Source organism: Pseudomonas sp. Lz4W (assembly GCF_000346225.2).
GTDB lineage: Bacteria > Pseudomonadota > Gammaproteobacteria > Pseudomonadales > Pseudomonadaceae > Aquipseudomonas > Aquipseudomonas paraversuta.
On the sequence record NZ_CP017432.1, the window covers coordinates 2,221,887 to 2,452,572 of the forward strand.

The 230,686-nt window shown below is 60.1% G+C and carries 189 protein-coding genes, 5 pseudogenes and 1 riboswitch (2 of these 195 only partly in view); of the genes and pseudogenes, 106 read left to right on the forward strand and 88 right to left on the reverse strand.

Going from position 1 to position 230,686, the window contains the following annotated elements:
• Positions 1 to 15, reverse strand: the beginning of a protein-coding gene (locus B195_RS10375; protein WP_003444724.1) for an amidohydrolase. It extends 735 nt beyond the left edge of the window; only the first 15 of its 750 coding nucleotides appear in the window; it begins with the start codon at positions 13 to 15; its stop codon lies beyond the left edge, outside the window.
• A gap of 50 nt (positions 16 to 65) precedes the next feature.
• A complete protein-coding gene (locus B195_RS10380) occupies positions 66 to 428 on the reverse strand; it encodes a hypothetical protein (protein WP_003444723.1) in 363 nt (120 codons plus the stop codon).
• 514 nt (positions 429 to 942) lie between these two features.
• Between B195_RS10380 and B195_RS10385 the strand changes: the two genes are divergently transcribed.
• The gene (locus B195_RS10385) at positions 943 to 5,799 is read left to right on the forward strand and encodes an NAD-glutamate dehydrogenase (protein ID WP_003444722.1); all 4,857 of its coding nucleotides are present in this window, start codon (positions 943 to 945) and stop codon (positions 5,797 to 5,799) included.
• Positions 5,800 to 5,871: 72 nt separating this feature from the next.
• On the opposite strand, the gene B195_RS10390 is transcribed toward B195_RS10385, so the two are convergent.
• A complete protein-coding gene (locus B195_RS10390) occupies positions 5,872 to 6,135 on the reverse strand; it encodes a DUF4404 family protein (RefSeq protein WP_003444719.1) in 264 nt (87 codons plus the stop codon).
• 313 nt (positions 6,136 to 6,448) lie between these two features.
• Between B195_RS10390 and B195_RS10395 the strand changes: the two genes are divergently transcribed.
• The 3 genes from B195_RS10395 to rssC all read left to right on the forward strand — a co-directional run bounded on the left by B195_RS10395 (position 6,449) and on the right by rssC (position 9,146).
• Complete coding sequence (locus B195_RS10395) at positions 6,449 to 7,138, forward strand: VacJ family lipoprotein (RefSeq protein ID WP_003444717.1); 690 nt, start codon at positions 6,449 to 6,451, stop codon at positions 7,136 to 7,138.
• Between the two features lie 344 nt (positions 7,139 to 7,482).
• Positions 7,483 to 8,667 carry a two-component system response regulator RssB gene (gene rssB / locus B195_RS10400; protein ID WP_003444715.1) on the forward strand — a complete coding sequence of 395 codons (1,185 nt, stop codon included), beginning with the start codon at positions 7,483 to 7,485 and terminating at the stop codon, positions 8,665 to 8,667.
• Complete coding sequence (gene rssC, locus B195_RS10405; RefSeq protein WP_003444714.1) at positions 8,664 to 9,146, forward strand: anti-sigma factor antagonist RssC; 483 nt, start codon at positions 8,664 to 8,666, stop codon at positions 9,144 to 9,146. Before rssB ends, rssC begins: the two co-directional genes overlap by 4 nt.
• A gap of 67 nt (positions 9,147 to 9,213) precedes the next feature.
• On the opposite strand, the gene dusA is transcribed toward rssC, so the two are convergent.
• A complete protein-coding gene (gene dusA, locus B195_RS10410) occupies positions 9,214 to 10,224 on the reverse strand; it encodes a tRNA dihydrouridine(20/20a) synthase DusA (RefSeq protein WP_003444712.1) in 1,011 nt (336 codons plus the stop codon).
• 81 nt (positions 10,225 to 10,305) lie between these two features.
• Here dusA and B195_RS10415 point away from each other — a divergent pair.
• Together B195_RS10415 and B195_RS10420 are read left to right on the forward strand one after the other, a co-directional pair.
• A pseudogene (locus B195_RS10415) lies at positions 10,306 to 10,521 on the forward strand (integrase); the annotation flags it as partial.
• Positions 10,522 to 10,581: 60 nt separating this feature from the next.
• Positions 10,582 to 11,004 (forward strand): annotated as a pseudogene (locus B195_RS10420) (phage baseplate assembly protein V).
• A 17-nt stretch (positions 11,005 to 11,021) separates the two neighbouring features.
• Here the strand turns inward: B195_RS10420 and B195_RS10425 are convergent.
• Both B195_RS10425 and B195_RS10430 read right to left on the reverse strand, forming a co-directional pair.
• Positions 11,022 to 11,276 carry a hypothetical protein gene (locus tag B195_RS10425; protein WP_003444708.1) on the reverse strand — a complete coding sequence of 85 codons (255 nt, stop codon included), beginning with the start codon at positions 11,274 to 11,276 and terminating at the stop codon, positions 11,022 to 11,024.
• Between the two features lie 553 nt (positions 11,277 to 11,829).
• Positions 11,830 to 12,336 carry a GNAT family N-acetyltransferase gene (locus B195_RS10430; RefSeq protein ID WP_238143960.1) on the reverse strand — a complete coding sequence of 169 codons (507 nt, stop codon included), beginning with the start codon at positions 12,334 to 12,336 and terminating at the stop codon, positions 11,830 to 11,832.
• Between the two features lie 214 nt (positions 12,337 to 12,550).
• On the opposite strand from B195_RS10430, the pseudogene B195_RS10435 reads away from it, so the two are divergent.
• Both B195_RS10435 and B195_RS10440 read left to right on the forward strand, forming a co-directional pair.
• A pseudogene (locus tag B195_RS10435) lies at positions 12,551 to 12,712 on the forward strand (site-specific integrase); the annotation flags it as partial.
• 200 nt (positions 12,713 to 12,912) lie between these two features.
• Positions 12,913 to 13,329: an Ivy family c-type lysozyme inhibitor gene (locus B195_RS10440; protein ID WP_003444702.1), complete on the forward strand. Its 417-nt coding sequence runs from the start codon at positions 12,913 to 12,915 to the stop codon at positions 13,327 to 13,329.
• A 479-nt stretch (positions 13,330 to 13,808) separates the two neighbouring features.
• On the opposite strand, the gene B195_RS10445 is transcribed toward B195_RS10440, so the two are convergent.
• The 3 genes and pseudogenes from B195_RS10445 to mhpT form a co-directional block, all read right to left on the reverse strand.
• Positions 13,809 to 14,270, reverse strand: coding sequence for a hypothetical protein (locus tag B195_RS10445; RefSeq protein WP_003444700.1), 462 nt, complete (start codon positions 14,268 to 14,270; stop codon positions 13,809 to 13,811).
• A 110-nt stretch (positions 14,271 to 14,380) separates the two neighbouring features.
• Positions 14,381 to 14,657: pseudogene (locus B195_RS10450) on the reverse strand (integrase core domain-containing protein); the annotation flags it as partial.
• An 83-nt stretch (positions 14,658 to 14,740) separates the two neighbouring features.
• Entirely contained in the window at positions 14,741 to 15,958 is a 1,218-nt protein-coding gene (gene mhpT / locus B195_RS10455; protein WP_003444699.1) for a 3-(3-hydroxy-phenyl)propionate transporter MhpT, read from the reverse strand.
• Positions 15,959 to 16,287: 329 nt separating this feature from the next.
• Here mhpT and B195_RS10460 point away from each other — a divergent pair, with 329 nt between their 5' ends.
• On the forward strand, positions 16,288 to 17,610 hold the full coding sequence (locus B195_RS10460; RefSeq protein WP_191985170.1) for an OprD family porin: 1,323 nt from the start codon (positions 16,288 to 16,290) through the stop codon (positions 17,608 to 17,610).
• A 59-nt stretch (positions 17,611 to 17,669) separates the two neighbouring features.
• On the opposite strand, the gene B195_RS10465 is transcribed toward B195_RS10460, so the two are convergent.
• Positions 17,670 to 18,155: a MarR family winged helix-turn-helix transcriptional regulator gene (locus tag B195_RS10465; RefSeq protein WP_003444695.1), complete on the reverse strand. Its 486-nt coding sequence runs from the start codon at positions 18,153 to 18,155 to the stop codon at positions 17,670 to 17,672.
• A 214-nt stretch (positions 18,156 to 18,369) separates the two neighbouring features.
• Between B195_RS10465 and B195_RS10470 the strand changes: the two genes are divergently transcribed.
• The 5 genes from B195_RS10470 to B195_RS10490 all read left to right on the forward strand — a co-directional run bounded on the left by B195_RS10470 (position 18,370) and on the right by B195_RS10490 (position 25,855).
• Positions 18,370 to 19,200, forward strand: coding sequence for a p-hydroxycinnamoyl CoA hydratase/lyase (locus B195_RS10470; protein WP_003444693.1), 831 nt, complete (start codon positions 18,370 to 18,372; stop codon positions 19,198 to 19,200).
• Positions 19,201 to 19,309: 109 nt separating this feature from the next.
• Positions 19,310 to 20,758 carry an aldehyde dehydrogenase gene (locus B195_RS10475; protein WP_003444691.1) on the forward strand — a complete coding sequence of 483 codons (1,449 nt, stop codon included), beginning with the start codon at positions 19,310 to 19,312 and terminating at the stop codon, positions 20,756 to 20,758.
• Between the two features lie 159 nt (positions 20,759 to 20,917).
• On the forward strand, positions 20,918 to 22,801 hold the full coding sequence (locus B195_RS10480; RefSeq protein ID WP_003444689.1) for a feruloyl-CoA synthase: 1,884 nt from the start codon (positions 20,918 to 20,920) through the stop codon (positions 22,799 to 22,801).
• Complete coding sequence (locus B195_RS10485; protein WP_003444688.1) at positions 22,798 to 24,039, forward strand: thiolase family protein; 1,242 nt, start codon at positions 22,798 to 22,800, stop codon at positions 24,037 to 24,039. The genes B195_RS10480 and B195_RS10485 overlap by 4 nt, the downstream gene beginning before the upstream one ends.
• A 61-nt stretch (positions 24,040 to 24,100) precedes the next feature.
• Positions 24,101 to 25,855, forward strand: a complete 1,755-nt coding sequence (locus tag B195_RS10490) for an acyl-CoA dehydrogenase (RefSeq protein ID WP_003444685.1) — start codon at positions 24,101 to 24,103, stop codon at positions 25,853 to 25,855.
• Between the two features lie 79 nt (positions 25,856 to 25,934).
• On the opposite strand, the gene B195_RS10495 is transcribed toward B195_RS10490, so the two are convergent.
• Together B195_RS10495 and B195_RS10500 are read right to left on the reverse strand one after the other, a co-directional pair.
• Positions 25,935 to 27,536 carry an ABC transporter substrate-binding protein gene (locus B195_RS10495; protein WP_003444683.1) on the reverse strand — a complete coding sequence of 534 codons (1,602 nt, stop codon included), beginning with the start codon at positions 27,534 to 27,536 and terminating at the stop codon, positions 25,935 to 25,937.
• A gap of 263 nt (positions 27,537 to 27,799) precedes the next feature.
• Positions 27,800 to 28,366 (reverse strand): helix-turn-helix domain-containing protein, encoded by a 567-nt coding sequence (locus tag B195_RS10500; RefSeq protein WP_003444682.1) that lies wholly within the window; start codon positions 28,364 to 28,366, stop codon positions 27,800 to 27,802.
• Between the two features lie 159 nt (positions 28,367 to 28,525).
• Here B195_RS10500 and B195_RS10505 point away from each other — a divergent pair, with 159 nt between their 5' ends.
• A complete protein-coding gene (locus B195_RS10505; RefSeq protein WP_003444679.1) occupies positions 28,526 to 29,743 on the forward strand; it encodes a Xaa-Pro peptidase family protein in 1,218 nt (405 codons plus the stop codon).
• A 110-nt stretch (positions 29,744 to 29,853) separates the two neighbouring features.
• Positions 29,854 to 30,339, forward strand: a complete 486-nt coding sequence (locus B195_RS10510; RefSeq protein WP_003444678.1) for a GNAT family N-acetyltransferase — start codon at positions 29,854 to 29,856, stop codon at positions 30,337 to 30,339.
• Between the two features lie 180 nt (positions 30,340 to 30,519).
• Here the strand turns inward: B195_RS10510 and B195_RS10515 are convergent, their stop codons facing one another.
• Positions 30,520 to 31,530, reverse strand: coding sequence for an NAD(P)-dependent alcohol dehydrogenase (locus tag B195_RS10515; RefSeq protein ID WP_003444674.1), 1,011 nt, complete (start codon positions 31,528 to 31,530; stop codon positions 30,520 to 30,522).
• A 166-nt stretch (positions 31,531 to 31,696) separates the two neighbouring features.
• Here B195_RS10515 and B195_RS10520 point away from each other — a divergent pair, with 166 nt between their 5' ends.
• Positions 31,697 to 32,626 carry a LysR family transcriptional regulator gene (locus B195_RS10520; RefSeq protein WP_191985171.1) on the forward strand — a complete coding sequence of 310 codons (930 nt, stop codon included), beginning with the start codon at positions 31,697 to 31,699 and terminating at the stop codon, positions 32,624 to 32,626.
• 63 nt (positions 32,627 to 32,689) lie between these two features.
• On the opposite strand, the gene B195_RS10525 is transcribed toward B195_RS10520, so the two are convergent.
• The gene (locus tag B195_RS10525) at positions 32,690 to 33,013 is read right to left on the reverse strand and encodes a gamma-glutamylcyclotransferase (protein WP_029613027.1); all 324 of its coding nucleotides are present in this window, start codon (positions 33,011 to 33,013) and stop codon (positions 32,690 to 32,692) included.
• 40 nt (positions 33,014 to 33,053) lie between these two features.
• Here B195_RS10525 and B195_RS10530 point away from each other — a divergent pair, with 40 nt between their 5' ends.
• The 3 genes from B195_RS10530 (at position 33,054) to B195_RS10540 (ending at position 36,271) form a co-directional block, all read left to right on the forward strand.
• Positions 33,054 to 33,728: an AAA family ATPase gene (locus B195_RS10530; protein ID WP_003444664.1), complete on the forward strand. Its 675-nt coding sequence runs from the start codon at positions 33,054 to 33,056 to the stop codon at positions 33,726 to 33,728.
• Between the two features lie 172 nt (positions 33,729 to 33,900).
• The gene (locus B195_RS10535; RefSeq protein ID WP_003444661.1) at positions 33,901 to 34,998 is read left to right on the forward strand and encodes a carboxynorspermidine decarboxylase; all 1,098 of its coding nucleotides are present in this window, start codon (positions 33,901 to 33,903) and stop codon (positions 34,996 to 34,998) included.
• A 28-nt stretch (positions 34,999 to 35,026) separates the two neighbouring features.
• The gene (locus B195_RS10540; protein ID WP_003444659.1) at positions 35,027 to 36,271 is read left to right on the forward strand and encodes a saccharopine dehydrogenase family protein; all 1,245 of its coding nucleotides are present in this window, start codon (positions 35,027 to 35,029) and stop codon (positions 36,269 to 36,271) included.
• Positions 36,272 to 36,615: 344 nt separating this feature from the next.
• Here B195_RS10540 and B195_RS10545 read toward each other — a convergent pair whose 3' ends face one another.
• A complete protein-coding gene (locus B195_RS10545) occupies positions 36,616 to 36,777 on the reverse strand; it encodes a DUF2986 domain-containing protein (protein ID WP_003444657.1) in 162 nt (53 codons plus the stop codon).
• Between the two features lie 188 nt (positions 36,778 to 36,965).
• Between B195_RS10545 and B195_RS10550 the strand changes: the two genes are divergently transcribed.
• Positions 36,966 to 37,226 (forward strand): hypothetical protein, encoded by a 261-nt coding sequence (locus B195_RS10550; RefSeq protein WP_003444655.1) that lies wholly within the window; start codon positions 36,966 to 36,968, stop codon positions 37,224 to 37,226.
• A gap of 60 nt (positions 37,227 to 37,286) precedes the next feature.
• Here B195_RS10550 and B195_RS10555 read toward each other — a convergent pair whose 3' ends face one another.
• On the reverse strand, positions 37,287 to 37,484 hold the full coding sequence (locus tag B195_RS10555; protein ID WP_003444652.1) for a hypothetical protein: 198 nt from the start codon (positions 37,482 to 37,484) through the stop codon (positions 37,287 to 37,289).
• Between the two features lie 102 nt (positions 37,485 to 37,586).
• Positions 37,587 to 37,820, reverse strand: coding sequence for a hypothetical protein (locus B195_RS10560; RefSeq protein ID WP_003444649.1), 234 nt, complete (start codon positions 37,818 to 37,820; stop codon positions 37,587 to 37,589).
• An 82-nt stretch (positions 37,821 to 37,902) separates the two neighbouring features.
• Between B195_RS10560 and B195_RS10565 the strand changes: the two genes are divergently transcribed.
• The gene (locus tag B195_RS10565; protein ID WP_003444646.1) at positions 37,903 to 38,466 is read left to right on the forward strand and encodes a DsrE family protein; all 564 of its coding nucleotides are present in this window, start codon (positions 37,903 to 37,905) and stop codon (positions 38,464 to 38,466) included.
• A gap of 119 nt (positions 38,467 to 38,585) precedes the next feature.
• Here the strand turns inward: B195_RS10565 and B195_RS10570 are convergent, their stop codons facing one another.
• From B195_RS10570 to B195_RS10585, 4 genes are all read right to left on the reverse strand, one after another.
• The gene (locus B195_RS10570) at positions 38,586 to 39,476 is read right to left on the reverse strand and encodes an ABC transporter permease subunit (RefSeq protein WP_100917159.1); all 891 of its coding nucleotides are present in this window, start codon (positions 39,474 to 39,476) and stop codon (positions 38,586 to 38,588) included.
• Positions 39,473 to 40,393: an ABC transporter permease subunit gene (locus B195_RS10575; RefSeq protein WP_037002021.1), complete on the reverse strand. Its 921-nt coding sequence runs from the start codon at positions 40,391 to 40,393 to the stop codon at positions 39,473 to 39,475. Before B195_RS10575 ends, B195_RS10570 begins: the two co-directional genes overlap by 4 nt.
• Positions 40,390 to 41,532, reverse strand: coding sequence for an ABC transporter ATP-binding protein (locus B195_RS10580; protein WP_003447793.1), 1,143 nt, complete (start codon positions 41,530 to 41,532; stop codon positions 40,390 to 40,392). Before B195_RS10580 ends, B195_RS10575 begins: the two co-directional genes overlap by 4 nt.
• Before the next feature lie 199 nt (positions 41,533 to 41,731).
• Positions 41,732 to 42,493, reverse strand: coding sequence for a gamma-glutamyl-gamma-aminobutyrate hydrolase family protein (locus B195_RS10585; RefSeq protein WP_003447792.1), 762 nt, complete (start codon positions 42,491 to 42,493; stop codon positions 41,732 to 41,734).
• Between the two features lie 277 nt (positions 42,494 to 42,770).
• Here B195_RS10585 and B195_RS10590 point away from each other — a divergent pair, with 277 nt between their 5' ends.
• The 5 genes from B195_RS10590 (at position 42,771) to B195_RS10610 (ending at position 49,050) form a co-directional block, all read left to right on the forward strand.
• Positions 42,771 to 44,147 (forward strand): glutamine synthetase family protein, encoded by a 1,377-nt coding sequence (locus B195_RS10590; protein WP_003447791.1) that lies wholly within the window; start codon positions 42,771 to 42,773, stop codon positions 44,145 to 44,147.
• 134 nt (positions 44,148 to 44,281) lie between these two features.
• The gene (locus tag B195_RS10595) at positions 44,282 to 45,565 is read left to right on the forward strand and encodes an FAD-binding oxidoreductase (RefSeq protein WP_003447790.1); all 1,284 of its coding nucleotides are present in this window, start codon (positions 44,282 to 44,284) and stop codon (positions 45,563 to 45,565) included.
• 202 nt (positions 45,566 to 45,767) lie between these two features.
• A complete protein-coding gene (locus B195_RS10600; protein WP_003447789.1) occupies positions 45,768 to 46,316 on the forward strand; it encodes a cupin domain-containing protein in 549 nt (182 codons plus the stop codon).
• Positions 46,317 to 46,796: 480 nt separating this feature from the next.
• The gene (locus B195_RS10605; protein WP_003447785.1) at positions 46,797 to 48,137 is read left to right on the forward strand and encodes an MFS transporter; all 1,341 of its coding nucleotides are present in this window, start codon (positions 46,797 to 46,799) and stop codon (positions 48,135 to 48,137) included.
• On the forward strand, positions 48,121 to 49,050 hold the full coding sequence (locus tag B195_RS10610; protein WP_003447784.1) for a 2-hydroxyacid dehydrogenase: 930 nt from the start codon (positions 48,121 to 48,123) through the stop codon (positions 49,048 to 49,050). The genes B195_RS10605 and B195_RS10610 overlap by 17 nt, the downstream gene beginning before the upstream one ends.
• On the opposite strand, the gene B195_RS10615 is transcribed toward B195_RS10610, so the two are convergent.
• Entirely contained in the window at positions 49,026 to 50,393 is a 1,368-nt protein-coding gene (locus B195_RS10615; RefSeq protein ID WP_003447783.1) for an MFS transporter, read from the reverse strand. The genes B195_RS10610 and B195_RS10615 overlap by 25 nt on opposite strands.
• A 106-nt stretch (positions 50,394 to 50,499) precedes the next feature.
• Entirely contained in the window at positions 50,500 to 51,213 is a 714-nt protein-coding gene (locus tag B195_RS10620; protein ID WP_003447781.1) for a murein L,D-transpeptidase catalytic domain family protein, read from the reverse strand.
• Positions 51,214 to 51,357: 144 nt separating this feature from the next.
• Here B195_RS10620 and B195_RS10625 point away from each other — a divergent pair, with 144 nt between their 5' ends.
• Positions 51,358 to 52,917 carry a murein L,D-transpeptidase gene (locus B195_RS10625; protein ID WP_003447779.1) on the forward strand — a complete coding sequence of 520 codons (1,560 nt, stop codon included), beginning with the start codon at positions 51,358 to 51,360 and terminating at the stop codon, positions 52,915 to 52,917.
• A gap of 38 nt (positions 52,918 to 52,955) precedes the next feature.
• Entirely contained in the window at positions 52,956 to 54,032 is a 1,077-nt protein-coding gene (locus B195_RS10630; RefSeq protein WP_003447777.1) for a nitronate monooxygenase family protein, read from the forward strand.
• On the opposite strand, the gene B195_RS10635 is transcribed toward B195_RS10630, so the two are convergent.
• From B195_RS10635 to B195_RS10660, 6 genes are all read right to left on the reverse strand, one after another.
• A complete protein-coding gene (locus tag B195_RS10635; RefSeq protein WP_003447769.1) occupies positions 54,005 to 55,318 on the reverse strand; it encodes an MFS transporter in 1,314 nt (437 codons plus the stop codon). The genes B195_RS10630 and B195_RS10635 overlap by 28 nt on opposite strands.
• A gap of 76 nt (positions 55,319 to 55,394) precedes the next feature.
• Positions 55,395 to 56,417: a 4-hydroxy-2-oxovalerate aldolase gene (gene dmpG / locus B195_RS10640; RefSeq protein ID WP_003447759.1), complete on the reverse strand. Its 1,023-nt coding sequence runs from the start codon at positions 56,415 to 56,417 to the stop codon at positions 55,395 to 55,397.
• Between the two features lie 10 nt (positions 56,418 to 56,427).
• A complete protein-coding gene (locus B195_RS10645; protein WP_003447757.1) occupies positions 56,428 to 57,357 on the reverse strand; it encodes an acetaldehyde dehydrogenase (acetylating) in 930 nt (309 codons plus the stop codon).
• Positions 57,358 to 57,378: 21 nt separating this feature from the next.
• Complete coding sequence (locus B195_RS10650) at positions 57,379 to 58,170, reverse strand: fumarylacetoacetate hydrolase family protein (protein WP_003447755.1); 792 nt, start codon at positions 58,168 to 58,170, stop codon at positions 57,379 to 57,381.
• Positions 58,171 to 58,310: 140 nt separating this feature from the next.
• Complete coding sequence (locus B195_RS10655; protein WP_003447753.1) at positions 58,311 to 59,084, reverse strand: glucose 1-dehydrogenase; 774 nt, start codon at positions 59,082 to 59,084, stop codon at positions 58,311 to 58,313.
• 13 nt (positions 59,085 to 59,097) lie between these two features.
• Positions 59,098 to 60,078: a flavin reductase family protein gene (locus B195_RS10660; protein WP_003447751.1), complete on the reverse strand. Its 981-nt coding sequence runs from the start codon at positions 60,076 to 60,078 to the stop codon at positions 59,098 to 59,100.
• Between the two features lie 172 nt (positions 60,079 to 60,250).
• Here B195_RS10660 and B195_RS10665 point away from each other — a divergent pair, with 172 nt between their 5' ends.
• The 13 genes from B195_RS10665 (at position 60,251) to B195_RS10725 (ending at position 77,138) form a co-directional block, all read left to right on the forward strand.
• Entirely contained in the window at positions 60,251 to 61,687 is a 1,437-nt protein-coding gene (locus B195_RS10665; RefSeq protein WP_003447750.1) for a coniferyl aldehyde dehydrogenase, read from the forward strand.
• Between the two features lie 156 nt (positions 61,688 to 61,843).
• Positions 61,844 to 63,418 (forward strand): amidase, encoded by a 1,575-nt coding sequence (locus tag B195_RS10670; protein ID WP_003447748.1) that lies wholly within the window; start codon positions 61,844 to 61,846, stop codon positions 63,416 to 63,418.
• Between the two features lie 244 nt (positions 63,419 to 63,662).
• A complete protein-coding gene (locus B195_RS10675; RefSeq protein ID WP_003447746.1) occupies positions 63,663 to 64,850 on the forward strand; it encodes an acyl-CoA dehydrogenase family protein in 1,188 nt (395 codons plus the stop codon).
• Between the two features lie 42 nt (positions 64,851 to 64,892).
• Positions 64,893 to 66,641, forward strand: coding sequence for an FAD-binding protein (locus tag B195_RS10680; protein WP_003447744.1), 1,749 nt, complete (start codon positions 64,893 to 64,895; stop codon positions 66,639 to 66,641).
• A complete protein-coding gene (locus B195_RS10685; protein WP_003447742.1) occupies positions 66,638 to 68,383 on the forward strand; it encodes an FAD-binding protein in 1,746 nt (581 codons plus the stop codon). The genes B195_RS10680 and B195_RS10685 overlap by 4 nt, the downstream gene beginning before the upstream one ends.
• A complete protein-coding gene (locus B195_RS10690; RefSeq protein ID WP_003447740.1) occupies positions 68,367 to 69,128 on the forward strand; it encodes an SDR family oxidoreductase in 762 nt (253 codons plus the stop codon). The genes B195_RS10685 and B195_RS10690 overlap by 17 nt, the downstream gene beginning before the upstream one ends.
• Before the next feature lies 1 nt (position 69,129).
• A complete protein-coding gene (locus B195_RS10695; RefSeq protein ID WP_003447738.1) occupies positions 69,130 to 70,161 on the forward strand; it encodes a ferredoxin--NADP reductase in 1,032 nt (343 codons plus the stop codon).
• 19 nt (positions 70,162 to 70,180) lie between these two features.
• Positions 70,181 to 71,761: a FadD3 family acyl-CoA ligase gene (locus tag B195_RS10700; protein ID WP_003447736.1), complete on the forward strand. Its 1,581-nt coding sequence runs from the start codon at positions 70,181 to 70,183 to the stop codon at positions 71,759 to 71,761.
• Positions 71,762 to 71,989: 228 nt separating this feature from the next.
• On the forward strand, positions 71,990 to 72,508 hold the full coding sequence (locus B195_RS10705) for a hypothetical protein (protein WP_100917160.1): 519 nt from the start codon (positions 71,990 to 71,992) through the stop codon (positions 72,506 to 72,508).
• Between the two features lie 68 nt (positions 72,509 to 72,576).
• Positions 72,577 to 74,466 carry a hypothetical protein gene (locus B195_RS10710; protein WP_100917161.1) on the forward strand — a complete coding sequence of 630 codons (1,890 nt, stop codon included), beginning with the start codon at positions 72,577 to 72,579 and terminating at the stop codon, positions 74,464 to 74,466.
• Positions 74,467 to 74,500: 34 nt separating this feature from the next.
• The gene (locus B195_RS10715; RefSeq protein ID WP_158525123.1) at positions 74,501 to 74,734 is read left to right on the forward strand and encodes a hypothetical protein; all 234 of its coding nucleotides are present in this window, start codon (positions 74,501 to 74,503) and stop codon (positions 74,732 to 74,734) included.
• A 60-nt stretch (positions 74,735 to 74,794) separates the two neighbouring features.
• Complete coding sequence (locus B195_RS23060; protein ID WP_158525124.1) at positions 74,795 to 75,544, forward strand: hypothetical protein; 750 nt, start codon at positions 74,795 to 74,797, stop codon at positions 75,542 to 75,544.
• Positions 75,545 to 75,677: 133 nt separating this feature from the next.
• Complete coding sequence (locus tag B195_RS10725) at positions 75,678 to 77,138, forward strand: RHS repeat-associated core domain-containing protein (RefSeq protein WP_255401994.1); 1,461 nt, start codon at positions 75,678 to 75,680, stop codon at positions 77,136 to 77,138.
• Positions 77,139 to 77,275: 137 nt separating this feature from the next.
• On the opposite strand, the gene B195_RS10730 is transcribed toward B195_RS10725, so the two are convergent.
• A complete protein-coding gene (locus tag B195_RS10730) occupies positions 77,276 to 78,061 on the reverse strand; it encodes an enoyl-CoA hydratase (protein ID WP_003445069.1) in 786 nt (261 codons plus the stop codon).
• Between the two features lie 144 nt (positions 78,062 to 78,205).
• Here B195_RS10730 and B195_RS10735 point away from each other — a divergent pair, with 144 nt between their 5' ends.
• The 10 genes from B195_RS10735 (at position 78,206) to B195_RS10780 (ending at position 89,569) form a co-directional block, all read left to right on the forward strand.
• A complete protein-coding gene (locus B195_RS10735) occupies positions 78,206 to 78,991 on the forward strand; it encodes an SDR family oxidoreductase (protein ID WP_003445071.1) in 786 nt (261 codons plus the stop codon).
• A gap of 54 nt (positions 78,992 to 79,045) precedes the next feature.
• The gene (locus B195_RS10740) at positions 79,046 to 80,035 is read left to right on the forward strand and encodes a bifunctional MaoC family dehydratase N-terminal/OB-fold nucleic acid binding domain-containing protein (RefSeq protein WP_003445073.1); all 990 of its coding nucleotides are present in this window, start codon (positions 79,046 to 79,048) and stop codon (positions 80,033 to 80,035) included.
• A 9-nt stretch (positions 80,036 to 80,044) separates the two neighbouring features.
• The gene (locus B195_RS10745; RefSeq protein WP_003445075.1) at positions 80,045 to 81,178 is read left to right on the forward strand and encodes an acyl-CoA dehydrogenase family protein; all 1,134 of its coding nucleotides are present in this window, start codon (positions 80,045 to 80,047) and stop codon (positions 81,176 to 81,178) included.
• The gene (locus B195_RS10750) at positions 81,150 to 81,569 is read left to right on the forward strand and encodes a MaoC family dehydratase (RefSeq protein ID WP_003445078.1); all 420 of its coding nucleotides are present in this window, start codon (positions 81,150 to 81,152) and stop codon (positions 81,567 to 81,569) included. Before B195_RS10745 ends, B195_RS10750 begins: the two co-directional genes overlap by 29 nt.
• A gap of 18 nt (positions 81,570 to 81,587) precedes the next feature.
• Positions 81,588 to 82,766: a lipid-transfer protein gene (locus B195_RS10755; protein WP_003445091.1), complete on the forward strand. Its 1,179-nt coding sequence runs from the start codon at positions 81,588 to 81,590 to the stop codon at positions 82,764 to 82,766.
• Between the two features lie 9 nt (positions 82,767 to 82,775).
• Positions 82,776 to 83,945, forward strand: coding sequence for an acyl-CoA dehydrogenase family protein (locus tag B195_RS10760; RefSeq protein ID WP_003445092.1), 1,170 nt, complete (start codon positions 82,776 to 82,778; stop codon positions 83,943 to 83,945).
• Between the two features lie 95 nt (positions 83,946 to 84,040).
• The gene (locus tag B195_RS10765) at positions 84,041 to 85,231 is read left to right on the forward strand and encodes an acyl-CoA dehydrogenase family protein (protein WP_003445093.1); all 1,191 of its coding nucleotides are present in this window, start codon (positions 84,041 to 84,043) and stop codon (positions 85,229 to 85,231) included.
• A 10-nt stretch (positions 85,232 to 85,241) separates the two neighbouring features.
• Entirely contained in the window at positions 85,242 to 86,381 is a 1,140-nt protein-coding gene (locus B195_RS10770) for an acyl-CoA dehydrogenase family protein (RefSeq protein ID WP_003445094.1), read from the forward strand.
• A 28-nt stretch (positions 86,382 to 86,409) separates the two neighbouring features.
• Entirely contained in the window at positions 86,410 to 88,098 is a 1,689-nt protein-coding gene (locus tag B195_RS10775; protein ID WP_003445095.1) for a class I adenylate-forming enzyme family protein, read from the forward strand.
• An 88-nt stretch (positions 88,099 to 88,186) separates the two neighbouring features.
• On the forward strand, positions 88,187 to 89,569 hold the full coding sequence (locus B195_RS10780) for a DUF1329 domain-containing protein (RefSeq protein WP_369826385.1): 1,383 nt from the start codon (positions 88,187 to 88,189) through the stop codon (positions 89,567 to 89,569).
• A 747-nt stretch (positions 89,570 to 90,316) separates the two neighbouring features.
• Here the strand turns inward: B195_RS10780 and B195_RS10785 are convergent.
• From B195_RS10785 to B195_RS10800, 4 genes are all read right to left on the reverse strand, one after another.
• Positions 90,317 to 90,670 (reverse strand): VOC family protein, encoded by a 354-nt coding sequence (locus B195_RS10785; RefSeq protein ID WP_003445097.1) that lies wholly within the window; start codon positions 90,668 to 90,670, stop codon positions 90,317 to 90,319.
• Between the two features lie 87 nt (positions 90,671 to 90,757).
• A complete protein-coding gene (locus B195_RS10790; protein ID WP_003445098.1) occupies positions 90,758 to 92,887 on the reverse strand; it encodes an FAD-dependent oxidoreductase in 2,130 nt (709 codons plus the stop codon).
• A gap of 71 nt (positions 92,888 to 92,958) precedes the next feature.
• Positions 92,959 to 93,786 (reverse strand): alpha/beta fold hydrolase, encoded by an 828-nt coding sequence (locus B195_RS10795; protein ID WP_003445107.1) that lies wholly within the window; start codon positions 93,784 to 93,786, stop codon positions 92,959 to 92,961.
• 18 nt (positions 93,787 to 93,804) lie between these two features.
• Positions 93,805 to 95,133 carry an MFS transporter gene (locus B195_RS10800; RefSeq protein WP_003445109.1) on the reverse strand — a complete coding sequence of 443 codons (1,329 nt, stop codon included), beginning with the start codon at positions 95,131 to 95,133 and terminating at the stop codon, positions 93,805 to 93,807.
• A gap of 275 nt (positions 95,134 to 95,408) precedes the next feature.
• Between B195_RS10800 and B195_RS10805 the strand changes: the two genes are divergently transcribed.
• From B195_RS10805 to B195_RS10870, 14 genes are all read left to right on the forward strand, one after another.
• Positions 95,409 to 96,143 (forward strand): SDR family NAD(P)-dependent oxidoreductase, encoded by a 735-nt coding sequence (locus B195_RS10805; protein WP_003445112.1) that lies wholly within the window; start codon positions 95,409 to 95,411, stop codon positions 96,141 to 96,143.
• A 30-nt stretch (positions 96,144 to 96,173) separates the two neighbouring features.
• Positions 96,174 to 96,947, forward strand: a complete 774-nt coding sequence (locus B195_RS10810) for an SDR family NAD(P)-dependent oxidoreductase (protein ID WP_003445115.1) — start codon at positions 96,174 to 96,176, stop codon at positions 96,945 to 96,947.
• A gap of 9 nt (positions 96,948 to 96,956) precedes the next feature.
• A complete protein-coding gene (locus tag B195_RS10815; protein ID WP_003445116.1) occupies positions 96,957 to 97,586 on the forward strand; it encodes a nuclear transport factor 2 family protein in 630 nt (209 codons plus the stop codon).
• Positions 97,587 to 97,596: 10 nt separating this feature from the next.
• Positions 97,597 to 98,670: an alkene reductase gene (locus B195_RS10820; protein ID WP_003445118.1), complete on the forward strand. Its 1,074-nt coding sequence runs from the start codon at positions 97,597 to 97,599 to the stop codon at positions 98,668 to 98,670.
• A complete protein-coding gene (locus B195_RS10825; RefSeq protein ID WP_003445121.1) occupies positions 98,667 to 100,529 on the forward strand; it encodes a long-chain-acyl-CoA synthetase in 1,863 nt (620 codons plus the stop codon). Before B195_RS10820 ends, B195_RS10825 begins: the two co-directional genes overlap by 4 nt.
• Positions 100,522 to 101,607 (forward strand): MBL fold metallo-hydrolase, encoded by a 1,086-nt coding sequence (locus tag B195_RS10830; protein ID WP_003445123.1) that lies wholly within the window; start codon positions 100,522 to 100,524, stop codon positions 101,605 to 101,607. Before B195_RS10825 ends, B195_RS10830 begins: the two co-directional genes overlap by 8 nt.
• Before the next feature lie 80 nt (positions 101,608 to 101,687).
• On the forward strand, positions 101,688 to 103,349 hold the full coding sequence (locus tag B195_RS10835; RefSeq protein ID WP_003445125.1) for a DUF1302 domain-containing protein: 1,662 nt from the start codon (positions 101,688 to 101,690) through the stop codon (positions 103,347 to 103,349).
• A 137-nt stretch (positions 103,350 to 103,486) separates the two neighbouring features.
• Positions 103,487 to 104,698 (forward strand): thiolase family protein, encoded by a 1,212-nt coding sequence (locus B195_RS10840; RefSeq protein ID WP_003445127.1) that lies wholly within the window; start codon positions 103,487 to 103,489, stop codon positions 104,696 to 104,698.
• Between the two features lie 5 nt (positions 104,699 to 104,703).
• Positions 104,704 to 105,642, forward strand: coding sequence for an OB-fold domain-containing protein (locus B195_RS10845; RefSeq protein WP_003445128.1), 939 nt, complete (start codon positions 104,704 to 104,706; stop codon positions 105,640 to 105,642).
• 239 nt (positions 105,643 to 105,881) lie between these two features.
• Positions 105,882 to 106,772 (forward strand): VOC family protein, encoded by an 891-nt coding sequence (locus tag B195_RS10850; RefSeq protein ID WP_003445129.1) that lies wholly within the window; start codon positions 105,882 to 105,884, stop codon positions 106,770 to 106,772.
• Between the two features lie 22 nt (positions 106,773 to 106,794).
• Positions 106,795 to 107,670: a CoA transferase subunit A gene (locus tag B195_RS10855; protein WP_003445131.1), complete on the forward strand. Its 876-nt coding sequence runs from the start codon at positions 106,795 to 106,797 to the stop codon at positions 107,668 to 107,670.
• A gap of 11 nt (positions 107,671 to 107,681) precedes the next feature.
• Entirely contained in the window at positions 107,682 to 108,479 is a 798-nt protein-coding gene (locus B195_RS10860) for a CoA-transferase subunit beta (RefSeq protein ID WP_003445132.1), read from the forward strand.
• A gap of 15 nt (positions 108,480 to 108,494) precedes the next feature.
• On the forward strand, positions 108,495 to 109,400 hold the full coding sequence (locus tag B195_RS10865) for an enoyl-CoA hydratase (protein WP_003445133.1): 906 nt from the start codon (positions 108,495 to 108,497) through the stop codon (positions 109,398 to 109,400).
• Positions 109,397 to 110,464 (forward strand): nitronate monooxygenase family protein, encoded by a 1,068-nt coding sequence (locus tag B195_RS10870; RefSeq protein ID WP_003445134.1) that lies wholly within the window; start codon positions 109,397 to 109,399, stop codon positions 110,462 to 110,464. Before B195_RS10865 ends, B195_RS10870 begins: the two co-directional genes overlap by 4 nt.
• A gap of 75 nt (positions 110,465 to 110,539) precedes the next feature.
• On the opposite strand, the gene B195_RS10875 is transcribed toward B195_RS10870, so the two are convergent.
• The 5 genes from B195_RS10875 to B195_RS10895 form a co-directional block, all read right to left on the reverse strand.
• Positions 110,540 to 111,646, reverse strand: a complete 1,107-nt coding sequence (locus B195_RS10875) for a Gfo/Idh/MocA family protein (RefSeq protein ID WP_003445135.1) — start codon at positions 111,644 to 111,646, stop codon at positions 110,540 to 110,542.
• Positions 111,647 to 111,845: 199 nt separating this feature from the next.
• Positions 111,846 to 112,613, reverse strand: a complete 768-nt coding sequence (locus tag B195_RS10880; protein WP_003445136.1) for an SDR family oxidoreductase — start codon at positions 112,611 to 112,613, stop codon at positions 111,846 to 111,848.
• 24 nt (positions 112,614 to 112,637) lie between these two features.
• Complete coding sequence (locus B195_RS10885) at positions 112,638 to 113,705, reverse strand: phosphotransferase family protein (RefSeq protein WP_003445137.1); 1,068 nt, start codon at positions 113,703 to 113,705, stop codon at positions 112,638 to 112,640.
• Between the two features lie 198 nt (positions 113,706 to 113,903).
• A complete protein-coding gene (locus tag B195_RS10890) occupies positions 113,904 to 114,218 on the reverse strand; it encodes an SCP2 sterol-binding domain-containing protein (RefSeq protein ID WP_003445138.1) in 315 nt (104 codons plus the stop codon).
• A 55-nt stretch (positions 114,219 to 114,273) separates the two neighbouring features.
• Positions 114,274 to 114,984: a histidine phosphatase family protein gene (locus tag B195_RS10895; protein WP_003445140.1), complete on the reverse strand. Its 711-nt coding sequence runs from the start codon at positions 114,982 to 114,984 to the stop codon at positions 114,274 to 114,276.
• A 207-nt stretch (positions 114,985 to 115,191) separates the two neighbouring features.
• Here B195_RS10895 and sohB point away from each other — a divergent pair, with 207 nt between their 5' ends.
• Positions 115,192 to 116,214, forward strand: coding sequence for a protease SohB (gene sohB / locus B195_RS10900; RefSeq protein ID WP_003445142.1), 1,023 nt, complete (start codon positions 115,192 to 115,194; stop codon positions 116,212 to 116,214).
• Between the two features lie 92 nt (positions 116,215 to 116,306).
• On the opposite strand, the gene B195_RS10905 is transcribed toward sohB, so the two are convergent.
• From B195_RS10905 to metH, 4 genes are all read right to left on the reverse strand, one after another.
• Positions 116,307 to 116,801 (reverse strand): DUF934 domain-containing protein, encoded by a 495-nt coding sequence (locus B195_RS10905; RefSeq protein ID WP_003445144.1) that lies wholly within the window; start codon positions 116,799 to 116,801, stop codon positions 116,307 to 116,309.
• Complete coding sequence (locus B195_RS10910; RefSeq protein ID WP_003445145.1) at positions 116,785 to 118,443, reverse strand: nitrite/sulfite reductase; 1,659 nt, start codon at positions 118,441 to 118,443, stop codon at positions 116,785 to 116,787. Before B195_RS10910 ends, B195_RS10905 begins: the two co-directional genes overlap by 17 nt.
• A 355-nt stretch (positions 118,444 to 118,798) precedes the next feature.
• Complete coding sequence (locus B195_RS10915; RefSeq protein WP_003445148.1) at positions 118,799 to 119,017, reverse strand: DUF2970 domain-containing protein; 219 nt, start codon at positions 119,015 to 119,017, stop codon at positions 118,799 to 118,801.
• Positions 119,018 to 119,126: 109 nt separating this feature from the next.
• On the reverse strand, positions 119,127 to 122,837 hold the full coding sequence (metH, locus tag B195_RS10920; RefSeq protein WP_003445150.1) for a methionine synthase: 3,711 nt from the start codon (positions 122,835 to 122,837) through the stop codon (positions 119,127 to 119,129).
• A 153-nt stretch (positions 122,838 to 122,990) separates the two neighbouring features.
• On the opposite strand from metH, the gene B195_RS10925 reads away from it, so the two are divergent.
• A complete protein-coding gene (locus tag B195_RS10925; RefSeq protein ID WP_003445152.1) occupies positions 122,991 to 125,288 on the forward strand; it encodes a fatty acid cis/trans isomerase in 2,298 nt (765 codons plus the stop codon).
• A gap of 111 nt (positions 125,289 to 125,399) precedes the next feature.
• Positions 125,400 to 125,984: a Fe-S biogenesis protein NfuA gene (gene nfuA, locus B195_RS10930; protein ID WP_003445154.1), complete on the forward strand. Its 585-nt coding sequence runs from the start codon at positions 125,400 to 125,402 to the stop codon at positions 125,982 to 125,984.
• Positions 125,985 to 126,079: 95 nt separating this feature from the next.
• Here the strand turns inward: nfuA and cobM are convergent, their stop codons facing one another.
• The 5 genes from cobM to B195_RS10955 form a co-directional block, all read right to left on the reverse strand.
• Complete coding sequence (cobM, locus tag B195_RS10935; protein WP_003445156.1) at positions 126,080 to 126,826, reverse strand: precorrin-4 C(11)-methyltransferase; 747 nt, start codon at positions 126,824 to 126,826, stop codon at positions 126,080 to 126,082.
• A gap of 76 nt (positions 126,827 to 126,902) precedes the next feature.
• Positions 126,903 to 127,316, reverse strand: coding sequence for a cobalamin biosynthesis protein (locus B195_RS10940; RefSeq protein WP_003445158.1), 414 nt, complete (start codon positions 127,314 to 127,316; stop codon positions 126,903 to 126,905).
• Positions 127,313 to 128,014 carry a CbtA family protein gene (locus tag B195_RS10945; protein ID WP_003445160.1) on the reverse strand — a complete coding sequence of 234 codons (702 nt, stop codon included), beginning with the start codon at positions 128,012 to 128,014 and terminating at the stop codon, positions 127,313 to 127,315. The genes B195_RS10940 and B195_RS10945 overlap by 4 nt, the downstream gene beginning before the upstream one ends.
• Before the next feature lie 11 nt (positions 128,015 to 128,025).
• Positions 128,026 to 128,214 (reverse strand): CbtB domain-containing protein, encoded by a 189-nt coding sequence (locus B195_RS10950; RefSeq protein ID WP_003445163.1) that lies wholly within the window; start codon positions 128,212 to 128,214, stop codon positions 128,026 to 128,028.
• Between the two features lie 95 nt (positions 128,215 to 128,309).
• Positions 128,310 to 128,525, reverse strand: a riboswitch (cobalamin riboswitch).
• Between the two features lie 60 nt (positions 128,526 to 128,585).
• Positions 128,586 to 128,948, reverse strand: coding sequence for a response regulator (locus B195_RS10955; RefSeq protein WP_003445165.1), 363 nt, complete (start codon positions 128,946 to 128,948; stop codon positions 128,586 to 128,588).
• Between the two features lie 257 nt (positions 128,949 to 129,205).
• Between B195_RS10955 and B195_RS10960 the strand changes: the two genes are divergently transcribed.
• The 5 genes from B195_RS10960 (at position 129,206) to B195_RS10980 (ending at position 135,764) form a co-directional block, all read left to right on the forward strand.
• On the forward strand, positions 129,206 to 132,703 hold the full coding sequence (locus B195_RS10960) for a response regulator (protein ID WP_003445167.1): 3,498 nt from the start codon (positions 129,206 to 129,208) through the stop codon (positions 132,701 to 132,703).
• Positions 132,704 to 133,528, forward strand: a complete 825-nt coding sequence (locus B195_RS10965; protein WP_003445169.1) for a protein-glutamate O-methyltransferase CheR — start codon at positions 132,704 to 132,706, stop codon at positions 133,526 to 133,528.
• On the forward strand, positions 133,525 to 134,130 hold the full coding sequence (locus B195_RS10970; RefSeq protein ID WP_029612660.1) for a chemotaxis protein CheB: 606 nt from the start codon (positions 133,525 to 133,527) through the stop codon (positions 134,128 to 134,130). Before B195_RS10965 ends, B195_RS10970 begins: the two co-directional genes overlap by 4 nt.
• The gene (locus B195_RS10975) at positions 134,127 to 135,308 is read left to right on the forward strand and encodes a hybrid sensor histidine kinase/response regulator (RefSeq protein ID WP_037001748.1); all 1,182 of its coding nucleotides are present in this window, start codon (positions 134,127 to 134,129) and stop codon (positions 135,306 to 135,308) included. Before B195_RS10970 ends, B195_RS10975 begins: the two co-directional genes overlap by 4 nt.
• Before the next feature lie 78 nt (positions 135,309 to 135,386).
• On the forward strand, positions 135,387 to 135,764 hold the full coding sequence (locus tag B195_RS10980; RefSeq protein WP_003445176.1) for a response regulator: 378 nt from the start codon (positions 135,387 to 135,389) through the stop codon (positions 135,762 to 135,764).
• 81 nt (positions 135,765 to 135,845) lie between these two features.
• Here the strand turns inward: B195_RS10980 and B195_RS10985 are convergent, their stop codons facing one another.
• The 5 genes from B195_RS10985 to B195_RS11005 all read right to left on the reverse strand — a co-directional run bounded on the left by B195_RS10985 (position 135,846) and on the right by B195_RS11005 (position 145,434).
• A complete protein-coding gene (locus tag B195_RS10985; RefSeq protein ID WP_003445178.1) occupies positions 135,846 to 136,901 on the reverse strand; it encodes a tetratricopeptide repeat protein in 1,056 nt (351 codons plus the stop codon).
• Between the two features lie 239 nt (positions 136,902 to 137,140).
• Positions 137,141 to 138,550 carry an efflux transporter outer membrane subunit gene (locus B195_RS10990; protein ID WP_003445179.1) on the reverse strand — a complete coding sequence of 470 codons (1,410 nt, stop codon included), beginning with the start codon at positions 138,548 to 138,550 and terminating at the stop codon, positions 137,141 to 137,143.
• Positions 138,547 to 141,726, reverse strand: coding sequence for an efflux RND transporter permease subunit (locus tag B195_RS10995; protein WP_003445180.1), 3,180 nt, complete (start codon positions 141,724 to 141,726; stop codon positions 138,547 to 138,549). The genes B195_RS10990 and B195_RS10995 overlap by 4 nt, the downstream gene beginning before the upstream one ends.
• A gap of 15 nt (positions 141,727 to 141,741) precedes the next feature.
• Positions 141,742 to 142,986 carry a multidrug efflux RND transporter periplasmic adaptor subunit MexE gene (mexE, locus tag B195_RS11000; protein ID WP_003445181.1) on the reverse strand — a complete coding sequence of 415 codons (1,245 nt, stop codon included), beginning with the start codon at positions 142,984 to 142,986 and terminating at the stop codon, positions 141,742 to 141,744.
• 255 nt (positions 142,987 to 143,241) lie between these two features.
• Complete coding sequence (locus tag B195_RS11005; protein WP_003445183.1) at positions 143,242 to 145,434, reverse strand: TonB-dependent siderophore receptor; 2,193 nt, start codon at positions 145,432 to 145,434, stop codon at positions 143,242 to 143,244.
• Between the two features lie 127 nt (positions 145,435 to 145,561).
• On the opposite strand from B195_RS11005, the gene B195_RS11010 reads away from it, so the two are divergent.
• The 3 genes from B195_RS11010 to B195_RS11020 all read left to right on the forward strand — a co-directional run bounded on the left by B195_RS11010 (position 145,562) and on the right by B195_RS11020 (position 150,361).
• On the forward strand, positions 145,562 to 146,581 hold the full coding sequence (locus B195_RS11010) for an alpha/beta fold hydrolase (protein WP_003445185.1): 1,020 nt from the start codon (positions 145,562 to 145,564) through the stop codon (positions 146,579 to 146,581).
• Between the two features lie 568 nt (positions 146,582 to 147,149).
• Complete coding sequence (gene mtlD, locus B195_RS11015) at positions 147,150 to 149,291, forward strand: bifunctional mannitol-1-phosphate dehydrogenase/phosphatase (RefSeq protein ID WP_003445187.1); 2,142 nt, start codon at positions 147,150 to 147,152, stop codon at positions 149,289 to 149,291.
• A 62-nt stretch (positions 149,292 to 149,353) separates the two neighbouring features.
• Positions 149,354 to 150,361, forward strand: a complete 1,008-nt coding sequence (locus tag B195_RS11020; protein WP_003445189.1) for an Ldh family oxidoreductase — start codon at positions 149,354 to 149,356, stop codon at positions 150,359 to 150,361.
• Positions 150,362 to 150,831: 470 nt separating this feature from the next.
• Here B195_RS11020 and abaF read toward each other — a convergent pair whose 3' ends face one another.
• From abaF to B195_RS11095, 15 genes are all read right to left on the reverse strand, one after another.
• Positions 150,832 to 152,226, reverse strand: coding sequence for a fosfomycin efflux MFS transporter AbaF (abaF, locus tag B195_RS11025; protein WP_003445191.1), 1,395 nt, complete (start codon positions 152,224 to 152,226; stop codon positions 150,832 to 150,834).
• A gap of 68 nt (positions 152,227 to 152,294) precedes the next feature.
• Complete coding sequence (locus B195_RS11030; protein ID WP_003445196.1) at positions 152,295 to 153,212, reverse strand: dihydrodipicolinate synthase family protein; 918 nt, start codon at positions 153,210 to 153,212, stop codon at positions 152,295 to 152,297.
• A 135-nt stretch (positions 153,213 to 153,347) separates the two neighbouring features.
• On the reverse strand, positions 153,348 to 154,376 hold the full coding sequence (locus B195_RS11035) for a proline racemase family protein (protein ID WP_003445199.1): 1,029 nt from the start codon (positions 154,374 to 154,376) through the stop codon (positions 153,348 to 153,350).
• A 9-nt stretch (positions 154,377 to 154,385) separates the two neighbouring features.
• Positions 154,386 to 155,108 carry an amino acid ABC transporter ATP-binding protein gene (locus tag B195_RS11040; RefSeq protein WP_003445202.1) on the reverse strand — a complete coding sequence of 241 codons (723 nt, stop codon included), beginning with the start codon at positions 155,106 to 155,108 and terminating at the stop codon, positions 154,386 to 154,388.
• Complete coding sequence (locus B195_RS11045; protein WP_003445205.1) at positions 155,101 to 155,751, reverse strand: amino acid ABC transporter permease; 651 nt, start codon at positions 155,749 to 155,751, stop codon at positions 155,101 to 155,103. The genes B195_RS11040 and B195_RS11045 overlap by 8 nt, the downstream gene beginning before the upstream one ends.
• Before the next feature lie 10 nt (positions 155,752 to 155,761).
• Positions 155,762 to 156,427 (reverse strand): amino acid ABC transporter permease, encoded by a 666-nt coding sequence (locus tag B195_RS11050; RefSeq protein WP_003445208.1) that lies wholly within the window; start codon positions 156,425 to 156,427, stop codon positions 155,762 to 155,764.
• Positions 156,420 to 158,192, reverse strand: a complete 1,773-nt coding sequence (locus B195_RS11055) for an aconitase X (protein WP_003445211.1) — start codon at positions 158,190 to 158,192, stop codon at positions 156,420 to 156,422. The genes B195_RS11050 and B195_RS11055 overlap by 8 nt, the downstream gene beginning before the upstream one ends.
• Before the next feature lie 11 nt (positions 158,193 to 158,203).
• A complete protein-coding gene (locus B195_RS11060; RefSeq protein WP_003445213.1) occupies positions 158,204 to 159,022 on the reverse strand; it encodes a transporter substrate-binding domain-containing protein in 819 nt (272 codons plus the stop codon).
• A 417-nt stretch (positions 159,023 to 159,439) separates the two neighbouring features.
• Complete coding sequence (locus B195_RS11065; protein WP_148666173.1) at positions 159,440 to 160,324, reverse strand: F-box protein; 885 nt, start codon at positions 160,322 to 160,324, stop codon at positions 159,440 to 159,442.
• Positions 160,249 to 162,645, reverse strand: a complete 2,397-nt coding sequence (locus B195_RS11070; RefSeq protein WP_100917166.1) for an RHS repeat-associated core domain-containing protein — start codon at positions 162,643 to 162,645, stop codon at positions 160,249 to 160,251. Before B195_RS11070 ends, B195_RS11065 begins: the two co-directional genes overlap by 76 nt.
• Before the next feature lie 151 nt (positions 162,646 to 162,796).
• A complete protein-coding gene (locus B195_RS11075) occupies positions 162,797 to 164,698 on the reverse strand; it encodes a hypothetical protein (protein WP_100917167.1) in 1,902 nt (633 codons plus the stop codon).
• A gap of 83 nt (positions 164,699 to 164,781) precedes the next feature.
• Positions 164,782 to 165,765, reverse strand: coding sequence for a hypothetical protein (locus tag B195_RS11080; RefSeq protein WP_003445225.1), 984 nt, complete (start codon positions 165,763 to 165,765; stop codon positions 164,782 to 164,784).
• A gap of 697 nt (positions 165,766 to 166,462) precedes the next feature.
• Complete coding sequence (locus B195_RS11085) at positions 166,463 to 167,134, reverse strand: GntR family transcriptional regulator (protein ID WP_235972458.1); 672 nt, start codon at positions 167,132 to 167,134, stop codon at positions 166,463 to 166,465.
• A 159-nt stretch (positions 167,135 to 167,293) separates the two neighbouring features.
• A complete protein-coding gene (locus B195_RS11090) occupies positions 167,294 to 167,713 on the reverse strand; it encodes a hypothetical protein (protein ID WP_003445230.1) in 420 nt (139 codons plus the stop codon).
• A 191-nt stretch (positions 167,714 to 167,904) separates the two neighbouring features.
• On the reverse strand, positions 167,905 to 169,170 hold the full coding sequence (locus B195_RS11095) for an MFS transporter (RefSeq protein WP_003445232.1): 1,266 nt from the start codon (positions 169,168 to 169,170) through the stop codon (positions 167,905 to 167,907).
• A gap of 116 nt (positions 169,171 to 169,286) precedes the next feature.
• On the opposite strand from B195_RS11095, the gene B195_RS11100 reads away from it, so the two are divergent.
• Positions 169,287 to 169,733, forward strand: a complete 447-nt coding sequence (locus B195_RS11100; protein ID WP_003445233.1) for a helix-turn-helix domain-containing protein — start codon at positions 169,287 to 169,289, stop codon at positions 169,731 to 169,733.
• 33 nt (positions 169,734 to 169,766) lie between these two features.
• Here the strand turns inward: B195_RS11100 and B195_RS11105 are convergent, their stop codons facing one another.
• Together B195_RS11105 and B195_RS11110 are read right to left on the reverse strand one after the other, a co-directional pair.
• Positions 169,767 to 170,267 carry a GNAT family N-acetyltransferase gene (locus tag B195_RS11105; protein ID WP_003445235.1) on the reverse strand — a complete coding sequence of 167 codons (501 nt, stop codon included), beginning with the start codon at positions 170,265 to 170,267 and terminating at the stop codon, positions 169,767 to 169,769.
• 94 nt (positions 170,268 to 170,361) lie between these two features.
• Positions 170,362 to 171,003, reverse strand: coding sequence for a TetR/AcrR family transcriptional regulator (locus B195_RS11110; protein ID WP_003445237.1), 642 nt, complete (start codon positions 171,001 to 171,003; stop codon positions 170,362 to 170,364).
• Between the two features lie 190 nt (positions 171,004 to 171,193).
• Here B195_RS11110 and B195_RS11115 point away from each other — a divergent pair, with 190 nt between their 5' ends.
• The 7 genes from B195_RS11115 (at position 171,194) to B195_RS11145 (ending at position 180,714) form a co-directional block, all read left to right on the forward strand.
• Positions 171,194 to 172,981 (forward strand): ABC transporter ATP-binding protein, encoded by a 1,788-nt coding sequence (locus B195_RS11115; protein WP_003445239.1) that lies wholly within the window; start codon positions 171,194 to 171,196, stop codon positions 172,979 to 172,981.
• Positions 172,975 to 174,741 carry an ABC transporter ATP-binding protein gene (locus tag B195_RS11120; RefSeq protein WP_003445241.1) on the forward strand — a complete coding sequence of 589 codons (1,767 nt, stop codon included), beginning with the start codon at positions 172,975 to 172,977 and terminating at the stop codon, positions 174,739 to 174,741. Before B195_RS11115 ends, B195_RS11120 begins: the two co-directional genes overlap by 7 nt.
• Positions 174,741 to 175,682: an ABC transporter permease gene (locus B195_RS11125; protein WP_003445243.1), complete on the forward strand. Its 942-nt coding sequence runs from the start codon at positions 174,741 to 174,743 to the stop codon at positions 175,680 to 175,682. The genes B195_RS11120 and B195_RS11125 overlap by 1 nt, the downstream gene beginning before the upstream one ends.
• A complete protein-coding gene (locus B195_RS11130; protein ID WP_003445246.1) occupies positions 175,682 to 176,629 on the forward strand; it encodes an iron chelate uptake ABC transporter family permease subunit in 948 nt (315 codons plus the stop codon). Before B195_RS11125 ends, B195_RS11130 begins: the two co-directional genes overlap by 1 nt.
• Positions 176,626 to 177,387 (forward strand): ABC transporter ATP-binding protein, encoded by a 762-nt coding sequence (locus tag B195_RS11135; RefSeq protein ID WP_003445248.1) that lies wholly within the window; start codon positions 176,626 to 176,628, stop codon positions 177,385 to 177,387. The genes B195_RS11130 and B195_RS11135 overlap by 4 nt, the downstream gene beginning before the upstream one ends.
• Positions 177,388 to 177,398: 11 nt before the next feature.
• A complete protein-coding gene (locus B195_RS11140) occupies positions 177,399 to 178,382 on the forward strand; it encodes a siderophore ABC transporter substrate-binding protein (protein ID WP_003445250.1) in 984 nt (327 codons plus the stop codon).
• Between the two features lie 115 nt (positions 178,383 to 178,497).
• Positions 178,498 to 180,714, forward strand: a complete 2,217-nt coding sequence (locus B195_RS11145; protein WP_003445251.1) for a TonB-dependent siderophore receptor — start codon at positions 178,498 to 178,500, stop codon at positions 180,712 to 180,714.
• Positions 180,715 to 180,822: 108 nt separating this feature from the next.
• Here the strand turns inward: B195_RS11145 and B195_RS11150 are convergent, their stop codons facing one another.
• Positions 180,823 to 181,701 (reverse strand): LysR family transcriptional regulator, encoded by an 879-nt coding sequence (locus B195_RS11150; protein ID WP_003445252.1) that lies wholly within the window; start codon positions 181,699 to 181,701, stop codon positions 180,823 to 180,825.
• A 131-nt stretch (positions 181,702 to 181,832) separates the two neighbouring features.
• On the opposite strand from B195_RS11150, the gene B195_RS11155 reads away from it, so the two are divergent.
• The 10 genes from B195_RS11155 to B195_RS11200 all read left to right on the forward strand — a co-directional run bounded on the left by B195_RS11155 (position 181,833) and on the right by B195_RS11200 (position 194,369).
• Complete coding sequence (locus tag B195_RS11155) at positions 181,833 to 182,699, forward strand: hypothetical protein (RefSeq protein WP_003445253.1); 867 nt, start codon at positions 181,833 to 181,835, stop codon at positions 182,697 to 182,699.
• A gap of 126 nt (positions 182,700 to 182,825) precedes the next feature.
• Entirely contained in the window at positions 182,826 to 184,394 is a 1,569-nt protein-coding gene (locus B195_RS11160; RefSeq protein ID WP_003445254.1) for an ABC transporter substrate-binding protein, read from the forward strand.
• Positions 184,395 to 184,405: 11 nt separating this feature from the next.
• Entirely contained in the window at positions 184,406 to 185,347 is a 942-nt protein-coding gene (locus B195_RS11165) for an ABC transporter permease (RefSeq protein WP_003445255.1), read from the forward strand.
• Positions 185,344 to 186,213 carry an ABC transporter permease gene (locus B195_RS11170; RefSeq protein WP_003445257.1) on the forward strand — a complete coding sequence of 290 codons (870 nt, stop codon included), beginning with the start codon at positions 185,344 to 185,346 and terminating at the stop codon, positions 186,211 to 186,213. Before B195_RS11165 ends, B195_RS11170 begins: the two co-directional genes overlap by 4 nt.
• Positions 186,214 to 186,215: 2 nt before the next feature.
• Positions 186,216 to 187,847 carry an ABC transporter ATP-binding protein gene (locus tag B195_RS11175; protein WP_003445259.1) on the forward strand — a complete coding sequence of 544 codons (1,632 nt, stop codon included), beginning with the start codon at positions 186,216 to 186,218 and terminating at the stop codon, positions 187,845 to 187,847.
• Positions 187,848 to 187,977: 130 nt separating this feature from the next.
• Positions 187,978 to 189,258: an OprD family porin gene (locus B195_RS11180; protein ID WP_003445261.1), complete on the forward strand. Its 1,281-nt coding sequence runs from the start codon at positions 187,978 to 187,980 to the stop codon at positions 189,256 to 189,258.
• A gap of 66 nt (positions 189,259 to 189,324) precedes the next feature.
• Positions 189,325 to 190,842, forward strand: a complete 1,518-nt coding sequence (locus tag B195_RS11185; protein ID WP_003445264.1) for a serine hydrolase — start codon at positions 189,325 to 189,327, stop codon at positions 190,840 to 190,842.
• Positions 190,839 to 192,164, forward strand: coding sequence for an aminotransferase class III-fold pyridoxal phosphate-dependent enzyme (locus tag B195_RS11190; protein WP_003445267.1), 1,326 nt, complete (start codon positions 190,839 to 190,841; stop codon positions 192,162 to 192,164). Before B195_RS11185 ends, B195_RS11190 begins: the two co-directional genes overlap by 4 nt.
• A 14-nt stretch (positions 192,165 to 192,178) precedes the next feature.
• Positions 192,179 to 193,597 (forward strand): aldehyde dehydrogenase family protein, encoded by a 1,419-nt coding sequence (locus B195_RS11195; protein WP_003445269.1) that lies wholly within the window; start codon positions 192,179 to 192,181, stop codon positions 193,595 to 193,597.
• Between the two features lie 148 nt (positions 193,598 to 193,745).
• The gene (locus B195_RS11200; protein ID WP_003445270.1) at positions 193,746 to 194,369 is read left to right on the forward strand and encodes a TetR/AcrR family transcriptional regulator; all 624 of its coding nucleotides are present in this window, start codon (positions 193,746 to 193,748) and stop codon (positions 194,367 to 194,369) included.
• On the opposite strand, the gene B195_RS11205 is transcribed toward B195_RS11200, so the two are convergent.
• From B195_RS11205 to B195_RS11235, 7 genes are all read right to left on the reverse strand, one after another.
• Complete coding sequence (locus B195_RS11205) at positions 194,366 to 195,739, reverse strand: MmgE/PrpD family protein (protein WP_003445272.1); 1,374 nt, start codon at positions 195,737 to 195,739, stop codon at positions 194,366 to 194,368. The genes B195_RS11200 and B195_RS11205 overlap by 4 nt on opposite strands.
• A 16-nt stretch (positions 195,740 to 195,755) precedes the next feature.
• Positions 195,756 to 196,820: a hypothetical protein gene (locus B195_RS11210; protein WP_003445274.1), complete on the reverse strand. Its 1,065-nt coding sequence runs from the start codon at positions 196,818 to 196,820 to the stop codon at positions 195,756 to 195,758.
• Positions 196,814 to 197,620, reverse strand: coding sequence for an ABC transporter ATP-binding protein (locus B195_RS11215; protein WP_003445276.1), 807 nt, complete (start codon positions 197,618 to 197,620; stop codon positions 196,814 to 196,816). Before B195_RS11215 ends, B195_RS11210 begins: the two co-directional genes overlap by 7 nt.
• A complete protein-coding gene (locus B195_RS11220; protein WP_003445279.1) occupies positions 197,617 to 198,681 on the reverse strand; it encodes an iron ABC transporter permease in 1,065 nt (354 codons plus the stop codon). Before B195_RS11220 ends, B195_RS11215 begins: the two co-directional genes overlap by 4 nt.
• On the reverse strand, positions 198,678 to 199,775 hold the full coding sequence (locus B195_RS11225; RefSeq protein ID WP_003445281.1) for an ABC transporter substrate-binding protein: 1,098 nt from the start codon (positions 199,773 to 199,775) through the stop codon (positions 198,678 to 198,680). Before B195_RS11225 ends, B195_RS11220 begins: the two co-directional genes overlap by 4 nt.
• Before the next feature lie 64 nt (positions 199,776 to 199,839).
• Positions 199,840 to 202,065 carry a TonB-dependent siderophore receptor gene (locus tag B195_RS11230; protein ID WP_003445283.1) on the reverse strand — a complete coding sequence of 742 codons (2,226 nt, stop codon included), beginning with the start codon at positions 202,063 to 202,065 and terminating at the stop codon, positions 199,840 to 199,842.
• Between the two features lie 120 nt (positions 202,066 to 202,185).
• Positions 202,186 to 203,679 carry an MFS transporter gene (locus B195_RS11235; protein WP_003445284.1) on the reverse strand — a complete coding sequence of 498 codons (1,494 nt, stop codon included), beginning with the start codon at positions 203,677 to 203,679 and terminating at the stop codon, positions 202,186 to 202,188.
• 611 nt (positions 203,680 to 204,290) lie between these two features.
• Here B195_RS11235 and B195_RS11240 point away from each other — a divergent pair.
• From B195_RS11240 to B195_RS11250, 3 genes are all read left to right on the forward strand, one after another.
• Positions 204,291 to 206,300, forward strand: coding sequence for a TonB-dependent receptor (locus B195_RS11240; RefSeq protein WP_003445286.1), 2,010 nt, complete (start codon positions 204,291 to 204,293; stop codon positions 206,298 to 206,300).
• Between the two features lie 17 nt (positions 206,301 to 206,317).
• Complete coding sequence (locus tag B195_RS11245) at positions 206,318 to 207,355, forward strand: methyltransferase (RefSeq protein ID WP_003445288.1); 1,038 nt, start codon at positions 206,318 to 206,320, stop codon at positions 207,353 to 207,355.
• A 118-nt stretch (positions 207,356 to 207,473) separates the two neighbouring features.
• On the forward strand, positions 207,474 to 208,688 hold the full coding sequence (locus B195_RS11250) for an MFS transporter (protein WP_003445290.1): 1,215 nt from the start codon (positions 207,474 to 207,476) through the stop codon (positions 208,686 to 208,688).
• Between the two features lie 105 nt (positions 208,689 to 208,793).
• On the opposite strand, the gene B195_RS11255 is transcribed toward B195_RS11250, so the two are convergent.
• On the reverse strand, positions 208,794 to 210,071 hold the full coding sequence (locus tag B195_RS11255) for an MFS transporter (RefSeq protein WP_003445295.1): 1,278 nt from the start codon (positions 210,069 to 210,071) through the stop codon (positions 208,794 to 208,796).
• A 305-nt stretch (positions 210,072 to 210,376) separates the two neighbouring features.
• On the opposite strand from B195_RS11255, the gene B195_RS11260 reads away from it, so the two are divergent.
• Complete coding sequence (locus tag B195_RS11260; protein WP_037001761.1) at positions 210,377 to 211,324, forward strand: AraC family transcriptional regulator; 948 nt, start codon at positions 210,377 to 210,379, stop codon at positions 211,322 to 211,324.
• A gap of 139 nt (positions 211,325 to 211,463) precedes the next feature.
• Here B195_RS11260 and B195_RS11265 read toward each other — a convergent pair whose 3' ends face one another.
• Positions 211,464 to 212,762: a TonB-dependent receptor gene (locus tag B195_RS11265; RefSeq protein WP_003445301.1), complete on the reverse strand. Its 1,299-nt coding sequence runs from the start codon at positions 212,760 to 212,762 to the stop codon at positions 211,464 to 211,466.
• A gap of 32 nt (positions 212,763 to 212,794) precedes the next feature.
• On the opposite strand from B195_RS11265, the gene B195_RS11270 reads away from it, so the two are divergent.
• Positions 212,795 to 212,983: a hypothetical protein gene (locus tag B195_RS11270; RefSeq protein ID WP_003445304.1), complete on the forward strand. Its 189-nt coding sequence runs from the start codon at positions 212,795 to 212,797 to the stop codon at positions 212,981 to 212,983.
• A 170-nt stretch (positions 212,984 to 213,153) separates the two neighbouring features.
• On the opposite strand, the gene B195_RS11275 is transcribed toward B195_RS11270, so the two are convergent.
• From B195_RS11275 to B195_RS11285, 3 genes are all read right to left on the reverse strand, one after another.
• Positions 213,154 to 214,347, reverse strand: a complete 1,194-nt coding sequence (locus B195_RS11275; protein ID WP_003445307.1) for an MFS transporter — start codon at positions 214,345 to 214,347, stop codon at positions 213,154 to 213,156.
• 455 nt (positions 214,348 to 214,802) lie between these two features.
• Positions 214,803 to 215,741 carry a LysR family transcriptional regulator gene (locus tag B195_RS11280; RefSeq protein WP_003445310.1) on the reverse strand — a complete coding sequence of 313 codons (939 nt, stop codon included), beginning with the start codon at positions 215,739 to 215,741 and terminating at the stop codon, positions 214,803 to 214,805.
• A gap of 439 nt (positions 215,742 to 216,180) precedes the next feature.
• Positions 216,181 to 217,095 carry a LysR family transcriptional regulator gene (locus tag B195_RS11285; protein ID WP_003445313.1) on the reverse strand — a complete coding sequence of 305 codons (915 nt, stop codon included), beginning with the start codon at positions 217,093 to 217,095 and terminating at the stop codon, positions 216,181 to 216,183.
• A 242-nt stretch (positions 217,096 to 217,337) separates the two neighbouring features.
• On the opposite strand from B195_RS11285, the gene B195_RS11290 reads away from it, so the two are divergent.
• The 5 genes from B195_RS11290 (at position 217,338) to B195_RS11310 (ending at position 224,449) form a co-directional block, all read left to right on the forward strand.
• Positions 217,338 to 218,360 (forward strand): zinc-dependent alcohol dehydrogenase family protein, encoded by a 1,023-nt coding sequence (locus tag B195_RS11290; RefSeq protein WP_003445316.1) that lies wholly within the window; start codon positions 217,338 to 217,340, stop codon positions 218,358 to 218,360.
• Between the two features lie 469 nt (positions 218,361 to 218,829).
• A complete protein-coding gene (locus B195_RS11295; RefSeq protein ID WP_003445318.1) occupies positions 218,830 to 220,479 on the forward strand; it encodes a VRR-NUC domain-containing protein in 1,650 nt (549 codons plus the stop codon).
• Positions 220,476 to 222,728 carry an ATP-dependent DNA helicase gene (locus tag B195_RS11300; RefSeq protein WP_037001755.1) on the forward strand — a complete coding sequence of 751 codons (2,253 nt, stop codon included), beginning with the start codon at positions 220,476 to 220,478 and terminating at the stop codon, positions 222,726 to 222,728. The genes B195_RS11295 and B195_RS11300 overlap by 4 nt, the downstream gene beginning before the upstream one ends.
• Before the next feature lie 73 nt (positions 222,729 to 222,801).
• Positions 222,802 to 223,191: a RidA family protein gene (locus B195_RS11305; protein WP_003445324.1), complete on the forward strand. Its 390-nt coding sequence runs from the start codon at positions 222,802 to 222,804 to the stop codon at positions 223,189 to 223,191.
• Positions 223,192 to 223,237: 46 nt separating this feature from the next.
• Positions 223,238 to 224,449: an amino acid deaminase gene (locus B195_RS11310; RefSeq protein ID WP_003445325.1), complete on the forward strand. Its 1,212-nt coding sequence runs from the start codon at positions 223,238 to 223,240 to the stop codon at positions 224,447 to 224,449.
• A 101-nt stretch (positions 224,450 to 224,550) separates the two neighbouring features.
• Here B195_RS11310 and B195_RS11315 read toward each other — a convergent pair whose 3' ends face one another.
• Positions 224,551 to 224,826 carry a peptidylprolyl isomerase gene (locus tag B195_RS11315; RefSeq protein WP_003445327.1) on the reverse strand — a complete coding sequence of 92 codons (276 nt, stop codon included), beginning with the start codon at positions 224,824 to 224,826 and terminating at the stop codon, positions 224,551 to 224,553.
• Between the two features lie 69 nt (positions 224,827 to 224,895).
• Positions 224,896 to 226,194, reverse strand: a pseudogene (locus tag B195_RS11320) (ATP-binding protein); the annotation flags it as partial.
• 242 nt (positions 226,195 to 226,436) lie between these two features.
• On the opposite strand from B195_RS11320, the gene B195_RS11325 reads away from it, so the two are divergent.
• Positions 226,437 to 227,738 carry an OprD family porin gene (locus tag B195_RS11325; RefSeq protein WP_003445331.1) on the forward strand — a complete coding sequence of 434 codons (1,302 nt, stop codon included), beginning with the start codon at positions 226,437 to 226,439 and terminating at the stop codon, positions 227,736 to 227,738.
• 249 nt (positions 227,739 to 227,987) lie between these two features.
• On the opposite strand, the gene B195_RS11330 is transcribed toward B195_RS11325, so the two are convergent.
• The 3 genes from B195_RS11330 to B195_RS11340 all read right to left on the reverse strand — a co-directional run.
• Positions 227,988 to 228,923 carry a carbohydrate kinase gene (locus B195_RS11330; protein ID WP_003445359.1) on the reverse strand — a complete coding sequence of 312 codons (936 nt, stop codon included), beginning with the start codon at positions 228,921 to 228,923 and terminating at the stop codon, positions 227,988 to 227,990.
• A 5-nt stretch (positions 228,924 to 228,928) separates the two neighbouring features.
• A complete protein-coding gene (xylB, locus tag B195_RS11335) occupies positions 228,929 to 230,410 on the reverse strand; it encodes a xylulokinase (protein WP_003445361.1) in 1,482 nt (493 codons plus the stop codon).
• Between the two features lie 195 nt (positions 230,411 to 230,605).
• Positions 230,606 to 230,686, reverse strand: partial view of a mannitol dehydrogenase family protein gene (locus B195_RS11340; protein ID WP_003445362.1) — the final stretch only. It continues 1,395 nt past the right edge of the window; the window shows 81 of its 1,476 coding nt (coding positions 1,396–1,476); the start codon falls outside the window, past its right edge; it ends in the stop codon at positions 230,606 to 230,608.

Sequence of the window (230,686 nt, forward strand, 5' to 3'; positions counted from 1 at the left end):
GAAGATCGGGCGCATGGCGGCATTACCTGCGTTTCAGGGGTAAGCAGTTGTTGTGGTCAGGTGGTTCAGCCCAGTTCGCTGACGTAGGTGCCGGTGCCTTTGAGGATGTTGTGCAGGGTTTGTTCGATTTCGGCCAGCTCGCTTGGGTCTGCGCTGTGAAGGATCTCGATATGATCGTCGCCATTGAGGGCGTCAGCGTCAGACGGACTGATTTCAATCAGCAGGCGGGTAGGGCTCAGGGTGGCTTTTACCCCTTCCAGAACCGAAGGTCCGTCAACGTCGCCGAAGGTGATTTCCAGTTCGTCTTCGTCCGGATACCGGGTCATCAGGAACATTTCGCCCTGTTCGCTGTGGCAACACAGCATGGCCATGTTGTCTTCTTCGTCGTCGCACGGGTTGGCCATGAGGAGCGGGGTGGTGATTTGCATGGGGGGAATCCTGGCGCTGCGGGCGCATGTATCGGCTGAATAAAAGTTGATTTTGCCAGCCTGCACAGATTTATGCTGGCCTGATTGAAAATGTGTCGAAGAGTCCGGATTGCGTTGTACGAGTCATTTTTGTGACTGGCAAAGGATTTAAAGGTGCTTTTCGGAATGTTTTTCCCATTGGAATGCTAGGGTTGTTCATTATCAGGCCGCAAGGTTGCGTCCCAATGACCGAATATGTCGCCGCATCGCAAGCAGCCCGGGCGGCTCAATCGTTAAGCTTCGCGGGTGATAGCTATCTTTAAAAACACAGCCTGTTCAACCGGCAGTCGTTTTTGCAGATACCCATCCTGGAACGTGAATGTGACCCCTGGGTCGCGGCCAGCTTCACCACCCTGTCATGCTGTGCTTTCAAGGTAAACTGCCAAGATATGCCCTTGCACAGTATTGGCAGCTCCCCACGCGGGAACAGCACGCGACGCTTCTCTCAATAACAAGCCCAAGCGGAGTACCACAGATGGCGTTCTTCACCGCAGCCAGCAAAGCCGACTTCCAGCATCAACTGCAAGCAGCTCTGGCCCAGCACATCAGTGAACAGGCATTGCCACAAGTAGCCCTGTTTGCCGAGCAATTCTTCGGCATCATTTCCCTGGACGAACTCACGCAACGTCGAATGTCCGACCTGGCCGGCTGTACGCTGTCGGCCTGGCGTCTGCTGGAACGCTTCGATCCGGCGCAGCCGCAAGTGCGGGTCTATAACCCTGATTACGAGCGCCATGGCTGGCAGTCGACCCACACCGCCGTAGAAGTACTGCATCACGATTTGCCGTTTCTGGTGGATTCGGTACGTACCGAGCTGAACCGCCGCGGTTACAGCATCCACACCCTGCAGACCACGGTGTTGAGCGTTCGCCGCGGCAGCAAAGGCGAGTTGCTGGAAATTCTGCCCAAGGGCACCAGTGGCGAAGGCGTCTCGCAAGAGTCGCTGATGTACCTGGAAATCGATCGCTGCTCCAATGCCGCTGAATTGAATGTGCTGAGCAAGGAACTGGAACAGGTTCTGGGTGAAGTGCGCGTCGCCGTGGCTGATTTCGAGCCAATGAAAGACAAGGTCCAGGAGTTGCTGGCAGGTATCGACAGCTGCCAGTACGTCGTCGATGCCGACGAGAAAGCCGAAATCAAGAGCTTCCTGGAGTGGCTGGTGGGCAACCACTTCACTTTCCTGGGCTATGAAGAGTTTGTGGTACGTGACGAGGCGGATGGCGGTCATATCGAATATGACCCGCAGTCGTTCCTCGGTCTGACCAAGCTGCTGCGGGCCGGCCTGACTGCCGAAGACCTGCGCATCGAAGATTACGCCGTCAGCTACCTGCGCGAGCCGACCCTGCTGTCGTTTGCCAAGGCTGCGCACCCAAGTCGCGTACATCGCCCGGCTTACCCTGACTATGTCTCGATTCGTCAAATCGATGCCGACGGCAAGGTGATCAAGGAATGCCGCTTCATGGGCCTGTATACCTCGTCGGTATACGGCGAGAGCGTGCGGGTGATTCCTTATATCCGGCGCAAGGTTGCCGAGATCGAACGCCGTTCCGGCTTCCAGCCCAAGGCTCACCTGGGCAAGGAACTGGCTCAGGTGGTGGAAGTCCTGCCCCGTGACGATCTGTTCCAGACCCCGGTCGACGAGCTGTTCACCACGGTGATGTCGATTGTACAAATCCAGGAGCGCAACAAGATTCGCGTGTTCCTGCGCAAAGACCCGTATGGCCGTTTCTGCTACTGCCTGGCCTATGTGCCACGGGACGTGTACTCCACCGAAGTGCGGCAGAAAATCCAGCAAGTGCTGATGGAGCGCCTGCAAGCTTCGGACTGCGAGTTCTGGACCTTCTTCTCCGAGTCGGTACTGGCCCGCGTGCAACTGATCCTGCGGGTCGATCCAAAAAACCGGATCGATATCGACCCGCTGATGCTGGAAAAAGAAGTGGTCCAGGCTTGCCGCAGCTGGCAGGACGATTACGCAAGCCTGGTGGTTGAAAGCTTCGGCGAAGCCAATGGCACCAAGGTGCTGTCGGACTTCCCGAAAGGCTTCCCGGCCGGCTACCGCGAGCGCTTTGCCGCGCACTCGGCCGTGGTCGACATGCAGCACCTGATGAGCCTGAGCGAGAAAAACCCGCTGGTGATGAGCTTCTACCAGCCGTTGGGTCAAAGCGCCGGCCAGGAACTGCATTGCAAGCTGTATCACGCAGATACGCCACTGGCGTTGTCTGATGTGTTGCCGATCCTGGAGAACCTGGGCTTGCGCGTACTGGGCGAGTTCCCGTACCGCCTGCGGCATGCCAATGGCCGTGAGTTCTGGATCCATGATTTTGCCTTCACCGCGGGCGAAGGCCTGAATCTGGATATCCAGCAACTCAACGACACTCTGCAGGATGCATTCGTGCATATCGTCAAGGGTGACGCCGAGAACGATGCCTTCAACCGCCTGGTACTGACCGCAGGTTTGCCGTGGCGTGATGTGGCATTGCTGCGTGCTTACGCCCGCTACCTGAAGCAGATTCGCCTGGGCTTCGACCTTGGCTATATCGCCAGCACCCTGAACAACCATACCGACATCGCCCGCGAGTTGACCCGGTTGTTCAAAACCCGCTTCTATCTGGCGCGCAAGCTGACCGCAGAAGATCTGGATGACAAGCAGCTGCGTCTGGAACAAGCGATCCTGACTGCGCTGGATGACGTTCAGGTACTCAACGAAGACCGCATCCTGCGTCGCTATCTGGACCTGATCAAAGCAACCCTGCGGACCAACTTCTACCAGCCGGATGCCAATGGCCAGAACCGTTCGTACTTCAGCTTCAAGTTCAATCCGCACCTGATTCCCGAGCTGCCAAAGCCGGTGCCGAAGTTTGAAATTTTCGTCTACTCGCCACGGGTTGAAGGGGTTCACCTGCGTTTCGGCAACGTTGCTCGCGGTGGCTTGCGCTGGTCCGACCGTGAAGAAGACTTCCGTACCGAAGTACTGGGCCTGGTAAAGGCTCAACAGGTGAAGAACTCGGTCATTGTGCCGGTGGGCGCCAAGGGCGGTTTCGTGCCACGTCGCCTGCCACTGGGCGGCGGTCGCGACGAAATCCAGGCCGAGGCGATTGCCTGCTACCGGATCTTCATTTCCGGTCTGCTGGACATCACTGACAACCTCAAGGACGGCGCGTTGGTACCGCCATTGAACGTGGTTCGTCACGATGACGATGACCCGTACCTGGTGGTAGCAGCCGACAAAGGGACCGCGACCTTCTCCGACATTGCCAACGGCATTGCCATTGATTACGGCTTCTGGCTGGGTGATGCGTTTGCTTCGGGCGGTTCGGCCGGTTATGACCATAAAAAAATGGGCATTACCGCCAAAGGCGCCTGGGTGGGCGTGCAGCGCCACTTTAAAGAGCGTGGCATCAACGTTCAGCAAGACAGCATCAGCGTGGTTGGCGTCGGTGACATGGCCGGCGACGTGTTCGGCAACGGCCTGTTGATGTCCGACAAGCTGCAACTGGTCGCGGCATTCAACCACCTGCACATTTTCATCGATCCGAACCCGGAGCCGGCCAATAGCTTCGTCGAGCGTCAGCGCCTGTTCGACCTGCCGCGTTCGGCCTGGTCGGATTACGACACCAGCATCATGTCGGCAGGCGGCGGGATCTTCTCGCGCAGTGCGAAAAGCATCGCCATCTCCCCTGAGATGAAAGAGCGTTTCGCAATTACCGCCGACAAGCTGACCCCGACCGAACTGCTGAATGCCTTGCTCAAGGCGCCGGTAGATCTGTTGTGGAACGGCGGTATCGGTACCTATGTCAAAGCCAGCAGCGAAAGCCACGCCGATGTAGGCGACAAGGCCAACGACGCGTTGCGGGTAAACGGCAACGAGTTGCGCTGCAAGGTTGTGGGCGAGGGCGGCAACCTGGGCATGACCCAGTTGGGCCGTGTCGAATTCAACCTCAATGGCGGCGGTTCCAATACCGACTTCATCGACAACGCCGGTGGTGTGGACTGCTCTGACCACGAAGTGAATATCAAGATCCTGCTCAACGAAGTGGTGCAGGCTGGCGATATGACCGAGAAGCAGCGTAATCAGCTGCTGGGCAGCATGACTGATGAAGTCGGCGGCCTGGTGTTGGGCAACAACTACAAGCAGACCCAGGCCATTTCTTTGGCGGCGCGCCGTGCATATGAGCGCATTGCTGAATACAAGCGTCTGATGAGCGATCTGGAAGCCCGTGGCAAGCTGGACCGTGCCATTGAGTTCCTGCCGTCCGAAGAGCAACTCAACGAGCGCGTAGCGGCGGGCCATGGCCTGACCCGTGCCGAGCTGTCGGTGTTGATCTCGTACAGCAAGATCGACCTCAAGGAAGCCTTGCTCAACTCCCAGGTCCCGGATGACGACTACCTGACCCGTGACATGGAAACCGCGTTCCCGCCGATGCTGGTCAGCAAGTTTGCCGCTGCCATGCGTCGTCACCGCCTCAAGCGTGAAATCGTCAGCACCCAGATCGCCAACGATCTGGTCAACCACATGGGCATTACCTTTGTCGAGCGGCTGAAAGAGTCGACCGGCATGAGTGCTGCCAATGTGGCGGGTGCTTATGTGATCGTGCGCGACATCTTCCATCTCCCGCACTGGTTCCGTCAGATCGAAGCCCTGGATTACCAGGTTCCGGCCGAAATCCAGCTGGCGCTGATGGACGAGTTGATGCGTCTGGGTCGTCGTGCCACCCGCTGGTTCCTGCGCAGTCGTCGCAACGAACTGGATGCGGCACGTGACGTGGCGCATTTCGGCCCGCATCTGGCGGCGCTGGGGCTCAAGCTCGACGAACTGCTGGAAGGTGCAACCCGCGAGGGCTGGCAGACCCGCTACCAGGCTTACGTCGCAGCCGGTGTACCGGAGTTGCTGGCGCGGATGGTGGCTGGTACTACGCACCTGTACACCTTGCTGCCGATCATCGAGGCTTCGGATGTGACCGGCCAGAATGCTGCGGATGTGGCCAAGGCGTACTTCGCCGTCGGCAGTGCGCTGGATCTGACCTGGTACCTGCAGCAAATCAGCAACCTGCCGGTAGAGAACAACTGGCAGGCGCTGGCCCGTGAAGCGTTCCGTGATGATATCGACTGGCAGCAGCGTGCAATTACCGTCTCGGTACTGCAAATGGCTGATGCCCCGACTGAAATCGAAGCGCGTCTGGCATTGTGGCTTGAGCAGAACAACTCGATGGTTGAGCGCTGGCGCTCGATGCTGGTGGATCTGCGTGCCGCCACCGGCAATGACTACGCAATGTATGCGGTAGCCAACCGTGAGCTGCTCGACCTGGCGTTGAGTGGTCAATCAGGGCTCTGACAGCCTGAGAAATAAAAAAAGCCCCGACTCGATTGAGTCGGGGCTTTTTTGTGTCCGGGGTGTAACGGGAAATCAGATCCCGATATTACCCAGGGTTTGTACGATATTGCGCAAGGTGCCAGCAAGGGTAGGGTGCTCGACCTCAAAGCGTTCTACCGCCAGATTAACGTTGTCGACCAGGCTGGTGTCCTGAGTTGCGTTTTCGACTTTGATCTGGGCATCGATCTGTTCGGCGAGTTTGTTGAGGTCGTCCCGCTCGTCAAGGGAAAGTGGCGGGTTTTTATCAAGTTGCTCGCGCAGGGAGTCGAGTTGTTTTTGCAGATCGCCGGCAGGCATAGCATTCATCCTTTATTGATAGGCTCTGTATAGACCTTCGCCGTGAACAAAAGGTCTGTAAGCGGGCCTCTAGATTAATCCACTCGGGCCAAGCATGCATGATCTCTATCAAAATCCCTATAGCGGCTTTTGCCGGCAGAGAGGGGCGAGATGCGGAAACTTATAACAAATGTAATTATTTTCGGAACGACTGCTGCATGGGTCAGTCTGTTGCAGGTGTTTCTTTGGGCGCCGAAAATCCAATTACCGTTATACTCTGCGCCTGACCCAGGGCGTAGCGCCCAAGTATTATGTATTTTTTAGGAGCTTTGCTATGCGCTGGACCGATCGTCTTGCTCAAATATGTGTCTGTGCCGGTGTTGCGATGGTCCCATTCACCGCCAACGCCGCCACCGAAGATGACCCGTGGGAAGGAGTTAACCGGGTCATTTTCAAATTCAACGAAAAGCTCGATACCTATGCCTTGAAGCCCCTTGCCCAGGGCTACCAGTTCATCACTCCGCAATTTCTGGAGGATGGCATCCATAACATGTATCGAAATATTGGCGACGTGCGCAACCTGGCCAACGATGTATTGCAAGCCAAGCCCCAGGCTGCGGGTGTAGACACGGCCCGTCTGTTGATGAATACCACCCTCGGTGTGGCCGGTTTCTTCGATGTCGGCACCAAAATGGGCCTGCAGCGCAACGCTGAAGACTTCGGGCAAACCCTGGGGTACTGGGGTGTACCTAGTGGTCCTTACGTGATGTTGCCGGTACTGGGTCCGAGCACCGTGCGTGATGCAGTCGCCATTTATCCGGACACCTTCGCCGAACCGTACCGTTACATGAATGATATCCCGGCCCGTAACATGGCAATCGGCATGGATGTTATTGATACCCGCGCCAGCTTGCTGTCTGCTGAAAAGCTCATTACGGGTGACAGGTACGTCTTTATCCGCAATGCGTATCTGCAGAACCGCGAGTTCAAGATCAAAGACGGGCAGGTTGAAGACGACTTTTGATTCTTGCGCTGTTGCTGCAAAAAAAACGGCCCTGAGGGCCGTTTTTTGCATTGTCGGGGTGGGGTGAAGGTTACTTTTGGCGGGGCTCGAACCTTGGTTTTAGTTGCCGTTCACGAGGTTCTTATAACCCGCAGGAATTTAACTTGACGAAGACCTGCGGCCACCATCGGCCTGAGCTTGAAACCCCCCGCGGATGGGAGTACCGTCTGCGCCTTACACGGGCACCTTTGTAGGATCGAGCAACACCATCGATTTGAATCAGGGATGTTCATAAGCCAATTCAGTCGTTGAGCCCGACCCGTTCGAGCTCCTACGCCAACCCAATTCTGGCGCCATTTGCCCACATGCAAAAAACCAGTGCCACGCTGCTGATCATTGATGACGACGAAGTAGTACGCGCCAGTTTGGCAGCCTACTTGGAAGACAGCGGCTTCAGCGTCCTCCAGGCCAGCAATGGCATGCAGGGTCTTCAGGTGTTCGAGCAAGAGCAGCCAGACTTAGTGATCTGTGACTTGCGCATGCCCCAAATGAGTGGCCTGGAGCTGATACGGCAGGTAGCGCAGCGCTCGTCGCAAACCCCGGTGATCGTGATTTCCGGTGCGGGCGTGATGAGCGATGTGGTCGAGGCGCTGCGCTTGGGTGCTGCCGACTACCTGATCAAGCCGCTTGAAGATCTGGCCGTTCTGGAGCACTCAGTACATCGGGCGCTGGATCGCGCGCGGCTGCTGGTGGAAAACCAGCGCTACCGCGACAAGCTGGAGTCGGCCAACCGCGAGCTCGAAGCCAGTCTGCATCTTTTGCAGGAAGACCAGAATGCCGGGCGCCAGGTGCAGATGAACATGCTGCCCATCAGCCCCTGGTCCATTGATGATTTCAACTTTGCTCATCAAATTATTCCTTCCCTGTATTTGTCCGGCGATTTCGTGGATTACTTCAGGGTCGATGAGCGACGGGTAGCCTTCTATCTGGCTGACGTTTCCGGTCACGGTGCGTCATCCGCGTTTGTAACCGTGCTGCTCAAGTTCATGACCACGCGCTTGCTGTTCGAGTCCAAACGCAACGGGACTCTGCCCGAGTTCAAGCCTTCAGAAGTGCTTGGGCACATCAACCGCGGCCTGATCAACTGCAAGCTGGGCAAACACGTGACCATGGTCGGCGGAGTCATTGATGAAGAAACCGGCGTGCTGACTTACAGCATTGGCGGCCACCTGCCATTGCCGGTGCTTTACACGCCTGACAGCGTGGGCTACCTGGAAGGGCGAGGGCTGCCGGTTGGCCTGTTTAACGAAGCGACCTATGAAGATCATGTTCTGAAGTTGCCGGAAGCTTTCAGTCTTACACTGATGTCGGACGGAATTTTGGACCTTTTGACCGAGCAGACGCTCAAAGAGAAAGAGGCAGCTTTGCCACAACTGGTAAAAGCAGCTGGCGGCAGCCTGGATGGCCTGCGCCAAGAGTTTGGATTAGCTACGCTCGGGGAGATGCCGGATGATATCGCCTTGTTGGTGTTAAGCAGGAATCTTAAATGAGTACCGGTAGAATTCAGTTCGCCGAACAGGACGGTACATTTGTCCTGAAATTTGTGGGTGAAGTGCGCCTGACACTGTGTTCGGCACTGGATGCGACAATCGAGAGGATTTTCACGGCGCTGAATTTCAACGCCATCGTCATTGACCTCACCGAAACCCGCAGCATCGACAGCACCACCCTGGGTTTGCTGGCGAAACTGTCGATTTTGTCACGCCAGAAAATCGGTCTGTTGCCGACAGTTGTCACCACCCACGAAGACATCACGCGACTTCTGCAGTCAATGGGCTTCGATCAGGTGTTCAACATCATCGGCAAGCCAATTCCGTGCCCTGAGTGCCTGACAGACCTGCCATCCCAGGACCAGTCTGAAGAAGTGGTCCGGATCAAAGTGCTTGAAGCCCACAAAATTCTGATGGGGCTCAACGACTCCAACCGTGAAGCGTTCCATGATCTGGTGAATGCACTCGAGCGTCACTGACCCTTGAGTGGCAACCGATAAAAAAGGGCCGTCCTGTACAGGACGGCCCTTTTTAATTGCCTGCGATTCAGCGGCCTTCCAGCAGCTCTGCGGCTTGATCCAGCAAGGCCAGTGGGTCCTTGGCCTTGTGGATGTCCACTGACAGTAACTGACGGAAGCGCCGCGCACCGGGAAAGCCCTGGCCCAGCCCCAGGATATGCCGGGTGATATGGTGCATTGCCCCGCCCGCAGCAATGTGCGCCGCGATATAAGGGCGCAACAGCGCCAGGGCCTGGGCCCGTGAAATCACCGGTTCGGTACTGCCAAAAAGCTGCTGATCGACTTCAGCCAGAATATACGGGTTGTGATAAGCCTCACGCCCTAGCATCACCCCGTCAAACACCTGCAAATGCTCCTGGCATTGTTCAAGCGTCTTGATCCCGCCGTTGAGAATAATCTCCAGCTCAGGGAAATCAGCTTTCAGCTGCGCGGCAACGTCATAACGCAAAGGTGGAATATCGCGATTTTCTTTCGGCGACAGCCCTTCAAGAATCGCAATACGCGCATGCACGGTAAAACTGGTACAACCCGCATCCTTAACGGTGCCAACAAAGTCACACAGCTGCTCGTAACTATCGCGTCCGTTAATACCAATGCGGTGCTTGACCGTGACCGGAATGGAAACGCTGTCACGCATGGCCTTCACACAATCGGCAACCAGCGCCGGATGAGCCATCAGGCATGCGCCAATCATATTGTTCTGCACCCGATCACTCGGGCAGCCGACATTCAGATTCACCTCGTCATACCCGGCGGCCTGGGCCATGCGCGCGCAGCCTGCCAGATCGGCGGGAACACTGCCACCCAACTGCAGGGCCAGCGGATGCTCAGCCTCGTCGTGACGTAAAAAGCGCTCGGCATCACCGTTAAGCAGCGCGCCAGTGGTCACCATCTCGGTGTAGAGCAGGGTGTTTTTCGATAGCAGGCGCAGGAAGAAACGGCAATGACGATCGGTCCAGTCCATCATAGGGGCCACGCTAAAGCGTCTGGACACCGCAGAGCCTGTATTTACGTGGGGTGTAGCTGAATTCTGTACCATTTTGCTCTACGTGTTTTAGGCGTGTTTTAGGGGGTGAGTGGTACAAAGTACCAACCCGATTTCGAATTGTACCAGTTGACCATGGCCACTATCAGAGCAGGCAAACTCACCGACGGCAGCATTAGTAACACGGCACCGATACGCCTGATTCGTGAAGGGGCGCAAGTCTACCAAGAGAGCCAGACCTTCGCCCGAAAACAGGCCGCCCAGGCATGGGTTGGCAAGCGTGAAGCCGCGCCGGATCAACCCGGCGCGATCGAGCGGGCAAACCGTGTAGGCGCCATGGTTAAGGAAATGGCACTGGCCCGACGAAAAACCCGGCTTGCTGGTGTTCAGCGTGGGCGGTGAGGTTGGCCCATGAGCCACGTCCTTTCCGAGCACGACCGCATGATCGCGGGCATGGTCAAGGAGTGCTATGTAGTCGCCCTGGACCTGACTGCCCGGCCGCCGGTGTGCCGGGCTTGTTTGGCGATGCCGGGCCCGCCCCGGATAACCGGGATCACGTCGAGCGCTGGCTGTTCGACGATGGAGGGTCGTTGACTTACTACTGGCTGGCTCACAGTTACAGTATTGTGCTGCCGACTGGCCTGGTGGATATCAAGGTCGTCGGCGACCGTTACGGATAGCGCTGTGGCGGTGACGTCCGGGGCGATCGCGCTCGATGATGTGACCATTTACGGCGAAGTGATGATCAACCGCGGGCTGCGCGTCACGGGGGATATCAACGGTGGCGGAGCAATTATCGACACCAGTGGCAACACGGCTAACCACAAGCATTGAGGGAGTTCGAGTCAGCTTTATGAATCAACTGTGTTCGCATGATAGTCCTTGGCAAATCTAACAGCAGTGGTAATAGCTGCCCGGGCTTGGGGACTGTTCTTCCAGCAAGTCGATCCAACTGCTGCTGATGCCTGAGCCAGGATGTCGTCGACACTCGCCTTGCTGAGTAAATTAAGCGAGTCAATGCCCATCTGCTCTAGGCGAGCGATAACGGTCGGTCCTACGCCTTTTAGGGCCAGCAAAGCATTATGTTCCGTCTGTGGAAATGGCATCCGTAAACTCCTGTTATCGGGTAATGAGGACTACGGAGTGTGCCCGACAGGAAAGGGCAGCTCAATAGATGGGCAGCATTACTACAGCGATAGCTTTCAACTCAACTAACCCGCCAGGCGCGGGTATTTTTTTTGCCTGGAAAAAACAATGGCTAGCCAATCAACCCCGCCCGACTAAAAATGTAAAGTCTGAGCTGGCGTCATTTTTCGAGTGCTGTTTTTTTCACTGTTATCGTAGTTATTAAAGAAGTCGATGTTGATTGTGAGAGGTTGGAAGTTATTTTTGGTTGTCGTCTTGCTCGATTAGCCTGCAGAGAATCGTATATTAATTATCCTTTTTCGATACAAGTTTCCCGGTGAATGAAGTCGTAGCTAGGCATGCCTGGTGCTTATGCTTTAGGTGATGTGGGGTAGTGATACTGCATCTGTAAGGCTGCATCCCCGTGCAGTGAATCGCCTCGTACCATCCATCACTGACAAGGCTGAGGATTTCGCGTGATTGGCAGCAACCTACCCGAAGTGGCAGCTGGTCCACCCGAGGCATTAATGAGCCTCATTTTAGGTTTTTCTGCATCAGTGCATTCTGAAGTGTTATGCCCCGACGGATCGGAAATCCTCGGCGCACGACATGAAAACCGTACAATTCAAAGAACCTTTCAGCCGTCTTGCTGACATCTGAAGTCAGTTCGTCAATGCCAAGCAACCTGGCTTCTTCATGGATACGGTTCATGAGTAAAGTGCCTATTCCTTGCCGAGGATGAGTACCCGACACAAAAAAATGGTCGATGTAACCGTTCGGTTGAATATCGGCATAGCCCACAATTTTCCCGTCTACTTCAGCCACGAATGGGCGGAGATTTCGAAGATGCTCCGCCCATAGCGTCTGATCAAGATCAGCAGGAGCCCAGGCCTCGACTTGATCGCGAGTGTAATCGCGTGACGCGACTTCATGAATGGCAGAGTAAAAGACGTCGAACAACGCAATCTCATCCCCGATTCTGAACCGTCGAATCTCCATGGTTTTCTCACAAAGCGTCCGCAAAAAAGAAGAGTCTGTCATACCTGATAAAAATCAGGAATGAACCACCTCGAGTTCCATAAGTACAACTGGGTGCCTATTTTTGGTCGTTCGCTGCCGCTTATGTAAACGGTCTTTCTTTCGCGAATGGTCGTTCAAGGATGGGATGGTGGTACAAAATTTATACAGGGATTAGATTGGAGCCAGATAATGTTTACAGGTGCTCTGAGTTTTAAAACCTTCGCGCAGCAAAATCATGGGCACTGTCACCGTTCGCAAGCGCAGGGATGGATCGAAGGGTTACACCGCGCAGATCCGCATCATGCAAAAGGGTGTGACAGTTTATCAGGAAAGCCAGACGTTCTACCGCAAGGCGACCGCGCAGGCCTGGATCAAAGGTGTCAAAACTGAAATGTCAGTTTGGCTGGACGAGGTAAACATTTTGCTGCCGGGTTATGAACACGCAGCACGGATTATTCCTCGGCCGTGATCAACCTCTCTGATCTAGAATGTTTGCTGCGGCGGATTATCGAAACTTCTCAGGCGAGGCTGAGTCCGACGTATTGAGTTCCGCATCGCGTGATGCGCTCACCAAGTTGCTTACAGGGAGTTATTGAAATGAAAAAAACACGCCTCTCAATCCTGACTGGATCTTGCATGATGTTGATCGCGGCTGGAGCTTCAGCGGAGCAGTATCTGCCCGAGTTAGCCAGCAAGAGTCCGTACAAAAAAGCCTATGCCGAGATGCTTAGCTTTCCGAGCTGGGTCAGCAAAGCTCAGGGCGTCGCGTCGCCGGTTGAGAAGGTTTCGGCTGAAGGAAAAAGCTTCACCGTGGGGCATATGTGCAAGCCACACGACTGTGCAGACAATCAGCTCAGTGTTGTTTTTAGTGCCGATGGAACAAAGTCCTGGGGGCTTCTCGCTACGCGTTCAGAGGATGGGAAGGCCTTCAACAAACAGCTGCTGGGCAACCCTGACAGCGTGATCGAGGGACTTCTGAACAAATCCTTCTCTGATAACAATCCAGAAGACTAACCCGTGGAGCAAGATTTGGCGGTGTTCTAATACTGGCATGAGCTTCTAGGCGGCTTAATTGGCGACTTCTTTACTGACTTGGCCATGACCTATCCTTTCTTTACTTCTGCTGGCGGGCAATGTTTGTCGTTTGCATTGCTGGACGCGGGCTATGCGGTGCATGTAGTGCTGCTTTAGCTCGCTTTGGGTAGTGGATGCTGTGGACGGCGATGATCCGTTCAAAGGCCTTGGCGCCGATTGCGAGCTTGCCGCAGCACTGCCGCCGGCTGCCGCATTATCCACGCCCATATTGGTACGACCCCGGTGCTTGAGCTTGCAGGTAATGGATCGGGCAATTGTTTAGCGAGACTTTGAATCCCATGGGGTAACTAACCCGTCTTCGACAGTGATACGCAAAACGTAGCGGTTTATACCGTTGCGCTGGTATTAACCAATGTCCCCATTATTGGTTTTGAGCGACTTATGGTTTTTGGTCACTTCTATCCGCGCTTCAGAGAAATCATCGCATCCACGAAACGCTCAGCTTTCTTCTGCGTATCTACAAGTGAGCTGTTCATGACGTTCCCGCCAGTACTCCGGGTTTGCACAACCCATCGACCGCGTTTCGAGTAGAGGGCCACGCTGCCGATTGAGTTGTAGTAAATACGAGTCTGAACGGCTTTTGATGATGTTCTTGAATTGCCTGCGGCTATCGCTCCGCCACCCAGAGGGACTGCGCTGGCAAAGCCGCTGGTGGTCGAGAGTATGCCGCTGCCATAACCAATGTACTCATCAGTAAACACGACCTGCTCCGGTCTGGTCTTGAGAGGTTGCTCCATAAGTACCTGCTCAATTACCGAACGCGCCTGTTCCGGGCTGATCCTGGACGGAGTGTACTCAACGATTTTTGACACGCACCCTGTAAGAAGAAGTACTAGTGCAGCTATTGCGAAGGTTCTCATCACAGGCTCCGTTATTGTTGGCGGGGCATTCTGCCATGACAGCGTTGCTGATGCTAAAGACCCGCCAAATATTTAAGGGAGCGACATGGGGATTTTGACAGGTGCAGTGGTCAACTAACTCCGGGCACGACTTTAGTTTTTCTCGGCCTCCGCGGGCGTTAGCCCGCCATTGAATTGATGAGGCCGTATCCAGTTGTAGCGATGCATCAAGTAATGGCTGATGCCCCGTTGAGCCTGCTGAACCGACATATGACCTACTGGAGGTATCCACTCGGTTTTCAAGCTACGAAATACTCGCTCCATCGGCGAGTTGTCTTAGCAATTGCCCCTGCGACTCATGCTCTGGCTGATGCGGCACCGCCAAAGGTGCTGGCAAAAGTGGCGACTTGCTCAAGAGCGCGGTAGCCTTTTTTAGTATCGATTTTTAGCGTTTGAAAGCAGGCCCCCGGAAGGGCTGCTTTCGATCAGCTTCAGCAGGCTGCCTTCACCTGTGCTTTGTCGCTCGATCGGGAGCGGGCGATCACGGTGAGGATCGACAGGGCAGCGATCACCAGCCCGGGTGAGGTTGCCAGTAGCACGCCACTGGTGCCGGCTCCGGCGGCAAGGATCTGCCCGGCGGCCAGGGGGCCCGCCACTGAGCCCAGGCGACCGATTGCCACTGCCGCGCCGACGCCGGTGGCGCGCACTGCGGTCGGGTAGGACTGTGGCGCCAGGGCGTACAGCACCAGTTGAGCAGCCATGACAAACAGCCCGGCGGCAAACCCGGCAATCGACATGGGTACGATACCGATCGACAAGCCGACCCCGGCCAGCGCCACCAGTAACCCGGCATACACGAACAGCACCACTTTGAATTTGTTGCAACGATCCAGCAGCAGGCCACCGAGCAGCGAACCGAGGGCGCCGCCAATGTTGAACAGCATCTGCACCATGCCCGCCTGAGATTTGCTGAAGCCTTGTTCCAGCAGTAATGACGGCAGCCAGTTGAGCAGCATGTACATCACAGTCAGGGTGAAGAAGTAGCTCAGCCACAAGGCCAGGGTGTTGCGTGCGCGGCCTTCACCGAACAGTGCCTGGGTAGTGGATGGTCGCAGGTTGTCCGTTGCTGAGTGTTGTTTGCGGAAGGCAGTGGATTCGGGCAGCAGCAGGGCCATCAGCGGCACGACCAACAAGGGCGCCAGGCCGCCGATGATAAAGGTGGTTTGCCAGTGCTCACTGGAGAACATTGCCACCGCCGCCGCAAGTGCCCCGCCCAAAGGCACGCCGCAGTACATGAAGCTGATGGCGGTGCCGCGATTGCGTTCACTCACGGCCTCGGCGCACAGGGCGATCAGGTTAGGCAGGGCGGCGCCCAGGCCCAGGCCGGTCATGAAGCGCACCAGCAACAGGCTGGAGTAGCTCTCCACATAGGCTGTGCACAGGGAAAACAGGCCAAACAGCAGCACGGCAGTGATGAGGATTTTCTTGCGCCCGATGCGATCGGCGATCCAGCCGCCAAAAAATGCCCCGGGCAACAGGCCGAGGATCCCGGCGCTGAACACCCACCCCAGCATTTTCGGGTCCAGGGCAAAACTCTGACGCAGCCCGGCGGCAGCAGTGCCGGCGGCTTGCAGATCGAAACCCTCGATCAGCGCAACGATGAAGCACAAAGCGATTGTCAGCGTCGAATGACGTGATGGAGTGTCCATGGGTGAACCTCATTGTTGTTTTTATTGTGGAGTCGAGCCGTCCCGTCGTGGTGGGCACGCTGAAGAGGGCGGCTGCGATTAAGATAACAAATATAACTAAAAAATGAAGCTGGCCCTTGGTAACGCAAAAAATCAAAAATAAACCTTATAAAACAACAACTAAGCGTCTAGTTTCATATGTGCCAGAGAAATAGATAATAATATTAATGTTCGATTATCGGTCACTGGTGATTGACGATTGCCTTCGACTGTTTCCATTCTCTGTCCGCGAATCCGGTTGTACTGCGCGCACCGGTAGCAAAAACAACAATAAAAAATGGACATCGAACATGCCAAAAATCCCTACGAACGCCGTTGCGGCGGCGTCAGCCGCTTGTGTGTCCAGCATCTACCCAAGGTTATTGCTGATGCTGCTAGGCTTGAGCGTTGTGCCCACCCAGCTTCGGGCCGAGGGCTTTATTGACGACGCCCATGGCATCTTGACCCTGCGCAATTACTACCTGGACCGTGAATACCAGGATGGCGGGGCCAAGACCGCTGCCAAGGAGTGGGCTCAGGGTTTCATCATGAATATGGAGTCGGGGTTTACCGAGGGCCCGCTGGGTTTTGGACTGGACGTCCGGGGGCTATTGGGCGTCAAGCTCGATTCCGCGCCGGATCGCAGCGGCACCGAACTGTTGCCGGTGTCGGCCGGCGACAAGCGTGCGGCGGATGATTACTCGCGCCTGGCACCGACGGCCAAATTGCGATTTGCCAAAACCACACTGAAATCCGGGGATGTGTCGATTTTCCTGCCGTTCGCCTTTGCCAGCCCCTCGCGACTGCTACCCCAAACCTTTCGCGGCAGCACCATCAGTTCCAGAGACATCGACGGCCTGACCCTGAACACTGGCTACATCGATCGCATCAACAAGCGCGATTCCACGGACTATCAGGCCATGACCATCGCCTCGCCGAACGGGCGTTTCAACGGCGCCGCCACCACTTCACACATGGCCTACCTGGGAGGCGATTACCAGGTCAACCAGGATCTCAGTCTGCGTGCTTACCATGCCGAGGTGGCCGACCTGTACCAACAGGACACCCTGGCGCTGCTGCATAACCTGCCGCTGGGTGACGGTGTGCTCACCAGCGACCTGCGCAGTTTTTTCAGCCGCGAAGCTGGCAGTGCCAAGGCCGGCGCAGTGGACAACCGCAACCTCTCGGCACTATTCAGCTACCGTTTCGGCGGGCATCGCCTGGGCGTGGGTTACATGCATTCCAGTGGAGACACGGCAACCCCTTATATCAGCGGCACAGAGTTGATGGGCATGAGCGAACTGACCATGAGTTCAGACTTTCTCAGTGCCAAGGAGCGCACCTGGCAAGCCATCTATGACTATGACTTCGTGGCCTCCGGGGTGCCCGGTCTGAAGGGGCGGTTGCGTTATGTGCGCGGCGACAATATCGAGCTGGCAGCCTTCAACGCTGAAGACCGCAAAGAGCGCGAGTTCCAGATGGAGCTGGGCTATGTGGTGCAGAGCGGCCCGCTGAAAGACGTCGGGCTGTTGGCGCGCAAGTCGATCTATCGCAATGACTTCCCGGGCGGCGCGGCATTTCGCGATGAAAACCAGACCCGGTTTCTGGTGGTCTATACCTTGCAGATCTGGTAACCCCGAGTCCCTCAGCATTTTCCGCCGGCCGCCCATTTGCGGCGTGCCGGCGTCTGTGTTCAGTCCTGATAGACCTTCTTCAACAAGCGCAGCAGCTCTTCGCGTTCCTCGCCATCGAGCGCCGCGGTGGCGTCAAGGTCGCTTTGCACGGCGATCTGCTTGAGTTCCTTGAGCAGGGTCTCGCCGGTCTTGCTGAGGAAGATCCCGTAAGAGCGTTTGTCCGGTTTGCAGCGCACCCGTACCGCCAGCGCGCGACTTTCCAGTTTGTTGAGCAGGGGCACCACCTGGGGCGGCTCGATGGCCAGTGCCCGAGCCAGGTCGGCCTGCATCAATCCGGGGTTCTGGTCGATGATCGCCAGGGCCGAGAATTGCGCGGGTCGCAGGTCATGGGCCGAAAGGCGACCAATCAGGTTCTGGAATAATTTCAGCTGGGCGCGGCGCATGGCGTAGCCGATCAGGTCGTCCAGTGCCGAGTCCAGTGCGGTTTGCATCTGGGGCGGCGGCAGGGACTCGCTTGGGGCTGCGGGGGGTGAAGGCTTGGCCATTGCGGGTGAGTCCTGAAAAAGTGGAGGTTAACAAGGCTATCTATTTTGCCGGGGTTGGCCAGTGATAGCTATGGTCAATGTTGTTTTAAGGTGCTACGGCAGGTTCTTTCAGCGGGATAGAAAAATGGTTAATTTTATTAATGGTTAATTGACATAACTAAATTGCTGCTTTAATTTCTAGCTATCTTCAAGCCAAGAACAAGAGTGCATCATCATGAGCAACTACGAAGGTCGCTGGACAACGGTCAAAGTCGAGATTGAGGAGGGCATTGCCTGGGTCATCCTCAATCGCCCTGAAAAACGCAACGCGATGAGCCCGACCCTGAACCGGGAAATGATCGATGTGCTGGAAACCCTGGAACAGGACCCGGCCGCTGGCGTGCTGGTGCTGACCGGCGCCGGCGAGGCCTGGACTGCGGGCATGGACCTCAAGGAGTACTTCCGCGAAGTGGACGCCGGCCCGGAGATACTTCAGGAAAAAATCCGTCGCGAAGCGTCGCAATGGCAATGGAAACTGCTGCGCATGTACGCCAAGCCGACCATTGCCATGGTCAACGGCTGGTGCTTTGGTGGTGGCTTCAGTCCGTTGGTGGCCTGCGACCTGGCGATCTGCGCCGACGAAGCGACCTTCGGCCTTTCGGAAATCAACTGGGGCATCCCGCCGGGCAACCTGGTGAGCAAAGCCATGGCCGACACCGTGGGCCATCGTCAATCGCTGTACTACATCATGACCGGCAAGACCTTTGGTGGGCAGAAAGCCGCCGAGATGGGGCTGGTCAACGAAAGCGTGCCCCTGGCGCAACTGCGTGAAGTCACGGTAGAGCTGGCGCGTAACCTGCTGGAGAAAAACCCGGTGGTTCTGCGTGCGGCCAAGCATGGCTTCAAACGCTGTCGCGAACTGACGTGGGAACAGAACGAAGATTACCTCTACGCCAAGCTCGATCAGTCACGTCTGCTCGACACCGAAGGCGGCCGTGAGCAGGGCATGAAACAATTCCTCGACGACAAGAGCATCAAGCCTGGGCTGCAAACCTACAAACGCTGAGACACGGCGGCGAGTTACCGGGCGCATCCCGCTGCTGGCGGTAGCGCCCGGGTGCTGGGTCTAGATCGCTCAAATGCATTCCCGATAAAGACAATAAAGAGGAATCACCATGCTGGACGTGCCCCTGTTGATTGGCGGCCAGTCGTGCCCCGCCCGCGACGGTCGAACCTTCGAACGCCGTAACCCGGTGACTGGCGAGTTGGTGTCGCGGGTTGCTGCCGCCACCCTGGAAGATGCCGACGCCGCAGTGGCCGCGGCCCAGAAGGCGTTCCCCGAGTGGGCTGCACTGGCACCCAATGAGCGTCGCTCCCGTTTGCTCAAGGCGGCCGAGCAATTGCAGGCGTGCAGCGCCGAGTTCATCGCGGCTGCCGGCGAGACCGGGGCCATGGCCAACTGGTACGGTTTCAACGTGAAGCTGGCGGCCAATATGCTGCGTGAGGCGGCGTCGATGACCACCCAGATCACCGGCGAAGTCATCCCCTCGGATGTGCCTGGCAGTTTCGCCATGGCCCTGCGCCAGCCTTGCGGCGTGGTGCTGGGCATCGCTCCCTGGAACGCCCCGGTCATTCTTGGTACCCGCGCCATCGCCATGCCATTGGCCTGTGGCAACACCGTGGTGCTCAAGGCCTCAGAACTGAGCCCGGCAGCACACCGCTTGATCGGTCAGGTATTGCAAGACGCAGGCTTGGGCGATGGGGTGGTCAATGTCATCAGCAACGCTCCGGCGGATGCGGCGGCGATTGTCGAGCGGTTGATCGCCAACCCGGCTGTGCGACGGGTCAACTTCACCGGCTCGACCCATGTCGGGCGCATTGTCGGTGAACTCGCGGCGCGCCACCTCAAACCCGCTTTGCTGGAACTGGGCGGCAAGGCGCCGTTTTTGGTGCTCGATGACGCTGACCTGGATGCGGCGGTGGAGGCAGCTGCCTTTGGCGCCTACTTCAATCAGGGGCAGATCTGCATGTCCACCGAGCGTCTGATCGTCGACGCCAAAGTCGCTGATGCGTTCGTCGCCAAGCTGGCGGCCAAGGTTGCAACCCTGCGGGCCGGTGATCCAGCGGCCACGGATTCAGTACTCGGCTCACTGGTGGATGCCGGTGCCGGGACGCGCATCAAGGCGTTGATCGATGATGCCGTGGCCAAGGGCGCGCGGCTGGTGGTCGGCGGGCAACTGGACGGCAGCATTTTGCAGCCGACCCTGCTCGACGGCGTCAATGAGAGCATGCGTCTGTACCGCGAGGAATCCTTCGGCCCAGTGGCCGTGTTGCTGCGCGGTGACGGCGATGAAGCGCTGCTGCGCCTGGCCAACGACTCCGAGTTCGGTTTGTCGGCGGCGATATTCAGTCGCGACACCGGGCGTGCCCTGGCGCTGGCGCAACGGGTCGAGTCGGGCATCTGTCATATCAATGGCCCGACCGTGCACGACGAGGCGCATATGCCCTTCGGCGGGGTCAAGTCGAGCGGTTACGGCAGTTTTGGCGGCAAAGCGTCGATCGAGCATTTTACCCAACTGCGTTGGGTTACCTTGCAGAATGGACCGCGGCACTACCCGATCTGAACAGGCGTCGCCACGTCGGGCGTCGACTTCCCTGGAAGCGCAGCGCCCGCGTGCAAGGCAGAAATAACAATAACAAGGTTGCGGCCAACGGCTGCCACGCTATCCGCGAGTCATCTGTGTGTGGCTTGGTTTCAGCGTGCCTTGATGGAGAGCAAGCACGTGAGTTCCGAATTCAGATCGCAATCCAATGACCAAGCCGGTGCACCGCGCTATCGCCATGTGTCCATTGGCTGTTCGGCGGTCGAGGTCACAGAACAGCAGGGCGTATTGCACATGCGCTCCCTGGAACCGTTGGCCGAGTTGCCCAAGCGGCTGCTCGATCGGCTGGTGCACTGGGCCCAAGAGCGTCCCGAGCAGACCTTTATCGCCGCCCGTCAGGCCAGCGGTGATTGGCGCCGGATCAGTTACGCCCAGATGCTCGACAGTGTCCGGGCCATCGCTCAAAGCCTGTTGAGCTACGGCCTGTCGGCAGACAAGCCTCTGGTACTGCTCTCGGGCAATGACCTCGAACATTTGCAGGTCGCCTTCGGCGCCATGTACGCGGGCATCCCTTACTGCCCGGTGTCGCCGGCCTATTCGCTGCTGTCCCAGGACTTTGCCAAGCTGCGCCACGTTTGCGACCTGCTGCAACCGGGCCTGGTGTTCGTCAGTGATGCCACCGCCTACCAGCGCGCCATCGATGCCGTGATACCAACCGATACGCCAATGATTTCGGTGCGTGGCCAGGTTGCGGGGCGCCGCCAGGCGAGCTTCGCCAGCCTGCTTGAGCAGCCGGGTGGTGCCGAGGCCGAAGCCGCGTTTGCCAGCACGGGCCCGGACAGCGTTGCCAAGTTTCTTTTCACCTCCGGTTCCACTCGTTTACCCAAAGCGGTGATCACGACCCAACGCATGCTCTGCGCCAACCAGCAGATGCTGTTGCAGACCTTCCCGGTGTTCGGCGAAGAGCCGCCCGTGCTGGTGGACTGGTTGCCGTGGAACCACACCTTTGGTGGCAGCCACAACATTGGCATCGTGCTCTACAACGGCGGCAGTTTTTACCTGGACGACGGCAAACCCACGGCGCAGGGTTTCGCGCAAACGCTGCGTAACCTCAAGGAATTGTCGCCCACCGCTTACCTGACGGTGCCCAAGGGCTGGGAAGAACTGGTCACGGCGCTGGAACAGGATGCGCAACTGCGGGAATGTTTTTTCAAACGCATCAGTCTGTTTTTCTTCGCCGCCGCTGGGTTGTCGCAAAGCGTCTGGGACCGTCTGGACCGGGTTGCCGAACAGCACTGTGGCGAACGTATCCGGATGATGGCCGGGCTGGGCATGACCGAGGCCGCGCCATCCTGCACCTTTACCACCGGGCCGTTGTCCATGGCCGGTTACATAGGCCTGCCGGCGCCGGGTTGCGAGGTGCGTCTGGTGCCTGCGGACGGCAAACTGGAAGGGCGCTTCCGTGGCCCGCACATCATGCCCGGTTACTGGCGCTCACCGCAGCAGACCGCCGAGGTGTTCGATGATCAGGGCTATTACTGTTCCGGTGATGCACTCAAACTCGCCGACCCCCGCGATCCGCAATTGGGGCTGATGTTTGACGGGCGCATCGCCGAAGATTTCAAACTGTCCTCCGGGGTCTTTGTCAGCGTCGGGCCTCTGCGCAGTCGCGCCGTGCTCGAAGGTTCGCCCTATGTCCAGGACTTGGTAGTGACCGCGCCGGATCGTGAATGCCTGGGGGCGCTGGTATTCCCGAGAATGTATGAATGCCGACAGCTGTCGGGGCTTTCGGCCAGTGCCAGCGACACCGAGGTGCTGGCCAGCGCGCCAGTGCGCGAATGGTTCGCCGACTGGTTGCAGCGACTCAATCGCGAAGCCAGCGGCAATGCCAGTCGCCTTGAATGGATCGCATTGCTCGACGAACCGGCGTCCATCGACCGCGGTGAAATTACGGACAAAGGTTCGATCAATCAGCGAGCGGTGTTGCAGTGGCGTGCCGATCAGGTCGAGGCCCTGTATCGCGGGATCGATCCGGCGATTCTACGCGCGGGGGCCAGGCTGTGAGCGCTGGCGGTCAGTACTCGGTTTTCACCGACGCTGCCATCATCGATGCGCTGCGTACACCCTGGGTCGATTTCAATGGTGCGCTGGCCGAAGTGTCGCCGATCGACCTGGGAATCAAGGTCGGGCGCGAAGTGTTGGCCCGCGCAGGGGTCGATCCGCAAGGGGTGGACAGCGTACTGGCGGGCTCCATGGCCCAGGCCAGTTTCGATGCTTACCTGCTGCCACGGCATATCGGCCTCTACAGCGGCGTGCCTCAATCGGTACCGGCATTGGGGGTGCAGCGCATCTGCGCCACCGGTTTCGAACTTCTGCACCAGGCTGCCAGGCAGTTGGATGACGGCGTGCAACTGGCGCTGTGCGTAGCGGCCGAATCCATGTCGCGCAATCCGATTGCGGCGTACACCCATCGTGGCGGTTTTCGCCTCGGTGCCAGCGTGCAGTTCAAGGATTTTCTCTGGGAAGCACTGTTTGATCCTGCCCCCGGGCTGGACATGATCGCCACGGCCGACAATCTGGCGCGGCGTTATGGCCTGAGCCGTGAAACTGTGGATGCTTACGCCTGCGACAGCCATCGGCGGGCGCTGGCGGCGCAGCAAACGGGCTGGCTGGCGCCGGAGATCGTGGCCGTAGGTCATCAGACTTTCGACCTGGACGGTTACCAGCCGCGCGGCATCACCCTGCCACGTGGGGTCGATACTGTGAGTGAAGACAGCCATCCACGGCCTGCTGAGCTGGCGGCCTTGGCCCGACTGCGTGCGGTGCACCAAGGCGGGGTGCAGACCGCCGGCAACAGCTGTGCGGTGGTCGATGGCGCGGCGGCGGCGCTGGTCGCCCGCACTTCGGCCTGCCGGGATACGCCATTGGCCCTGCTGCGGGCCAGCGCTGTGGTCGGGGTGGCGCCTGAGTTCATGGGTATAGGTCCGGCACCGGCGATCCGTCTGCTGTTGCAACGCAGCGGTCTGGAGCTGAATCAAATTGGCCGTTACGAAATCAACGAAGCCCAGGCTGCCCAAGTGCTGGCCGTAGCACAGGAATTGGAACTGGACCACTCGCGTCTCAACGTTCAGGGCGGTTCGCTGGCTCTGGGTCACCCGCTGGCTGCCAGTGGTTTGCGCCTGGTGCTGACCTTGGCCCGTCAGCTGCGCGAGCACAACCTGCGCTACGGGATTGCAGCGGCCTGTGTCGGCGGCGGGCAGGGCATGGCCTTGTTGATCGAGAACCCGGGCTGGTGCGCCTGAGGTTTTAGCCACCCGCCCGCAGCGGCGGGTGTGACTTGTTTTCTACCGGATGAGGTTTGCCATGTGGAGCTATCAGGCGCCCTTGCGCGATATGCAATTTGTTCTTGAACACTGGCTGCAGGCGCCCGAGGCCTGGCGTCGCAGCCCGGTGTTCGAGGCGCTGGATTTACCGCTGGCCGTACAGGTACTCAAAGAAGCCGGGCGCTTCAGCAGTGGCGTATTGGCGCCGTTGAACAGCCGTGGCGATCGCCAGGGTTGCCACTTGAGCGAAGGCCGGGTCACCACCCCGGACGGATTTTGCGACGCGTATCGGGCCTATGTTGAGGGTGGTTGGCCGGCCTTGGCTTGCGCCGAAGCGCTGGGCGGGCAGGGTTTGCCGCAAGTGCTCGACGCGGCGCTGCAAGAGATGCTTTACGCCAGTAACCACGCTTGGGCCATGTACACCGGCATCGCCCACGGCGCCTATCTGTGTTTGAAAACCCACGGTGCCCCGTGGTTGCAGGAGCGCTATCTTCGCGCAATCATCAGCGGCGAAAGCTTGCCCACCATGTGCCTGACCGAGCCCCAGGCGGGGAGTGATGTCGGCCTGCTACGCTGTCGCGCAGAGCCTCGGGGCGACGGGAGTTACCGGCTTGATGGCAACAAGTTGTTGATCTCGGGCGGCGAGCACGACCTCACCAGCAACATCCTGCATCTGGTGCTGGCTCGCGTACCGGGAGCACCAGCCGGCAGCCACGGAATTTCGTTGTTCCTGGTGCCGAAGTTGCTGGATGGCGGCCAGGCCAACGGCGTGTTCTGCGATGGCATCGAGCACAAGATGGGGATCAAGGGCAGCGCTACTTGTTCACTGGTGTTCGATGCCGCCCAGGGTTGGTTGATTGGTGAGGTCAATCGCGGGCTGAAGGCGATGTTCGTGATGATGAATTCGGCACGTCTGCATGTTGGCCTGCAAGGCCTGGGGCACTGCGAAGCGGCTTGGCAGAACGCCCGCAGCTATGGCGCCGAACGCCAGCAGATGCGCGCACCGTCAAGGCCGGCCGGGGTGGTGGCGCAGGCTGTCGACCCGATCAATTACCATCCGGCAATACGTCGCATCCTGCTTGAATTGCGCGCCACCAGCGAAGGCCTGCGCGCTATCGGTTATTGGGTCGCGTATCTGTTGGACCAGGCGGAACATGAGCCTGAGCCAAGGGCGCGGCAACAAGCCGGACAACTGGCGCAGTTGCTGACGCCGATCATCAAGGCGTTTTTCACCGAGCAGGGGTTTCGCCAGGCCAGCAACGCCTTGCAGGTGTTTGGCGGGTACGGCTACATCGCCGAATTTGCCATCGAACAAACCCTGCGCGACAGTCGCATCGCCATGATCTATGAAGGCAGTAACGAGATACAGGCCAACGACCTGCTCCTGCGTAAGGTGCTGGGGGATCAGGGTCAGGCTTTTGAACTGTTGTTGGCGCAGTTGCGCGAAGAGTCCAGGCTTGGCGCCGATATACCAGAGTGCGCAGGCTTTGCTGAACAGCTGGCGAGCCTGTGCAGCACCCTTGAAGTGCTGGTAAGCGAGGTGCGTGAGCTGTCACTCGAGGATGCAGAGTACCCGTATCGAGCTGCCGGAGACTTCCTCCAGCTTTGCGGCCTGATCCTGCTTGCGCTGGCCTGGGGCCGGGCGGCACGGGTCTCGCGACAACTTGCCGAAGATGACCCGCTCCGCGCCGCCAAGCTGGAAACCGCCGGGTTCTTTTTCAGCTACCTGTTGCCCCAGGCCGAGCAGCGTGTGGCCGCAGTGCGTGGGGCGCGGGCAGCGTTGGCGTTTATCTGAGGTTCAGTCAAAGTCGCGGATGACAAAGTCCTCGCCGGTGCGAGGACGGTGAAGGGGCCGCCTGGTCGGCCCCGGTCATTCACTGTTGGTTGGACACGCCGTAGAAGCTGCTGAGTCCGAAGGGGCTGATCAGGAAGTCCTTCACACTGGTGCGCATCGGCTGGTAGACCGTGGAGTGGGCGATCGGGGTGATAGGCACCTGTGATTTCAGGAGATGCTGTGCTTCTTTGTACAGCGCGGTGCGCTTTTCCACATCGGAGGTGGCCTCGGCGGCCTTCACCAGTTTTTCGTAGTCCTCATTGCACCACTTGGAGAAGTTGTTGCCGTTGACCGAGTTGCAGCTGTACAGGGTGCCCAGCCAGTTGTCCGGGTCACCGTTGTCGCCAGTAAAGCCGATCAGCATGACGTCGTGCTCGCCGGCGTGGGCGCGCTTGATGTACTCGCCCCATTCGTAGCTGACGATGTTGGCCTTGATGCCAATTCTGGCCCAGTCGGCCTGCAGCATTTCGGCCATCAGCTTGGCGTTGGGGTTGTAGGGGCGTTGCACCGGCATGGCCCAGAGGGTGATTTCTGTGCCTTCTTTCACACCTGCCGCCTGCAGCAGCTCCCTGGCCTTCTGCGGGTTGTGGGCGACGTCCTTGATGGTCTCGTCGTAGGACCACTGGGTCGGCGGCAGCCCGTTGACGGCCAGTTGGCCGGCACCCTGGTAAACAGCGTCGATGATGGCTTGCTTGTTTACCGCCATGTCCAGCGCCTGGCGTACTTCGAGTTTGTCGAACGGCTTGCGGGTGAAGTTGTAGGCAATGTAGCCAAGGTTGAAGCCTGGTTGACTGGGCATCTGCAGGTTCTGGTCTTGCTGCAGCGGCTTGATATCGGCCGGGCGCGGGTAGGCAGTGATCTGGCATTCGTTCTTTTTCAGTTTTTGCATGCGCACCGAGGGGTCGGTGGTGATGGCGAAGATCAGATTGTCGATCTTCACGTCTTCAGGCTTCCAGTAATTCTGGTTGCCCTTGTAGCGAATCTGCGCGTCTTTCTGGTACTTGCTGAACACGAACGGGCCAGTGCCGATCGGCTTTTGGTTGATGTCCTTGGCCTTGCCTTGCTTGAGCAACTGGTCGGCGTATTCGGCCGACTGGATCGAGGCGAAACTCATGGCCATGTTCTGAATGAAGGCTGCGTTCACAGTACTGAGGGTGAACTTGACGGTATGGTCGTCGACTTTTTCGACCCCGGTGATGTTTTCGTTCATCCCCATGTCCGTGAAGTAGGGGAATTCGGTGGGGTAGGCCTTGCGGAAAGGCATGTCCTTGTCGAGCATGCGGTTGAAGGTGAACAGCACGTCGTCGGCGTTGAAGTCGCGGGTCGGCTTGAAGTAGTCGGTGGTGTGGAACTTGACCCCGTCCCGCAGGTGGAAGGTGTAGGTCAGGCCATCGGGAGAAACGTCCCAGCGGGTTGCCAGGCCGGGGACGACCTTGGTGCCGCCACGCTCGAACTGCGCCAGCCGGTTGAAGACGGTTTCGGCTGAGGCGTCGAAGTCGGTCCCCGTGGTGTATTGGCCCGGGTCGAAGCCGGCCGGGCTGCCTTCGGAGCAGAACACGAGGTTGCTGGCGGCATGGGTCAAGCCGCAGCCGAGGATCAGGCCGGCGGCGATCATGGTCTTGAGCGTGGTCTTTTTGCGCATGCGAACCTCATTGTTGTTATTTTGAGGGCGGCAGATCAGGTAGCCCGTTTCTGGGGGATGCACCTGATCCTGCGGCTTTACGGGCTGTGGGCTGCCCGTCATTTTTGAACAGGCAGCCGAAGGCAGGTGTCCTGGCTCGGGCGGTAGCGCTGAAGGGGGGGGAGGGATACTCGCGCCGCCAGCGGCCGAGAAAAAATTTAAGTTAATCTAAAATTAATTTCAACTTAAATTAAGTAGTACTTACTTTTTGTAAGTGTGCCCGATCAGGCTGCGGGGTGATCGTCGAGTAACCCGCCCATGGTGGTGACGACCAGCACTTCGGCAACATCGTCGCCCGCATTGGCAATGGAATGCGGCCTGGTGGAGTCGAAATGTATCGACCCGCCCGGGCCAAGCGGGTATTTGTGGCCATCTATGGCGTAGACGATTTGCCCGCAGAGCACATAGGTAAACTCTGCGCCTTCGTGGCAAATGAGCTCGGACTGGTAGCCCACTGCCATAGTCATCTTCATCGCGTTGATCAGGTTGCCGGGGAAGTTGCTGGACAGGCGCTCGTAGACCAGCGGCTGGCTACCGATGCTATAGCGTACGCGCTGGCCCTGGTGGGAGTCGGGCTGGGGCTGGGCGGGCTGGTCGAACAGGGTGTTGAGCGCAACGCCCAGGGATTTTGCGATTCGCGCCAGCGAGGAGATGGACACGCCAGTGAGGTTACGTTCCGCCTGGGACAAGAAGCTGGCTGTCAGGCCTGACTCAGTGGCCACTTGTTTCAGGGTCTTGTTGGCGGCGCGGCGGTAGCGGCGCAGCCGTTCACCGATCTGTTCTACGGTCATTGGCGTGGCTCGTATTTTGAAAGGCGCCAGTATAACGGGCGGGGCACTGGAAAAACGTTTTTCGCCTTACTGGAATTAAGCACCACTAAAAATATGGATTGACGGTTTTTTAAGTCAGGCTTAAATTTCGCCCACTGCAGCATAATTCGGGAGAACGAGATGACAGTGGGTGTAGGTGGCAAAACTCCGGAACAGGCGCTGGCCGGCCTGGCGCAGATGACCGAGGGCATGAAGCCTGTCGGCCTCGACGAATACCAGTCGCGCATTGCCAAGGCCCAGGGCCTGATGCGAGAGCAGGGTATCGCCGCCCTCTACCTGAACGCTGGCAGTAACCTGTACTACTTCACCGGGGTGAAGTGGAGCCCGAGCGAACGCATGGTCGGTGCCGTGCTGCCCGCCAACGGAGCGCTGGCCTATATCGCTCCGGCATTCGAGGAGGGCACCATTCGCGACTTCCGCGAGGTGGACGGGTTTATTCATGGCTGGCAGGAGCACGAGAGTCCCTACCGCCTGCTGCTCGATATGCTCGCTGCAATGGGGGTCGCCGCCGATGCAGTGGTGGGCCTGTGCCCGTCCCTGGCATTTTTCATGTTCGATGGCATCCGCCGCCTCGGATCGGACTTAAAGTTCGTCGACGCTTCTTGCGTGACGAACCTGTGTCGCTATCACAAGTCCGCTACCGAGCTGGCGCTGATGCAGCGTGCCAAAGACATGACCCTGGAAGTGCAAAAGGCTGCCGCCAGCATCCTGCGCGCAGGTATCAGTACCACCGAGGTTGCCGAGTTCATCCGTGAGGCGCACCGCAAGGTGGGCGCACCGGGTTCGACCTTCTGCATCGTGCTGTTCGGCGAGGCCAGTGCTTTCCCCCACGGCGTAAAGCTCGCGCAGGTGCTCAAGGACGGCGACATGGTGCTGATAGACACGGGTTGCCTGCTCCACGGCTATCAGTCGGATATCACTCGCAGTTACGTGTTCGGCACCCCGAGCGACCGCCAGCGCGCCCTGTGGAACCTGGAAAAAACCGCCCAGCTGGCCGCCTTCGACGCTGCACGCCTGGGTGAACCCTGCCAGGTGGTGGATGCCGCCGCGCGTCTCGCCCTGGAAGCCGCCGGTCTCGGCCCGGACTACCAGTTACCCGGCTTGCCGCACCGCACCGGACATGGCATCGGCCTGGACATTCACGAAGGGCCTTACCTGGTGCGTGGTGACCTGACGCCGCTGGCCGAGGGCATGTGCTTCTCCAATGAGCCAATGATTTGCATCCCGGGCGAGTTCGGCATTCGCCTGGAAGATCATTTCTACATGACAGCCACTGGCCCGCGCTGGTTTACCCGGCCGAGCCATTCTGTAGACGACCCGTTCGGGCTTCAGGCCTGAGGGCAGGCCTTGCACCGGGGGGGGGCTTTGGTTGGAAATGGGCGCTGTCATGAAGCGTGTCTGGCAAACCAGCCAGGCCCCCTGAATCCCGACAACAAGGAGTAGCGGGCATGCAAAAGCAATTTACCCTTCGGGCTGCACAACCTGGAGATGGCCACGCTATTTTCCATGTCACCTGGCAGTCGATAGCCGAGCTGTCGAACGGACTCTATACCCCGGAGCAACTCAATGGCTGGATGGGCGAAAGAACCCCGGAATTTTATGAGCAACTGATAAAACAAGGGCGGATGGTCGTGGCCCTGCAACTGGGAAGGATCGTTGGCTTTGTCGATTCAGAGCCAGGAGAGGTGACGCGGCTATTCCTGCTTCGCGAGGCATCCAGCCAGGGGCTTGGTGCGCATTTGCTCAAGACAGGTATTGATAATGCACGTGGGCCTGGCATCCGCTTTATAAAGGTGGAGTCGACCTTGAATGCGCAAGGCTTCTACAAAAAGCATGGCTTTGTGACACAAAAGCACGGTGTTTTCAGTCACGGTGTGGGTGGGCAACCCATAGAAATCATTCACATGGAGCTTGAATTGCAGGGCAATCAGTAGCAATTAAAAGATCTGGCGACCTCCCCAGAACGCAAGCATGTCTGGCCAGCGGAAGGTAGCGAGGAGGCCGGGCATGCGACATGCCCGGCTACAAACCTGAGCGCAGCCCGGTCGCTTTTTTCCGGTTCGGGGCTGCAAGGAAGTGCGCCGGTTTCTCTCCGGCAATATCAATTCACCCCCTCAAGCAATCTTGATCACTACCTTGCCGAAAGCGCCCCTCGCCAAGTGTTCGTACGCCTGGCGTGCCTCTTCAAAGGGGTAGACCTTATCGATGACTGGCCGGATTTGGTTTTCATTGAGGAAGGCGTTCATACGGTCGAAGGACGAGCGCGGCGCGACTGCGATGCCGCGTATGGTGGTCTGCCGGAAAATCAACGGCATCAGGCCAAGCTCGGTGGTCTGCCCTGTCAGGAAGCCGATTTGTGCGATCTTGCCTGCGGCCTTGGTCGCTGCGATGGACTGATTCAAACCATTGCCACCGGCAACGTCCAGAAGCAGATCGACCCCCTTGCCGTCGGTGAGCTTGAGCACTTGCTCATGCCATTGCGGGTGGGTCCTGTAGTTCACCCCGCTGACTGCACCCAGTTGCATGGCAGCCTGCAGATTGGCGTCATTGCTCGACGTGACAATCACTTTGGCACCCAGCGCAGCAGCCAGTTGAACGGCGAAGATCGACACGCCGCCAGTACCCTGCACGAGTACGGTTTCTCCGGGTTTGATCTGGCCGTAGTCCACCAGTGAATACCAGGCAGTAAGCGCGGCGATAGGCAGTGTCGAGGCTTCTTCGTCCGACATGTTGTCGGGTGCGCGCACAGCGCTATCCTCGTGAATGATCATGTACTCGGCCAGCCCCCCAGGCAGGGGCGAGCCAAAGCAGTAATCGGGTTCGTCCGAAGCAGGGGCGCCATCAATCCAGCGTGAATACAAATGCGAGTTTACCCGGTCGCCAAGTTTGAATCGGCTGACACCTTCACCAACAGCGACTACGGTTCCTGCTGCATCGCTCACGGGAATCAGCGGTTTTGGCACTTTATGTGGTTCGTAAATGCCGTCGACGATGGCTTTGTCGCGGAAGTTGAGGGAAACGGCGCCAACCTTGACCAGCAACTCTCCGGCCTTGGGTTCCGGCGTGGGGGTGTCACCAAGGACTAAATTGTCGAGACCAAAATCATTCAGAAGCCAGGCTTTCATTTTGTTTCTCCTTAAAGGGCACCAGTCAGATCTGGTGGAGTGCGGCCATTGTTACCCCTGAGTCAGTGGCAATAAATGCTTCAGCCAGGACAAGACTGTTGTCTCTAACGGCAACAATGGCCTAGGGTTGATACCTTAAGCAGCAACAAAATCTAAGCGAGGGTGTATGGAACTGCTGCAATCAATGCAAGTTTTTGTGCGTGTTGCCGAGCTTGGAAGCTTCACCAAAGCCGCTGATACCACACAATTGGGACGCCCTCAGGTCACCCGGGCCATACAGGAACTGGAAGCATCTCTTGGCGTGAGACTTTTTCAGCGCACAACCCGACAAGTGCGACTGACGACAGAGGGGGAGCAGTTTTACGAGCGGGTCATGGATATTCTCGGGCGCCTCGCTCAGGCAACGTCGATGTTCGATGTTGCCGGGGCATCCCTTCGAGGAAAACTGCGGGTTGATATTCCATCGGCGCTTTCCCAGCCTGCATTCATCACAAGTCTGAGAGAGTTCAGCAACCGTCATCCGCAAATCGAAATGGCATTGGGGGTTACCGACCGTACCGTGGATTTGGTCGCCGAAGGGGTGGATTGCGCGCTCAGGATCGGAGAGTTACCGGACTCCAGTCTGGTGGCCCGGCGTATCGGCATGGCAACCATGGTGACGTGCGCGGCGCCTGGATATATCCAGGAGTTCGGCGCGCCGCATACTCTGCAGGAGCTGGATTCTCACCGTTGCATCAGTTTTCTGTCCGGTCAGAACCAGCGACCGCTCCCCTGGCAGTTCTCCAATGGCGGCATCGACAGGGGCTACGTCAGCCACCGTGGCATCGTCGTCAATGAGTCCAGCACCTATGTGCAATGTGGCGTGGCCGGTTTTGGCATTCTTCAGGCGCCGGGGATCGCGCTGGAGCGGTATCTGGCTGATGGTTCTTTGGTGGAAGTACTCGAGAACTATCGGCCAAGACCGCGCCCGGTGTCCGTGTTGTACCCCAGCAGAACGTACCTTGCCCCGCAGGTGCATGCATTTGTCGACTGGGTGAGCCAGAGGTTTGCGCTGCTTTATCCTTTATGGCTCGAGCAAAAGACCAGCGGGGCTTAGGCGCGCAAAGGGCAGCTATTGGCCAGCAAAACAGTCATGCAGCAGCGCCCTGGCTTTCAATGGTTAACGCAGGGCATAGACATAAGCACTCACTTGAGCACCATTATCCAGAGTCACGCTGGTCAGGACACGTTGATACTCGGCCCCTTCAAAATCGTCCAGTGCCGGCCAGTGGCGGGCGAAATTTTCAGAGCAGAAGAGATGGCCATGAATATCATCGCCATCCTCGGCAATAACCAGACCAGGGAATCCCAGGTCTGCTCCCCAGCCTGCCTGTACCAAGCGTCCCTTGAGCGAGGCGGACTCCCATACGCCGCCAATGTTTGACATCACGTGCTCATTTGGTCTTCCTGGCCCCAAGGTCCCATAGACGAATAGACGCTCCATATGTGTTCCCCGCTCAATCAAAAGGGCGGAATCCTGACTTATGGGCAGGGGACAAATCAATCAGAAACTCAGCGGCTCGAGAATATCTGCGCCAATCTGTCAAATCGTCTGGACACTGGTGATGTATAGGCGCTGGCAAACTTGTTTCAGACAGGCTGAAAGTGAAATGACAAAAGATACGCCACGTTACATTTTGATTACAGGCGCGGCTGGTAGCGGCACCTCGACCCTGGCAGATGCTTTGGCCAAGGAACTGAATACGACCCACTTGGAAGCGGATGATTTTTTGTGGCTGCCCGGTAATCCGCCCTATCAGCAGTTGGCAGACAAGACGCAACGAGCAGAGCGCTTGTTACAACAAATGCACTGCCATGGCCGTGCAGTCGTTGCGGGATCAGTCATGGGTTGGGGTCAACCCCTTGAGAGCGAATTTGATCTTGTGGTGTTCCTTTATGTTCCAGTTGAACTCAGATTAGAGAGGCTGAAACGTCGCGAGGTAAAGCGCTTCGGTGAGGCGAAGCCGGAGTTTCTGGCCTGGGCAGCTCAGTATGATCAAGGAAGTGTTCCGGGGCGTAGCCTGGCCAGGCATCGGCAATGGCTGTCCGGGCTTGCCTGTACTGTGTTGAAGCTTGAGGGGGACATATCGGTTACAGATCGGCTACGACATATACGGGATGCAATCAACGGATTGAACCCTGCACCGTCAATCATATGAATCCAGCGCTACGACCCTCTGAGCAACCAGGATTGCCCGGGGTTTGCCAACAGGGTTGCAGTACCGCTCGGGCGGGCGACATTTGGAACTGGGCTTTTGCTCTTTCGATATCCGGTTAGTGAAGGCACAATGCGCATCCTTTTTTGGCTGGCCTTGCTGGAGTCGCCTCGAAATGATCAAAACGCCGTACTACCTGATCGATAAACAGAAACTGCTCAAGAACATGCAGAAGATCGCCTATGTGCGCGAGCAGTCCGGGGCCAAGGCCCTGCTGGCACTCAAGTGCTTTGCCACCTGGTCGGTGTTCGACTTGATGCAGCAATACATGGACGGCACCACATCGTCGTCGCTGTACGAGTTGAAGCTCGGTCGCCAGAAGTTCGAAGGCGAAGCCCACGCCTATAGCGTGGCCTGGGCCGATGATGAAATTGAAGAGATGCTCGCCAACTGCGACAAGATCATCTTCAACTCCATTGGTCAGCTGCAGCGTTTTGCCGAGCGCTCCGAAGGCAAGATCCGCGGCCTGCGGGTCAACCCGCAAGTCAGCAGCTCCGACTACCTGCTGGCCGATCCGGCGCGCCCGTTCAGCCGCCTGGGTGAGTGGGACCCGGTGAAGATCGAAGGCGTCATCGATCAGATTTCCGGTTTCATGTTCCACAACAACTGCGAGAACGGTGACTTTGAGCTGTTCGACCAGATGCTGTGCACCATCGAAGAACGCTTCGGCGAGCTGCTGCACAAGGTTACGTGGGTCAGCCTCGGTGGCGGTATTCACTTTACCGGTGAAGGCTATGCCCTGGACGCGTTCTGCGCCCGCCTCAAAGCGTTCTCGCACAAGTATGGCGTGCAGGTTTACCTGGAGCCGGGCGAAGCCGCTATCACCAACAGCGCCTCGCTGGAAGTCACAGTGCTCGACACCCTTTACAACGGCAAGCACCTGGCTGTGGTAGACAGCTCCATCGAAGCCCACCTGCTGGACCTGCTGATCTATCGCCTCAACGCCAAGCTGGCGCCAAGCGACGGCGAACACACCTACATGGTGTGCGGAAAATCCTGCCTGGCCGGGGACATTTTTGGCGAATACCAATTTGATCGTCCGTTGACCATCGGCGATCGGCTGTCGTTCATCGACACCGCGGGCTACACCATGGTCAAGAAAAACTGGTTCAACGGCCTGAAAATGCCGTCCATCGTAGTGAAACAACTCGACGGTACAGTCGAAGTGGTTCGTGAATTTGGTTACGAAGACTACCTGTCCAGCCTTTCGTAAGCTGGCGGATAAAGGAGAGATAAAGCAATTGAAAAAGAACGTTCTTATCATTGGTGCAGGAGGTGTCGCCAAGGTGGTGGCCCACAAATGCGCGCAGCACAACGACGAACTCGGTCGGATTGCTATCGCGTCGCGCAACATCTCCAAATGCCAGGCCATCATCGATAGCGTCAAGGCCAAGGGCAGCCTCAAACTGCCTGCCGAAATCAAGGCTTTCACGCTAAACGCCCTGGACGTGGAAGCGACCAAGGCTCTTATTCTCGAAACCGAATCGCAGATCGTGATCAACGTCGGTTCCGCGTTTCTCAACATGTCGGTGCTGCGTGCCTGCATCGATACCGGCGTGGCTTACCTGGACACCGCCATCCATGAAGAGCCGGGCAAAGTCTGCGAGACGCCGCCCTGGTATGGCAACTACGAGTGGAACCATCTCGAGGAATGCAAAGAGAAAAACATCACCGCCATCCTCGGTGTAGGTTTCGATCCGGGCGTGGTCAACGCCTATGCAGCACTGGCCAAGCAACAGTATTTCGACCGCATTGATTCAATCGATATTCTTGATGTCAATGCCGGTTCACATGGCAAGTATTTCGCTACCAATTTCGACCCTGAAATCAACTTCCGTGAATTTACCGGACAGGTGTGGAGCTGGCAGAACAGCCAGTGGACAAGCAACACCATGTTCGAAGTCAAGCGCACCGACGACCTGCCGGTTGTCGGAGAGCAGAACCTGTACCTGACCGGCCATGACGAAGTTCATTCCCTGTCGAAGAATCTTGACGTGCCCAACGTAAGGTTCTGGATGAGCTTTGGCGAACACTACATCAACGTGTTCACCGTGCTGAAAAACCTCGGCCTGCTCTCCGAGCAGCCGGTCAAGACCGCCGAGGGCCTGGAAGTGGTGCCGTTGAAGCTGGTCAAGGCCGTACTGCCTGACCCGAGCTCGCTGGCTCCCGGATACACCGGCAAGACCTGCATCGGTGATCTGGTCAAGGGTACCAAGGATGGTCAGGCGCGCGAGGTGTTCATCTACAACGTCGCCGATCATGAAGACGCCTACGCAGAAACTGACAGCCAGGGCATCTCCTATACGGCTGGCGTGCCGCCCGTGGCCGCGGCGCTTCTGGTCGCCCGTGGCGAGTGGGACGTGCAGCGCATGGTCAACGTCGAAGAACTGCCGGCCGAGCCGTTCCTCAACGCGCTGGACGTGATGGGTCTGCCGACCCGGATCAAGGACGAGAATGGTGATCGTCCCTGGAATCGCAATGCCTGAGACACCTGAATAACAGGTGATCCTCACGCCCGCGTTCCACGATACGCAAAACGCCGCTTTTCAAGCGGCGTTTTGATTGGTGCAGTTTGCCGGATCCCGCTGGCACCCATGGGTGTGATGAGCGGTGGCACACCCCCCTCCGAGAAGTTGACCTTCTGTTCTGTAACTGGCTTCTGGCGCCCCGGCTCGAACAGGCTGGAGCCCTTTGTCAGCCGCCGCCTGCAGTGAGACGAAATGGATACCGAAGCAGGACAGACATGCCCGGCTTGGCGGGATACCGACCGGGCTCGAGCATGATCCAGTGCTGATCAGGATGGGGGGGAATTTGCCGGGGGTTGTATGGATCAGCTTTCAGAGGTGGTGACGTCGTCCTGGGCGGACTCTGCAGCCAGCTTCAAACGGTCAGCTTTACAAATGTATTTGCTCTTGTTTTGCGGGGCCAGTTTGGCACTGGCCTTTTTTGCGTGGGCCTTGAGCAACTGCTTGATCTTTTTACGACGGTTCATGCTTTTCTACTCAGCTTGTACATTCCTCAATGATATCAGTTTAAAACACCGGGCCCGATGGCGGTGCCACGTTTAGTACCGCCGGTTCGGCTCTTTGCAGGGGCTCAACCTGTCATTGGGTGGAGCTCGATGCCCGGGTCAAACCGGGTCTATAGTCAAACTCCAGTCCTTAAATAATCGAGAGTCTTATGAAACGCTCAGTTTTGTTGGTTCTGGCGGCCCTGGTCGCCACTCCGATTTTTGCAGCCGATGATTTGTGCACCATAAACCTGCAGAAATTGGCCGATTACAAAGCCAGCTCCGGCACTATCGGCCAGCCACTGCTCGGGCAGATCCATGACGCGAGAGTTGCGGCACAAGAGGCGCAGGCTGCAGGTGATACCCAGAAGTGCATCAACCTCACCAACAAAGCCCTGCAGGATGTAGTGAACGCGCAAAAGGGTCATTAGCGGCAGCGGCGGGGGGGTGATCCTGCCCCGCCTGTTTGCTGTCCAGGGTTGCGTGCCCCCTCAGTGCAGCGTGCGCCGATTTTCACCAATCCGGATCCTGTCCAGAGCCCGGTTCAGGGCATCCAGCGCATCGAGCAGGGCTTTGGCCTCGGCTTCTCTGCCATCCCCCCACAGACGCTCGGCCATTTTGTTGAGGGCCTGGATGGATTTTTCTATATCTGCCGCGGTGACTGTCTGTGCGGGCGGTTTGTCTGACATGGGTGGTTCCTGTTGGTGCTGACCGCTACGACTTTAACGCGCAATATCGGCTGTGCGGCGGTTTGCTTCGGCTCAATGATCGATCAGGCCGGGTTGGTGCAGTTATTTGCTGCGCAGACGCCTGAAAAGCTTCACCAGATACCAGGGCGTGGCAAGAATCAGCACCAGAATGGCTGCGAGCGGCAATGCCTCAAGCCAGAGCGATGCCAGCAGCTTCGACTCCAGCAACCATCCTGCCGCGCTATAGGGATTGGTCTGGGCGTACGCCGAAAGCAGTGCAATCACTGATGTGATCAGTGCGAACCCAATGGCGGTACGAACCTGCTCTCTATTCATGTTGTTCGATTCTCTTGGCGGCGTTGACTAAAGCGCGCGATGCTATCAACAACAAGACCGAACCGGACAGAGGAATATTGCCATGCGCCATGTTGTCAAAATCGTCTCTTTCACACTTCTGACTCTGGCCAGCAGCCAGTTGCTGGCCGAGCAGGCCGATACCGCGCCCGGGTTCTGGACCACGCCGACCATTGTGGGTTACGGCAAAATCCACCCGCTGGCAGATGCTGCCTACCAGCCCGACAAGACCGCCACCTACAAGGTGGTTTTTGCCCTGACCAAGGGGCCTAAAACCCCCGCAGACGTCAACCCGGCACTGGACCACGTAGCCCGCACCGTCAATCTCTATGTGGCAGCGGGTGTGCCCCTGACGCAATTGAAATTTGTTGCCGTTGCCTCCGGTGACGCAACGGCGCTCGCGCTCGACGACGCGGCCTATCGCTCCCGATTCAAGACGGCCAACCCCAACTTGCCCCTGATCGCAGCTCTGCGGCACGCCGGAGTAGATGTGGCGGTGTGTGGTCAGGCGGTGGCCGAACACCACTTTGCCTACAGCGAAGTCGACAAATCGGTCACCACTGCGCTCTCGGCGCTGACCACCATTACGACCCTGGAGCACCAGGGATACAGCCTGATGCCCATGTGATACCGGATCAGCCCCGCCGGGGGGGGGGAGCTTGCGCCGACAGTTTGATTGCAGCGTTGGCCAGGCATAAAAAAACCTCGCCTCCTGTGCACAGGAGGCGAGGTTTTTATGGCGCTGGCTTAAACCGCTGTCAGCGATTTCGGACGGCGTACATCGGGTTGTTTCCAGGACTCGGCCGAGGCTTCGTCGATGGCTTGCTGAATCGCCTTTTTGCGGTGTTCTTCGGCGCGGCGGCTGAAGAACCACACCAGGAAGGTCACCAGCGACACCGCCAGCAGAATCAGGCTGGCCACGGCGTTGATCTCGGGTTTGACCCCCAGACGTACCGCCGAGAACACTTCCATCGGCAAGGTGGTGGAACCCGGCCCGGACACGAAACTAGCCAGTACCAGGTCATCCAGGGACAGGGCGAACGACATCATGGCGCCCGCCGCCAGTGACGGCGCAATCATCGGGATGGTGATCAAAAAGAACACTTTCCACGGCTTGGCGCCCAGGTCCATGGCCGCCTCTTCGATCGACAGGTCCAGCTCGCGCAAGCGCGACGACACCACCACGGCCACATAGGCCGAACAGAACGTGGTGTGGGCGATCCAGATGGTGACGATCCCGCGTTCCTGGGGCCAGCCGATCATTTGCGCCATGGCCACGAACAGCAGCAACAGCGACAGACCGGTGATTACCTCAGGCATCACCAGCGGTGCAGTTACCAGGCCGCCGAACAGCGTGCGGCCCTTGAAGTGGCTGATGCGGGTCAGCACGAATGCTGCCAGGGTCCCCAGCGCCACCGCTGCAATCGCCGTGTACAGGGCGATTTCCAGCGAGCGCATCACCGAGCCCATCAGTTGCGTGTTGTCCAGCAGGCCCACGTACCACTTCAGCGACCAGCCGCCCCACACCGTCACCAGCTTGGAAGCGTTGAACGAGTAGATCACCAGAATCAGCATCGGCAGGTAGATGAACAACAAGCCTGCGACCAGCATAAAGCTGGAAAAACGGAAGCGATTCATATCTTGCCCTCCAGTTCTTTAGCCTGGCTGCGGTTGAACAGGATGATTGGCACGATCAGGATCGCCAGCATTACCACGGCAAGCGCAGAGGCTACCGGCCAGTCACGGTTGTTGAAGAACTCTTGCCACAGCACTTTACCGATCATCAGGGTTTCCGGGCCGCCCAGCAGTTCCGGGATCACGAACTCGCCCACCACCGGGATAAACACCAGCATGCAGCCGGCGATGATGCCGTTCTTGGACAGCGGAACGGTGATTTTCCAGAAGCTGTTGAAGGTGCTCGAGCCCAGGTCGGACGCGGCTTCCAGCAGGCTGTGGTCGTGTTTCACCAGGTTGGCGTACAGCGGCAGGATCATGAACGGCAGGTACGAATAGACGATGCCGATATACACCGCGATGTTGGTGTTGAGGATCTGCAGCGGTTCGCTGATCCAGCCCATCGACATCAGGAAACCATTGAGCAGGCCGTTGTTGCTGAGAATGCCCATCCACGCGTAAACGCGGATCAGGATCGCAGTCCAGGTCGGCATCATGATCAGCAGCACCAGCACGGTTTGCATCTCTTTGCGCGCATTGGCAATGGCATAGGCCATCGGATAGCCGATCAGCAGGCACAACGCGGTGCTGAAGAAAGCCATCTTCAACGAGCCCAGGTAAGCGGCGATATACAGCTCGTCGTCACCCAGCATCGCGTAGTTGCCCAGGTTCAGCAGCAGCTGAATCTTTTGGTCAACGTAGCTGTAGATCTCGGTGTACGGCGGAATCGCCACGTCGGCTTCGGCAAAGCTGATCTTCAGGACGATAAAGAACGGCAGCATGAAAAACAGGAACAGCCACAGGAATGGAATCCCGATGACCATTTGGCGGCCACCGGGGGTTATTCGTTGCAGACGGCGTTTGAATTTTCGAAGGTTCATGAGCGCAGTACCACGCCGCTGTCGTCTTCCCACCAGACGTAAACTTCGTCGTCCCAGGTCGGTCGTGCACCACGGCGCTCGGCGTTGGCCATGAACGACTGGACGATCTTGCCGCCGGGCAGTTCGACGTAGAACACCGAATGGCCACCCAGGTAGGCAATGTCATGCACCTTGCCCCGCGACCAGTTGTACTCGAAGACCGGCTTGACTGTGGTGACCAGCATTTTTTCCGGGCGAATAGCGTAGGTGGTCGACTTGTCTTCCAGTGACGTAGTGACCCCGTGGCCGACGTAGATATTACGCTCCAGTTCCGGGCAGTGAATGATCGCGAAACCTTCTTCGTCTTCGATCACATCGCCGTCAAAGGCGTTCACGTTACCGATGAACTCACACACCATGCGGCTGACCGGTGCTTCATAGATATCCACCGGGCTGCCGATCTGGGCGATCCAGCCCAGGTGCATGATTGCGATGCGCTGGGCCATGGTCATGGCCTCTTCCTGATCGTGGGTCACCATGACGCAGGTCACGCCGACGCGCTCGATGATCTCCACCAGCTCGAGCTGCATTTGCGAACGCAGTTTTTTGTCCAGTGCGCCCATCGGCTCATCGAGCAGCAGCAGCTTCGGACGCTTGGCCAGCGAACGGGCCAGGGCCACACGCTGACGCTGACCGCCGGACAATTGATGGGGCTTGCGCCTGGCGTACGGGGTCATGTGCACCAGCTTGAGCATTTCTTCAACCCGGGCGTCGATTTCGCTGGCAGGCAAACGGTCCTGCTTGAGGCCGAAGGCAATGTTCTGGGCCACGGTCATGTGCGGAAACAGGGCGTAGGACTGGAACATCATGTTGATCGGCCGCTCGTAGGGCGGCATGTCGGTGATGTCGACCCCGTCGAGATAAATCCGTCCTTCAGTCGGTCGCTCGAAGCCGGCCAGCATGCGCAGCAGGGTCGACTTGCCGGAACCGGAACCGCCGAGAAGGGCAAAGATTTCGCCCTGATGGATCTCCAGGGACACATCGTCCACGGCAATCGTCTCGTCGAATTTTTTCGTGACCCGATCGAATTTTACCAGCACCTTTTTCGGTGTCTGCTGGCCTTCAAGAACCTTCCTGTAAAGGCTGGAGGCGTTTGCCATGTGAAACTCCCAACAGATTTCAGTCGTCAGGCCAGAAGGGCCCGACATAAGAGTTGATTGCAAGACAGCTGTGGACGGGCTGTCGGTAGTACTTGTTGTTATTGCGGTTTGTTGTTGTGGTGAAGGACGGGCGTGCCAAGACACGCCCTCCTGATTCACGGGGGCAGTTCAGTGTTCAAACAGGTATCGGACTTGTCAGTCAGCGGCTCTCACGAAGCGCTGCACGTTGTCGGCATGCATCGCCAAACGCCTGGAAAATACTCAAGTAGACAGGGTTGTTCATGACCTGCCATTCCGGGTGCCATTGCACGCCGACGGCAAACGCCTCGCTGTGCTCGACAGAAATCGCCTCGATCAAGCCGTCCGGTGCAATGGCTTCGGCGCGCAGACCCGGGGCCAGGCGGTCGATGCCCTGGGCGTGGATCGAGTTGACCTCAAACACCGTGGGCAGATCCAGCGCCTGGAATACACCACCCGGTTGCACGTGAACGGCATGGGCCGGGGCGTACTGCACGGACAGATCCGGGTGATCCGCTTCGCGGTGGTCGAGGGCACCGGGGAGCTCGTGCACCTTCTGATGCAGGCTGCCACCAAACGCCACGTTCATTTCCTGAAAGCCTCGGCAAATGCCGAGCACCGGAATTCCCGCCGCAATGGCTGCTTGCAATAGAGGGAGGGTGGTGGCATCGCGCGCCGGATCGTGCTCCGTGCCGGGTGCACTGGCGGGGCCTTTATAGTGGACTGGTTGTACGTTCGACGGTGAGCCGGTGAGCAGCAGGCCGTCCAGACGGGCCAGCAGTTCATCTGTTTCTGTCAGTTCGGCCAGGCTGGGAATGATCACCGGGAGCCCTTGCGCCGCGACACTTACAGCCCGCAGGTACTTGTCGCCGCTGACGTGGTAGGGGTGCAGGCCAATCTGTTTGACGCACGCTGTAACGCCGATCAATGGCTTGATTGCCATTTTTATCACCTCGAAGTTTGACACTTGAAGAGCTTTTTCGGAGCTTAGCCTTGTTGATTTTAATTAACAACTTCTATGTAAAAAATTCTAAACGCGCAGCTTCGGATCGTCATAATTCGCCGCTATGCCAAAGCTCCGTTGGCACAATATGAGCTAATTTTTGCCTGAAAAATAACGATGAAGGCCCAGGTGTTCGCTATTGACTTCACTTTGCCTTTCGGATTGACTGGGTTTCAGAAACGGCTGTGAACATAATAATTAACATAATAGGTGCCTCATGTCGGTCCCCCTGCGTGCCATTCAGCTCAATGAAGCGAACGCATTCCTTAAGAAATATCCTGAGGTTTTGTACGTCGACCTTCTCATTGCGGATATGAACGGCGTGGTGCGCGGCAAGCGCATCGAACGCACCAGTCTGCACAAGGTCTACGAAAAAGGCATAAACCTGCCGGCATCATTGTTTGCACTGGACATCAATGGTTCTACGGTGGAAAGCACCGGCCTGGGCCTGGACATCGGTGATTCGGACCGCATCTGCTACCCCATCCCCGATACGCTTTGCATCGAGCCCTGGCAGAAGCGCCCGACGGCCCAGCTGTTAATGACCATGCACGAACTTGAAGGCCAGCCGTTCTTCGCTGACCCGAGGGAAGTGTTGCGTCAGGTGGTCAGCAAGTTCGATGACATGGGCCTGACCATTTGCGCCGCCTTTGAACTCGAGTTCTACCTGATCGATCAGGACAACGTAAACGGTCGTCCGCAGTCCCCGCGTTCGCCGGTGTCCGGCAAGCGCCCGATGTCGACCCAGGTGTACCTGATTGATGATCTCGACGAATACGTCGACTGCCTGCAGGACATTCTGGAAGGTGCAAAAGAGCAGGGCATCCCGGCTGATGCGATCGTCAAGGAAAGCGCCCCGGCGCAGTTCGAAGTCAACCTGCATCACGTCAACGACCCGATCAAGGCGTGCGATTACGCGGTGTTGCTCAAGCGTCTGGTGAAGAACATTGCCTACGACCATGAGATGGACACCACCTTCATGGCCAAGCCGTACCCGGGCCAGGCGGGCAATGGTCTGCACGTGCACATTTCGATTCTCGACAAGCAGGGCAATAACATCTTTGCCAGCGAGGATCCCGAGCAGAACGCCGCACTGCGTCACGCGATCGGCGGTGTGCTCGAGACCCTGCCGGCGCAGATGGCCTTTCTCTGCCCGAACGTCAACTCGTACCGCCGTTTCGGTGCCCAGTTCTATGTGCCTAACTCACCGAGCTGGGGCATCGACAACCGCACCGTAGCGGTTCGCGTCCCCACAGGCTCTGCCGATTCGGTACGCATCGAACACCGGGTTGCCGGCGCCGATGCCAACCCGTACTTGCTGATGGCTTCGGTACTGGCCGGCATTCACCACGGTCTGACCAACGAAATCGAACCGGGCCCACCGGTGGAAGGCAACAGCTACGAGCAAAATGAACAGAGCTTGCCGAACAACTTGCGCGATGCACTGCGCGAGCTGGATGACAGCGAAGTCATGGCCAAATATATCGATCCCATGTACATCGACGTCTTCGTCGCCTGCAAGGAAAGCGAGCTGGCCGAGTTCGAGAACTCCATCTCGGACCTGGAGTACAACTGGTACTTGCACACCGTCTGATTGGCCAACGGCTGTCATTCACAGATAGAACAATTACGCAGTTGGTGGGGGACGCAGAGCCTGCGTCCCCCACGAATGCGTGCCGCCGGCGTCCGGACCTGCCGGTACGCCGGCGGTGCCCATCGGAGAATTTCATGAAACAAACCCATGTAAACAGCTATTACGCCGCGACCCGAAACCACAGGGCCGAATTCCCGGTGCTCGAGGAATCGGTGGAGTGCGATGTCTGTGTGATCGGCGCCGGCTACACCGGCCTGTCCTCGGCCCTGTTCCTTGCCGAAGCGGGCTACAGTGTGACCGTACTTGAAGCGGCCCGGGTCGGTTTCGGTGCCAGCGGTCGCAACGGCGGTCAGCTGGTCAACTCCTATAGCCGGGACGTCGATGTCATCGAGGCCCGTTACGGCGAAAAGACGGCCCGGGTGCTGGGCAGCATGATGTTCGAAGGTGCCGATATCATTCGCCAGCGCATCGACCAGTACGACATCCAGTGTGATTACCGTCCGGGCGGAATTTTTGCCGCGCTCAACAGCAAGCAGCTAAAAGCCCTGGCCGAGCAGAAAAGCAGCTGGGAGGGTTATGGCAACCAGAAGCTGACAATGCTCGACGCAGCGGACATCAAGCGCGAAGTAGGCTGTGCCAACTACGTTGGTGGTCTGCTGGACATGCAGGGCGGGCACATCCATCCGCTGAATCTGGCGCTTGGTGAGGCCATGGCGTTCATTGGCCTGGGCGGTAAAATTTACGAACAGTCGGCTGCCGTGGACATCACTTACGGCGAGCCGATCACAGTGCGCACCGCCAAGGGTGTAGTACGGGCCAAGTACCTGCTGATCGCCGGTAACGCCTATCTGCCGCAGAACCTCGACAATCGCGTGACCGCCAAAAGCATGCCTTGCGGGTCGCAAATTGCCGTGACCGAACCGCTGCCCGAAGAGGTTGCCCGCAGCCTGATCACCAACAACTACTGCGTTGAAGACTGCAACTACCTGCTGGATTACTACCGCCTGACTGCCGACAATCGTTTGCTGTATGGCGGTGGCGTGGTCTATGGCGCCCGCGAACCGGACGACATCGAAAAACTGATCAAGCCGAAAATCCTCAAGACCTTCCCGCAATTGAAGAACGTCAAAATCGACTATCGCTGGACCGGCAACTTCCTGCTGACCATGTCACGCATGCCGCAATTCGGTCGTATCGAGAAAAACGCCTACTACATGCAGGGTTACAGCGGCCACGGGGTGACCTGTTCGCACCTGGCCGGCAAATTGATCTCGGAAATGATCCGTGGCGATGCCGAGCGTTTCGACGCTTTTGCCTCCTTGCCGCACATGCCGATGATTGGCGGCCGTACCTTCCAGGCGCCGCTTACAGCCATGGGCGCGGCGTACTACGCAATGCGCGACCGTTTCGGTATCTGATAACACCTGGCAAGCGGCCTGATCCCGGGCAAGTCCGCTCCCGGAGGTCTTATATTTAGCGGTCATTTGGCGAACCTGCTGAGCAACACCCGCAAACGTGATTTAATAGCCGCCTTTCACGTTTGTGGTACAGGGGTACGGTGCGATCTACGCCATCCGTCGCCCCCCCATTACCCTTAAGTAGTTCACACATAAGGCTGTCATGGACACGGGCTCACGACTCAAACTAGTACGCGAAAGCTACAAAATGTCCCAGCGCGAGCTGGCCCGACGTAGCGGCGTCACCAATGCCACCATCTCCCTGATCGAGCAGAATCGCGTCAGTCCTTCAGTCAGCTCTCTGAAGAAACTGCTGGAAGGCATCCCCATGTCTTTGGCCGACTTCTTCACCTTCGACCAGCCGCCCCGTGCTCACCAGTACGTGTTCCGGGCCAATGAACAGCCGGATCTGGGCCGTGACGGCTTGCGCCTGTTGCTGATTGGAGCTTCGGTGCCGGGCCGGCAGATGCGTTTGTTGCGCGAGCAATATGCGCCTGGCGCAAGCTCGGGTGAAGAAGCGATAGTGCACGCCGAAGGGGAGGAGTGCGGGCTGGTCACGCGGGGAGTGGTTGAGCTCACCGTAGATGGAATGAGCAGCATCTTGAATGCCGGGGACGGTTATTACTTCCCGACCACGCTGCCCCATCGCTTCAGAAATATCGGGGCGGACGAGGCTGAAATCATCAGTGCCAACACCCCCGCCAACTTCTGATCTGAAAGCCGCCCGAAAATCCCCTGTGGGCACTGTGTTTTGTGGGAGCTGGCTTGCCAGCGATTGAACACAGACACCCGGTCCCCCTCATCGCTGGCAAGCCAGGCTCCCACAGATTTGCTGTGTGCTGAAAAGTTGCCACTCCCACTGTGGGAGCTGGCTTGCCAGCGATTGAACAGAGACACCCGGTCCCCCGCATCGCTGGCAAGCCAGGCTCCCACAGATTTGCTGTCATCTGAAAAGTTGCCATTCCCCTGTGGGAGCTGGCTTGCCAGCGATGGCCTTTGGCCGCCACCCCCGAGCCGCGGCACCGGCAAGCAAATGTCGGCAGAGGGTCGAACTGGGCAATGATCTATCCCATATAAAGGGACGCATCATCATATATTGAACTGTTGTCGCGACTGGTTTATCGTCTGGCCATAACCAAGGGATCAGGCGGCTGTCGGGTTCCTAAAATAAATACAACAAGAGGTTTTCCCCATGACAGGTCCTTCGCTGGACAGTTGTCTGCATGCCAGCACCATGAAGAAGCTCAACCTGAAGCTGATTCCCTTCCTGATGTTGTTGTACATGGTGGCTTACATTGATAAGTCGAACATTTCGGTGGCGGCGTTAACCATGAACGCCGACCTCGGGCTCAGCGCGCGCATGTACGGCATCGGCGTGGGTCTGTTCTTCCTCACCTACATTCTGTTCGAAGTGCCCAGCAGCATCATCCTGACCCGGGTCGGTGCACGGCGTTGGATTGCGCGGATCATGATCACCTGGGGCATCATCGCCGCCGGCATGAGCCTGATCCAGAGCGCCAACCAGCTCTACGTGATGCGCCTGTTGCTGGGTGCAGCCGAAGCCGGTTTCACCCCCGGGATCATCTACTACCTGTCCCAGTGGTATCCGCGCAGTGACCGCGCCCGGGCCATGTCATGGTTCTACATCGGCGCGGCGCTGGCGTCGGTGATCGGCTTGCCGCTGTCGGGTGCCTTCCTGCACCTGGACGGTTTGCTGGGCATCAACGGCTGGCGCTGGCTGTTCTTTCTCCAGGGCATTCCTGCGGTGGCGCTGGGCATCGTGGTCCTGCGCTACATGCCAGATTCTCCCGCCACTACCAACTGGCTGGACAGTGCGCAAAAAGCCTGGCTCAGCCGCACCATCGAGGCCGAACAGGCGACCACGGTCATCTCGCACAAGGATGCCTGGCATGTGGCATTTCGCAGTCGCCAGGTGTGGTTGCTGAGTCTGTTCTGGTTGCTACAGGCTTTCGGCACTATCGGGGTGACGCTGTTTTTGCCGCTGATCGTGCAGTCGGTATCAAAGCAAGGTTCGTTTGTGGTCAGCCTGCTGTCGGCGATGCCGTTTTTCCTGGCCTGTGTATTCATGTACGCCAACGGCCGCCATTCCGACCGCACCGGTGAGCGGGGCTGGCACCTGGGCGGGCCACTGTTGCTGGCCGGGGGCATGCTGGGGTTGGCGGTGTTTACCGGCAATCAGTGGCTGGCCTACGTGATGCTGGTGGTGGCGGTCGGCCTGAACTGGGCGGCGACCCCGGTGTTCTGGGCTACGACTACCGAGTACCTGTCCGGGCCAGCGGCCGCTGTTTCGATTGCCTTGATCAACTCCATTGCCAACATCGCCGGGCTTGGTCTGCCACCGGTCATGGGCTGGATCAAGGACACCACCCTCAGCTATGACTACGCCTTGTTGATGGTCGCCGTCGCCTTGCTGGCCGGTGGCGTGCTGGGGCTGTACCTGGGGGGGCAACGCAAGCGCCAGGTCGTACGTGATGCTATACGGGAGGGCCGCGAAAATGTTCACAGTGCTTAAAGTGGCGCGTCTGCCGGACATGCTCAGCGAACGTTTACATGCCCGATATGAGGTGCTGGAATGCAGCGAGAGCGGTGCCGGACTCGATGCACTGAAGGCGCGGGGAATCCGTGCCATGGTCGCCAATGGTGAGTCGCGGGTGGGGGCCGAACTGATCGGGCGCCTGCCTGATCTGCAAGTGATAGTGGTGTTCGGTGTCGGTTACGACGGTATCGATGTCGAGTTCGCCCGGGCCCGGGGCATTGTGGTGACCCACACCCCGGACGTGCTGACCGAAGACGTTGCCGATTTCGCCATTACCTTGATGCTCGGCACCGCCAGGCGCATTGCCAGGGCCGATCAGTTCGTGCAGTCCGGGCAATGGCAGCAAGGTCCGTTCGGCTTTACCCGCAAGGTCAGCGGCGCGCGTCTGGGCATCGTCGGGCTGGGGCGCATCGGCATGGCGATTGCCCGGCGCGCGGCGGCGTTTGACATGCGCATCAGCTACCACGGGCGGCGTCCGTTGGCGGTTGAGTATCCTTACTATTCATCGCTGACCGAGCTGGCTGCAGCTGTGGATTTTCTGGTGATTGCCGTGGGCGGCGGGGAATCGACCCGGCACCTGGTGGATGCCACGGTGCTCGCGGCACTGGGCAGTGAAGGCATCCTCATCAACGTGGGGCGTGGCAGCGTGGTTGATGAGGCCGCGCTCGCCAGCGCACTGGCCGAGGGTCGTCTTTTGGGGGCCGGGCTGGATGTGTTCGAGGATGAACCACGGCCCCATCCCGGCTTGTTGGGGCTGGACAATGTGCTGTTGGCGCCGCATATGGCCAGTGCCACCTGGGATACCCGCAGGGCGATGTCCGACCTGACCCTGGCCAATCTGGCTGCGCATTTTTCCGGTGCTGACTACCCGTCACCTATCCCGCAGTGAATGGCCATTTTGCTGCGCGGATCTGTTGCGCCCGGGGTTCCGGCCCCGGCCTCATGCAGGGAAATCCTTGAGGTCTCCGGCAACGCCAGGCCACCGAGCAATGCCAGCAGTGCAACGGCTATCAGGTAGAAGGCTGGCGACAGGTTGCTGCCGGTGGTGCTGATCAGCCATGTCGCCACCAGCGGTGCGGTACCGCCGAAGAGGGTGTAGGCCATGTTGTAGGTAATGGCCGAGGCGGTGTAGCGAGTGCGGGTCGGAAAGGTTTCCGAGAGCAGGGCGGCGGTTACTACCCCGCACAGCACCGCGCCCACCGCCAGCAGCATGACGCCGACGATGGACGCTGCGAAGCCGCCGGAACTGGCCATCAGGAACGATGGATAGACCACGACCATCAGCAGTGCACAGGCCGTCATCACCGTAACCCTGCGCCCGACGCGGTCTGAATACAGTCCTGCCAGCGGGCAGATCGCGGCGGCAAACAGCAAGGCAATCAGCGAAACCAGCAACGCCGTTGCCCGACTCAGGCCCCCGGCTACTTGCAGGTAGGTCGCGAAGTAGGTGGTGAACATATAGAAGGACAACGCCGTCAGCGACACAAAGGCACCCAGGCAGCAGATGGCCGCGCAATGGTTGCGCAGGGTTTCCTTGAGCGGGGAGTGGGCCACCGCATGTTCCTCGGCCACCGCCTGGAATGCCGGGGTTTCATCCAGCTTCAGACGCATGTAAAGCCCCACCAGACCCAGTGGTGCCGCAATCAGGAACGGCAGGCGCCAGCCCCAATCGGCCATGGCCTGTGCCGATAGCGACGCCTCGAGGGCATAGGCCACCACGGCCGCCGCAGCGAAGGCACAGAAGGTCGATACCGGCAGGAAGCTGCCATACCAGGCCCTTTTATCATCAGGAGCGTGTTCCATGAGGTAGGCGCAGGCACCGGCGTATTCACCCCCGGCGCTAAAGCCCTGGGCGCAACGGATCAGGGTCAACAGGATCGGCGCCATTACGCCAATGGCGGCATAGACAGGCAGCACACCGATCAGTGTGGTGGCACCCGCCATCAACAGAATGGTCATCGCCAGGGTTCTTTTGCGACCGATGCGGTCACCCAGCATGCCGAAGAAAATGCCGCCAAGGGGACGGAACGCAAAGGCTACGGCGAATACGGCGAAGGTCTTGAGCAGCGCGGCACTGGCATCACCGCTGGGGAAAAACTGCTGGGCGATGGTGGTGGCCAGAAAGCCATAAACCGCGAAGTCGAACCATTCGACGAAGTTCCCGATGGCCGCGGCGGCAATGACTTTTCTCAGGGTTTTGGGGCTGACCTGCCCGGTGATGGCACTCGTCATGCTGAACCTCGACATTTCATCAGAATGCTTTCGATTATCGAGGCAGTCAGTGAAAGGGTTCGCTTCAAAAGTGTCATCGGCGTAGTCAGCACCGACGTCCTGCCTCTCAGCCGCCTTTGGTGGAGACGATACTCGCCACCAGGCGGGGCTTGCAGTTCAGATAAGCCGACGATTGCAGCCAATGCTGATCGGGGTACCAGGCAAACATGAACTGACCGTCCTTGAGTTTGTCTACCACCTGGCGCGCCACTTGCGGGCGTACGGCAGGGCAGCCCTGACTGCGGCCGATGCGGCCCTGGGTCTGGCTCCACAACGGGTTCACATAGCTGGCAGGGTGAATCACGATGGCCCGCTCACGGGCACTGTCATTGATACCCGGCTCCAGGCCGTCCATGCGCAGTGAGTAACCGTTGGCACCCTGGTAGCTTTCCTGGGTGCGGAACAGGCCAAGGCTGGATTGATGGCTGCCTTCGTTATTGGAGAATTGAGTGGCGAAGTTTTCCCCGGATTTTTGCCCGTGGGCCACCAGGTCACGCAGCACCAGGGTCTTCTTGCGCAAGTCGAAGATCCACAGGCGGCGGGCCGTGGAAGGTTGCGAATAGTCGATGACGGCAAGGTTTTGTGCGGGGCTGGCGCCACTGCTGACGGCGCATTGCATGGCACTGAGGGCACTTTTAAGTACCTGGGGATTGAGTTCCGGAGCGGCCTGGGCGAGGCTGTTGTAAAGCCCTGGTGAAGAAGTATTGGCGGCGAACGCTGGGCTGCACAAGGCTCCCAGGGTCGCGGCGACCAGAAAAAGTCGTCGCAAAGAAATCAGCATAGATTAAGAGTTTCCACTGTTGAATTGGCTCCTGACACTCCATCGAGTTAATGGCGATCCTTTATTTACTGCTAGCCTTCAGGGTTGCCGTGACGGCTGTTACGGTGACCGCCAACGTGACGGCCATGGATTGGAGTAAAGCAGTTGATCAAAAAACAGGCATTTTACTTGAGCATTGCCTTGCTCGCGTCGCCATTGGTCGCATGGGCCGACATGCCCCCCGACCAGCCTGACAACCCCCTGCAGCAGACCCTGCTACAACTGCCCCAGGCCTGTCCGACCCTGGCGTCCGGCCTGACGCCTCAGACCCAGGCACTTTTGCAGGCCTTTTATGAAGGCCAGAACTACCAGCCGGTATGGGCACAAGAAGGGCGTCTGGCCGCTCTGCAGGCCGCCTTGCCACAGCTGGCCGACGACGGGCTCGACCCGCTCAATTACCCCTTGCCCGAGGGCCAGGACCTGTGTGCCGACATCGACACCAGCCGTCAATATCTGCAAGCCCTGCACGATTTGCATTTTGGTCGCCTGACGCAAAGCCGCTTTGAACCGGTCTGGCACGCCAACGCTGTAGAGGTAGATCCCCAGGCCGAACTGCTGGCAATCGCCGGGCCCGGGGTGCAGAACGTGGCAGCTGCTTTTGCCCAGGCCCGTCCCGCCCTTGAGCAATATCAGGACTTGCGCCGGGTCTATGCCCGGGAGCGCCAGCAGCCGCTGCCCCAGTGGCAGCCGATCGCGGATGGCCCCTTGCTGCGCCCCGGCATGCAGGATGCGCGGGTACCGGCACTGGCCAGGCGTCTGGCCAGCGAGGGTTACCTGAGCGGCGAGCCGCAGATCGTCAACAACACCTACTCCAATGAGCTGGCCTCGGCGGTCAAGAGCTTCCAGCTCGATCACTCGCTACAGGCCGATGGCGTTGTCGGGCCGGGCACTGTTAAAGAGTTGAACGTCAGTCCGGCAACCCGCCGCGAGCAACTGCGGATCAATCTGGAGCGTTTTCGCTGGATGGCCCGGGACTTCGAACCCACCAGCCTGCTGGTCAATGTTCCGGCTGCACAGTTGACCGTGTTCCAGAACGGCCAGCCGGTATGGCAGACCCGCACCCAGGTCGGGCGGGCCGACCGGCAGACGCCGTTGCTCAAGTCCCGGGTGACGCGCCTGACCCTGAACCCGACCTGGACCATCCCGCCGACCATCTTCAAGGAAGACAAACTGCCGCAGATTCGCCGCGATCCGTCTTTCCTCAGCAAGCATGACCTGCAGGTACTCGACAGCAGCGGGCAGCCGCTGGCGGTACAGAGCATCGACTGGGACCGTCCGGGCAACATCCTGCTGCGTCAGGGTGCCGGGCCGCGCAACCCGCTGGGGCGTATCGTCATCCGTTTCCCTAACCCGTTTGCCGTGTACCTGCACGACACCCCCAGCCAGGCCCTGTTCAGTAAAGGCCCCCGTGCCTTCAGTTCAGGCTGCGTGCGGGTCGAGTCGGTGTTCCAGTTGCGCGACCTGCTGGTGACCCCGGCGGAGAAGGCCCGCACCGAGGAATTGCTGGCCACCGGGCGCACCACCGAGTTCAGGCTGTCCAACCCGGTGCCTATCCTCATGACGTACTGGACCGCCCATGCCGACAAGAACGGCAAGGTGGTGTACTCACCGGACATTTATAATCGTGACCCGGCATTGATATCGGCCCTGGCCGCCAAGCGCTGATGTCCGTTTCAACCTTGAACTGATCTGCGAGACCTGCAATGACTCAATCCCGTTTTACCGACCTGGTGGGCATTGCCCATCCGATCATCCAGGCTCCGATGCTGGGGGCGGGGGCAGCAATGATGATTGGCGTGGCCAGGGCCGGAGGGCTGGGCTCCCTGGCCTGTGCCACCCTGACCCTGGAGGGGGTACGCGCCGAAGTGGCGGCCTTTCGTGAAGCCTGCGATCAACCGTTCAATCTGAACTTCTTCTGCCATCAGGCCCCGGAACCCGACGAGGCCCGGGCCCGGCAGTGGAAGTCGTTGTTCAAGGATTATTACCGCGAACTGGGAGTGGACTATGACGCGCCGACCCCGGTGTCGAGCCGTGCGCCTTTTGATGAGGCCGCCTGCGCCCTGGTTGAAGAGCTGCGTGCACCGGTGGTCAGCTTTCACTTCGGCCTGCCGGCTCCGCACCTGTTGGCCCGGGTCAAAGCCTGCGGGGCGAAGATTTTAAGTTCCGCCACCACCGTTGAAGAAGCGCAGTGGCTGGAGCGCAACGGCTGTGACGCGATCATTGCCATGGGCTACGAAGCCGGTGGCCACCGCGCGATGTTTTTGAGCAATGAGCTGGCGACCCAGATCGGTACCTTTGCCCTGGTGCCACAAATTGTCGATGCGGTATCTGTGCCGGTGATTGCCGCAGGTGGCGTGGCCGATGGCCGGGGTATCGCGGCGGCTTTTGCCCTGGGTGCCAGTGCCGTGCAAATCGGCACGGCCTACCTGTTCTGCCAGCAGGCCAAACTTGCCGAGCCCCATTACCGCGCCTTGCGCGAAGCCGCCCCCGGCAGCACCGCCCTGACCAACCTGTTCACCGGTCGACCGGCCCGCGGCATCCTCAATCGGGTGATGCGAGAGCTTGGGCCGATGAACTCCCAGGCCCCCGAGTTCCCGTTGGCGGGCGGCGTACTGCTACCGCTCAAGGCCAAAACCGAGCCTGCCGGTTCCGGGGATTTCATCAACCTGTGGGCGGGTCAGGCCTTCGCACTGAGTCCGGGACGCAGCGCCCAATTGTCGTCCGAGGAACTGACCCGCAAGTTGGTCGCTGACTACGCCGCGCGTTCCACATGCAAATAGCGGGTCTGCGCGGCGTGGGTGGATGTGCGAATTAAAAGTATGACCGCACCGACCACCGGCAGGCTCACCAGCAGCAAGCCGTAGCGCAACGATTCAATGCCAAAACGTGGCAGCAGGGCATCGCTGAACAAACCGGCGAGCAAAGGCCCGACCCCGACTCCCAGCAGTGTCGAAATAATGGTTTGCAAGGCCATCGCCGTGCCCCGGCGATTGGCCGGCACCAGTTGCGTGACCAGGTTGTAGGACGGCGCCACCCACCACACCACAAAAAAACTGTACAGCGCGCACCACAGCATGGCGCTGGGGATCGGCACGCCTGCAACCTGGGTCCAGACCGTGTCGGGCCACAACAAATAGGCGAACAGTGCGCTGATCGCGGCCACGTGCCCGATCACCGGAATACCCACTTGCCAGTGCGGATTGCGCGGCGTCAGGTGGTCGCTCAACCAGCCGCTGAACAACGCCCCGATACCGGCAAAGCCGCCACAAATAAACCCGGCCAGGAGTCCGGCGTGTTGCAACGACAAGCCATGGGAGCGCACCAGAAAACTGGTGTTCCACATGCCGATGGCATAGGAGCTGAGGGTGGTCAGGCCCCCGGCCATGATCAGGCAGCGGTAAGCGGGCAGGGCCCAGAGTGCGCGGGCTTCGCGGCTCAGGCTTTGCAGGGGATGCGCGGCATGGGCGCTGGCCAGATCCCAACGGCCACGGGCCGGGTCCTTGACCACGAAGGCCAGCACCAGGGAAAACAGCAGCGCCGGCATGCCAATTACGATAAACGCCATGCGCCAGCCATACTGCTCGACCACCCAGGCGCCGAGGCTCAAGCCGATCACCGCCGAGAAGGTCGGTGCAGCGGTGAAGCAACTGATGGCAAACGAACGGCGCTGGGGCGGGTACAAATCGGCAATGATCGACATCGACGCCGAGGTGGTGGGCGACTCGCTCACCGCAACTGCCATGCGCGCCAGGGCCAGCATCCAGAAACTCACGGCCAGGCCGCAGACCATGGTCGCCACGGCCCACAGCAGGCACGCCATGGCCAGCAGGCGGGTGCGCGACATGCGATCGGCCAGACGCCCGGCAGGCAAGCCGAGCAGGGCGTAGACCCCGGCAAATGCCAGCCCGGAAATCAGCCCCATGGCCGTGTCACTGACGCCGAATTCGAGCTTGATCGGTTCAATCATGACCGCCAGGATCTGCCGGCCGACAAAGTTGTCGGCAAACACCGCAGCCAGCAACAACAGCAAAGCATGGCTGCGCCAGCCGACGTTAGGGTTGGACATAATCGGTTTTCCTGTCAGATAAAAACGCCAAAGGCGCTGACCCACATTGCGTCAGCGCCTTTGCCAAACCCCTGCCTCAGCCCCGGCGGCGAGCCAGGGTCATGGCGGTATCTTCGATCATGTCTTCCTGGCCGCCGACCATGCCGCGTCGGCCCATCTCCACCAGAATTTCCCGTGCCGGTACGCCGTACTTCTTCTCGGCGCGCTTGGCGAACAGCAGGAACGAGCCATACACACCGGCATAGCCCATGGTCAGGGCGTCGCGATCGCTGCGGATCGGGAAGTCCATGATCGGCACGACCAGGTCTTCAGCCACGTCCTGGATGCCAAACACGCTGACTCCGGTTTCAATGCCCATGCGGTCACAGACCGCCACCAGGATTTCCATCGGCGTATTGCCCGCGCCGGCGCCCAGACCTGCGGCGGCCGCATCGATCCGGGTAGCCCCGGCTTCGATTGCAGCGATGGAGTTGGAGACCCCCATCGACAGGTTGTGATGGCCGTGAAAACCGATCTCGGTGTCCGGGTGCAGCGCGGCCCGCATGGCCGCTACCCGGGCCTTGATGTCATGGGGCAGCATGTAGCCTGCGGAGTCGGTGAGGTAGATGCAGTTGGCCCCGAAGCTCTCCATCAGCTTGCCTTGCTTGACCAGCCCTTCGGGGCTGTTCATGTGCGCCATCATCAGAAAGCCCACGGTGTCCATACCCAGCTTGCGGGCATAGGAAATGTGCTGTTCGGAGACGTCTGCCTCGGTGCAATGGGTGGCGACCCGGATCGTGTTGACCCCCAGTTCGTAGGCCATTTGCAGGTGATCCACGGTTCCGATACCCGGCAACAGCAAGGCTGAAACCTTGGCCTGCTTCATCATCGGGATTACCGCTGACAGGTATTGCTCGTCGGTATGCGCCGGAAAACCGTAGTTCACCGAACTGCCGCCCAGGCCATCGCCGTGGGTCACCTCGATCAAAGGCACACCGGCAGCATCCAGGCCGCAGGCGATGTCTTTCATTTGTTGCAGGGAGATCTGGTGACGCTTGGGGTGCATGCCGTCGCGCAGGCACATGTCATGCACGGTGATTTTTTTGCCGCGAAGATCCATGGATAGCTCCTTAAGCGAGGGCAGGTTGAGGGGCGGTGGCCTTGAGTTGCAGCTCGCCGTTGAGCATTTGCTCGGCAAACATCTCGGCCGTACGCGCCGCCGCAGCGGTCATGATGTCGAGGTTGCCGGCGTACTTGGGCAGGTAGTCACCGAGGCCTTCGACCTCCATGAAGATCGAGACCCGATTGCCGTCAAATACCGGGCCGTTCACCAGTTTGTAGCCCGGTACGTACTTCTGTACCTGCTGGATCATGTCGGTAATTGCCAGGGTAATCGCCGTCTTGTCCGGCGCGGTTTCGGTCAGGCAATGCACGGTGTCGCGCATGATCAGCGGTGGCTCGGCAGGGTTGACGATAATGATCGCCTTGCCTTTTTTCGCGCCGCCGACCTGCTCGATGGCACTGGCGGTGGTGCGGGTGAATTCGTCGATGTTCTTGCGCGTGCCCGGGCCGACCGATTTGGACGCCGCCGTGGCCACGATCTCGGCATACGCCACGGGCTGCACGCTGGATACTGCAGCCACCAGCGGAATCGTCGCCTGGCCGCCGCAAGTGACCATATTGACGTTCATCACGCCGCGTTTGAGATTGGCTTGCAGATTGACCGGTGGCACGCAATACGGGCCGATGGCCGCAGGTGTCAGGTCGATCATCAGCACCCCCAGCTCATTGAGCTTGCGGCTGTTTTCGGCATGCACGTAAGCGGAAGTGGCATCGAAGGCAATCTGGATATTGTCCGCCAGGACGTGGGGCAACAGGCCGTCGACGCCGTCACTGGTGGTCTTGAGACCTAACTCGCGAGCGCGGGTCAGGCCTTCGGAGGTGGCATCGATACCGACCATCCACACAGGCTCCAGCACCTCGCTGCGCAGCAGTTTGTACAGCAGGTCGGTGCCAATGTTGCCCGGCCCGATCAGGGCACACTTGATTTTATTGCTCATGGTAAGCCTCTCGAACTGGGTTTAAGACACAAAGCGCAGGCGTGCAGAACCCAGGCCGCTGAGGGTCAGGCTGACCTCGTCGCCGGGCAGCACCGGTACCAGCGGCGCCAGGGCCCCGGACAGAATGATTTCGCCTTTGCGAAACGGAATATCGAATTTGCCCAGGGTGTTGGCCAGCCAGGCCACTGCCGCGCAGGGGTGACCCTGCACCGCCGAACCGAAGCCGTTGCCGGCCGGCTGGCCGTTTTTCAGCAGGTGCAGTTCGACCTTGGCCAGGTCCAGATCACGGGGATCGATTCGCTGCTCGCCCAGGGCAAACACGCCACATGAGGCGTTGTCGGCCACGGTGTCCTGAATGCGGATTTTCCAGTCGGCGATGCGCGAATCGACAATCTCGAAACACGGCACCACCCATTGGCTGGCCGCCATCACGTCCTCGGCGGTAATGCCGGGCCCGTGCAGATCCTCGCCGAGAATAAAGGCGATTTCACCTTCGGCCCGGGGCTGCACCAGCAGATTGGCGCTGAAGCTGACATCACTGTTATCGGCGACCTGCATACGGTTGGTCAAAAAGCCGAAGTCGGGCTGATGCACATCGAGCATGTCCTGCACGGCACGGCTGGTGACCCCGATCTTCTTGCCGATCACCTGTTCACCGAGGGCTTCGCGCCGTTGCAGGAAGCGCAATGAAATCTGATAGGCCGTTTCCAGCGTCAGGTCCGGGTAACGCTGGGTCAGCGGCTGCAGGCTGCGGCGTTCGAGCAGCGCGTGAAACAGTTCATCGCCCAGGGCTTCAATCAACTTCGGGTCCATAAACACTCTCTCTAAAATCCGGAATATATGAGTCGCTGTGGGGGCTGGCTTGCCAGCGATGGATTGCGCGCGCTCTGACTGCAAAACCCAATCGTGTGCAGCGCTGGCAAGCCAGCTCCTACAGGTTCATGGGTACAGCGTCAGCCCGGCCAGACGCTGGACTCGGCACCGCCGTCCACTTCCAGAATCTTGCCGGTCACCCAGCGCGACGCCGGGGTGGCCAGGTACAGTGCGGCGGCACCAATATCTTCCACCTCGCCCAGACTTTGCAGCGGCGTGGCCTTGATCATGACGTCGCGCATGGCCACCGGCAGGACGCGGTTCAGGGCGTCGGTCAGGATCGGTCCGGGGGCAATCCCGTTGACCCGCACCAGCGGCGCGAAATCCTGGGCCAGCAGACGGGTCATGTGGCTCAGAGCGGCTTTGGCCGTGCCGTAGGCGCTGAACTGGGTTTGCGCGTAGCGCGCCGCCCCCGAGGTGATATTGATAATGTTGCCCGCGCCTGCAGCGCGCATATGGGGCACGCAGAGCTGGCACAGGTGATAAGCCGAGGACACGTTAAAGCGCATGATCTCTTCAAAACGCTCGACGCTCAGGGTCAGCGGATCGTTCGGACCGGCGCCGCCAGCGTTATTCACCAGGTGGGTGATGCTGCCCATGTGTTCACGCGCCTGGGTCACCAGGGCGCTGCGCTGCTCGCTGTCATTCACGTCACAGCTCAGGGCCAGGGCCCGACGTCCTAAAAGGCGGACCTCTTGGGCAACCGCTTCAACGTCGCCCAGGGTGCGTGCCGCCAGCACCACATCGGCGCCGGCTTCGGCGTAGGCCAGGGCAATGGCCCGGCCAATGCCGCGGCCGCCGCCGGTAATCACCGCCACACTGCCGGTCAGGTCAAATCGCGAAATAATGCTCATACATAATCCTTTATTAACGGGGAGCCCACAGGTCAGGCAGTCCCGGGTCGCTGACACTGATCAGTCGCTTGAGCAGCACCTTGAGCGCCTGGGCATCGCCGGGGCCTAGTTTGGCCGAGACGTTCTCCTCAACCGCCTTGGCCAGGGCCAGCTGTTGCAAAGAGGCTTCACGGCCGGTGGCGGTCAGGACGTAGCGCGGTTCATGGTTGCTGCCCTCCAGTGCCACCAGATTCTGTTTTTCCAGGAAACGCATGCTGGCCAGCGTGACCACGTGCCCGGTGTAGCTGACGAAGGTGTTGATCTCGTTCAGGGTCAGGTTGTCGCGAATGCACAGCACGGAGAGGATGAAAAACGCATGTTCGTCCAGTTGCTGGTTGCTCAACAGGCGATGCAGGGCGTCCAGCAGCTGGTAGTGGGCGCGGCCCAGCAAATACCCCAGCAAATCCTCGGTGTAGCTGCATTCCGGAGGTGGCGGGGTGGTTGCCAGGCGCAGCTCGCTACGGGGCTTGCGGGTTGCCAGTGCGTACTGGCCGCTCTGGAACGCCAGCGGCGCACGGTCGCTGTGATCAAAGGCGAGCACCTCACCGACAAAAATCACATGGTCGCCGCCTTCATATTGAAAGGCTGTACGGCACTGAAAGCGAGCAGTGCAATCCTGTAGCAGCGGGGCTTCGCTGATACCGCTGTCGAGTTCGATTTCGGCGAACTTGTTTTCGCCCTGCATGGCAAAGCGCCCGGACAGAGGTTCCTGTTCGGTCGACAGCACGTGCACGTTCCAGTGTTTGCCCGAGCTGAATACCGGCAGGCTGCGGGCGGACTTGGCCAGGCTCCACAGCACCAGCGGCGGATTGAGCGACACCGAGTTGAAGCTGTTGGCGGTGATCCCGATAGGTGACCCGTCTTCAGCCTGGGTGGTGATGATGGTCACCCCGGTGGTGAAGGTACCGAGTGCGGTACGGAATGCCTGGGGATCGAAACTGCTTTGCATTGCCATGACGAACCTCATGGATTGAATTTTCGTGCTTGCAGTATTCCCCTCGCAGTGGGGCCCTACATCGTCTTAATGGACTAACGAATACAGCCGATTATCGTCCGATCGGACGAGGCGTGGAGGGTCGTAATTGTCTAGCGTCGGCGCATTAAAACGATGCCAAGAGGACTGATCCATGACATGCAGCAGTACGTCCCCAGAACAGCTGTCCAGCCTGTTGGCAGCGCAAAAAACAGCCTTTATCGAGGCCGGTCCGGTCAGCGTTGAACAGCGTCAGCAACGGATCCAGCGGGTGATAGAGCTGCTGGTGCGTTATCAGCAGCCGTTGGTTGAAGCCATGGATGCGGACTTTGGTGGCCGGCCCCAGGGTTTTTCGTTGATGAATGATGTGCTGGGTTCACTGGCATCGCTCAAATATGCCCGCGACCATGTTGCGCACTGGGTGCAGGACGAGCCGCGCCAGGTATTCGCCCCCTATGACCAGTTGGGCGCCAAGGCCTGGGTGATGCATCAGCCCAAGGGCTCGATCGGGATCATGGGCACCTGGAACGCGCCGGTGTTCACCTTGCTCAGTCCGCTGGCCTGCGTGCTGGCCGCGGGTAACCGGGCCATTCTCAAACCCTCGGAAGTGGTACCGCGCACAGCCGAGGTGCTGGCCCGGGCCTTCGGTGAATTGTTCGATACGCTGGAAGTCGCGGTGGTGCTCGGTGATGCAGACCTGGCCCAGGCGTTTACTTCGCAGCCGTTTGACCATCTGGTATTTACCGGCAGCACTGCCGTGGCGCGCTCGGTGATGCGCAACGCGGCCGAAAATCTGGTGCCGCTGACCCTCGAACTCGGGGGCAAATCGCCGGTGATCATTTCCCGCAGCGCCGATCTGGCCAAGGCTGCATTCAGCATTGCCGTGGCCAAAGCCAACAACGGCGGGCAGATTTGTATCAATCCGGACGTGGTGTACGTGCCCCGAGAGCAATTGGGGGACTTTATCGGCGCCCTTGGTGCGGCTTACAACGAGCTGTTACCGACCGTGGCCGACAATCCGGATGTGGTGGCCGTGGTCAACGCCCGGCACTTGCAGCGCATAGAAAGCTACGTGCAGGACGCCCGACAGCGGGGCGCCCGGGTGGAGAGCTTCCCGCGGGAGCTGGAGGCTGATCCCCAGGCGCGGCGTCGCCCCCTGCAAGTGGTGATCGATCCGCCCCGTGACAGCCTGATAATGCAGGAAGAAATCTTTGGTCCGGCGCTGGTGGTGCTGCCCTACGATGAGATCGACCGGGCGCTGGCGGACATCAATTCACGGGATCGGCCGTTGGCCCTGTATTACTTTGGCCAGAGCGAAGAAGAGCGGCGTCATGTACTGCAGCGCACTATTTCGGGCGGCGTGACCATCAACGACGTGATGATGCACGCGGCCATGCACGACGCGCCGTTTGGTGGCATTGGTGCCTCCGGCATGGGGCATTACCACGGCCGTGAAGGCTTCCTCGAGTTCAGCCACATGCGCACCGTTTTCAAGGCTGCGGCCCATGATCCGCGCCGCGAGTGGGGCATGTTGCCGCCCTATGGCGAACACTTCCAGGCGACCATGCAGTCGATGGTCACCCCTGACTGATTCCACCCAGAAATAAATCAACCCTGCAGGAGCGTGCTTGCTCGCGATGCCGGCAACCCGGCGGTTCAGACCGGTCGGGGTGTCGCAATCGCGGGCAATCCAGTGTCGAGCGGTTGCTCCTGCCCATAACAACAAGATGTGATCCGGAGAGATATTTTGCCAATCCCTGCTGCTACCCCAGAAGACACCCAGACCCCGGCCGGCTGGCAACGCCGCCACGTACTCAAGGCCGGTGTCCTGGCCGCAGGCGCCGGTCTGCTCGGCCGCTATGCCGGTGCGGCGGGTTCGAGCGCCGTATCATCCAACGAATATCTGGCGATGGACGCCACCGACATGGCCCGGGCCGTGCAAAAGGGTGAGCTCACTCCCGAGCACCTGCTGGCTGCGGCCATGGCCCGTTGTGATGCGGTCAACCCCAAGGTCAATGCGGTCAACATGCGTCACGACGAGTACGCCCGGGCGCTGCTCCAGACCCGTCGCGCCGCAGGGGCACCCGCCACCGGCGCGCTGGCTGGCGTGCCCATCCTGATCAAGGACCTCAACACCTACCTTGAAGGTACCCGCACCACCAATGGTTGCCGTCTGTTCAAGGATGCACCGCCGGCGCCACAAACCAGCACCCTGATTGCCCGCTATCAGGCGGCTGGCGCTGTACCCTTCGGCAAAACCGCGTGCCCGGAGTTTGGTCTAACCACCACCACCGAATCCCTGCTCTGGGGGCAAACCCGCAACCCGTGGAACCTGGGCAGAAGCGCAGGGGGCTCCTCCGGTGGTGCGGCTTCGGCAGTGGCGGCCGGCATTGTGCCGGTGGCCCATGCCACTGACGGCGGCGGCTCGATCCGTATTCCGGCCTCCTATTGCGGTGTGGTTGGCCTCAAGCCCACCCGTTACCGTACCCCCAGCGGCCCGGGCAAATATGAAGGCTGGTTCGGTGCCAGCGTCGGCAACGTGGTGTCGCGCAATATCCGCGACATGGCATTGTTTCTGGATGTCGGCCAGGGTCATGAACCAGGCAGCCCGTACTGGGCAAAGCCGCTGGTACGCCCTTATATCGAAGAGCTGCGCACCGCCCCCGGGCGTTTGCGCATCGGCCTGGTACGGGATTCGCTGACCGGTTCGCCACTGGACCCTGCAGTTGCAAAGGTGCTGGACGATACGGCCAGACGCCTGAGCGCGATGGGGCACAACGTTGAAGAGTTGCGCTTGAATATCGACCCGCGCCAGTTGTTCGGTGCCCACGGATCGGTGATCGGCGACGCCTTGCTGACCCTGGTTCACGACCGCGAACAGGCGATGGGCCGGCCGGCCACTGCCGATGACTTTGAACGCATCACCCAGGTGGTGCTGGACAATGGCAAGAAAGTCACGGGCGAGGGCCTGTACCGGGCCCGGCAGTCGTTTGAAAGCATTGGTGGCTACATGGAGCAGCAGTTCGACACCTACGACGTGATCCTGTCGCCCGTCACTGCCAACGTCACCCCGGAACTGGGCCTGCTCAGCCTCAACCAGCCCTGGGAAAGCTACGCCCACAACGCCATGGGCAGCGCGGCGTTTACCGTACTGGCCAACGTCAGCGGGCAGCCGGCGATCTCGTTGCCGGTGGGCATGAGCGACAACGGCTTGCCGATCGGCATGATGTTTACCGGGCCATTGGGCGGCGAAGACGTGCTGTTGCGTCTGAGCGCACAAATCGAGCAGGACCGGCCGTGGGCGAAATTGCCCACTGTTTGATAACCCATTGCAGCGTCTGTAGTCGCTGACAAGCAGCGCGAGGCTGCGATCGGTAACCCAGGCTGGCAAGGTCCACCAGCGCTGCGCAATCGATCGCAGCCTCGCGCAGTTCTTCAACCCCTGCGGGGGTTGGTGGCGTAACGCCTAGTCCGCTTTGACGATGATCAGCAGCGCGCCAGGCCGGATTATTCGTCATACAGCGCCCGCGCATTCGCGCAGCGAGAGACTGACGGAGAACAGACGGATGGATCAGATACGAGAGAAAAGTCCGATAGAGCTTGAGCTGCTGGAACGCGCGCGCAATCTGATACCTGCGCTAAAAAGCCGTTCAGCCCAGGCGGACAAGGATTGCAAACTGCCCGACGATACCGTTCGCGACATGCAGGAGGCCGGCTTGTTTCGTGCCCTGCAGCCGAAGATGTGGGGCGGTCATGAAGTGGATCTGCGCACCTTCTTTGAAATTCAGATGATCCTGGCCGAGGGCTGCATGTCCACTGCCTGGGTCTTTGGTGTGGTCGGTGTTCACCCGTGGCAACTGGCGCGTTACCCGGTAGAAGCACAACGCGATGTCTGGGGCGAAGACAGCTCCACGCTGGTGGCTTCGACCTATATGCCTGTGGCCAAAGTGACTCCGGTCAAGGGCGGATACCGGGTCAGCGGGCGCTGGGGTTTCTCCAGTGGCAGCCAGCATGCGCAATGGTGCCTGCTGGGCGGCATCGTGCCGCAAGATGAAACCGGCCCGACCGAACACGGCACCTTCCTGATCCCGGCTTCTGACTATCGGATCGAACAGAACTGGGACGTACTGGGCCTGCGCGGCAGCGGCAGTCACGACATCATCGTTGAAGATGCCTTTGTCCCTGCACACCGGGTGCAACGCACCAACAACTACAGCATCGAAGCCACCCCGGGACGGCTGGTCAACACCAACCCGATGTACTCCATCCCGTTTGCCCAGGTATTTGCCCGCGCGGTATCCACCTCGGCGCTGGGTGCATTGCAAGGGGCGATCAACGAGTTCCGGACCAACGCCGCTGCGCATATCGGCAAGCATGGCGCCAAAACCGCCGAAGACCCGGCAGCCCAGGCGGCAGTCGCCGAGGCCACCATCACCGTTGATTCGCTCAAGCTGGTGCTGATGCGCAATTACGCACACCTCATGGCGCTGGCTGCTGCAGGCGAGTATCCGGACGTTGAAACCCGCCTGTTGTATCGCTACCAGTCATCCCATGTGACCAATGTCTGCGCCGACCGGGTCAGCGACCTGCTGCGTTGCATGGCAGCCTCGGGTTTGTACAACACCAACCCGGTGGCCCGTTATTTCCGCGACCTGCATCAGGCGCGCGGGCATATCGCCAACAACGAGGCGGCCTATCGCCGCAGCTATGGCGTGGTGCAATTGGGTTTACCCAACTCGGACCCTTTTGTTTGATCGAGTAATGACTTTCTGACCTCAGCGGATGGCATAACAATAATGACGGCTCAAGTTCAGTCTCAGTCCAGCTATGACGTAATCGTGGTCGGCTCCGGTGCGGGGGCGATGACCTCGGCCCTGTTTGCTGCCGATCAGGGCCTTTCAGTTCTGATTGTCGAGAAGAGCGACAAATACGGCGGTACTTCGGCAATTTCCGGCGGCGGTATCTGGATTCCGAACAACCATTACTTCGCTGCCATCGGCGGGCGGGACAGCGCTGAGCTGTCAATGCAATACCTCAAGGCCGCTACCGGCGAACACGGCGATCCGGTGCGCCTGCAGGCGTATCTGGATAACGCTGCGCCGATGATCAAAAAGCTCACCGCCAATAGCCGGGTGCGCTATGCCGTGGCCGACAAATATCCGGATTATTACCCGCAACTGCCCGGCGCCTTGCCGGGCGGGCGGACCCTTGACCCCGAGCTGTTCGACACCAGTTTGCTCGAAGAAGAACTGCCCAACCTGCGCAAGCCTTCGCCCTCGACCCTGCTGATGGGGCGTATTGCCTGGACTGCCCGCGATGCGCACAAGGCCATGGCCCGCAGCTTCGGTTGGCAATGGCTGATCTTCAGGCTGATGGCCCGCTACAAGATGGACTTCAAGTGGCGGCGCAAGAGCAAGTACGACCGTCGTGCGGCACTGGGCAGTTCCCTGGTGGCGTCCCTGCGTCGCTCGCTGATGGATCGCAATGTGCCGTTGTGGCTCAACACCGATTTCCAGGACGTGCTGCTGGACGGTGATCGCGTTTGCGGGATCAAGGTCGCCACGGGGGGCAAGATTCTCGAACTCAAGGCCCGGCGCGGGGTGATCTTTGGCTCGGGCGGTTTCGAGCAGAATCAGACCCTGCGGGAAAAATTCCTGCCGCAACCCACCAAGGCCGGCTGGAGTGCCACGCCACCGGGCAACAACACCGGTGCCGCACTGGAAGCGGGGCTCAATATCGGCGCGGCCACGGCGTTGATGGACTGGGCGTGGTGGGCGCCGACCATTGCCGTACCCGGTGAAGAAAAACCCCGCGGCGTGTTTGCCGAGCGTGCGTTTCCGGGGGCCATTGTGGTCAACAGCCTGGGCCATCGCTTTGTGAACGAAGCTGCGCCGTATCTTGAATTCGTTGATGCCATGTACAAGGACAACCAGAAAACCGGCGGCCGCACGGTGCCGTCATGGGTGATCTTTGATGGCCATTTCCGTTTCCATTACGCCATGGGCCCGCTGATGCCGGCCCAGGTGATGCCAGACAGCCGTCTGCGCAAAGAATGGCTCAATACCCTGTACTGGAAGGCCGACAGCCTTGAGCAACTGGCCTTGCAGATTGGCGTTGATGGTGCCGGCTTGACCAGCACCGTAAACAAGGTCAATGAATACGCAAAAACCGGTGTCGACCTTGACTTCGAGCGCGGCGCCAATGTGTTTGACCGTTACTACGGTGACAGCAATATCAAGCCCAATCCGTGCCTGGCGCCGCTGCGCAAAGGTCCGTATTACGCCATGCGCCTGGATGCCGGAGACATTGGCACCAAGGGCGGATTGCTGACCAACCGCTACGCCCAGGTGGTACGTGAGGACGGCCAGCCCATCAGCGGCCTGTATGCCATTGGCAACTGCTCCGCTTCGGTCATGGGTACCAGCTACCCCGGTGCCGGCGGCACCCTTGGCCCGGCCATGACCTTTGGCTATATCGCCGCCAACCATATTGCCAGCAGCAACGTACCGGTGGCGGCGGGCGCCATCGCCGAGGCGCTGTCATGAGCCGGCCCCGTTCCGGCAGCAATACCAAAATCCTGACCCCGTTACAGGCCGACCGCCTGGATGGCCGGGGCTGGGACTACAGCTGCGATGTCCTGGTTATCGGTTGGGGCGCCGCCGGTGCCTGTGCTGCGCTGGAAGCGCGCAGCCAGGGGGCTGAAGTGATTGTTGCCGACCGTTTTACCGGCGGCGGTGCCAGCGCCAAAAGTGGCGGGGTGGTGTATGCCGGTGGCGGTACCCGCCAACAGCAGGACGCCGGGTTCAGCGATACCCCGCAAGCGATGTTTGACTACCTCAAGCACGAAACCCGGGGCGTGATCAGCGACGACACCCTGCGCAAGTTTTGCGATGACAGTGCCGACAACCTGCGCTGGCTCGAAAGCCATGGCGCACGCTATGCCCACAGCCTGCCACCGGGTGGCAAAACCTCATATCCGGCCGATGGCTATTTTCTGTATTACTCCGGCAACGAACTGGTGCCGTCCCATAGTGGCGAGCACCCCGCGGCACCCCGCGGGCATCGCACCGTTGGCAAGGGGCAATGCGGTGCCGTGCTCTATGGCCATTTGCAAGCCGCCTGCCTGCGCGCCGGGGTACAACCCTTGTTGCAATCGGCGGCGCGCCGCCTGGTGGTGGATGACAACGGGCGCGTGCTGGGTGCCGAGCTTTGGCGTTTGCCCGAGGGCACCCGCGAAGCCCGTGTACATGCGCGTCTGGCAGCCCGTGCCGAGCGCTGGCAAAACTTTGCCCCCGGTTATTGCGATCGCCTGCGGCAAAAGATCAGCCGCCTTGAACGTGACCATGGGCAACCTGTGCTGGTCCGGGCCCGGCGCGGAGTGATTCTGAGCACCGGCGGTTTTATCTTCAATCGCGATTTGATCCGTGAACATGCCCCCAAATTCCGCCGTAATTTCAAGGTCGGTGCCACCGGTTGCGATGGTAGCGGCCTGCGCCTCGGACAGTCAGTGGGGGGCAAAAGCGAACGCCTGAGCCGGGTATCGGCCTGGCGCTTTATCAACCCGCCGTTTTGCTGGCCCAAGGGGATTGTGGTCAACGCCCAGGGGCAGCGTTTCTGCAATGAGGAAGTTTATGGCGCCACCCTGGGCCAGCCGTTGTGCGAAGAGCAGGGCGGTCAGGCATGGCTGGTGCTGGATGCGCGCTTGCGCAAGCAGGCGATCCGCCAGGCCCTGTTCGGTGGTTACTGGTGGTTTCAGAGCCTGCCGGCACTGGCCCTGATGCTGCTGCGGGTGCGCAAGGGCGATAACCCTGACCGGCTGGCCCAGGTCTGCGGCATGCAGTCCGGTGAATTGAGCAGCTCGCTGCGGGGGTATAACGCCGCTGCCCGGGGCGAAGTGGCGGACCCCTTCGGCAAGTCTGAAGGCAGTCGCCAGGTGCTGGATAAAGGCCCCTTCTACGCCTGCAATATCAGCGTCGACAACCCGGTATTTCCGCTGGGGGCATTGACCCTGGGCGGGCTTAAAGTCGATGAAAACACGGGCGCGGTGCTGGATGACAACAGCCAGCCGATTGCCGGGTTGTACAGCGCCGGGCGTACCGCAATAGGCGTGGCCTCACACCTGTATATCAGTGGCCTGTCCCTTGCCGACTGCGTGTTTTCGGGACGCCGGGCAGGGCGGGCCAGCACCGCTGGCAGTGATCTCGAACGCGATGAACCGGTGGCGGGCCAGCGGGCGTCCACCGGCACTTCTATCCAACAAGGACTGCAGCATGAGCACACGAGTTGAAGGCAAGGTTGCCCTGATCACTGGCGGCGCCAGTGGCGTGGGCAGGGCCAGCGCGCTGCTCCTGGCCCGCGAAGGCGCGCGCGTGGTGATCAGTGATATCGATGTGGCGTCAGGCCTGGCCCTGGCTGAAGAAATCGGCCCCCAGGCGCTGTTCATCGAGCACGATGCGGCCTGTGAAGCGCAGTGGACGCGGGTCATCGAAACCATTGGCCAGCGCCATGGCCAGCTGGACATCCTGTTCAACAATGCCGGAATCCTGCTCAAGGGCGATATTGAAAACACCAGCCTGAGCGACTGGCAGCGGGTGCAGCGGATCAACTCCGACAGCGTATTTCTGGGGTGTCGCGCCGCCATTGGCCTGATGAAACAGGGGGCCGGCGGTTCGATCATCAATATGTCCTCCATCGCCGGTGTGGCCGGGCGTGATGACTACGCCGCCTATAGCGCCTCCAAAGGTGCCGTAGCAGCGCTGTCGCGCACCGTGGCGGTGATGTGCCGGCGTCGCAAATATCGCATCCGCTGCAACTCCCTGCACCCGGACGGCATTCTCACCCCCATGACCACGGCCACCCTGCCGGCGGGCCTGGACCCCTGGAGCCTGACCATCGATGCCGACCCCATGGGACGCATGTGCCTGCCTGAAGATGTCGCTGCCAGTGTGCTGTTTCTTGCCAGCGACGAGTCACGTGCAATCAACGGTATCGAACTGCGGATCGACAGTGGCCAGTTTGTAATGAGTATTTGATATGAATTCACCTGCCTATATTTCTCTGCGCGTGGCACAAATCGTCACTGAAACCGCGGACTCCAGATCGCTGGTGTTTGAGGTGCCCCAGGACTTGCGCGAGCTGTTTGCCTATAAGAGCGGCCAGTTTCTGACCCTGCGGGTGCCGTTTGAAGGCGGCTGGTTGCCGCGCTGCTATTCGTTGTCGAGCACGCCGCTGGTGGATGAACCGCTGCGGGTCACGATCAAGCAGGTGCGTGACGGTCGCGCTTCCAACTGGTTATGCCAGCAGTTGCGCGAAGGCGACCAACTGCAGGTGCTGGTTCCGGCCGGGGTCTTTGTGCCGCGCCATTTTGATGATGATTTCCTGTTGTTTGGCGGCGGTAGCGGGGTAACCCCGGTGCTGTCGATTTTGCGTTCGGCGTTGATCGCCGGCAGCGGTCGGGTCCTGCTGATCTATGCCAACCGCGACGAGGCCTCGGTGATTTTTGCCGACGAACTCAAGGCCCTGGCCAGCGCCTACCCGCAGCGCCTGCAGGTGATCCACTGGCTGGACTCGGTACAAGGGATTCCTTCGGTTGCGCAACTGGCGCAAATGGCCAGGCCGTTTGTACATGCCCAGGCCTTTATCTGTGGTCCGGGGCCGTTCATGGATGCCGCCGTCAGTGCTTTGCATGACATCGGTATGGAACATGGGCGCATCCACGTCGAACGTTTTGTTTCGTTGCCGCAAGAGGGCAGCATCGCAGCCCCGGCCCCGGTCAACACTGATGTAATCGGCAGCCAGCTCTCGGTGCGCCTGGATGGCGAGGAGTTCGAAGTGCCCTGCGCCGAAGGCGAAACGGTGCTCAATGCCATGCTGCGCGCCGGGTTGAAACCCCCCAGTTCCTGTCTGGTGGGGTCCTGCGCCACCTGCATGTGCACCGTGGAGCGGGGCAGTGTCGAGATGCTGCGCAACGATGCCCTCGACCAACAGGAACTCAATGACGGCTGGGTCCTGGCATGCCAGTCCGTGCCCAACAGCGAACACCTGCGGGTGTGCTTCCCCGAATAATCAGCCGGACGAGTGATCGATGACTTTCAGCCCTACGACTATTCCCGAGTTACTGCTTGGCGCCGCGCAGCAACACGCAGGACGTACCGCCATTGAAGAAAACGGCGTGTGCACCGACTACCGCGATTTGCCGCGCCTGGCCCTGGCCGTGACCCGCAGCCTGATGGCCCGGGGCATCGGCAAGGGTGACCGGGTGGCCATCTGGGCCCCCAATGGCCGGGACTGGATCATTGCGGCACTGGGCATTCATTGCGCAGGGGCGGTAATGGTGCCGGTCAACACCCGGATGAAAGGCAACGAGGCAGCGGATATTCTGCAGCGCAGTTCCAGCCGGCTGTTATTCGTCCAGCCGAAGTTTTTAGGCACCGACTACCTGGCCTTGCTCGCCCCGCATCGCCCGGACAGCCTTGAGGGGCTGGTGCTGCTGGGAGATGCCCCGGCCTGGAATGAATTTCTGGCATCGGGGGCCGGCGTCAGCGAAACCGACGCCAGGCAGCGGGCCGCCGGGGTCAGTGCCGATGATTTGAGCGACCTGCTGTTTACCTCGGGCACCACCGGTAAACCCAAAGGGGTAATGAGTGCCCACGGGCAGAACATCCGGGCATTCAGCGAATACGTGAAGGTGATTGGTTTGCGGGCCGGTGACCGTTATTTGGTGATCAATCCGTTTTTCCATGCTTTCGGCTACAAGGCGGGCTGGTTGACGTGCCTGCTGGCCGGGGCAACCATTTTGCCGCACCCGGTGTTTGACGCCGAAGCCGTCTTCCAGCGCATTGCGGCCGAGAATATCAACGTACTGCCGGGGCCGCCGACCCTGTATCTGTCGATGCTGGCGCACCCCAAACTGGCGCAAACCGACCTCTCGAGCTTGCGTATTGCCGTCACAGGGGCGGCGACCATTGCCCCGAGCCTGATCGAACGGATGCGTCGCGAACTGGGCTTTGCGGTGGTCACCACGGCCTACGGCCTCACCGAGTGCGGCGGCCTGGCCACCATTTGCAACCCGGATGACCCGGCGCAGACCATTGCCAGCACCAGCGGGCGGGCCATTGCCGGCACCGAAGTGAGCATCCGTGATCCGCAAAACCGGGCCCTGGCAGCGGGGGATACCGGAGAAATCTGCCTGCGAGGTTTTCACGTGATGCAGGGTTACTTTGAAGATCCCCGGGCCACAGCCGAAACCATCGACAGTGAAGGCTGGTTGCACACCGGCGACATTGGCCAGCTGGATACTGCGGGCAACTTGCGCATCACCGATCGCCTCAAGGACATGTTTATCGTCGGGGGTTTCAACTGCTACCCGGCGGAAATTGAAGCAGGCCTGATCGAACACCCGGCCATCGCCCAGGTGGCGGTGATTGGCGTGCCGGACGAGCGCATGGGCGAAGTGGGCTGTGCCTGTGTGGTGCTGCGCCATGAACAGCGGCTGGACGAAGCGGGTTTGATTCTGTGGGCCCGGGAACACATGGCCAACTACAAAGTGCCGCGCATGGTGAGGTTCTACGAGGCGTTGCCGGTCAATGCATCGAACAAGGTGGCGAAAAATGAGCTGCGGTCCCTGATTGAGCAGGAACCGTCGGATTCATTGCTGGTTACTTGAACCACTGCTATATCGACCGCAGGAGCGAGCGTGTCTGGCGATGGTCTCGAAAGCGCCGTGTTTAGCCTGTAAACAGGTAATTTCGTGAACACTCACCACGAGACAAGCGGGCTCCTGCTCAGGCAGTTTCGTTTGTAGTTGCGCCACCTACAGTTATTGCTCGTTGTTGGCCTCAACCCGGCGACTCTATTTTGCTACCCCTTTGCAACGAGCCAAGGAGTAGCAAACATGTTTGACCCCTCTGGAAATACTTCTCCCACCCCCGACATCAAATCCGCCGCCAGCCTGCTCAGCAGTGGCGATGTGTATTCCGGGGCCTACAACTTTATGAGCAGCATCAGCGCCGGGGTCGATCCGCGCACCGGTGCGTTCTCTGCCTCGATAACCCTGCCCACCGGCGCCGCCAACGATTTGCGCGGCCCTATCAGCCAGTTGCGCCTGAGCCATAGCCCGCTGATGGCCGAAGATCAGGGCTTCGGTTTGGGCTGGATGCTTGGTACCACCTCGTGGGACGGCGCCAGCCAGCAGTTGCAACTCAATACCGGCGAGCGCTTTCGCGGTGAAATTGTCGGCCAGAGCATGCGTTTCCCGGATGTGCGTTTGCCGGTAATCGCAGTGACCGTTCAGCGTCAGGAAATGTGGGTCAGGCATAACGATGGCACTTGTGAACGACTCGCGCCGTTGCCAGGGCATGCCAGCCTGTGGGTGGTCAGCACCCTGGTGGGCGCCGACGGTAGCGCCTTCTGAATTTTGACTGGCGTTCGGTTGGCAATGGGGCGTACCTGCAAAAAGTCAGCGATGCCCAAGGCCGCACGGTGCTGGCTCTGGCCTACGAGGGCGTGACAACCAGTCTGACCTTACAGCCGGATACCCCCGCACAGGTGGTGATGTCTTTTCACCGGGTCTCCGGGCAGTTGCGCCGGGTGACGGTGGACGGCCTGCCCGACAGTGGCTGGCAGTTTGAATACACCCGCAGTGATTCAGGTCTGTTGCTGCTGAGCAAATGCACCCAGCCCACCGGCAGCACCGAGGAAGTGACCTACAGCGAGGCCAACGGCCTCAACCTGCCTGCAGGGGCGCCGTTTGCGCGGATGCCGGTGGTCAGTCAGACCCGCAAGGATCCGGGGGCCGGCCAGCCGGTGCAGCTGGTTCGCTATGACTACGGCCTGTACGGCAGCAACAACTATTTTGGCTGGCCGGCAGTGCGCCAGTGGCGCAACCGCGAAGACAATCTCTATCACCTGACCGGGGGCGGGGATTTCCTTTATGGCTCCACCGAAACCCTGATGGATGCCCGGGGCACGGCCCTGCAAACCATCAGCCGCACCTTTAACCGCTTCCACCTGCTGACCCGCGAACGCACGCAACAGGGCCAGACCCTGCAGGAAACCGAGACCACCTATTACGACGAGCCCTGGCTGCCCATTGCCCGGCAACTGCCGTATTTCCAGTTCCCGCACAAGGTCATTACCCGCAAGGCGCAGCTGGATGGCCAACGGGTGCTCCAGTTCCCGCACAAGGTCATTACCCGCAAGGCGCAGCTGGATGGCCAACGGGTGCTGCGAGAACTTGTTACCGAAGAAGAAACCCGCTACGACGACCTCGGCAACCCGGTGTGGCACCGCAATGCCCTGGGCGGGATTGAAGAGTCGGAGTACTACCCGGTAACCGGTGAGAGCGACAACTGCCCGGCCGACCCACTGGGCCGCATCACCCGTCTGAAAAGTCGTACGGTCAGCCCGCCACCCGGCACCGAAGGGCCGGTCAAGCAGACCCGCTACCGTTATCAGGCGCTACCAGTGCGTCAGGATGCTCCGGGGTTTGCATTGCCGACTTTTGTCCAGAGCAGTGAAGAGCGGTTGCTGCTGGTTGAAGGCGAGATACGCCCTGAATTGGGCCGTTCCAGCCAGACCTTTATCAATGCTCCGGCCTCGCCCCATCACGCTCGCATGCTCAGCGAAACCAGAACCGTAGAGGGTAAAAGCACTACCCGGGCCTACAGCTATACCCTGAGTCTGGCCCGCAACGCTCGATCAAAGGAGCGGGCGGTACTGCAGGAAAACGTCACGATCACCAGCCACGACGGACATAAATCCAGCTCCCAATCCTCACAGGATCTGTACTCGGGGCTAATGGTCACCGAACAGACCGACGAGCAGCTGCGCATGGCCTTTGCCCACGATGCCCTGGGGCGTGTGACTCAGGAAGTCGCGGCCCCGGATTCAGCCTTCGAGGCCAAGGTCAACTGGGCCTATTCGTTGTCGGCCAGCGAGCGCTGCCAGACCCGAATCGGCGCTTCCGGGCGTAAGGAAACTGTCTGGCTCGATGGCATGGCCCGGGAAATCCGCCGTGAAAAACAAACCGACAGCGGTGAGACCTATACCGCCTGGACCGCCGAATATGACGTGCTGGGCCGGGTGTTCCGTGAAACGACTTACGATCCCGGTAACGAAGACGTCCCGGCCCTGAGCCTGACCACTGAACGCACCTTTGATGACTGGGGCAATGTGCTGACCGAAACCGGCGCGGACGGTGTCACCCAACACACCCTGGCCGACCCGGTAGCCCTGACCGGCAGCAGCTGGCAGACCGACGCCAATGGCGTGGCCGGGGCCAGAACCGTGACCACCCATACCCTGGATGGCAAGCCGCTGACCGAGCAATTATTTTGCGCTACCTTCAGCACAACTGAGCTGGAGCTATGACGGCCTTGGCCGTTGCGTCAGCCAGTTCGATGCCATGGGCCGGGAGACCCGACAGCAGTGGGATGTGCGGGATCGGCTGGTATCGACAACGCTGCCTGATGGGTCGCTTATTAAACGCACCTACGCCGAAGGCCATGACGGTGATTTACCGGCCACGGTCTCGATCACTCATCCGTCGTTGGGCACTAATGAAGTCCTGCTGGGCGAGCGCAAATATGACGGCCTGGGCCGACTGGTGTGGGAAAAGGTCGGGCAGAGTGTCTCCTGATGGGAATATGCCGAAGGAGAAATCCACGCCCATAGCCAAATCCTGCCCGACGGTACCCGGGTGCAGAGTGAGCGCCAACCGGAACTGGGCGACGCATTGCTGTCGCTGCAAGCGCCCGGGATCAGCGTATTCAATAAATACGATCCGCTAAGCGGCCGTTTGCTGGAATCCCGGGGCAATCTGGGTCTGCAAAAAGATCACTGGTCCCCGTCCGGCCAACTGAGCAAAGCCGACTACGCCTGGCATGGCGACCAACCACGCTCGCAACAGCAAAGCACCACCCCGGCGGGCAAAGTCACGCGCCTGACCGATGCCGACGGCGCCGAACAGCGCTGCCAGTACGATGAATTCGGGCGTTTGAGCGTGCAGCAAGGTCCCGATGTGAGCATTAGCGTCACCTACGATGCAGCGTCGCGGATTCACCAGCAGCGAACCCAATCAAACGATGGCTCGCGGGATATGACCGTAACCCTTGGCTACGACAGTCTTGGCCGCCCGGCCCGTCGTGAAACGGCTACCCGCACGCCCACCCGACAGTCCCTTGAAGTCCAGACCCAGCAATGGCGTAAAGACGGCAAGCTGACCCAGCGTGAACTGACCCGTGACGGTGTTCTGGTCCGTAGTGAAAGCTTCGACTACGACCTGCGCGGACGGATGATTGCCCATCGCCTGCAGCTCGTTACCCGAAGATGCCCACGGCAAAACCTACCGCGAGCAGCACTTTCAATACGACGCCCTCGACAATATTCGTCGACTGGAAACGGTATTTGCCGACGCCGGCGCCAACAATGTCAGTACATTTACCTATAACTCCGCCGACCTCACCCAGCTGCTCAGTGTCAGCCACAGCCGCGCCGATTACCCGGCACCGGTAACCCTGGAGTACGACGCGCTGGGCAATCTACTGAAGGATGAACGGGGCAATCCGCTGCACTACGACGCCCTGGGCCGACTCATTGGCGTCAGCCTGCCTACCGGCGAACGCCGCTGGCACTACGGCCCGGCGGGCAACATCATCAAGACCGAAGACTCTACCGGCCCGCGCTGGCGTTACCACACCGGCGGCCAGCTCAGCTGCGAGGTGGGTGAAAACACCCAGACCCGCTGGGTGCGGGCCGGTGACGTTCCGGTGGCTGAAAGCCGTCTTGCATCGGCGGTGCGCGAAGTGATGCTCTTGGGCACCGACGCCCAGGGGTCGATAACCACTGAGGCCAATGACGGGATTAATACCCCGGTCTACGGCGCCTACGGCCAGAGCCAGCCCGGCACCAGCCGACTGGGCTACGCCGGCGCCTTGCGCGAACAGGACAGCGGCTGGTACTTCCTCGGTGATTACCGCATCTATAACCCGGTGCTGATGCGCTTCCACAGCCGTGACAGCCTCAGCCCCTTCGGCGAAGGCGGGCTCAATGGCTATGCCTACTGCGCCGGGGATCCGGTCAACCGCATCGACCCGTCGGGCCATTCGTGGCTGGACTGGCTGTTGCCGGCGGCCGGTCTCGCGCTGGCACTGGTCGGCACCGTGGCCTCCCTGGGTGCGTTGGCGGCGCCTACAGCGGCGCTGACCGCCAGCTATGTAACGGCAGTCACCACCGCGACCCTGAGCGTGGTGTCGCTGGCAGCGGACGTGGCCTCGATAGCCTTGCTGGCCACCGGCAATGAAAACGCCGGGCGGATTCTGGGCTGGGTGGGCATGGCAACCGGGCTGGCCTCGGCGGCCCCGTCGATGGCCGGGGCTGCGGCCAAGGGAGTCAAAAAGGCCGGCAAGTTCGTGGGCAGCTGGCAGTACAAACTGCAACATGCAGGGGGCAGGGGTCAGGGGTTTCCACCCGGCAGATTCCAGCCCTTGAGCCTGCGAACTCTGGCCTTCCAGGCCGTGGATCAGGGCGAGGCATGGCGCGCAATTCGCCATATGGACATTGCCGGATCAGCAGACCCATTGAGCCGTGCGGCTCCTGTTTCGGCCTATAACCACAGTATCAGCAGCATGGAGGCATTCAACGAAGTGCGAGCCTATTATCAAGGCGCACATCCAAGGCCAACATTACCCTTGCCACTCAATACTGTACCCGGTCACACCGTTACCAGCCGCGGTGTCAATTTCCCTGTGTTCGCCAACAATCCATCTTATGTCCGTGAGGTCAGGGTAATCGCAACCCATGGCCGGGCCAGAAACCTGCCAGTGGATTTGTACATCAACGGGATCGATCCTGAGAGCTTGAGAACCTTCACCCCGGAATTCAGAAGGCATGCAGCAGGTATCAGTTTTCAAACTATGCAGAATCCGGTCAACAGAGCGTTTTTTGATTATGTGGTTCCTGTTGCTGCAGACGAAGTCGCCTGGACCATAGGCGGAGCATTCAGGACAAATTACTTTAATAATTTCATGAATGTACGACGTTAGGTCAGCTCTGGAATAAAGCGGCTGGTGCGTGCCGGGCTAACCTGCCGCAGTTCATGAGACTGCGGCGGGTTTCCTGCAGCGACCTGGCTGATTGCGTGGATCATCGCCAGCATTGTCTTCGAAGCGCGCGCGCGCCCTTACTTGCCTTCAAACACCGCCGCACGTTTTTCAATAAACGCCTGCATGCCTTCCTTCTGGTCCCGCGAAGCAAACAGCAACGCATTGGCTTTACGCTCCAGGGCCAGGCCGGTCTCCAGCGGGGCATCGACCCCGGCCAGAATCACTTCCTTGATTTGCTCGGCAGCCAGTGGCGGCATCGCAGCGATCAACGTCGCCATCTTCAGTGCCTGGGCCTGCACCTGGTCATCATCCACGAGGTCGCTGACCAGCCCGGAGATCCAGGCTTCCTCGGCGGTGATCGGCTGCCCGGTCAATGCCATGCGCATGGCTTTGGCCTTGCCCACGGCGCGCACCAGACGCTGGGTGCCACCGATTCCCGGCATGATCCCGATGCGGATTTCCGGCTGGCAAAATTTCGCGCTGCGCCCGGCCACAATAATGTCGGCCAGCATCGCCAGTTCACAGCCGCCGCCGTAGGCGTAACCGCACACCGCCGCGATCACCGGCTTGGGGCAGTGCTGGATGGGGGCCCAGACCCGCTCGGTATGGCGCTGGTAAATATCGATCGGGCCGACACCGGCCATGCTGTTGATATCGCCGCCCGCAGCAAACACCTTGTCGCCGCCAGTCAGCAGGATGCAGCGCACTTCGGGGTTTTCGGCCAGCTCTGTGAAATAGCGTGACAGCAAGGCTTGCAGCTCAAGGCTCAGGGCGTTGGTGGCCTGGGGGCGATTAAGCCGCAGCAAAGCGACGCCCGGGGCCGGGAATTCAAGCAGTACCGGCGCGGCAGATGGGTCTGACATGGGGTTCCTCATTAACAGGGGCTGTCACCACAGCGTGCGCTGGATTGTTGCGTTCGCAAGAGGGCGCTTCATCGTCCGTTCAGACGACGAGCAGCCCCCGGATTGCCCCTAGAGTGGCTCCATCAGTAGAAAAAGGAGCTCGTCATGGGCCAACTCTCAGGGCTGGACTACAGCGGCAAAGTGGTGCTGGTCACCGGCGGTACCAAAGGCATCGGTGCAGGCATTGCCCGCAGCTTTCTGGAGGCCGGGGCGCAGGTGATCGTGTGCGGCAGGACTGCACCTGAGGCGTTGCCGCAGGCAGGTTCTGCGCAAGCGCTGTTCATGGCTTGCGACGTGCGTGATGTGGATTCGCTTAAAGCCATGTTTGCGGGGATTGCTGCCGACTTCGGTCGCCTCGATGTGGTCATCAACAACGCCGGTGGCAGTCCGTCCGCCGATGCCGGCAGCGCTTCGCCACGTTTTCACGAAGGCATTATCCGCCTCAACCTGATCGCCCCGCTGAATGTCGCGCAACAGGCCAATGCCTTGATGCAGCAACAGGATGGCGGCGGTTGCATTGTGTTTATCGGCAGTATCAGCGCCTTGCGCGCTTCCCCGGGGACCGCGGCCTATGGCGCGGCCAAGGCCGGGATACTGGCACTGGTGCAATCGCTGGCGGTGGAGTGGGCGCCCAAAGTGCGCGTGGTGGCGGTCAGTCCGGGGCTGGTACGCACCGAGCAGGCGCATCTGCATTACGGCGATGAACACGGCATTGCCGCAGTCAGCGCCGGGATCCCGGCAGGGCGCATGGCGCTGCCCGAGGACATCGGTAACGCCTGTCTGTTTATCGCCTCGCCCATGGCGGGGTATGCCAGCGGCTGCAATCTGCTGCTGCACGGCGGCGGCGAACGTCCGGCATTTTTGGGTGCGGCGCAAACCGCTGCTCACTGATCGACCTTCAGCGGCGGCCAGTGGGTTGCCGCTCTCAATTTGCAGGAGACGAACTTGGCTGATTCTCAATTGCTAACCGACGTGCGCGCCCTGGTGGGGCGTGAATATGGTCGCGTCTACGCCTGGGACGAAGTCAACGCCCCGATGATCCGCCAGTGGTGCGAGATCATGGGCGTGGACAACCCGCTTTATACCGACCCGCTGTTTGCCGCCAACAGCGTGCAGGACGGGCTGGTGGCGCCGCCTGCAATGCTGCAGGTGTGGTGCATGGAAGGCTTTCACCTGAACAACTATGCACCGGGCTCGACCACCGAAAACCCCTACGAAGTGCTCAAGCTGATTGAGTCGTATGGCTATGGCTCGGTGGTGGCGGTCAACTCCGAACTGACGTTCAAGCGCAACGTCCGTCCGGGGGAAAAGCTCTACTACACCACCCGGCTGGACTCGGTGGGCGACGAAAAAACCACCGGTCTTGGTACCGGATTTTTTGTCACCCTGGTGATGAGCTACTTCGTTGAGCACAAAAGCGGTGACGAGGAAGTCGGCGAGTTGCTGTTCCGGGTATTCAAATTCCGTCCGGCCAACCCCAAGGCGGCTGAAGCGGCCCCGGCAAAAGTTGAAACCGCCCCTGTGGTCAAGCGCCCCAAGCCGGGCATGAGCGATGACACGCGGTTTTTCTGGGAAGGCTGCGATGCGGGCAAGTTGTTGATCCAGCGCTGTACCCAGTGCCAGACCCTGCGCCATCCACCGGCGCCGGTATGCATCGAGTGCCATTCGTTCGACTGGGACAGCGTGCAGGCCAGCGGCCGCGCCAGCCTGTATTCGTTCGTGATCATGCATTACCCCGAAGTCGCGCCGTTCGACCATCCCAACCCGATCGGCCTGATCGAGCTGGAAGAGGGCGTACGCCTGGTGGCCGGACTGGTGGGGGTCAAGCGCGAAGAACTGAGCATCGGCATGCCCTTGCAACTTGAGTTCAAGACCTTCGACGGCGAACTGACGTTGCCGTTGTTCCGGGCACTTTCTTTACCGGCAGCCGAGTAAGGAGCGAGCATGGATTTCGAATTCACCGAAGATCAACACGCTATCGCCGAAATGGCCGGTAGCGTATTTGCCGACTACTGCACCGATGACCGCTTGCGTCAGTTCGACACCAGCGAACATGCCTTTATGGAGCCGCTGTGGCAACTGTGCACAGAGACCGGGCTGCAGGCTTTGGCCATCCCTGAAAGCCACGGCGGCAGCGGGCTGGGCATGACCGAGTTGCTGACGGTGCTCGAGGCCCAGGGCAGGGCTCTGGGGCAGGTGCCGTTGTGGCGCCATCAACTGGCCGCAGCAACCCTGGCCGCTTGGGCTGATCCGGTCTTGCAGGCATGGGCCACGGATGCGGCTGCCGGTCGCGTCTTGTTGACCCTCGACCTTGGGGGCTTGAGCGGTGCCCGGGGCCTGCAATTACAGGCCACTGCGCAGGGCCAGGGCTGGAGCCTTGACGGTCGGGTGGCCGGCCTGGCTCTGGCCGGACAGTCACAGGCGGCGTTGCTGCTGGTGAGCGTCGAGGGTCAGCCGCGGCTGGCATTTGTCGAGCTGGGCGCTGCGGCGATCAGCCATGTGCCGGGCCGTATGACCCATGGCGAAGCGGTGGCTGATTTGTCCATCGACGGGCTGTTTATCACTTCGCAACAGTTGCTGCCGGCCTGCGCCCTGGACTGGCTGGAACCACGCAGCATCGCGGCACTGGCGGCATTGCAGCTGGGGGGCAGCGCCGAGCAGATCCGTCGCACCGTGGAGTATGTCAGCGAGCGACGTCAGTTCGAACGCAGCATCGGCAGTTTTCAGGCGGTGCAAATGAGCATGGCCAACGCGCACATCGCCCTTGAGGCGTTGCGCAGCAATCTGTGGCAGTTGTGCTATCGCCTGGATGCCGGCTTGCCCGCGCCGTCCGAGGCCCTGGCCACCGCCTGGCATGCCTGCGAAGCAGGTCATCTGATCGGGCACAACGCCCAGCACGTACACGGCGGCATTGGCGTCGATCTGACGTACCCGATGCATCGCTTTCTCTACTGGAGCCGCGCTTTGGGCTGTGCCCTGGGTGGATCGGCAGCATGCCTGGAACGCCTCGGCGACTGGCTGAGCCATAACGACAAGCTGGGATGGAAATATGACCTTGCAGAACACCAAGCGCTTTGACGATGTGCGCCCCGGCGAAACCTTGCCGGCCCTGGCGATCCCGATCACCGTGGGTCTGGTTACCGGCGGCGCCATTGCCACCCGTGACTACTTCCCGGGTCACCATGATTTGAACGCTGCCCAGGCCCTGGGCTCGCCGCACATTTTTATGAACATCCTTACCACCAACGGTCTGGTGCAGCGTTATGTCGAAGAGTGGGCGGGCCCCGAGGCGCGTTTTGCCTCGCTGAAGATCAAGCTCGGCGCGCCGAATTACCCCGGCGACAGCATGACCTTCAATGGCGCAGTCACCGGACTGGATGCTGCCACCCGCACGGTGGAAATAACCCTTGGCGGCAAAAATTCGATGGGCAACCACGTGACCGGTACGGTCACGCTGGTTCTGCCCTGATAGCGGGAGACAGCACACATGACGCAATCGTCACTTTCCGGTAGCGCCGCCATTGTTGGCCTGGGTGCGACCGAATTCTCGAAAAATTCAGGGCGCACCGAGCTGCGCCTGGCACTTGAAGCGACCCTGGCCGCCCTTAAAGACGCCGGAATCGACCCGTCCGAAGTTGAAGGTTTCAGCTCGTACTCGGTGGATAAAGTCCCTGAATACGAAATCGCCCGCTTGCTGGGCTGCAAGGACGTCAAGTTCTTCTCCCAGGTGCCCCATGGCGGGGGGGCCGCCTGTGCGCCGATCATGCACGCGGCCATGGCCGTGGCCACCGGTGTGGCCAAGGTTGTGGTGGTGTACCGCGCCATGAACGAGCGTTCGTGGTATCGCTTCGGCAGCGGCAGCTACGGTTTCGCCTCGACGCCGATTTTCGAAAACGTCAACTACGGCTGGTACATGCCCCACGGCCTGCATACCCCGGCGTCATGGGTGGGCATGTTTGCCCAGCGCTACATGCACACCTATGGCGCCACCTCCGAAGACTTCGGTCGGGTTGCGGTGGCGGTACGTGATTTTGCCGCGACCAACCCGGCCGCATTCTTTTACGGCAAGCCGATCACCCTTGAAGAACACCAGGCTTCACGCTGGATTTGCGAGCCGCTGCATTTGCTCGACTGCTGCCAGGAATCCGACGGTGCCGTGGCCATGGTGATCACCTCGGCCGAGCGGGCCAAAGACCTGCGCCAGAAGCCGGTGACGATCAAGGCCGGTTCGCAGGGGATTACCTCGGGCCAGCAAATCATGACTTCGTTCTACCGCGACGACATTACCGGCCTGCCGGAAATGGGCGTGGTTGCCAAAGAGTTGTATCGCCAGTCGGGTCTAGGGCCCGAGGCGCTGCAAACGGCGATCATTTACGACCATTTCACGCCGTTTGTACTGCCCCAGCTCGAAGAGTTCGGCCTGTGCGAACGCGGCGAAGCCAAGGAATTCATCCGCGCCGGGCACCATGCCCGCGGCGGCAAGTTTCCGATCAATACCCACGGCGGACAATTGGGCGAGGCCTACATCCACGGCATGAACGGCGTGGCTGAAGCCGTACGCCAGGTGCGTGGCACTGCGGTCAACCAGGTCGACAGCGTGGAGAACGTGCTGGTGACCGCCGGTACCGGCGTACCCACCAGCGGCCTGATTCTTGGTACGGCCTAAGGAGCTCACATGTTCGTCGACCTCACACCCGAACAACACGCCCTGCGCCTCAAGGTGCGGGACTATTTCCAGAACCTGATGACCCCGCAGCTGCGTGAACAATTGCGCGGCAAAGAGGGCGGCGAGCTATACCGCGACACCATCCGCCAGATGGGCCGTGACGGCTGGCTGGCGGTGGGCTGGCCCAAGGAACACGGCGGCCAGGGTTATGGTCCGACCGAGCAATTCATCTTCTTTGAAGAAGCCAATATTGCCGGTGCGCCGCTGCCCTTCGTGACCATCAGCACGGTGGGGCCGGCGTTGATGGCCCACGGTACCGAGCTGCAAAAAGCCAAATTCTTGCCGGGCATCGCCGCGGGCGAAATCATTTTTGCCATCGGCTATTCCGAGCCGGATGCCGGCAGCGACCTGGCGGTGCTGAAAACCACCGCCCGGCTGCAAGGCGACGAGTTTGTGGTCAATGGCACCAAGCTCTGGACCTCGGGCGCCGAGTCGGCCGATTACATCTGGCTGGCGGCCCGTACCGACCCTGAGCGCCCACGGCACAAGGGCGTATCGATCCTGATTCTGGACACAGCGGCTGAAGGTTTTACGACCACTGTGATCCCGACCACCAGCAACCCGACCGCCGCCACTTACTACGACAACGTGCAGGTGCCCCGGGACATGCTGGTGGGCGAGTTGCACGGTGGCTGGAAGTTGATCACGGCGCAGCTCAACCATGAGCGGCTGGGCCTGGGGGCATGGTCCGACAAGGTGGCAGGGCTGTTTCGCAAGGTCTTCATGTGGGCCCGTGAGGCCGACGAGCAAGGTGTTCGCGCCACCGACAAAGCGTGGGTGCGGGCCGGTCTGGCGCAATGTTATGCGCGGCTTGAAGCCATGCGCCTGATCAACCTGCGGATTGCCGCTGACCTGGAGCGTGAGCGCATGGACGTTGCGCTGGCGTCGACCACCAAGGTTTACGGCTCGGAGTCGGCGATCGAGATTCTGCGGCTGCTGAGCAACATCGTCGGGGCCAACGGACTGATTCAAGGCGGCTCGGCGGCGTCGTTGTTGCAAGGCGAGCTGGAGTACGAAGTACGTGCCTCGGTGACCCTGACCTTTGGTGGCGGCACCAACGAGATCCAGCGCGAGTTGATTGCCCAGTTCGGCCTGGGCATGCCGCGTACCCAACGCTGACACCCATCACCTAACCGCAGGAGCGAGCTGTTCTCGACAAATAGCTCGTTCCTGCAGGTGTTGTGTCAGCAGGTGACCATTTACAGGTGAAACCCATGAACGCCATTGATCAGTTCAGAGAGCAAACCCGCAGCTGGCTTGAGGCCAACTGTCCGCCCTCGCAGCGTAAAGCCATTCCTGAAGGCGAGCTGGTGTGGGGTGCGAACGAGGTCGAGTTTCCCAATGCCGACGCCCGGCTGTGGTTCGAACGCATGCGCGACAAGGGCTGGTTCTGTCCGGACTGGCCACAGGCGTATGGCGGCGCCGGGCTGAGCGAGGAATACAACGCGGTGCTGGAAAGCGAGCTGCGCCGCCTTAAATGCCGGCCGCCGCAAATCAATCTGGGCATCTGGATGCTCGGCCCGGTATTGCTGGAATTCGGCACTGAAGAACAAAAGAAAAACCTCCTGACCCCGATGACCCGTGGCGAAGTGCGCTGGTGTCAGGGTTTTTCCGAGCCCAATGCCGGCTCGGATCTGGCGAGCCTGAAAACCTCGGCCCGGGATGCCGGCGATCACTTCGTGGTGGATGGCAGCAAGATCTGGACCTCCTATGGTGACAAGTCGGACTGGATGTACGCCCTGGTGCGCACTGATCCTGCGGCCAGCAAGCACACGGGGATCAGCCTGATTGTTCTGGACATGAAGAGCCCCGGGGTCAGCGTTGCGCCCATTGATTTGATCAGCGGCAAATCGGCGTTCTGCCAGGTGTTTTTCGACTCCGTCAAAGTGCCTAAAAGCCAGCTCATCGGTCCGTTGCACGGTGGCTGGAACCTGGCCAAGCGCCTGTTGCAACACGAACGCAAAGCCATGTCCAAATTCGGCGAGTTCAGCCTGCCGACGCATTTCCACTTGCTGCCACTGGTCAACGAGTACTTGCCCGAGCCATCCGGCCAGGGCGAGTTGGCCCTTGCAGCCCGCGCCGTGGCCTGCGCCATGAACGAGCAAAGCTACAACCTGACAGTCCAGCGCATGGGTCAGGAAGCCCGTGCTGGGCAGGACGTCAGCGGGCTGATGTCGATCATGAAACTGGTGCACACCGAACAGGAACGCGACAAGTTCGAGGTGTTGCTGGACGTGATGGGGTATCACGCTCTGGGCTGGGACAAGGGCGCTTTCAGCCCCCAGGAACAGGCCATCACCCGCGGCTGGTTAAACAGCTTTGCCCTGACGATTTCCGGCGGTGCGTCGGAAATCCAGCTCAATGTTATCGCCAAGCGGGTCCTTGGCCTGCCTGACGTGAAGTAAGGAACTCAGCATGAACCTGGTTTATAGCGAAGATCACCGGTTGTTGGCCGATAGCGCCCGAGAGTTCCTGGCCGCGCGCAGCCCCGTATCGCGCCAGCGCGCACTGCGCGATGAGGGCGGTGTCAACGGTTTTGACCCGCAACTGTGGCAGGACGCTGTGGCGCTGGGCTGGAGCGCGATTCCGTTCCCGGAAAATCTCGGCGGCCTGGATTTCGGCTGCATGGGCCTGGGGCCGATATTTGAGTCCATTGGCAGCAACCTCAGTGCCTCGCCGCTGCTTTCAAGCGTGGTGCTCAGCGGCTCGTTGCTGCACCTGCAGGGTAACGCCGGGCAACAGGATCGCTGGTTATCGGCGTCTATCAGCGGTGAGCGCCGCCTGGCCCTGGCCCTGGACGAAGGCTCACGCCACAACCCGGCGAACGTGGCGTTGCAGGCGGTGCCGAATGCAAACGGCTACAGCTTGAGCGGCAACAAATATTTTGTCATCGACGGCGTGGGTGCGGATGCCTACCTGGTGGTCGCAAAGGGCGCAGGAGCGGGCCTTAGTCTGTTTCTGGTGGCCGCTGATGCCCCGGGCCTGAGCGTCCAGGCGCTGCCGCTGATCGACTCGCGCAATCATGCGCGACTGCAGCTGGACCAGGTCCAGGTCGGGCATGACGCGCTGCTGGGTGAGCCCGGATCCGCAGGCCCGGCGCTCGAGATTGCCCTGGACCGCGGCCGCGTGTGCCTGGCTGGCGAAATGCTGGGCATGGCCGAGAAGCTCTTCGCCATGACCCTCGACTACCTGAAAACCCGGGTTCAGTTTGACGTCAAGATTGGCTCCTTTCAGTCACTGCAGCATCGCTCTGCCGAGCTGTACGTGCAGATACAACTGGCGCGCAGTGCGGTGATGGCCGGGCTTGCGGCGCTGGACGACAGCCGTCTGAGCGCCGCCGAGCGCCAGCGCTTTGCCAGTCTGGCGAAGTGGAAAGCGGGGCAGATGGCCCTCAATGTCGCCAATGAAGCGGTGCAAATGCACGGCGGGATTGGCGTAACCGATGAGCTGGACGTGGGGCTGTTTCTGAAACGCATACGGGTAGCCCAGGCGAGTCTGGGGGATGCCGATTACCACTGCGAGCGCTACGCAGATCTGATGCCCGCGCACGCCTAGGCCGATTGCCAGTCAGGAGAATAATAAGATGAAGCTTGAACAGTGGCAGAGCGCCTGGCAGCAATTGACTGGTGCCGGCTCACCTTTTGAAGTGGTCACCCAGCCGGGGAGCGGATCGAAACATTTTCGGCATACCGCTGCCCACGTCTGGGCTGCAATCGACAGTGGCCGGGTGCATGGCGAGCGCGAGTTTCTGGTGTGGGAACAACAGCGTCTGACCTTCAGCCAGTTTTTCGATCAGGTGGACCGGCTGGCCGGCCAGCTGGTGCATCGTTTCGGCGTGCGTCAGGGCGACCGGGTGGCGATTGCCATGCGCAATCAGCCCGCGTGGCTGGTGGCGTTTGCGGCCATTCAGCGTTGCGGCGGGGTGTGCGTCCCCCTCAACAGCTGGGGCCTGCGCGACGAGCTGTTTCATGGTCTGCAGGACAGCGGTGCACGGCTGTTGCTGTGTGACGAGCCGCGCCTGCACTTGCTCGATGGCGACTTGCGCGAACAGGGGCTGGCGACGATTGTGGTCGGTCTGTCCGCCGGCCAGTTGCTGGCTGAACACTGCCAGCGTCTGGAAGATCTGCTGGCGGCCCCGGTGCTGACTGCACCGGCCCTGAAAGTGACGGCCGATGACCCGGCCATGATCCTCTATACCTCAGGCACCACCAGCTTGGCCAAGGGCGTGCTGTCGACCCATGGCGCGGTGTGCCAGGCCCTGGTGGCACTGGAGTTTCAGGGGGCGTTCTGTGCCCTGAGCTCGCCGGAGCGTATCAGCGTGGTGATCAACTGCGGCTATGCCCCAACCACCTTGATGGCAGTGCCGTTGTTCCATGTCAGCGGCCTGCATGCGCAATTCCTGCTGGCCTTGCGCAGCGGTCGCCGCTTGTTGCTGATGTACAAGTGGGACGTGGAAAAGGCTCTGGACCTGATCCGCGATGAACATTGCACCCAGTTCAACGGCGCGCCGGTGATGATGCAGCAACTGCTGACCTCGCCACGTTTCGGCACGGCCGACACCAAGAGCCTGTTCGGCCTGGGGCTGGGGGGCGCGGCGCCGTCCAGCAGTCTGTTGGCGCATCTGACCCAGCGCAAACCGGAAGCGGTGGGTGGCAGTGGTTACGGCCTGACCGAAAGCAACGGGATTTGCGCGGCCATCGGCGGTGATCAGTTTGTTTACAAACCGGCTGCTGCCGGCTGGCCATTGCCGATCGTCGATGTGCGTATCGGTGACAGTCCGGACCGGCCACTGCCCAATGGCGTCAGCGGGCTGATCTGGATCCGTTCACCGACCTTGATGAGCGGTTACTGGAACCTGCCCCAGGCCAGCGCCCAGACCTTGCGCGATGGATGGCTCGACACCGGTGACATCGGCCTGCTGGATGACGAAGGATTTCTCTATATCACCGACCGGGCCAAGGACTTGATCAACCGTGGCGGGGAGAAAATATCCGCAGCCGAAGTGGAGTCCTGTGCCTGTGAAATGCCTGGCGTGATCGAAGCCGCCGCCTTTTCGGTGCCGGACGATGTGCTGGGGGAAGTGGTGTTCCTGGTGGTGCGCGGTGCCCCGTCCGACACCCCGGACAGCGAGGCGGTGCGCAGCTTTATCGCCCAGCGTCTGGCGAGTTTCAAAGTGCCGGCGCAGATCCATGTCCAGCACACCCCTTTTGCCCGCAATGCGTCGGGCAAGATGCTCAAAGGTTTGCTTAAAGAGTTGTTGGTAACGCCCTGAGTAGTCTTTGTGGACGATGTAGTCGCCGGCAAATGGCGAAGAATGGACGCATACCCCTTAGCAAGCTTTTACGCGTAGGAGGCAATACATGAAAATAACAAGAACAGGCGTAATGCTCGCAGCCGCCATGTCCGTCAACGTACTGGCCATCGGTCCGGCTTTTGCCCAGGTGTCTGGCGCAGAGGCAGCCAAACTGGGCAAGGAGCTGACCTGTGTCGGTGCTGAGCAGGCCGGTAATGCGGCGGGCACCATCCCGCCGTACACCGGCAAATACCTGGGCGAAGTACCGGGTTGGAACCACGTTAAATTCTCCGGTGACCAGCCAGTGGATCCCTATGCCGCTGAAAAGCCGATTGTGGTGATCACCGCGCAAAACATGGCCCAGTACGAAGACAAACTCACCGAAGGCCAGAAAGCGCTGTTCAAGCGTTATCCGACCACTTACAAGATGAACATCTACCCGGGCCACCGTGATTTCCGCTACCCGGACTACGTGTGCCGGCGCGCCATGAGCAACGCCCTGAACGCCAAGCTGGTAAACGATGGCATGGGCATTGAAGGTTTGGGCCAGGTCCCGTTCCCTATCCCTAAAAGCGGTATGGAAGTGTTGTGGAACCACCAGTTGCCGGCCCGTGCCTGGACCGAAGAAAAAACCAGTGATCTGGCCTCGGTTCTGCCCAATGGCAGCATTGGCTGGGGGCGTGCCTATGCCCGGGGCCTGTCGCAGGCCAACTCACCGATTGTTGAACCCAAAACCGAAGACAAAATTCAGGCCATGGGCAACAACACCACCCTTAAACCGGCGCGTGACAACGGTGTGATCAGCATCTCCCACGAACCCTACGACTTTCAGACCAACCCGCGTCAGGCCTGGAGCTACAGCCCCTCGACCCGCCGCGTGCGCTTGCTGCCCGGCTATGGCTATGACCAGCCGATGATCGGCACCAACGGCACCATGACAGTGGATGAAGACCGCCTGTTCAACGGCTCGCCGGAGCGCTACACCTGGAAGCTGCTGGGCAAGCGTGAAATCTACAGCCCGGCCAACGCCTACAAGCCGAACGCGGGGACGGTGAAATACGCCGACATGCTGACCCCCAACCATCCCAACCCGGACCTGATGCGTTATGAACTGCGTCGTGTGTGGGTGGTGGAAGCCGATCTGAAAGAAGGCTATCGCCACCTGTACGGCAAGCGCGTGCTGTTCATCGACGAAGACACCTGGAACGCGGTGATGGCGGACAACTACGATGCCCGTGGGCAATTGTGGAAGCACGCGATGGTCAACTACTACTACCACCCTGACATGAGTGGCTGGCAGGCGGGTTCCCAGTTCTTCATGGACTTGAACTCGGGGCAATACACCGGCTACGGCATGACCAACGAAGCCAAGAAAGGCCCGATTCTCAACGAAGGCAAATTCACTCCCGACCAATACACCGCCGATGCTGCGCGGGCGATGGGGCGTTAAGCAAGTGGTCATAAGCTAGCAGCTGCAAGTAACAGCAAGAGCCCTGTCGGTTAACGACGGGGCTTTTTGTTTTTACCGCTGTAACGGGTTGCCGGGTTGTCTTTATCGCTGGCAAGCCAGCTCCCACAATGGGATGTGATCGGGGTTGCAGAACCTGTAGGAGCGAGCTTGCTCGCGAGCTTTTTAGCGGCCTTATATTGAAAACCGGGTGACTGCGGACTGCTTGAGAAGCTCGCGAGCAAGCTCGCTCCTACAGATGAAATTATCTGTCTGTCGGGTTGCCTTTATCGCTGGCAAGCCAGCTCCCACAATGGGATGTGATCGGGGTTGCAGAACCTGTAGGAGCGAGCTTGCTCGCTAGCTTTTTATCGGCCTCATACTGAACACCTGGTGACTGTGGACTGCTTGAGAAGCTCGCGAGCAAGCTCGCTCCTACAGATGAAATTATCTGTCTGTCGGGTTGCCTTTATCGCTGGCAAGCCAGCTCCCACAATGGGATGTGATCAGGGTTACAGAACCTGTGGGAGCGAGCTTGCTCGCGAGCTTTTTATCGGCCTCATATTGAACACCAGGTGACTGTGGACTGCTTGAGAAGCTCGCGAGCAAGCTCGCTCCTACAGATGTAATTACCGGTATGTCGGGTTGCCTTTATCGCTGGCAAGCCAGCTCCCACAATGGGATGTGATCGGGGTTACAGAACCTGTGGGAGCTGGCTTGCCAGCGATGCTCATGGAGCAGTTTTATATTCTAGCCCTGGGTCCAGACCGCCAGTTCATAGCCATCCGGGTCGGTGAAATGCAGGCGGCTGCCGCCCGGGAAGGGGAATTCGGGGCGGGAGATGCTGCCTCCGGCCTGGAGGATGGCCTGTCGGGCAAGGGCCAGGTCGTCGGCGTACAGAATGATCAGCGGGCCACCCGGGCGCACCGGCTCGCCAGTGGTGAAGCCGCCGCTCAAACGGCCGTCGCTGAATTCGGTGTAGGCAGGGCCATAGTCAGTGAACGTCCAGCCAAACACGGCGCCATAGAAGGCTTTGCTGCGCGCTATGTCGTGGACGTTGAATTCGATGTTGTCGATTCGATAATGGCGGGGGTCGGTAGTCATGGTTATCTCCTTGAAACTCAGCACTATAGCTGCACTCAGGAAGTAACACAGGTCAACGCCGGGGGCGGGATGCCGCCCCCGGCGGGTTCAGGCCTCGCGTCCGGCTTTGTGGCCGGCGCTGATTGCCCCTTCGATGTAGCCAATGCTCTGACAGTCACCAATGCTGCTGGCCGATAACCCTGCGCGGGTCAGTTCATCCAGCAAACGGGTGTCGGGTTGCGCGCCAATGGCCAGTACCACGGAGTCTGCTTCGCTCTGTCCTGAACTGCCATCTGCCAGTTGATAGCGCACGCGATTGCCTTCAATGGCTATCACACTGGCACCGGTGATCAGCTGTCCGCCATGCACGCGTATTTCATGCAGCACCCGCCAGCGGCGCACGATGGCCAGTTCGCGGCCAAGATGGCTACCGCTTTCCAGTACGGTCACCTGGCGCCCGCGGGCGATCAGGAACTCCGCCAGTTCCAGGCCAACCAGGCCGCCACCGATGATGGTCACGCGCTTGCCCAAGGGCATCCATACCCGTGACAGTTTTTGCATGGCCTCGCTGCTGTCGGTGACCCCCGCCAGGTTGCCGGCTTTCATCAGGGTGCGCTGGGTGAAGGACAATTTACGCTTGGCAATTTCCTCCGCCCGGTCGCCGGTCATCAGGCGCCGCAGTTCATCACCGCTCCAGACATGGTCCTGATCTGCACCGGGGATGTCGGGGGCCGCACGCTCGGCACCGACGGCCACCAGCACCTGGTCTGCGCCCAGGTCGCGGAGCAGGGCAGGGCTGGCCTCAGTATTGAGGCGCAGATCAATCGAAGATTGCTGCACCTGAACCTTGAGGTTGTCCAGCAAGCGGGCGTTTTCGGCATAGGCCAGCCCGGCAAAGAACAGGGTCCCGCCGAGGCGGTCGCTGCGTTCGATCAGGGTCACCCGATGCCCGCGCAGGGCAGCTATTCTTGCGGCCTCCATGCCGGCAGGCCCGGCACCGATGACCGCAATATGTCTGGGGCTGGCGGTGGGGCTGATGACGTATTCGAATTCGTGGCCGGTCATGGGGTTGACCGCACACTTGACCCGCTCGTTGACGAAGATCTGGCTCACGCACACGTAGCAGTAGATGCACGGGCGGATGCTGCTTTCCTGATCGTTGAGCAATTTGTTCGGCAGTTCGGGATCGGCCAGCAGCTTGCGGGCCATGGCGATAAAGTCGCAATCACCACGCTTCAGGGCGGCTTCACCGGCCTGGGGTTCGATACGGCCTACGGCGATTACCGGCACCTGCACGCTGCGCTTGATCGCCGCAGTCCATTCCATGAAGCCGCCGGCTTGATGCACCAGCGGTGCTTCGGTAAACACCACGCCGCTGGTGATCCGCGCACTGGCCGACACACTGACCGCATCCACGCCTGCCGCTTCGGCCATGCGTGCCACCGCCTTGGCGTCGTCCAGGCTGATGCCGCCGGGGGTATGCAGTTCTTCGGCGTCCAGACGCAGCCATACGGCAAATTGCGAGCCGACTTTGGCCCGCACGGCAGCGATGATCTGCAGCAGCAGCTGGGCGCGGTTTTCCAGCGAACCGCCGTACTCATCCTCACGCTGGTTGTAATAGCCGGACAGAAAACCGGCAATGATATAGCCGTGGGCGGCGTGCAGTTCGACACCGTCGAAACCGGCGCGCTGGGCACGCTCGGCGGCGCAGGCAAACCAGTCGATCATTTGCCCGATGTCGGCACTGTCCATCACGCGGATGGGCGAGCCTTCGGCGCGGCGCTTCATGGAACTGACGAAGTTGGCCAGTTCCTCAGGGGTCAGGGCCGCCATCATGTCGCTTTGCAGTACCGGGGGCACTGACGGTACCCACAGTTGCCGTCCTTCAGCCATATCCCGTACCGAGGTCTTGCCCGCGTGTTGCAGCTGCATGGCAATTTTTGCACCGTGGCGGTGAACGCGCTCGGCGAGCTGGCTCAGGCCCGGGATAAAGTCATCGCTGGACACGCCGACCTGGAACGGCTCGGCGGTGCCCGCCGGGAACGCCACTGAACAGACCCCCATGATCAGCAGCCCGGCGCCGCCACGGGCGCGGGCTTCGTAATAGGCTTGAATCCGTTCGCCACAGTGGCCATCGGCTTCGGCAAAGTTGGAGCCCATGGGCGCCATGATGATGCGGTTGCGCAGCTCGATTGAGCCAATGCGACCGGGTGCCAGCAACTGAGAGAATTTTGTCATTGTTGTTTTTCAGTCCGAGCAGGATAAGAAGGGCTGAGGGCGACCCGCAGGCCGCCGTCAATGTTGCCTGTTCAGTTTTTGAGGAAGTCCAGGCACGCCTTGTTGAACAGCTCCCGGTGTTCAACCTGGACCCAGTGGCCGCAGCGGTTGAGCATGATAAAACGCGCATCCGGTGCATGCTTGAGCACTTTGAGGGCGCCGCTGGCCGGGTTGAAGTTGTCGTCGGTGCCCCAGAAACCGAGGATCGGTACTTGCAGCTCTTCAAGGCGCTCGGTCATGTTCGGCACCATCATGGTGGTGAACAGATTGCGCGGTTGGTGCACGGCCACCGCCACTCGCTCGGCCAGCAGGCTGTCTTCGAGCTGGGAGCTGTCGAACAGTTGCAGGCTCATGATCCGGCGCATCTGCTCGATGCCCAGGGGCCCGGCGTTGTACAGCTCGACCATGCGCTGAATGCCAACCATCTTGAAGTAGGTTTCGCGATCTTCAACGCCGCCGGGGGCCATCAGAATCAGCTTCTCCACGCGCTCGGGCTCGGCCAGTGCCAGCCCTAGGGCAATGGCGCCGCCCAGGGAGTTGCCCAGCAGGGTGGCGCGCTTGACCCCCACCGCCTTGAGAAACCCGGACATGGCGTTAACGAAGAAGTCCAGGTTGTACTGCGCGTCTTCGGGTTTGTCGGAGCGGCCGAAGCCCGGCAGATCCACCACCAGATTGCGAAAGCCGGCGGCGACGAACTGCGGGTAGTTGCCTTTGAAGTTGCTGTAGCCGCTGGCACCCGGGCCGCTGCCGTGCAGCCACAGGACTACCGGGCCGCTGCCCTCATCGAGAAAGTGCAGGCGCAGGCCGCAGTCCAGTGTCACGAAATGGCCGACGGGCAGCGGAAGGTCTTGTTCAGTCATCACTCAATCTCCGGAATATCAGGCACTGACCGCTTCAGCCAGGGGCGCTGGGGCAGGGGTGTTGTTCAAATGGTTGCGATAGCGCGGCAAGGCCATGGCCAAAAATACCGAGGCCAGCACCAGCAGCGAGATACAGGACGCCAGTGCGTAGCGCAGGCCTTCGTTACCCAAGGTGTGGGCAAAGCCGTCGCTGAGCATGCCGATCAGCAGCGGGCCGACACCCACCCCGAGCAGGGTCATGGCCATCACGAAAATCGCCGTGGCCTGGGCCAGGCGTGTGGCCGGGAACAGGTGCGAGATGGCGCCCAGGCAGGGTGTTGCCCACCAGGTGCCGAAGAAACTGAACACGCAATAGAACAGGAATGCGCTGGGTACCGGGGTGCTGCCGACATGGAATGCCGTGCCGGTTGGCCAGAGAAAATAGGCCAGGCCAAAGGGGATACTGATCAGGGTGCCGAGCAGCGGCACTCCGATTTGCCAGCCTTTGTCACGACGCGCCAGGCGGTCGCACAGGATGCCGCAGGTCAGGGTGCCCAAGGTAGCCCCGACACCGCCGGCGACGCCCGCCAGCAACCCGGCGTCCTGCAGGCTGAGGCCGTGGGAGCGGATCAGAAAGCTGGGGCTCCAGGTGCCGATGGCGTAGCCGGCAATGGCCGCGGAACCGCCGGTGAGCACGATCCAGAGGAAGGACGGGGTCTGGAACAGTTCGCGTACCGTCACCGCCCAGTGGGCTTGCGCCACTTGATTGGGGCTGACCAGCATTGCAGGTTTCGGTGCCCGTACGGTGAGCAGTAATAGCAGACCGAGAAAAATCCCCGGCGCACCGATCACCACGAATGCAAAACGCCAGCCGTAATGCTGGGCGATCCAACCGCCCAGGCCGAGGCCGAAAATCGCCCCCAGGCTTGAGCCCAGCATCAGCACCGAGAGTGCGGTGGAGCGGCGTTCCGGCGGGTACAGATCCGAGACCATGGCCATCGACGGGGCAGTGCCGCCGGCTTCGCCGATGGCCACGCCGATCCGGGCCACCACCAGCATCGCAAAGCTGGCCGCGAAACCGCAGAAAATGGTCATCACGCTCCAGGCAATACAACTGAATGCGATGACTTTCTTGCGTCCGATACGGTCAGACAATCGCCCTAAAGGAAAGCCGAACAGGGTGTAGAAAACCGCAAAGGTCACGCCTGAAAGCAGCCCGATACCGGTATCGGAAATACCGAATTCAGCCTTTACCGGCTCGATCAGAATCGCCATCAGCAACCGATCGATATAGTTGAAAACATAGATGGCAGCCAGTACGCCTAACGCGTAGTGAGTTCGCCAGGTGGGACGTAAAGTTATCGACACGACGGGTTCTCCCGGTTTTGTTCTAGTGAGCGATTTATTCCACGAACCCTGCGCCATGGACATCGTCCATTCAGACCAGCTGTGGCTCAGGGGGCCTGATCACTGAAGCGGTATTTGTTGCAGTCCATTGCTGCCATCCCGGACAAGCTTGCTGCCTGCGGTTCGGTGCTTAGTCCCATCGGACGATGTTCAGCTTTTTCCTCCAGTCAATGATTGTCCCCATGCACCGCCCACGGCTTACGGGCGGCCGACATCTGGCAGGTGGGAGAAACACCATGAAGTTGCTGAACAAAGTTGCGTTTGTGACCGGTGCAGGGCAAGGCATGGGCCGGGCGATTGTGCGCCATTTCGCCGAGCAGGGCGCAGTGGTAGTGGCGGCCGATATCAACCTCGATGCGGCCAACCAGACCATTGAAGGGCTGGGCGACAAGGCGCTGGCCGTGATCTGCAACGTCGCCGACAGTGATTCGGTGGCGACCGCCATGGCCGCTGTACAGGCGCGCTTCGGCAGCCTCGACATTCTGGTCAACAACGCCGGCATCGGCTCCATTGATGCATTCGCCGAGACACCGGACGAGAACTGGCAGCGGGTGATCGGGGTGAATCTCACCGGCACTTTTTTCTGCAGCCGTGAAGCCGTGAAATTGATGCTCAAGGCCGCCACCCCGGGTGTGGTGATCAATATTTCCAGCACCTCGGCCCTGACCGGCGAAGGTCCAAGCCACTACTGCGCGGCCAAGGCCGGCGTAATGGGGCTGACCCGCAGCATGGCCCGTGAGCTGGCCGCCAACGGCATTCGCGTCAACACCATTGTTCCGGGCCCGACCAACACTCCGATGATGGCCGACATCCCGGATGACTGGATGCAAAGCATGCTCAAGGCCATCCCTCTGGGACGCATGGGTGAAACCGAAGAAATCGCCCGCGTCGCTGCCTTTCTGGCCAGCGAAGACGCCGGCTTCATCACCGGGCAAAACCTCGCGGTCAACGGCGGCATGGCGTTTATCTGACCCCGGGGCACCGACAGGAGAGAGCAGAGCATGGGTACTCGTTTACAAGGCAAGGTTGCATTTATCACCGGCGCAGGCTCGGGCATTGGCGCGGCTACCGCCCTGCGGTTTGCCCAGGAGGGTGCGTTGGTGGTGCTCTGCGGTCGCCGCATCGAGCCGCTGGAAGCCGTAGCGGCACAGATTCGCGATGCCGGTGGCCGTGCTGAATGTGCGGTGGCCGATGTCAGCAATGAAGCCGCCTATGTCGGTGCCATCGGCGCTGCCGCTGAGCGCAATGGCCGCCTCGACATTCTGGTGAATAACGCCATGGCCTACAGCTGGGGCGCAATTGACAGCACTAGCACCGCCGACTGGCATTCCAACTTTTCAACCACGGTCGACGGCACGTTCTGGGGCACCCGCACGGCAATGGGCCTGATGCGGGTCCAGGGCAGCGGTTCGATCATCAATATTGCCTCGATCTGCGGGCTGTTCGGCACGCCTTGGATGGCCGGATATTCCGCTGCCAAGGCGGCGGTGATCAACTTCAGCCGCGCGGCCGCCAGTGAAGGTGCCAGCCACAACATCCGCTGCAACGTGGTGATCCCCGGCATCGTCGAGACCCCGGCCACCGCCGGCATGCTGACCGACGACAAGACCCGGCTCAATACCGAAAAACTGATCCCGCTCAAGCGCGTCGGCCAGCCCCTGGAAGTGGCCAACGCCATTCTGTTTCTGGCCAGCGACGAAGCCTCGTACATCACCGGTGCCAGCTTGCCGGTAGATGGCGGGCGCAGCAGCGAGTTGTACACGGTACTGGAATAAGGACTTTTTATGGAACAGAACGCCTTGCTTGCCCGGCTTGACCGCCTGGAATCGATTGAAGAAATCCGTCAGCTGGCCGGTAAATATTCGTTGTCGCTGGACATGCGCGACCTCGATGCCCACGTCAATCTGTTTGCCGAAGACATCCGCGTCGGTCGCGAAAAAACCGGACGCGCGCACCTTAAAGCCTGGGTCGATGACACCCTGCGCGACCAGTTCCATGGCACCTCGCACCACCTGGGTCAGCACCTGATCGAGTTCACCGATCCGGACCATGCGGTGGGCGTGGTGTATTCCAAGAACGAGCACGAGACCGGTCCTGAGTGGGTGACCATGCAAATGCTCTATTGGGATGACTACGAGCGCATGCAGGGGCGCTGGTATTTCCGTCGTCGCTTGCCGTGCTACTGGTACGCCAGCGACCTCAACAAGCCGCCGATCGGCACGCAAAAAATGCGTTGGCCGGGGCGCGAACCCTATGCCGGGACCTTCCACGACCTGTTCCCGTCCTGGACCGAATTCTGGGCCAGACGCCCGGACAAGGATCAGTTGCCGCAAGTGGCCAGCGCCGCTCCGGTGGAACACTTTCTTGCCACCCTGCGCCGTGGGGCTGGCGCACCGAAAATACGCGTGCGCTAAGGAGCCCGTTATGAGCATTTTGTTTGAACCCGTACGCCTGGGTGACCTTGAACTGGCCAACCGGATCGTCATGGCGCCCATGACCCGCAGCCGTGCCGATCAGCACGGGGTACCTACCGCGGAAATGGTCGAGTACTACCGTCAACGGGCCTCGGCGGGTCTGATTGTGGCCGAAGGCACTTCACCTTCGGCCAATGGTCTGGGCTATTGCCGGACCCCGGCCATCTACAACGCCGAACAGATTCGCGCCTGGAAGGCCGTGACCGATGCGGTGCACGCCGAAGGCGGCCTGATCGTGCTGCAGTTGATGCACGTAGGCCGTGCTTCCTGCGCCCAGAACAAACCCGCAGGCGCTGCAACCGTTGCTCCTTCGGCGTTGCGCGCGCGCACCCAGTTGTTTACCGATCAGGCCGGGCTGGTGGACAGCGACGAGCCACAGGCTTTGTCGCTGCAAGACATTGCCGGGGTGATCGATGAGTATCGCCAGGCGGCCCTGAATGCCCGTGAAGCGGGTTTTGACGGGGTTGAGTTGCACTGCACCAGCGGTTACCTGCCCATGCAGTTCATGGCTTCGGGCAGCAACCTGCGTGAAGACCGCTATGGCGGCAGTGTCGAAAACCGCGTGCGTTTCCCTGCTGAAGTACTGACCGCCATGGCTGCGGCCATCGGTGCCGGGCGTGTGGCGTTGCGCCTGTGCCCGGGCAACCCGTTCAATGACATCAGCGACGAAGATCCGCTGGCCACCGCCGAAGCCCTGTGCCGGGCCGCCGAGCCGTTGGGTCTGGCCTACGTGCATATCATGCGCTCGCCCCTGGCCGAGCTGGATGCCTTCGCCCTGGCGCAGCGCCATTGCAGCAGCGGACTTATTTTGAACGACGGTTTTGACGGCGCATCGGCCGAGGTTGCCTTGCAGGCCGGTCAGGGCGAGGCAGTGTCGTTCGCCCGGCATTTTATTGCCAACCCGGATCTGGTGGAGCGCCTGCGCCGGGGCTTGCCTCTGGCCCGCTTCGATCGCAAAACCCTGTATTCGCCAGGTCCTGAAGGCTACAGCGATTACCCGCAGAGCGAGACGGTGACGCCATGAACGATATGTCGCGTTTCAGCACGCCCGTGGCACCCCGGCAACAGCCAGTGCCCCGCGAGCAGACTCAGGAGCTGCTGGACCTGCGTTCGGCAGCCAGCGCGCAGATCAAGCCGGCGGACCTGTACACCCTGGCCGATCGTCTTGAGGCGCAGGCCCGCAGCTTTCCCCAACGACCATTTTTGATCTACGGCACTGATGTATATAGCTATGCCCAGGTCGACGCCCAGGCCAATCGCATGGCCCGGGTGTTTTACGACAAGGGTCTGCGCCCCGGTGATGTGTGCGCGATTGCCATGGAAAACCGCCCGCAGTTCTTTTTCTGCTGGTTTGGCCTGGTCAAGCTTGGCGCCGTGGTGGCGTTTATCAATACCCAGGTTAATGGCAAGCCGCTGGTGCACGCACTGCAGACCACTGAGGCCAAGGCCGTGGTGGTCGGTGAGGAATGCCTAGACAACCTGTTGTCCACCGAAGGCTTGCCGGATGTGCCGTGGTGGTTGATTGAAGATCCGGAAAACCCCCACGACCGCGTGTTGCCGGCCTGCGTCGACCAGAGCTTTAGCGAGCAGATTGCCCGCGCTGCGGACACAGCTTTTGCCCGTGAAGTGCGCGCTGCCATTACGGCTGAAAGCACCACTTTGCTGATTTTCACCTCGGGCACCACCGGTTTGCCCAAGGCTGCGCGCTACAGCCATATGCGCTGGATGTCTTCGGGTGACGTGATGGAAGTCACCATGGGGGCCACTGCCCAGGACGTTTTTTATTGCTGCCTGCCGCTGTACCACGGAGCTGCCGCGACTTCGGTGACCTCTACCGCATTGCGTGTCGGTGCCAGCATTGTGGTGCGGCGCAAGTTCAGTGTGCGTGAGTTCTGGCAGGACGTACGCCGCAATAACATCACGGTGTTCCAGTACATCGGTGAAATATGCCGCTACTTGCTCAACCAGCCCGTAGTGGCCGGGGAGCGGGAGCACAGTTTGCGTTACATGCTCGGCGCCGGCCTGACGTCCGAGTCGTGGCAGCGCTGGCTTGAGCGCTTCGGCCCGATCCAGGTGTTCGAAGGCTGGGGCGCCACCGAGGCCAACGCGAATCTGATCAACGTCGACAACTATGTGGGCTCGTGCGGCCGGGTACCGGACTGGAGCCGGACCAATCTGCGGCTGGTGCGCTACGACGTTGAAAGTGACACCCATCCACGGGACGAACAGGGTTTCTATCAGCTCTGTCAGCCGGGTGAAGTGGGTGAAGCGATGGGTTTCATCGTCAATCATCCGCAGATCGGCGGGGGGCGTTTCGAGGGCTATACCAGCGCCGCTGCCAGCGAAAGCAAGATCCGCCGCAACGTGTTCCAGGCCGGAGATGCGTACTGGAGTTCCGGCGATCTGTTGCGCTATGACGACGACGGTTATTTCTATTTCGTCGACCGTATCGGCGATACCTTTCGCTGGAAAAGCGAAAACGTTTCCACCCTGGAAGTCGCCGATACCCTCAGTGACTTGCCGGGACTGGAACTGATCAATGTGTATGGCGTGCAAGTGCCGGAACACGAAGGCCGGGCGGGCATGGCGGCGATCCTGATGCAGGCCGGCCACACCTTTGATCCCCAGGCGTTCTATGACCTGACCGAAGCGCGCTTGCCACGTTATGCGGCGCCGATGTTTGTGCGGGTCTCGGCGACGGCTGACATGACCAGCACCTTCAAGTTGCGCAAGGTCGATTTGCAGCGTCAGGGCTACGCCCCGGGCCTGTTTGCCGATCCGCTGTTCGTGCGTGACGAAAGCACCCGTACCTATCAGCCGTACTCGCTGCAAGTACTGGCCCGGGCCGGGCTGGCACCTTTTGTGGGCAGCAGTCATGAGTGAAATCGACGCCCGGGGCCATGAATGGCGTGACGGCCTGCGCTACCCGTGGCCTCAGGCGCCGGCCAGCGGGCAGGTGCAAGAGGTGGCCGAGGGTGTGTTGTGGCTGCGCATGCCGCTGCCCTTTGGCCTGGACCATATCAACCTGTACCTGCTGCGCCATGGCGACGGCTGGGTGGCGGTGGATACGGGCCTCAACAGTGACCAGTGTCGTGAGGTATGGGAGCAGGTATTTGTCGACGTGTTCCAGGGCCTGGCGCTCAAAGCGGTGATCTGTACCCATTTCCACAGCGATCACACCGGTGTGGTGGGGTGGCTGGCCGAGCGTTTTCGGTGTCCGGTGCTGATGACCCATGGTGAGTTTGAAGCTCTGCACCATGGCCCGCCGATGGCGAAGACACCTGATTGGGCCTTTGTCGATTTTTATCAGAAAGCCGGTTTCAGTCCCGAGCGCACGGCAGCCTTGTTGCCGCTGATCCAGGGTGAGCATTTTCGGCCGCAGTTGGTGGCCGGGTTTATCCGGTTGCAGCATGGCAGCGAGCTGACCATTGGCGGCAGGCGCTGGCAGGTGGTGATGGGCAATGGTCATTCACCGGAGCATGCATGTCTGTATGCCGCTGATGACGGCTTGCTGATTTCTGGCGATCAAGTGTTGCCGCGCATCACTTCAACCATCGCCGTCTACGTCACGGAGCCCGAGGCCAATCCATTGCGCGACTGGCTGGCATCCATCGAGCGGCTGCGGGTCATTCCCGACAGCGTGTTGGTGCTGCCGGCCCATGAACGGCCGTTCTGCAATTTGCATCTGCGCCTGGACCAGTTGCGTGACCACCATCTGAACCATTTGCAGCAACTGCACCAGGCCTGTGCGCAACCGCTCACGGCGCTGGAGATGATGGCGGTGTTGTTTAAAAAACTGTCAGGTCGTTTTGACGAGCTGATGGCGGTTGGGGAGACGTTGGCTCACGCCAATTACCTCATGGCCGAGGGGGCGCTCGTTCGTGAGGTTCAGGGAGGGCTGCATCGCTATTCGCAGGCCGGGACAGGAGTCGTGAAGTTCGACCCGCTTCAGTTGTCATGAGCAGGGTATATGCGCTGCAGAACGCAATGACGCTTGAACCCATCGAGGCGGCCAGAGGGTCGCTAATCAGGAGAGGCAGAGTGATCAATAAAAACAACAATAAATGTCTTGGGCACAACTTTCAGGTCACGGGCCTGGCAGTCGCCGTTGCGCTGGTAACCAGCCCGGTGTGGGCGGGGGACACTATTGAGTTTGATGACGGCACCACCATCGATTGGTCGGTGACCACCAGTTACGGCATCGGTATGCGCCTGGGTGACCCCAGTAACAGGTTGATGGGCATCAACGTCGATGATCCGAACCGCAACTTCGATCAGCACAGTCTCACCACCAACCGCGTGGGTGCCCTGGGCGAAATGATTTTGCGCAAGGACAACTACGGCGCTGTGGTCCGTGCCAGTACCTTCTATGACGATGTTTACCACCGCTCAAACGACAACAACTCGCCGTCGACGGTCAACAAGACCGGGAGCAACGATGAGTTCACCAGCGACACCAAGTATTACAGCGGTGGCCGCACCCGTTTGCTCGACGCCTATGTGTTTGGCGGCTGGCGCTTTGACAATGACACCATGCTCGACGTCAAGGCCGGTCGGCATATCGAGTCCTGGGGCGAAAGCCTTTACTACCCGGGCGTGAACGGGGTACAGAACCCGTCCGATGCGGTCAAGGCAGCGCAGCCCGGGGTTGAGGTCAAGGAAGTGCTGTTGCCGGTGGGCCAGTTCTCGGCGTCTTACCGCATCAACCCGGAAATTACCCTGGGCGGCTACGTGCAGTACGAGTGGAAGGGCACCGAGCTGCCGCCAGTGGGCAGCTATCTGTCGACCTCTGACGTGATCGGCCCTGGACGCGAATTCATTCTCGGGGCCAACGGCTCGCGGATCAATTACATGGGCACCGACGAACCCCGTGACAGCGGCCAGTGGGGTGCGCAAATCCGCTACCGCCCGACTACCGACCTGGAACTGTCGCTGTTCCATGTGGTGTACCACGATAAAAACCCGGCCACAGCGCTGGTTGGCTATCAACCCCTGGCCCTGGGCAATGGGCATTATGCCTACACCACCAACGGCTACAAGGTTGAGTATTTCGAAGATATCAAGCTGACCGGTATCAGTGCCGCCACCAAGTTGGGTGAATACCAGCTGGGGGCTGAATGGTCTTACCGCGACGGAGCCCCGGTGATGGTCAATACCGGTCTGGGTCCGGTGCCGACCCGCGGCAAAGGCCAGCAGTTGCAGCTCTCGGCCATGCGAATCCTGGGTGACAGGCCATGGGCCAGCCAGACCACGCTGACCGGTGAGATCGTCACCGTACGCGTGGATGATGTGGACGATGTGTCAGGTGCGCCGAATCTGTTGGGCCTGCCTGTTGCTCCTCCGTATGCCGGGGCGATTCAGCCGTCCAATGATTACACCTACAAAACCTCCTCGGCCTGGAGAACCCGTTCTTCAAGCGCTTATACCGTGGGCGCATCGTTCAGTTACCCGGGTGTGTTTCAGGGCTGGGACCTTGAGGTGCCGTTTACCTTCTCCAACGTGTTCAGCGGTGCTGCACCGATGTCCGGGACCATCGCCGGGGTGGCCGGTGACCGCCGTCTGAGTGCGGGCACTACGTTCAAGTACCTGAGCAACCTGGAAATGTCGTTCAAGTACATCGCGTACCTGGGCTCGCCGGATCCGATCTACCGTCCGCTGGCAGACCGTGACTACGCCACGTTCTCGATGAAGTACACGTTCTAATCAAGGTATGCCCCTGTGGGAGCGGGCTTGCCCGCGATTGGATCGCTGCAGCATGTATGGCAGGGCGCAGGGTCTGCATCGCTGGCAAGCCGGCTCCCCCAACGGGGCAAATGTGAACCGATAAAAGAGAGAAACCTATGGGTCTTAAAGGTCACGCGGCCATTGTCGGCAGCGCTCAGTACAAACCGGAAAAATACGCAACGGCGCCGCGCATGTTCCATCTGGAGCAGGTTGCAGATCTGGCCGCGCAAGCTTTGCGCGATGCCGGTTTGCAAGCCTCGGACCTGGACGGGCTGGTAATCAACGGCCCGCAGTTTCATGAAGCTTCGGTGTTCGTGCCTGCCATGGCCGCCGAATACCTGGGCTTGCGCCTGAACTTTGCCGAAGTGGTCGACCTTGGCGGCTGTACCTCGGTGGGCATGGTCTGGCGCGCGGCGGCAGCCATCGAGCTGGGTCTGTGCCAGGCGGTGCTCTGCGTATTGCCTGCACGCATGGCGCCGCTGGGGCCGGACGAAGACCCGAGCTGGATGGCCCGGGCCATGCGCTTCGGTGGCCACAGCACCGCCTTCGGGGCACCCGAAGCCGAATTCGATTTGCCCTACGGCCACATGGGCCAGAACACCGGCTACGCCATGATTGCCCAGCGTTACGCTGCGCAATACGGCTATGACCCGCGGGCACTGGCGAAAATCGCTGTGGATCAGCGTACTAATGCGCAGTACAACCCCCAAGCGATGTTTTACGGCCAGCCGTTGACCATCGAGCAAGTGCTGGCGAGCAAGAAAGTTGCCGATCCGTTGCATGTACTGGAGATCGTGATGCCGGTGGCCGGCGGTGCAGCGCTGATTATTGCTTCGAAGGAAGTGGCTGCCCGTGCCCGCAAGCGGCCGTCGTATATCACCGGTTTCGGTGAGCATCTGGCGTTCAAGTCGCCGTCCTATGCCGCCGACATGGTGCAAACCCCGATTGGTCCTGCTTCGCGCCGGGCGTTCGACATGGCCGGGCTCAAGCCCGGGGATGTGGATGCTGCACAAATCTACGATTGCTACACCATTACTGCCTTGCTGACCCTGGAAGACGCAGGCTTCTGCGCCAAGGGTGAAGGCATGAGTTTTGTCCGTGAACACGACCTGACCTGGCGTGGCGATTTCCCGATGAACACCCATGGCGGCCAGCTCAGCTTTGGCCAGGCCGGTTCCGCCGGCGGCATGTCGCAGGTGGTCGAGGCAGTAACCCAGATCGCCGGCGAGGCGGGCGAGCGTCAGCTTGCGCAGTGCGACACGGTGTATGTCTCAGGCACCGGTGGGGTGATGAGTGAGCAGGGCGCATTGATACTTCAGGGAGCATGAATCCGATGTCGAACAACAAACCAATGCCGGTCCCGACCGAGATTTCTGCACCGTTCTGGGAAGGCCTGAAGGCCGAGCGCCTGCTGATCCAGCAGTGCAATCAATGCAGTCACTGGGTGTTTTACCCGCGTCGGCATTGCCCCGGCTGCCTGGCCCACGAGCTTGCCTGGCGTGAAGTCAGCGGCGGGGCGAGCTTGTACAGCTTCACTGTGACCCGGATTGCCACCATGCCGGATTTTGCCGATGAAATGCCGCAGATGCTGGCGGTGATCGAGCTGGATCAAGGGGTACGGATCAACAGCAATCTGGTGGGCCTGGACGAGTCCGAGGTCAAGGTCGGGATGCGCCTGCAGCCGGTGTTTGCCGAGGTGGACGCAAAGGGTACGCGGCTGTTGCGTTTTACCGGGATGGACAAGGACCCGCAGGCTTTGAAGAGCTTGCCGGCAGCAGTGCAGCAGCCGGCGGTTGCAGCGCCCCGGGTACGCCAGATTGCACTGGATGACGAGGCCGCGTTGCAGTCGCTGGTCAGCGACACGTTCAGCCCCTGGAGCAACCGGATTGTGGTTGATCAGGGCCTTATCGACGCTTTTGCCGCGTTGTCGGGGGATGATTACTGGATTCACACCGATCCGGAACGGGCCCGTAAACAAAGCCCCTTTGGCGGCACCATTGCCCATGGTGCGCTGGTGCAGATCCTGCAGTCGCGCATGCAGTTGAACCTGGATTACGAGATCACCGGTTTCAGCAATATGGTCAATTACGGTTCGGACCGTTTGCGCTTTCCGGCGCCGGTACCGGCCGGTTCGACCATCCATTCGCGGGCCCGGGTAAAGCGTGTGGAACGGGTTAAAAGCGGTACCCAGCTGACCCTGGAGCTCAACATCCACGTGCTGGGCAGCGAGCGGCCTTCAGTGATCAATGAGCTGGTGATTCTCTATATGTAATCCTCGCGTTACCTGTGACCTGTGACCTGTGACCTGTCATCTGTAGGAGCGAGCTTGCCTCGCGAGCTGTTAGCGGTAGAAAAGCTCGCGAGGCAAGCTCGCTCCTACAGGTATGAGGTATGAAGCGTTGAGGTTATTCAGTGTCCTCAATGGCTTTAGTCTCAACGGACGATGAGCCCGGCAACCTTCCTTCCCATACTGCCCCAAGCCAATAAATACAGGCATTGAGGAGCAGGCACATGATCGACATTCGTGGTTTGAGCTACTTCGTTGCAGAGTCCGCCGACCCGGTGCAGTGGCAGCGTTACGCCGAAGATGTACTCGGGATGATGGTCACTGCGGCACCCGCCGGCGGGTTGTATGTGAAGATGGACCAACGCCCGTTCCGGATGTTGATCGTGCCTGGCGGTGAGTCACGCTATCTGGCATCGGGCTGGGAGCTGGCCAGTGAGAAGGCGTTCAATGCCGCCATCGAAACCCTGGATCAGGCCGATGTCAGCTGGCGCCCGGGTACTCCCGAGCAGTGCGATCAGCGCGGTGTACAGGCGTTGCTGCACGTCACCGATCCTTCGGGCAACCGCCATGAACTGAGCTGGGGCCATCGCTCCGATTGCCAGCCCTTTGTTTCGCCGCAAGGTGTTCCGGGGTTCGTCACCGGTGAGATGGGCCTGGGGCACACCGTTCTGCCCGCTCCCAACTTCGATGCCACCCTGGCCTTTGCCAAGGACGTACTGGGCTTCGAGTTGTCGGACATATTCAATTTCCGGCCCGACCCGTCGGCCGCACCGATCCGCATTCACTTCCTGCATTGCAAAAACAGCCGTCACCACAGCCTGGCCCTGGCTGAGTACCCGGTGCCGTCCGGCTGTGTGCATGTGATGGTCGAGGTCGAAACGATGACCGAAGTGGGCCGCGCCCATGACCGGCGCCTGGCGCATAACGTGCCGTTGTCGGCCACTTTGGGCCAGCACTTGAACGACCAGATGACCTCTTTCTATATGAAAACCCCTTCGGGCTTTGACCTGGAGTACGGCTATGGCGGCTTGCTGGTGGATTGGCAAGACCACAGCGCTTTTGAATTCACCCGGGTCAGCCTGTGGGGCCACGATTTTTCAGTCGGCCAGCAGTAACAGACCGGTAAAGGAGTAACCCATGAACAAGCAAATGACAGCGGCAGACGTGGTCGGCCAATTGCGTGACGGCATGACCATAGGTTTTGGCGGCTGGGGGCCACGGCGCAAGCCGATGGCGATCGTGCGCGAGATCCTGCGCTCGGAGGTCAAGGACCTGACCGTGGTGGCGTATGGCGGCCCTGAAGTCGGCATGCTTTGCGCGGCCGGCAAGGTCAAGAAACTGGTGTTCGGTTTTGCCACCCTCGATGCGATCCCGCTGGAAGCCTACTTTCGCAAGGCGCGGGAGGCCGGTGAGCTGGAATTGATGGAGCTGGATGAGGGCATGTTGCAATGGGGCCTGCGCGCCGCCGGTATGCGGTTGCCGTTTTTGCCGACCCGCTGCGGCCTGGCAACCGATGTCAGCCGTCTGAACCCGGACATCAAGCAGGTGCAGTCGCCCTATGACGACGGTGAAGTGTTGCTGGCTATGCCTGCGCTGAACCTGGATATGGCCTTTTTGCATGTCAACGTCGCTGACCGCCTGGGTAACACCCTGATCACCGGTCCCGATCCGTATTTTGATCATCTGTTCGCCCGTGCCGCCAAGCAGTGCTTTGTGTCTTGCGAGCGGATCGAAGAGCGCCTGAGCCTGGATGCCGCCCAGGCCCGCTTCAATACCTTTGAGCGCTATCTGGTCAGTGGCGTGGTGCACGCCCCCTTTGGTGCACACCCGACCTCGTGCCCGTCCGATTACGGCTGGGACATGAGCCATCTCAAGCGTTATAGCGCCAGTGCCGGCGAAGCCGACGGCTGGCAAGGCTATGTAGCAGAGTTTGTGACACCGGGCGAATCAGCCTACCAGGCCAGCAATGGCGGTGCCGACCGGCTGGGCGCTTTGCCGCTGCCAGTGTTTTGAGGAGTATGGACATGACTGCGACTTGCGAATTTACCCTGGCCGAACTGTTGATCGTGGCTGCTTGCGAAGCCTGGCGCGATAACGGCGAAGTGATTGCTTCCGGCCTGGGGGTGATCCCGCGCCTGGGCGCGAGCCTGGCCAAACTGAGCCACAGCCCGGAACTGTTGATGACCGACAGCGAGGCCTTTCTGGTGGAAGAGCCGATTCCTTTGGGGCCGCGCGGTGACTATGAGCCGCGTTACTCGGGTTACCTGTCGTTTGAACGGGTGTTTGAGTGCGTGTGGGGCGGCCGTCGTCACGCGATGATCGGCCCGACCCAGATCGACCGCTGGGGCCAGACCAATCTGTCGTGCATTGGCGACTATCACAAGCCCAAGGTGGCAATGCTGGGGGTGCGCGGTTTGCCGGGCAACAGCATCAACCATATCAACTCGTTCTTTGTGCCGAGCCATAACACCCGGGCATTTGTGTCCGGTGAAGTGGACATGGTTTCAGGTGTCGGGTTCAAGCCAGAGCGTTGGGAAGAAGGCATGCGCCGCGACCTGATGGACATCCGCCTGATCGTCACCGATCTGTGTGTGATGGACTTCGGCGGCCCGGACCGCGCGGTTCAGGTGCGCTCGCTGCACCCGGGTGTGAGCTTTGAACAGGTGCAGGACAATACCGGCTTCCCGCTGCTCAAGGCAGCCGATATCAAGCAGACCGTGGCGCCTACTGCGCAGCAATTGGAGCTGATCCGTCGTCTGGACCCGCATGACTATCGCGCAGCCGCGCTGAAGGGCAATCCACCCGGCATTCGCCAGGCCTGAAGGCAAGGAATCCAGATGAACAGCGACAGCGAATTTGTGCAGCGGGCTGATACCGCTGTGTATGAAACCGAAGAACCGGTGCTGTACGGGGTGGCGGACGGGATTGCCACCCTGACCCTGAATCGGCCGACAGTGAACAACGCGCAGAACTCGCAGATGACCTATGCCCTGGACGATGCGTTTCGCCGGGCGGTGAATGATGACCTGGTGAAAGTCATAGTGTTGCGCGCTAACGGCAAGCATTTCTCGGCCGGGCATGACATTGGCACCCCCGGGCGCGACATCAACAAGTCGTTTGAGCGTGCGCACCTGTGGTGGGATCACACCAACAAGCCTGGCGGCGAATATCTGTACGCCCGGGAGCAGGAGGTGTATCTGGGCATGTGCCGGCGCTGGCGCGAGCTGCCCAAGCCGACCATCGCGATGGTGCAGGGCGCGTGCATTGCCGGCGGGCTGATGCTGGCCTGGGTGTGTGACTTGATCGTGGCCAGTGATGATGCGTTTTTCCAGGACCCGGTGGTGCGCATGGGCATTCCGGGGGTGGAGTACTTTGCCCACCCTTACGAATTGAACCCGCGCATTGCCAAGGAATTTCTGTTTACCGGCGACCGTATGAGTGCCGAGCGCGCCTATCAGATGGGCATGGTCAATCGCCTGTTCAGTCGCGAAGAACTGGAGGCAGGCACTTATGCGCTGGCAGCGGCCATTGCCAAACAGCCGCGCATGGGGCTGGCGCTGACCAAGCAGGCGATCAATCACGTTGAAGATTTGCAGGGTAAGCGCACAGCCATGGACGCGGTGTTTGCCTGGCATCACTTCGCCCATAGTCATAACGAACTGCTGTCGGGCGACAAGCTCGGTGGTTATGACGCCAAGGCCATGATTCAGGCAAACAAGACGGCTGCGGGAGAGCGTGGATGAGTGGCTATCTGCAAACGGCGCTGACCGATGCATTGGGCTGTCGTTACCCCATAGTGCAGACCGCGATGGGCTGGGTGGCGGATGCCAATCTGGTGATTGCCAGCACTAGGGCCGGGGCGTTCGGATTTCTTGCCGGGGCAACCATCGCCGCGGACCAGCTTGAAGCTGAAATCCAGCGGGTGATCGAGGCCACCGGCGGCAGTAATTTCGGCCTCAACTTTCATATGTTCCAGGAGAACGCTGCGCAGTGCGTGGACCTGGCGATCGAGTACCGCTTGCGTGCCGTCAGTTATGGTCGCGGGCCGGATCGCCAGACCATCGAGCGCTTCAAGCGGGCCGGGGTGCTGTGTATACCCACGGTGGGCGCACTCAAGCATGCGCTCAAGGCGGTGGAGCTGGGCGCTGACATGGTGACGGTACAGGGTGGTGAAGGCGGCGGGCATACCGGCGGGGTGCCGAGCACCATTTTGCTGCCCCAGGTGCTGGATGCGGTACAGGTCCCGGTGATTGCCGCCGGTGGCTATTCCACCGGTCGCGGTCTGGCCGGAGCATTGGCCAGCGGGGCGGCCGGGATTGCCATGGGCACGCGGTTTTTGATGACCCGGGAATCGCCCACCCCTTTGGCGACCCTGGAACGCTATGTGAAAGTCAAAGATCCGCAGCAGATTCGCGTGACCCTGGCGGTGGACGGGATGCGCCACCGGATGATCGAAAATGCCTTTATCAATCGTCTGGAAAAGGCCGGTGCCTTTGGCCGCTTGCGCATTGCCCTGGGCAGTGCCTGGCAGTGGAAGCAACAGACCGGCATGAGCCTGGGGCATATGTTCAGTGTGTTCGCCCAGTCGGTGAAGGAAGACCCGGGTGCCTTGTCGCAAACCGTAATGGCAGCCAACCAGCCGGTGCTGTTGCAGCGCTCCATGGTGGACGGCATTCCGGATGAAGGGATTTTGCCCAGCGGGCAAGTGGCAGCAGCGATCAGCGAGCTGAAAAGTTGCGAGGAGCTGATTCAGGAGATGGTGCTCGAGGCAGAGCGGTGTTTGGGCCGATTGCATAGAACTGTGTAGGAGCGAGCTTGTCTCGCGAGCTGTTGGCGGTTGAAAGAGCTCGCGAGCAAGCTCGCTCCTACAGGTATGGGGGGGTCAGAGGGTTATCCAGCGCTGTTGTTCGGCGGCTTCGCGAATGGCCGCTGCCAGACGTTCTACCTGCCAGGCTTCTTCGAAGTCGGGGCCCGGCGCAGGGTTGCCGGCGCAGGCCTGGATCAGCCCGTGTACCTCCAGGGTTTTCAGTTCGTTGTACCCCAGCTGATGCCCACCCGCAGGGCTGAACGCGGCGTAGCCGGGTAGTTCCGGGCCCGCCAGCAGGCGTTCGAAGCCGGCCTGGCCGGCTTTGCACAGGTGCAGTTCATTCAGCCGCTCCTGATCGAATTTAAGGGTGCCGCCGGTACCGCTGATCTCGAAGCTGAGGTGGTTTTTATAACCGTGCTTGAGCCAGCTGCTGCTCAGGGTGCCCCGGGCGCCATTGCTGAAACGCACCAAGGCGTGGGTCTGGTCGTCGATCAGGATGTCGCGCAGTTCGCTGCTGTTGCGGCTGGCCGGGCGTTGTGGGTGAACGGTCTGGCTGTCGGCGCACACGGCTTGGACATCCCCCACCAGATAGCGCGCCATGGCCAGCAGATGGCTGCCCAGATCGGCCAGGGCACCGCCGGCATGCCCGGGTTCGCAGCGCCATGACCAGGGCAGCGCCGGATCGGCCATGAAGTCCTCGCTGAACTCGCCCTGGAAACTGATGATGCGTCCCAGGTCACCACGCTCAATCATCTGTTTGGCCAACACCAGCATCGGGTTGTGTTGATAGTTGTAACCCACCCGCGTGACCACGCCGGCGACCCTGGCAGCGAGATGCATTTGCTCGGCCTGTTGCAGGCTGACGGCCAGGGGTTTTTCGCAATACACCGCTTTACCCGCTGCGATGGCGGCCATGGCCATGGGGAAGTGCAAGTGGTTGGGGGTGGTAATGGCGACCACATCCACTGCCGGGTCGCTGATCAGCTGTTGCCAGTCGCCATGGGCGCGGGCAAAGCCCCAGGCGTTTGCACAGTGCTGCGCGCGCTCGGCGTCGGCATCAGCCAGTGCTGCAAGGTGCAAGTGCACCGGCAGTTCAAACGCAGAACTGACATTACGAAACGCCAGCGCATGGGCTCGGCCCATGAATCCGGTGCCGATCAAACCAATACCAAGTGCACGCATAGCCTGGATCCTTTGAATTGTTATTTTCAGGGAGGGCTATTAATGGAATAAATATTCCGAAATATCAACTATTGGAATTAACTTATTGGTCTGTGAGCCAGGTTCTGTAGGAGCGAGCTTGTCTCGCGAGCTTTTTAAAACCGCCAACAGCTCGCGAGACGAGCTCGCTCCTACAGGGGGGGCTGGGCTTTGGTCTGGGTTATGAGAGGTATCCGCCGTCGACGTTTAACGAAACGCCAGTGGTGTAGGTCGAGGCGTCGCTGGCCAAATACAGCACTGCACCGGCCATTTCTTCGGGCCGGGCCACGCGTTTCAACGGGATCTGTTGCAGTGCGGTCTTGAGGATGGCGTCGTTGCCGACCAGCGCCGATGCAAATTTGGTGTCGGTCAGGCCCGGGAGCAGGGCGTTGCAGCGTATCCCGTACTCGGCGCACTCCTTGGCAAATACCTTGGTCATGTTGATCACCGCGGCCTTGGTCATCGAGTAGACCCCCTGGAACACGCCGGGCGATACGCCGTTGATCGAAGCCACGTTGATGATGCTGCCGCCGCCGTGGTCGCGCATCAGTTTGCCGGCTTCTACCGACATGAAGAAGTAACCGCGAATGTTCACGTCCACGGTTTTCTGGAACGCACTCAGGTCTGTGTCCAGGACGTTGCAGAACTGCGGGTTGGTCGCCGCGTTGTTGACTAGGATATCGATGTGGCCAAATTCTTCGCGGATGCGGGCAAAAGTCCGGGTGATCTGCTCCATTTCGCCGATATGACAGGCGATGGCAGTGGCCTTGCCGCCTTCGGCGATGATCCCGTCAACCACCGGCTGGCAGCCTTCAAGCCTGCGGCTGGACACAATTACATGGGCGCCCTGTTGGGCCAGCAGCCTGGCGATGGCTTCACCAATGCCGCGACTGGCACCGGAAACAAAGGCAATTTTTCCATCAAGGTTGAACAGTTGAGTCCTGGACATGTTGATTCCCTGGTTGTCGCGGGTTTAGAGGCTGGATGTGCGGATGAGCTTGAGGCTCATCTGCTCGAGCAGCGCATTCATCTGCACAAAGGATGCGAAGCGCTTGTCCTGCGTCTGGCCGTGGTAATAGCGGTAATAGATCTGCTGGACAATACCCGCCAGACGGAACAGTCCGTAGGCGTAGTAAAAATCGTAATTGTCTATCTGAATGCCCGAACGCTCGGCGTAGTAATCGACGAATTGGCGGCGGGTCAACATGCCCGGGGCGTTGCTGGGCTGGCGCCGCATCAGTTGTACCGGTGCCGGGTCGTTGGCTTCAATCCAGTAGGCCAGGGTGTTGCCCAGATCCATCAGGGGGTCACCGAGGGTGGTCAGCTCCCAGTCCAGGACGCCGATGATTTGCATCGGGTTGGAGGGGGCGAGGATCACATTGTCGAAGCGGTAGTCGTTATGCACGATGGCCGGGGTCGGGTGGTCAGCCGGCATTTTGTTCTGCAGCCACTGTTTTACTGCTTCCCAGCGCGGGGCATCCGGGGTCAGGGCCTTTTCGTAACGTTCACTCCAGCCGCTGATCTGGCGTTGTACATAGCCATGGGGCTTGCCCAGTTCGCCCAGCCCGCAGGCGTTGTAGTCGACCTGATGCAGTTGCACCAGCTTGTCGATAAAGCTGTGGCACAGGGTTTGTGTGGTGGCGGCAGTCAGCCCCAGTTCGTCGGGTATGTCCGAGCGCAGGATGATGCCCCTGACCCGCTCCATCACGTAGAACTCCGAGCCGATCAGGCTTTGGTCGGTGCAGTGGGCATAGGCTTTGGGGCAGTAAGCAAAGGCGTCCTTGAGCTGATTGAGAATGCGGAACTCGCGGCCCATGTCGTGGGCTGATTTGGCTTTGTGGCCAAAGGGCGGGCGGCGCAGTACCAGCTCCCGGTCGGGGTATTCAATCAAATAGGTGAGGTTGGACGCGCCGCCCGGGAACTGGCTGACCACGGGGTGCCCCGCAAGCCCGGGGACATGAGCCTTGAGGTAAGGATCGATGCGGCTGATGTCGAGTTCTTCACCCGCGCGGATGCGGGTCGACGAGTCGGTAAGCGCCATGTTTATCTCTTCTGCTTATATTTGTGGCTGGGCAACATTCGCTAATCTAATGGGCGCCCGGACCCGGGACAAGGCGGGGATGGCCTTAATAGGTGCGGGTGTTAGTGAGCGATCAGCGTGATGGATAAGCGTTGAGTGAAGCACAGGCGAAAAAAAACCGAAGCGCGTGGTCTTCGGTTTTTCGGTGTTGCGTGTGGCTTACGAAGGGAACAGTTCGCTCAGCTTCATGGCCAGCATCATGTCGCCTTCAGCGCGCAGTTTGCCGCCCATGAACGCCTGCATGCCATCGGTTTCGCCGCTGACGATGCCTTCCAGGGTTTCGCCGTCCATGACCAGCGTTACCTGTGCGTCCGGGTTCTCGCCTTCCTGGAGTTCGCAAGTGCTGTCTTTAATGATCAGCGAGAAGTTTTTGGTGTCATCAATGCGAAAACCGAATACCAGGTCCAGACCGGCAGCAGCGGCTGGGTTGAATTTGGCTTTCATTGCTTGAACGGCATCAGCTACAGAAGTCATGGTTCGATCCTTTTAGGTTGGGTTACTGCGACCCTCAGGTCGCGGTTGCCGACGCTCAACGATAGGTGATGAGTGACGGCGTCTTCAACAGTTGCAGATGCACCTGGCTGTTGAAGGAAGCCAGAATGACCTCGCGGCCATGGAACTTGAGCTGGCTGAGCGAGGTGTTAGCAATTTGCCAGGTCAGCTTGAAGGCGTCGCTGGCCGGAATCTGGGTCAGTATGTGCAGCAAGGCAGTGATGGTGCCGCCGGAGGTGAACACGGCGATGGTCTGGTCGTTGCGGGCCAGGTCGAGAATCCGGTTCAGGCCTGCCTGAACCCGTTCAACGAAGCCCAGCCAGGTTTCCAGCCCGGGAGTGTCGTAGGTACCGCTGAGCCAGCGCGCGATGATCAGTTCAAAGATACGCTGGAACTCTGCCGGGTTGTGGGCGGCATTGTTCATGGCTGTTATGGCGTCAGGTTCGTCTGGCAACAGGCCAGGAAGCAGGGCACCGAGCACGGCGAAAGCATCAAATTCGTTGAAGGCAGAGTCAATGTCATGGGCGGGAACGGGCAACCCGGCAGCCGTGAACTGTGCCAGTGCATGGCGAGCGGTGTCTTGCTGGCGCAGCAGGTCGCCGGAGATGCAGCGATCAAAGCGCAGATCCAGATCAACCAGATGCTGGCCCACGATCTCTGCCTGGCGCACACCCAGGGCCGACAGCATGTCGTAGTCGTCGGCGCCAAACGAGGCCTGGCCATGTCTTATCAAGTAGATGCTGCCCACTTTCGCGTCATCCCGCTCGGTTGAAAGTCTGGCGAGGTTAGGAGGAAGGCAGGAACCTGTCAATGAAAAAACATACGCTCGTTTGAATCGCCTGTATGGGCCTGCCGACAAGGCTGTATCGCGGCTGGCAGGGCGAGGGTCACGCCGGTATGCTGGGGGCATTACGCGGCCCTGACCCGAGGGTCGCATGCTAATTAAGGAGAGTCTGTGGAATTTTTTGCCGATTACGCCAGTTTTCTGGCCAAGACCGTGACCCTGGTGATTGCCATTGTGGTAGTGCTGGTGGTGATTGCGGCATTGCGCGGCAAAGGTCGCCGCCGCTCTGCAGGGCAGTTGCAGGTCAACAAGATGAACGAGTTTTATAAAGGACTGCGGGACACGCTGGAGCAGTCGTTGTTGCCCAAGGATCAGCTCAAGTCGCTGCGTAAACAGCAGGCCAAAACCGACAAGAAGTTGAAAAAGCAGCCTGAAGAAAAACCTCGGGTGTTCGTGCTGGATTTCGACGGCGATATCAAGGCATCGGCCACTGAAAGCCTGCGTCACGAAATCACTGCTCTGCTGGCCCTGGCTACCCCTGCCGATGAGGTGGTACTGCGTCTGGAAAGTGGTGGCGGCATGGTTCACAGCTACGGCCTGGCGTCGTCGCAACTGGCGCGTATTCGTCAGGCGGGGATTCCGCTGACCATCTGTATCGACAAGGTCGCGGCAAGCGGCGGCTATATGATGGCGTGTATCGGTCAGAAAATTATCAGCGCGCCCTTTGCGATTTTGGGTTCGATCGGGGTTGTGGCGCAGTTGCCCAACGTCAATCGCCTGCTGAAAAAGCACGACATCGATTACGAAGTGCTGACCGCCGGCGAGTACAAACGCACTCTGACCGTGTTTGGCGAAAACACTGAAAAGGGCCGGGAGAAGTTCCAGCAGGATCTGGACATCACCCATCAGCTGTTCAAGAACTTTGTCGCCAAGTACCGCCCGCAGCTGGCGATCGATGAAGTGGCCACCGGTGAAGTCTGGCTGGGGGTTGCTGCAGTCGACAAGCTGCTGGTGGATGAACTTAAAACCAGCGACGAGTATTTGTCGGAGCGTGCCAGGGACGCTCATCTTTACCACTTGCACTATGCACAGCGTAAAAGCTTGCAGGAGCGCGTTGGCCTGGCGGCCAGCAGTTCGGCAGAGCGGGTGGTTGACTCTCTGTGGAGCCGTTTGACGCAGCAGCGTTTCTGGTAAAGCTGCTGTCTTTGGGCACTCTTTGAGCCACGCAAGGGCTCAGGAGTGGCCCGTGTCACAGGCATGCCGTGTGACACGGGTTCCTCAGATGATTAACGACGTCGGAACAGCGGCATCGGTTCATCTGTAGAAGACTGATAGGTGACTGAAAAATCTTTCAGGCCCTGCAGTGCTTCATAGGGGTCTTTGTCGGCACGGATGGCAAATGCATCGAAGCCACAGCGGTGCAGGTAAAACAGCTGGTCGCGCAGAACATCGCCGATCGCGCGCAATTCGCCTTTGTAACCATAACGGTCACGCAGCAAGCGGGCGTTGGAATAGCTGCGACCATCGGTGAAAGCGGGGAAGTTCAGGGCAATGACCTGGAAATTCGCCGCGTCATCGCCCAGTTCCTCGGCTTCCTCATCGCTGTCCAGCCACACACCCAGGCCGCCATCACGGGCCTTGAGTGCCGGGCCATGTTCGCGCCACAGCGCCAGCGGCACGATCAGGTCGTCGCAGTTGGAGATGTCATCAAAGCTGACGTCCTTTGGCAGCAAGTGCCAGGTTTCGTCGATCACTTCGTTGTTTTTAATTATTCGCTGCATAGACGCGCTCCTTGAAAGGGTCGATGCCGATACGTTGGTAGGTGTCGATGAAGCGCTCATCTTCGGTACGTCTTTCAACGTACACATCGATCAGCTTTTCGATCACGTCCGGCATGGCGTCCTGGGCGAACGAGGGGCCGAGAATCTTGCCCAGGCTGGCATCGCGGCTGGCGCTGCCACCCAGGGAGACCTGGTAGAACTCGGCGCCTTTTTTGTCGACGCCCAGAATCCCGATGTGACCGACGTGGTGGTGACCACAGGCGTTCATGCAGCCGGAGATGTTGAGGTCAAGCTCGCCGATGTCGAACAGGTAATCCAGGTTGTCAAAGCGACGCTGGATCGATTCTGCAATCGGGATCGACTTGGCGTTGGCCAGGGAGCAGAAGTCGCCGCCCGGGCAGCAGATCATGTCGGTCAGCAAGCCAATGTTAGGGGTGGCGAAGCCTTGTTCACGCAACTCGCCCCACATGGCGAACAACTGGTTTTCTTCGACGTCGGCCAGGATGATGTTCTGTTCGTGGGAAGTACGCAGTTGACCGAAGCTGTAGCGATCAGCCATGTCGGCGATGCCATCCCACTGCTTGTCCGTCACGTCGCCCGGCGCTACGCCTGTAGGCTTGAGCGACAGGGTAACGGCGACATAGCCCGGCTTCTTGTGGGCCAGGGTGTTGCGGGTACGCCAGCGGGCGAAACCCGGGTGCTGCTGGTCGAGTTCAGCCAGTTCGGCGCTGAAGTCGGGCAGTACTTTGTAGTCAGGGTCGACGAAGTGCCTGGCGATGCGCTGGACTTCAGCCTCGGTCAGGGTATTGGAACCACCGCGCAGGTGAACCATCTCGGCTTCAACGCGTTCGGCGAACACTTCCGGGGTCAGGGCTTTGACCAGGATCTTGATCCGGGCCTTGTACTTGTTGTCACGACGGCCGTAGCGGTTGTAAACCCGCAGGATGGCTTCGAGGTAGCTCAGCAAGTCTTGCCACGGCAGGAATTCATTGATGAAGGCGCCGATCACCGGAGTACGGCCCAGACCGCCGCCCACCAGCACGCGGAAGCCCAGTTCACCGGCGTCGTTGAACACCGGCTCGAGGCCTATATCGTGGACTTCAATGGCGGCACGGTCAGAGGCCGAACCATTGATGGCGATTTTGAATTTGCGCGGCAGGTAAGCGAATTCCGGGTGGAACGTGGTCCATTGACGAACGATCTCGCACCAAGGGCGCGAATCGATCAGTTCATCGGCAGCCACACCGGCAAACTGGTCGGTGGTGACGTTGCGCAGGCAGTTGCCGCTGGTTTGAATGGCGTGCATTTGCACTGTCGCCAGTTCTTGCAGAATGTCCGGCACGTCTTCCAGCGCCGGCCAGTTGAATTGCACGTTCTGGCGGGTACTGATGTGGGCATAGCCCTTGTCATAGTCGCGGGCAATCTTGGCCATCATTCGCGCTTGACGCGAAGTCAGCTGGCCATAGGGCACGGCGACCCGCAACATCGGGGCAAAACGCTGGACATAAAGGCCATTTTGCAGGCGCAGGGGGCGGAACTCTTCTTCGCTCAGCTCACCTGCCAGATAGCGTCGGGTCTGATCCCGGAACTGCTTGACGCGGTCCTCGATGATCCGCTGATCGTACTCGTCATATACGTACATATAGGTCCTGTTCTCAGGCTGCTAACAGCTTATCTGCGCGCACGGCCGCGCACTCCCCAAGGAGCAAGGCACGATACCAGCTTGTAGTTATGCGCAAAAGTGATGTTTAAGCATATGCAAAGAACCAAAACGACTATAAGAGTCTGATTCTCAATGCCTTACTTGTGGGAAGGGCATTACTGAACTTAACTGAGCCCAAGTCTTCAAGCATTCACCCATAAAACCGAAAAAAGGCGATGCGATGAGTACTCCAGTCAAAGTGCGTAAAAGCGACAGCAAGGTCGATGCATGGGCCATTTTCTTTCTTGTCATCCTGGTGGTCTCAACGGCCGTCTTCTGGGTGAGTCACCAGTAATCAAACCCCGGCCAGATACAGCACCAGCTTGACGATGCCGAACAGGGTGAGCGCAAAACACAGGGTAAACAGCAGGCCCAGGATCAGAAACTGAGCGGGTTTGCCGTGGGTGAAATCGCGAGAGCGGTTTTTTGCGCTTTGCACGCCAAAGGCTGCAGCCAATACGCTGTGCAACACTTGCCATAAGGTAGGCGGCTTGTTGTTGGCTGGATCGTCCATATATCCCCCACTATTGAGTTGCTGTGAACACAGCATAGTTCAAGGGATGCATACCACTTGACTGCAGGAGCGAGCTTTAACGGCTCGCTCCTGTAGAGGCAGAGGTTGTTTAGTTGTCGTAGCCCAGGTTCGGCGCCAGCCAGCGCTCCGTCACGCTCAGGTCCTGACCTTTACGCGCCGTGTAGCTTTCAATCTGGTCCTTGTCGACCTTGCCCACGGCAAAGTACTGCGCCTGCGGGTGAGCAAAGTACCAGCCGCTGACCGCCGCCGCCGGGAACATGGCGTAGTGCTCGGTCAGGAATACACCGCTCTGGCCTGCGCGCATCTCTTGTGCTTCAGGGTCCAGCAGGGCGAACAGGGTGCCTTTTTCTGTGTGATCAGGACAGGCCGGATAGCCCGGGGCAGGGCGGATACCGCTGTACTGCTCCTTGATCAGTTCGTCATTGGCCAGTTGTTCGTCCTTGGCATACCCCCAGTATTTGGTCCGTACCTGCTGGTGCAGCCATTCGGCGCAGGCTTCGGCCAGACGGTCAGCCAGGGCCTTGACCATGATCGAGTTGTAGTCGTCGCCCGCATCCTGATAGGACTTGGCTACTTCTTCGGCACCAATACCGGCGGTGGTGATGAAGCCCCCCACGTAATCGGTTACGCCGCTGTCTTTGGGCGCGACAAAGTCGGCCAGCGAGAAGTTCGGCTTGCCGTCGGTCTTGATGATTTGCTGGCGCAGGTGATGCAGTTTTGCCAATGGCTGGCCATCGTCGCCGTAGAGCTCCAGATCATCATCGTTGACCTGGTTGGCCGGCCAGAAACCAAACACCGCACGGGCGCTGATCAGCTTTTCATCGATCAGCTTGGCCAGCATTTCCTGAGCGTCGGCATACAGCGCGGTGGCCGCTTCGCCGACCACTTCGTCGGTCAGGATGCGCGGAAACTTGCCCGCCAGATCCCAGGAAATAAAGAACGGCGTCCAGTCGATGTATTCGGCCAGCACTTTGAGGTCGATGTTGTCCAGCACCTTGGCCCCGGTAAACGTCGGCTTGACCGGCTGGTAGTCGCTCCAGTCGAACTGTGGCTTCTTGGCAATTGCAGCGGGGTAGCTCAGGCGCTCGGTACGGGCGCTGCGGTTCGCGGTGCGTTCACGCACTTCAATGTATTCGAGGCGGGTTTTCTCAACGAAACCGGGCTTCAGCTCCTTGGACAGCAACTGTGTCGCGACACCTACGGCGCGGGAGGCGTCGGTGACGTAAATCACCGCATCATTCTGATACTTGGGCTCGATCTTGACCGCCGTGTGAGCCTTGGAGGTGGTCGCGCCGCCAATCATCAGCGGCAGATGGAAGTCCTGGCGCTGCATCTCACGGGCCACGTGGACCATTTCATCCAGCGACGGTGTAATCAGGCCCGACAGGCCGATGATGTCGCATTTCTGCTCCTTGGCCACCTGCAGGATTTTCTCTGCCGGCACCATCACCCCGAGGTCAACGATGTCGTAGCCATTACAGCCCAGGACCACGCCGACGATATTCTTGCCGATGTCGTGCACGTCGCCTTTAACCGTGGCCATCAGGATCTTGCCCTTGGCTTCCGGTTTGTCGCCCTTTTCCAGTTCAATAAAGGGAATCAGGTGCGCCACCGCCTGTTTCATCACGCGGGCGGATTTCACCACCTGGGGCAGGAACATTTTGCCGGCGCCAAACAGATCGCCAACGATATTCATGCCGGACATCAGCGGCCCTTCGATGACTTCGATCGGACGCTTGAACGACTGGCGCGACTCCTCGGTGTCTTCGACGATATGGGTGGTGATGCCCTTGACCAGCGCGTGCTCAAGACGCTTGTTGACTTCCCAGCCACGCCACTCTTCGGTTTCGGCCTCTTTGACGCTGCCGTCGCCCTTGTACTTGTCGGCAATGGCCAGCAGGTTGTCGGTGCCGTCCGGGGTGCGGTTGAGCACCACGTCTTCCACGGCGTCGCGCAATTCAGCCGGGATCTGGTCGTAGATCTCCAGCTGTCCGGCGTTGACGATACCCATGGTCAGGCCGTTGCGGATCGCATACAGCAAAAACACCGAGTGGATGGCTTCACGCACCGGGTTGTTGCCGCGGAACGAGAAGGACACGTTGGACACACCGCCGGAAGTCAGTGCATACGGCAGCTCGTCGCGGATGTAGGCACAGGCGTTGATAAAGTCCACAGCGTAGTTGTTGTGTTCTTCGATACCGGTGGCCACGGCAAAGATGTTCGGGTCGAAAATGATGTCTTGTGGCGGGAAGCCGACTTCATTGACCAGGATGTCGTAGGAGCGTTTGCAGATTTCTTTTTTGCGCGCTTCGGTGTCGGCCTGGCCGGCTTCGTCAAACGCCATCACCACCACGGCGGCGCCGTAGCGTTTGCACAGTTTGGCGTGATGGATGAACTGCTCCACGCCTTCTTTCATGCTGATGGAGTTGACGATGCCCTTGCCCTGAATGCACTTGAGGCCCGCTTCGATGACTTCCCACTTGGAGGAGTCGATCATGATTGGCACCCGGGAGATGTCCGGTTCACCGGCAATCAGGTTGAGGAAGGTCACCATCGCCTTCTTCGAGTCCAGCATGCCCTCGTCCATGTTGATGTCGATGATTTGCGCACCGGCTTCAACCTGCTGCAGCGCCACTTCCAGGGCTTCGGTGTAGTTGTCTTCACGGATCAGTCGGGCGAAGCGCGCAGAGCCGGTGATGTTGGTACGTTCGCCGACGTTGACGAACAGCGAGCTGCGATCGATGGTGAAGGGCTCAAGACCCGAGAGGCGGCAGGCTTTGGGAATGTCCGGGATCTGGCGCGGGGCGTAACCGGCCACGGCTTTGGCGATGGCTTCGATATGGCCCGGGGTGGTGCCGCAGCAGCCACCGACAATGTTCAGGAAGCCGCTCTGGGCAAACTCTTCAATGACCTTGGCGGTTTCGGCCGGCAGTTCGTCGTATTCACCGAACTCGTTGGGCAGGCCTGCGTTGGGGTGAGCGGAAACATAGGTGTCGGCCTTGTTCGACAGCTCTTCGAGATACGGGCGCAGCTCACGGGCACCCAGGGCGCAGTTCAAACCGACCGAAATCGGCTTGGCATGGCTGATGGAGTTCCAGAATGCCTCGGTGGTCTGGCCGGACAGGGTACGCCCGGAAGCATCGGTGATGGTGCCGGAAATCATGATCGGCAGTTCGACACCCAGCTCTTCAAACACGCCCTGTACGGCAAAGATCGCGGCTTTGGCGTTGAGGGTGTCGAAAATGGTCTCGATCAGGATCAGGTCGGCACCGCCTTCGATCAGGCCTTTGGTGGCCTCGGTGTAGTTTTCCACCAGTTCATCGAAGGTCACGTTGCGATAGCCGGGGTTGTTCACGTCCGGCGACAGGGAGCAGGTACGGCTGGTAGGGCCGAGCACGCCCGCGACAAAACGTGGTTTGTCCGGGGTTTCCAGGGTTTTGGCGTCGGCGACTTTGCGCGCCAGGCGTGCGCCTTCTACGTTCAGCTCGTAGGCCAGGGCCTGCATGCCGTAGTCGGCCTGGGATACCTGGGTGGCGTTGAAGGTGTTGGTTTCGAGAATATCGGCACCGGCATCCAGATACGCCTTCTCAATGGCCCCGATCACATCGGGGCGGCTGAGGATCAAAAGGTCGTTGTTGCCTTTGACATCACTCGGCCAGTCGGCGAAGCGTGTGCCACGATAGTCGTGTTCCTCTAGGCGGTAGCTTTGGATCATAGTGCCCATGCCGCCATCGAGAATCAGAATGCGCTCTTTGAGGGCTTGCTGAAGTGCTTGGAGACGAGCGCTGCGGTCAGACATAGGACTACCTGTAAGAGCCATGCAAAAGATGCGAAATCATAACAAACCTGCGTGGGATTTGAGCGTTCGCTAATTTACATGAATTTGATTCATGTTGGTGCGGGTGTTCCATGGGTAGAATTGCGACATCTATTGATATCAGGACAATGGCACATGTTTTTTCGCCTACTCGCCGGCGCCGTGACGCTGGTGGTGTGCAGTACAGCGCTGGGACAAACCCCGCTGGTAAGTCCGGCTATTTCCTATACCCGGGACATACAGCCGATCCTCACTGAGAAATGCGTTGCCTGTCACGCCTGCAACGATGCCGCCTGCCAGCTGAACCTTGGCAGCGCCGAAGGCTCGACCCGCGGAGCAAGCAAAGTCCCGGTGTACCAGGGCGACAGAACCACCGCCGTAGCCCCGACCCGGATCTTCTACGATGCCAGTGGCCCTATTGAATGGCGCAACAAGGGCTTTTACTCGGTTCTCGATGCCCAGGGCGCGCAAGCAGCATTAATGGCGCGGATGCTGGAACTGGGCCACAGCGCACCGCTGACCCCCAATGCCAAGTTGCCTGAAGAGATTGTGCTGGGCCTGAACCGTCAAAACGCCTGCCCGGCCCCGGGGGAGTTCAATGCCTATGCGCAAAAGCACCCCAAGGAAGGGATGCCGTTGGCCGTGACCGGGCTTACCGATCAGCAATATCAAACCGTGCAAACCTGGCTGGCCCAGGGCGCGCCGGTGGATCAAAACGCAATCCGGCCGAGCGTCGAGGAAGCGCAACAGATCGCCGAATGGGAAGAGTTGCTCAATCGCCCGGGTTCAACCGAAGCCCTGGTCGCGCGCTGGTTGTATGAGCATTTGTTTTTGGCCCACGCCTATTTCGATAACGGTGTGCCGGGGCATTACTTTCAATGGGTGCGCTCGCGTACGCCCAGCGGCGTGCCGGTTGACCTGATTGCCACACGCCGGCCGAATGACGATCCGGGCACCGAGTTTTTCTATCGCTTGATGCCGGTCCAGGGCGTGATCGTGCACAAGACCCACATCACCTACCCGATGGGCGCGCACAAGCTGGCACGGGTCAAACAGCTGTTCTACAGCGGTGACTGGCACGCCACCTCATTGCCGGGTTACGGGCCGCGCGGCCGGGCCAATCCGTTTGAAACCTTCGAGGCCATACCGGCAGTTGCGCGTTACCAGTTCATGCTCGATAACTCGGAATATTTCGTGCGCACCTTTATCCGCGGCCCGGTGTGCCGTGGGCAAATTGCCACGGACGTGATTCGCGACAACTTCTGGACCGTGTTCCAGGAGCCTGCCCACGATCGCTATGTCACCGATGCCGCTTATCGGGGCAAGGCCACGCCGTTGCTGGCGATGCCGGGGCAAATCGATGATGTGGGCAGTGTGATTTCGCTGTGGCACAACTATCGCGACAAGCGCAACGACTATGAGAAGTTGCGCCAACAAGCCTATGCCGAAATGACACCGCCCAGTTGGTCGACCCTGTGGGCGGGCAACGACAACGCGTTGCTGACCATTTTCCGGCACTTTGACAGCGCCAGCGTGAGCAAGGGCCTGATCGGTGACGTGCCGCAAACCCTGTGGTTGTTCGACTACCCGTTGCTGGAGCGCACCTACTACCAGCTGGCAGTCAACTTCGATGTGTTCGGCAACGTCTCCCATCAGGCGCAGACGCGTTTGTACTTCGACCTCATCCGCAATGGTGCCGAGGTCAACTTCCTGCGTTTGATGCCGGCCGATTCCCGGGCGGGCATCTTGAGTGACTGGTACCAGAACAGCGGCAAGCTGAAGATGTGGCTCGACTATCAAAAAATCGATGCCGACACCCCGACGGGCATCAAGCTGGACCCGGTCGACCCCAAGCGCGATTTCGCGCTCAAATTGATCGAGCGCACAGGCACCCTCAATGCGCGGCCAGACCCGATCAACCGCTGCACCGGGGCGTACTGCTCACGGCCCGGCATCGCCCGGGAGTTCCAGTACGCAGAGCAATCCCTGAGCAGTTTGACCTCACGTCCTGCAGCGGGGCTGGCGGTGATCAACCAGTTGCCCGAAGCCACCATGCTGCGTATCGAGGGCGCCGACGGCAAGCGCGAGATGTACAGCATGCTGCGCAACCGCGCGCACACCAACGTGGCGTTCATGCTCGGTGAGGAATACCGGCTGCAACCGGGCCTGGATACCCTGACCATTTACCCTGGGGTACTCAGCAGCTATCCGAACTTTATGTTCAACATCCCGGCAGATGAGGTGCCAGCCTTTGTCAAGGCGATGGAGCAATGCAAGGATCAGTCGACCTTCGACACCATTGTCGAGCGCTGGGGGATACGTCGCAGCAATCCGCAGTTCTGGCATTACTTCCACGATATTGGCCAGTACATCAATGAAACCGACCCGGTAGAGGCGGGCGTGCTGGATATGAACCGTTACGAGAACCTGTAGTCGTACCGATTATTTTGAACTGGACGGGGCTGCTTTCCTGACAAAAATACTAGGACTTTGTCAGGCGCGCCGATTGGCGTAAACTGCCCCACATGTCTGCGAGGAGATTCCATGAGCGCCATAACGATTACCGACGCCGCCCACGATTACCTGGCTGATCTGCTATCCAAGCAGAACACCCCGGGTATCGGCATCCGCGTCTTCATCACCCAGCCCGGCACCCAGTACGCTGAAACCTGCATTGCCTACTGCAAGCCCAATGAAGTGAAACCCGAAGATACCGCACTGGGCCTGAAAACCTTCACGGCCTGGATTGACTCGGTCAGCGAACCGTTTCTTGACGATGCCGTGGTGGACTACGCCACCGATCGCATGGGCGGCCAGCTGACCATCAAGGCGCCAAACGCCAAGGTGCCAACAGTTAACGCCGATAGCCCGATCAACGAGCGTATCAACTACTACCTGCAGACCGAGATCAATCCCGGTCTGGCCAGCCACGGCGGTCAGGTCAGCCTGATTGAAGTGGTTGAAGACGGTATTGCGGTCCTCAAGTTCGGTGGCGGTTGCCAGGGCTGCGGCCAGGCTGACGTTACCCTGCGTGAAGGCATCGAGCGCACGCTGCTGGAGCGAGTGCCCGAGCTCAAAGGCGTACGTGATGTGACCGACCACTCGCAGAAAGAAAACGCCTACTACTGAGTCATCGGTAACAGGGTGTACGCTGCGTAGCTGATAAAAAACGGTGCCCCGTGAGCACCGTTTTTTTATGTCCGGAATCTGTGGCAGCCAGGTACTTATGGGCGATACAGATGCGCATGCCCGGCACGGTACAGCGATGAATCGGAAAAACTGTCACTGGCCAGTACCCGGCCCACCAGAATCAGTGCCGTACGTTTGAAGCCCTTGGCCCGGACCTTGTCCAGAATGTCATCCAGGGTGCCTTGCACCCAGTCCTGGTCCGGCCAGCTGGCCCGGTGAATGACTGCAACAGGGCAGTCACTGCCGTAATGGGGGCGTAGCTCCTCGATGATTCGCTCAAGGTTCTTGACCCCCAGATGAATCGCCATGGTCGCCTTGTGTTGCGCCAGGCTCTCCAGCTCTTCGCCTGCAGGCATCCGGGTCTTGTCCGCGTAACGCGTCAGGATCACAGTTTGCGAGATGTCCGGCAGGGTCAGTTCTGCGCCTAAAATGGCAGCGCAGGCGGCTGTGGCGGTCACCCCCGGAATGATTTCAAATGCAATGCCCAGCTCGCGCAAACAGCGGATTTGCTCGCCAATGGCGCCATACAGGCTCGGATCACCCGAGTGCACGCGGGCCACATCCTGGCCTTTGGCATCGGCGGTCTTGATCAGGCTGATAATTTGCTCAAGGTGCAGCTCTGCACTGTTGATCACTTGCTCAGCCTGATGGCCTTCAAGGACTGCCTCCGGCACCAGTGAACCGGCGTAAATAATCACCGGGCAGCTGCGGATCAAGCGCTGGCCCTTGACGGTAATCAACTCTGGATCGCCGGGCCCGGCACCGATGAAATAAACAGTCATGGCAGTCTCTTGAAAGGGTCTGGATAGAGCTGTTCGTGAACAACGCTCATAGTGAAGCAGGGGATTATCGCGGGTTTTACCCGGCACAGGCCAATGCAAAGGTGGCCGCAGACGAGTTCTGGCGGGTAATCAGCAGTCTGGCCGGCGCGCCACCCAGCTGTTCGGCCAGGGCCAGTGCAGCACTTTCGGCCACGCCAAAGCAGCCGGTGAGGGCAAACGCCCGGGCTGACCGCTGACTCAATTGGGGCGCAAACGGGGCCAGTTGCTGCGCGCTTAGAACCTCATACGCAAGATTCAACTGCGCCGCCAACCGGATGAGTCCCGCCTCATCACGCTTGAGATCAATACTGGCCAGGGCGTGAACCGCCTGCAGAGCGATTCCCGCCTGGCTCAGGGATTGTTCAATCAGGGCCAGCAGGTCATCGACACTGCAACCCTGACGGCAGCCCAGGCCAATCACCAGGATTGGCGCGGTGCCCGCAGCAATCATGCCGAGTACTGAGCTTCAGGCTTGCGGCGGAACAACCAGGCGCTGATCACGCCCAATGCCAGCCAGAAGGCGAAGTTGGTCAGTTGCGAAGCGATCTTGAACTGCGCTTCCAGCTCTTGCGGAGCCAGGCTGGAATGCACCAGGGGCTGGGGCGCACCAAAAATATGCGGTACCAGCACAATCGCAACCCCCAGCACTTTCAGGGCCCAGTGCTTGCCAAACACTAACAGCGCGATGGCCACTGCAGTGGATGCGGCAGTGGTGACCCACCAGAGCTGGCGTTGCAGCAAATCGGCGGCGGCAGTGCCCGGCAACTCGGGCGGCAGGCCAAGGGTTGGCGCCAGGCAGAACACCGCATAGCCGGCCAGCCCCCACAGCAGGCCCTGGGAGGTGCGGGTCGGTGCGCGCAGGGTATACAGGCCCGCCAGCATCAGGGCAAAACCGACCGCCACCACAAGATTACCGCCGGTGGTCGATAGTACCCGCTGCCAACCGTCTTCAGGCTCCCAGGCTTCGTCGTCGTGGCTATGGCCGGCCATGCTGCCTGCGTCGTGCTCGTGCACTTCACTGGCGGCGGGTTTTTCGTAGGTTTCCGCCTGCAGAATCAGAGGGGCGACCCAAAAGCTTTGCAGCAGGGTGAGCAGCAAAGCGCCCAGCAAGCCGGTGAAGCCTGCGGTCTGAGCTATACGCTTAATCATGGCAGGCAACCTCAATGGCACGGAAAGGCTGAACTATGACGGGTGTCATGGGCTGCATTGTGTACGGCTGCAATATGCGAGAAACCGGCGAAGTAGACGAGCAAAGCCCCCAGCACCGCAGCGCCGACGGCAGCAACGATACGTTGGCTTCGTGTGGCGCTGGTGGCAGCGGAGTGAGTACGGCTGGTGCTGATGGACATGGCGCTTCCCTCTGGTCAGACAGCGGGCACAAGAGCGCAAGAAAACCCCGCGAACGAAGCTCGCAGGGTTTAACAGCGCCCGCCCACCGCGGGTTTGTTATTGGTAATGACCAGGCCGGTCTCCGGGCTTGCGAGGGGCTCACGTGGTGTGGGCCTGCAAACATCTCCTTCCCATGCAGGGTGCACAGTGGTTGTGATGTTTCTCTCGCTTACCGTTGCGGGGGCAGCACCGGACTGGTCGGACAATTAACGCCTGACGCACCGGTTTCCCGTTTCACCCTGTGAAGGGCACCTGATACAAGATGTGTAGGAGAGCACAGCTACGCGGGAGCCGTCAAATCAGCTGCCCATGCAATGGTGCAGAGTCAACTTCAGACGGCGAGGATGCTTTTGACCTTGTTGCGCAGTTGGTCGATGGAAAAGGGTTTGCCGATCACAAACATGCCGGCTGGTACATCGATGTTCTCGGCATAGCCGCTGGCAAACAGCACAGGTAACTGTGGTCGCAGCTCGCGGGCTTTATTGGCAAGGGTCTTGCCATCCATCCCCGGCATCCCCACATCGCTCATCAGCAAATCGATCCTGTTGCCCCGGTCTTCGAGCAGTTCCATGGCGCTCTCGCCATCCTCGGCTTCGAGCACGTTGAATTTCAACTCTTCCAGTACGTCAACGATCAACATACGAACAATGGCGTCGTCTTCGACCACCAGAATGGTAGAGGGTGTTGCAGACATAATGGTTATCCCGAATGAAATTGAGCGCGGGTGGGGGCAAACCTGAATTTGCTTGCTCTATCAGTAAGCTGGAACCCCAACCTAGTTCCGCCGTTGTACAAAAAAAATGCCTGTACAAGTTTTGTTAGGATAGCTGTTGCAAGCAGCTAAATCCTTTTTCACTGTAGGAATTGGCTACCACTTCATAAGAAAAATAGAATTTTTACTCGAGAATCCGTCAAACTCTCAATTTTGACCACCGTACACGGGACTGAAATATGAATGCACCAGCTTCGGTAGATGAGCAGAGCTTTCGCAAGCTCCTGAGCCGCAACGTCGGTTTGCCCTTGGGTGTGGGTGTGCTCAGCGCCGTGTTGTTTGTAGCCATGATCAGCTACCTGCTGTCGGTCATTCAGTGGGTCGAACACACCGACCGGGTGATTAACAACGCCAACGAGGCGGTGAAGCTGTCAGTGGATCTTGAAACCGGCATGCGCGGCTTCCTGATTACCGGTGATGAGCATTTTCTTGACCCCTATGAAGTGGCAAAGCCGCAAATCATGGCCCAACTCAAGGGGCTGAAAGAGCTGGTCGGCGACAACCCGCAGCAAATTGATCGCCTCAAGCGTCTCGAAGCCCTGCAATCCGACTGGAGTAACTACGCCCAGTCGATGATCGATATGCGCCGCCAGAGCGGCGACTACAGGGCGGCAGTGCAGGCCGGACGTGGCAAGCGCCTGAGCGATGAAATCCGCAAGGAATTCGAAGACTTCGTTGCCATGGAGCAGCAACTGCGAGTTGCCCGCAATGAAGATGTGAGTAAAACCACCCTCGTCAGTATTGGCCTTTACCTGGTGTTTGTACTCGGCTTGAGTGGTTTTCTGGCCTACAGAGGTCGTCGCGATTTACTCGATCTTTCAAAGAGTTACAGCGACAACCTCGAGCTACAAATTAAGACTGCGCAGCGCCTGGAACAGCAGGCCTGGTTGCGTAACGGTCAAACCGAACTGGCGGAGCAGGTATTGGGCCGGCTGACCCTGAATATGCTGGGGCGCAACATTCTGCAATTCTGCGCCCAGTACCTCGGCACAGTGGTTGCCGCCGTGTATGTACGCGAAGACCACGGCGGCCTCAAACGGGTGGCCAGTTATGGTTTTTCCCGAGAGGAAGAAGCCCGGGATCAGTTGATACACAATGACGAAGGCCTGGTCGGGCAGGCGGCCCGGCAAGACCAGCTGATACGCCTGGACGATGTGCCCGAGGACTACTTCCTGAAAGTCAGCTCAGGTCTTGGGCAAGGCACACCGCGCAGCGTGCTGGTGGTGCCTACCAGCGACGATGACCGGGTCAATGGCGTCATTGAACTGGGCTTCCTGCGGCCACTGACGGAGCGTGATGTCGAACTGTTTGAGTTGATTGCCGACAATATCGGCATGTCGATTGAAGCCGCCCGTTACCGTCAGCGCCTGCAGGAAGTGCTGGCCGAAACCCAGCAGCTCAACGAAGAGCTGCAAGTGCAGCAGGAAGAGCTGAAGACCGCGAACGAAGAGCTCGAAGAGCAATCGCAGATTCTCAAGGAATCCCAGACGCATCTTGAAACCCAGCAGGCGGAGCTTGAGCAAACCAACGAACAGCTGGCGGAACAGGCACTGGCCCTGGCCGGTCAGCGAGACGCGATGGACCTCAAGAATACCGAACTGAATCAGGCCCAGGTGCAGCTTGAAGAGCGCGCTCTGGAGCTGCAGCGCTCCAGCAAGTACAAGTCCGAGTTCCTCGCCAACATGTCCCATGAACTGCGGACCCCGCTCAACAGCTCGTTGATTCTGGCCAAGCTGCTCGCGGAAAACCCCCAGGAGAACCTGAGCGCCGAACAGGTCAAGTTCGCCGAGTCTATCTACTCGGCGGGCAATGACTTGCTCAACCTGATCAACGACATTCTGGATATCTCCAAAGTTGAAGCCGGCAAGCTCGAAGTGCGTCCCGAAAACACCAGTGTCAGCCGTGTAGTCGAAGGTTTGCGCGGTATGTTCGAGCCGCTGGCGGGGGACAAGTCCCTGCAGTTCCGGGTTGAGGTACAGCCCGGCACGCCGGGCATGATCTACACCGACAGCCAGCGTCTGGAGCAAGTGCTCAAAAACCTGTTGTCCAACGCGATCAAGTTCACCGCCAAGGGTCAGGTCAGCCTGACCGTGTCGGCTCTGCCGGATGCCGCCATAGCGTTCAGCGTCGCGGATTCCGGGATAGGGATCGCCGCCGAAGAGCTGGAAAGCATTTTCGAAGCCTTCCGCCAGGCCGATGGCACCACCAACCGCAGTTATGGCGGGACGGGGCTGGGCCTGTCGATTTCCCGGGATCTGGCGACATTGCTCGGTGGCTCCATCAGTGTCAGTAGCGTGCCGGGGCAGGGCAGCGTATTTACCCTGGTCATGCCCGAACAGTTTGTGGAAAACGCCGAGCCACCAGCCCGGGTGCCTGTCAGCGCTGTGGTGCCAGTGGTTGCTGTCGTACCCAAGCCAGCAGCGCCCGCGGCGATTGTTGCGCCCCAGCACATCCCGCGGTTCATGGATGACCGGGAAAAAGGTCCCTTTACCGGACGTTGTATCCTGGTGATCGAAGATGAGCCTAATTTTGCCGGTATCCTCTTCGATCTGGCGCATGAATTGGGGTATCACTGCCTGGTGGCCCACGGCGCAGATGAAGGCTTCAGCCTGGCGACACAATTTATTCCTGATGCGATTCTGCTGGATATGCGCCTGCCTGATCATTCCGGGCTGACGGTGCTGCAGCGCCTGAAGGCGCTGGCGCCGACCCGGCATATCCCGGTTCACGTCATATCCGTGGAAGATCGGGTCGAAGCTGCGATGCACATGGGCGCCGTGGGCTATGCGGTCAAGCCGACCAGCCGCGAAGAGCTCAAAAACGTATTCGCGCGCCTGGAAGCCAAGCTTACGCAGAAGGTGAAAAAGGTTCTGCTGGTGGAAGATGATGATTTGCAGCGCCACAGCATTGCCCGCCTGATCGGCGACGATGACATCGAAATCACCGCCGTAGGCTTCGCCCATGAGGCGCTTGAACTGCTGCGCAGCAACATCTATGACTGCATGATCATCGACCTCAAATTACCGGACATGCTGGGCAACGACCTGCTCAAGCGCATGTCTACCGAGGACATCTGCTCGTTCCCGCCGGTCATCGTCTATACCGGGCGCAACCTGACCCGGGATGAAGAGGCAGAGCTGCGCAAGTATTCCCGCTCGATCATCATCAAGGGCGCGCGTTCGCCGGAGCGTTTGCTCGATGAAGTGACATTGTTTTTGCACAAAGTTGAATCGCAGTTGTCCCATGAGCGGCAAAGCATGCTCAAGACCGCCCGTAGCCGCGACAGGGTGTTCGAAGGGCGCAAGATTTTGCTGGTGGATGACGATGTGCGCAACATCTTCGCCCTGACCAGTGCCCTTGAGCATAAGGGCGCTATCGTGGTCATTGGCCGTAATGGCCGTGAAGCCATCGAGCGTCTTAACGAGACCGATGATATCGATCTGGTATTGATGGACGTGATGATGCCGGAGATGGACGGCTACGAAGCCACCGTAGAAATTCGCAAGGACCCGCGCTGGCGCAAGCTGCCGATCATTGCAGTGACGGCCAAGGCAATGAAAGACGATCAGGATCGGTGCCTGCAGGCAGGCTCCAATGATTACCTGGCCAAACCTATTGATCTGGACCGACTCTTTTCGTTGATCCGTGTCTGGCTACCGAAAATGGAACGACTCTAAGTGCCACAAACGCAACGAAACGACGACATAGAGTTACGCCTTCTGATCGAAGCGATCTATCTCAAATACAGCTATGACTTCCGCGACTACTCCGGCGCGTCCATCAAGCGCCGGGTACATCATGCGTTGCGTCAGTTCGAATGCAAGACCATATCGGCCCTGCAGGAACGGGTACTGCATGACCCGACGGCCTTTATGCAGTTGCTGCAGTTCCTGACCATTCCGGTGAGCGAGATGTTTCGCGACCCGGAGCACTTTCTGGCCATTCGCCAGGAAGTGGTGCCGGTGCTCAAGACCTATCCCTCACTGAAAATCTGGATTGCAGGTTGCAGTACCGGAGAAGAGGTTTACTCGATGGCCATCTTGCTGCGTGAAGAGGGCCTGCTGGATCGCACCATCATCTACGCCACCGATATCAATCCGCGCTCCCTGGAAAAGGCCCGACAAGGGATTTTCTCGTTGGAGAACGTTCGCGCCTATACCCAGAATTACCAAAAATCCGGGGGGCAGCGTTCGTTTGCCGAGTACTACACTGCCGCCTACGACTATGCGATTTTTGACAAGACACTGCGTGAAAACGTGACATTTGCCGATCACAGCCTGGCGACCGACAGCGTATTTTCCGAAACCCATTTGATTTCGTGTCGCAACGTACTGATCTACTTTAATAAGAATCTTCAAAACAGAGCATTCGGATTGTTTCATGAGTCGCTGTGCCACCGTGGTTTCCTGATGTTGGGCAGCAAGGAAACCCTGGATTTTTCGGACTACAGCAAACAGTTTGCGCCCCTGCTCAAACAAGAACGGATCTACCGCAAGCTATGAATGACATAACCGTAGCGTCTTCGCCCTTGAGACCTGTGGATGCCGTGGTAGTCGGGGCATCGGCCGGGGGTGTTGAAGCCTTGTTGGCTATTTTTGAAGGCCTGGGCCCCGACTTCGGCCTGCCCATCATTGTGGTCCTGCACTTGCCCGATGCCCACCGTAGCCAGCTGGCCGAGGTGTTTGCCCGGCGTCTGGCGCTCAGGGTCAAGGAAGCGACCGACAAGGAACCGATCAGCCCGGGAACCGTGTATTTCGCGGCTCCCGGCTATCACCTGTCGGTGGAGGGCGACTATAGCTTCTCGTTCAGCCAGGAGGCGCGGGTGCATTACTCGCGGCCGGCGATCGATTACCTGTTTGAGTCGGCGGCCGATGCGTATCAACACCGGCTGGCCGCCATATTACTGACGGGTGCCAATCAGGACGGCGCTCAGGGGCTGTACACCGTCAAACAGCGCGGCGGCGTGACCATTGTCCAGGACCCGCAAGAGGCCCTGGTTGCGACCATGCCCCAAGCGGCACTGGACCGGATAAAACCTGACTACATCCTCCCTTTGCGCGGCATCGGCCGTTTGCTATGCGAGCTGGAACGAATCGAATGCTGAAAAGTGATATTCAAGCCAAGTTGCTGATCGTTGATGATCTGCCGGAAAATTTGCTGGCGCTGGAAGCGTTGATCAAAGGCGAGGATCGCACCGTCTACAAAGCGTTGTCTGCGGACGAAGCATTGTCATTGTTGCTGCAGCATGAATTCGCCATCGCCATTCTGGATGTGCAAATGCCCGGCATGAACGGTTTTGAACTGGCCGAGTTGATGCGCGGTACGGAGAAAACCAAAAGTATCCCGATCGTCTTTGTCAGTGCCGCCGGGCGCGAGATGAACTACGCCTTCAAGGGCTATGAAAGCGGGGCCGTGGACTTTTTGCACAAACCGCTGGATATCCATGCGGTGAAGAGCAAGGTCAATGTGTTTGTCGACCTTTATCGCCAGCGCAAGGCGGTCAAGCAGCAGGTCGAAGCCCTTGAGCAAAGCCGCCGCGAGCAGGAAGTATTGCTGGCACAGTTGCAACTGACCCAGGTCGAGCTCGAACATGCAGTGCGCATGCGCGACGACTTCATGTCGATTGTCTCCCATGAGGTACGCACGCCGCTTAACGGGCTGATCCTGGAAACCCAGCTGCGCAAGATGCACCTGGCCCGCGACAACGCGTCAGCCTTTACGCTGGACAAGATGAAGGCCATGGTCGAGCGCGATGAGCGTCAGATCCAGAGCCTGATCCGTCTCATCGAGGACATGCTTGACGTGTCGCGCATCCGCACCGGAAAACTGTCGATCCGGCCGTCAGAATTTGATTTGTCAGCCGCGGTGGGCAATTTGCTGGAGAGCTTTGCTGCGCAAATCAGCGCGGCGGGTTCGAGCGTCAACTACAGCTCAGAGCAGCCGGTGGTCGGGCAGTGGGACGGGTTCAGAATTGAACAGGTGGTCTCCAATTTACTGACCAATGCCCTGCGTTATGGGGCCAAAAAACCGATTGATGTATCTGTGTATACCCGCAGTGCCTGGGCCGTGATCGAAGTCAGTGACCAGGGCATTGGCATCAGCGAAGAAAACCAGCAGCGGATTTTCCACCAGTTTGAGCGCATAGCCGGCAGTCACGTGGTTACCGGCCTTGGCTTGGGGCTGTACATCTCGGAGCAGATCGTTGCCGCCCACGACGGGCAAATCTCGGTTCACAGTGCATTGGGTGAAGGTGCCACGTTCAGGGTTTGTCTGCCTCTGTAACAAAAGACTTGAATTAGCCGCAACCTATGGCGTGGCCTGCGGTCGAAATTGCAGCAATTGCCCGGAATAAGGTTTCCCATGAGTGAAGATGCGCAAGATGTAGTTCTGATTGTCGAAGACGATCCCTCGATCCTGATGGTTCTCAGCGCCTACCTGTCCGGTGAAGGTTATAGAGTGCTGCAGGCTGAAAACGGCGAGCAGGCGTTCGAGATTCTGGCGAGCAAACCGCATCTGGACCTGATGGTGACTGATTTTCGTCTGCCCGGTGGTATATCGGGGGTTCAGATTGCCGAGCCAGCCCTCAAGCTGCGGCCGGACCTCAAGGTCATTTTTATCAGTGGTTACCCGGCAGAAATCCGCGACACCGGTAGCCCGATCACCCTGACGGCGCCGATCCTGGCCAAGCCGTTCGACCTCGACACCCTGCAGGAACAGATCCAGAAACTGCTGGCCTGACTGTAGGAGCGAGCTTGCCTCGCGAGCGGTTAAAAGCTCGCGAGCAAGCTCGTTCCTACAGGTACAGACAGGCAAAGGGGGTCAAAGCCCCTGCTGCAGCGCCGGGTCATCCGGGTTCAACTGTTCCATCTGCGCCAGCAGTACCTGAACGTTCTGTATTTGCCCGGACTCTTTCCAGTAGCGAATCAACAGCACGCGCGCCTTGCGATTGGCCGGCTGGCGTTGCAACAGCTCCTCAAGCTGGCGTTGCGCGGCTTCCAGTTGATCAAGATCGTGCAGGGCAATCGCCAGTTTGTAACGGTAATCACTGTTATCAGGCTCCAGCTCTACGGCTTTGGCCAGACCCAGCAGGGCGTATTCAGTCTGCCCGTGGTTAAGCAGCCAGATACCCAGCGCATGCTGCAAATAAGCAGACTCGGGATGCTCCTCCAGCTGCCTGGCCAGCAATTCACGCGCCCGGTCGGTTTGCCCGCGCTTATCCAGCAACTCCACCTGAGCAACCACGGCCTTGAGATTTTCCGGGTCCAGGGCGGTGACTTTTTCCAGAGCGGCCTGGGCTTCATCCAGCTGACCTTCATGCAGATACAGACGGGCGAGCTGGCCCTGGGCCTGGGGATCGTCGGGGCGGGTTTTGAGATCGCGTTCGTATTCGTCGATTACCTGCTGCAAGGGGGCGAAATACAGGCCTTGCTCATCAGGAGACAAGCCCAGCAGTGCACTGGCGGCGGTAAAGCGTACGCTTTGTTCGGGATCATCCAGCAACGGCCCCAGCAATAGCGTGCGCTGGGCGTTGGGTACCAGCCCGGCAATGCTCTGGATCGCCGCCTGACGGACCAGCGGTGAAGGGTGCTGCAAGTCGGCGTCCGCCAGTTTCAGTGCCTGGGGGCTGGGGTAGTTGGGCAATTCTGCATGCAGGCTGGCACGGCGGATGTCCGACAGGTCGGTGCGGGCCAATTGCTGATAGAGCACCCGGGCCGCACCGGGTTGACCGTTGTGCGCCTGGGCAAGGGCAACCGAATAACTGCTGCTTGTAGAAGGCGCTTTTGTGGCTGGCGCGGGGCGCATCCAATACCAGAGACCGGCTGCGATAAGCGCTGACAGAAGACTGATAGCGAGGTAACGGCGAGGCTGGGTCATGCAATATCCAGAAACAGGCGTGCGGTTGAGGGACAAGATTGGGACAGTAGCCGGTTGGAGTCAAACCCTGATCCGGCAAGCCGCGCTGGCGCTACGCTGCAGATCGCAGCCCCGGTAAGTGCCTACGAGGTTGCGAACAGTAAAAACCAGAGCCAAAAAAAGCCCCGTGACCGAATGACCACGGGGCTAAAAATGGCTGGATGCGACCAACCAAAGGAGCTCTTGAAACTGCTGTTAAATCAATGGGCGCTGGCGACGGTCTCTGCTTGCCAGCCGCCGCCCAGGGCTTTGTAAATGGCCACTACACCGCGATACAACTCAACCTCGGCCTGGGCCTGGCTGTCTTCGGCCGCCAGACGCTCGCGCTGGGCATCGAGCAACACCAGAAAGTCCACCGTCCCTTCGCGATAACGTATTGCCGCCAGGTCGGCCGCCGCGCGGCTGGACTCGCTTTGGCGAATCAGCGAAACCAGGCGCTGCTGACGTTTGCCATAGTCGCTGAAGGCATTCTCTGACTCTTCCAGCGCCAGCAGCACTTGCTGCTCGTAACTGGCCAGTGCGCCATCGGCCTCAGCGTCGGCCCCGCGCAGACGTGCCCGCACGCTGCCCAGATCAAACGCCGGCCAGGTGATGCGCGGGCCCAGTGCCCAGGCATTGGCCGCCGCCGAACCGATCTGCGAACCACGCCCGGCGGTGAAACCGAGGAAACCGCTGAGGCTGACCCGAGGGAACAAATCAGCCTTGGCCACGCCGATCCGGGCAGTGGCCGCCGCCAGCTTGCGCTCGGCACTCATGATGTCGGGCCGACGCTGCAGCAGGTCGCCGGGGTTGCCGATATTCAGCGCCTTGGCAATGGCCGGCAGCTGCTTGGGCCCCAGGTCCACACTCAGTTGCTCAGGCCGTTGGCCCAGCAAGGTGGCGATACGGTTGCGCTCGCGCACCTGCTCGGCCTGCAGTTGCGGCACGCTGGCCTCAACTGCGGCCAGACGCGCATCAGCCCGCATCACGTCCAGTTCATCACCGACCCCGGCATCACGCAGGCTTTGGGTGATGGCTTTGGAGTCTTGCTGGTTTTTCAGGTTGTCCAGGGCGATCCGCTCACGCAGTTGCGCGCCGCGCAGTTCACCGTAGGCATCCACCAGCTCGGCAATCATGGTCACTTGCAGTTGATACAAGTCCGCCGCTGCGGCCTGTTCGTCGGCGTCACTGGCTTCCAGTTCGCGCTGGATACGGCCAAACAGGTCGATCTCCCAGGCCATGTCCAGCCCCAGGTCATACCGCTCACTGTTGACCCGTTTTTCGGTCTGGCCAGGTATCTGGCCTTTGCCCACATCGCTGCTGGCGCGGCTGGTAATGGTCGGCATGGCGTCATTGCTGACGTCATCGCGAATGGCCCGGGCCGCGCGCAGGCGAGCAAAAGCCACGCGCAGCTCGCGGTTACCGTTGAGCGACTGCGTCACCAACTGGTTGAGGGTCGGATCGTCGAATTGCTGCCACCAGATGCCTTCATAATGGGCCCGGTCAAACCCCTTGAGGTTGTCGGCACTGATCTGTGCCGGCTCAGTGACCGGGGTTTTGTAGTCCGGGCCTACGGCGCAGGCACTCAAGGCCAGCACCAGCAGACTTGGCATAAAGACTTTCAGGCTCATTGTTGCGACTCCAGCTTGAGGTGCCTGGCCGCCTTGCGCGCTTCACTGCGCTCCACATAGCGGCGGATCAATACATAAAACACCGGCGTCAGCAGCAGGCCGAAGAAGGTCACACCCAACATCCCGGAGAACACCGCGACACCCATGGCGTGGCGCATTTCAGCACCGGCACCGCTGGAGAACACCAGTGGCACCACACCCATGATGAAGGCGAAGGAGGTCATCAGGATCGGCCGCAACCGCAGACGGCAGGCTTCCAGTACCGCATCCAGCGGGCTCATGCCTTCTTCCTGCTTGTCCTTGGCAAACTCGACAATCAGAATCGCGTTCTTGCACGCCAGACCCACCAGTACGATCAATCCGATCTGGGTGAAGATGTTGTTGTCACCCCCCGAAGCAATCACCCCGGTAATGGCCGACAACAGGGTCATGGGCACGATCAGGATCACCGCCAGCGGCAGGCTCCAGCTTTCGTACTGGGCCGCGAGTACCAGGAACGCCAGCAATACGCAGAGCGGGAACACGAACAGCGCTGTGTTACCGGACAGAATCTGCTGGTAGGTCAGGTCGGTCCATTCGTAGGTCATGCCGTTGGGCAGTTCTTCCTTGAGCAGTTTCTCGATGGCTTTTTCGGCCTGGCCGGAGCTGTAGCCGGGTGCCGCGGCACCGTTGATTTCAGCGGTGATAAAGCCGTTGTAGTGCATCACCCGATCCGGGCCCGAGGTGTCGCTGACCTTGATAAAGGTGGCCAGCGGGATCATCTCGCCCTTGTTGTTACGCACTTTCAACTGACCGATCTGATCCGGCTCCAGGCGGAACTGCTGCTCGGCCTGAACGTTGACCTGATAAGTACGACCGAAACGGTTGAAGTCGTTGGCATACAGCGAGCCCAGGTAGATCTGCAGGGTATCGAAGATGTCGCTGACGGCCACGCCGTGGGTCTTGGCTTTTTCCCGGTCGATGGCGGCATCGACCTGTGGCACGTTCACCGTGTAGCTGGTGAACAGCCCGGCCAGTTCCGGCACGTTGTGGCTTTTGTTGATGATGTTCATGGTTTCTTTGTACAGCTCGTCATAGCCCAGGTTGCCCCGGTCTTCGATTTGCAGACGGAAACCACCGATGGTGCCCAGGCCCTGTACCGGCGGCGGCGGGAAGATCGCCATATAGGCTTCTTCAATGCCGCTGAACTTGCCGTTCAGTGCACCGGCAATGGCACCGGCAGACATGCTCGGGTCTTTGCGTTCGTTGAACGGTTTAAGGGTTACGAAGACGATGCCGGCGTTGGGGCTGTTGGTGAAACCGTTGATCGACAGCCCCGGGAACGCCACTGCACTTTCTACCCCGGGCTGTTTCAGGGCCAGGTCGGACATGCGTTTGATCACGTCTTCGGTGCGGTCCAGGCTCGCCGCATCCGGCAGTTGGGCGAAGGCCACCAGGTATTGCTTGTCCTGGCCGGGGACGAACCCGGTCGGGGTGTTGGAGAAACCGAAGAAGGTCAGCACCATCAGCCCGGCGTACAGGATCAGGGCAATGCCACTGCTGCGGATCACCCGTGCCACGGTACCGACATAGGTATGGCTGGCACGGTCAAAGAAGCGGTTGAACGGGCGGAACAGCCAGCCGCCGAACAGCGTGTCGAGCACTCTGGAGAAGCGGTCTTTCGGCGCGTCGTGGCTCTTGAGCAATACCGCGGCAAGGGCTGGCGACAGGGTCAACGAGTTGAAGGCCGAGATCACCGTCGAAATCGCGATGGTCAGGGCGAACTGCTTGTAGAACTGCCCGGTCAGTCCGGAGATAAAGGCGGCCGGGATAAACACCGCACACAGCACCAGCGCAGTGGCGATGATGGGCCCGGTCACTTCACGCATGGCGCGCTTGGTGGCTTCCACCGGGGTCAGCCCCAGGCCGATATTTCGCTCGACGTTCTCCACCACCACAATCGCATCGTCGACCACGATCCCGATCGCCAGCACCAGTCCGAACAGCGACAGGGCGTTGAGTGAGAAGCCGAACATGTGCATCACGGCAAAGGTACCGATCAGCGATACCGGCACCGCCACCAGCGGAATGATCGACGCCCGCCAGGTCTGCAGGAACAGGATCACCACCAGCACCACCAGAATCAGCGCTTCGAACAGGGTGTGAACCACCGCCTCGATGGAGCCGCGAACAAAGATCGTCGGGTCATAAACGATGCTGAAGTCCATGCCTTGCGGGAAGTTCTTCTTCAGCTCGGCCATCTTGGCCCGAACTTCATTGGAAATATCGATGGCGTTGGAACCCGGACGCTGGAAAATCGGGATCGCCACCGCCGGTTGATTGTTCAGCAGGGAGCGCAGGGCGTATTGGCTGGAGCCCAGTTCAACCCGGGCAATGTCCTTGAGACGAGTGATTTCACCGTCATCGCCAGCGCGAATGATGATGTTCTCGAACTCTTCTTCGGACACCAGACGGCCCTGGGTATTGACCGACAGCTGGAAGCTGGTGGCATTCGGGGCAGGGGGTGCACCCAGGGCGCCGGCAGCCACCTGACGGTTTTGCTCGCGGATCGCGTTGACCACATCGGTGGCCGTCAGATTGCGCGAAGCGGTCTTGTTCGGATCGAGCCACACCCGCAACGAGTAATCGCCCATGCCGAACAACTGCACGTCGCCAACCCCGCCGAGGCGGGCCAGTTCATCCTTGATGTTGAGGATGGCGTAGTTGGACAGGTACAGCATGTCGTAGCGCTGGTCCGGCGAGGTCAAGTGCACAACCATGGTCAGGTCGGGCGAAGCCTTGTCCACCGTGATCCCGATGCGTGTCACTTCTTCGGGAAGCTTGGGCTCGGTACGGGTCACACGGTTCTGCACCTGCACCTGAGCGTTGTCCAGGTCGGTACCCAGGGCAAAGGTGATGGTCAGGGTGATCTTGCCGTCAGCGGTGGACTGAGACGACATGTAGAGCATGTTCTCGACACCGGTAATCGCCTGTTCCAGCGGCGCGGCGACGGTTTCACCTATCACTTTGGGGTTGGCCCCGGGGAAGTTGGCCCGTACCACAACGGTCGGCGGCACCACTTCGGGGTATTCACTGATGGGCAACTGGAACAGCGAAATGCTGCCCGCAATCAGGATCAGCAAGGAAAGCACGGCGGCGAAAATCGGCCGCTGAATGAAGAACTGGGAAAAATTCATCGGAGTTATCGTCCCTTAACCGCGAGGAGTCGCGACGCTGGCCAGCTTCGGCGCGCCATTGGCGGGCTTGGCTGGGGACAGGTTGCTGGCTTCCAGGGCTTGTCGTTGTTGTGCCAGTGCGGCGAGGGTCTGTTCGCTGGCCATCGGAATCACTTCAGGGGTGACCGGTGAACCCGGGCGCACCCGTTGCAGGCCCTTGACGATGATGGTGTCGCCCTTGTTCAGGCCGCTGCGAACAATGCGCAGGCCTTCGATTTTCGGTCCCAGGTCAACGGAGCGGTAGGTAGTGTTATTGGCGCCGTCCATGACCAGCACGAATTTCTTGCCCAGGTCGGTACCGACGGCTTCGTCATTGATCAACACCGCTTCGTAGGTGCCGCTGCCCACCAGTTTGAGGCGCGCATACAGGCCCGGGGTGAAGCTGCCGTCGGCGTTATCGAACACGGCACGGCCGCGGATGGTGCCGGTCTTCGGGTTGACCTGGTTGTCGACGAAGTTCATCTGGCCCAGGTGCGGGTTGCCGTCTTCGTTGGACAGGCCCAGGTAAACCGGGGTGCTCTGACCGCGCTGGCCCTGGCGGGCAAGTTGCGCGTATTTGAGGAATACCCGTTCGTCAGCGTCGAAGTAGGCATACACCTTGTCGGTGGAGACCACACTGGTCAGCGGCGTGACATCAGCGGTGACGATGTTGCCCGCAGTGATTTCGGCACGGCTGACCCGGCCACTGATTGGCGAAGTCACACGGGTGAAGCTGAGGTTGAGTTTGGCCAGGTCCAGTTGTGCCTGAATGGCCGAGACCCCGGCGCGGGCGGCCTGGGAGGCGGTGGTGCGCGAGTCGGCCAGTTCTGCGGAAATCGCATTGCTCTGGCGCAGGCGTTCGCCGCGCTGGGCTTCGTTGTCGGTACGGGTGGCGTTGGCGCGGGCCTGTTGCACCTCGGCTTCAAGACGACGCACTTCGGCCTGGAACGGACGCGGATCGATCTGGAACAACAGGTCGCCCTTTTTCACCAGGGCGCCCTCAGTGAAGGCGACCTGATCAATCTGGCCCGACACCCGTGGACGAATTTCAACGGTCTGCGGAGCTTCAAGGCGCCCGGTGAACTCGTCCCATTCATTGACCGGCTGTTCCAGCACTTTGGCCACACTGACTTTGGCAGCGGGAGCAGGAGCAGTCGCTTGTGGAGTTTTGCCGCATGCGCTCATCACCACGATGGCCAGGGCCGCGAGTGGGAAGCGCAAATGTTTAAGTGACTGTTCCATGGGGGGAGTCCGCCAATCTATTGAGATGGGCGGATAATGCTGGCGCGAGGGCCGGGGAACGAATCGAACCCAGCGAAGATCAATATCATTCAGAATGATACAAAGCCCGGCCAAGCCCTCTAGCTTGCGCCTTTTGTTAGGGAGCTATCAATTAAATTCTTCGTCATGGGCCTGAACCATCTGTAGGAGCGAGCTCTCAAAAATGCCAGCGAAGAGCTCGCGAGCAGGCTCGCTCCTACAGGTGCGGTCAATGCTTCAGAAGTTGATCGAAGCACTCAGGCGGGCGGTCAGCGGCGCGCCCTGGAATACATAGTTGTCGCCCATGTACTCACCCACATCGCGCCAGTAGCGCTTGTCGAACAGGTTGTCGACGGTGAGCCGGAACACGGTGTCATAACCCTCGATACGGGTGCTGTAGCGGCTGCCGATATTGAAGATGGCGTAACTGCCAGCCTGCACACCGCCCTGTTGGCTGGCGTATTTTTTGCCGCTGTATTGCATCCCGCCGAGCAGGGCCAGGCCATCGACCCAGGGCAGGGCGTAATCACCATAAAGACTGGCGCGCAGGGTCGGCACGTTGATGGTTTGATGGCCTTCATACTCGGGCGTACCGCTGCCTGTCACCCGGGCGCGGATCGCCGTCACACTGGCCGATACCTGCAAGCGCTCACTGGCCCAACCGTTGGCCGCCAGCTCCAGGCCGGTATTTTTCTGTTCGCCCTGCTGCACATAGGTGAATGCACCCGCAGTGGCGTCGGGGCGGGCATATTGGTAGTCCTGACGGATCTGGAACAGCGTCGCGCTCAGGCTGATACGCCGCCAGTCGTACTTGACCCCTGCTTCAATTTGCCGTGACAGGGTGGGGGCGAGGGTTTCAAAAGCATTGCTGGCAAACCAGGGTGCCGTGCCACCCAGGGCCAGGCCCTTGCTGTAACGGGTATACAACGACAGGTTCGGCACGGGTTTGTAGATCAGTGCGGCCTGGGGCAGGAATTCATAGCGCCGGGTATGGCGGCTGGTGTCGCCCTGGTCGTCGAAGGTGCGTTCGTCCAGCAGCACTTCACGGCCACCGAGCACGGTCTGCCATTGTTGGTTAAAACTGATCCGGTCGTTGAAGAACAGCCCGTACTGGCGGCTGTCCAGACGTCGATAGCTGTCCTCGACCGGCCCGTCATAGCGCGCAAAGTTCTCGGGTTCACTGTCGATATTGCCGCTGCCGATCATCTCGTTGATCAGCTCGCGCTGATCCACCACACGGCGGAACGCGCTGCTGCCCACTGTCAGTTCATGGCCGATGCCGCCGGTATCAAACACACCGCTGAGTGCTGCCTGCACTTCATCATTGCGCCGGGTGTCGTCGGGGCTGCGGAAGTCATAGATATCGTAATTGCCTTCGGGGCTGAAGTAGTTGGGTACTGCGCTGCCGGCACAACTGGCGGCGCCATAACAACCCCAGGCAAATGAACTGTAATCATCGATCACCACTTTGCTGCGTGAGGCGCTCAGGCTGCCTTTCCAGTTATCGGTGAAGCGGTACTCAAAGTTGCCGTTGATGTTCAGCGAATCAATGGTTACAGGTTTGGAGCCGCTCTGGTGAGCCAGCAGCTTTTTCGGTGAAGCGTGGTGCGGCAGTTCGGTGCCGCCGAGCAATTGATAGCCCGGCACCGAACGCTGCTCCTTGTTTTGGTACTCCACATCCAGTTGCAGCAGGGCGTCGGGGCTGATGTTCCAGTCGAAAGCCACAGCGGCGAAATCACGCTGGCCATTGGCATGTTCGACGTAGGAGTGGATGTCCTCATGGGCGAGATTGGCACGCAGTCCGAACTGCTGCTCGCTGCCGAACCAGCCCCCCACATCGGTGGCCAGATAACCACTGCCGCGATCATCGGTGGAGACCGTGACGGAGCGTACATCCGCGGCACGCTTGGTCACGTAATTGACTACGCCACCTGGCTCGGACACGCCGCTTTGCAGGCCGGACAGACCCTTGAGCAATTCCACCTGCTGCTTGTTTTCCAGGCCGACGTTTTGCTCGCCGGTGATGGTGCGGCCATTGATCTTGTAGCTGCTGGCCGAATTCAACGAGAAGCCGCGGACCACGAAATTCTGGTAATAACCAATGGGCGCATAGCTTTCACCCACCGAAGCGTCGTTGCTCAATACATCGCTGAGCAGGCGGGCTTGTTGATCCTTGATCAGCGCGTCGGTAAAGACTGAAATCGCCGCCGGGGTATCCAGCAGGGGTGCCGCTTCGAAACCGCCGACCCAGGCGCTGTCGGCCTGATAGCCGGCGTTGTCTTCAGCGGTCACGGCGGTCGCCGGCAACTCGGTATTGGCGCCGTGGGCCACCGGCACTGCGCTGGACAGTAACAGGCCAAGGGTCAGCAGGTTGAGCGTGAACCGCGGGGCGGACTCTCCCTGGTTGAAAGTCCGGTGAAGCCTGTTCATGCAAAACTCCTGAATGATGGGCGGCCTTGGGTGCAGGGCCTGTTCACAGGCGCGCCATCATACAGACGCTACTTAACCTTGGGTTAATGGTGCAATGTGACGCTCCGGTCTTTTTGAGGAATTGCGCATGCCATTTTTTCTACGCTCATGCCTGGTACTGGCCTGCAGCTTGCCCTTGCAGGCGCTGGCGGCGCCTTCCGCTTCCGCCCCGGTCTATGGCGAGCAACTGCAAGGCTTCGAGTACCCGTACCCGCTGCATCACTTCAACTTTGATTCCCAGGGCCAGACCCTGCAGATGGGCTACATGGACGTTGCCCCCACGGGGCCTGCCAATGGCCATACGGCGGTGCTGCTGCACGGCAAGAACTTCTGCGCAGCCACCTGGGGCGACAGCATCAAGGCCCTGAGCGCGGCGGGTTACCGGGTCGTGGCGCCGGACCAGATCGGTTTTTGCACCTCGAGCAAACCGGCCAGTTATCAATACAGCTTTCAGCAATTGTCGGCTAATACCCATGCCTTGCTCGACAGCCTCGGGGTGGACAAGGCCAGCATCATCGGCCACTCCACCGGCGGCATGCTGGGTACCCGCTATGCACTGCAGTACGCCCCGCAAACCGAGCAGCTGGTGCTGGTCAATCCAATCGGTCTGGAGGACTGGAAAGCCCTCGGCGTGCCATGGCGCAGTGTTGACCAGTGGTACGCACGGGAACTGAAACTCAGTGCCGAAGGTATTCGCCAGTACGAGCAAAGTACCTATTACGCCGGGCACTGGAAGCCCGAGTACGATCGTTGGGTGGACATGCTGGCGGGTCTGAACAAGGGGCCGGGGCACAAACGGGTGGCGTGGAACTCGGCGTTGATCTACGACATGATTTTCACCCAGCCGGTGTTTTACGAACTGCCGGAACTCAAGGTGCCAACCCTGTTATTGATCGGCGATGCTGACACCACCGCCATCGGCAGTGATATTGCTTCAGCGCAAGTGAAGGCCAGAATCGGTGACTACAAAGTGCTGGGCAAACAGGCAGCCAAACTGATTCCCGGGGCCAGGCTGATTGAATTCCCGGGCATGGGCCACGCCCCGCAAATGGAAGACCCGGCGGCCTTCAACAAGGTGCTGGTGGAGCAGTTGAACCTCCAGGGTTGACCCCAAACCCGGCGCTGTGCCAAAGGCTCGCAGCCTTCGTGCCTGGTTAGCGACTGCCCATGATCAAACGAGGACCAAATCAGGATCAAGCGAGTGATCAATCCAGGATCACTCCTTGATTTAGAGCCTCCAAGTGCGTTATAGCTAAAAGGGTATCCAATCGTATTACAGGAAATTACAGCTCCCTATGGATGGAATCACACGTATCAATCGCCAGTCCGGCTCACATTACGCATCCCTGATTGCGCAGTGTGGGCCTCACGTCAAAGGCTGCATTCTTGCAGCGACAGGGTTTGTCTCCCGCCTCTATGCACTCTTGATTCCACCCCGTTGTTTGCCCGCCAGCTGTGCTGACTGGCGCCACTGCTACGTCCCCCCTCCAGATTTTTTCTGATCGCCAGCCGACCCGGCGTGTTTGCATCCGTTTTTAACGGGATGCGCTGTTGCCCGGCATTTTTATCTGATCCCCTCACTTTCTGACCCGACATCCCTGGCACCAGCCAGCTGCAGGTCACGACAGCGTTTGGTTACCCATGACCAGGCGCCGCGCTACAAGGACTCACGAGCCATGATTTATTTCCAGGGTAAAAGAATTTTCAGTGCCATCTTCGATATGGACGGCACCATGTTTGACACCGAACGCCTGCGCTTCAAGACCCTCAAACAGGCCGCGCTCGAGATTTACGGCACGCCATTGAGCGAAGAAACCCTGATCGGTTCTCTGGGCCTGAGTGCCCGCAAGGCCGAAGCGCTGGCCAAGGCCAATCATGGTGAAGATTTCCCTTACGCTGCGGTCCGCCAGCGCGCCGATGAACTTGAACTGGCCCATGTGCGTAACCATGGCGTGCCGATCAAGGACGGTTTGCTCGAAGTGCTCGAGCGCTTGCGCAAGTATGGCCTGACCATGGCCGTGGCCACCTCGAGCCGCCGCGCCATCGCCGAGGAATACCTGATCAATGCCAACGTACTGAAGTACTTCGACGTCACCGTTTGCGGCGATGAAGTGGAGCAGGGCAAGCCCCACCCCGAGATTTTCCTCAAGGCCGCCAGTGCGCTCAATTGCCTGCCGGGCCACTGCCTGATGCTCGAAGACTCCGAGAACGGCCTGTTGTCGGCGATTCGTGCCGAAGGGCAGCCGATCCTGATCGAAGACATCAAGCCTCCGGCAGCCGAAGTGAAGGCCGGTGCGCTGAAGGCGTACCAGAACATGCACGGGTTTCTGGGCGACCTCAACCAATGCATGCCGGATCTGGGCACCCCCGAACTGAACGAGAGTTTCCCCCAGGCCCTCAATCAATTCAGTGTCGGCATCCACGGTTTCGGGGCCATGGGCGGTGGCTACCTGACGCAGATTTTCTCCCACTGGGATGGCTACACCCGGCCTTGCGAGATTATCGCGGCCACCCGTTCGCGGATGCTGCGCGACACCATCCAGGCCTTTGGCCGCTTCAGCGTGCGCTATGGTGCGACCTCGTTCGACCAGACCATTGAAAACCTCAGAATGATCGACATGGATGACGCCCAAGAGGTGATCCGCATGTACGACGAAGCTGAAATAGTCGGGCTGAGCCTGCCGGAAACCGCGATCCGCAAACAGGCGGACGTCATTGCCAGGGGTTTGATCCGGCGCTTTGAGCGACGCGGGCGTGAGTTGACGATTCTGATTGTGTTGAACAAGGTCGGCGGCGCGGACTTTGTCCGCCGCCATGTGCGAGCCCAGCTCGAACTGCTGGTTGCACCGCACCTGTGCCAGAAAATTCTGGATAACACCCACTTTGCAGAAACCGTGGTCAGTCGCATTGTCTCCAAGCTGTCCAACGAGTCGCTGGTGCGCCAGTTGCGTATCAAGTCGAAAATCTTCCAGAACAGCCTGACTGACGACACCGTCGTACCCACGGCAAGCCCGAAAACCCCGGTGCCGGAATACGAACGCCTGATCAGCCGCTTTCGGCCATTTGCCCAGTCCAGCAATGCACTGAGCCAGTTGCATTTGATCCTGTTCAACAGCGAGTCGGACATGCCGTTGTATGCCGAACGCTGCAGTAACCTGCTGGAGCGTCTGCGCCAGGTCAGGACAGTTGACGACATCACCCAGACCCAGGTGATGAAAAACCTGTTGTGGAACGGCCCCCACGCCATCATTGCCTGGTACGCCAGCCGCCTGGGCTATTCGTGGTTGGGGCAGGCCATGGGCGACCCGCGGGTCAGTGCTCTGGCCGAGCGCTTGATTCGTCAGGAAGTGGGCCCGGCCCTGGTGGCCGAATACCCGCACATGGCGCAAGCTGTCGAGAGTTTCTCGAACACATTTCTCGCGCGCTGTAACACCTCGTTCAAGGACCCCTGTACCCGCGTCGGCCGTGATCCGCTGCGTAAACTGCAGCGCAACGAGCGGATTTTCCGCAGCATCGATCTGGCCAAGAAACATGGCATCGACTGCAGCGCCCTGGAGTTTGGCAGCGCCCTGGCGCTTCATTACGCGCTGCGTTCCACAGACAGCAAGGATCAGGAAAGCCAGTTGATGCGCACCCTGTATCAAGACAGCGGCAGTGTCGAGACGGTGCTGACCTACAGTGCAAATTACAACGGCCGACCGTATCCGGGGCTGGATCCGGTCAAGGACGGCGAACTGATCGAGGCCATCTCCGGGCATTTCCGGAGCCTGGCGGCCATGGAACCGGACTGTGCTGAATTCGTCATGGCCCAGGCCTAAAGCAATCAAGCGCGCAACGCCTTGAATGGGCCAGTCTGGTGGGTCTGTTCAAGGAGATGATCATGATCCGACTGTCCCTGGTCCAAGCCAAAGAGCTGGCCGAATCCATCCTGTTGCATAACGGTTTCAATCCGGCCCATGCCCGCGCAGTGAGTGACACGGTACTTGCCGGGGAGCGCGATGGTTGCGCTTCCCACGGCCTGTATCGGGTGCTGGGCTGTGTCAATTCACTGCGTGCGGGCAAGGTCTCGGCCGATGCCGAACCCCGGGTGATCGACCAGGCACCTTCCATTGTTCGGGTGGATGCAGCGGGAGGTTTTTCCCAGCTGGCGTTTCAGGCGGGTTTGCCGTTACTGCAAGAGAAGACCCGGGCCAACGGGATTGCCGCACTGGCGATCAATCGTTGTGTGCATTTTTCCGCATTGTGGGTGGAGATCGAACAATTGACCGCTGCCGGTCTGGTGGCGCTGGCCTGTAACCCGAGCCATGCCTGGGTTGCGCCGGCGGGCGGGAGCCAGCCGGTATTCGGCACCAACCCGATTGCCTTCGGCTGGCCACGTGCGGGCAAGGATCCGTTTGTATTCGACTTCGCCACCAGCGCCATCGCCCGTGGCGATATCGAGTTGCACCGACGGGCAGGCAAGGCAATTCCCGAGGGCTGGGGGGTTGATGCCCATGGCCAGTCCAGCACTGATGCCAATGTGGTACTGGACTCGGGAGCGATGCTCACGTTTGGCGGGCACAAGGGCTCGGCGCTGGCGGCGATGGTGGAACTGATTGCCGGGCCCTTGATCGGTGACCTGACCAGTGCCGAGTCACTGGCTTGGGACGCGGGGAGCAAGTCGTCGCCGTACCATGGTGAATTGATCATCGCATTGGATCCGCAGCGTTTTCTGGGGGCCGCCACCGAGCAGCATCTGGCCCGGGCCGAGGTGTTGTTCGAAAGTATCGAAGGGCAGGGAGCACGATTGCCGTCGCAGCGCCGTTATGAAGCCCGGGCGCGCAGCCTGGTGGAAGGGGTACAGATTCCCGAAGCCCTGTACCACGACCTGCTGGCGCTGAAATCCTGAGCCATCACTCCAAACGAGCTCGTCTTCTGCAGGAGCGAGCCTGTCTGCAGGAGCGAGCTTGCCTGTAGGAGCGAGCCTGTCTGTAGGAGCGAGCTTGCCTCGCGAGCTTTTTGTCATTGCGATGAAAAGCTCGCGAGACAAGCTCGCTCCTACAGTTCAACGGTTCAACGGTTCAACGGTTCAACGGTTTCAACGCTGTACTTCAGGCCAGTGAGTCTCCACGACGGGCTGTGGTCTGTGCATTGCCATCCAGCGCGGATATGCGTGCAGCCGATTCCGCATCTACCTGATGCAGCGACTTGCCCAATCAACCCAAACGAGCTCGTCTTCTGCAGGAGCGAGCTTGTCTGTAGGAGCGAGCTTGCCTCGCGAGCTTTTTGTCATTTCGATGAAAAGCTCGCGAGACAAGCTCGCTCCTACAGTTCAAGGTTTCAAATGTTTCAGGATTTCAAAGGTTTCACCGCCGTACTTCAGGCCAGTGAGTCTCCACGACGGGCTGTGGTCTGTGCATTGCCATCCAGCGCGGATATGCGCGCCGCCGATTCCGCATCCACTTGATGCAACGACTTGCCCCGGGTTTCACGGGTCAGGCCCACAGCCACAATCGAGATCAGCGCCGCTCCCACCAGATACCAGGCGATCGGCGTCGAGCTGTGGTACTTGTTGAGCAGGGTAATCGCGATCAGCGGTGCCAGTGAACCGGCGAAAATCGGCGCCACCTGATAGCACAGCGAAAGCGCGGTGTAGCGCACATGGGTCGGGAACATCTCGGCCATCAACGCCGAATAGGGGGCATAGGTCATCGACTCTATCGCCAGGCCCAATGTGATGGCCGCCATGATCAGCCAGTTATTGCCGGTGTCCATCATCGGAAATCCGACAAAGCCCCAGAACCCGGTGAGCACCGCCCCGACCAGATACACCGGTTTACGTCCCACCAGGTCAGACAGGTAACCCATCAGCGGGATCATGAAAAAGTGCAGCAGGTGCGCGCCGAACATCAAAAACAGAATCTCGGAGGTGTCCTTGTGCACCACCAGCTTGAGGTAGGTGATCGAGAAGGTCACGACGGTGTAGTACAGAATGTTTTCTGCAAACCGCGCACCGATACCCACCAGCACGGAGCGCCAGTGGTGACGCAGCACTTCAATCACCCCGAGTTCCTGCTGTTTGTTTTGGGCCTGACGGGCCTGGGCTTCCTTGAAGATGGGCGCATCGTCGACGCTGGTACGAATCCAGTAGCCGATCAGCACCACCACCGCCGAGAACCAGAAGGCTACACGCCAGCCCCAGGAGAGGAATTGCTCCTCCGAAAGCGTGGTCGACAACAGCAGCAACGCCACGGTAGCCACCAGGTTGCCGGCGGGAACTCCGGCTTGCGGCCAACTGGCCCAAAAGCCCCGGCGGTTATCCGGGCAGTGCTCTGAAACCAGCAGAATGGCGCCGCCCCATTCCCCGCCAAAGGCGAAGCCCTGGATCAGCCGCAGCAACACCAGCAGCACCGGTGCGGCGTAGCCAATGGTATCGAAGCCGGGCAGGCAGCCCATCAGGAAGGTGGTGATGCCGACCACCACCAGGCTCAGTTGCAACAGGCGTTTGCGGCCGAACTTGTCACCATAGTGACCGAATACCAGGCCGCCGATCGGCCGGGCGAGAAAGCCCACTGCATACAGGGCAAAGGCCGCGATGATGCCGTCGATCGGGCTGTCGGTCTGGCGGAAAAACAACTGGCCGAAGACCAGTGCCGAGGCGGTGCCATACAGAAAAAATTCATACCATTCGGCGACGGTACCGGCCATGGCTGCGGCCACGACACGTTTGAGTCCCGCAGGGCTGGTGGTTGCGTGAGAGGATTGAGTGGACATGCTGGCACTTCCTGTAGGTGCGCTAAAACGGGCAGCCGGGCGGGCAGTCAGAGCCCCCCGGCAATCACTTAAAGACCGACGTCCGGCAGATGCGGACGGTTGGCCAGGGCCTTGGCCATGATCTGTTCCACATACTCGCGATCAGCCTGTGGCAGGGCCAGACGCGGCGGGCGGGTCAGCGCACTGCCGCGCCCGGCAATCGCTTCGCACAGCTTGATGCACTGCACCAGATCGGCACGGGCATCCAGGTGCAGAATCGGCATCAGCCACTCATAGATCGGCATGGCTTCGGCAAAGCGTCCGGCCTTGGCCAGGCGGAAAATCGTCTCGCCTTCCTTGGGGAACACGTTGGACATCCCCGAGACCCAGCCTTCAGCCCCCACGGCCAGGCTTTCCAGTACCACGTCATCAAGACCGGCGAACAACACAAAGCGGTCGCCCACCTGATTGCGGATGTCGATAAAACGACGGGTGTCGCCGGACGAGTCCTTGAAGCACACCACGTTGTCGCAGTCGGACAGGGAGATAAGAATTTCCGGGGTCACGTCGTTTTTGTAGATGGGCGGGTTGTTGTACACCATCAGCGGAATGTCGGCGTTTTTGGCCACGTAGCGATAATGCTCGGCGGTTTCGAACGGCTTGGAACCGTAGACCAGGGCCGGCATCAACATCACACCGTCAACGCCGACCTTGCGCACCGCGTTGGCCACTTTGGCGGCTTGCACGCTTGTGAACTCGGCAACGCCACAGATAACCGGCACCCGACCGCCGGAGGCGGCCACTGCAACCTCGGTCACGGCGATTTTTTCTTCGGCGCTCAGCGAGGTGTTTTCCCCCACCGAGCCGCACACCACCAGACCAGATACGCCGTCACGGATGACGTTGGAAATCACCTGGTGGGTCTTGTCCAGGTTGATTGTGAAGTCATCGTTGAATTGAGTGGTTACCGCTGGAAAGACACCACTCCAGTTTATGGGTTTGCTCATTGTCTGTTGCCTCTGCTGTGGTAATTGTATTTCGTATACGATTTTAAACGTCGGTACTTTTTGCTCTCTGCAGGCGCTCGCTCGGGAGCTGTGCTGTGAAAAGCTTGCGCCTACAGAAGGGTTACCGGGGGAGGGTCAGGCGTCTGGCCAGGTATCGGACAGACGATAGCCCTGTGGCCAAGGGTCGCTCGGGTCCAGCAGATGCTGGTGGGTGCCGGTAATCCAGGCCCGCCCGGAAATGCACGGATAGATCGCTGCACGCCCGGCGACTTCGGTCATGGAGTCGATACGGCAATGAAATTCGGAACCTATGAGCGAGCGCCCGATAAAACGCTCCCCGACCTGCAACAGCCCTTTGGCCTGCAATACCGCCATGCGTGCAGAGCACCCGGTGCCGCAGGGCGAACGGTCGATCTTGCCGGGACGGATGACCACGGCGTTGGCGCCAGTGGCGATGCCTTGCTCGTACACCACAGGTGCGGCGATCTGGCAAAAAGAAATATGCGACCAGTCAGGGTTCAGCGGGTGCACGAAGCCCAATTGCTCATTGGCCGCATGGGTGATTTTCAGCCCCACCGCCACCAGCTCCGCCGCTTCATCCGGGGTGATGGAGAAGCCCAGCTCCCGGGCATCGGCGATGACAAAACTGTCGCCACCATAGGCGGTGTCGACCTTGATCGAGCCCAGCCCCGGAACTTCGATCCAGGCATCCAGCCGGTCGGCGAAGGAGGGCACGTTTTTGATTTCGACCCGCTCAACCTTGCCGTCGCGGCAATCGGCCACGGCTTCGATCAGCCCGCCCGGGGCTTCGAGTATCAGCCTGGTCTGGGGTTCGGTCATGGGCAAAATGCCGCTGTCGAGCAACACCGTGGACACGCAGATCGAGTTGGAGCCCGACATCGGCGGGGTGTCGGCAGGCTCCATGATAATCCAGGCCATTTGCGCCCGCGGGTCCTTGGCCGGAACCAGCAGATTGACGTGGCGGAACACCCCGCCGCGGGGCTCATTGAGGACAAAATTGCGCAGTGTCTGATCCTGGGCGATCCAGCGTGACTGTTCCCACACCGTGGCACCGGGTGGCGGCGCGACGCCGCCGACAATCACGTCCCCGACCTCGCCCTCGGCGTGACAGCTGACCACATGAATGACTTTGGATGAGCGCATGGTTTTCTCCTATTTCACAGATTTGAGGAATGCTGCAGTTTCAGGATGCAGGGGGTTGCCGATGACTTGATCGGGGGAGCCGATCTCGTGCACCAGGCCATTGCGAAAGAACGCCACCCGGTCGGAGACATCACGGGCAAAGCGGATTTCGTGAGTCACCAGGACCATGGTCATGCCGTCTTCGGCCAGCATGCGCATGGTGTCCAGCACCTCGCCCACCAGTTGCGGATCGAGGGCCGAGGTCGCTTCGTCGAACAACATATAGTCCGGAGACATGGCCAGGGCGCGGGCGATGGCCATGCGCTGCTGCTGGCCGCCGGACAGTTTGCCGGGGAAGGTCTTGAGCTTGTCGCCAAGGCCGACATGGGTCAGTTGTTGCACCGCCAGGGCTTCGGCTTCAGCCTTGCTTTTACCCAGTACCTTGCGCGGGGCCAGCATCACATTCTCCAGCACGGTCAGATGCGGGAAGGCGTTCCATTGCTGGAACACGATGCCGATTTTTTGCCGCAGCCGGTTGAGGTCGGTGGCCTTGTCGTGCACCTCGATCCCGTCTACGCGAATATGGCCTTTCTGGATCGGCTCCAGGCCGTTGATGCACATCAACAGGGTCGACTTGCCGGAGCCGGAGCCGCCGATTATCGAAACCACTTCGCCCTTGTTGACCGTCAGGCTGACGCCCTTGACCACTTCCAGATCGCCGAAGGATTTGTAGACGTTGTCGATCTCAATCATTTTCTTGCCACCTTCTTTCCACACGAGCGCCAAGGCGGGCGACCACCAGGCTCATGACGTAATAGATAAGCCCCGCGATGCACAACACCAGCATCGGTTCCTGGATACGGGTAACGATGGTTTGCGAGGCGCGCAGCAGTTCAACGATGCCGATCCACATCACCAGCGCGGTGTCTTTCATCACGCTGAGTACCAGATTGAGCCAGCCGGGAAACGCTACCCGCATGGCGATCGGCAGCACGATGTAGCGCAGGTCCTGCAGGTAACTCAGCCCCAGCGAGCGGCTGGCCCGGCGCGTGGTGAAGGGCACCGCCAGGACGCCGCTGCGCACGATCTCGGTGAAGTACGCAGCGGCGTATACCCCCAGCACAATGCAGCCGACGCTGAAGGCACTGATGTTCAGGCCGATGATGCTCTTGAGCGAGTTGAACAATACGAACTGGATCAGCAATGGCACGCTGCGAAACACGTCCAGGACCCAGGCCAGCGGCAGGCTGGCCCTTGGCAACAGGGCCCGCAACAGGCCGAAGAGCAGCCCGGCGAGGGTGCCCAGCAGGATCGCCCAGGCGGTCAGTTGCAAGGTGACCCAGGCGCCCTCCAGCAAAAATAAAAAGTCATTCCAGGTAAAACTGGTGGAAAACATGCTCACGTCCTCAGTAACGGAACAGACGCCAGGCCATCAGCCGGGCTACCGCAACGATCGCCTTGGCAATCAGGTAATACAGCACCGCAGCAATGGCGAAGTATTCGAAGGTGCGAAAGGTTTTGACGTTGTAGTCCTGGGTGACGCCGGTGAGGTCGTTGTTCAATCCGACGATGACCCCCAGCGAGGTCATCAGCACCGCCCACACCATCTGGTTGGTCAGCGGGTAGAACACGATGCGCAACAGCTGCGGGACCACGATCATGCGGTAGGTCTGGAAGGCACTCATGCCCAGCGAGCGCGCAGCCCGCACCTGGGTTTCGGGCACGGCCTTGAGACCGCCGCGAAAGTTTTCGGCCAGGTAACCGGCATTGTTGAAAGTGATCCCGGCCAGCAGCGCGATCCATGAGCTGACATGCAGGCCGAGGGAGCCGAGCCCGAAGTACAGGACATAGATCTGGAACAGCGACGGAGTGTTGCGGGCGATGGAGACCCAGCCGTTGCCGATGCCGCGCAACAGCGGGTTTTTGGTTTCGCGCATGACCGTCAGCGCGAGGGCGATCAACACCCCGAAGATCATCGACAGTGCTGCGGTCTCAAAGGTCACCAGGGCCCCGGCCAGCATGTCCGGCAAGGCGCGCAGGGCTGAGCGCCATTGAAAGGTGTAATCAAACATGGGCGGGTATCTCCTGTGAGGCCGCCGCTGGCAGCCATTGCGGCAGACCGCCGTCGGCCCTGGCGCTGCAGGCGGCATTCACGCATTCGGCGAGGCTGGCGAAGTGCACCTTGCGCCCCACCAGTCCCGGTGCGTAGTGGGCGTACTTGGCTGAATTGGTCATCAGGGTGGTGGCCGCGCAGGGAATCACCGGTTCACCCAGCATGCACCAGCAGGTATCGCTGATCAGGGTCGCGCCGAAGCCTTCGATCACCGCGATATGCCCGGCTGCGCGGGCCTGCTCCAGCACCGCGCGGCCACAGGTGATGACCACGGCTACCTCGGGGTGTTTGTGCCGCCCCTGGCACAGGCCGGCCAGACGCGCGAACTCGCTGAGGGAGAAGTGCGGATTGCCCAGGGACACCACGTCCACCCCGGGGTCACTGGCACTGTTGAGTTCGTGCCAGCTGTGCAACAGGTCCGCCAGGCTGATGGTGACCACCGGCACCGGGCCATCCAGTACCTGTGCCGGGTCGAGGGCCTCGGGTGTGACCCCGGCGATATGAAACAGCGGGGCGGCGCTGGTGGTGGCAAAGGCCGCACCGAACGCCTTGAGATCGTCCAGATCCGGCTGCCTGTCTTCCAGCCCGAGGATCAAGGGAATACGGCTGCCGGCCAGGGCGCCGATGTGGTAGCCCAGCAGCGGGTAGAAGGCATCGTCCAGCTCGCCCAGGGCGGGCAGCTCGACTTGCAGCCGGGCTTTGCGCTGATCCTCCAGGTGGCAGCCAATCAAGGGCGCGCGGCCGGTGAGGGCGATGCAAATGTCCAGATAATCGGGGTATTTAAGGGTGCGCGCGCCTAGCACGCTGTTGGCGTAGACCACTGCGTTGGATTCGGCCCAGACGATCTGTTCGCCGACCTTGGGTGCGCTGTCCAGCAGATAGGGGGCGCAGGTAAAACTCAATTGTGCGCCCATGGCCATATAGGCATCGCCCAGGGCACTGGCGGGCACACCCAGAGCCGGGTCGACCCCCAGTTCGCGCCAGCGGCGCTGGTCGACAGAGATTGAGTTGAGGGTAGTGGGCACCCGTACTTTGGCGCCCCATTCCACCAGTTGTCGGGCAAAGCGCAGACTGGCAGGCCCGGTATAAATGCAGCCGTCGATATGCGCCTGGCTAATGTCCAGCAGCTGTTCAGCGCCCTGTAGCTGTGCCATGCGCAGCACAATCTGCATGGCCACCTGAGCGGCCTTGCCATGCTCACCGTCGAGCAGGGCGCGGTCGAGTCGGGTCAGCTCGATCGAGCAGACCGGCTCCTGGTGTTGTGCCTCGTTGAGCGCTGGCGACCAGCCATCGTCCGGCGGAGCATCGAACAGGCTGACCCGGTCTCCCTCGACCCGGGCAAATGCCCCTGCGCGCAAGCGGGCGAAGGCCTCGTTGCCGATGCACAGCACCGGCAGGGAGCGTTCGAACAGGGTCTGCGCCACCAGCACGCCAAGGGTCAGAATCTCATCGGCCTCGGCCAGCACCAGAGCCGCGGGGGCGTGGCCATTGCTGATCAGCTCCATCAGCACACTGCTGCCGGTACAGGAGCCGCGACCACTGGGAATCGCCAGTATCTGCCCGCCCAGGTGCTCGCCGCTGAGGGGGTGGTGACGGTCAATCACCTCCCCGGTGAACGGCTCGACCCCGCCCCAGAAGCTCAGCCCCACATCAGCGAACAACAATGGGCCCTGGGCCGCGCCGCTGATCAGACTGCGGCCGTTGAGAGAAGTGATCCTCGACATGCTGGCCGACCTCAGTAGTACACGTCAGGTACGGTCAGGTTCGCCGGCGGGATCTCGGTGCCGACCCATTTCACCCACAGCTCCTTGTAACGCCCGGTGCGCACTTGCTGGTTGACGAACAGGTTGAGGTAGTTGAGCAGGCCGTACTCGTTGCGCTTGGCCCCCAGGGACACGTAATCGACCACGTAGGGCGCGTTACCCGCGACTTTCAGATTTTTGTATTTGCCTGACTTGAGGGTGGCGGCGGCCACAGTGTTAGTGACCACAGTGGCTTCGATATGGCCCTGGGCAACGGCCAGCAGGGTGTCGTTCTGCGACTGGTAGGCCCGGAACGAGCCGCTGCCCCAGCTTTTCACGTCTTTTTCCAGGGCAATGGCTTCATAGGTGCCACTGGTATTGCCCAGGGCCTTGCCCTTGAGGTCGGCAAAACTGTTGATCCCGGTGTCGTCGCGGGTCAGCACCACCATCTGGAAGGCAAAGTAAGGAATGCTCAGGCCGACGGTTTTAGCCCGCTCCAGGGTGTCGGAGGTGGAGGCCACGATGATGTCGGCGCGCCCGGAGACCAGCGCCGGAATCCGGTCCGGAAACGGGGTTTCGACAATTTCGGCATCCACGCCCAGCACTTTCGCCAGATCGTTGCAGTAGTCCACGTCAAAGCCCACCGGCTTGTTGGCTTCATCCCGGGAGCCCATGGGCGGGAAGTCCAGGGTTACGGCGCAGCGCAGTTTGCCCGAGCCAATAATGTCGTCGAGTTTGTCAGCCTGGGCGGTGGCGATGAAGGAACTACTGATAACAGCGCTGAGAGCTACGGCAAATACGGGGTTTTTCATGGACGCCTCGCAAGTGTAGGAATGCTGTTGAATAATGGATTATGGATTTCGTATACGATATTTATTTAGCAATTCGTGTGCCGATTTTTCCTGGGTGCCACAATTAAGTGCCGCGTCCGGTTTTGATGGTGTGCGTGATTGCACTGGGCAGTGGTGCAGGGCGTGTGGGGTGGGAGGGGTGTTACAGAAGGGAGCAACAGTGGGGGGATTGCCCCATAAAGGAACACCTGCCGCCTGATGGCACGGGCTTTTGCCTTGTATCCGGCAAAAGCCCGTGGATGTCAGTCATACCAAGCGCTGCAAACCATCTGTGGGAGCCTGGTTAGCCGGCAAGGTTTCGCTCGGGCTTTTTCTGTGGGAGCTGGCTAGCCAGCGATTGCTTGTGTCTGACCTGTTCAATGTGCACTGCACATGGGGTTATTCCAGTCGGATCGAGCGCAGCGCCGCCTCCCATTCCCGCTGTTGTGCCTGGGCATTTCTGACCCGCAGCAGATTCTTGTATTGAATGCTGCTCTGGATGTCAGGAATTGCGGCGTATCCATTATTTGAGATACGACTGATATGAGTGGTTGCGAAAGGTGAAATACCTGCCTGGGGGATTTGCTCCGGCAACACACCATTAGTCCTGCCCAGCCATGTCTCTTGTACGTAGTTGACGTAGGCTCGATTGGCTTCCTGGGGGGCGCTGTGGAGAGTGGGTAGCTGCCCCTGGATTGCGTGCGTATTTCTTTGCACCGATGCACGCATAGTGCTGGATGTCTGTGACAACGAGACCAGGTCCGAGCCAGGCAAGCGGCCGATGATATTTTGCATCACCAGGTCCGGCATTTCGTTCAGACGTACGCCTGTCAACTCCTGGGGCATATCAAAGTGCTGTCGGACATATCGCAAGTCATCCGCAGTTAACGCATGACGAGCCTCTTGACCCAGTCGTGGACTTGCACTGGCTCCTCCTTGAAATGCTCGGTTACCCCCGGGAACGCCCCCTGCATACTGCAATTTATGCTGCCAGCTGCCCACGAACTTGCCGGCACTTTTAACCCCCTTGGCCGCAGCCCCGGCCATCGACGGAGCCGCCGAAGCCAGGCCCGTTGCCATGCCCACCCAGCCCAGAATCCGCCCGGCGTTTTCATTGCCGGTGGCCAGCAAGGCTATCGAGGCCACGTCCGCTGCCAGCGACACCACACTCAGGGTCGCGGTGGTGACCGCCGTTACATAGCTGGCGGTCAGCGCCGCAGTGGGCGCCGCCAACGCACCCAGGGAGGCCACGGTGCCGCCGCCGGCAACAGCCAGTCCAGCCACGAATGGCCCGATGGATCGATGCGGTTGACCGGATCCCCGGCGCAATAGGCATAGCCATTGAGCCCGCCTTCGCCGAAGGGGCTGAGGCTGTCACGGCTGTGGAAACGCATCAGCACCGGGTTATAGATGCGGTAATCGCCCAGGAAGTACCAGCCGCTGTCCTGTTCGCGCAAGGCGCCGGCGTAGCCGAGGCTGCCAATGCCCGGTGCGCTCGCGCCGTAGGCACTGTAGACGGGGGTGTGGATAGCGTCCTGGGCTTCTGTGGTCACTGAACCTTGGGCGTCGGTGCCCAGCAGCATGACTTCGCGCACTGCCGATGCCAGTCGACTTTCTGCCACGGGAACAGCGCCGGCCCGTACCCAGCGGGTTTGAGTGTCTTCACCCAGCTCGCAGCTGAGCTGGCCGCCGGTGTGGTAGCGCCAGCGCGGGCCGCGTAGATCCTCGGTCTTGATGATGTTGCCCGCCGGGCCGTAGTGCCAGCGGCGTTCGCCGGTAGGCAGAGTTACCCCGATCAGTCGGCCCAGGGCGTCGTAGTGCAGTGGATTACCGCGCTCGTCGCGTTTGAGATTGCCCAGCGCGTCGTACTCCAGGGTTACCGGTGCCGGGTAATCGGCGCGGCTGTGGCTGACGCTGAGCAACTGGGTAAGGTCGGCGGGGTTATAGGTAAATGTACTGATATTGCTGGCGCTGGCGTCGGCAAACACCGTTTCCAGACGCAGGACATTGTCGAGGGCGTCGTACTGGAAGTGTTGCTCGCGGTAAGGGTGGCCGTGGGCATCCTTCGGTAAGTCATGACCGCTCAGACGATGGGTAATCATCCGTGCGCGGTTGTCGTAGTCGAAGTTTTCACCGCGCACCAGTGTGCCGTCACGGGTCAGTTCGCGCCGGGTCAGCTTGCCGTCTTTGCGCCATTGCTGGGTTTGCACTTCTACATGCTGTGCATTCGGCGTTCGGGTAGAGGTTTCTCGACGGGCCGGACGGCCCAGGCTGTCGTAGCCCAGGGTTACGCTCATGTCCCGCGAGCCATCGTTTGATTGGGTTCGCTGCTGGTGAATCCGCGAGGCCGCATCGTAGGAGAGGGTGACCGTGACGTCAGGGCCTTGCTGTTGAATCAAGCGACCCAATTCGTCGTACTGGCAGCGCTGTTCGGCGCCGTCGGCATCGGTCAGGCGCGTGACTTTGCCCGCCGGGGTGGTGCTTTGCTGTTGCGAGCGCGGCTGATCGCCATGCCAGGCGTAGTCGGCTTTGCTCAGTTGGCCGGACGGGGACCAGTGATCTTTTTGCAGACCCAGATTGCCTTGGGCTTCCAGCAAACGGCCGCTTAGCGGATCGTATTTATTGAACACACTGATCCCGGGCGCTTGCAGCGACAGCAACGCGCCGGCCAGTTCCGGTTGGCGTTCGGTATGGACTTGAGTGCCGTCAGGCAAGGTTTGGGTATGGGCGTGAATTTCTCCTTCGGCATATTCCCATTCAGAGACACTCTGCCCGACCTTTTCCCACACCAGTCGGCCCAGACCGTCATATTTGCGCTCGCCCAGCAGGACTTCATTAGTGCCCAACGACGGATGAGTGATCGAGACCGTGGCCGGAAATTCACCATCGTGCCCTTCGGCATAGGTGCGCTTGATGACACTGCCGTCGGGCAGGGTGGTGGATACCAGCCGGTCCCGCACATCCCATTTTTGGCGGGGTCTCCGGCCCATGGCATCGAACTGGCTGATGCAGCGGCCAAGGCCGTCATAGGTCCAGCTAAGTTCGTGCTGAAGTACGCCATCGGCGCAATAGACTTGTTCTTTAAGGGGGCGTCCATCGAGGCTATGGGTGGTCACGGTTTTGGCCCCGGCCACGCCCTTGGCGTCGGTCTGCCAGCGGGTTCCGGTCAGGGCTACCGGGTCGGCAAGGGTGTGCTGGGTGATACCGTCTGCGCCGGTTTCAGTCAGCACATTGCCCCAGTCATCAAAGGTGCGTTCAGTGGTCAGGCTCAGGGCAGGAACGTCTTCGTTACCGGGATCGTAAGCCGTTTCACGGAATACTCGACCCAGCAGGTCATATTCGGCGGTCCAGGCGGTATAGGTCTCACCGCTGTCGGTCTGTTTTTCACGGCGGATTTCCCGGGCCATGCCATCGAGCCAGACAGTTTCCTTACGCCCGGAAGCGCCGATTCGGGTCTGGCAGCGCTCGTTCGCTGACAAGGAATAGGCCCAGTTGACCTTGGCCTCGAAGGCTGAATCCGGAGCCGCGACTTCCTGAGTCACACGGCCCAGGGGATCGTGGGCAAAGGCCAGGCGCGTCAGCTCATCGGTCTGCTCGGTGACCATCAGGCCGGAGTACAGATCCTGCGACGATTGCGCAACAGTTGACTGGCCATCGTGACCTGTAATGGTGACCTTTTCCTGCAGGACTGCGCGCTCAAGTGCGCGGGCGTTTGGGGCTTGGGTCAGGCTGTAGCTGTAGGCCCGGGTAGTGCTTTTACCCTCTTGGGGCTTGGGTCAGGCTGTAGCTGTAGGCCCGGGTAGTGCTTTTACCCTCTACCGTCTGGGTTTCGCTGAGCATGCGAGCGTGATGGGGCGAGGCCGGATCGTTAATGAAATTTTGCGTCGAGCGGCCCAGTTCGGTGGACTGATTGCCCTCAACCAGCAACAAACGTTCTTCACTGCTCTGGACAAAAGTCGGCAATGCAAACCCTGGAGCATCCCCACGCACGGGCAGGGATTGATAGCGATATCGGGTCTGCTTGACCGGGCCTTCGGTGCCGGGTGGCGGGCTGACCGTACGACTTTTCAGACGGGTGATGCGGCCCAATGGGTCGGCCGGGCAGTTGTCGCTCTCACCGGTTACCGGGTAGTACTCCGACTCTTCAATCCCGCCCAGGGCATTGCGGTGCCACACCGGCTTGACCGGGCCTTCGGTGCCGGGTGGCGGGCTGACCGTACGACTTTTCAGACGGGTGATGCGGCCCAGAGGGTCGGCCGGGCAGTTGTCGGTCTCGCCGCTCACCGGGTAGTACTCCGACTCTTCAATCCCGCCCAGGGCATTGCGGTGCCACACCGGGTTGCCGAGGTCGTCGTAGCGGGTTTGTTCTTCGGTAACTAGTTCTCGCAGCACCCGTTGGCCATCCAGCTGCGCCTTGCGGGTAATGACCTTGTGCGGGAACTGGAAATACGGCAGTTGCCGGGCAATGGGCAGCCACGGCTCGTCGTAATAGGTGGTTTCAGTTTCTTGCAGGGTCTGGCCCTGTAGCGTGCGTTCACGGGTCAGTAGGTGAAAGCGGTTAAAGGTGCGGGACACTGTTTGCAAAACAGTACCCCGGGCATCCATCAGGGTTTCGGTGGAGCCATAAAGGAAATCCCCGGCACCGGTCAGGTGATAGAGGTTGTCTTCGCGATTACGCCACTGACGTACCGCCGGCCAGCCAAAATAGTTGTTGCTGCCATACAGACCGTAGTCATAACGAACCAGCTGCACCGGCTGGCCATCTCCCGGGTCCTTGCGGGTCTGGCTGACCACCGGCATCCGCGCAAACGGCGCCCCCGGCGGCAACGCCAGACCGTTTGCCTCGCTGTAGGTCACTTCCTCGGTGCTGCCGGTGGGCTGGGTACATTTGCTCAGCAGCAACAGGCCTGAATCACTGCGGGTGTATTCAAACTGCCAGCCATTATCGGGCAGGCCGTCTACCGTCACTCGGCGCAACTGCCCGGAGACCCGGTGAAAAGACATCACCACCTGTGAGGGGGTATCCGGTTGCAACGTCAGACGGGTTGTCACGCCCTCGTAGGCCAGAGCCAGCACAGTGCGGCCACGGGCATCGCTGACCTTTTGCAGGTAAGCCGCGTTGCCGACTGAACGCCAGTCAAAATTCAGGGCGCTGCCATCGGCCCCCACCAGGGTGCTGACCACCCACAGGCTGGCATGCCCCGGCAAAGGAATCAGGCGTTCACAGCTGCCATCGTTATGCCGGACCCACATTTCCTGACGCTGAACGGTCACGGCGATTACCGGCAAACGCACATCGGGAAAGCGCATGCTCTGGCCGACAATTTCACCGCGTAAGCGCTCGCCGGAATTGAGTTGCAGTTGTTGGCTGGCGCCGTCCCAGGAGGTGGTACCAAGCATCCAGCCCAGACCGAAGCCCTGATCTTCGCCCATCAGCGGGCTATGGCTCAGGCGCAACTGGCTGATGGGCCCGCGCAAATCGTTGGCGGCGCCGGTGGGCAGGTTCAGCGAGGCAGAGAACGCACCGGTGCGCGGATCGACGCCGGCACTGATGCTGCTCATAAAGTTGTAGGCACCGGAATACAGGTCACCGGCGTTGAGCAGGCTGACGGCGGATTTGATCTGGGGGGTGGAAATTTTGTTAGAAGGGTCGATCACTATGGCTATCTCTTGTTATTGGCAACTTACAAGAAGGAGCTGAAAAAGCCCCATCCAGAAAGGTGGGGCCTTTTCAGTGCTTATCAGGCCAGCGTCAATTCCAGACGCTCACGGTCCTTGGGGTCGAAACGCAGGGTCAAGTGGTGCTCATTGCCATAAACATCCACCAGACTCATATCGCACGGGCCGCGAAAGCCGCCCTGGGATTGTTTGATGTCGACCCGGCCACAGAGCACCAGGCTGCCCTTGTCCCGAACGGCAGCCGGTAGGGTCGGCAACGGGATCACACTTTGCGGGAGCGCGGAGTTCCACTGAATCTGGGTCTTGCCTGGCTCGACATAGCCGACAAAGCTGCTCATCTGGTCATCGGGCAGATTGCTCTCCCACATGATCATGCCCTTGGGCAGCATGCTCATACTCTTGAGTGCAATGGTCTGGCTCGGGGCCGTTTGCAGGGTCAATGTGCAACGGCGATTGAAAATCCCGGCTTTCAAATGCATGGAGGGCAGGTCAAAAAACTCGGAGAGGATGAAGTTATCCTGTGAATAGCGGGGCGGACGATGAACCGTGATATTGGCATCCGGTTTATCGTGGCTGGTCCCACGATCCGGCGTGCCGTCCTCGTACCAGCTCGAGCCATTGGAGCAGAAACGCCGACCATTATCGCCCGTCACCATAAAGGCCAGTCCGATGGTCTGCCCGGCAGCGGCCAAAGACTGACACGACACATAAAACTCAAAGTATTCAAAGCCGGCCTTTGGCCCGATCGAAGCCTTGACCTGGGTGTTGGGAAAGTACTCATAACCTTTGTACCGAGAGGAGGCAGACCAGCCCAGGGAATCGAATTCATCAAAGGGAAGTACCTGGTTGGCATTGCGGTACATAACAATCCGCAGATTGTCTTTTTCACTCTGGGTCAGGCCAACTTCAGCACCACGACCATCCAGTGCCTTGACGCCCAAAGTTACCTTTACCTGTTGCAGGCCATTGGCATAGATATGCGGCGTGGTGTCGGTGTGCACCTCCATATCATTGATATACCAGTACGGGTCCATATAAGTAGTCATGCTTTATATTCCTGATAAGTGCACCTGACGCGCAGGCGCTATTGAATAAAGCAGCGTCCTCGAAAGAGGGCGCGCTCCAGGGGGGCAAGTTATGGCGGTTAAAGCCTGTGTGTTTGTAAATGGGTAGAACCGTCAGAACGCTGTACGGACAGTGTTTACAGTGAGTAGTCCGGGCGCTTGACAGACGGTGCCAGCCATTAAAACCCCTCTTTAACTGGAGATAAGCAAGGGGGGTAAACGGCGTTAAAACAAACCAGTAAGCCTCGTCATCTATTGCTGTTAGATGCGGTCTAAAAAATAAGCGCTATTGTTCGATGGAACAATCTGCGGGGGATGTAAGTCGGGGGTTTACAATAAAGTCACTGGAATGGCGAGTTGCCTGTACCCCCCCACACCTTGTTCGCACTCGGTACGTGCGCTCTTGATAACAAGAGTTGAAGTGGACGGTTGGGCAGAGACTGCCGAAATCACCGATAGCGACGATGACTTGTATGAAACAGGTTGCTGCACCCGGCTTTACGCCAGTCAGGCGTGCCGTTGGGTCATGCAGTCGTGATGCTTGCCGGGGCGCAGATTGCGCAGGGCGCGCAATTGCCGGTCATGGAGGGGCCAGGCCGGTTCAGCCGGGTGAATCCGGGGGAGGTCTTAAGCGGGGCACCCTGCGCCAATGACCAGATCGGTACAGGGCTGTTGCCGGTCAGTGGCTTTGCGGCAGGTGCTCGAACAAGGTCTTGCAGACCCCGGCAATGTGCTCGTCCAGCAGTTTGACCGCCAGTTCCACGTCGCCGCCGCGGCAGGCCTCGATGATTTCCCGGTGCTCATGATCGGCGCGGTCCTTGCCCGCCGACAGGCTCATCTGCATGCGCAGGTAACGCTCCAGCTTGTCGTTGACCGAGCGCACCATGCTGATCAGGAAGGGCCGTTGCGCCGGTTCGTAGAGGCAGGCATGCAACTCCCAGTTGAGCTCGGCCCAGCGGCCAACATCGTCCTCGCCAACAAACTCCTGACAAATCAGCTCGGCGCGGGCGAAGGTGGCTTCGGTCATGTTGGGGATGGCCAGGCGCAGCAACTTGTCTTCCAGAAGCATGCGCACCTCGAACATCTGTGCCAGTTCTGCATCGGAAATACGCGTGACCATGGCCCCGCGATTGCGCTGGAACATCACCAGGCCTTCGGCTTCGAGACGCTTGAGGGCTTCGCGTACCGGGATTTTGCTGACGTTGAACTGGCGGGCAATATCGTCCTGGCGAATCGGTTCATCTTCAGCGAAATGCCCGGCGACAATAGCGTCACGCAGATGCAGGGTGATGATTTCCGAAGTGGAAGGCGAATTGCCCAGGTCGGGGACATTGAGTTTAGGGTGGGCCACGGTGGTCATCGTTTTCTGGAGAAGCAGATATGGTATACGAATTTGCCTGAGCACTCGCTGTGCCGATGGTCGGCTCAGGAGCTTTTAGCCGATTGCAGGGAGCTCTGCGGCACGGGTGCCAGCCGGGCAGGGCGCCCGATGGCGTAACTTTACTGCCTTTCATTCGTCCACCGGGTACAGGGTGATGGACAGGTCAATCCCCCAAACCTGCATTCGGGCCAGGGTCTGCAGGGATAGCTGATGAGAAAGACTGCCGGGTGCAATCGCGCTGCGATAACCGATATCCAGGGTCTTTCTGGAACATGCCTGCCACAGGGCGTGGCATTGCGGGTCAAGCTGCTCGATGGCGCTGAGCAAGGCATCGATACTTTGTTCCGGAGTTCCGTAGCTCCCCTCAGGGGCAAAGGCTTCAAACCTGGCGTGATAGCCAAGCGGATCGATGTAGCCCACATGTAAACAGCAGATTGGCGCAGTCGTAATGTGCGCAGGGGCCAGGGCTTGTGCGAGTAAAGTCAGGTCGATCGGGGCAATGAGTTCCAGATCGGTATTGAGGTATTGCACGGTTTGTTGATTATCCATATACCCAGGGCTCACTGGTTGGTAAGTGACAGGCAGCGAACCGAAGATACGCGGATTGGTCGACCGCAATCCGGCAAGAATATTTCAAGAAACAACAGTGGCATGTTTAACCGCTGGTAATCCCTGGACCAGCACAGGCGCCTTTTAGCCATGGATATTCTGAGTCTGTCAGCAGCGCCTGATCGCTGCGATCAGTTGGAGGGCGCGGCCGATGTACCCTCAGCACATGCCCGCGAACCAGGCATTTGTCGCAGTGTGCCGGCCCAGAACCCCAGGGCCAGCACACTGACGGCGGCGCCCAGCAGGCACACGCCCGACCAGCCGGACGTGGCATAAACCCAGGTTGATGCGAGCGCCCCCAGGCCGCTGCCTGTTGCGTAAAACAGCATGTAGCAGCCCACCACCCGACTATGGGAGTCGGGGTGCGCACTGAAGATCATGCTTTGATTGGTGACATGAATGGCCTGGGCGCCAAGATCCAGAAGCACGACGCCGAGTATCAGCCACAGCATCGAACTGCTGGTGAACCACAGTGCCAGCCAGGCCATGATTAACAGCCCCAGTGCCAGGCCGGTGGTCCACTGGCCCAGCCCTTTATCGGCCCAGGCCCCGGCCCTCGCGGCAGCGAGTGCGCCCACCACGCCGACCAGGCCGAAGGTGCCGATAGTGGTGTGCGAAAAGGAATAAGGCGGGCTGATCAGGAGAAACACCAGCGCACTCCAGAAAATGCTCAGCACGGCAAACATCAGCAAGGCGAGCATGCCGCGCACTTGCAGCACCCGGTCCTGCCTGAGCAGGGTAAACATCGACAGCACCAGCCTTGGATAGGGTATGGGCGCCGTAGCCGGTTGCTGTGGTGGAAGGACGCGCCACAGAATCAACCCCAGGGCCAGCATCACCAACGACGAGCCCAGGTACACCCAGCGCCAGCCACCCAGGTCCGAGATCAGTCCGGCGGCCAGACGTGACAGCAACAGGCCGATGACAACCCCGCCCTGCACGGTACCCACCACCCGGCCACGCTCTTGCGGCAAACAGGCGGTGGCTGCATAGGCGATCAGGCCCTGGGTCATGGCGGTACCCAGCAGACCGATGGCCAGCATGCCTGAGAGCATCATTGCCGGGGAGCGGGTGAGGCCGACGCAGACCAGACCGGCGATCAGTACCGCCAGTTGGGCGAGCATCAAGCGGCGGCGATCCAGTTGATCGCCCAGTGGCACGATCAGCAGCAATGCCAGCACGCTGCCAATCTGCGTCGCAGTGATCACGGCACCGACCCTGGCATGACTGATCGCAAAGTCGGTGGCCAGTTGATCCAGCAGCGGTTGGGCATAATAAACATTGGCCACGCTCAGCCCGCTGGCACAGGCGAATAACCCGACCAGCGCCCGCGGCATGCGCCTGCCGGTGGTCGCTGGCGCTGCTGGATCGGGCCGGGAAACTTGATCAATGGCCATGGACGGATCTCCGTTGAATGTAGTTTCAAATTAAGACTGGTTTGATTCTAGGGTAACGAGTCTTAAAATGAAACTTGTTGCACGGAGAAAACCCGAAACTATACGGAGCAGCCTGTATGACCAAGCATCAAATGAGCCAGGCCACCACGTGCCCGGTTGCCCGCTCTGTGGAGGTAATCGCAGATCGCTGGGCGTTGTTGATTGTGCGTGACGCCTTTGACGGCGTAAGGCGCTTTGGCGATTTCCAGCAGGGTCTGGGGGTGGCGCGCAGCGTCTTGGCCAACCGCCTCAAGAGCCTGGTCGAGGCCGGTATTTTTCAAGTGCAACCGGCTTCTGACGGCACCTCGTATCAGGAATACGTGCTTACCCCGCAAGGTCAAAGCCTGTTCCCGGTGGTGGTGGCATTAAGGCAATGGGGCGAGCGCTACCTGTTCGGGCCGCACGAAGCGCACTCGCAACTGGTGGACACGGCCACCGGGCAGCCCTTGCCTTTGATGCAGCCCGTGGCAGCCGATGGACGGGCGATCGCGCCTGAACAAGCCCGGGTCAATAAAGTTGTGTGAGTCATGGCGGCTGGCGGGTGACCTGTACCGCGCCTAGCCGATATAAGAAAAAACCGCGTGCTCAAAACCGTTGAACTCGAACGAGGCGACTTTTTTCATGCCCATTTTCAAATGCGCCCGCAGCGACGGCTGGTTGTCATTGCGGATGAAAAGAATCCCCTCGCGCCCGGGTTCAAGGCGCCGCAGTTCAGCGAACATTATTTGCGCCAGGCCCTTGCCGCGTTCCTCTTCCCCGACACAGACCGGACCATATACATAGGCATCGGGCGTGCCGTGATAGGCGTTGAACATAGCCTTTACAACGGGGATGTCCGCGTTCACCTCCCGGGAGGAGGTTAACAGGAAGCCGGTGACGCGCCCGTCACGGCGGGCAACGATCAGTGGCATGTCCTGCATCATTTTTGCTAGGCGCTCCGCTGACAGACTTGCCGCCAGTGCTCCGCCCCGTGCTGTCTGATTGGCGGCCTGAAGTTCGAGAATGCCGTGCATATCGGCGATGTCGGCTCTGCTTACACCGGTGTCATGTCCGCTCATACCGATATCCCTGTGGGTTGTAGTGGCGGGGCGCTGTGTAGTGTTGCGCATCAGGCTAGCAGGTCAGGAAACCGTGCCAGCCCCGGAACCCGGCCTATGACCGGGGCTGGACGATCAGGCAATCACCGTGAGCGTCTTGCTCAAGCAAAACCAGCGCTCCGACGATGAGTGCGTGCATGCCCTGGGCCAGCTCGGCCTCCATCTCGGCTTCTTCCGCTGCACGTTCAGCCTCTTCGGCCCCCCGGCCGGTAACCGAGTACACGGTGTCGGCCACGGCAATACCGTGGAAGGCCACCGTCGCCAGCAACCAGCGCGCGTGTTGCTTTGAAATGCCATAAACCTGAGCGATATGGCTCTGATGCTCTTCGATCTTGGCGAGCATCGGTTGTGTCGCGGCCAGCCTGCGGATGACGTAAGGCGTCAGCCCGGGGTGGGCCTTGACGAACACCCGCACCGAGGTGGCAAACACAATCATGTATTCCTTCAAGCCGCTACGCCGCTCAGCGTCGGCCCGGGGGATCTGCCAGCGGGTGAAGATCTCCTCGGCGACCATGCTTTTGAGTGCATCCAGGTTGGCAACGTGCTTGTAGAGCGCCATATGGCTGATCCCCAATGCGGCAGCAACGCCGACAAAGGTAATGCTCGGCAAGCCGATCTCAATGCCTGCTTCGACAATACGTTCCCGGGTGATGGTGCGGGGACGCCCGCGGGTAGCAGGTGGTTGTGGCGCTGTCATGACGGATCCTTGAACGGTGGTGACAGTCTTGTAGCTGTCTTGCCAGCATTTCGCAAATTAGTTTATAGTCATGCAACTAATTAAGTTTCTGATTCAGGAGGCCGTTTCATGTGATCAAGCGCTCCTTACATTCCCCCCAAGGCAGGCGTGAACCATCCCTCTCTTCTGAATTTCCGGACATTTGAACTCTATGGACACTCATGACACGGCCCCGGCCAAAACCAGGGTGCGCGGCCCGATCAGCCAGATACTGCATCCTGTGCGTGGACGCCTGATCGTTGCCGGCCTGCTCGCGGCAGCGGGCGCGATGCTCACGCTGGTGCCGCTGGCCGGTATCGCCCATATCGGCAAAATGGCGTTGTCTGATAACGGGCTTGAGCCGGCACAGGTGTGGTGGGCGCTGATTGCAGGAGTGGCCAGCCTGTGCGCCGGGATGCTGCTGATATCCGGCGCAGAACTGCTCGCCCACCTGGCGGACAACCGCATTACCCATCACCTTCGCCGGGCGCTTGTGCAGCGACTCAGCAGCGTGCCCCTGGGCTGGTTCACCAGTCGGGCGTCGGGCGAGGTCAAGCAGGCGATGCAGGACGACATCAACACATTGCACAGCCTTACCGCGCATTTCTTCACGACATCGGGGCGTGCGGCCGGCGCGGTTCTGATCTCGCTGATCTACCTGTTCACCATGGACTGGCGCATGGCCATTGTCTCGATCCTGCCGTTCCCCGGATTCTTCCTGTTTTTTGCCCGGGCGATGAAGGCCAGCCAGACCAACATGCAGGCGTTCACCGCCGGTATGGGGCGCATCGATAACTCGGTGGTCGAGTTCGTCAACGGCATCGCGGTGGTCAAGTCATTCAGTACCGGTACCAGGGCACACAGCAGCTACCGCGAAGCAATTGATGCCTTCGCCCTGGCCTTTATCGGATTCACCCGGCCTCTGGTGGCTCCGATGGCCAATGCCAACGCGATGATTGCCCCGGTTACGGTTCTCGGCGTAGTGCTGGTGTCCGGTACGGTGTTCGTGGGCCTGGGCTGGATCGCGGCGCCGGATGTGCTGCCGTTTGCCCTGGTGACGCCGGGGCTGTGCGGGCCGCTGCTGTTGCTGCACTACATCACCCATGACCTTAACCACGCAGCCGGTGCTGCCCGGCGTGTTCAGGCCCTGCTGGATACCCCCGTGCTGGAGCAACCGGCCCCCGGCCTGCAGCAGTCGCCAAAGGGAAACGAGATCCGCTTCGAAGGTGTCAGCTACGGCTATGACAGCGCACGCCAGGTACTGGCCGATGTCAGCTTCACGCTCAAGCCCGGCACCACCACAGCCATCGTCGGGCGCTCGGGCTCCGGCAAGTCGACCCTGGCGCGGCTGCTGCTGCGCTTCTTCGACCCCACGCAAGGGCGCATCACTCTGGGCGGGGTGGATCTGCGCGAGATTGAAACCTGCAACCTCTACCGGCATATCGGTTTTGTCTTGCAGGAGGTGCGCCTGATCCATGCCAGCGTGCGCGACAACATTGCGCTGGGCAGACCATCGGCCAGCCAGCAACAGATCGAGGACGCCGCGCGCATCGCCAACATCCACCAGCGCATTCTGGATTTACCCCGCGGCTATGACTCGGTGATCGGTGAAGATGCGCAGTTTTCCGGCGGCGAGCAGCAGCGTGTGAGCATCGCCCGCGCCGTGCTGCTCGATCCCCCCGTTCTGGTGCTCGACGAACCCACGGCAGCAGCCGACGCTGAAAGCGAAGTCGCAATCCAGGAAGCGTTGTCGCGCTTTGCCCGCGGCCGAACCCTGCTGGTCATTGCCCACCGGCTCGACAGCATCATGCTTGCCGACCAGATCATCGTGCTCGACAACGGCATTGTTCATGAACAGGGCCGCCATGAAGAACTGCTCGCAGGCAAGGGGCTCTATGCCCACTTGTGGGCGCAGGGTGGCTATTCACAATCTGCAGATCTGGCGGTGTCGTCATGCTGAATCCCCTTGTTCAACTACTGGATAAAGATGCGCCGGTCTTGCACCGCTACGTCTGGATGGCAGTGTTACATGGCCTGCTAAGCGGCTTGACCCTCACCACTCTGGTGCCGGTGCTGGATCACTTGCTGGCCGGGGATGTGCGAGGGGCTGCGCTGTGGCTCGGCCTGATGCTGGCCGGCGTGGCCATTTGCTGGGCGTGGCGGCTCCAGCTGGACAGGGCGGGGGTGGCAGTCGGCGTGGCCATACTGCAGGGGGCGCGGCAGCGCATCGGCGAGCATGTCGCGCGCCTGCCCGTGGGCTGGTTTACCGCGCAAAACACCAGTCGCCTCGGGCATGTGATTACCCAGGGCATGATGGCGGTAGCTCAGTTGCCGGCGCATGTATTAACCCCAGTGATCAGCGGCGCCGTGACGCCGCTGGTGGTTGTGGTCGCACTATTTTTACTGCACTGGTCGCTGGGCCTGATTGCGTTGCTCGGCCTGCCCGTTCTGTGCGTGGCATTGTGGTTGACCGCTCGCCTGGGACAACGCGCCGACCGTACGTACCAGCACCATTTTGCCGACGCCAGCCAGCGCATGGTCGAGTTTGCCCAGGCCCAGTCGGTACTGCGCGCCTTCAATGGCGAGGGCGCCAGTACGCAACTTCTGGAACAGGCCCTTGACCAGCAGCGCCGCTCCGGCATGCGCCTGATCTATCAGTCCACTCTTTCGGTGGTGCTCAACGCCTGGGTGGTGCAGGCCGTTTTCGCGGCCCTGCTGATCGCCGCAGCCCTGTGGCTCAACGCGAATCAGGACATCGCACAGCAAAGCGGTACGGTGATTGCGGTGGTTGTCGCGTTGTTATTGACCAGCCGCTTCATCGATCCGCTGCTGGAGGTGGCCAGCTATGCCGAGATCCTGCGGGGGGCGTACGGCCAGCTTGCAGAGGTGCAGAGCATTTTCGCGGTCGAGCCCTTGCCGGAGCCGGATCAGCCATTGGCCCCGGCGGACAATTCTGTCGAGTTTCGCCAGGTGAGCCTGCGTTATGCCCATGATCAGCCGGATGTGCTGAGTGGCATCAGCCTGCGCATCGAGCCCGGCAGCATGACCGCATTGGTGGGCGCTTCGGGCTCTGGCAAGACCACCCTGGTGCGTTTGATCGCGCGGTTCTTCGATGCAACCCAGGGCAGCGTACTGATCGGCGGCGTGGACGTGCGACAGATGTCCAGTTCACAACTGTCCGCCCGGATCAGTCAGATTTTCCAGGACACCTATCTGTTTCAGGGCAGCATTGCCGACAACATCCGCATCGGCAGTCCGGCTGCCAGTTTTGGTGAAATCCTCGACGCTGCACAGCAGGCCGGTCTGGGTGACCTTATCGAACGTTTGCCCCTGGGCATCGACACACCGGTCGGCGAGGGCGGTGCAAGGCTGTCGGGTGGCGAACGCCAGCGCATCACCATTGCCCGTGCGCTGATCAAGAATGCGCCCATTCTGCTGGTGGACGAGGCCACCGCCGCCCTGGATGCGCAGAATCAGTCAGTAATTGCCCGGACGCTCTCCAGTCTGCGCGGTCGACACACGGTGGTGGTGATTGCCCACCAGCTATCTACGGTGTCGATGGCAGACCAGATTGTGGTGCTCGACAAAGGCCAACTGGTCGAGCAGGGCACGCCTGCGGCATTGCGCGCCAGTGGCGGGCGTTATGCGCATTTTCTGGAACAGCGTCGGGCTGCCAGAGGCTGGCGGATCGCCGTGCCGTCCAACAGCGAGCAAGCCTGATGACCGCACGCTGGCTATGGTGGTTTGCCATCTTGTGCGGGGCGTCACTGCTGGTCGGGGCTCGACAGCTGGAGTGGGGGCAGTTGTTGTCGTTGTCGGGCGATGCCTGGCTGACACTGACGGCCAGCCGCCTGCCACGCCTGGCGGCGCTGGTGCTGACGGGGGTTGGCCTGGCTGTGTGCGGGGTGATCCTGCAGCACATTGTGCGTAACAAGTTCGTCGAACCCGGTACCACGGGCGGACTGGACGCGGCCAGGCTCGGTATCCTGATGTCGCTGGTGCTCGCCCCTGGCGCGGGTGCCCCGGCCCGAATGCTGTTCGCGTTGCTGTTGAGCTTCGCCGCGGGTCTGATTTTTGTCCTGATCATACGGCGCATCCAGTTCAAGGGCTCGGTACTGGTTCCGGTTATCGGCCTGATGTATGGCGGCGTGCTGAGCGCCATTGCCGAGTTCTACGCCTATCGCAACAACATCATGCAAAGCATGCAGGGCTGGCTGCTGGGGGACTTTTCCCGGGTCGTGCAGGGCAGTTACGAAATCATCTACCTGATCTTGCCGATTGTCGGGTTGACCTACCTGTATGCCCGGCGTTTCACCCTGTTGGGCATGGGGGAGGGCATGGCCACGAGTCTGGGTCTCAACTATCTGGCCTGGGTGGCGCTGGGCTTGCTGCTGGTGGCCGTCACCGTATCGGCCACTGTCATCACCGTCGGTTCGATCCCCTTTGTCGGGCTGGTCATTCCCAATCTGGTGGCGCTGCGTTATGGCGACAACCTCAGGCGCACGCTGCCCATCGTTGCGCTGGGCGGCGCGTGCCTGCTGCTGGTCTGCGACATCCTCGGGCGGCTGCTGATCTACCCGTTCGAGGTGCCTATCGGCCTGACCGCGGGCAGCGTGGGCGGGGTGCTGTTCCTCGCGTTGATCATCCGGAGGTACAGATGATGCGCCTGCAACCCCGGCACGCGGTATGGATTGTGGTGGTGACGCTGGCACTCATCTTCGTGTTCCTGCACTCGGGCCTGGACTTTGACTATGTGATCCCCAAGCGGATCGCGCGGCTGACGGCCATGCTGATCGGCGGAGCAGCTATTGCCTGGTCGTCGATCACATTCCAGACCCTTACCGGCAACCGGATACTGACGCCGGCGATCATGGGCTATGAGGCTGTCTACTTGCTGTGGCAGGCCTTGCTGATTCTATTTATGGGCAGCGCCAGCCTGGTGCTGCTCGGGGTCAACGGCAACTTTGTGCTCTCGGTGCTGCTGATGCTCGGCTATTCGTGGGGCATCCATCGCTGGTTGTTCCGCGATGGCAAGAGCAACGTGTATTTCCTGCTGCTGGTGGGGTTTGTACTGACCCTGTTGATCAGCACCTTTACCCAGTTTGTCCAGCTCAAGGTCAGCCCTGGCGAGTTCTCGATCCTGCAGGGCTTCAGCCAGGCCTCTTTCAACCGGGCCCAACCCTTGCAGTTGCTCTTTTCGGGACTGCTGGTGGGGGCGGTTTGCCTGCTGGGACGCAAGACCTTGCCGACCCTCGATGTGCTTTCTCTGGGACGCGACCAGGCCGTTTCTCTGGGGGTCGACTATCGGCGCAATGTACGCCTGCATCTCGCGCTGATCGCGATCCTGGTCGCTGTGTCCACCAGCCTGCTCGGGCCCACGGCTTTTATGGGGGTGTTCGTGGCGAACATCACCTATGCCCTGGCACGCACCTTCAGGCACCGCGTCACGCTGCCACTGGGGGGCGCGATAGCCACCGGCATGTTCATCACCGCGCAACTGCTGGTCGAGCATGTTTTCAACTACAAAACCACCGTCGGCATTCTGGTCAATCTGGTCTGCGGCGGCTATTTCCTGGTGCTGATGGTTCGTACCCGAGGAGCCCCATGATCACTGTCCACGACATCCACAAGGCCTATGGCGCCAAGGCCGTACTGAAGGGCGTAGATGCCTGTTTTCCGGCCCGGAGCCTGACTTCGCTTATTGGCCCGAATGGCGCGGGCAAGACCACGCTGCTGCTGCTGATTGCGCGGCTGACGGCGCCTGGCCGTGGTGAAGTGCGCATCGAGGGCCGCCCGGTTGCAGGCATTGATATAGGTGAATACGCCAGGCGGGTTGCGACCCTGCGTCAGGCGCCGGACTTCAACCTGCGCCTGACGGTGGAGGAGCTGGTCGCGTTCGGGCGCTTTCCCTACAGCCGTGGTGCGTTGACCCGCGAAGACCAGCGGGTGATCGACGAGGCCATTGCGTTCCTGTCCCTGGAACCCATGCGCCATGCCTACCTCGACGAACTCAGCGGCGGGCAACGGCAAATGGCCTTTCTGGCGATGACCATCGCCCAGCAGACGGACTATCTGTTGCTGGATGAGCCGCTGAACAACCTCGATATCAAGCACGCCGTGCAGATCATGCGTGCGCTGCGCCGCCTGTGCGATGAGCAAGGGCGCACCGTCATCCTGGTGGTGCATGACATCAATTTTGCCGCCAGCTATTCCGACCACATCGTTGCGATGAAGGAGGGTGCGGTGTATTGCGCCGGCAGTGTTGCCGAGGTGATTACCGAGGCGCGCCTGGGTGAACTCTACGGTCTGGCTTTCGATATCACACAGGGTCAGCGCGGGCGCCTGTGCAACTACTTCAACCCATAAAGAGATCCCCCATGTCCAGCCATCACACACACCGCAGGTGGGCGTCGGCCTTGCTGATCGCCGTGACTGCCGCACTCTGTGCATGTAATGAAAAGTCCGCCCAAGCACCATCCCCACAATCATCAGCGGCGGCTTACACCCCTGTCACAGTGCAACACCAACTGGGCACGACCCGGATCGACCATGCGCCACAACGGGTGGTCGCCCTGGACATGAACGAGGTCGATTTTCTCGACCAGTTGGGGGTACCTGTGGCGGCGATGCCAAAGGATTTCGTCCCGCATTTTCTTGCCCGCTACAAGGATGCAGCGAGCGTCGAGGACGTGGGCTCGATCGTGCAGCCCAATCTGGAACGCGTTCATGGCGCCCGGCCTGATCTGATACTGATTACATCGCTGCAGGCCAATCGCTTTGAGGAATTGAGCGAGATGGCCCCGACCCTTCATTTCGATGTCGACTATCGCGATAGCCAGGCGCGCCACATCGACGTCATCAGGGAGCACCTGATGACGTTGGGAGACGTCTTCGCCCGGCAGGCGCTCGCCCGGCAGAAGGTCAACGAACTGGACACCCGGGTCGAGGAGGTCAGGCGTATAACTGCGGGGCGCCCCGACAAAGCATTGGTGGTTTTGCACAACAATGGCGCCTTCAACTCCTTCGGCGTGCAGTCGCGCTACGGCTTCATCTTCAGTGCCCTGGGGGTGAAGCCGGCCGGCCCGAATGCCGAAACCGGCCTGCATGGCCAGCCGATTTCCAGCGAATTCATCCTGCAGGCCAACCCCGACATCATCTTCGTCGTCGACCGCACGGCAGTGATGGAGCGTCGACCGGTGATGGATGCCCGAAGCATGGATAACCCGCTGCTGCGCCAGACCAAGGCCTGGAAAAACGGGCGGGTGATCTTTGTCGATGCCCAGGCCTGGTACGTGACCGGGGCCAGTCCGACCTCACTGAAATTGATCATCGACGACGTCGAAAAGGGCTATCAGCGCTAAAGGGGGCCAGGCCGTAGCCGCTTACGCCTTTGATGGTTATCGATTCTCATTAAAACCATTCTTTAGATTCAGATTCAACACAACAAATACCTTCTCAATTGAACGGAGTCATAGCGTGCGTAAACGCCACTTTCAAACCCGCATTGCGCCACCACGCGCAGTCTTTGCCTTGAATCGCACTGCCGCCGCCGTACAGGGTGTACTACTGGGCCTGACCCTGGCCGCAACCGGCTTGCCGGCTTATGCCCAGAGCACGACCAGTGAAGAAGAGGGTGTCTCCACGCTGCCCGCCACCCTGGTGGAGGGCGAAATGCTATTGCCTTCCGGGCTGCCGCCCACCTATGCCGGCGGGCAGGTGGCGTACGGCAGCCGTGTCGGCCTGCTGGGTAACAAGGACTTCATGGAAACGCCGTTCAGCACCGTCAGCTACACGGAGAAGTACATCGCCGACCGTCAGGCGCAAAACATCACTCAGGTGATTGCTGCCACTGATCCTTCAGTGTTCAGCAACGGCCTGACCGGCACCTTCAGTGAGAACTACTCCATCCGTGGCTTCGCCAGTGACATCAGCGACGTGACCATCGGTGGTTTGTATGGCGTCGCGCCGTACTACCGGATTTCGCCGGAAATGTACGAGCGCATCGAGGTGCTCAAAGGCCCGTCTGCATTGCTTAATGGCATGCCGCCCGGCGGCTCGGTAGGCGGCAGCGTCAACCTGGTACCCAAGCGTGCTGGCGATGAACCGTTGACGCGGCTGACCGGCACCTACATGTCGGATGCCCAGTTTGGCGGGCATCTGGATGTGGGCCGGCGGTTTGGCGAGGACCAGCAGTTCGGCATCCGTTTCAACGGTGTTTACCGTGATGGCGACGGAGCGATCAATCACCAGGAGCAGAAGGCCGAACTGACGTCGCTGGGCCTGGACTGGCGTGGCGAGCGTGCTCGCCTCTCCGCCGACCTGTATGAAAGTGAAGACCGTATTCGCGGGCAGAACCGGGGGATCAACCTGGCCTCCGGCGTGGCAGTGCCCAAACCGCCCAAGGCCGACACTCTGCTGAACCCCGACTGGGCGTATGTGCAGACTAAAGACCGGGGGGCGATAGTGCGCGGTGAGTACGACCTGACTGACAGCCTGATGGCTTATGCGGCCTACGGCGCCAGCAGGACCCGCTACACCTACAGCGGCACGATGCTGGCCACTGTGTTTAACGATGCGGGCGACTTCAGGACCAGCATGGGCCAGTTGAAAATGGAACTCGAGAAGACCTCGGGGGAGGTTGGCTTGAAGGGCCACTTCCAGACGGCGGCCATCAAGCATCAATGGTCCTTGAATGCCACGCACTACGGCGATACCCAAAAGGACTTCGGGCGCCGCTCGGTGCCGGGTGCAGACTGGGTGACCAATATCTACAACCCGGTCTGGGGCCCGGCTGCGCCCACCGATTTTCCCTACATTGCCCATAACGAAAGCCGTCTGACCAGCTACGGCGTGGCGGATACGCTGTCGGTTCTGGAGGAACAGGTGCAACTGACCCTTGGCGTGCGCCGTCAGCAAGTGCTCACCGACAGTTTCAGTGTGACTACCGGGGCGCGCACAGACCGTTATGACGAAGAGGCCACCACGCCTGCGGCGGCGTTGCTGGTCAAACTCAGCGAGCATGTGTCTTTGTATGCCAACTACATCGAAGGCCTGAGCCAGGGGGCGACCGCACCGATGACGGCCGCGAATGCGGGAGATGTATTCGCGCCCTACAAGTCCAAGCAAAAAGAGGTCGGGCTCAAGGTCGATCTCGGTGACTTCACCCACACCCTCAGCCTGTATGAAATCAAGCGTCCCAGCAGCTATCTGGACCCGAACAGCAATATCTTTTCGTTTGGTGGCGAACAGCGTAACCGGGGTGTCGAGTGGGGATTCTTCGGCTCACCGCTGGACAATGTGCGCCTGATGGGGGGCGTGGCTCATGTGGACCCGAAAATCACCAAGACCGAGGGCGGCGTCAACCAGGGCAAGACGGCCACCGGCTTGCCCAAGCTGCAAGGAAAGCTGGGCGTGGAATGGGACACACCGGTACTCGACGGTTTAACCCTGACCGCCAATGCGACATCAGTGTCAAAGCAGTACATCAGCGACGACAACACGCAATCGATACCTGGCTATACGATCTTTGACCTGGGCACACGCTATGCCACCCGCGTAGCCAGTCGCCCGGTGACGTTGCGCGCCAGTGTCACCAACCTGACCGACAAGGCCTACTGGGGCACGCCGTTGTTGTCCAGCCTGGGCCTGGGGGCGCCACGTACCTTTGAGCTCTCCGCGTCGGTGGACTTCTAACTGACAGGCGGAGCAAAACCTCTGGCGGCATCCGCCGCCAGAGTCCGCTTCAACAGCGATCGGACTCGAGCCGATACGCCTGACGCTACCGGCAAAGCTGCAAAAAGCTCACTTCGCCACCGCCTGCATCAGCAACTTGCGAATCTCCCCGGTAATCGCACTTTTGGTGCCTTGCTCCAATATCCCCACCCGGCGTACCGCCAGGTCGCCCGGCAACGGCAGCACCCGCAGGCAAGGGTCTTTGTCCCAGTCAAAGTTCTTCAGCAACGGCACGATTGCCACACCGACTTGCTGGCGAACCAGGTCAGCGATGCCAATGATCGAGTTGAGTTCCAGAATCTCCAACGGCTCGATGGATTCGCTCTTGATGATCGACTGCACTTTGCGGCCCACTGCCGTGGACCTGTCGTAGCGAATAAACGGCTGGGTTCTGAGCAGTTCCACGGCGTCGTTGATGCCGGCGGTTTGTGTAGCGTTGGCAAGCATGACGATGGGTTCGTTGTAGAGCAGGGTCCAGCTCAAGCCATCGAAATTCTGCCGCGCGGTTTCGATCAGCAAGGCGGCGTCGAGCTTGGCGGCATGCACCAGGTTGACCACTTCATCGGAGCGGGCGGTCATCAGGTTGACCGATATCCGCGGGTGCAGCTTTTTCAGTTGCACCAGGCAATTGGCGAGCAGGCCCATACCGGAGGTAATGCCGCCAATGGACACTTCGCCCTCCATGGCCAGACCGTCAGGGGCTTCGGCGATCATCTGCTCGTAGTCCTCCAGTAAGCGCTTGGCTTTGGGCAGCAGCAACACGCCATCGCGGCTCAACTTGATCTGTCGCTGGCTGCGGTCGAACAACGGCCTGCGCATCTCCTCTTCGAGGGCACGCATTTGCTGGCCAACGGCGGCGTTGGTAAGGGCCACGCGGTCGGCGGCGGCAGCGAAGCTGCCGTACTCGGCGACGGCGATAAACGTCTTGAAAAAACGCATGTTGCTCATGGGCAGACCTGTAGCGAGGGCAGGGGATTAATAGTAAAGATAATGTTTACTATTGATAAAGTTAAATTAGTTTTTCTTTTTATAGCCGCCGAACAATACTCAAGTCCGAACTGATTCGGCGAACTTTCCCCATGAGCAATCCTGATAACAACACCCTCGACGCGGCCTTGCGCGCTGCCAAAAACGTCTATCACCTCGGTGCAACCACGGTTTACTCGCACCAGCAGGACAGCCGTTTTGCCTACACCCTGTATGTGCCCGAGGCCATCGAAGACAGCACCCGGCCGGTTGACCTGGTGGTCTCGCTGCACGGTTCTACCCGGGCGATGGAAATCTACCGCAATGGCTTCGCGGAATTTGGTCGCTGGAACGATTGCGTGATTCTGTCGCCGCTGTTTCCGGTCGGCGTGCTGGGTGACGACAATGGGGACGGTTACAAGCAGATGGTCGAAGGCGATATTCGCTACGACAAGGTCTTGCTCGACATGATCGCCAGCGTCGGCAAACGTTACGGTCGCCGCTTTGAGACCTTCGCCCTGTTCGGTTATTCCGGCGGCGGGCAATTCAGCCATCGCTTCTGCTATCTGCACCCCGAAAAACTCTGGGCGGCATCTATTGGCGCGCCGGGTTCTGTCACCTTGCTGGATGCCGACCAGGACTGGTGGGTCGGGGTGCGGGACTTCGCCGCGCGCTTCGGTAAACCGCTGAACCTGCAAGCCTTGCAGCAACTGCCGGTGCACATGGTGGTGGGCGATTCCGACCTTGAAACCTGGGAGATCACCCACCGCGAAGGCGGCAAACACTACATGGCCGGCGCCAACTCCGCCGGACGTACTCGTCCGGAACGCCTGGCGGCCTTGAAGCAAAGTTTTGAAGCCGCCGGGGTGCAGGTGCATTTCGACCTGCTACCCAATGTGGCCCACCAGGGCATCAAGGCCATGCCGGCTGCCCAGGACTTTTTCGCCAGGGTCTTGCGCCACAAGCGCAGCCTTGGCTGATACAACGCTGGTAGCTGCACTCAGAACAGACCGTATAACAATAATCAAGGATTCACTCATTCTGATGCCGGTCCTGCCTTGGCCCTCGCCACCGACCGGAATATTTCTTCAAGGAGTCTTTCTCCCGTGAACAGTTACGTAAAGACGGCGCTGGCCGTCGCAATGTCGGCGTGCACAGTGTCCATGGCCGTCGCGCAAGACAAGGTCATCAGTGTTGGCCTCAATGGTGATATCCGCAGCACCGACCCGGGCGTCAACCGCGACGACAATACCGACGCGGTGATGATGCATATCGTCGAAGGGCTGGTGGCGTATCGCGAAGACACCAGCATCGCGCCACTGCTTGCCAGTGCGGTGGACATATCGCCGGACGGCCTGCGCTACACCTTTACCCTGCGTGACGGGGTGCACTTTCAAAATGGCCAGTTGTTGACGGCCCGGGATGTGCAATGGACCTGGCAACGCTATCTGGACCCCAAGACCCAGTGGCGCTGCCTGGCGGAGTTCGATGGCCGCGGGGCGGCGAAAATTGTCGATGTGGCCACTCCCGACCCGAAAACCGTGGTGTTCCAGCTGGACCAGGCCAACGGCTTGTTCCTGGCGGCAATGGCCCGCCCGGATTGCGCCGGCAGCGGCATTGTGCACCCGGACTCCCTGGCCGCCGATGGCAGTTGGCGCGCACCGATTGGCACCGGGCCGTTCAGCCTGGGCAAATGGCAGAAAGGCCAGTACGTCGAGCTGGATCGCTTCAAGGACTACAGCCCCCGTGCCGAGGCCGAGGCGGACGGTTACACCGGCAACAAGCAGGCGTTTGTCGACAAGGTGCGTTTCGAGGTGATCCCCGATTCGGCGTCGGCCAAGGCCGCGTTACTGTCGGGTGGCGTGGACCTGCTGCCGGATGTAACGGCGATGGACGCAGCACAGCTCAAGCAGGTCAAGAACCTGCAGATACAGGTCAGCCCGATCATGACCATCAGCGGCCTGCTGTTCCAGACCAATGACCCGCTGCTCAAGGACGTGCGTATTCGTCGAGCGGTGGCGCTGTCCCTGGATTACGCGCAGATGGTTGCGGCGTTGTCCGATGGTTTGTCGGTGGTCAACAACTCGGTAATCCCCACCGCCAGTCCCTATTACGACGCCACCGCCCACCAGGGTTACACCTACAACCTCGACGAGGCCCGGCGCCTGTTGAAAGAGGCGGGTTATGGCGGTGAAAAAATCCGCATGCTGGTCAATAAACGCTACCCGCAGATGTTCGACATGGGCTTGCTCAGCCAGGCCATGGCCCAGGCGGCGGGGCTGAATATCGAGATGGAGACGCTGGAGTGGGGCACGCAACTGGAGCGCTACCAGACCGGCAGCTACCAGATGATGTCGTTTTCATATTCCGGGCGCTTTGATGCTGCGCAAAGCTATGAGTCTGTCATCGGCGACAAGCAAAAGGAGCCGCGCAAAGTGTGGGACAACCCCCAGGCCCTGGCGATATTGCGCGACGCCCAGCGTGAGGTCGACCCCGCCAAACGCCAGCCACTGTTCGACAAGCTGCACAGCATGATGCTCACGGATGTGCCGCTGGTGGTGATCTACAACGGTACAGCCATCGGCGCCATGGGCAAGCGCGTTGAAGGTTACCGCTCCTGGCCCGTTGCCAAGCCGCGCCTGTGGGGCGTGAAGCTGGCCGACACTTCCAAGTAAGGCGTAGAGCTATGTTTCGATTCATATTGCACAGGCTCGGCATGGCAGTGCCGACCCTGTTGCTGATCTCGGTGATTGTATTTGCCTTGATCCGCCTGATTCCCGGCGACCCGGCATTGCTGATGCTCGGCGACATGGCCGACCCGCAAAGCCTGGCCGACATGCGCAGCAGCCTGGGTCTGGATCACTCGGTGGTGAGCCAGTACCTGATCTGGATCAAGTCGGTGCTCAGTGGTGATCTCGGGGTGTCCATCAGCAGCCGCCAGCCAGTGCTGGAATTGCTGGTCGAGCGTTTCAGTGTCAGCGCCACGGTGGTGCTGGTTTCGGTGTTACTGGCGACCTTGCTCGCGGTGCCGGTGGGCTTGCTCGCGGCCTGGAAGCAAAACAGCGTGATGGACCTGGGCCTGGTGGCAACTGCGACCCTGCTGCTGTCGGTGCCCAGTTTCTGGCTGGGATTGCTGCTGCTGTATGTCTTCGGCATTCAGTTGGGCTGGCTGCCGGTGATCGGTTACGTCGGCTTCGCCAGCGACCCGCTGAAGGCTGTGACCTATGTGGTGCTGCCGATCATCACCCTGACCCTGGTGGAGTTCGGTGCCATTGCGCGGATGGCACGGGCCAGCACCATTGAAGTGCTACGCCTGGAGTACATCGCCCATGCCCGGGCCAAGGGCTTGTCCGAGAGTGCGGTGTTGTGGAGGCACGCCTTGCGTAATGCCTTTGCGCCGACCTGGACGCTGATCGGTCTGATTCTTGGCAATCTGCTGGGCGGCATTGCGGTACTGGAGACGGTGTTCACCTTGCCGGGGATCGGCCGGCTGATGGTGGATGCGATCTTCTCCCGCGACTATCCGGTGCTGCAGGGCTGCCTGCTGCTGATCACTTGCATCTACGTGTTGGTCAACCTGTTGGTGGATCTGCTGTATCCGTTGTTCGATCCAAGGGTGAAGCTATGAACCTCAAGACTCTTTCCTTGCCGGCAGAACCGGCTTGCCAGCCCCGGCGGCCCTGGCGTTACCCGCCGCTGAATGCATTGATCGGCGGCACCTTGCTCGCGGCATTGGTGGCACTGGCTCTGCTGGGTGTGGTGTGGACACCGTACGACCCGCTGAAACTGGATCTGTTGTCGCGCCTGCAGCCGCCGAGCGCAGCGCATTGGCTGGGCACCGACGAATTCGGCCGTGATGTGTTCAGCCGCTTGATCATTGGTGCGCGTACCAGCCTGTGGATCAGCCTGCTTTCGGTAGCTGTAGCGGTTATCTGCGGCACGCTGATCGGCATGCTCGCCGGTTACCTGCGGGGCTGGACAGACCGCGTGCTGATGATGCTCAACGATGCGTTGCTGGCATTTCCCGGCATTCTCATGGCCCTGGGCATCATGGCGATCGTCGGTGCCAGCCAGTACGGCATCGTGCTTGCCTTGGGCATCGCCTACACCCCCTCAGTGGTGCGCGTGGTGCGTGGCAGCGTGCTGTCGTTACGTGAACTGGAATTTATCGAGGCCTCGCGGGTGATCGGCAACTCGGAGCTGTACACCATGTTCCGGCACATCACCCCCAATTGTCTGGCGCCATTGTGTGTGCTGGCCACCAGCATGTTCGGCTGGGCCTTGCTCTCGGAGAGTGCGCTGAGCTTCCTTGGCCTCGGCGTGCCACCACCCGCTGCCACCTGGGGCAGCATGCTGTCGGCAAGCCGCACCTATATTTCCAGTGCGCCATGGCTGGGGATCTTCCCGGGCATCTTTATCAGCCTGACCTTGTTGGCTATCAATCTGTTCGGCGATGCCTTGCGTGATCGTCTCGACCCGCGCATGAGGACATGAGCATGAGCGCTCCAGTTACGTTACTGGCTGTTGAAAATCTACAGATTCGGGTCGGTGCAGACGGTCCGCTGGCCGTCGATGACTTCAGCTTCAACATGGCACCCGGCGAGATCGTTGCGCTTGTGGGCGAGTCGGGCAGCGGCAAGACCATGGCCGCCCGCGCGGTCATTGGCTTGCTGCCGACGCCGATGCAGGTGTGCGGCGGGCGCATCACCTTTCAGGGCGAAGCGCTCAATACCGCTGATCCCAAGGGCATGCGCCAGGTACGGGGGGCACGGATCGGCATGGTATTCCAGGAACCCATGGTGTCGCTCAACCCGGCTCTGACCATAGGCCGGCAGATGAGTGAGGCGCTCAAGTTGCACACCGCCCTGGACGCAGCCGCGATCCGCGAGCGCTGTATCGCGATGCTGCAACGTATCGGCATCAAGGACGCCGAGAAATGCCTGGCGTCCTACCCGCACCAGTTTTCCGGCGGCATGCGCCAACGCATCATGCTCGCGTCGGTGATGTTGTTGCGCCCGGCACTGCTGATCGCCGACGAGCCCACCACCGCGCTGGATTGCCTGGCACAGCTGGACGTGATCGAGCTGATGCTGGAACTGACCCGCGAGCAAGGCACCGCGATCCTGTTTATCAGCCACGACCTGTCCCTGGTGGCGCGTTATGCCCACAAGGTGGTGGTGATGCGCTCGGGCAAAGCCGTGGAGCAGGGCCGTATCGAAGACATCCTGTTTGCGCCCCGGGCCGACTACACCCGCCAGTTACTGGAGGCGTTGCCGCGCCGTGGCAAGCTGGTACCACTACCGGCCTCAGACAGCGCGCTGTTGCAGGTTCGCGATGTGTGTATCGAACATCCCGGCCCCCGCAGTTTCTGGGGCCGTAGCGTGCCAAAGCGCGTGGTGCATTCGGTGAACCTGAGCATCGCCCCGGGGGAGACCCTGGCGCTGGTCGGTGGCAGCGGTTCGGGCAAGACCACCCTGGGACGTGCGGTGGTCGGGCTGGTCACGCCCTGCGCCGGGGCGATCATGTTTCAAGGCGTGGATATCCTCAAGGCCGCCAACCGCGCGCATCGTCTGCAATGCCAGATGATTTTCCAGGACCCGTATTCATCCCTTGACCCGCGCATGACCGTCGGCCAGATCATCGCCGAGCCGCTGCGCCATGAGCCGGGGCTGAACCCTGCGCAAAAGCGTCAGCGGGTCACCGATACCCTGGTGGACGTGGGCTTGCCCGAGCAGTTCCGTGAGCGCTTTGCCCATCAACTCTCCGGTGGGCAACGTCAGCGCGTGGCGATTGGCCGGGCGCTGGTCAGGCGGCCAAAACTGGTCATTGCCGACGAGCCGATTTCGGCGCTGGACATGACCATCCAGAAGCAGATCCTCGAACTGTTCGAGCGCTTGCAGCGCCAATATGGATTTGCCTGCCTGTTTATCTCCCACGACCTCTCGGCGGTGGAGCGCATCGCCCATCGCGTGGCGGTGATGAACCAGGGCGAGGTGGTTGAAATTGGCTCGCGGGACAGTATTTTCGACACCCCGCAACACCCCTATACCCGTCGGCTCCTCGCGGCGGCCAGCCCCCTGGAGAAACGTGCGGATGGCAGTTATCGCCTTCGCGCCAGTGTGATTTAGCGACTGCAGCACCCCAGGCCATGGCGTAGAACCCCAATCCTTCGCAAATCGATGATTTGCGAAGCGGGCGAAGCCATGGCCGAAGAAAACAAAAATAACCTTACTCAACCTGTCTGCCAGGAACCTACACATGAAGAACCGCATCAACCAAGTCGTTACCAGTGCCGGGGTCGTGGGCGCCAGTTTCATGCCCGTGTTTGCCCAGGCCGACTTCGTCTCCGACAGCAAAGCTGCACTTGAACTGAAGAACTATTACTTCAACCGCGACTACCGCGAATCCAGCGGGCAGAACAAGCGCGAGGAGTGGGCACAGGGCTTTATCCTGAACCTTGAGTCGGGCTTCACCGAGGGCACCGTCGGTTTTGGTCTGGATGCAGTCGGCATGCTGGGTGTAAAGCTCGATTCCAGCCCGGACAATTCAGGCACAGGGCTGCTGGCGCGCTCGAGCGTGGCCGAGCCGGGCTCCCCCAGCTATGCCCGTCGCGCCCATGACAACTACTCCAAGCTCGGTATCACCGGTAAGGCGCGCCTGGCCCAAAGCGAGCTGCGGGTGGGCTACATGGTGCCCGACCTGCCGACCCTGCAGCCGAACCTCAGCCGTCTGTTCCCGCAGAGTTTCAGTGGTACGGCGCTGACCTCCAAAGACATCGACAACCTGACGTTGAGCGTGGGGCAACTGGACCAGGTCAAGCAGCGTGACTCGACTCACTACGAGGACATGGGGCTTACCAGCCAGTACGGCGCCTACAAAAGCAGCGCCAAGAGTGATGAATTCCGCTACGCCGGCGGCGATTACAAGCTGACGCCGACCACCCTGGTCACCTACCAGTTCGCGCAACTGGAGAGCCTGTACCAACAGCATTATCTGGGGTTGAAAAACAGCTTCAAGTGGGGCCCCGGTACGTTCAAGACCGACATCCGTTACTTCAGTGCTAGCGAAGACGGCGCGGCGCTTGCCGGCAAAGTGGATAACCGTGCGTTGAGTACCCGGGTGGGCTACGGCCTCAATGGCCACAACCTCAGCGGCGGCTACCAGCAGCAGTACGGTGCGACACCCTTCACCTATGTTGACGGCAGCAACACCTACCTGTTCACCGAGTACCAACTGGCCAACTTCTCCCAGACCAACGAACGGGTGTGGCATGCCCGCTATGACTATGACTTTGCCGTACTGGGCGTACCGGGCCTGTTGTTCTCCACACGTTATGCCAAGGGCTTTGACGCCAAGGTCATCGGCTTCAACGGCGAAGGGCGCGAATGGGAGCGTGATTTAAGCCTGGGCTATGTGGTGCAGAGCGGCACCTTCAAGAACGTGTCGCTGCGTTGGCAGAACGCCAGCGCCACCAGCAACTTTGCCCGCGACACCAATGAGAATCGAGTGATCCTGGGTTACAGCCTGGCGCTCTGGTAGCGGTATCGGCGTGCGCCAGGGTGAGCCTGGCGCACGCCCAAGCAGTGGAATGAGGGGATAGATCAGATGACGAGTTTGCCGTTGCGGCGGGCATTGCCCGGCCAACAACGCGTGTCGGCGCGTGGCGTGAGTGATTTCATCGATGCGGTGAACGCTGCGGGCCTGGAGTTGCACAGTTTCATGCTGTATCGCGACGGCGCGGTGGTGGCCGAAGCGTTTTGGGCGCCTTACCGTGCAGACCGGCTGCACGTTCAACATTCGGCAACCAAGAGCTGGGTGTCCATGGCCATCGGGCTGTTGGTGGATGACGGCGTGCTGTCGCTGGACGCCAAAGTAGTGGATTTTTTTCCCGGCCAATGCCCGACCCCCATCAGCCAACACCTGGCGGCCATGACCGTGCGCGATTTGCTGACCATGCGCACCGGCCATCGTCAGGGGATTTCCGGCGGGGCCTGGCGCGGGCGCAGTGAAAGCTGGGTCAGATTGTTCCTCAATGAGCCGGTCGAAGACCCGCCAGGACAGCGCTTCATCTACAGCAGCGCGTCGAGTTTCATGCTCTCGGCCATTGTCAGTGTCGTCAGCGGCCAGACCGCCTTTGAACTGTGCAACGCACGTATCTTCCAGCCCATGGGCATGGGCCGTATCGAGTGGGATCTGGCGCCTGGCGGTTACAACACCGGCGGTAACGGCTTGAGTTGCAGTACCGAGGATTTGCTCAAGTTCGGTGTACTGCACTTGCAGCAAGGAAGCTGGGAAGGGCAGCAACTGCTGTCCCGCGAGTGGGTGGCCGAGGCCACGCGCGGGCATGTCGAGGATGTGTGGATGGGCGCCTTCGATGGCAAGCGCTACCTGGGCCGCGACGAGTCCGGCGACGCCGGTATCACCCGCCGCGAGGGCTACGGCTACCAGTGGTGGATGACCCTGCACGGTGGCTATTACGCCTCCGGGGTGTTTGGCCAGCAGTGCATTGTGCTGCCGGAGCAGAACGCGGTGATTGCCTTTACTGCCGGGCTGCCATTGGGCGAACGGCGCTTGCACAGCCTGCTGTGGGAACACCTGTTGCCTGCGCTGGACGGGCCGGCCGACAGCGCGGCAGACCCGGGGCTGGCGGCGCTGTTGGCCCGCCAGCAGCGGCCGTCTCTGTCTGGCGCATCGACCTCATCGCGCCAGGCCGGGTTCAGCGGCAGGTTCGTGATGCAGGCCAATGAAGATCAGGTCAGCCAGGTGCGTCTGGTGTTTGGTGCCGGCTTCTGCGACTTCTACCTCACCGACCCGCGAGGCACCCACTGCATCCGCGCCGGGTTCGCCGACGCCATCGAAAGCCGGACCAGCATGACCGGCCACTATCTGCATCACCAATACCAGCCGGACATGACCCCGGTAGTGGCGCAAGCGGTCTGGACCGAAGACGGGGCGCTGAGCATGAGCTGGCAATTTGTCGAAACGGCCTTTTGTGACCGCGTCATCTGCCGGCTTGAGCACGGCACCTTGTCTGTGGACCGCAGCGTCAATGTTAACGCAGGTCCGTTACAGCGTCCGACGCTGACTGGCCATCCCGCAACAGTATTTCAGGAGTCACCATGAACGATTTTTGCAAACAGCCAGAGACTGCCAGCGGCGCGTTCTGGGCGCCGTTTACCCCGATGCGCCAGTTCCAGCAACAACCGATGATGTTCACCAGCGCCGAGGGTATGTACTACACCACCAGCGATGGCCACCGTGTGCTGGATGCAATGGCCGGGCTGTGGTGTGTGAATGCCGGGCATGGCCAGGCAAAAATTGTCGAAGCCATTCGCGAGGCCGCGGGGCGCCTGGACTTTGTCTCGTCATTCAAGATGAGTCACCCCCAAGCTCTGGAGATGGCCGAGCGCCTGATCGAAATCAGCCCGGCAGGCATGGAGCACGTGTTCTTCACCAACTCGGGTTCCGAAGCCGTAGACACCGCGTTGAAGATCGCCCGGGGCTATCACCAGGCCCGGGGCGAAAGCCGCCGCACCAAGTTTATCGGGCGTGCCAAGGGCTACCACGGTATGGGTTTCGGTGGCCTTTCGGTGTCGGGTATCGGCCGCCAGAAGCGTGACTTTGGGCCTTTGCTGGGGGAGGTGTCACACCTGCCGCTGCCCTACGACGCGGGCATGCGTTTCAGCGCGGGGCTCGCGCAACAGGGCGAGAGTTACGCTGATGCACTGACTCAGTTGCTGGATATCCAGGACCCGAGCACCGTGGCCGCTGTCATCGTCGAACCGGTAACAGGCTCGGGCGGCGTCTATCCACCGCCCCAGGGCTATTTGCAGCGCTTGCGCGAGATCTGCACCCGCCACGGTGTGCTGCTGATATTCGATGAAGTGATTACCGGCTTTGGCCGCGTAGGTGCCAGCTTTGCCGCCCAGGCCTTCGGCGTGACGCCGGACCTGATCACCACGGCCAAAGGTCTGACCAACGGCGCCGTACCTATGGGGGGCGTGCTGGTCAGCGGTGCGGTGTACGAAGCATTCATGGCCGGGCCGGCGAACGTCATCGAGCTGATGCACGGCTACACCTATTCGGCGCATCCGCTGGCGTGTGCGGCCGGGCTGGCGACCATCGAGGTGCACCGCGAATTGGGCATCAACGAGCACGTTAACGCGGTCAGCGGCCTCTGGCAGTCTGCCGCGCTGGCGCTGCAGGGCGTTGGCCCGGTACTGGATGTACGCGCCATCGGCTTGCTCTGCGCCGTCGAACTTGAGCCACGCCCCGGTGCCGCCGGCGCACGCGGCAGCGAGGTTGCGCAGTGGTGCTTTGAACAGGGCGTGCTGGTACGCGGCTCGGGCGACACCATCGTGATCTCGCCGCCGCTGGTGATCAGCCCGCAGGAGATTGCCCAGGTGTTTGACACCTTGGCGGGTGCTTTGAATCAGGTGGCCTGAGGGGCGTCGACAACATGTCCGATTTGTTTGAGTTCTATATTGACGGCGCCTGGGTCAAACCCCACGGCGAAAGCGTCGAAACGGTGGTGAACCCGTCCACCGAACAGGTGATCGCGCGCATCATCCTGGGTAACGGGCAGGATGTGGACCGTGCAGTCCGCGCGGCCCGCCAGGCGTTTCCTGGATTCGCCGGCAGTTCCCTTGAAGCGCGCATGGAACTGCTGCACAGCATCATCGAAGCCTACAAGCGCCACAGCGAGGCTTTAATCGAAGCGGTGCACCTGGAGATGGGCGCGCCGCTGTCCCTGGCGCGCAATGCCCATGTGCCGGCGGGCCTGGGCCATCTGGTGCAGGCGCTGGAGGTGTTGCGCGGATACCGTTTCGAACGTCGCCTGGGCAGTTCGCTGGTGGTGCGAGAGCCAATCGGCGTGTGTGCACTGATCACGCCCTGGAACTGGCCGCTCAACCAGCTCACCTGCAAGCTCGCGCCCGCTCTGGCGGTGGGCTGCACCCTGGTACTCAAACCGAGTGAGCGCGCGCCGTTGTCGGCACATATCCTCGCTCAGGTACTGCATGAGGCTGGCGTGCCCAAAGGCGTATTCAACCTGGTCCACGGCGACGGCCCTGGGGTGGGAGCCGCACTGGCCCGCCATGTTGACGTGGATATGGTGTCCTTTACCGGCTCGACCCGCGCCGGTATCGCTGTGGCCAAAATGGCCGCCGATACGGTCAAACGTGTGTCCCAGGAGCTGGGCGGCAAATCCGCGAATATCCTGCTCGACGATGCCGACCTGCCAGGCGCCGTGCGCCATGCGGTGTTGGGCTGTATGCGCAACAGTGGCCAGTCGTGTAATGCGCCGACGCGTTTGCTGGTGCCTCGGGTGCAACAACAGGCGGTGATTGAGATCGCCCGGCAAGTGCTGGCGCAGGTGTGCTTTGACGACAGTAACCCGACCTCAGCCATAGGCCCGGTGGCCAACGTCATGCAGTACGAACGGGTACAGGCCATGATTGCGCAGGCCATTGCCGAGGGGTCGCGGTTAATTGCCGGGGGGGCGGGGCGACCGCCAGGGATAGAGCGCGGCTACTATGTGCAACCGACGGTATTTGCCGACGTCACCCCGGACATGCTGGTGGCCCGTGAAGAAATCTTCGGCCCGGTGCTGGCGATCATGCCGTACGACAGCGAAGCCGAGGCCATCGCTATTGCCAACGACAGCCCTTACGGCTTGTCGGGGTACGTCACCTCGGCAAGCCTGGAGCGCAGTCGCAAGGTTGCCCGCCAACTGCGCACCGGCATGGTCCACCTCAACGGTGCACGGGCCGACCAGGCCGCGCCGTTTGGCGGCTACAAACAGTCGGGTAACGGGCGTGAGTGGGGTGAGTCGGGGTTTGACGAATACCTGGAGAGCAAGTCGCTGTTCGGGTATTAGCGGTTAGCCCTGACGCCGTTGCAGACTGCAGGCTCACACCTTGAGGTTACGCCCGGCCGCCAAACGGCCGGGCTGCCTCCTCGGCTTGGCCTGGGCATTTATATTCACATACACTGCATGGATATTTTTTACCGTATCGAGCCACAGCATGATTGAAACACGCCCTCGGCCAAAGCCGCGCCAGAAACCTGCTGGTGCCCCTCGAACCAAGCCTGCCGAAGTTCGCCTGGACGAACTGATGAATGCGGCACAGCGCCTGTTTCTCGAGAAGGGCGTCGAGTCCACCACCGTCAGCGATATTGTCGAAGAGGCGCAGGTAGCCAAGGGTACGTTCTATACCTATTTTGCCTCCAAGAACGACGTGCTGGTGGCCCTCGGCGAGCGCTACACGCAGCATTTTCTCGCGGAGCTGGAACAGGCCATCGAGCAATGTGCCAAGGATGATTGGGTATCGCGTCTACGGGTCTGGGTACATGCCAATATCGTCACCTATCTTGCGACGTACTCGATTCATGACATTGTTTACACCAACCATCACCACCACGACCGTAACAACAAGGCAAAAAATGCCATTCTTGACCAGTTGATGGGCATTCTCGAAGGCGGCAAGGCGGCGGGTGTCTGGAAATTTCCTGATCCAAGGGTCAATGCGTTGATGATTTATTCCGGTGTTCATGGAGTAGCCGACGATGCCATCGTCGACCGCCTTGAGGACTGCACCGCCTTTGCTGAAAAGGTTTCCGCCAGTTGCCTGGCCATGCTTGGGCACTAGTCTTCGAGCAGCGTGCTTACCCAATGAGAGACGCTGACGGCAGCCTCCAGCTCTTCCACCTTTTGAGTGATGGTCGAGGCATGTTGCACAAAATCTGCGGACCCCGACAAGGCGCAACAGGTCATGAACTTGCCCTTGATTTCATCGATGCTCAGCGGATTTTCCGGCCAGCCGCGACCGAAGGCAATCGACAACCGGCGCGGGGTCATACCGGGCGCGGTCAAGGTCAGGTGGCACTGGTCAAAGCGTTCGAAGGCAGGTTCTTCCGTCAGCTCTATGAGACTGGCCAGACGGCACACTTCGGGGTCCATTACGGCTTGCACATCGAATTCGGCAGGGCTTGCCCGGCGCCTTAACAAGGCGTTGGCAGTGACATACCGGGCACTGAACTGAGCGTCGACCTGCGCTGTGGTGCCGGGTTCGAACGGGCCGCCGCAGACCATTCGCATCGTCGGCGATACCCGCAGTTGCAGTTGGCAGTGTTGCAGTTGTTCGCGGCTCAGTGGGGGTTGTGCCAGCAGTGTTTCACTCAGGGCCAGCAGGATACTGCAGTGCGGATAGAGCTTGAAGCAGGTGGCCTCTTCGCCGAGGAACTGTGTGCCCAGCCCGATGTAAAGCCGTTCCAGGTCGGGAGGAGCAGGTGCATACAAACGGAAAAAGCCATTTTCGCCGCCCAACACCCTGCGAGGGCCGCTGATGCCGGCTTGAGCGAGCAATGCCGCCTCAATTCCGTGTCGTGCAACCAACCCCTGGCCGATCCGTACCGCGAGGGCCTTGTCCTGATAGTGCTGAAAGGTTCCGATGCCAAAATCAAAGGCCAGCCCTACAGCGTCGGCGAAGGCCTGGCGATCGAGGTTGAGCAGGCGTGCCGCAATGATGGCTGCGGATATCAGCCCGAGAATGTTCGAATCAAAACCGCGATAGAAAAATCCGTTGGCTTGAGATGCCAGATTGATGCGTTGAGCGATGTCTTGTGCGATCGCCAGAGCGGCAAGGAGGTCCCGGCCGCTGCTGGCGCAGTGTTCGGCCATGGCCAAGGCCACCGGAATGTCACTGGAACTGGGGTGCCAGCCGGGCGAGATGACATCGCAATAGTCCAGGGCGCGGGCCCGTACGGCGTTGACGAATGCAGCTTGCGGGACGCTCAGGCGTTCGCGACTGCCAAGTACGGTGGCCTGTGCAACACCGCTCCATTGGCGGGCCAGGTGTAACGCAGCGTCAGTACCCGCTTGTTGGTAGCCCGCGGCGATGCAGCCAAGGTTGTCGAGCAGGCGTTTGCGCTGGAAGGCCAGAGCCGAGGCGGGTACAGCGTTGGCAGGCAATGCATGGGCGACATCCAGCAGGGTATCGATAGGGTCTGAAAAGGTCATTTCACAAGGCTCCGTCTCATTCGAAAAAGGCTGGGCGTGCGCCAACGGTCAGGCTGGCGTGGGTGCGCGGGTGGCTGAGGCACAGCGTGCGTAACCCGGCATTGCTGCCGGAATACCAGGCCCCACCGCGCAAAAGCAGGCGTTCGCCGTAGTTGCGCAAATACAGTTGGTCGCCGTCGACAAGGTCATGAAGGGGGTACAGCCCCAGCAGTTTGAACAGGAACGGGGACTCGCATGCCAACGTGCTGCGTAGCTGGTTGAAGGCGCAATCCAGTAGGCCTGGGGAGTTGGCATCGCTACCGGGCTCACCGTTGTGGTGCTGGACCTGCTCGGCAAGTACCGCCAGCCCTGCATTACCTTCACGGCCGGGGCGCAGGGCATCAAATTTGGCACTACCGGGCGATCGGCAAGGCACCAGTACGCCATCGCCAAGGCGGATCGCCTGCCAGGCACCTGAATCCCGTGACAGGTCGGCGTGGGCAGCATCATTGTTGGCGATTAACTGTATTTCGCCATCGAGCAGTCGCAAGCCTGACTGCCACTCCCAGACGTTGCCGCACAGGTCAGCAATGCCGAACGGGCTGAGGTCATGGCGCCAGGTAGCGGGGCCTGAACCCGAGACCATGACCGGGTCATTTTCGGTACCGTAAGGGGCGTCCTCGTGGCCGGTATTGCCTTGTGGCGAGTAGCCGCTGGCAATACACCACAACGCCAATGCCGAGCGTTCGGCATGGGTGCTCAAATGCCAGCCCTGGCCACAGGTTCTGGCTGCCCGGTTACTACGGTTGAAGTCCAGGTTGCGGCTGGGCAACTGCCCGGGCAGGCTTAGCAGTTCGTTGTCGCGCAGTACCCCTTGGTATACCCCGTAGAAGATTTCGCTGAGTGGTCGGTCATTGACGATAAACGCCGGGTGCAATTGCCCGCCGGGGGTGTCGATCGCACCGTTGCTATCGACCGTGAAGCGGGGTACCACATACAAATGGCTGGGTTGGCCCCTGGCGGTGTAGCGCACGGTTTGCCGGCCGCCCGAGGCTTTTTCAACAGCGGCGCGCAGTGGATCTTTGATCAGTAAGTTCAGCATTTTTCGATGGTCCTTTGCAGGGATGAGGCAAGGGGCTGCTCGACCATGACCATCCAGTGGCCGTTCGTGCAATGCTCGAGACGGGCCTGTACGCCATAGACCCTGGCCAGCAGGGCAGGGGTCAGTACGTGCAGAGGCGGGCCATGGGCAATGATTTGTCCGTCGTGCAGCACCAGCACCGCATCGGCATAACGCAGGGCCTGATTGATGTCGTGGATCGCCATTACCACGCACAGCCCCTGTTCGCGTACCAGCCGTTGCAACAGGTTGAGTACCTGGTACTGGCGGCGCAGGTCCAGCGCGCTGGTGGGTTCGTCGAGCAACAAGGTTTGCGGTTGGCGGACCATCGCCTGGGCGATGCCGACCAGCTGGCGCTGGCCGCCACTCAGTTCATCGAGCATACAGGCGGCCAGGTGGGCGATTTCCAGCAGGTGCAAGGTACGACTGACAGCATCCAGTTGTACCTGACTGACACTCCAGCCACCCCCTTGCTTGCACGCCAGTAACACGGCTTCGAACACCCGCAGCGAGGTCTGCATACCCAGGTCCTGCGGTACATACACCGGGCGCGCGGGGTGGTGCGCGGGCCAATGCTCCAGCGGCTGTCGATTGCAAAATACAGCACTACGGCTAGGGATTTCGCCACTGAGGCTGCGCAAGAGGGTCGATTTGCCCGCGGCATTGGAGCCCAGCAACGCGGTCAGGGTGCCAGCCTGCAAAGGCCCGAAGCTGAGCGCGCGCAGTACCGGCCGACGGCTGAACGCCACCGACAGGCGTTGCACGTTGAGACGCTCGGTCATCGTGACCTCCGCTTCAGGATCAGGGTGAAAAACAGTGGCACGCCCACCAGTGAAGTAACGATCCCTATGGGCAGGGTTTGCCCCGGCAACACCGATTTGCTGAGCACTGAGGCCAGCGACAGCATTAACGCCCCGCAGAGTGCCGAGGCGGGGAGCAGGAAACGTTGGTCATCGCCCACCAGCATGCGCGCGATGTGCGGTCCGACAAGGCCGACAAAACCGATGGTGCCCACAAATGAAACGCACACCGCAGCAAGCAGGCTGCTGAGTAAAATGCTGTGCAAGCGCAGGCGGCCCACATTCACCCCAAGGCTGGTAGCCCGGGACTCACCCAGGCGCAGTGCGGTCAGTGCCCATGCATGACGCGCGAAGATCGGCCAGACCGCCAGCAGGACCGTGCTCATGATGCCCAGCTTCATCCAGTCGGCGCGGGCCAGGCTGCCCATCGTCCAGAACACCACGGCCGCCAGGGCCTGGTCCGGGGCGATGTACTGCAGCGCCTCAAGCAAGGCGTTAAAGGTGAAAACCAGCGTGGTGCCGAGCAGCACAATCATCTGCGTGGTGATACCGCGCTGCTTGCTCAGGTAGTAAATAAACCAGGCCGCAGCCATGGCCATGGCAAAGGCATTTATCGGGATCGCAAAGGCAACGGCGGCAGCGGGGAGCACGTTTACGCCGAGAATCATGCCAAGTGCCGCACCAAAGCTGGCGGCTGCCGACAGGCCCAGCGTGAACGGGCTGGCCAGCGGGTTATTCAGCACCGTTTGCATCTGTGCACCGGCCATCGACAGGCTGGCGCCGACAACGAGCGCGGTGAGGGCAACCGGCAGGCGGATCTCCCAGAAGATCACTTGGACGGCCAACGGCGCTTGCCAATCCCAGAGCGCCGTGAGAACCGCCAGCGGCGGGTACAGCGATTGCCCTGTGGCCAGGTCCATCAGCAGCGAGAACAATAACAACAAGGCCATGGCACTGATCCAGAGCAACCGGCGGCGACTAAGCGAGGCGTACAACTGCCGACCGTTTTGCAGTGGTGAAGGCAAGCGGGAATCGCAGGTCATGAATGTTCCTCAAGGCTGAGCCAGTACCCTTGCTGATAAGGCACGGGCAGAAAGCGTCGGTGCAGCTCGGCAAACACGGCGTCGGGGTCAAGGTCCGTGAAATGCTGCGGGTGCAGCCATTTGGCGATTTGCAGCACGGCAATAAAGTGGCAAGGGTTGTCGTAGAACGGATGCCAAATGGCGTGGACGCGCCCGGCGTGAACGGCATTGAGTGTTCGATAGGCCGGGCGTTGCATCAGGTGTCTGAGTTGTTCACGACCGTGTTCAAGGTCGGCCCCGGGCCCCAGGTTGACCCAGCTGCCGGCGGGTGAATACAGCGTCCAGTTGGCTCCCGTGACCAGGATTACATCGGGCTGGGCGGCAATCACCTGCTCCGGGTGCAAGGTGCCGAAGGGGCCGTGCAACCAGTGCTGCCCAAGGTTGTCGCCGGCTGCGGCCGTTATCAACTCACCAAAGTTGCCGTCGCCATACGACAGGCAGCAATCATCGTAGAGCCCGGCAGCGCGCTCGATCATCACACTGGGGCGCTCAGGCGCCGGAGTGAGATGGTTGGCGATGTGCTGCAGGTGCTCGCGACGAAAATCGATGAAGTCGGCGGCGCGCTGCTGCTGGCCTAACAGTTGACCCATCAGCCTCAGTGAAGGCTCGGTGTTTTCCAGGATGTGACTGCGAAAATCAACATACATAATCGCAATGCCAGCTTGCTCCATATGCCTGGCGAAGCCTGAAGACTCGGCGCCGGAGCGCGAGCTGAGGTTGAGCACTATCACATCCGGGCGCAGTGAAATGGCCAGTTCGGCGTCCAGCGCGCCGACACTTGAGCCCTTAAAGGTCGGGATTGCATCGATATAGGCAAAGCGTCGCTGGTAGGCGCGATAACCCTCCAGGTCTGCCGCACGAAAGTTGTCGGCCCAGCCCACCACATTCGCGAATGGATCATCGGGTTCAAGCAAGGCCATGACATACGCCAGCGGCCCGTCGCCGAGCACAATGCGTTTTGCCGGTAGTGTCATGTGCAGAGTGCGCCCGGCAATATCTCTGAGTCGCGAGCGCATTGCCCCTGCGCTGATCAGGGGGCTGAGACTGGCGGCCACGGCCCCTGCTGCGAGCGAGCGCAGCAGAGTCCGACGAGTTAAAGACATTAAAGGAGGCATCGACTTACCACCGGTATGACAAAGTGCTGGTGATGGTTCGATCCAGACCGATAAAGCAATACAGCTCGGATGAGCAGCTGGCCACGTAATGCTTGTTGGCCAGATTCGATACATTCAAGGCTAATTGCGCCCCTTTGAACGTGCTCTGCATCTGCCCCAGGTCATAACGCAGCGCGAGGTCAACGAGAGTCACAGCCGGAACCTTGAAACTGTTGGTGGGGTTGCCGTAGGTCGAGCCAACGTACCGCAGGCCGCCGCCCAGGTTCAGCCCGGCGAGTGCTGGTAGCGGCAAGTCATAGTCCAGCCATGTGGCCGCCGTGTGCCGGGGTGTTTGGGTCAGCGAGCGACCTTCGTAGCGGGTGTCTTGAGTGATCCGATTGTCAAGGTAGGCGTAGCTGAACAGGCCATTGAGACGTTCGGTGAATGCGCTATTGGCTTCTATTTCAAAGCCTCGTGAGCGCACGCTCCCGGCCTGGGTGTAGAACCCCAGGTGTTCGCTGTCAGCTGTTTTGACGTTGTCCTGGGTCAGTTCATAGACCGAGGCGGTCAGCGTTGTGCGTGCATCCTCAGACTGGAATTTGAGCCCCGCCTCGTACTGTTTGGCCGTGACCGGGACAAAGGCTGCCCCCGCGTAATCTGCACCCAGGACCGGATCGAACGAAGTGGCGTAGCTGATGTAAGGCGCCAGACCGTTATCAAACAGGTAACTGAAGCCGATGCGGTAGCTCCACTTTTGATCGGTCTGGCTGCTTTTGGTCATGGCCGGTGTATAGGCCTGCGAGCGGTCATGGAGCTGGGATTTGTCGTGGCGCAGGCTCACCATCAGGCGCCATTGTTCATAACTTATCTGGTCTTGCAGGTAATAGCCCAAGCGGTCGAATTGCTGATCCACCGAATACGGGTTGTGTGTCTTGCTGTCGGTAAAATCCGGACGGGCACTGGGACGATAATGAGTGGCTGCATTGGGATCGAACAGCACCGGTGTCATGCGGTAAGACTGGCTGCGCAAGGTACCGCTCTGATAGTCAACACCGGCCAGCAGCAGGTGCCGGGTATTGCCGATTTCCTGGGTGCCGGTGAAGTAATTGTCCATGGAAAAGGTATTGGAACTGGACGGGGCGAGACCGTAAGTGCCCTCCAGCCAGAGCCGGCCATCGATGGTTTTGTAGCCGTAGATCGAGGTCCGGGTGATATCCGAATTCACATACTGATAACGCGCATTGCTGTGCAGGCTCCAGTTTGCGTCAAGGCTGTGTTCAAACAGGGAACTGACCGAGTCCTGCTTGCGGCTTGAATCCTGAAAGTGCATGTCGGTGTAATTGCGCCGCACATTGAGCCGGGCGAACGGGCTGTGGTTTAAACCCAGCGCCACGGCTGGCAGGCTGTTGTAATCGGGTATTTCAGGCTCTTGCTGATGTTGTGCGAGTACCGTCCAGCGCGTTTGCCCGGTGGGCTGCCAGGTGATGGCAGGCGCGATCATGTAGCGTTCATGGCGCACGTCCTCGACCTGCCCGTGGCTGGCCAGGCCTACACCGGTGAGCCGATAGAGCAGGGTGCCACTGTCATTCAACGGCCCGGTGCTGTCGAAGCTGACTTCCTTGTGGGCAAACGAGCCATATTGCAGGTTGATCTCGTGCGCTTCCTGCGGCTGTGGGCGCCGACTAACCTGGTTGATCACGCCACCCCCCGTGCCTTGGCCGTAAACGGCAGCGGCTGGCCCGCGCAGCACTTCAATGCGCTCCAGCGCATAAGGGTCGATCTGCGGGCTCCAGGTAGAGACGTTGCTGATCATGCGCAAGCCATCGAGGTAATAGTCGGCATCCACGCCACGGATACGGGTGAGGTCGAGTTGATCACCGAAGCCTCCGTATTTTTCGCTATTGGCCCCGGCTGTGTAGCGCAATGCCTGGCTAACGCTGGCGGGTTGCTGGGCATCTATCAGGTCGCGGGTCACCACAGAAATCGACTGAGGCGTTTCGTGTATCGCACTCAGGGTTTTGGTTCCCGCAGTGCTGTGAGTGGCGATGTAGCCGGTGACCGGGCCATCGGTCTCTTCAAGCGCCTCGCCGGTGACATTCACGGCGTCCAGTTGCAGCGGCTCTTGAGCATTTGCGCTGCTATTGAAGCCGTGAGTGCACAGTGCAAGTACCAGCACACCCGTATTTAGCCGGACATTCAACGGTGCAGCAGCGGCGCTTGGGGTGGCGCGGAAGCTCACAACGTTTTCCATGACGTATGCCCTTGTAGCGGTAGGAGGGAGACTGAAAGTGAGCGCATAGTAATATTCGACTGACCGTCGGTCAATCGATATGAGAATAATTATCGATTGGCCTGTGAGGTTCGCTACACATCACACTGCATGCGTTGGAGCGAGCTGGTTTCGACTTTTCTGCATGGCCAGCACCAGCGCAGCCAACAGGCTGCAACACCCGGCACTGAGCATGGCCAGGTTGAAACCTGAAGCCAGAGCGCGGGCATAGTCCAAGGTCCAAGTCGCCTGCGCGGGCAGGCTGTGTTGTTGAATCGCGGCATGCGCCAACCTGGCTGCATCCGGTATGCCTTGCGCAAGCAAGGCGCTGTGTAAGTGCCGGGTTGCCTGCAAGCTCATCAACGAACCCAGTAGTGCAATGCCCAGGCTCATGCCGGTTTGGCGCAGGGCGTTCATCGTCGCTGAGGCTACGGCTGCCTGAGGCGTGGTTACGCTGGTCATTACCGCCAGCCCGGTCGCGGGTATTGCTGCGCCCATGCCAATACCGAGCAGGGAAAACAGCAGAAAGATGATCGGGTAGGGCGTGTTTTGGGTGAATAACGCCATGCTGGCCATGGCTATCGCGATCAGCACGTAACTGCCGAGCAGCATGCGTGAAGGCCCCAGCAAGCGTTGCATCCTTGCGCAGACCAGAGATACAAGGGCCATGCAGACGAAGGTTGGCATCATGCGTAATCCGGTCTGCGATGCCGACCAGCCTTGTACTTGTTGCAAATAGAGCGAGAAGAAAAACAGGCTGCTGTAACACGAAAATCCGAGCACGAACGAAGCCAGGTTGGCCGCTGCAAAGTGTCGGTTTTTAAACAGTCCCAGTGGCAGTAATGGTCGGGCGGTTCGATGCTCAACCCAGATGAAAACCGCCAGTAATCCCAGGCCGATGGCACAAGCAAACTGCACCGCGAGTTCGCTAAAACCGTGCTCGCCCGCTCGTATCAGGCCGTAACCCAGGCTGCCAAGTCCGCAAACACTGAGCAGTTGGCCCCACGGGTCCAAAGCGGCCTGTTCGGGATGTTTGCGCTCACTGATCCCCCAGCTACCGAGTGCCAGTGCCAGCAGCCCGATGGGCAGGTTGATCAAGAAAATACTTGGCCAGCCGAATGCATGAATCATCAGTCCACCCAGCAGGGGGCCGAGTACCAGTGCCAGCGCACTGCAAGCTGACCAGCAGCCGATGGCGTGCGCACGCTCTTTAGGGACACTGAATGCATGGGTTATGAGTGGTAAAGCGCCCGGGATCAGCACCGCGCCGGCAATACCCTGAATGGCTCTGCCGATCAGTAAAAATGTCAGGCTGGTGGCCAGGGCGCATATCAGCGAGGCGGCGCTGAACAGCACGATACTGCTCAACCAGGTGCGTTTGTGTCCGAATCGGTCGCCAAGAGGGCCGGCACATAATATAAACGCCGACAGGCAGATGGCGTAGGCACTGACCACCCACTGCAAGCCTGCCATGTCGGTACCCAGAGCCTGTTGAATAGAAGGTAATGCCACGTTGACGATGCTGATATCCAGCGATGCCAGAAAGGTACCCAGGCTTGCAGCGAGCAGCAGGGCATAGCGTTTGGAAGATGACATTGGACAGTCCTGATGAAGAAAGAACGGGTACTATAATTTCACTGACCGGCGGTCAGTCAATATTTATAGTTGAAGTTTTATAACATTGGGGAGCATCTGAAGCGTGTCAGCCGCAATGTATGTTTGCTGAAAGTGCAGAGGGCTTCTGGGGAACAGATGATGTCCAGTAACACCCGGTCGGAGCGAGATCTGTGCCAGATGCGGCGCTGCAGGTTCACACCTTGAGGTTACGCCCGGGCGAGATGTCCATCACGCTTGCAGTTCCACCAGCACCAGGCTCTTGAGGTGGCCCGCACGGGCGTGCCCTGACGGTAGCAATTGCGCTGTCGGGACAATCAAGCAATACGGATATCTGCATGGCAAAGGCCCGTGAGCTTCTGGAGTCAGGCATCTATGTGTCTACGGTGGCGGTTTCAACACTTTTCGAGCTGCAGTAGCGCTTTTGAAAAGTATTACGGGTGCACCCCCAGGTGATTGCGTCATACAAAATAGTGCGCGCCGGAATCCAGATGTAATTCGTTGGATGGCATACAAACAACAATGATTATCATTCTTTGTCGCTGATAACCTTTCTGCCATTGAACCAATGAGCATGTCTGGGAGCGCATCAAATGAATGTCAATCTGCCTGGGGCCAGTCGTTGCGCCTGGGGAAAAAGCACATCGCTATGGGCCGCCTTGCTGGTTGCCGCTGCTTCGCCGGCCGAAGCGCTGGAAGAGCTGCCAGCGATCACGGTGACCGCCAATACCTTGTCCCAGAGTGCAGAATCGGTACCGGCGGCGATGAGTGTGTTCGACGGCCAGACCCTGGAGCGCGAGCATGTACAGGACCTGCCGGCCTTGTTGCGGCGGGTTCCGGGCTTCGGCTTCCAGCCCTTCGGCCAGTCGGCGATCCAGCCGCCGGTGGTGCGCGGTATCAGTTCCAACTTTGCCTCTTATTCCTCCTCGGCACTGATGATGGTCGACGGGGTCCCGACCTTTATGGCCCAGGGTTTTGATCACGATATGCTGGGCATCGAGCGGGTCGAGGTGCTGCGCGGGCCGCAGTCGGCCCTGTATGGGCGCAACGCTGAAGCCGGGGTAGTGAATATCTATACCCGCGCCCCGGACAATACCCCGCGCGCGCGCCTGTCCACCGAACTGGGCAGCCGTGACAGGCGCGTGGCCCGCGCCGACCTCAGCGGGCCGCTGGTAGAGGACCGGTTGTTCCTCGGGGTCACCGGCAACTGGAGCGAACAGGATGGCTTCATTGACGACCTCTACCATGGCGGCCAGGCCGACGACCGCAAAAAACACGGCGGGCGCATGGCATTGCGCTGGACGCCGGACGACACGAGCGAGGCCATCCTGCGCTACTCGCGTCAGGACTATGACGATGGTGCAGCCCAGTGGGGCGCATCCGGCACCCGTCGCACGCGGGTCAGTTCCGGCGTGCGGGGCTGGGATCATTCGAGTGCACGCAGCGTGTCCCTGGACCTGAGCACCGAACTGGCTTCGGGTTTAAAGTTTCGCTCGGTAACCGGCAACAGCGACTTTTATGACCGGGTCTTGCAGGACACTGATTTCCGGCCTGCCGACGCGCTGCATATCGGCCGCGACAACCACTTCAATACCCTGTCCCAACAGTTCACCCTGGAGGGCACGCTGGGCGACAGTCAATGGGTCACCGGGATGTATTTTGACCGCGACCGCCACGACCTGGGCGGCGAGCAAAAGACCCCGATGCACCTGTTGCCCTACAGCGCCAAACTGCAAGGGCACAGCGCGGCACTGTTCAGCCACTGGATGATCCCGCTGGCCGAACGCTGGACCCTGACCCTGGGCGGACGCGCCGAACGCGACTTTGTACGCTTCACCCCGCAAGGCGGCGATTCGCGCGATGCCTCATGGAAGCGTTTCTCGCCCAAGGTTGCGCTGCAATACGAATGGATGGATGACGCCTTCCTCTATGCCAGCGTCGCTGACGGCTTCCGCGCCGGCAGCTTCAATACCTTCAGCCCGGCCGCCAACTATCCGGCCTATGCCCCGGAAAAAGTCCGCTCCTGGGAGATCGGGCTCAAGGGCGGCGCCCTCGACCGCCGCCTGCTGTACTCGGTGGCCCTGTACACCATGAGTATCGACGACATGCAGGTGCAGCAGATGCTCACCCCGGGAGTGGTGTACATCGCCAATGCTGCGTCTGCGCGTTCCAGTGGCCTGGAATTGCAGACGGACTACCTGCTGGGTGACGGCTGGAAGATCCAGGGCGCACTGGCGGCCAACCGTACCCGTTTCGACAGTTTCGCCGACGGTGCCAATGACTACTCCGGCAATCACAACCCGTTCGCCCCGGACCTGACCGGCAACCTGGGGCTGCGCTACGACGCCGAAAACCGCTGGTACACCCAGCTCAATCTGAGCGCCGTCAGCCGCACCTACCTGGACGCGGCCAACAGCAACAGCCGGGCTGGTTACGGCCTGGTGGACCTGGATGTCGGGCGCAGTTTCGAGCGCTTCGAAATCAGTGCTTACGTCAACAACCTGGCCAACAAACGCTACGACGCAGTGGGCTACCAGAATGGTTTCGTGGACGTCTACAGCCCCCCTCGGGAGTTGGGATTGCGTCTGACGTTCGACTTGTAAATAAGGGAGTACAGAGCGTGAATATCATTGATTTCAATCACAGCCACCCGCTGCAAGCCTATTGGCAACTGGCCGGCGCAGCGGTTCAGGCCGAAGCCCTGACCCTGGCGCTGGAACTGGATCTGTTCAGTGCCCTGAAGCAGCCGCTCGACGTGCCAACCCTGGCCGCACGCCTGCAACTGGCGCCGGACAACACAGGCCACTGGCTCGAATTACTCTGGAGCATGGCGCTGTTGCAGCGCATAGACGGGCCGCACGGCAGCCGCTATGGCTTGAGCGAAATCTCACGGCGCTACTGGTTGCCCGGGCCAAACGGTTGTGTCGACGCCTGGCATTTCCGGGTCAAGGCCTTGCGTCAGTCAGGTGCCAGCCTGCGTCAGCGGGTGGTTGGCGAACCTGCTATGGCGCCAGCAAAACCTGCGGGCAGTGGGCAGGACTGGGCCGCGGCAGCGGCCAGCCACATTGCTCAGGAGCAACGGGCCATCAGTGTGCCGGCCGTGCTTGCATTGCTGCAGATACTGCCCGGGGTGCAGCGCGCCGAGCGGGTGCTCGACCTCGGTGGCGGGCCGGGTCTGGTGGCCCAGGCCCTCGTGCGGCAATACCCCGGCCTGCACGCGACAGTCTTCGACTGGCCACCCACTGCTGCGGTGGCCGGGCAACTGGCGGCCGATGCCGGCTTGCAGGAGCGCATCGCGATTCTTGGCGGCGACCTGAGCCAGGACACATTTGGCGAAGGCTATGACGTGATCTGGTGTTCCTCGGTGTTGCATTTCGTGCCTGATTGCCTCGACCTGCTGCGCCGCGTGCATGACGCATTGCGCCCGGGCGGGCTGTTTATCAGCGCCCACGCCGAACGCTCCGGGCAACCTGGAATGAATGTGCGGGTCATGCCGTATTACCTGTCAATGCTGATGGCCGGACGTTTTGTCCCGCGTGCCGGGGAATTGGCCGGGCTGCTGGTGCAGGCGGGGTTCGCCAGCGTAGAGCTTGGCGGTGAATGCGATTTCCCCATGGCCCCGTTGACCGTGTGGCTGGCACGCAAAGGCGAGCAATGATCCCCGGCCTGCCGCTCTTGTGTCCGATGGCCAGTCCTGTGGCCTGATCTTCATTTCTTGCTGTCCACCCGCGTATGGCTCTGCCATGCGCCGGGTTTTCTATTGTCTGGAGTTTCTTATGAGCATTGAACAATCCGCCGCCACCGGGCCCGGGCAGGGCGCTTTGGCGCGCGGCGAACTGTGGCTGTTGGCAGGCTTTATTGTGGTGACACTGAACTTGCGGATCGCTTTTGCCGGGCTCGGGCCGATCCTCGGCGAGCTGCGCCTGAGCACGACCCAAGCGACCCTGATCGCTTCTCTGCCGCCCATTTGCCTGAGCCTGTTCGCCCTGGTGGGGGTTCGCCTGCGCCAGCGTTTTGGTGAAGAGCGCACCTTATTTGCGGCTTTGTCAGTGCTGGCCGTGGGCTGTGGGATGCGAGCCCTTGGTGTGAGTGGTCTGTTTGCCGGAACCCTGCTCGCCGGCGTCGGTATCGCGGTAATGAATGTGGTGGTGCCGGCCCTGGTGCGCAAGCGGTTCCAGCCGACCCGGATCGGCCACATCATGGGCCTGTTTTCATTGATGCTCGGGGGTGGCGCAGTCTTGACCGCCGGCTTGACCGTGCCGATTTATCAGGGCCTGGGGGGCAATGTCGACGCCGCCTACCTGACCTTGGGTGCCTGGGCGATTCCGGCGTTGATCGCTCTGGTGTTCTGGGCACCCCAACTGATCCATGGCCAGCCGGTTGCCGCTACGGCCCCAACGTTGAGCGCAGTCCGGCCCCGGGTGCTGAAAAACCGTACGGCCTGGTCGATTACCCTGTTCTTCGGCTTGCAGGCCTTGAACCTCTACGGCTTGCTGGTGTGGTTGCCGGGCATTTACATCGAGCGGGGTGCCACCGTCGGCCAGGCGGCACTGTACCTTGCGGTGTCCCAGGCGGGTCTGGTACTGGGCGGCTACTTCGCGCCGGTGCTGGCGGCCCGGGTCAAGGACCAGAGGGGCTACATTGCAGCCACTGTGGGCTGTTGCCTGGCAGGTTGCCTGGGTCTTTTGTATGCCCCTTTGCCCATGGCCTGGGTGGCGATGCTCATACTGGGAGTCGGCCAGGGCGCGGGCCCGGCCCTGAGTGCCTTGCTGTTTGTGCTGCGCAGCCCCGACCAACAGGTCACCACTCAGTTGTCGGGCATGGCCCAGGGCTTTGGTTTCATGATTGCAGTGCTCGGCCCGCTGGGCATGGGCCTGCTGCATCAGTACTTCGGCGGCTGGGACCTGCCGGTGCAAGCCTTGATCGCCATCCTGGTGTTCGAGCTTTGTGTTTCGTTGCGTGCCGGCAAACCCGGCACCCTGGCCGATTGAACACAAAGGAACAGGCATACCCTATGAAGTGCCCGTGAGTCAGCGGATCAATACACGCCTGGAGCAAGCCGCGGCGCAATCAGGCCGCGGCGCAGTCATCCGGGTTCACGCGGGCTCAGGCGCTGGCTGGCGAGTGCAGTGATTGAGGCTGAAGATCCGCTTGCGGCTATACCACGCAAGCAGGAGCACCAGCATCTGGCCCGCCAGCAGGCAGGCGAGCATGCCGCTGTAGCCGAGGCGATCGAGCAGTACTCCGGCGAGTATCGGTACCAGGGTGCGCGATGCGACAAACAGACTCGATTGCAGGCCATAGTCCATGGCCGTGAGCCCGGGGCGGGTGTGGTACATCATCAAGCCAAACATCAGGCCGGCCGAGGCGCCCATCGCCAGGGCCACAAGCATGGCGGCTGCGATCATGGCGTTGTCGCCCAGGCCGACCGTCACCACCAGCGTCAGGCAACCAATGGCCAACAGATTGCCCAGGGCCAATAGCGGCAGGCAGATGCTGCTACCGATCAGGCGGGTCAGGCGCCCGGCCAGCATGCTGGCGATGGCGCCGGTCAGGCCGCCGGCTATCCCGACGATAAGGGCAATACGATCCGCCGCAAAGCCTTGGTCGAGCATCAGTGGCTTGAGGTAAAGCCACACCGCGCCGAGGAACGGGTAATACAGCAGCACCAGCAGGGCCCAGATGCGCTGTTCGGCAATGGCAAAGTACCCCGGCCATTGACGCCAGCCAGCCTGTACGGGAAGCGGCGCGGAGCGGTTCAGGGAGGGCGTCTGCGATTGCCCGGCCTTGGGCTTGAGCCAGGGCAGCAGCAATGCCCCCGACAGCAAGCCCAGACCCAGTACGTAGAAGGGCCAGGCCCAGCCAGCGCGGGTGTACAGCAGCAACATCACGCCACCGCCGACAATTGCGCCCAGGGACATGGCTGCCGAGCGGATGGCACCGGCGCGTACCCGTTCCGACTCCGGGAGGATCTGGATCGCCAAGGCGTTCAGCGGTACATCGGCCCATGTGCCGAGCACGCTGACCAGCATCGCCAGGAGAAACATCAGGCTTGGCTCTGTGGTGCTCAGGTCATGAGCCGCGAGCAGGCCCAGGGTGCCGGCGTAGCAAAGTATCAGCAGCAGTGTCCAGTTGCGGTAGCTGGCCTGTCCCAGCCGATAGCGCTCCACGGGGGTAGCCAGAAGGAACTTGAGCATGGCGGGCAAGCCGGCCAGTTGCATCAGGCCGATCTGGGTGCCACTCCAGCCGTTCTGGCGCATGACCAGAGGCAGGCCGATATACAGATAAATCAGCGGCGCGGTGAGCGCCAGGTTGAGCCAGCCCAGCAGCAGCTGTTGGGGCCACCATGCGGTGCGTGGAGCAGGGGTCAGCATGAGAAGTTCCTTATGGCGCCCGATCAGGCGCAGGCCCGCCTCCCGGAGCGGGCGACAGGCGTTGACAGGGGGGGGCGCCCTGGTCACCCAGGGCGCAGTGGTACCGGCGGGTATGACCGGCCAGCAATGGATGTTAGTGCAATCGCGGATGAGAATGATTAGCATTGAATATGAGTGGCGGTGAATAATCTATGGGATACGGTATACGACTGGCCGTCTGCCTGGCGCCGTAGTCTGATCCGCTGCAACGAGAGCGGTGCCGGCTTTGCCACGGCACCACAAGACACGCTTTGAGGGGGATGGATATGCGAGAGTTATTGAGCCCGGGCCGGGTAAGCCAGGATTTGTCGGTGTCTTCTGCCTGGACCCGGCTCGAGGGGGTTGCCGGGGCGGGCAACCATCAGGTCGAGCGGCTGGACTGTGAAGCGGGGGTCGCGGTGATCAAGTCGCAGATGACCGCCCATAAAGTTTGCGCCGAACTGTGCCAGCACGAGGGGACAGAGCGCATGCTGGTGATTGCCTTCGCCTTGTCCGGTCAGTCGGCGTTTCATTGCCCTAAGGGCCGGGAATTGAAGTTCCAGCCGAACCAGGCGACGGTTTCTGTTTTTCGCGAGGGCAAGGGCCAGCGGGTGTATGCCGCCGACGCGCCGATCCAGCAATTACGCCTGGTGGTCACGGAGTCGGCCCTGGCGCGTTTCATTGGCCCTGAGCGCTGCCAGGGGTTGCTCGGCAGTGCCTTGGGCCAGCATGAAAGTTTTCGCCGACTGGCGTGTTATGACATCAACCCCAGCGAGCACCTGCGTCGTCTGAAAAGCCCGGGCATCCAACGGCAGGACGGCCTGACCCAGCGCATTCACGTGTTGAGCCTGCTCTCTGAACAACTCCAGGCCCTCGAAGTCGCACCGGCGCGCCAGGCCAGGTTGACGGCCCGGGACCTGGACACCCTGGACCGAATAGACCTGTTCATGAAGTCCAATCTCGACCAGCCGTTGAACAACGGCTTCCTGTGTACGGCGATGGGCGTCAGTGAGTACCGGCTCAAGGAGTACTTCCGCCAGGTCCACGGTGTCAGTCCGGGGCGTTATCTGCTGGAGCTGCGGATGACCCGTGCACGGGAGATGCTGGCCGCCGGTTACAGGGTTTCCGAGGTGGCATACAAGATCGGTTACCAGCACCCGAACAACCTGACGGCGGCGTATACCCGGTACTTCGGGCACACGCCGAAGTCGGTGCGGGGTAACCGGGCCCTCTGATTGCATGGCGAGCTATCGTTGGGCCGGCTTCTCTTAGTGCAAGGAACCGGAACACCGGCCCTGAACGAGCAACGCCCCACATGCGATGTCATGGCATCAAAGCCTTAAGCGGCGCGGGCAGGGCGTTTACCGGTTCAACTCAGAACGTTTTACTGACGCCCACCCCGAACGTACGTGGGTTGCCCACAGTTACCAGTCGCCCGTAGCCAAAGTCAGCGGCCGAGGTGCGATACCGTTCGTTGCTAAGGTTTTCACCCCACACGTAGCCTTCATACTCGTTGTTGCCCACGCTTAAACGCGCGTTGACCAAGCCATAACCACCCTGTTTCTGGGTATTGGACTGGTCGAAGTAGAAGCTCGAACGGTATTGGTAACCCAAGTCGCCGCGGCCCTTGAGGTTGTACGCGCCTATGTCCCAGGCGTATGCAGCCCCCAGTTTGCCGGTGTACCTGGACACAAATTGCTGCTGCTTGCCGCTGGCATCTACCACGCCTGTGGTGCCGGTGGCCGGAGCGTTTTCGAATTTGACGTAGGTCGCGTCGGTGTAGCCCAGGCCTGCGTAGCCGCCACAGTGTTCGTCGAGCTGCGCCTTGAGGGTCACTTCCCCGCCCAAAGAACGGCTTTTCGGGGCGTTGGCCACCGGGGTGGTCTGGGTCAGGGCGTTGTAGGTTTGCACCTGCTGGTTTTTGCGGTCGATGTAGAACAGCGCGGTGTCCAGGCTCAGGACATTTTTGATCAGCTCGCTTTTGAGGCCGATTTGATAGCTCACCAGGCTCTCGTTTTTGTACGGGCGCTCATCGCCTTTTTGCACGAACCCGATGTTGAACCCGCCGGACTTGAAGCCCCGGCTAACGCTCGCGTAAGTCTGCGTGTCATCGGTCAATTGATAGCGCACACCGATGCGCGGTACCGCGTAAGTGGTGGATAAGGTCTCACGCTGGGCAGTGACAAATCCGGCATCCATGCCCAGTGCTGTCCAGGCCGGGTTGTCGACGCTGAAGTCGTAGTTGAATTTCTTTTTGTCATGGCCAATACGCAGTCCACCAAAGATTTCCAGTTTGTCGGTGGCCGCAAACGAGGCATCGCTGAACACTGCAAACGAGGTGGTTTTGGTCTGCCCGCGGGAGGTCTGGGTCACACCGTCGCCAATGCCCATCGCGGGGTCAAAGGTGCTGGTTGCGGTGTACGCGCGCTGGCTGTCGCTGTATTCGCCATAGGCCCCGGCCAGCCATTTGATCGGCGCATCCGGAACCGACACGTAGCGAATTTCCTGGGAGGCCTGTTTGAACGTGCTGCTGTAGGGGTTGTTGACGCGGTTCTGGTAACCCGCCAGGCCTGCAGCCTCGTAGTCGGCATTGAGTTCGTTGAAATAGCCGTTGGGGAAAAACGAGCCGGTGTAGTCCACCTTGTTTTTCGACAGGCTTGTCACTGCGACCACGCTGGCAACATTTTGGACGCCTTTCGGAACATGTGACGGTCAGCACCGACTTGCTGGGTCACACATTGGCCAGCGTCGAGAAAGTGGTTTACGCCCAGGCACGGATGATGAGTTACCTGGATGTGTACTGGTTAATGGGCGTGTTGAGCCTGGTGGTACTGCCGGTACCATTTTTGATTCGGCATGCCCGGTCTAAAGTCCCTGCGCCAGCACCCGGTTGAGTGCACGCGGCTTTAAGGAGGGGCGCAGGGGGTGTCAAATGCTGTCGTATCTACGCTCGGTTATGCAGCATTGAAAACAGGCTCGGGATGCTCATTCACAACCCGTGAACTCCGCTTGCCGCCTGTTTTCGCCTTGCCTGACCTTCGCTCGAAAACATTTCGTACAGACCCTAGGGGCATCGATCCGTGTGTCCATCGGCAGTGGGAGGCCTGCTTTTCATTTGCAGGGCAAGTGTGCCAATGGCCACACCTGCTGCAGCGGCGCCCGCAATGGGGATATAGGCGAGCCCGAAATGGGTAATCACCCAGCCTGCACCTATGCCGCCCAACGCCGTTCCGAGGTTGAAGGACGCAATATTAAGCCCTGAAGCCACTGCACTGGACTGCGGAGTGTAGTGGTGTGCCAGGCGCAGCATGCGCAGGGTCGACATGGTCACTATGGCAAAGAACACCACTCCCAATAGCCCCACCAGCGTTAACGTGGCGATCATCGAATCGCCCCAGAGGTGCAACCCCGACAGATTAAGCATCAATGCCGTCAACCCGCCGAGCAAACATCGATCGGCGTCGAAGGCATCCACAAGATAGCCTCCCAGCAAATTGCCGAGAATGGAGCAGATACCGAACACCAGCATCGCCAGGCTCAGAACCTGCGGCGGGACACGGGTGATGTCCAGCAGGAACGGCGATACGAAGGTAAAGAATGAAAAAGTCGCCACGCTCACCAGCATCGCGATCGTGGCAGCCCCCAACAGTTCAGGGTGCAACAGGGCCGCTATGCTTTGTTTCAGGTCTGTGGCGCGGTGACTCGAGGAATGGGGTTGCTGGCGCATCAGCAGCACCAGGCCCAGGGTGCTGATCAGGCCCAGGCCGCTGATGGCCAGGAACACCATGCGCCATGACCAGTAGCTGCCGAAGAAGGTGCCCAGAGGCACGCCAAAGGCGATTGAAAGGGTCAGACCCATCCATACCAGCGATAGCGCTCGCCCTGCGCGCACCGGGTCGACCAGTTTGACCGCCGCGTTGGAGGCCACGGCCATGAATACCCCATGCGCGAGGCCGATGATGAAACGCACGCCATGCAAGGTCAGTACATCGGGCGCCAGACTGATGGCCACGCTGCCGGCGGCAAGCACGCCGAGGGTCAGCAACAAGACGGTTTTGTCGCGCCAGTTGGCCAACAGGGCCGTGATGATCGGTGCGCCGATGGCGGCGCCCAAGGCATAGGCGGCGATGGCAGAGCCAACTTGGGAGATGGACTCATGCAAGTCCATCGAGATCGCCGACACCAGGCCGGCAACAACGAATTCGGACAGGCCGAAGGTAAAAGTACAGAGCGAAAAAATGTAGATGACGGCTGGCATAAAGACTCGGTTGTGGGGGAGGGGCGCAACCCGTTATTGCAAAGGTGGAGGGGATAGTGCGGCGCCAAGAGTGAGATGAGAAATACTTTAAAAGTCTCTGTTTAATACTATTGGCGGGGCTTGGTTGCTTTTTGATGGCGCGAGTATTGATCCGCGGTGAATGGCTGGTTTAGTTGTGATGTTCGGCGGGTTGGCGTATCACGGGGCGGCACGATCCTGAATAACAGGTCGATTACTCAAGTATCGGTTTTTCTCGCTGACAGCTGCAGGCGCTTGCCAATAGACGTGAAAGTAATTTGCTTTATCGGTCGGCTCGGCAATGTTTGTTTGAGCTTTTTAACGGGGGCAAGTGAATCTCGGTTCATAACCATTATCTGCACCGTTGATGACGGCCGGGCCGCCAGGTTATTGATCCCGCGCACTGGCGTCGCGAGCTTGACCAGCCGGCTGGCACTCTAACTGACCCGGGCGGCCAGCATCCCCTCGACCCGGGGACCGGCGTTGAAGTCGAGCATGGAAATGAAGCTGTCCATCAACGGTGATTGGTTGTCGGTGTTCCAGCTCATATACAGGCCGATGGCTGGGTTGGGGGAGGCGGTCACGGGGTTGATCCGGCGGAACAGGACCTTGTCGCGCATGATTGAGCCGGCAATCGACTCAGGCACCAGGGCAACGCCGAAACCGCAGGCCACCAAGCCGATCAAGGTCTGGATCTGCGCAGCCTCCTGCACCACCCTGGGGTAAAAACCGGCGGCTTCACACAAGGCGATCAACTGACTGTGATAGCCGATGCCCAGGGCTTGGGGGGTGAATACGAAGTCTTCCCCGGCGAAATCCCTCAAGTCGATCCGACCTTCCTTCGCCTTCGGGTGATCGGCGGGCAGCGCCATCACGATCTCTTCGTCCAGCAACAGGCGTGACTCGACGTTTTGCGCCGAGATCGGCAACTTGCGCATGAAGGCAATATCCGCTTCTCCCGACACAATGGCCCTGGCCTGGCTGGAAGAAGGCATCTCCTTGATGATCAACTGGACTTTGGGGTAGGACTCGCGGAACTGGCGCAAGGTACTGAGCAGTGACTCGTAGTAGGCGATCGACAACGCAGTCACCGTGAGTTTGCCGGCAATGCCCTGGGACACCTGGCGGGCGTGTTCGATGCCCAGCTCCAGCTCCTTCAACGTGCTGTAGGCAGTGTTCAGGAATGCATCGCCAGCCGGGGTCAGCTTGACCCCGCGTTTATTGCGCGTGAACAGACTGAACCCCAGTTTGTCTTCCAGCCGGTTGATGGCCTGGCTCAACGGGGGCTGGGCCATATGCAGGCGAATGGCCGCCTTGTTGAAATTCAGCTCTTCAGCCACGGCGATGAATTGGCGTAGCAGGCGGGTTTCGATCATTTCTTCTGTTCCTTCATTGAACTGATCTGTGGGCTGGGTGCGGCAATGGTAGCGGTAAACAGGCGCTCGACTAAGGCATAAACATCGCCAAGTTGTAGGTTTGATCCAAAAACGTGCAAGCGCTGTCGAGCAGGTCTGAATGCCGCGGGGACGTTTGCGGATGGGCCTTGGAATAAATAATCGTCAGGGGATCATTTGGATCGAACATCAGCTTGATAGGCCGCATGTATCAACTTGCGTCGCCGTTAGTATTAAACAATGTGCATATACATTGTCAGGCTGAGGCAGCACCCAAGAGCAAACCGGTATCTTGATTAACAACGCCGGTCGGGTCGGTTATCAAGCAATTGAAGAGGCCGACCCAACAACTGGAAGTGAATGGAGCTCCATGGTTGGTGGAAAGGCAGAAATGATCAGATAACAGCCTGTCCGACGACACCTACAGACTCTCAGGGTCGCCAAAGAACATCTGAATTCGCGAGCGTAACCAGCGCTCCCCGGGGTCGTTGTCCTGGGCGCCGCGCCATGCCATGTGCAATTCAAAGGCCGGGGTGTCCAGCGGCGGGTCTTCGGCGCGAACGCCGCCGGCGGCGGTCAGGGCTTCGGCGGTGTAATCCGGCACGGTGGCGATGATGTCGGTGCCGGCGAGCAGGGTACTCAGGCCGTTGAACTGCGGTACGGCCAGCACGACGTGGCGCTTGCGGCCCATTTTTTCCAGCTCGGTGTCCATGAAGCCGCTGAGGTCGCCGGCAAATGAAACCAGGGCATGGGGCCGGGCACAGAAGTCATCCAGGCTTAACGGGCCGGGCACTGTGTCGGCGCGCAACAGTTTGGGCTTGCTGCGGCGCAATACCTTGCGCTTGGCATTGGCCGGCAGGTCGCTGGTATAGCTGACACCCACGGAAATTTCACCGGAGGCCAGCAGCGGCGGCATCAGGATGTAGTTGACCCGGCGCACCACCAGCACGATCCCCGGCGCTTCTGCCCGCAAGCGCTTGAGCAGCATGGGCAGCAGCGCAAATTCCACATCATCTGACAGGCCAATCCGGAATACCGAGGTGCTGGTGGCCGGGTTGAATTCCGAGGCGCGGCTCACGGCCGTGGATATTGAATCCAGGGCCGGAGACAGCAGGGCAAAAATCTCGATCGCCCGGGCCGTAGGCTCCATGCTGCGCCCGGTGCGCACAAACAAAGGGTCGTCGAACAGGTTGCGCAGGCGTGAAAGTGCCGCACTGATTGCCGGTTGCCCCAGAAACAGTTTCTCGGCGGCGCGGGTCACACTGCGCTCATGCATCAGGGTTTCGAAGACGATCAGCAAATTCAGATCGACGCGACGCAAGTCGTTACGGTTCATCTGGCAGGCTTCACAGGCGGTTCAACGGTGAGGTAGGTAACGGATCTTACTGGCAAAACTCGTAAATCGACACACGGTAGATTGGCTTTCTGCGTTTTTACTGGCCGCAGTGCTGTTTGCCAGCGGACAAAATGCCTGCGGATCAATGTCAGGCATGTCGACTATTAATGCTGTCTGTTAGTCTTGCGCACAAAGCCCGGATAAAGTCCGTGGCATTAGCGATTAATTAGGCGAGGTTTGTAATGTCGCGCACGATCCGTTTTCACAAGTTTGGCCCGGCCGAGGTACTCACGTGCGAAGAGCACGAGGTCGCTGCGCCTGCGGCCGGGGAAGTGCAGGTGCGTGTCCAGGCTATTGGTATCAGCTGGTATGACGTGCTCTGGCGGCAGAACCTGGCCCCGAGTCAGGCCCGCTTGCCTGCAGGTATCGGCCATGAGATGGCCGGTATTGTCACTGCCGTAGGTGCCGGTGTGGAGGATCTGGCGGTGGGTGACAAGGTCGCCAGCTTTCCCGGCCAGAGTGCCAACGACTATCCCACCTATGGCGAGCTGATCGTGATGCCGCGTTCGGCCCTCACTCGCTACCCGGATGTCCTGACCCCGGTTGAGGCCAGTGTGCATTACACGCCTTTGCTGATCGCCTACTTTGCCTATGTCGATCTGGCGCGGGTCAAGCCCGGCCAGACCGTGCTGATCACCGATGCCAGCCACTGCGCAGGGCCTTCGTTCGTGCAGCTGGGCAAGGCGTTGGGGGTCAAGGTCATTGCGGCGACCCGGGATGCTGCAGAGCGTGAAGGTTTGCTGGCCCTGGGTGCAGACAAGGTCATAGTCACCGAGGAGCAGGACTTGCTGATGCAAATCAACAAGATCACTGACAACAAAGGGGTCGACGTTGTACTTGACGGCCTTGGCGGCCCGCAGATGTCGGTGCTGGGTGATGTGCTGGCCCCCCGGGGCAGTCTGGTGCTGTATGGCCTGCAGGGCGGCAACAACACCCCGTTCCCGGCCTGTGCGGCGTTCCAGAAGAACATCCAGTTCTTTGTTCACTGTATCGGTAACTTCACCGGCAAGCCGGAGCTGGGCATTGCCCAGGATGAAGAAGCCATGCAACGGGCGCTGCGCGAGATCAACCAATTGACCGCCGACCGGGTGCTGTTGCCACTGGAAGTGCGGGTGTTCCCCTTTGACGAGTTCGTAGAGGCCCATCGCTACATGGACGATTGCCCATGCCGTGGGCGGGTCGCCTTGCAACTGACCGACGCCTGAAACTGCCAACGCCCCCCAGTGCAAGGCTAAGGGGCGTTGATTTCACCCCGTGGTCTGCATCGCTGGCAAGCCAGACTCCCACAGGGAGAGTTGACCGGGTTGAGTCTGCAGGAGCGGGCTTGCCCGCGGTGCGGGGTCGGACGCAGCACCCCGTGGTCAGCATCGCTGGCAAGCCAGGCTCCCACAGGGAGAGTTGACCGGGTTGAGTCTGCAGGAGCGGGCTTGCCCGCGATGCGGGGTCAGACGCAGCACCCCGTGGTCAGCATCGCTGGCAAGCCAGACTCCCACAGGGAGAATCGACCGGATTGATTCTGTAGGAGCGGGCTTGCCCGCGATGCGGGATCGGACGGCGCCCACTGATTTTTCATTAACAACCCGCACCACTCATCCAATAGGGTTTGCCAGAGCACCGGGCAAACTGATATCTGTACGCATATCCAGTATTCGACACCAGTGGTTTGTCCTGCCCGTGATTTCCGATCCTCTTGAAGATCCGCTTTATTACCTGAAGAATTTCCAGCACGTGCTCGGCTGGATCGCGACCCGCTACAGCGATGTCCTCAGTACCGAAGAGCAGCAATTCATCGCCGGTTTTGCCCTGTTGCCCAATGCCTCCCAGGCGCTCTGGGTGCGCATGATCATGCGCAAGGGGCAGCACTTTCGCGCAAGCAAGCTCGACTACCCGGAAATCGGTGATTGCGCGCAGGCGGCTGCGCCTCTGCTGGCTCTGGGCTGGCTGGATGATCAGGCGCCCCTGGCCCTGGCCGAGGTGTTTGAAGTGCTGACCAAGCCGGAAATCCAGGCACGGTTCAGCGCCCATCTCACCCGGCCCAAGGGTAAAAAAACCGATTGGCTGCAGGACCTGGCCGGCGACTTTCCGCAAATACAGAGCCTGTGTGCATGGCACCCCACGCTGCAAGAACCCCTTTACAGCCTCGGCAACCGGGCGCTGGGGGATCGCCTGCGGCTGATGTTCTTTGGCAATCTCAGTCAGGGCTGGTCAGATCTGGTGTTGGCCGACCTGGGGCTGTTCACCTACGAAAAGGTTGATATCAGCCCCGAGTCACGGGCCTTGCGCTGCCGGGCCGATATTGACGGTTATCTGCATCTTTATGCCTGTCGCGAACAGTTTGAAAGTGCTGGAGATGTGAGTGCCGTGCTGCCAGCGGTGCTGGACTACGTGGCAGATAACCCCTGGCTGCAACGACGCAGGGCGCGCTTGCTGTTCCAGTTCGGCCAGCACCACGAACGGGCAGGGGAGCTGGCCCGGGCACTGGAGGTTTACCAGCACTGCGGGCACCCCGAGGCGCGCCTGCGCATGATCCGGGTACTTGAATTGCTGGAGCAATACCCGCAGGCCATGACCCTGGCAGACGCTGCGCAAGGTGCGCCGTTCAACGACGCCGAGCATCAGCAATTGCAGCGCATGCTCCCGCGGCTGCGACGCAAGCTCGGACTGCCGGCGCTGGTGCGAACCAAACCCAGCCCCCCTGAACGGTTGGACCTGAGCCTGGAGCGCATTGAGGCAACCTCGGTCGAGTTCATGGTGGTGGCACATCTGCACACGCCGGACGAGCCCGTGCATTACGTTGAAAACACCTTGATCAACGGGCTGTTTGGCCTGTTGTGCTGGCCGGCCATTTTTGCACCGCTGCCCGGGGCATTTTTTCACCCGTACCAAAGCGGCCCGGCTGATTTGCTGGAGCAAGACTTCTACCTGCGCCGGGCCGAGCTGTTCGAGGCCTGTCTGGCGCAGCTGGACAGTGGCCAGTACCTGAAGACTGTCCGCGATGCGTATAGCGCCAAGTTCGGTGTGCAATCACCCTTTGTGGCCTGGAACTATCTGAGCGAGGCGCTGCTGGAAGACGCACTGACCTGCCTGCCGCCCGCCCACTTGAAGGTCTGGTTCCTGCGCCTGCTGCAGGACATCAAGGCCAACCGCTCGGGCATGCCGGACTTGATCCAGTTTTGCCCGGCGCAAAAAACCTACCGCATGATCGAGGTCAAAGGCCCGGGTGACCGTTTGCAGGACAACCAGCTGCGCTGGCTGGACCTGTGCGAGCAACATCAAATGCCCGTCACCGTCTGTTACGTGCAATGGCAGGCCCCGGGCCCTTGAACTATCGGGTGGCAGTCCGTGCCCTGTGCGAGTTCACGGCCAAGGTCGGCGATCTGGACTTGCGCTTCACCCCGTCACCCACGGCCCAGCAGGGAATTGCCGGGCATCGCACCGTCGCTTCCCGACGCAGTGCCGGGTACCAGGCCGAGTTGAGCCTGGAGGGGCAGTTCGGCGCATTGACCGTACGCGGCAGGGCGGACGGCTATGACCCGTCGGGCAATGTGCTGGAGGAAGTCAAAACCTATCGCGGCGATTTCACGGCGATACCGGCCAATCACCGTCAATTGCACTGGGCCCAGTGCCGGGTTTACGGCTGGTTGCTCTGTCAGAGCCTGCAGTTGCCCGAGGTCAATCTGGCACTGGTGTATTTCGATATCGTCAGCGAGCAGGAAACCCGGCTCCAGGAAACCTGGAGCGCCGAGCGGCTGCAGGATTTTTTCAATCAGCAATGCAGGTTGTTTTTGACCTGGGCCGATCAGGAAATGGCCCATCGTGAAGCGCGGGATGCGGCGGCCCGCAGCCTGGCGTTCCCTCATCCACAGTTTCGTACCGGGCAAAGGGCTCTGGCCGAAGCGGTGTACAAGACCGCCAGTGGCGGGCGCTGCCTGATGGCCCAGGCGCCCACCGGCATTGGTAAAACCATCGGTACGCTATTCCCCTTGGTCAAGGCCATGCCGGCCCGGGAACTGGACAAATTGCTGTTTCTGACGGCCAAGACCCCCGGGCGCAAGCTGGCCCTGGATGCCGCTCAGGTGCTTTATCCGCGAGCTGCCAACCCGGCGCTACGGGTTTTGGAACTGGTGGCCCGGGACAAGGCCTGTGAATACCCGCAGAACGCCTGCAATGGTGAATCCTGCCCGTTGGCCAAGGGTTTTTATGACCGCTTGCCGGCAGCGCGGCTGGCGGCTGTCGCACAGTCGCCGTTGGACCAGCAGACCCTGCGCGAGGTGGCCCTGGCCCATCAGGTCTGCCCGTATTACCTGAGCCAGGAAATGGCACGCTGGGCCGACCTGATCATTGCCGATTACAACTACTACTTCGATTTCACGGCCTTGCTTTATGGCCTGGCCCAGGCCAACCAGTGGCGGGTCGCGACCCTGGTGGACGAGGCGCACAACCTGGTGGAGCGCGGGCGCCAGATGTACAGCGCCAGTCTGCACCAGCAAACCCTCAATAGCGTGCGCCAGGATGCCCCGCCAGCGCTGGACAAGGTATTCAAGCGCCTCAATCGGGAATGGAATGCCCTGCACAAAGACCAGCCAGGGCCTTATCAGGTGCACGGGCAATTGCCGGCTAAATGGCTCAATGCCTTGTCCGGCTGCATCACTGCCATTGGCGACTACCTTAACGATCACCCCCAGGGGCTGAGTGGAAAACTGCAAGGCTTCTACTTTGAAGCCCTGCAATTCAACCGGGTGGCGGAGTTGTTTGATGCGCATTTCCTGTTCGACGTGAGCCTGGTTGAAGGCGGCAAAAAACGCCTGTCACAACTCAACCTGCGCAATATTGTGCCGGCGCTCTTTATCGGCCCGCGACTGGCCAGTGCGCAGAGCAATGTGCTGTTTTCCGCCACCCTCAGCCCGCGGAGCTATTACACCCACTTGTTGGGGCTGCCCACTGATGCGGTGTGGATCGATGTGGAATCGCCGTTTCAGGCCAGGCAACTGGCGGTTCAGGTAGTCAGCCGGATATCCACCCGCTTTGTGCATCGCCAGGCCTCGCTGGAGCCCATCGTGGAGCTGATCTGCGGGCAATTCACCCGGCGCCCCGGCAACTATCTGGCCTTTTTCAGCAGCTTTGATTACCTGCAACAGGTGGCCGGGTTGCTCGCCGAGCGCTATCCGCACATTGCCCAGTGGTCCCAGGCACGGGGCATGGATGAAGCAGCGCGCCAGGGGTTTCTCGATCAATTCACGCTCTCGGGGCAGGGCATTGGCTTTGCGGTGCTGGGCGGGGCGTTTGGCGAAGGCATCGATTTACCCGGTGCACGGTTGATCGGTGCTTTTGTCGCGACCCTGGGGCTGGCGCAGTTGAACCCGGTCAACGAGCAGATCAAGCAGCGCATGGGTGCCCTGTTCGGTGCCGGGTATGACTACACCTACCTGTATCCGGGGGTGCAAAAAGTGGTGCAGGCGGCAGGGCGGGTGATTCGCACCCAGGATGATCAGGGCACGCTGTTTCTGATTGATGACCGGTTTGCCGAGCCCAAGGTGCAACAGCTGTTCCCGCGCTGGTGGCAGTTGGGTTGAGAGCGCAACCTTGTGGCACACTGCTGAGCCTGTGGTGCATGACGCGCCTTGTCCAAGCAGTGGAGTTTTATCGATGAGCATCAAACGTTTCGGTACCGGCGCAGTAGGCGCAGGTGGTCAGCCTTTACCTTTCGCCCGCGCTGTTGAAGCCGATGGCTGGCTGCATGTGTCGGGTCAGGTGGCCATGGAAAACGGTGAAATCATCAACGGCGGCATCGTTGAGCAGACCCACAAGACCATGCAAAACCTGATCGCGATTCTTGAAGAAGCCGGCTATGGCCTTGAAGACGTGGTCCGCGCTGGCGTGTGGCTGCAGGACCCGCGGGACTTCTGGAGTTTCAACAAGGTGTTTGCCTCGTATTTCAAAAGCGAACACGCCCCGGCCCGCGCCTGTGTCCAGGCGATGATGATGGTGGATTGCCGGGTCGAAATCGACTGCATCGCCTACAAGGCCAAGCGCTAAACCCTGGCTCGCGATCAATATAAAATGTGAGGAGTCGAGTGTGTCGATGACGTTGAACAATGCCCAAGTACTCAAAGGTGCTGCCAACCCCGCCGACCATCTGGTGCGTGATGTCAGTTTGCCGGCGCTGGTGATTCACCGGGCTGCACTGGAACACAATATTCGCTGGATGCAGGACTTCGTCAGCCGCAGCGGCGCAGAGCTGGCGCCCCACGGCAAGACCAGCATGACCCCGGCATTGTTTCGCCGCCAGCTGGCGCAAGGCGCCTGGGGTATAACCCTGGCCAGTGCAGTGCAGACCTGCACGGCCTATGCCGGGGGTGTGCGCCGGGTACTGATGGCCAATCAATTGGTCGGCCGCGCCAATATGGCGTTGATCGCCGGTTTGCAACAAGACCCGGCCTTCGAATTTCATTGCATGGTTGATCACCCGGATAACGTCCAGGCGCTGGGGGCTTTTTTTGCCGAGCGTGGTCAGCGTCTGAACGTGATGATCGAATACGGTGTGGTGGGCGGCCGTTGTGGCTGTCGTACCGAGCAAGAAGTGCGGGCCCTGGCTGCTGCGATCAAGGCACAACCGGCCCTGGCGCTGACCGGCATCGAAGGCTACGAAGGGGTGATACACGGCGAGCAGGCGGTCAGCGGGATTCGCGCGTTTGCCGCTTCCCTGGTACGCCTGGCCCTTGAACTGCAACGTGACGGCGCCTTTGCGCTGGACAAGCCGATCGTCACGGCCTCGGGCTCTGCCTGGTATGACCTGATTGCCGAAGGTTTCGCCGCCGAGGCGGCCAGCGGGCGTTTTCTGAGCATTCTGCGCCCCGGCAGTTATGTGGTGCACGATCACGGGATCTACAAAGACGCCCAGTGCTGCGTGCTGGACCGTCGCAGCGACTTGCACGAGGGCTTGCGCCCGGCGCTGGAAGTCTGGGCCCATGTGCAATCGTTGCCGGAACCGGGCTTTGCGGTGATTGCCCTGGGCAAGCGCGATGTGGCCTACGATGCGGGGCTGCCGATGCCGTTAAAGCGTTACCGCGAAGGGGTATTGCCGGCCGTGGGTGATGACGTCAGTGCCTGTACGGTCACGGCGGTCATGGATCAGCACGCGTTCATGACGATCGCTGCGGGCACTGAACTGAAGGTGGGCGACATCATCAGCTTCGGTACCTCGCACCCTTGTCTGACGTTCGACAAATGGCGCACGGGCTGCCTGGTGGACGAGCAACTGAATGTGGTCGAGAGCCTTGAAATAGTGTTCTGAAACCAGCGCACCAGGCTTGTGTAGGAGCGCGCTTGTCTCGCGAGCTTTTCTGCCGCTAACAGCTCGTGAGACAAGCTCGCTCCTACAGATTTGGTGGTATTTCAGTCGCGGTAGAACACCTGTACCAGGTGATAGCCGAACTTGCTTTTGATCGGTCCGTGCACCACCCGCAACGGCTTTTTGAAGATGATCTGGTCGATAACGCCAACCATCTGCCCCGGACGAACCTCACCCAAATCCCCCCCACGCTTGCCTGACGGGCAGGTGGAGAATTTTTTCGCCAGCACATCGAAGGCTTCGCCCTTGGCGATGCGTTGCTTGAGCGATTCGGCTTCTTCGGCGGTTTTCACCAGGATATGGCGGGCTTGAGCTTTCATGGGGCGTATACCTTGAAACTGTGGGGCAGATTGCGCGGCCGCGGATTATGCCTGAGTTTTGCTGTTGTAGCGCGGCAGGTACAGGCGCACGCAGGTACCACTGTCGATTTCGCTGCTGATGGTCACATGACCGCCGGACTGCTGGGCAAAGCCGTAAATCATCGATAACCCCAGGCCGGTGCCCTGGCCTACAGGCTTGGTGGTGAAAAAGGGGTCGAAAGCCCTGGCCAGAATCTGCGGGGACATGCCGGTGCCGTTATCACAAACCTCCAGCAGTACATACTCGCCGGATTTGACCGGTTCCAGACTTTGCAGGTCACTGGTATCCAGGTGGCTGTTGGCGGTCTTGACCACCAGTTTGCCGCCGTCGGGCATGGCATCGCAGGCGTTGATAATCAGGTTGAGCAGGGCGCTTTCAAGCTGGCCGGTATCGGTATTGACGGCCCAGATGTCCTGGCCCAGATCGACCTGCAGGTCGATGTGGGCACCCTTGGTACGACTGAACAGCTCCTGCAGTGAGCTCACCAGGGCATTAGGGTCCAGAGGTTTGCGATCCAGCGACTGGCGGCGGGAAAACGCCAGCAGACGATGGGTCAGGGCGGCTGCCCGTTGCGCTGAAGCGACGGCGGCATCGGTGAAGCGGACTATTTCGTCACTGCGCCCGGCCGCGATATAGCGCTTGGCCAGATCCAGGCTGGCGATGATACCGGTCAGCATATTGTTGAAATCATGGGCTATACCGCCGGTCAGCTGGCCAACGGCTTCCATTTTTTGCGCATGCCGCAGGGTGTCTTCAATCCTTTCGCGCTCGATCATCTCGCGCTGCAGTTGATCGTTGGCCTCGGCCAGGGCCTGGGTGCGTTCAGTGACACGCTCTTCAAGGGTGTCATTGAGCTCGCGCAAGGCCTGCGCCGTGCGCTTGATGGACGTGCGGCGCCTGGAGGTCTGAACCGCAACCATCAAAATTCCGGCCACCTTGTGCGTCTCATCGAAAACGGGACTGAAGGTCAGGTCAAGCCACAGCTCGGTTGCCAGATACTGGTCCGGAAGCACGTAGTACTGGTCAAGATAGGAGCGGCTTTCACCGGCCAGTACGGCTTCGATAATCGGCTGGCTGTATTCACGGAACTCCGGCCAGCAGCGCTGCATGGGCTGACCAAAGGCGCCCGGGTGCTTGTTACCCGCCAGCGCTGCAAAACTGTCGTTGTAGATCTGGGTCAATTGCTCGCCCCAAAACAGCAACATCGGCAGCGGGGAGTTGAGTACAAGCTGTGCGCTGGTGCGCAAGCTCTGAGGCCATTTTGCGACTTCACCCAAGGGGCTGCGGGCTAATGCCCCACGTTGGCTGACAGAAAATACGGCGCTCATGGATAAGTCCCGAGATTGAATCTGAAAATGTACCTATTAAAGGCTGAGTGAAGGCTAAAGGCTATCATTGGTACTAACAAGTCCGGCTTAGACAGTACGACTAAGGTCGAGTGAGGCTCAGGCTTGGCCTTTCGTACAATTGCGCTCTCATTTTTGATCGAAGAATCCCGTTTGGGTCGTTAACCCCAGGCGCGTCTTCGATTGTTTCTGTTTTGCGCGTCATTCGCTGCTGGAGCTTGTCCATGGTTGTCCCTTTTTCATTGTTGACGCATTGCCGGGTTGCACGTGTCGGCGCACTGGCGGTGTGTACCGGTATTGCAACACAGACCCAGGCTGGCGGGTTCATTGAAGACAGCAGCGCCAGGCTGGAAGCGCGAACGGTGTATTTCAACCGTGATTTCCGTGATGGCAGCACTTCAAACCCCCAGGGCGCCTCCAAGCGTGACGAGACGGCTCAAGGCTTTATTCTCAATCTGCAATCGGGCTACACAGAAGGCACGGTGGGCTTCGGGCTCGATGCCTTGGGCATGTTGGGGCTGAAAATCGACTCCAGCCCCGCTGACAGCAACAGTGGCTTGCTACCTTCGACCGGCAGTGATCCCCGTCGTTCCAAGGATCAGTACGCCAAATTCGGCCTGACCGGAAAAATGCGGGTATCGCACAGCGTTCTGAAGTACGGGGCGTTGCTGCCGGACCTGCCATTGCTCAAGTACAACGACGGCCGTCTGCTGCCAACCATGTTCAATGGCGCGATGCTCGAGTCCCGGGAATTGAGCGACCTGAAGTTCACGGCCATGCGCCTTGATCGCTATACCGCACGGGACTCCACCGACGCTCAGGACCTGCGCCTGAACTGCAAGAACAAGCGTTATGCCTGCAATATCACTGCCGATCATTTCAATATGTACGGCCTGGACTACAAGGTGAACGAGCGGCTGACAGCGCAATACCACTATGCCGAACTGGAGGACATCTACCGCCAGCAATTTATCGGGATAGTGGCCAGTCAGCCTGTGGGTTCGGGCGTCGTGTCGGCCGATGTACGTTTGCTCAAGAGTGATGACGCCGGTTCGGCCAAGGCCTCGACCATTGATAACCGGGCGCTTGGTGCCCTGTTCAGCTACGCATTGGCCGGTCATAAATTCAGCGCCGGCTGGCAGCGCATGAACGGCGACACCTCGATGCCGTACCTGGATGGCAGCAACCCGTATCTGGTCAACTACCTTCAGGTCAACGACTTCGCCAATGCCCAGGAGCGTTCGTGGCAGCTGCGTTATGACTATGACTTCAAGGCGGTGGGCATTAACGGATTGTCGTTCCTGACCCGTTACGTCAATGGTGACCACATCAAAGTGGTTGGCCGTAGCGAAGAAGGCAAAGAGTGGGAACGCGACAGCGAGCTCAAATACATAGTGCAAAGCGGCAGGTTCAAGGACGTCAGCCTGCGTTTGCGCAATGCCACCTATCGCACCAACTACGCGCAGTTCGCCCGCGATGTTGATGAGACCCGCCTGATCGTCAGCTATAACCTGTCGATCTGGTGATACCACGCCCCTAAACCCTGTAGGAGCGAGCTTGCTCGCGAGCTTTTCAACCAAACCGCGAAGAGCTCGCGAGACAAGCTCGCTCCTACAGAGGTCGGGGTGTGATCAGTCCAGATGGTGGCGGTAGGGCAGGTCCGGCCCGGTTTCCATTCTCCCCCACCATCTCCCCCAACCTGTAGGAGCGAGCTTTTCAACCAAACCGCGTAGAGCTCGCGAGACAAGCTCGCTCCTACAGAGGTCGGGGTGTTATCAGTCCAGCTGGTGGCGGTAGGGCAGGTCCGGCCCGGTTTTGCTGCAGGTCAGCGCCGCCGCGCGGCTGGCGAAGTCCAGCAGGGCGCCGATCTGGTTTTTGCTCAACTGTTGCAAACCTTCAATCGAGTCCAGTCCATGCTCGGTCAGCCAGGCAATCACTGCCGCCTGAAAGGTATCGCCCGCACCCACGGTGTCGGCAACCTTTACTGCACTGGCCGCAACCCTCTGATGGCCATGCTCGCTGAATACGCTGGCGCCCTGGCCTCCACGGGTCAAAAACACCAGTTGGCAGCGCTGGCCCAGCCATGACCGGGCTATCTGTTGCGGGTCTTGCCCCGGGTACAGCAGTTCGAGATCTTCATCACTGACTTTGATCAGGTCGGCATAGGGGATCAGTTGCTTGATCCGCTGACGCCAGATCTCTATATCCGGCTCCGGGTTGAGTCGCACGTTCGGGTCGAGGCTGATCAGGCGCCGTCCGCTTTCGCGCCTGACCAGTGCCAGCAGGGTGTCGGCAACGGGTTGCACCACCAGAGAGAACGACCCGACATGGATGCCCCGTATCTGCGTGCTTAGCTGCGGCAGATGATGGAGTTGCAGTTGCCGGTCGGCGCAGCCTTCGCCGCGAAAGCTGTAGGCGGGCGCACCCTTGGCGTCCAGCGCGACCATGGCCAGGGTGGTGGGAGCCTCCATATCCAGTAAAAACGCCTGGCTGACGCCTTCCTCGGTCAGTACCTGCTTTAACCGACGGCCAAGGTAATCGGTGGACAACCCGGCGAACATGCCGGCTTCGACGCCCAGGCGCCGCAGGCCCACGGCGACGTTGAACGGCGAACCTCCGGCAAGCGCCTTGAAGTCCACTTTGCCCGCCTGTTGGCTGCTGTCTGCCTGGGCAAAAAAATCAAACAGCGCTTCACCACACACCAGATACATAGCATTCACTCGGATAAGGCCGCGACCTGTAGACGGTAGCGCACATAGGATTGTTCATAGGCCGCGACGTTTTTGGCGTCGGGCCTGGTTTCGCTGGCGTGGTCAAGGCGCACGCAGCGTTGGCACAGTTGCTCAAGGCTGTCGGCACCTGTACACCATGCCGCCTGAATGGCTGCGCCCAGTGCCGCGGCTTCACTTTGTTCGGCACAGATGACCCGGGTGTCCATGATATCGGCCACGATCTGGCGCCACAGCGGGCTTTTCGAGCCACCGCCGACCAGCAGGATGGTGTGGCTTTGCAAGCCGTTGCGGCGCAGCAGGTCAAGACCATAACGCAAACCGAAGGTGGTGCCCTCGATTGCTGCCCGGCAAAAATTGGCCTGGTTCAGGTTGGTCAGGGTCAGGCCGTGGAAACTGCCGGTGGCGTCGGGCAGGGCGGGCACCCGTTCACCGTTGAGAAACGGCAGCAGGCTGACGCCTTCGGCGCCTATCGGTGCCTGGCCGGCCAATTGATTGAAGGCATCCAGGGACAGGCCAAACAGTTCGCGTATGGCGCTGGTGACATTGGTCAGGTTGAGGGTGCAAATCAGCGGCAGCCAGCCACCGCTGGACGAGCAAAAATTGGCAACCGCTGGCTCCGGGCTGGCCTGGGGCTGCGGGTCAAAGGCGTAGACGGTGCCGGATGAGCCGAGGCTCATGGTGATGATCCCGGGTTGGATATTGCCGGTGCCTATGGCCCCCAGCATATTGTCGCCTCCACCGCTGCAGACCACTGCCTCGGGGTTGAGGTCCAGCAAGCGGGCAATTTCAGGCCGCAGCGTGCCTGCAGCGGCACGGGATTCGATCAGCTCGGGCAATGCTCGTTCCAGGCGCCCCTCGGGGTCGATATAACGCAGGATGTCGAGGTCCCACTGCCGGGTGCGCACGTTGAAATAACCGGTGCCGGAGGCATCGCCGTATTCACTGCAGTAACGGCCGGTCAGCCAGAAATTCAGATAGTCATGGGGCAACAGGATATGGGCGATGCGCTCAAACACTTGCCGATGGTGGTGGCGGGTCCAGAGCAGCTTGGACACCGTATAGCCGGGAGCTATTACCAGCCCCAGGCGTTGCAGTGAGCCGGCCTCACCGCCCAGCCACTCGAGCAGTTGGCGGTTTTCAGGGGTGGACTCGGTGTCGCACCAGAGTTTGGCCGGGCGCAGCACAGTGCCATGTTCATCCAGCAGCACCAGCCCGTGTTGCTGACCGCTGACCCCGATACCACGGATTTGCTGACCACTGACTCCGGCGGCCGCCAGCGCCTGTTGGGTGGCTGTCGTCAGGGCCTGCAACCATTGGCCGGTGTCCTGCTCGCGGCGACCGTGCTCACCCTGAATCAGCGTGTGCGGCGCCGAGCCCTGACCCAGAACCTGACCGCTCTGGCTGTCCAGGATCAGCGCCTTGGTACCCTGGGTGCCGCAATCGATACCGAGAAATAAGTGATTCATGGGGCGTTGACCTAATCAGAATCCGGAGAAATACCGCAAACCCTAAAACCACTGCTATCTCAATTGAAGGAGCGAGCTTGTCTCGCGATGGCCTCGAGAGCGTCGTGTTCAACTTGTAAAAACGCGTTATCGATAACAATCATCGCGAGACAAGCTCGCTCCTGCAGGGGCAGCACGGCATTGCGGCAGCACAGTTCAGAGCTGTACCAGCTGTTCCAGAGTGGCGGTTACCCCCACCTCTCGCAAACTGTTGAGGCACCACTCAAACGCCGCTAC

Coding starts and splice junctions, on each gene's coding strand:
- B195_RS10380 (WP_003444723.1), bottom strand. CDS start 428: ATGCAAATCACCACCCCGCTCCTCATGGCCAACCCGTGCGACGACGAA.
- B195_RS10385 (WP_003444722.1), top strand. CDS start 943: ATGGCGTTCTTCACCGCAGCCAGCAAAGCCGACTTCCAGCATCAACTG.
- B195_RS10390 (WP_003444719.1), bottom strand. CDS start 6,135: ATGCCTGCCGGCGATCTGCAAAAACAACTCGACTCCCTGCGCGAGCAA.
- B195_RS10395 (WP_003444717.1), top strand. CDS start 6,449: ATGCGCTGGACCGATCGTCTTGCTCAAATATGTGTCTGTGCCGGTGTT.
- rssB (WP_003444715.1), top strand. CDS start 7,483: ATGCAAAAAACCAGTGCCACGCTGCTGATCATTGATGACGACGAAGTA.
- rssC (WP_003444714.1), top strand. CDS start 8,664: ATGAGTACCGGTAGAATTCAGTTCGCCGAACAGGACGGTACATTTGTC.
- dusA (WP_003444712.1), bottom strand. CDS start 10,224: ATGGTACAGAATTCAGCTACACCCCACGTAAATACAGGCTCTGCGGTG.
- B195_RS10425 (WP_003444708.1), bottom strand. CDS start 11,276: ATGCCATTTCCACAGACGGAACATAATGCTTTGCTGGCCCTAAAAGGC.
- B195_RS10430 (WP_238143960.1), bottom strand. CDS start 12,336: ATGACAGACTCTTCTTTTTTGCGGACGCTTTGTGAGAAAACCATGGAG.
- B195_RS10440 (WP_003444702.1), top strand. CDS start 12,913: ATGAAAAAAACACGCCTCTCAATCCTGACTGGATCTTGCATGATGTTG.
- B195_RS10445 (WP_003444700.1), bottom strand. CDS start 14,270: ATGAGAACCTTCGCAATAGCTGCACTAGTACTTCTTCTTACAGGGTGC.
- mhpT (WP_003444699.1), bottom strand. CDS start 15,958: ATGGACACTCCATCACGTCATTCGACGCTGACAATCGCTTTGTGCTTC.
- B195_RS10460 (WP_191985170.1), top strand. CDS start 16,288: ATGCCAAAAATCCCTACGAACGCCGTTGCGGCGGCGTCAGCCGCTTGT.
- B195_RS10465 (WP_003444695.1), bottom strand. CDS start 18,155: ATGGCCAAGCCTTCACCCCCCGCAGCCCCAAGCGAGTCCCTGCCGCCG.
- B195_RS10470 (WP_003444693.1), top strand. CDS start 18,370: ATGAGCAACTACGAAGGTCGCTGGACAACGGTCAAAGTCGAGATTGAG.
- B195_RS10475 (WP_003444691.1), top strand. CDS start 19,310: ATGCTGGACGTGCCCCTGTTGATTGGCGGCCAGTCGTGCCCCGCCCGC.
- B195_RS10490 (WP_003444685.1), top strand. CDS start 24,101: ATGTGGAGCTATCAGGCGCCCTTGCGCGATATGCAATTTGTTCTTGAA.
- B195_RS10495 (WP_003444683.1), bottom strand. CDS start 27,536: ATGCGCAAAAAGACCACGCTCAAGACCATGATCGCCGCCGGCCTGATC.
- B195_RS10500 (WP_003444682.1), bottom strand. CDS start 28,366: ATGACCGTAGAACAGATCGGTGAACGGCTGCGCCGCTACCGCCGCGCC.
- B195_RS10505 (WP_003444679.1), top strand. CDS start 28,526: ATGACAGTGGGTGTAGGTGGCAAAACTCCGGAACAGGCGCTGGCCGGC.
- B195_RS10510 (WP_003444678.1), top strand. CDS start 29,854: ATGCAAAAGCAATTTACCCTTCGGGCTGCACAACCTGGAGATGGCCAC.
- B195_RS10515 (WP_003444674.1), bottom strand. CDS start 31,530: ATGAAAGCCTGGCTTCTGAATGATTTTGGTCTCGACAATTTAGTCCTT.
- B195_RS10520 (WP_191985171.1), top strand. CDS start 31,697: ATGGAACTGCTGCAATCAATGCAAGTTTTTGTGCGTGTTGCCGAGCTT.
- B195_RS10525 (WP_029613027.1), bottom strand. CDS start 33,013: ATGGAGCGTCTATTCGTCTATGGGACCTTGGGGCCAGGAAGACCAAAT.
- B195_RS10530 (WP_003444664.1), top strand. CDS start 33,054: ATGGGCAGGGGACAAATCAATCAGAAACTCAGCGGCTCGAGAATATCT.
- B195_RS10535 (WP_003444661.1), top strand. CDS start 33,901: ATGATCAAAACGCCGTACTACCTGATCGATAAACAGAAACTGCTCAAG.
- B195_RS10545 (WP_003444657.1), bottom strand. CDS start 36,777: ATGAACCGTCGTAAAAAGATCAAGCAGTTGCTCAAGGCCCACGCAAAA.
- B195_RS10550 (WP_003444655.1), top strand. CDS start 36,966: ATGAAACGCTCAGTTTTGTTGGTTCTGGCGGCCCTGGTCGCCACTCCG.
- B195_RS10555 (WP_003444652.1), bottom strand. CDS start 37,484: ATGTCAGACAAACCGCCCGCACAGACAGTCACCGCGGCAGATATAGAA.
- B195_RS10560 (WP_003444649.1), bottom strand. CDS start 37,820: ATGAATAGAGAGCAGGTTCGTACCGCCATTGGGTTCGCACTGATCACA.
- B195_RS10565 (WP_003444646.1), top strand. CDS start 37,903: ATGCGCCATGTTGTCAAAATCGTCTCTTTCACACTTCTGACTCTGGCC.
- B195_RS10570 (WP_100917159.1), bottom strand. CDS start 39,476: ATGAATCGCTTCCGTTTTTCCAGCTTTATGCTGGTCGCAGGCTTGTTG.
- B195_RS10575 (WP_037002021.1), bottom strand. CDS start 40,393: ATGAACCTTCGAAAATTCAAACGCCGTCTGCAACGAATAACCCCCGGT.
- B195_RS10580 (WP_003447793.1), bottom strand. CDS start 41,532: ATGGCAAACGCCTCCAGCCTTTACAGGAAGGTTCTTGAAGGCCAGCAG.
- B195_RS10585 (WP_003447792.1), bottom strand. CDS start 42,493: ATGGCAATCAAGCCATTGATCGGCGTTACAGCGTGCGTCAAACAGATT.
- B195_RS10590 (WP_003447791.1), top strand. CDS start 42,771: ATGTCGGTCCCCCTGCGTGCCATTCAGCTCAATGAAGCGAACGCATTC.
- B195_RS10595 (WP_003447790.1), top strand. CDS start 44,282: ATGAAACAAACCCATGTAAACAGCTATTACGCCGCGACCCGAAACCAC.
- B195_RS10600 (WP_003447789.1), top strand. CDS start 45,768: ATGGACACGGGCTCACGACTCAAACTAGTACGCGAAAGCTACAAAATG.
- B195_RS10605 (WP_003447785.1), top strand. CDS start 46,797: ATGACAGGTCCTTCGCTGGACAGTTGTCTGCATGCCAGCACCATGAAG.
- B195_RS10610 (WP_003447784.1), top strand. CDS start 48,121: ATGTTCACAGTGCTTAAAGTGGCGCGTCTGCCGGACATGCTCAGCGAA.
- B195_RS10615 (WP_003447783.1), bottom strand. CDS start 50,393: ATGACGAGTGCCATCACCGGGCAGGTCAGCCCCAAAACCCTGAGAAAA.
- B195_RS10620 (WP_003447781.1), bottom strand. CDS start 51,213: ATGCTGATTTCTTTGCGACGACTTTTTCTGGTCGCCGCGACCCTGGGA.
- B195_RS10630 (WP_003447777.1), top strand. CDS start 52,956: ATGACTCAATCCCGTTTTACCGACCTGGTGGGCATTGCCCATCCGATC.
- B195_RS10635 (WP_003447769.1), bottom strand. CDS start 55,318: ATGTCCAACCCTAACGTCGGCTGGCGCAGCCATGCTTTGCTGTTGTTG.
- dmpG (WP_003447759.1), bottom strand. CDS start 56,417: ATGGATCTTCGCGGCAAAAAAATCACCGTGCATGACATGTGCCTGCGC.
- B195_RS10645 (WP_003447757.1), bottom strand. CDS start 57,357: ATGAGCAATAAAATCAAGTGTGCCCTGATCGGGCCGGGCAACATTGGC.
- B195_RS10650 (WP_003447755.1), bottom strand. CDS start 58,170: ATGGACCCGAAGTTGATTGAAGCCCTGGGCGATGAACTGTTTCACGCG.
- B195_RS10655 (WP_003447753.1), bottom strand. CDS start 59,084: ATGAGCATTATTTCGCGATTTGACCTGACCGGCAGTGTGGCGGTGATT.
- B195_RS10660 (WP_003447751.1), bottom strand. CDS start 60,078: ATGGCAATGCAAAGCAGTTTCGATCCCCAGGCATTCCGTACCGCACTC.
- B195_RS10665 (WP_003447750.1), top strand. CDS start 60,251: ATGACATGCAGCAGTACGTCCCCAGAACAGCTGTCCAGCCTGTTGGCA.
- B195_RS10675 (WP_003447746.1), top strand. CDS start 63,663: ATGGATCAGATACGAGAGAAAAGTCCGATAGAGCTTGAGCTGCTGGAA.
- B195_RS10680 (WP_003447744.1), top strand. CDS start 64,893: ATGACGGCTCAAGTTCAGTCTCAGTCCAGCTATGACGTAATCGTGGTC.
- B195_RS10685 (WP_003447742.1), top strand. CDS start 66,638: ATGAGCCGGCCCCGTTCCGGCAGCAATACCAAAATCCTGACCCCGTTA.
- B195_RS10690 (WP_003447740.1), top strand. CDS start 68,367: ATGAGCACACGAGTTGAAGGCAAGGTTGCCCTGATCACTGGCGGCGCC.
- B195_RS10695 (WP_003447738.1), top strand. CDS start 69,130: ATGAATTCACCTGCCTATATTTCTCTGCGCGTGGCACAAATCGTCACT.
- B195_RS10700 (WP_003447736.1), top strand. CDS start 70,181: ATGACTTTCAGCCCTACGACTATTCCCGAGTTACTGCTTGGCGCCGCG.
- B195_RS10705 (WP_100917160.1), top strand. CDS start 71,990: ATGTTTGACCCCTCTGGAAATACTTCTCCCACCCCCGACATCAAATCC.
- B195_RS10715 (WP_158525123.1), top strand. CDS start 74,501: ATGGGCCGGGAGACCCGACAGCAGTGGGATGTGCGGGATCGGCTGGTA.
- B195_RS10730 (WP_003445069.1), bottom strand. CDS start 78,061: ATGTCAGACCCATCTGCCGCGCCGGTACTGCTTGAATTCCCGGCCCCG.
- B195_RS10735 (WP_003445071.1), top strand. CDS start 78,206: ATGGGCCAACTCTCAGGGCTGGACTACAGCGGCAAAGTGGTGCTGGTC.
- B195_RS10745 (WP_003445075.1), top strand. CDS start 80,045: ATGGATTTCGAATTCACCGAAGATCAACACGCTATCGCCGAAATGGCC.
- B195_RS10750 (WP_003445078.1), top strand. CDS start 81,150: ATGACCTTGCAGAACACCAAGCGCTTTGACGATGTGCGCCCCGGCGAA.
- B195_RS10755 (WP_003445091.1), top strand. CDS start 81,588: ATGACGCAATCGTCACTTTCCGGTAGCGCCGCCATTGTTGGCCTGGGT.
- B195_RS10760 (WP_003445092.1), top strand. CDS start 82,776: ATGTTCGTCGACCTCACACCCGAACAACACGCCCTGCGCCTCAAGGTG.
- B195_RS10765 (WP_003445093.1), top strand. CDS start 84,041: ATGAACGCCATTGATCAGTTCAGAGAGCAAACCCGCAGCTGGCTTGAG.
- B195_RS10770 (WP_003445094.1), top strand. CDS start 85,242: ATGAACCTGGTTTATAGCGAAGATCACCGGTTGTTGGCCGATAGCGCC.
- B195_RS10775 (WP_003445095.1), top strand. CDS start 86,410: ATGAAGCTTGAACAGTGGCAGAGCGCCTGGCAGCAATTGACTGGTGCC.
- B195_RS10780 (WP_369826385.1), top strand. CDS start 88,187: ATGAAAATAACAAGAACAGGCGTAATGCTCGCAGCCGCCATGTCCGTC.
- B195_RS10785 (WP_003445097.1), bottom strand. CDS start 90,670: ATGACTACCGACCCCCGCCATTATCGAATCGACAACATCGAATTCAAC.
- B195_RS10790 (WP_003445098.1), bottom strand. CDS start 92,887: ATGACAAAATTCTCTCAGTTGCTGGCACCCGGTCGCATTGGCTCAATC.
- B195_RS10795 (WP_003445107.1), bottom strand. CDS start 93,786: ATGACTGAACAAGACCTTCCGCTGCCCGTCGGCCATTTCGTGACACTG.
- B195_RS10805 (WP_003445112.1), top strand. CDS start 95,409: ATGAAGTTGCTGAACAAAGTTGCGTTTGTGACCGGTGCAGGGCAAGGC.
- B195_RS10810 (WP_003445115.1), top strand. CDS start 96,174: ATGGGTACTCGTTTACAAGGCAAGGTTGCATTTATCACCGGCGCAGGC.
- B195_RS10815 (WP_003445116.1), top strand. CDS start 96,957: ATGGAACAGAACGCCTTGCTTGCCCGGCTTGACCGCCTGGAATCGATT.
- B195_RS10820 (WP_003445118.1), top strand. CDS start 97,597: ATGAGCATTTTGTTTGAACCCGTACGCCTGGGTGACCTTGAACTGGCC.
- B195_RS10825 (WP_003445121.1), top strand. CDS start 98,667: ATGAACGATATGTCGCGTTTCAGCACGCCCGTGGCACCCCGGCAACAG.
- B195_RS10830 (WP_003445123.1), top strand. CDS start 100,522: ATGAGTGAAATCGACGCCCGGGGCCATGAATGGCGTGACGGCCTGCGC.
- B195_RS10840 (WP_003445127.1), top strand. CDS start 103,487: ATGGGTCTTAAAGGTCACGCGGCCATTGTCGGCAGCGCTCAGTACAAA.
- B195_RS10845 (WP_003445128.1), top strand. CDS start 104,704: ATGTCGAACAACAAACCAATGCCGGTCCCGACCGAGATTTCTGCACCG.
- B195_RS10850 (WP_003445129.1), top strand. CDS start 105,882: ATGATCGACATTCGTGGTTTGAGCTACTTCGTTGCAGAGTCCGCCGAC.
- B195_RS10855 (WP_003445131.1), top strand. CDS start 106,795: ATGAACAAGCAAATGACAGCGGCAGACGTGGTCGGCCAATTGCGTGAC.
- B195_RS10860 (WP_003445132.1), top strand. CDS start 107,682: ATGACTGCGACTTGCGAATTTACCCTGGCCGAACTGTTGATCGTGGCT.
- B195_RS10865 (WP_003445133.1), top strand. CDS start 108,495: ATGAACAGCGACAGCGAATTTGTGCAGCGGGCTGATACCGCTGTGTAT.
- B195_RS10870 (WP_003445134.1), top strand. CDS start 109,397: ATGAGTGGCTATCTGCAAACGGCGCTGACCGATGCATTGGGCTGTCGT.
- B195_RS10875 (WP_003445135.1), bottom strand. CDS start 111,646: ATGCGTGCACTTGGTATTGGTTTGATCGGCACCGGATTCATGGGCCGA.
- B195_RS10880 (WP_003445136.1), bottom strand. CDS start 112,613: ATGTCCAGGACTCAACTGTTCAACCTTGATGGAAAAATTGCCTTTGTT.
- B195_RS10885 (WP_003445137.1), bottom strand. CDS start 113,705: ATGGCGCTTACCGACTCGTCGACCCGCATCCGCGCGGGTGAAGAACTC.
- B195_RS10890 (WP_003445138.1), bottom strand. CDS start 114,218: ATGACTTCTGTAGCTGATGCCGTTCAAGCAATGAAAGCCAAATTCAAC.
- B195_RS10905 (WP_003445144.1), bottom strand. CDS start 116,801: ATGCAGCGAATAATTAAAAACAACGAAGTGATCGACGAAACCTGGCAC.
- B195_RS10910 (WP_003445145.1), bottom strand. CDS start 118,443: ATGTACGTATATGACGAGTACGATCAGCGGATCATCGAGGACCGCGTC.
- B195_RS10915 (WP_003445148.1), bottom strand. CDS start 119,017: ATGGACGATCCAGCCAACAACAAGCCGCCTACCTTATGGCAAGTGTTG.
- metH (WP_003445150.1), bottom strand. CDS start 122,837: ATGTCTGACCGCAGCGCTCGTCTCCAAGCACTTCAGCAAGCCCTCAAA.
- B195_RS10925 (WP_003445152.1), top strand. CDS start 122,991: ATGTTTTTTCGCCTACTCGCCGGCGCCGTGACGCTGGTGGTGTGCAGT.
- nfuA (WP_003445154.1), top strand. CDS start 125,400: ATGAGCGCCATAACGATTACCGACGCCGCCCACGATTACCTGGCTGAT.
- cobM (WP_003445156.1), bottom strand. CDS start 126,826: ATGACTGTTTATTTCATCGGTGCCGGGCCCGGCGATCCAGAGTTGATT.
- B195_RS10940 (WP_003445158.1), bottom strand. CDS start 127,316: ATGATTGCTGCGGGCACCGCGCCAATCCTGGTGATTGGCCTGGGCTGC.
- B195_RS10945 (WP_003445160.1), bottom strand. CDS start 128,014: ATGATTAAGCGTATAGCTCAGACCGCAGGCTTCACCGGCTTGCTGGGC.
- B195_RS10950 (WP_003445163.1), bottom strand. CDS start 128,214: ATGTCCATCAGCACCAGCCGTACTCACTCCGCTGCCACCAGCGCCACA.
- B195_RS10955 (WP_003445165.1), bottom strand. CDS start 128,948: ATGTCTGCAACACCCTCTACCATTCTGGTGGTCGAAGACGACGCCATT.
- B195_RS10960 (WP_003445167.1), top strand. CDS start 129,206: ATGAATGCACCAGCTTCGGTAGATGAGCAGAGCTTTCGCAAGCTCCTG.
- B195_RS10970 (WP_029612660.1), top strand. CDS start 133,525: ATGAATGACATAACCGTAGCGTCTTCGCCCTTGAGACCTGTGGATGCC.
- B195_RS10980 (WP_003445176.1), top strand. CDS start 135,387: ATGAGTGAAGATGCGCAAGATGTAGTTCTGATTGTCGAAGACGATCCC.
- B195_RS10985 (WP_003445178.1), bottom strand. CDS start 136,901: ATGACCCAGCCTCGCCGTTACCTCGCTATCAGTCTTCTGTCAGCGCTT.
- B195_RS10990 (WP_003445179.1), bottom strand. CDS start 138,550: ATGAGCCTGAAAGTCTTTATGCCAAGTCTGCTGGTGCTGGCCTTGAGT.
- B195_RS10995 (WP_003445180.1), bottom strand. CDS start 141,726: ATGAATTTTTCCCAGTTCTTCATTCAGCGGCCGATTTTCGCCGCCGTG.
- mexE (WP_003445181.1), bottom strand. CDS start 142,986: ATGGAACAGTCACTTAAACATTTGCGCTTCCCACTCGCGGCCCTGGCC.
- B195_RS11005 (WP_003445183.1), bottom strand. CDS start 145,434: ATGAACAGGCTTCACCGGACTTTCAACCAGGGAGAGTCCGCCCCGCGG.
- B195_RS11010 (WP_003445185.1), top strand. CDS start 145,562: ATGCCATTTTTTCTACGCTCATGCCTGGTACTGGCCTGCAGCTTGCCC.
- mtlD (WP_003445187.1), top strand. CDS start 147,150: ATGATTTATTTCCAGGGTAAAAGAATTTTCAGTGCCATCTTCGATATG.
- B195_RS11020 (WP_003445189.1), top strand. CDS start 149,354: ATGATCCGACTGTCCCTGGTCCAAGCCAAAGAGCTGGCCGAATCCATC.
- abaF (WP_003445191.1), bottom strand. CDS start 152,226: ATGTCCACTCAATCCTCTCACGCAACCACCAGCCCTGCGGGACTCAAA.
- B195_RS11030 (WP_003445196.1), bottom strand. CDS start 153,212: ATGAGCAAACCCATAAACTGGAGTGGTGTCTTTCCAGCGGTAACCACT.
- B195_RS11035 (WP_003445199.1), bottom strand. CDS start 154,376: ATGCGCTCATCCAAAGTCATTCATGTGGTCAGCTGTCACGCCGAGGGC.
- B195_RS11040 (WP_003445202.1), bottom strand. CDS start 155,108: ATGATTGAGATCGACAACGTCTACAAATCCTTCGGCGATCTGGAAGTG.
- B195_RS11045 (WP_003445205.1), bottom strand. CDS start 155,751: ATGTTTTCCACCAGTTTTACCTGGAATGACTTTTTATTTTTGCTGGAG.
- B195_RS11050 (WP_003445208.1), bottom strand. CDS start 156,427: ATGTTTGATTACACCTTTCAATGGCGCTCAGCCCTGCGCGCCTTGCCG.
- B195_RS11055 (WP_003445211.1), bottom strand. CDS start 158,192: ATGTCGAGGATCACTTCTCTCAACGGCCGCAGTCTGATCAGCGGCGCG.
- B195_RS11060 (WP_003445213.1), bottom strand. CDS start 159,022: ATGAAAAACCCCGTATTTGCCGTAGCTCTCAGCGCTGTTATCAGTAGT.
- B195_RS11070 (WP_100917166.1), bottom strand. CDS start 162,645: ATGGTCACCGAGCAGACCGATGAGCTGACGCGCCTGGCCTTTGCCCAC.
- B195_RS11080 (WP_003445225.1), bottom strand. CDS start 165,765: ATGACTACTTATATGGACCCGTACTGGTATATCAATGATATGGAGGTG.
- B195_RS11090 (WP_003445230.1), bottom strand. CDS start 167,713: ATGGATAATCAACAAACCGTGCAATACCTCAATACCGATCTGGAACTC.
- B195_RS11095 (WP_003445232.1), bottom strand. CDS start 169,170: ATGGCCATTGATCAAGTTTCCCGGCCCGATCCAGCAGCGCCAGCGACC.
- B195_RS11100 (WP_003445233.1), top strand. CDS start 169,287: ATGACCAAGCATCAAATGAGCCAGGCCACCACGTGCCCGGTTGCCCGC.
- B195_RS11105 (WP_003445235.1), bottom strand. CDS start 170,267: ATGAGCGGACATGACACCGGTGTAAGCAGAGCCGACATCGCCGATATG.
- B195_RS11110 (WP_003445237.1), bottom strand. CDS start 171,003: ATGACAGCGCCACAACCACCTGCTACCCGCGGGCGTCCCCGCACCATC.
- B195_RS11115 (WP_003445239.1), top strand. CDS start 171,194: ATGGACACTCATGACACGGCCCCGGCCAAAACCAGGGTGCGCGGCCCG.
- B195_RS11120 (WP_003445241.1), top strand. CDS start 172,975: ATGCTGAATCCCCTTGTTCAACTACTGGATAAAGATGCGCCGGTCTTG.
- B195_RS11125 (WP_003445243.1), top strand. CDS start 174,741: ATGACCGCACGCTGGCTATGGTGGTTTGCCATCTTGTGCGGGGCGTCA.
- B195_RS11130 (WP_003445246.1), top strand. CDS start 175,682: ATGCGCCTGCAACCCCGGCACGCGGTATGGATTGTGGTGGTGACGCTG.
- B195_RS11135 (WP_003445248.1), top strand. CDS start 176,626: ATGATCACTGTCCACGACATCCACAAGGCCTATGGCGCCAAGGCCGTA.
- B195_RS11140 (WP_003445250.1), top strand. CDS start 177,399: ATGTCCAGCCATCACACACACCGCAGGTGGGCGTCGGCCTTGCTGATC.
- B195_RS11150 (WP_003445252.1), bottom strand. CDS start 181,701: ATGAGCAACATGCGTTTTTTCAAGACGTTTATCGCCGTCGCCGAGTAC.
- B195_RS11155 (WP_003445253.1), top strand. CDS start 181,833: ATGAGCAATCCTGATAACAACACCCTCGACGCGGCCTTGCGCGCTGCC.
- B195_RS11165 (WP_003445255.1), top strand. CDS start 184,406: ATGTTTCGATTCATATTGCACAGGCTCGGCATGGCAGTGCCGACCCTG.
- B195_RS11170 (WP_003445257.1), top strand. CDS start 185,344: ATGAACCTCAAGACTCTTTCCTTGCCGGCAGAACCGGCTTGCCAGCCC.
- B195_RS11175 (WP_003445259.1), top strand. CDS start 186,216: ATGAGCGCTCCAGTTACGTTACTGGCTGTTGAAAATCTACAGATTCGG.
- B195_RS11180 (WP_003445261.1), top strand. CDS start 187,978: ATGAAGAACCGCATCAACCAAGTCGTTACCAGTGCCGGGGTCGTGGGC.
- B195_RS11185 (WP_003445264.1), top strand. CDS start 189,325: ATGACGAGTTTGCCGTTGCGGCGGGCATTGCCCGGCCAACAACGCGTG.
- B195_RS11190 (WP_003445267.1), top strand. CDS start 190,839: ATGAACGATTTTTGCAAACAGCCAGAGACTGCCAGCGGCGCGTTCTGG.
- B195_RS11195 (WP_003445269.1), top strand. CDS start 192,179: ATGTCCGATTTGTTTGAGTTCTATATTGACGGCGCCTGGGTCAAACCC.
- B195_RS11200 (WP_003445270.1), top strand. CDS start 193,746: ATGATTGAAACACGCCCTCGGCCAAAGCCGCGCCAGAAACCTGCTGGT.
- B195_RS11205 (WP_003445272.1), bottom strand. CDS start 195,739: ATGACCTTTTCAGACCCTATCGATACCCTGCTGGATGTCGCCCATGCA.
- B195_RS11210 (WP_003445274.1), bottom strand. CDS start 196,820: ATGCTGAACTTACTGATCAAAGATCCACTGCGCGCCGCTGTTGAAAAA.
- B195_RS11215 (WP_003445276.1), bottom strand. CDS start 197,620: ATGACCGAGCGTCTCAACGTGCAACGCCTGTCGGTGGCGTTCAGCCGT.
- B195_RS11220 (WP_003445279.1), bottom strand. CDS start 198,681: ATGACCTGCGATTCCCGCTTGCCTTCACCACTGCAAAACGGTCGGCAG.
- B195_RS11230 (WP_003445283.1), bottom strand. CDS start 202,065: ATGGAAAACGTTGTGAGCTTCCGCGCCACCCCAAGCGCCGCTGCTGCA.
- B195_RS11235 (WP_003445284.1), bottom strand. CDS start 203,679: ATGTCATCTTCCAAACGCTATGCCCTGCTGCTCGCTGCAAGCCTGGGT.
- B195_RS11240 (WP_003445286.1), top strand. CDS start 204,291: ATGAATGTCAATCTGCCTGGGGCCAGTCGTTGCGCCTGGGGAAAAAGC.
- B195_RS11250 (WP_003445290.1), top strand. CDS start 207,474: ATGAGCATTGAACAATCCGCCGCCACCGGGCCCGGGCAGGGCGCTTTG.
- B195_RS11255 (WP_003445295.1), bottom strand. CDS start 210,071: ATGCTGACCCCTGCTCCACGCACCGCATGGTGGCCCCAACAGCTGCTG.
- B195_RS11260 (WP_037001761.1), top strand. CDS start 210,377: ATGCGAGAGTTATTGAGCCCGGGCCGGGTAAGCCAGGATTTGTCGGTG.
- B195_RS11275 (WP_003445307.1), bottom strand. CDS start 214,347: ATGCCAGCCGTCATCTACATTTTTTCGCTCTGTACTTTTACCTTCGGC.
- B195_RS11280 (WP_003445310.1), bottom strand. CDS start 215,741: ATGATCGAAACCCGCCTGCTACGCCAATTCATCGCCGTGGCTGAAGAG.
- B195_RS11285 (WP_003445313.1), bottom strand. CDS start 217,095: ATGAACCGTAACGACTTGCGTCGCGTCGATCTGAATTTGCTGATCGTC.
- B195_RS11290 (WP_003445316.1), top strand. CDS start 217,338: ATGTCGCGCACGATCCGTTTTCACAAGTTTGGCCCGGCCGAGGTACTC.
- B195_RS11305 (WP_003445324.1), top strand. CDS start 222,802: ATGAGCATCAAACGTTTCGGTACCGGCGCAGTAGGCGCAGGTGGTCAG.
- B195_RS11310 (WP_003445325.1), top strand. CDS start 223,238: ATGACGTTGAACAATGCCCAAGTACTCAAAGGTGCTGCCAACCCCGCC.
- B195_RS11315 (WP_003445327.1), bottom strand. CDS start 224,826: ATGAAAGCTCAAGCCCGCCATATCCTGGTGAAAACCGCCGAAGAAGCC.
- B195_RS11325 (WP_003445331.1), top strand. CDS start 226,437: ATGGTTGTCCCTTTTTCATTGTTGACGCATTGCCGGGTTGCACGTGTC.
- B195_RS11330 (WP_003445359.1), bottom strand. CDS start 228,923: ATGTATCTGGTGTGTGGTGAAGCGCTGTTTGATTTTTTTGCCCAGGCA.
- xylB (WP_003445361.1), bottom strand. CDS start 230,410: ATGAATCACTTATTTCTCGGTATCGATTGCGGCACCCAGGGTACCAAG.